A 230686-nucleotide genomic window follows, 5' to 3' on the forward strand; every position below is an offset into this window, starting at 1 on the left:
GCCGGTAAGGCACGATCGGTACTGTTCCAGTCATAAATTATTTTCCTGTATTCGCTTTCATTCAGCAAAGGCAGTGTTTTTAAGTTTTGCTTAGGATTTTCAGAAACCTTCTCTAACAGACCAATAAAATGACCTGCCATCTGCTCAATTGTTGATGGTAAAAACAGATCATTATTGTATTCCATTATACCCTTAAGTCCGGTATCGGTATCCTCCATTGACAGGTACAGATCATATTTGGCAATGGGCCGTATCAAGTCCTTTGGCGTTATTCTCAGCCCGGGGATTTCAAACGCCGGCATAGGCATATTCTGCATATTAAAGGCAACCTGAAAAATTGGGCTGTAGCTCATATCCCTTTCCGGCTGCAACTCGTCGATTACCTGATCAAATGGAATATCCTGATGCGCATAGGCCTCAAATGCCAGTTGTTTTACCTGTTCAAGTAATGCAAGGAAATTATCGGCCACACTAAGTTCTACGCGGTAAACAATAATATTTACAAAAAAGCCTATCAATGCCTCCGTTTCTTTACGGTTACGGTTTGCAATTGATGAGCCAATCAACAGGTTGTTCTGTCTGCTGTATCTTGATAACAACAAAGAATACGCAGAAAGAAGTGTCATAAAAAGGGTGGCTCCCTGTTTATTACTTAAATTCCTGAGTTTAGCAGATACTTCTGCAGAAACGGTAAACCTGTAGGCGCTACCGTTTTCTGTGCGAATAGCGGGCCTTGGTTTATCCGTTGGCAGATCAAGTATAAATGGCGCACCGGATAATTTATTTTTCCAGTATGATAGCTGCCTTTCATAAAAATGTTCATTTTTAAGCGTGCGTTGCCAACAGGCGAAATCAGCATATTGAATTGGCAACGGACTAAGCGGGGAAGTATCGCCCGATGCATACGCCTGATACAGTGTGATCAATTCGTTAATAAATACTCCCGACGACCAGCCATCAGAAACGATATGATGCATGTTGACGAACAATATATGCTCTTCTTCAGAAACGGCGATTAGTATAGCCCTTATCAATTGATCATACTGGAGATCAAACGATTTTGCCGCTTCATTGGCAATTAACTCGTAAAATAACTGCTCTCCCTTATCGGCAATTGTTACCGTAGGAATGATAAATGGCTGTGCCTCCTTTACAAGCTGATAGGCTTTTCCATCAACATCATGAAAGTTTGTTCTGAGTATTTCGTGCCTGTTTATAATTTCCGTAAATGCGCTTTGTAAAGCATCCTTGTTCAGGACACCCTCAATTTTAATAGCTTCGGGAATATTGTAAGATGACGACTGCCCCTCCAGCCTGTTCAGGAACCAAAGTCGCTGCTGGGCAAATGACAGTAGCGACCTTTCCCTTCCCGTTACACGAACAATAGGCGGCAGATCATTCTCTGAACTGCCGCCTTTTAATTTTTCGATTAAAGAGGCCAACTCTTCGATAGTTGGATTTTCGAGCACCTCTTTCACCCCGATACTAACCTTAAAGGCAGCACGGATACGCGAGGTCATTTGGGTGGCGTTCAATGAGTGCCCTCCCAGTTCAAAGAAATTATCGGTTATACCGGGTGCTTGTACCTTTAATATTCCAGCCCAGATCACGGCTATAACCTCCTGAACAGGATTACCGGGTATACGGTAAGTTACAGGTAACTGTTCTTCTGCTTTTAATCCACTTATCAAAGCTTTTTTATTGGTTTTACCATTTGCCGTAAGTGGAAAATCAGTCAATACCTCATACTGGGCAGGAATCATGTAAGCCGGTAGATATTGCTGTAATCTACCTTTTAAATCTTCCTTATTAAAAGATGCCGGGTCCTGCATTTTAACAAATGCAGTAAGGCTTATTTCTGCCGAATCATTTTTAACGGGCAGTACGGCAGCATCTATAACGTTTGGATAATTAAGAATATGGCTTTCTATCTCACCGGGCTCTATGCGGTATCCCCTTACTTTTACCTGTTCATCACTGCGGCCAAAATATTGGATACTGCCATCCTCAAGCCAGCAGCCGATATCACCTGTGCGATAGATCTTCTGCCCGGCTTCAAACGGTGAATCAATAAATCTTAAGGCACTTTGTTCTGGCTGGCCCATATAACCTTTAGCAAGGCAAGTACCGCCAATGTAAATTTCTCCCTTTATCCCGATGGGGACAGGCATCGAGGCTTGGTTCAAAACATAGATGGACGTATTAGCGATAGGCTTGCCTGCATTTATTTTACCGACCGAAACAGCAATAGCTGTACACCCGATGGTAGCCTCCGTAGGGCCGTATTCGTTAAAAATAATTACTCCAGGCCACTTATCATTTACAATTTGCACATGCTCATCCTTCAAAGCCTCACCGCCAACAATCAGCGTTCGCAGCTGATTATTGCCTTCCTCAATATCTTTTAGCAACGTTATGTGCGATGGGGTAAGCTTAACGGTATCAAGCGCTCCATTCGGGCCAAAAATATCTTCTACTGCTAAGCCAACCTCTGTATCTTCATATATTTTTATGGTTTTCCCTTTGCTCAGCGGAATAAAAATGCTTGAAAGCGTAAGATCAAAAGCAGGCGAGGTAAACAACGGAAAATTGCCTCCTGAAGGATTATGGTCAAAATAATATTGATTGGCCCAATGAATGTAGTTAAATAAACTTAAATGATTTATTTTAACTCCTTTAGGCTTGCCAGTAGAACCTGATGTGTAGATCAGGTAAGCCGCGTCGTCAGGGTTTACACTAATATCAGAAATTGGCTCCGAAGCCACAACTTTGTTCTTGGTAACCTGTGAATCGATCAGTAAGATTGATTCGCTTTCAAATTCCTCTAAAAGATCGGCTTTATCACTGATAAATACCTCTACCCCGGCATCAGTAATGATGGATTGGATGCGTTGCAGCGGCAATGTGGCATCTATAGGTAAAAACGCGGCCCCTGCCTTCATAATACCTAATACCGATACTACCAGATCAATACTTTTATCCAGTAACAAGGCTACTATGTCGCCCTTCCTTGTCCCTTTTGAAAGTAGTGTATCGCGCATAATATTGGCACGATCATTCAATTGTGCATATGAAACACGTTCATCACGGCAAACAATGGCAATATTACCAGGAGTTTCAGCTGTATGTTTACTAATAAGGTCAAGTATTGTTTGATCAGATGGTAAAACACGCTTTGTACTGTTAAAGCTGATAAGCACCTCTTCCCTCTCAGCCTCGCTTAGTATGGAAACCTTTGCAGGCGATTGTAATGGATCATTTAAAACAGAGCGGATAGCTGTTTCCAGGTGAACAAATACTTTCTCTATCTCTGCCTGGCTGAAACTATCCTTAAAATAATTCATCTGAAAGCGGATCACCTGCCCCCGAGGAATTATCATCAGCGTAAGCGGATAATTGGTTTCTTCAAATGATCTTACATTTTTTATCTCTAATCCGTCAAAACCCTGCTGGGCAGCGGCATCAAAGGGATAGTTTTCAAAAACCAGCAAACTCCTGAACAATGGCGCGTCTCCGGATACGTCCGAAGCTTTTTTGATATCCACTAAAGGGGTAAAAGAAAATTCGTTTCTTTCATTGTTTCGTGCCTGCAAGTATTTTAGCCAGCTAACCATGTCGGTATCGTGGCTTATATCGGCCTTTACGGGCAATGAATTGATAAAAAGCCCTACTATTGATTCTACATTTGGTAGTTCAGGGGGACGGCCGGAAACCGTTGCTCCAAAAACCACCCGATTTTCACCGCTGTAAGTACTCAATAATATGGCCCATATGCCCTGCATCAAGACATTTGCAGTTATACCGTTTTGCTTAGTCCACTCCAAAATTGAGGCCGACAACTCTGGCGAAAGATCATATGAGCATTCGGCATACCCGTGGCTTATATTATATTTATCGGCCAATACGGCATTACCTATTCCTAAAGCAGTTGGCGTGTTAAACCCGGCAAGTTCATTTTTCCAGAACGCTTTGGCTTTTTCCTGATCTTGTTTTCCGAGCCATGTTATGTAGTTTTTAAATGGCGGGGTAGCCGGAAAATGAACCGGCTTGTGAACTAAGTTTGCCTTATATCTTTTAAACAACTCATCCAGAACAATGCCCGAGCACCAGCCATCCATCAGCATGTGATGGTGGCTCCAGATAAACTTCCATGAGTTTTTGCCTGTATTGATCAGTATGCAGCGCATTAATGGAGCCTGTTCATGATCAAAACCATGCCTGCGGTCATCACGCAGCAGCAGATCAAATTTCTCATTGATCTTGTTTTGATCAAACATGCTCCAGTCGAGCGTTTCCCAGGGTAAGGTTGCGGTTTTATGTACTACCTGAACAGGTTTATCAAGCCCATCCCAATGAAAAGAAGTGCGAAAAACGGCATACCGGTCAACTATTTCCTGCCAGGCTTGCTGAAAGCCTGCTAAATTAATTTCTCCCTCAAAATCACAGCTTACCTGTTCAAAGTAAGCTTCAGCCTCTGGTTGGGCCAGCATGTGAAATAACATGCCTTCCTGCATGGGTGAAAGCGTATAAATATCTTCTACCTGATTTTTGTTCATCGCCGGCTTAAAATTTAAATTGTGAAAAAAGATGATCAAGCTGCTCCTGTTCTAACCCAGCTTCAGGAAAATCAGAAGGTGTATGCACACCTTCTTCATTGTTCAAACAATGTGCGGTTAGTTCTTTTAGCGCTGCTGCATAATCATCCGCAATTTTTTTAATGGTGTGTTTGTGGTGTATTTGAGTGCAATATGTCCAGTCGATAACTAACCGGTCATCAATGATCAGTGCATTAATTTCAATCAGATATTTTCGCCTGGCTTCCGCATCCTGATCATTACCGGTTGCATGCGTTGATATTTTCCAACCCGAATTTAGTGGCAAGGCAGTTGCTGACTGGCCCAAATAATTAAAGATGACCTGCGGCTGCGGTTGTGCCGACAAATTCTTGCTCACGTCATCTCCCTGGTTACCATATTTCAACAAACCGTAACCAACTCCGTTGTTAGGTATGCTCCTTAATTGCTCTTTAACAGCAATAATTATTGATGAGGCTCCATCTGTATCATTTAATTCAAGCAATACCGGATATATAGATGTAAACCACCCAACTGTGCGGCTTACATCTACGTTGCCGAAAACCTCTTCCCGGCCATGGCCTTCCATAGCAATTAATAATTTATGGCTGTTGGTATATTTACTAAGGGCCATTACCAGTGCCGCTAAAAGCAAATCGTTGATGTTGGTATTGTAAGTGGCATGAACAGTTGATAACAAAGCCCGCGTAGTTTCTTCATCAACATGATTAGAATAGGTGAGAGAGTTTTTTATAGTATTCTCATTTTTATCTTCCTCCCTATCAACAGGAAGCGGGCTTGCTTTCATCCAGCTGCCATTAACCCAGAACGGAATTTCCTTTGCCAGGTTAGATGAAGCAGAAGATGCCATGAAAGCCCAGGCTTTAAATGATGATGTTTTATTAGGTAAACTGACCGGCTTACCCAAGCTCAGCTGCATATATGCAGTAGAAAGATCCTCCAATAAAATCCGCCAGGATACACCATCAACTATCAGGTGATGGGCTACTAAAAACAACATCGGATTGTTTTTGATTTGATAATATCTTGCCTGCAAAACGGGCCCTTTGAATACATTTAATGATGCCTGCAGCTGGTTTATATCTTCCATTAACCGGGTTTCGATTTCAGCATCGGGATAGTCAAGAATTTCTTTGATGCTAAACGGTGCTATGGTAGTCACATCCTCCGGGATATATTCTTCATAAGCATCTCCGTTAACCCTTAAGCGCATTCTGAGCATATCATGATGCGTTATAATCTTTGCAAGAGCGGTTTCAAAAAGTGAGGCATTGAAGCCTTTATCAACTTCTAACAAAAGTGATTGGTTATAATGAGAAACATTGGGAAATTTTTGTTCAAAGAACCATTTATGAACAGGAGTAAGTTCAATATAGCCGAAAACAGGTGCTTGCTCAATAATTACCGGGACTGCACGTTCGGCCACTGAAGCTAAACCGGCAATGGTAAGCTGTTTAAACAGCTGTTTGAGGGTTATCATGATGCCTTCGCTGTTGGCACGGGAAACAATTTGAATACCGATAATGGAGTCGCCACCAATTGCAAAAAAATTATCTGTTATCCCAACCTTTTCCCTGCCCAATACTTTACTGAAAATATTTACCAGTGCTGTTTCTATGTCCGAAACAGGCGCTACATAACCATTCTCATTATTGCTTCCGGTTTCCATGGATGCAAGTTTTTGACGGTCAATCTTAAAATTAGGTGTAAGCGGCATCTCATCGATATGGACAATGAGTGAGGGCACCATATAGGCCGGAAGTTTTTGAGCGAGTATACTCTCTATCTCTTCAACCTGTAAGGAGTTGTCGGTCGACGTATAAAAAGCCGCAAGGCTGGCATTTTTATTATTAAAACGGATAACTACCGCGGCATCTTTAATGCCATTCACTTCAAGCAGGGTACTTTCTATTTCGCCGGTTTCAATCCGGTATCCCCTTATCTTCACCTGGCTATCCTTACGGCCCAGGTACTGAAGCGTTCCATCCTCAAGCCATGCACCCAGATCACCGGTTTTATATATTTTTTCAGCCTCAACAAAAGGAGAATTTATAAATGAAGCATCGGTCAGTTCTGGTTGCTCATAATAACCATTTGCAAGGCCTGTACCACCAATATAAATTTCGCCGGTGGACCCAGCGGGCAGCAGTTTCCTGTTTTGATCAAGAATATAAATGGCCGTATTGGCTATGGGTTGGCCGATGGTAACATTGTTTTGGCTTACTTCGGCAACAACACATCCTACAGTAGCCTCCGTTGGCCCATATTCGTTAAAGATCTTTATATGAGGCCATCTTGTTTTAATTATTCCAACATGATCTTCCCTTAAAGCTTCTCCCCCAACTATTAAAGTTTGCAGAGCAGTTTCGCAGGCAGGGATATCCGCAAGGAGGCTAACATGTGTTGGGGTTAATTTTATAGTGTCGATTTCGCTGCTTTTATCGAAGATCTTTGTCAGCACTTCACCCGCGTTATTACTGCTAAATATCTCGAGTTTTGCCCCTTTGATTAACGGGATAAAAATGGAAGTGATGGTAAGATCAAAGGAAACAGAAGTAAATAAAGCGAAATTACCGCCCTGAGCGTTATGGGTAAAATAATAATCCTTTGCCCAGTTCAGGTAGTTAAATAAACTTGCATGACTTATGGCTACCCCCTTAGGTTTACCCGTTGAACCAGAAGTATAAATGATATAAGCCAGGAATTTTTTGTCTGCTAAATAAGAAAAACTTTCATCTGTGTCAGGCAGATCATCTAACTGGAGATCGATTGCAAAAATATTACCGGCGAAAAATGGAATATTAAACAGGAAGCCCGAAGTTGTTATCAGCGTTTGTGCTCCTGACGCGGTTAAAAGATATTCGATACGATCTTGCGGATAAGATGGATCAACAGGCACATACGCCGCCCCGGATTTGAGTATCCCCAAAACTCCGATGATGGTAAGCTCCGACTTTTCGGTCATCAAGGCGATGATTGAATCAGGGCAAGCCCCGTACTCCTGGCGCAGATATAAAGCAAGCTGTGAGCTTTTTGAATCTAATTCCCGGTAAGTAACGGATTTACCCTCAAATAAAAGCGCGACACGATCAGGATGCGCCTTTACAGTTTCGCTAAACAGGTCAAGGATCGTTTTATCGCTTGCTTCACCCCTTTCAGGATTCAAGCTCATTAAATAGGTTATCTCATCATCAGTTATTATTTCAATTGATGAAACCGGAATGCTGACATCCTCCAAAGCCTCTCCCAGCTTATTCAAATGACCTTCTAATAACTTAGCCCTGTATTCAGGGAATATTCCCTTATCATAGGTTAAAGTTATGTTGTATAATTCCGGGTCGATTTTTATTTTAATATCAAATTGCTCATCATTTTGGGGCAGCTCATGCAAATTACTGCTGATCAGAATATTGGAAACAATTGTGTTATCTACCCCAAAATCCGCTTTAGCCAACTGCTCAAAAGGAAATGCGGCGTAACTAAAACTATTTTCAATAACCTGAACAGCACGGTTCAAAAAATCTTTAAAGGTGCCATCGTTTTCCAGTTCAATTATCAAAGGGAGCAATCCTGAGTTTTCATTATTGTCATCTTCTTCTTTCAGGAAAGGAACCATAAAAGCAATTAAAGAGGAAGACTGGTAGCGGCTAAAAACCATGGAAAACAAGGCAGTGATAATGCCAAATGTCGTCAGCGGATCATCTGTAATATTTGATAATCTCTCTTTAAAAGCATCGCTCAGAACTATGTCCTGATTCAAAAATGCGCGTTTCTCCTTTATCTGAAAATGATCACTTTGGGTGTTTAGTTCATGGGTATTAATAAGTGCAAACCTGCTTTGCCAAAATGAAAGGGCTTCGCTAAGTTCGGTTGATTGGGTTAGGTTTGGGTTGCTCATTATATTAAAGCGGGGGTTAACTTTTTATAATTTTAGTTTTAGGCTTATTTTTTTTGTTGCTACTGGTTTCTTATCATCAAGTTGGATGCTACTTACTTTTATTGATGCATTCCTGGCTATAGCTGCAAGCGTTTTTTTATAGTTTCCGGCTATCATTTCAATCGTCGACTCATTAAATAGCTGGGTATTGTAAACAATATCAACCTTCAAAAAGTCGCCTTTATCGGTGATCAGGAATGAAATATCGTACTGCGTTATCTTTACATCGGCAGCTATATATTTCATTTTCAGTTCCGGACCACTGGTTAAGCCATCATCATAGTTATGATCATACAGATGCGGAATAAAATCAACTTGTACATCAAATAATGGGGTGCGGTTTTGCTCGCGTGGTATTTTAAGCTCGTGCAGCAGCAGATCAAAAGGATAATCCTGGTGAGCCAAGCCATTATTTACCACCTCATTTACTTTTTTAATAGTATCGGTTAAGGAATCATTGTCGTTGATACCTGCCTTTAACACTATGGTATTGAGGAAGAAGCCCAGCATTTTTTGCAGATCTGGATGGCGGCGTTCGGCCGATTCAACACCCAGCAAAATATTATCGCCTCCGGCATAGCGTGATAGCATAACATAAATTGCCGATAGCACGGTAACATAAAGTGTAACTCCCTCCTTTTTTGCAACATGTGTCAAACTATCATACAGATCCTTTTCAACTGAAAAAGACAGCTGTTTTCCATCGTAAGTTAAATTTGCGCCACGGGGCCTGTCAACCGGCAGGTTTAACCGTGCCATTTCACCTGCAAGTTGCTGCTGCCAGTATTGTTTCGATTTTTCGGTTTGTCCCGATGCCAACGCCTTATTTTGCCAGGCAGCAAAGTCTCGGTACTGAACCTTTAAGGGCTCCCTTTGAACAAGCATATTTTTGGTTAAAAGAGCATAGTTTTCTGAAAACTCTTCCACAAAAAGCCCTGTTGACCAGCCATCCAACACGATATGATGGAAGTTGATGGCAAAGCGGTAATCACCTTCATTCACCAGGCAAAGCGTAGCGCGAAGCATAGGTCCCCGTTGCAGATCAAATGGCTGTATATTTTCCTCATACAACAACTCCATTGCTCTTTCGGCAGCATCAGCTTTATCCGAGAGATCAATAAATCTCATTTCAAATGCGTTTTCCTCCGGCTTTAATATCCTTTGTCGTGGCTCCCCGGTATTCGAACTAAATACGGTTCGTAAAATATCATGTCGTTCCACAATTAACTCAAGCGCTTTTGAAAAGGCTTTGATGTTGAGGTTGCCTTTTATTTCGTAAAACGCGATCATATTAAACATTCCCGGGTTTTCTGAAAGCTGGTTGGCAATCCAAATTCGTTTCTGCGGATGTGAAAGCTGATAGTCATCAGCAGCCGGTAAGTGTGGTATATCCTCGTACACTTCTGCCTCTGAAAGTTCTGCCAGTGCCGCCAGCTCACCCAGGTTTTTAGTACTGAATATGGCTTTAAGCGGAATTTTCACGCCACACTCCCGGGAAATGGCAGCCACCATTTTAGCAGCCTTCAAGCTATGCCCTCCTGCGGCGAAAAAGTTATCCGTCATGCCGGGGTTTTCTACGCCCAATACTTCTGCCCAAATTTTAGCTACAATTATTTCGGTCGGGGTTTGCGGTAAAACCACTTCAGCTTCGTTTGTATCAACATTCCCTGTCAACGGAAGCTGTGCTTTATCAATCTTCCCGTTAGCGGTAAGCGGAATTTCATCAAGCTGAATAAACCTTACCGGGATCATGTATTGCGGTAACCTGAGTAACAGAAAGCTTTGCAGCTGAACCGTTGAAGGAACTACTTCTTTATTTTTCGGGATAAACCAGGCAACCAGTTCCTTTTCAAGTCCGTCGGCTGCTGGTAAGGCCAAAACCACAGCTTCCTTAATATCCGGATGTAATACTAACGCTGATGTACATTCACCGGGTTCTATCCTAAATCCTCTTATTTTTACCTGTTCATCCGTCCTGCCCAGATATTCGATCTCCCCATTTGCCAACCAGCGACCAGTATCTCCGGTTTTATACATAATCTGCCCGGGCTCAAACGGATTTTTTACAAATTTTTGTCGTGTAAGCTCATCCCGGTTAATATATCCTTTTGATAAACCCACACCAGCCAGGCATATTTCGCCAGGAACACCAACAGGAACAAGCTGTTCATTTTTATCAATGATATAAATACGCATGTTGCTAATTGGCTTACCTATCAATACCTGCGCATCGGTTGTGTGGAGTTCCTTTACAATGCACCCGATGGTTGCCTCTGTAGGCCCGTATTCATTATAAACCTTTGCAAAGGGTAAAACGCGTTTTAAAACGGTAACATGGGCAGTTAACACAGCTTCACCACCAAGAATGATCGTATCAATATTTGACCCGTTTGCGGCTACATCATTCATCAGGCTTAAATAAGCCGGAGTTAGTTTCAGAAAGCTATAATTTTTATCGTTACGAAGGCAGGTACTTATCACATCAGCCGCTTCTATTTCTTCGGGGTAAACCTCCAGGCTGCCGCCGGAAGTGAGGCAGCAAAATATCGGCGTGGCTGTAAAATCAAAAGATAGTGAAGTAAATAATGCCGAATTAACAGGTTTTCCCGGAGCAAAATAATAGGTAGATGCCCATGTAAGGTAATTCACCAGGTTACGATGTGTTATCGCGCAGCCTTTAGGTGTACCCGTTGAACCTGAGGTATAAATGATATAACAGTTTCTCTCAGAATTGCTTTGAGGAAGTGTAATATCTATGTTGCTATCGAGCGCCACCGGCTGATCCAAATTCAAAGCTGGGATGCCCATATTGATAGCCTTGTCAATACATTTATCATCTGCAAGTATCAGTTTCATTCCTGCGTCTTCAATGATAAATTCAAGGCGCGAATCAGGCAGATTAACATCCAGCGGCACATAAACACCGCCGGCTTTTAAAATCCCCAATATGGCTATGATCCAATTTGCAGACCGTCCCATATAAATACCTAAGGCATCGCCCGGCATTACACCCTTGCTGATCAGTAAAGCAGCTAACTGAACTGCTGATCTGTCCAATTCTTCATAGGTAATATTATGAGCCCCGTCAACAATGGCGATAGCACGGGGATTGATCTGTGCTTGTTTATCGATAAGACCGACAACCGTTTCCTCGGTAAAAAACTCATGATCAGTATCGTTCCAATCCTCAAGTATAAGCTTCCGGGTATTTGGTGTTACCATTGGAGTTAAACCGATCGGTTTATCCGGATCATCAAGCAATCCCGTTAAAAAGGCCTCAAAGCTTTCAAGCAGGCCAAAAACGGTTTCGGGAAGAAATTTCTCTGCATTATAATCACAGTCGAGCACCATTCCATCCGGCAAAACGGTAATGTCAAAAAACAGATCAAACGGTGCAAAGCTGATCGGGGTTGGAATCCATTCTGTTTCAAGTCCTGCAAATTCAGGAAATTCGGCAATCGGGTTAAAATTAAAGGTAACGCTTACCAGTGGCCCGCGAGGATTATTCCCGTTTTGGCTAAGATCATCCAGAATTTTAGCAAATGGGTATGATTGATTTTCATAGCAATCAATGATTTCCTTTTTGGCACTCTGCAGAAAATCTAAAAACGATTGCTCGCTGTTATATCGGCTCAAAAACGGCAGCAGATTTGCACAATATCCTACAACTTCTTTATCACCTTCAAAATTACGGCCGCTCGAAGGCATCCCGATAATCAATTCATCAGTGCTACAATACCGGTGCAAAAAGGCAGAATAAGCCGAAATCATGAGCATAAATGGCGTACAGCCGTTATGCTTTGAAAACTCCTTTATTTTGCGGCTGAATGATTGCGCGAATTTTCGGGTACACCGGGCTGCAGCATAGCTCTTGTTTACAGGCTGCGGAAAATCTGCTGGCAGTTGTAATGAAGCAGCAATTGCGGATAGTTTTTCATTCCAGTAATTCTGTTTCTTCGCCATTTCAGGCTCGATAAGCGACTGGCTCAATAAGTCTGCATAATCACGGAATGACATTGGTTCTACCAGCTGAACAGGCGTTCCAGAAACAAAGCCATTATAATATGTGCTGATCTCGGAGAGAACTTGCACCAGCGACCAGCCGTCTATAATAATATGATGCCCCGTAAACTGAAGCAGAAATTCGCTTTCAGGCAATTCCAGCACGGCGAGGCGGAACAAGGGCGCTTCCATAAGATGGAATTTTGCACTGCTTCCGGCAGTCATCCATTGCTTTTCCACTTCTTGCTTTTCCGCTTCTGAAACACCGGTTTTATTAGTGTAAGTAATTGTATAGGTCAGCTTAGGTACAATGCGCTGCTCCTCAACCGCCATGTCAATAAATGTTCTTAAACCCTCATGCCTTGCTACTACATAATCAAGGGCGTTCTGAAGAAGTTGCTTGTTAAGATCACCCTCAAAGCGAAGCGTGGTTGATAAGTTATAAGCTTGTGAACCGTTATCATTCAGTTCCGTAAGCAGCATTAACTGCCTTTGTGCGTCTGTTAATTCGCAGGTAATAACTTTTGATTTTTCGATAGCTAATTTACTTTCCGGTACATTTATCTGTTCCCTGGCCGCAAAAAAGCCGTTATCTAAAAGCTCATGGATTGATCTTTTGACTACCTCTATAATAATGTCTGCATCTTCATAACTGTGTTCTGTTGAAAAAAAGCAAACCCTGCGTTCCCAGGTATAAACACCTTTTTCCATCATCAGGTAAAAAAGGAGGTTCATTTCAATGGGCTCAAATACAAGGCTGTATTTGCCAAAAGATTCAAAACGGAATAAGGATCCGAAATGAACAATCTTTATAGGCACAGCTGCATCCGTAAAAAATTCATTCAGTACCGATGCAAAGTATGCGGTAAGTTGAGTAACCCTGTCCTGCAAAACTGGACCTTCATGTTTCATTTTTAACAAGCAAGCCTTTGTAGCAGCCATAGTAAGTGGATGCTTGCAGAAGGTTCCCGAAAAGAACGTCATACCAACTGCCGGATAGGAGTTATCGCCATATTGCCACCAGCCGCCATCAATTACATCAATATATTCCTTTTTACCGGCAATGATACCGATAGGCATCCCTCCTCCCGGAACTTTACCGTAGGTCACAATATCGGCATAGATGCCAAAATAAGCCTGGGCCCCTCCGGGATGTATCCTGAAACCGGTAATGATCTCATCAAAAATGAGGGCTATAGCTCCTTTTTGGGTAACTTCCCTTAGTTTTTTCAAAAACTCAACCGGCTGAAATCCAGGTCGCCTGCTTTGAACAGGTTCTACCAAAACAGCGGCAAGCTCATGCGCATGTTCTTCAATAATCCGTAACGACTCATCGGCACCTAACGTTAGCACCATCATATCATCCGCATAACCCTGAGGTATACCCGGACCAATTGGCGATGAAAAGAACTCTTTTCCAATGGTTTCCATTTGGACCAACACACCATCAAAAGTGCCATGAAACGCTCCCGTAAAAATGACAACTTTCTTTTTGCCGGTTTTTGTACGGGCTATACGCAGGGCCGCCATGATAGCTTCGGTACCGGTATTGCTGAATACCACGCGCTCCACTCCTGTTAATTCATGAATTAATTGGGCCACCTCACCTGCCATATCTGATTGGGTTGCCAGTTCAATCCCCTCAGCCAGTTGCGCGGTGAGGGCATCCTTAACAAACTGCGGGCTATTACCAAAGAAATTAACGCCATAGCCCAGCCCTATATCTACATAGTTATTTCCGTCAATATCTCTGAATTTGGAACCCGACGACCATTCGGAAACTATGGGGTATAATAATTCTTTGATGGATAATCTGAAATCGATAGAATTGATCCAATCGGCCAATACGTTTCTGTGTTTTTGGGCATAGGCTTTGGATGATGCCGTACGCTCGTTATATCGTTTTGCAAAAGCTGTTATAAAGGCGACCTGCTGTGCCGTAAACGGAACTTCTTCCTGCAATTTTACCGCCTTGAAATTAAGTTTGCCAGATGGGTTACTAACCTTTATGGCCCGATCTGTTTTTACGACATTAGTTATTGCTGATCCCTCAAGAGCAGTGATACGTGCCGAAAGTTCTTCCAGTTTTTTCAGAATGGCCGATCCTGTTTCATTATGCTCAATTGCTTCCGCTTCTGCAGGGCGATGCTGAGGAATGAGATTTTCTTCAATTTCGGGCTTAATATCTGCCGATTGAATATAATCGGTCAGAGCATTGATACTTGCGGTTTCCTCAAAAAACTGTTTCAGCGATAATTTTATGCCGAATTTTTCTTTGATGGCATCAATCATTTTTACCAGTATGAGCGAATCAAGCCCCAGTTCCATAAAACTGATCGAAAAATCATCTTCAGTTGCTTCTAACCCGGAGAATAGTTTAACCATTTCGGAAAGCGTTTGCAGTATAGCTTTTCTGTTTGGTTTGATAACATTACCTACAGACCGGAGCTTATTTACTTTGCCATCAGTAACGGCCACCGGAGCTCCGACAGCCGCAGATTTGAACACTACATTTGCAATGTGTGGAACAGAATCATTTGTAGGTCCGTTCCAATGCCTTTTGCGCTGAAAGGGATAGTTTGGAACGCTAACCCTTTGACGATTGTAAGGCTCGTCAAACTTTTTAAAATCAACCCTCAGCCCAGCTACAAATAATTCAGCAACGCATTCTATCAGTTGCTGCCATACAGATTTACCGGGTACAGCTGATGCTAACAATCTTGTTTCACGCGGGGATAAAAGACTGTTCCTGATTGCATCCAAAAGCGTTGCATCCTCACCAATTGCTAACAGAATAGTACATTTCCTGCTTTCCAGCTCTTTTACACCTTTGAGGGAAGATCCGGAAGACGCTATTTGTTCGATCCAATACCCAGCCGTAGCTATCTCTTTTCCGCACAACTTGCCTGTACTATTGGAGATCACAGGTATCAGAGCCTCCTTAAACCGAACTTTATTTAATGCTTTTTGGAATGCATCTTTATTGTTCATTTTTGAAACCAACGCAAGAGCATCCTCAAGTGCAAATACACCGGCTACACATGCTGCAGCCCATTCACCCACACCCCAGCCGGTAACATAGGCAGGTTTTATATCCCATGATAACCATAGCATTGCCGTGGCATATTCAATGGCAAACTGGGCCAGCTGTCCGTATACCGGATCATAGCCGGGCTCTTTAACTGTGTCTACAGAAAAAAGTGTATCAATTAACGGCAAGTCATAGTAAGCTTTTAAAAACTCATTGCACTTGATCAGGTTTTCCCTGAATACAGAGTGTGTTTCAAATAGTTCCCTATAAGCTTGAGCGTTTTGAATATTTTTCCCTGAGAAAAGAAATGCCACTGTATTATCAGCGCCGGATACCCTGTCCGAAAACACATTTTCTTTTCCATCCTCATTCTTAAAACTGTTTAACTTTTGAATTGCTTCAGAAACGTTAACTGTCGAAAATGCTAAGCGCTGTGCCATTTTTGCTTTACCAACATTTTCAGAAAAACAAATATCCGCTAAGCTGATACTCCTGCTATTTTGAAAAAGATCAAGGTAATGGTCAGCCAATTCTTTTAGTGCAGCTTCATTTTTTGCAGAAAGGGTAAAAACATGAGCAGGCCTTTCAAATGGTTTATGCTGTTTAATTTTTACCGGCGCCTCCTCAATAATCAGGTGGGCATTTGTTCCTGACAGTCCAAATGAACTTATTGCTGCCACACGCTTTCCTGTTAATGGTGACCATGGTGTAAGATTAACCGGAATTTTTACAGCTATTTTACCCCAATCAATTAAACTGCTTGGTGTTTTAAAATTTAAATGAGCCGGTATTTGCCGGTGCCTCATGGCAAGCGTAACCTTTATAAGGCTTGCAATACCCGCGGCATGTTCAAGGTGGCCGATATTTGTTTTGACACTGCCAACCAGTAAAGGCTCGTTTCTGTTTTTGGCAAGTGTGTGGGCAATAGCCTCCATTTCAATAGGATCACCAAGGGCTGTGCCTGTACCATGTGCCTCCAGGTAAGATATATCAGCCGGGTTAACTCTGGCTGTTTCCATGGCTTTCCGGATAAGTGATTCCTGCGATTGACCGTTAGGTACGGTTAAACCACTGCTGCGGCCATCATGGTTAATGGCAACGCTCCTTACTACTGATAATATATGGTCATTATCACGGATGGCATCTGAAAGCCGTTTCAGAACAACTACGCCGCATCCCTCGCCGCGTACATATCCGTTTGCTTCGTCAGAAAAAGTTTTGCATTTTCCATCAGGCGATAAGACCTTGCTTTTGCTGAGGAATATGCTCGATTGAGGCGATAACATCAATTGCACACCACCTGCAATGGCCAGGTTACTTTCGCCGTTACGCAGGCTTTGACAAGCCATATTTACCGTTACAAGTGAAGATGAACAAGCAGTATCTACACTGATAGAAGGGCCCTGGGTGCCTAAGAAATATGATAACCGGCCTGCCGCAAAGCTATGGCTGTTTCCCGTACCGGTGTAAATATTCATGTCATTTACCCGGGAATCTTCAAAATGATATTGCCCGTAATCGCTCTGCCCTATCCCAACAAAAACACCTGTTAATGATTTATTTAATTGATCAGGTGCAATACCTGCATTTTCCAACGCTTCCCAGCTTACTTCAAGCAATAACCGTTGCTGCGGATCGATGTGATCAGCCTCGTTTGGGGAAATTCCAAAGAACTTGGAATCAAACTGATCTACCTGGTAAATAAATCCGCCGTGGCGGGCATAAGTTTTTCCTGGCTTATTTTGGTCTGCATCATAATACCGTTCAATATCCCATCTATCGGCCGGCACTTCCCTTATTGCATCCCTGCCATTCGCCAATAATTCCCAAAACTCATCCGGGCTATTTGCTCCCGGGAAACGGCAGCCCATCCCGATAATGGCTATTGGCTCATTATCAAATTTTTGATTATCTGCGCGTTCTACTTCATCACTGCTTTCATTTAAATTCAGCACAGAAGTTAACAGGTGATCTCTCAACGAATTTATTGTTGGGTAGTTAAAGGCTATGGTGGGCGGCAAAGCTACGCCAAGCTCCCGCACAAGTTTGTTTTTGAACGCCATTGCAATCATCGAATCCATCCCCATTTCGGCAAAGCCGGTTTCGCGGTCGGGTAATTTGCCGTTCTCAAAACCCAATATATCGGCCAGTGTGGTTTCCAGAAATACGCCTAATGTTTCTGTTCTTCCCTGAACTGATATTTTTTCAAGATCATTCCGTAGATGCGATTGGTCAACTGCAACAGCACTATGCTTAATGAGGCTATTCAGGAAATATTGTCCTTCTCCTATTTCTTTATGGTACTGCTCCCAATCCACGTCAATAACTCCCGCCGAGGTATTCTCGGTTGTCAATAGGTATTCCAAAGCGGCAAAAGCAGTTTCGCTATCCAATAAGTTGATACCCAAATGGCTTATATAAGCCTGTGATTCCTGATTCAAAGTTTGCGCCATACCCCTATCTTTCCATGGCCCCCAGCTGATCACCGTAGCCGGTAATCCCATTGCACGACGGTAGTGGCTTAACCCCTCGATGTAATTGTTGGCTGCTACGTAATTGGCTTGTCCTGCAAAGCCCAATAAGGCAGCGGCCGAAGAGTAGCTCACAAAAAAGTCGAGTTGTTTATGTTGGGTAAATTCGTGTAAAAGCCAGCCCCCATCTATTTTGGGATGCATTACCCGCATCATGCTTTCATGATCCTGGTTTATCAGCAATCCATCGGCTATGATACCGGCGGCGTGAATAACACCTTTCAATTCGCGACCGCCACTTTCAATTTCGGCGAACACCCGCTCCATATCTACCCGGTTGCCAACATCGGCCTTTACAATTCTTATGCTTGTTTGGGGAGAAATCGCAGCTATTGTTTCCAGCGTGTTTTTATCTCCGCCATTGCGGCTTAACAATATTATTTCTCCGGCTCCTTTTTGAGTCAACCACTGGGCTGTTGCTATGCCGAGCGCACCCGTTCCACCGCTTATGAGATAACAAGCTTCTTTTTTCGCCTGGAATATGCCTGCCCTTGTTAAAGTTGGCATACTTTCGAGCCGGGCTACGTATCTTTTATCATCACGATAAGCAACTCTGTCTGATGCTATCATTCCGCCAAGCTCGGGCACAATGTTGCCTATATCACCCTTGTAATCCAGTATTACGGGTTTGTATTGCGGCATTTCGTTACGCATTACGGTTATTATTCCGCTTACTGCCGCTTGTGCCGGTATTACGTTTTCATTGGTATCAATATTTTGTGCCCTGGATGTAAGTACCCATAACCTGCATGCCGTTCCTGTTTCATTGCCGCAAAGCGCCCTGATCGTTTGTAACAGGTAATCAAACTCTTCGGCTATAGCAGCTGATGTGGCGTTAGCTGTCAGATCAAGGCAGCGTCCGTAAACTATCCCCGTAATTCCTGAAGCTATCGCGTTTGCAACAAGCTCAGAATAACCTGACGGCTTCACATCTGCATTTACCGTTGTTACCTTTGCCCCGCGGGCTATAAGTAAAGCCGATAATTCAGCCATACGGCCTTCTACATCCATAAATAAGAGCCAGCTACCAGGTGTGCCATTAAGTCCCTCGCCGGGGGCCAATGGTTGAAGCTTCCAGTTCATTTGATATAAAAGATTCTGCAACAAAGCATTTCCCGTTTCAGGGCTATACCTGTTTATCAGACCCTGTACCATTTTAGGTAGCAGCTTTGTTTCGGCTTCACTAAACTGTATTTCTGTGCTTAGTAATTGCGTTAACTCTTCAATATTATTAGAGTTCAGCAATTTCAGCAGATCGCTTGGCGAGGCCTGCCCTTTTGTTTCATTCTCTATGGCAACCCAATACCTGCTGCGCTGAAAGGGATAAGTGGGCAGTTGCACCTTTTTGCGCTTGCCGCCCCAATAAGCTTCCCAATTAATTTTGCAACCTGCCGCATACATGGCCGACAGACTTTGTGATAGCTGCTCCCGGCCATCGTTAACCCGCCTTAGTGATGGCAGCCATAATTCTTTTTCTTCTTTACTTCCCTGGCATTGCATACCTAATGACAATAAAACAGGTTTAGGGCCAATTTCCAGGTAAATATCTATTTGCTCATTTCCCAGAGTATCCATGCCACCTAAAAAGTTTACCGGGGCCAGGATGTGATTTATCCAGTAAGCTGCGGAAGCTATCTCCGCCTCTGCTATTTTACCGTTAACCAGGGATACTAATGGTATAGCCGGTGTCTGATAATCTATCTGCTCTGCAATTTCCTTGAACTGGTTAATGATCGGTTCCATTAACGTGGAGTGAAACGCGTGCGATACATCCAGCCGAATAGTCTTAATTTCTGATTGATTCAGTTGCTCCTCTATACTATCAAGACTTGCTATCTCTCCTGAAACTACAACCTGCAGCGGACTATTAATGGCTGCTATCGATAGTTTGCCGTCATATTCCATTAACAAAGGCTCTACCTGCCCAGCTGATGCGTACACACTCATCATGCCGCCCCCTTTGGGTAAACTCCCCATGAGCCTTCCACGGTTGGCAATTAACCGCATTCCATCTTCCAGACTAAAAACCCCTGCAATACAAGCTGCCGCGTACTCACCTACACTGTGCCCAAGTAAAACATCTGGTATTATTCCCCATGACTTCCAAAGCTGAGCCAGCGACCATTCCAATGAAAAAAGTACCGCTTGTGTGTAGGTGGTATCATTGATAGATGTCTGTTCATCCTCAGCATAAATTACATCCAGCAACGATGTATTGTAGTAAATGGAGAACAATTCATTACAGTGGTCTAATGCATCACGAAAAACCGGTTCCTGGTTATAAAGCTCGCGCCCCATGCCTGCATATTGAGAACCCTGCCCGGTGAATAAAAATGCTACCCGGGGTTGTTTGTTGGATGCTGCATGACCTGTATATATGCCTTTCGGAGATTCACCGGAAAGCCATGCTCTCAAGCGCTGACTAATCTCCTCGCTATTTTTACCGTTTATTGCAAGCCGGTGGGTAAAATCAGCCCTCCCAACCGCGGCTGTAAAACAAATATCTGCTAAGCTGTTATTATCCACGCCTGCTGATAATTGATTTAAATATTGTTCTGCCAAAGCTTGTAACTCTTCATGGTTACGGGCCGATAAAGGAAGCAGGAAAGTATCTGCTATTTCCGATTGTTCATCAACGGCAGGAGCTTCTTCTATTATGGCGTGAGCATTAGTACCCCCAAATCCAAACGAACTTACGGAGGCAATTCTTTTTTCGGCAGAAGACTGCCAATTGGTACGCTGATGTGCGATTTGCAATCGGTCATCCGTCCACAGTATTAATGGGTTAAGTTTGCTAAAATTTATATGAGGCGGAATTTCCTTATGCCTGAGCGCCAATACTAACTTGATAACACCGGCTATGCCCGCGGCAGATTCCAGATGACCGATGTGGGGCTTTACAGAACCAATTATGCAGGGATTATCTTCTGTTCTTCCATCAAGCAAAACAGAGGAAAAAGAATTTACTTCAATAGGGTCGCCGAGAGAGGTGCCGGTACCATGTGCCTCTATATAAGATATCTGGGCAGGTTTTACACCTGCATTTGACAAGGCCTGCCTGATAACATTTACCTGCGAGGGACCATTAGGAGCGGTTATGCCATTACTGTGGCCATCCTGGTTAATAGCAGTGCCGCGTATAACTGCCTGTATTCTATCACCGTTGGCAATAGCATCTTCCAGTCGCTTTAATACAATAATGCCGCAGCCTTCGCCACGCACATAGCCATTGGCAGCAGCATCAAAGGTTTTACATTTACCATCGGGTGCAAGCATCCCGGCTTTCGCGAATACGATACTCAGATCAGGATTTAATATCAGGTTTACCCCTCCGGTTATAGCCACATTTATCTCGCCAGTGCGTAAAGCCTGGCAAGCCTGATGTAGTGCTACCAATGAAGAAGAACAAGCCGTATCAACCGCTATACTTGGCCCTTTGGCATTTAAGAAATATGAGAGCCTGTTGGCCGCAATACTCAACGCATTGCCGGTGCCCGCATACTCATCAAAGCGGCTTGTTGAATTAGCTTGAATTTTCTGGTAATCATTATTACTTATACCGATATAAACGCCTGTTTGATATTCAGGAAGCTGTTGCGGCGGCATACCGGCATCTTCCAAAGCTTCCCAGGTAACTTCGAGCAACAGCCTTTGCTGAGGATCCATTGCCGATGCCTCACGCGGAGAGATACCAAAGAATGAGGGGTCAAATAATGAAGGATCATCTAAGAAACCTCCCCAGGTAATAGTATTTAAAATGGTTTTGTCCTCAACTAATTTATCCAGATCTGTTTCCTTCCACCTGCCTTCGGGTAACTTGCGTACGGCGCTTACTTCATTCTTCAACAACTCCCAAAAAGCATCCGGAGAGCCGGCCATCGGGAACCTGCAACCTATCCCTACAATGGCAATGGCGCTGCTCCCTGTCAAATTATTTTTCTGTTCAATAACAGTTTCAAAGGCTTTGTCATTGGCTAAATATTCAGCCAGGTCACGAATTGTAGGATAGTTGTAAACCAGCGTAGCTGCTAACTTTCGGTTAAGCAAATTACCTAAGGCTCCTGTCATTTCAGCGGCAAATAAGGAGTCCATGCCCATGGTTTCAAAGGCATCGGTCGTATTTATTGATCGCAGGTCAAGGTTCATTTCCCTGGCAATCATCCCGCTTATCCAGTCTTCTATGGTTTTAGTATCAAATGTTTTTTCATCCTGAACCGCTTTCGCCTCTTCAGAAACAGCCGTTTGCTCAACCTTGTTCTGCCATTCGGCTACGGTGGTCAGGGTATTACCTAAAAATGCCTCTTTACATGCTTTCCGCTGGATTTTTCCACTTGAGGTTTTAGGCAGCGAAGCAGGCATCAATAACCAAATGGCATGTACCTGTAATTCATGATTTAAGGAAACCTGTTTACGTACGGCTGCAAATACTTCCTCGGCATTTAAAGTTGAAAGATGTCCGCGATTAACTTCATTTACTATTACCAGCTGTTCTTTACCATCAACTTCTATGCTAAAAGCTGCACCACCGTCCTGCTTTAAAGCAGGATGGCTTTTTTCGGCTGTTGTTTCAATATCCTGTGGATAATGATTTAACCCCCTGATTATGATAAGATCTTTAAGCCTGCCGGTAATAAATAATTCATCTTTATGATAGAAACCCAAATCGCCGGTACGTAGAAATGGGCCATCCCCTGTATCCTTCAGATAAGCTTTAAAAACCTCTTCAGTTTCTTTTTCCCTTTCCCAATACCCTAATGCACAGGTAGGGCCACCTATCCAGATTTCACCTACATGACCAGGTTTAGCCAGTTCCATTGTTTCAGGATCAACGATGACTATTTTGGTATCCAACACGTATGAACCGTGCCCTGCAAAATATTGGGAGCCCTCCTCACCATGGTTCATTTCAACTACCCGGTTATTTTCAAGAGCCGCCGAATTAACGGAAAGAAAAACTACCGGCTTGCTTTTATGAATGGTTGATACTTTAAGTGTTGACTCCGCTAAACCATAAGCCGGGGTAAACGCTTCGGACTTAAACCCATATTGTTTATATATTTCTGAAAACTCCTTTATCGTTTCTACCCTTACCGGTTCGGTACCTATCATCACCATTTCGAGGCTGCTTAGATCCAGATCTTTAATTTGATCTGTAGTGGTGTTTTTACAGCACAAAGCATAGGCAAAATTGGGAGCCGGGCTATGTGTGGCCTTATATTTAGATATAGCCTCCAGCCAGCGTACCGGCCGTTGAATAAACGAAGCCGGAGCCATCAGGTAGCATGGAAAACCGTTGTATAAGGGCTGCAACAAACCATAAATTAATCCCAGATCATGAAAAATGGGCAGCCAGGTAACCATTACGCTATTCTCACTATGCTCATAAGTTGCGTCAAGATCCTGCAGGTTATAAATAATGTTTTTGTGAGTAACCATAACTCCCTTGGGCGTGCCTGTTGACCCTGATGTGTATTGCAGATAAGCTATTGAGCTTTCGGATATACTTATTTCTATGTAATCCTGACCTTTCGCATCAGTATCCTGATCAGAGATAATGCGTGGAATGGTTAACAATTTACTCGCGTCGGTATGATTCTTTTCAAGACCAGAGGCAATGTTTGAAGTGGTTAATATCAAACTTGATTTTGCATCGTTCAAAATGGCATCTAACCTTTCAAATGACCTGTTTTTACGGGGAGGATATACCGGTATGGCAACAACGCCAGCATAAAGGCAAGCGAAAAATGCTACAACATAATCGAGCCCGGGATTGTAAATTAATAGTACACGATCACCTTGTTGGGTTACACTTTGTATTCGTGCGGCAAGGTGCAATACTTTTTCGTATAACGAAAGATATGTAAATCGCTCAGCTTCCTCTTCTCCGTCTTTAAGATAAACATAGGCTGTTTTTTCGGGGTATTTTTCGGATCTGAACCTTAAAATGTCGACTAATGTAGATGCAAACATATTGGTTTAGGTATGATTTAAATCGCCTGAGAACATTTAAAAAAAATAAAACATCATATTATTGAGTTCTCTCTTTTAATATTAAAATACCATATATAATAACAGGATAAATAATACTGATATTCTAATTTCTCAGGAAAAATGATTAATATTAATTTCTTAGCTAATTCAATTATTGATATTTTTATTTATTAACTTTATAATTAGGGGTATTCTTCTTCAATATCTAATAAATTAAAAAAAATAAGGGCATCACAACAGGCGAATGCCACCCCTTGGCGTCAGTTAAAAAATCAAAAAATTGTTACTAAGATCCTTATCTTAAAATCAGGAACGATTAAAGTAAAATATTGAATCCCTGATTGAATAAACCAGGCATTATTTATAAATTATTTAGTATTGGCTAAAAAATCAGAATAATAATACCTGTTTAGAAATTAACTTACTGTTAAGTTTAAATAAATTTTCCCGTGAAGAAAACACACTCAATTAATAGATCACGATTTGAAAAAAATGTGGTGGATAATGATTTTAGATGGCCCGTATTGACCGCTGATGAATCAGGAAAACCCGATTTTCTGTTTTTTCTAAGTAGATGCATTTGGTTTAGGATTAATAACCAAATATATATAACAATTAATAAAAAAATACAATAATTATAAGTTTTTTTTATTATCCTAAAGTACAGATTATCAAACCACAACAATTAAAGCAGCGACTGTTTACTGCTGTAGTGTAATTTGCCAACCTGCATCCATGGCATTATTGCGGTACAACCTGAGGGAGTTTTACTATTGGTTAATCTTAAAAGCAAATTAGTATAAATACAGGTAATCTATTTAAAAATTGCAATGCCTGTTAAGCCTTACCTTCGGCTTAATTTATTTGTGTTCATTTCGGGCATATTTTTTTTCGATCCCTAATTTTTTCATCCGCGAATTAAGGGTTGATGGGTTAAGTTCTAAAAGATCTGCAGCTCCATCCTGCCCGTATATTTTCCAGTTACATCTTTCAAGTGCCGTCAGGATATGATCGCGCTCATTCTCAATCATGGATTTGATACGCACCTGCGGAGCTACCCGAGTTACCATACTTTGACCAGGAAATTTTAAGCAGTTGATGATAGGGCCATCGGTAAGCAGAACGCTCCTTGCCATCATATTTTCCAGTTCCCTTATATTACCTGGCCAATGATAGTTAAGCATTGATTGTATAACGTTATCGGCTACTCCTATGATTGCCTTATTTTCTTTACGGGCATAAATATTTATAAAGTGATTAGCTAAGGCTACTATATCTTCCTTACGTTCACGCAATGGTGGCAGGGTGATGGGGAATACGTTTAAACGGTAATAAAGGTCGAGCCTGAACCGGCCCATTAAAATTTCATTATCCAGGTTCCGATTGGTAGCCGCAATGATCCTGACATCAACTTTCCGTTTTTGCCCGCCAATGGGTTCTACTTCTTTTTCCTGCAGTACCCGCAATAGTTTAACCTGTAACTCCAGGGGTAACTCACCTATTTCATCAAGGAAAACAGTGCCTTCGTTACCTTGTTCAAACTTTCCTGTTCTTTTATCTACAGCCCCGGTAAAAGCCCCTTTTTCGTGACCAAACAACTCTGATTCTATCATGTTAGAGGGTAGCGTAGCACAATTTACCGCTACAAATGGCTTTGATTTTCTTGATGAGGCACAGTGAATACTTTGAGCAATAAGTTCTTTCCCAGTTCCGCTTTCTCCCAATAATAAAACTGATATATCTGATGTGCTTACAATTTTAACATCGTCTAACACATCACGGATACTTACTCCATCACCAATGATCTGTTTTATACCATCTTCAGATAAACTATTTTCTAAATGTTTAACACGACTATTTACACCTTGATTTTGCCTGTGCAGATACCAGGCTACATCCAGCATAACCAATACATCTTTTTCACGGAAAGGCTTCAGCAAAAAACCACAGGGCTTGGTAACTTTAGCGGCATCCAGGAATTGCTTGTTTGAATTTGCAGAAAGGAATACAAAGGCAATATTTTTTTCTTTTAATATTTTGGCCAGGTCAATACCTGTTAAGTCGCCCTTTAAACGTATATTAAGTAAAACAAGACCAGGTTTTTCGCTTTCTAAAATTTTTATCGCATCGCGCACTGTTCTCGCTATGGAGCAAATCTTGTAACCAGCTTTGCTAAGGATAATCTTCAGGTTATTTGCATCTATAAATTCGTCCTCAACTATAAGTATCTTGATATTCATAAATCCCTCCTTTGGTTCAGGTAATTACACCTGTATTGTTGTACCGGAAAAAAATTGATTGAATAAGTAACTGCTTTATTGAAATTATTTTTTGATGAATTTATTGCTACGTGGTGGGGCGTAACTGATAATATCAGTGAACTAAACATTACAAAAGCGAAGCCTCTTTTCATAATATCACATGCTACAAATCTAATATCTTAACCTACCCTTTTCTTCCAAGCGGTGTTATGAACATCAAAATCGGCACAAATAATATCGAAAGAAAAGTACTGTTAAGCATAGAACACGCCGATAAATCGGGAATTATTGATCAGCTATTAGCTCTTTAAATCTCATTTTAAAGTTAACTAAGTTTCAGCGCTTTTTGCCGAAAAACTATTGATTTATTTCATGTTCATGACATTTCAAGACCAATTTTCATGATTTACGATATATAAAGGTTTTAAAGACGGGGATCACAATTCAACACACTGATAAACAACAGTTTATGAATGGCATAAAAATAGGTTGGCTAAATCAAAAACGAGTAAACCCAAAACTTAAAACAATGAAAACAACTAACAAGATCATTGCAGGTACTATTGTGGCAAGTGCCCTTGTAATGCAAAGCGCGGTAAGCAATGCACAAAGCAGCAATGCCTCATCAAATGAAGCTATCCGTCCTTACCAGGTGAGCATCCCAAAAGAAAAACTTGATGATCTGAAACGCCGGGTTTTAGCCACCCAATGGCCCGAGCGCGAAACTGTTAATGATCAGTCGCAAGGAGTACAGCTGGCTACTATTCAGAAACTTGCAGCCTATTGGGCAAAGGATTACGATTGGAGCAAGTGCGAGGCCAAACTAAAGGCCCTGCCTCAATTTGTTACCAATATTGATGGGCTTGATATTCACTTCATTCATGTGCGCTCCAAACAAAAAAATGCCCTGCCTATCATTATTACACACGGTTGGCCCGGCTCCATCATTGAACAGTTGAAAATCATTGCACCCCTTACCGACCCTACATCCTATGGCGGAAAAGCAGAAGATGCTTTTGATGTGGTTATTCCATCATTACCTGGCTACGGTTTCTCGGGAAAGCCAACTGCCACTGGCTGGGATCCGCAACGCGTTGCAAGGGCATGGATAGTACTGATGAAACGCCTGGGATATAAAAAGTTTGTAGCTCAGGGCGGCGACTGGGGAAATGCCGTTACCGAACAAATGGCGCTGCAGGCCCCACCCGAGTTAATCGGCATTCATACCAATATGCCTGCCACCGTTCCTGACGATGTTGCCAAAGCACTTCAATCTGGGCAACCCGCACCGGCCAGCCTCTCTCCCGATGAGAAACATGCCTATGAGCAGCTTGATTATTTTTACAAGCATGGCCTGGGTTATGCCAACGAAATGGCCAACCGCCCCCAAACCTTATATGCCATCCAGGATTCTCCAGTTGGCCTTGCAGCCTGGATGCTTGATCATGATGCAACAAGTTTAGCCCTTATTACCCGTGTTTTTAATGATGAACCTGAGGGGTTAACCAAAGACGACGTACTTGATAACATTACGCTCTATTGGTTAACAGGCACTGCGATTTCATCCGCGCGTTTATATTGGGAAAGCAAGCTGGCCTTCTTTGCACCAAAGGGACTCACCATACCTGTGGCCGTAAGCGCCTTTCCTGATGAGCTTTACCAGGCTCCAAAAAGCTGGACCGAAAAAGCTTATCCGAAGCTTATTCATTATAACAAGCTTGCCAAAGGCGGCCACTTCGCGGCCTGGGAGCAGCCCGAAGTTTTTGTAAACGAACTAAGGGACAGCTTTAAAACACTGCGCAAATAAATATGATACAAAAAGCGTACGGTTCCTGCCGTACGCTTTTTGTTAATAACTCTTCAACACACACAAAAAGGCATCAGAAAGCTTATTGAGGCCATGCTACAGAAATATTTAAACCTGCAGTTTTTGTGTGCGATGTAAGGCAAAGTGATTTGTATCACATAGCTACAACTCTCTTTTTAAGTGATGTACATCACACAATTAGCTGAGATTTCCTGCTCAAATTTGATATGAAATTAAAACACACCAAAAATGGAAAATCAAAAATTTAACATCGTAAGCCCCCTAAGCAATATTAATTGGGTTGGCAGAAAAGTAACCGGTTCACATAATGGCAGTATTGCAATAAAAAACGGTGAGATTATTTTAAACAATGGCAAACTTGCCGGAGGAAAATTCACTGTTGACACCACATCTATCAAAATACTGGATGTAACAGACCCCGAAACTAATGCCCAGTTTTTGGCGCATCTTGTATCTGACGATTTCTTCGCATCTCAAAAATATCCGGAATCAACTTTAGAGATCACCTCAGTTGATGGTAATCATGTTGATGGCAACCTGACCATTAAAGGGATAACTCATCCCGTTGGGTTTGATGTGACTATTAATGTAAATAATGATGAGTTAAGCGCTACCGGCAAATTGGTGATCGATCGTACCAAGTATGAAATGAAATTCCGTTCAGGTAATTTCTTTAAAGACCTTGGCGATAACCTTATCTATAATGATTTTGACCTGAATATAATTGTAATTGCTAAAGCCGCTTAATAAGCGGTTTTAGCCCAAAAACTAAAACCATGCCCTATATTAAAATTGAAATAACCCGCGAAGGTGTTACAAGAGAACAAAAACAAACCCTGATTAAAGGGGTAACCGATTTAATAACCACTGTTTTAAACAAAGACCCTCAATTAACCCACGTGGTGATTCAGGAAGTTGAACTGGACGATTGGGGTTTTGCAGGAGAACAGGTATCTGTACTGCGCGAAAAAGGTATAACAGCTGATAAAAAATAAGCCCATGAAAAAGCAAACAGTTATAGTTACAGGTGCCTCATCAGGCATAGGTAAAGAAGTAGCGCGCCATTTTTTAGAAAAAGGTGATAACGTTGTGATCAACTCCTCGGGCGAAGAAAAACTGGAAAAGGTTTATCAGGAATTAGGTGGCGGCGCAAACCTGGCCATGGCAGCCGGTAACGTAAAACATAAAAGCACCGGCGAAAAGCTTTTGGCTATAGCCCTTGAAAAATTTGGCTCTGTTGATGTACTGGTAAACAACGCCGGTATTTATGAAACAAAACCATTTTTGGAAGTAGACGAACATTATCTCGACAAATTCCTGAATACCAATTTAAAAGGCACTTTTTTCACCACCCAGGCCATCATTCCGCAAATGATTAAGCAGGGTGGCGGGGTTGTCATTAACATTGGTACACCTCTGGTAAACCATGCCCTTGGCGGTGCGCCTTCTACGGCTCCCATTGCATCAAAAGGAGCCATACACTCACTCACCTTGCAGCTTGCGGCCGAGTTTGGTAAAGATAATATCAGGGTTAATACCATTGCACCGGGAGTAATACGTACACCAATGCATGGCAAAGATGCCGATCAGGGTGCGGGACTGCATTTACTGAACCGTGTAGGCGAAGTAGAAGATATAGCCGAAATGGTTTACACCGTTGCCAAAAGCTCCTTTGTTAGCGGTGCCATTATCAATGTTGATGGTGGTATGGCTGCCGGTCATAATCTGAATTAATATGAAAACGCTCTTATTAACCGCTTTTTTATCATGCACCATGCTGTTAGCAAAAGCACAAAATTCAAACAAAATGGAAACTACTCCGCAAGATTCATTAGCTATTACAAAAGTTTTGGAAGATCATTACTTTAAAGGTATTTATGAGGGCGATATTGATATGCTCAGAAAAATTTACCATCCGGGCACCCTGGTGCTGGGAGATATAAAGGGGGCGCCATACTCAAAAAGCCTTGATCAATATCTTGATGGCGTAAAAAACCGCCAGAGCGTAAAAGATTCAGGCAAACCATTTAAAGGAACAATTATCTCGATTGATGTGGTTAATTCGATAGCAGTGGCAAAACTTCATGTTAAAATGTATGATTTTAATTATGACGAATTCATATCGTTTCACAAAATTGACGGCCAATGGCTTATCGTTAACAAAATGCTTACTGATGTTACAAACTAAAGTCGTTTAAATAGGGCATCCTTGAAAATGCTACTGTTCGGTAAGATCATTGACTTTAACAATATAATTATATGAACACTTCAAAAGTATGGTATGTAACCGGGGCCTCACAAGGTTTAGGACTATCGCTTGTAAAAAAACTACTTGATAAAGGCTATCGTGTAGCTGCAACCTCTCGTAACGCCGCATCATTGAGCCAGTCAGTTGGTTTAATTGACAAGGATCGCTTTTTGCCCCTGGCTGTTGATTTGAACAACCCGGATTGTGTTGACGATTCCATTAAGCAAACCATGGCAGCTTTTGGCCGGATAGATGTATTGGTCAACAATGCCGGCTACGGAATGGCAGGAACTGTAGAAGAAATATCGGAGCATGACGTTGCCAATATTTTTAAAGTGAACGTACTTGCAACTATTGAAGTTGTAAAACGTGTTTTGCCTGTAATGCGCAGACAAAAATCAGGTTATATTATCAACATGGGTTCGGTAGCAGGCTTTGTGGGTGCTCCCGGCTGGGCAATTTACTCGGCTACCAAATCAGCGGTTGCTGCATTTTCTGAGGTGTTGGCATTAGATGTTGATGAATTTAACATCAGGGTTACGGTTGTTGAACCATCAGGTTTCAGGACAGGATTTTTAACAAAAGATTCGCTGGCATATACCGAAAGTAAAATTGAGGGCTACCAGGCAGTTAAAGATACCCAGGCACGTTATCTGGCAGCCAATGGCAAACAACCCGGCGACCCGGACAAGGCATCCGAAATATTGATCGGGCTTTCTGAAATTGACCAGCCGCCATTACACCTTTACCTTGGTCAGGATGCTTACAACCGGGCTTCGGAAAAATTAAAGGTCATGACAGCCGAGCTTGAGCAATGGAAAGCAACCACCATCTCCGGTGATTTTAAATAAGATCCATTTCTCTCGATTTGCCATCGGTATCAGATACATCATATCAGGCAGTAAACATTAGCAGGGCTAATTTGCAAGCCCCGCTAATGCTTAGTTTAAATGAAATAGTTTTTTTATTTGCGGATCAAAAAGCAACGTTTCAATAAGCTTATCGCCCACATTGGTATTGGTATAAACCTGGCTGGTAAAAAACCGGAGATATTTACCCTCCATTAAATCATCCAGTTCCTCATTCTTGGCAACAGATACCGAAAATATAGATTGCTGATATTCCGGTTTAAAAGTTTGCGTAGTAACATCAATCTTACCTTCCTTTATAAAACCTTTGGTTTTCTTGAAACATCTGCAAGGATTTTCGGGGTTTATCAAACCGCATTTATGATTCATAAACTGAAACAGATCGGCCTTGGCCCGCGATAATTGCTTCCTGAAATTCTCAGGAGTAATATCAAGCAACGCCGAAGCTATGGTTGATTTGATATTGAACACACCGCCCAGCACAAAAACTACCCGTTGCTGCCTGTCTAAACAAAGCAGCATGCTCGACATGCAATTATTACGCACATCGGTAATATGATCACTGTACTGCACCTGTTCATCAGTGCTCATGTCCTCATTGTCGTGTAACTCATCTATAACCACACCCAGCTTGTTAAAAGAAATCACTTCCTTTTCGGCTTTTTTGCGTCTGCTGCTGATAAAATGATTGGTAACCATGCGATAGAGCCAGGTACGAAAACTACTTGTACCATTGTACAGGCTTAACTTGGTAATCATCCTGATCAGGACCTCCTGGGTAAGGTCTGCCGCATCATCGGCATCCCTTACCAGTTTAAGAGCTACATTGTAAATAAAACGCTGGTGCAGCCTGATCAGCTTTTCCATAGCCAGCCGTGAACCATCACAGGCTTGCGTAACCAGGGCCTTATCAAGGCTCTCATCATATTTTTCTATAAAAGGATACATGGCAGAAAAGTGTTAGAAATAAATCACCAGCAAATATTATTCAATTTAATCAATTAACTTCTTCCTGCAGCCATACCTCCATCAATATCCAGGATAGCCCCGGTGATCCATGAGGCATTATCTGATAGCAGGAACAATATGGCATCTGCTATTTCCTGAGGCTGTCCGTTACGGCCCAGTGGGTGGATGCTGTTTAAACCATGGTATGCGTCTATAACTCCCTGTGCAGAACCTATTAACTCATCCAGCACACCGGTTTCAACAATACCCGGTGCAATGGCATTTACCCTGATTTTGTCATCCGATAATTCCATAGCAGCGTGTTTTGTAAAAGCATGTAAAGCTGCCTTCGCCATAGAATAAGCAGATGTTGGCGTTCCCTTTACCGCGTTGTTTGCCCAGTATGAACCCACATTTACTATAGCGCCACCGCCATTAGCCTTCATTTTTTTGGCAACAGCCTGGGTAATAAAATAAAAGCCGCGATTGATACCCTGAAATGAATCGTAATCTTCAGGAGTACTATCTAAAAATGTTTTAGGGGCAAATATACCAGAAGAATTTACAAGGTAATCAACCGGTTTATCATCGGCTTCAAGAGAGCTGATGAAATTTTTCACATCTGCATCTGAATTAAGATCAAGGCGAACGCCAGTAACATTACCGTAAGCACTCAACTCGGCTACAGCAGCATCAACACTGGCCTGGCTTTTACTAACTACTGTTACTTTTGCACCTTGTTGTAATAATGATTTGGCTGTTGCTTTACCCATGCCGCTGGTACCGCCAATTACTATAGCTGATTTTGAATCGAAAGATGAAGTTTTCATAATTGTCTTTTTTAAATTTTTATACCACTTAGACGCAGGTTCAAAAAACTGTGACAACTCTGATTGCATAACTCAAAATGCTGATTTCAGCTATTAATTAAATTAAACTTAACCGCGCCTGCTTCGAAAAAATCTGACCGCATTATAAGATTATTCATGCTTTTTGCTTTTTTTTTACCTCTTACTTAAATATTTAATTTTTCATGTAACTAATATTATTATATTAGCCATGCCAATTATAAGTGTAGCAATTACATTAATTATTTAACCAAATTCACTGATAACACCATATTTAGCTGGTATTACATAGCATACTACCTGTATTTGTAAGCTATTTTCATTAAAATCAGGGAATAATATAACAAGACTGACACTTACCCAAATTGGGTGAGGTGGAATCGGTATGTCATATTATTTGCGCTATCCAGGGGTTGTTATCTGTTAATTTTCTTACAACGCAACAATAAAATTAACCGATTATTAAAATAACCACATCACCCCCATGAGAAAAAAACCGAGTTAAACTCACCAATCACACATCTTATAAATTGCCGGGATGTCAATTTATAAGACACCTTCACATTTTTACAATACGCATTAAATATTAATTAAACCAAACTTATCTAATATGAAATACAATTTATGTAAGAATATAAACCTGCTAAAATTTTCCAAGACTGCATTGTACCAGCTTTTAATAGCAATAATATTTACACATCTATCATACGGTGGCATAATAACTAAAAAAATAGTTGCCGAAAGAACAGAAAAACCTAACACAGCCCCCATTAAAATTACCGGTACAGTAACCGACCAGACAACCGGCGAAAAACTCATTGGTGTATCTGTAACGGTTAAAGGCACCAATAACGGAGCAGTTACCGATGTAAAAGGAAATTTCACACTTACCGCGCCCGAAAACGGCACCCTCGTTGTATCCTATATAGGCTACAATACCCTGGAGCTGCCCGTAAACGGCAAAAACAGCATCAGCATAAAACTGCAATCATCATCAAAAGGACTTAACGAGGTTGTGGTAGTTGGTTATGGTGTTCAGAAAAAGGTAACCGTTACAGGCTCGGTAGCATCCGTTAAAGGAACCGACCTTGAAAAATCACCAACAGTAAACTTATCAAACACACTGGCCGGGCGTTTACCCGGTGTAACAGCCGTGCAATCAAGCGGCGAGCCGGGTTATGATGGCTCTGCCATACACATTCGTGGCACAAACAGCTTGGGCAATAGCGATGCGCTTGTTGTAATTGATGGTGTACCTGACCGCGCCGGAGGTTTGGAGCGTTTAAACTCCGCTGATGTTGAAAGCATATCGGTTTTGAAAGACGCCTCGGCCGCCATTTATGGTTCAAGGGCTGCAAACGGAGTTATACTGATCACTACCAAACATGGTAAATCTGGCAAAACCATATTATCATACGATTTTAACCAGGGCTTTGCACAGGCAACGGTAATACCCAAAATGGCCAATGCTTTCGAGTATGCCACCATGAACAACGAGCTTACCTTATACAACAGCGATACTCCCGTTTCTGAATGGGGCGCTGCCTGGGCTGCCTTAACAAAAAACGGGAGCTACACACAACAAGGAGGCAAAGTAATTACCGCGGCATTTCAGCCTGCCGATATTCAGAAATACAGAGATGGCTCCGACCCGCTTGGGCACCCAAATACTGATTGGTTTGGTACAACCCTGAAAACATGGTCGCCACAAAGCCGCCACAATATTCAACTAACAGGAGGCTCCGAGAATGTTAAATTTTTAACTTCATTAGGCTATACCAACCAGGATGGTTACTACAAAAACTCTGCAACCGGCTATAAACAGTACGATTTTCGTATTAACCTTGATGCCAAGGTAAACAAGTATGTGAATACCAGCATTGGCGTAACAGCCCGTGAGGAAGCCCGCGATTTCCCAACACAGGCAGCTCATGATATATTCAGGATGCTGATGCGGGGCAAGCCTACAGAACAAGAAGTTTGGCCCAATGGCCTACCAGGCCCTGATATTGAAAACGGTCAAAACCCAATCGTGATCACCACCAACAAAACCGGATATAACAGGGACAGGCGCGATTATTTTCAAACAAATGGCAAATTAGAGATACAGGTTCCGGGCGTTGAGGGCTTAAAAATAACCGGTACAGCATCTCTTGATAAATTTATACAACGCAACAAGGTTTGGCAAACTCCATGGACATTGTATTACTGGGACCATAAAAGCTTTGAGGCCGATGGTAAAACCCCTGTTCTTACCCCAAGCGTACGATCAACCTTTACCGATCCGCGGTTAAATCAAAGCGATGAAAACAAGGTAAATATTCTGCTTGGCGGCTTTATCAACTATGACCGCTCATTTGGCGACCATACCATAAACTTAATGGCAGCTGTTACACGCGAAACCATAAGCGATGACAATTTCAGTGCCTATCGCAGATATTTTATCTCGCCCAACATTGATGAATTATTTGCGGGTGGTGATGCTGAAAAAGACAACTCTGGCGGCGCATACAACCGGGCACGTTTAAGTTACTTCGGTCGTGCGGCCTACAATTACAAACAAAAGTATCTGGCCGAATTTTTATGGCGCTATGATGGCTCATACATTTTCCCTGAGGCACACCGTTTTGGGTTTTTCCCGGGTGTATTACTGGGCTACAACATATCACAGGAAGATTTCTGGAAAAACAATTTCAAAGCAATCAATTATTTGAAGATCAGAGGATCTTACGGACAAATGGGTGCCGAGCCTTATTACAATAACATTTTACAGGAAAATCAGTACCGGTCAACTTACGGCTTTGGAAACTATGTGTTCAATGATCAGCTTAATAAAACCCTATATGAAATTCGCGTACCCAACCCCAACTTTACCTGGGAGGTAGCTAATAACTATGATTTAGGCTTGGAAGGCGAATTACTGGAAGGCAGGATCAACTTTGAGTTTGATTACTTTTATAACAAACGTACCAATATATTATGGGCGAGGCAGGGTTCCACACCAGCCAGTACTGGTATAAGCAACATATTACCTCCCGAAAACATTGGCAAGGTTGATAATAAAGGCTACGAATTTAAGGTAGGCTATAAAGGCAAAATTGGCGAACTCAAATACAATGTAAGTATAAATGGTGGGTATGCTAAAAACAAGATCATATTTCAGGATGAAGCACCAGGCGCCCCACCCTATCAGTTTGCTACAGGCCACCCTATTGGAGCCCCACTTTTATATACTGCCGATGGCGTATTTAAAGACCAGGCCGAAATTGACGCCAACAAATTGGACTATAGCGGTGTAACCCCAGCGCTTAAACCAGGCGATTTAAGGTTTAAAGATATTAACGGCGATGGCAAGATCAATGGTGATGACCGGGCAAGGTTAGACAAAGGCATAACACCAACTTTCACCGGTGGCTTCGCGCTTAATTTTCAATACAAAAACTTCGATCTGTCTATCCTGTTTCAGGGTGCCACAGGTGGTTATCTGCCGATCAATACAGAATCGGGCGATATTGGTAACTACCTGCAATACACCTATGATCACCGCTGGACCGTTGACAAACCCAGCAGTGTTGACCCACGGATTGCCAACCGCGGCGATACCTGGTACTCTAACAATAACAACGCCAACACTTATTTTTTCAGGAGCACCAATTACCTGCGCTTAAAAAACGTAGAGCTTGGCTATAACCTTTCGCCATCAATAGCTCAAAAAATAGGTATCGGCAACCTGCGGGTTTATGTGAGTGGGTTAAACTTGATTACCTGGGACAAACTGGCCATCTGGGATCCGGAATCACTTGCTGGCGACGGACAATATTACCCGCAATCGAGAATTTTGAACACAGGTGTTAGAGTAACCTTTTAATAGTCAAAAACCATGAAAAATTTAATCAAACATATTTTAATCGTATTAGCTGTTACAGGTGTATTATTTGCATCGTGTAAAAAGGACTTTTTAAATACCAAGCCCCAAACAGAAGTACCATCAGAAGATACCTGGAAAGATGGGGCACTTGCCACAGCCTTTGTAAATAATATTTATACCGGCTTAAGAAATGGTGGTTTTGAAGAGCAAATGCTGGCTTCGTTATCTGATGAAACCGTATTTACCCACCCTGGCAGGAGCATCAATATCATTAACGAGGGAACGCTGGGGCCAACCAACACCGGTTGGTCAGACAGTACTTATGTATGGGGAGCCATGTATAACAAGATACGGTCATGCAATGTTGCCCTTCAAAGCCTTCCATCCGCAACTATTGATCAAGCCCTTAAAGGTCGTTTACAAGGTGAGGCACACTTTTTACGCGCTTATTACTATCAGCAATTACTGCGCTATTATGGCGGTGTGCCTTTAATAACTAAAATATACCAACTGGGCGAAGCTGATTATACTGTAACCAGAAACACCTATGATGAATGTGTTAAGTTTATTACAAATGATTGCGACAGCGCCGCAACTTTATTAAAAGGCCAAACATTAGATAAAGGCCGTACATCTGTAGCGGCTTCACTCGCCTTAAAATCGCGTGTGTTGCTTTACGCGGCAAGCGATCTGCATGATATTCCTACAGCTAAAGCAAAATCAAGCGTAATAAGCGGTTACTCCCATCCAGAGTTTTTAGGATACCTCAGCGGCGACAGAACCACCCGCTGGCAGGCAGCTAAGGATGCGGCCAAAGCGGTTTTAGATGCTGCCGGTACTGGTTATAAATTGAACTTAACGGCACCTGTATCTCCGGAAGAAGGCAAGAAAAACTACATTGCTATAGCTATGGGCGGTGGTAGTAAAAGTGCCGATGTGGATGCAACCGCCTCAAGCGAAATTATTTTAGCAAGATATTTTATTGCCAATCAGGTTACAAATGGCGAAAGTATTGGTTTATATAACGGACCCAATGGTTACCACAACTGGGCAGGTAATACTCCGGTTGAAAACCTGGTGAGCGATTATGAAACCATTGACGGCAGAAAGTTTGACTGGAATAATCCATCAGATAAGGCTGCCCCATATACCAACCGCGACCCACGCCTGTATGCCAGTATTTTATATGATGGCGCCGGATGGAAACCACGTGATAAAATTTCAGGCAATGTTGACCCTGCCAATCAAATTCAAACCGGTAGTTACCAGGTTGGCTCAGGCACACTGGCCGGGTTAGATACCCGCCAAAGCAGTATTGAAAACTGGAATGGCAGCTGGACAGGCTATTACATGCGCAAATTCACAGATCCTGACCCTAATGTGGTTGATAACAATACCAAACAATTTATTCCATGGCCATTTTTCAGGTATACCGAAGCCGTATTTAATTATGCCGAGGCCTGCATTGAATTAGGTCAGGATGCCGAGGCCCGTAACTGGCTCAACAAGATCCGTTTCCGTGCGGGTATGCCTGCCATTACCGAATCGGGCGATGCCCTGAGGCAACGTTACCGCAATGAGCGCCGGGTAGAGATGGTTTACGAAGAACAGCGTTACCATGACGCTCGCCGCTGGATGATAGCTCCGGCCACCCTGGGCCGTAAACTGATATTCATGAGTGTTACGGGAACCTTAAAACCTGGCAAAACCGCGCCATCTCCCTACAAACATGATGAAAGTGTTTATACCTATACTTATACGCCAACTATCGATAATGGTATAGAAAATCGTCAATGGCTCGATAAAATGTATTTTTTACCAATAAGCCAGGTTGAAACAAGTAAAAACAATAAACTAATTCAAAACCCGGGCTATTAAAACCCATCAAAATACAGCTTAAAATAATGCCGGATACATCTTTTATCCGGCATTATTCGTTTATAGGTAATGGGTATTTGTGCCAGCTGGTTATAGGTGGTACTTCAAATTTTATGTACCTTTTGCCGTATAAATTCGGTACGGTTAAAAGTAATTATTGGGTAAATGAAACAAAATATAGCTTTAGTATTGTCGGGAGGTGGAGCAAGAGGCATAGCGCACATTGGTGTAATAGAAGAATTGGAAAAGCAAGGCTTTAACATAACATCCGTAGCAGGCACATCTATGGGCGCAGTGGTTGGGGGTGTTTACGCCCTGGGGCAAATGCAGGCCTACAAAAACTGGCTTTATAAACTGGACAAGCTAAAGGTTTTCAGCCTTATTGATTTCACTTTCAGATCGCAGGGATTGATCAAGGGCGATAAGCTGTTTAACAGCATAAAAACATTCATTTCAGATGCTAATATTGAAGATTTGAACATACCATATGCCGCGGTAGCTGCCGATATCATCAATAAAAAAGAGATAATTTTTAACAATGGCAGTATTTATGACGCTGTTAGGGCCTCTACTGCCATCCCTACGTTTTTCTCACCCGTAAAATCTGGTGATGGTCTGCTGGTTGATGGTGGTATTATTAATAATCTCCCCATTGAACATGTACAAAGGCGGCCAGACGATATATTGGTGGTAGTAAACGTAAATGCGATGATACCGTTTGAAAAGCCACCTCTTTCTGATACCCGGAAAGCCGTGAAACATTCTATTTATCAACAAAAGATCAGGAACTTTTACAGACACTTGTACAGGGTAAAACCAGGCAGCCATAAAGAAAGGTTTGGTTATTTTGATGTGATCAATAAAACCATCGGTTTAATTACCTACCGCACCACCCAGCTGGCGCTCGAAAAATATTCGCCTGATGTCCTGATCAATATTTCACGCGAGTGTTGCAGCGCCTATGACTTTTATAAGGCCGAAGAAATGGTGAAGCTTGGAAAATACACAACGGCTAAAAGTATTGAAGCCTTCAGAAGCAAAAATAAGGCAGCATTAAAAAGCTGATTTTTTCTATTTCCATAAAAATTGAAACTGGCCGAAATTATTTGATTGAAAGCTAAAAATACTAATATTTTTAGTGTTATTTTCGCATTTCGTAATGCGGCTTAAAAATGGAGATAGTTAACCCGGTAATGTCGTTGGCTTTAGATTATGTAGAATCTACCAATACAGTGATTTTCCTGACAGGTAAAGCCGGAACTGGTAAAACCACGCTGTTGCAACGCATCAGGAAAAACTCTGCCAAGAAAATGGTTGTGGTTGCCCCAACTGGCGTAGCAGCAATCAATGCCGGTGGCATGACCATCCATTCCTTTTTTCAGATCTCTTTCGGGCCGCTTATTCCGGCCGGCGATGCTAAACCCGAACTGCATTACAGCCCTGAGAAAAAAGAGCTGTTAGCCAATCTGGAGTTGTTAATTATTGATGAAGTAAGTATGGTTCGGCCCGATGTACTTGATCATATCGACCTGATACTTCGTAATGTAAAGGAAAATAACTACCCATTTGGCGGCGTACAGGTATTACTCATTGGCGATCTGTCCCAGCTAAGCCCCATTATCCGCGATGAAGAATGGATGCTGCTGAGCCGGTACTATACAACACCTTACTTTTTCAGCAGTCAGGTAATGCAAAAAAGCGCCTATGTGCGCATCGAGCTCGATCATGTTTTCAGGCAAAAGGAACAAGCATTTGTCGACATTCTGAACGAAGTACGCAATCAAACCATCAGCCCCGAAAATCTGGAACTGTTGAATGCCCGGTATCAGCCCGGCTTCAGGCCAGCCAATGACGATCCTTATATTACACTTACCACCCACAACAGCATTGCCCAGCAAATTAACAATGAGTTTGTTGAGGCACTGCCCGGAAAGGAATTTGAGTTTAACGCCACTATACGCGGGGATTTCCCTAAGGATGCGTACCCTACCGAAACCAAACTAAAATTAAAGATAGGTGCCCAGGTTATGTTTGTAAAGAACGACAGCTCGGCCGAGAAAGTGTTTTACAACGGAAAGATAGGCACCATTACCCGGATAGAAGGTGATACGGTTTTTGTAACATCGGGCAATGAGGGCAAGGAGATTGCTGTTGAGGCAATGGAGTGGACAAACATTAAATACCAGCTGGCCGATGAGCAGATAAGCGAAACCAATGCAGGTAGCTTTGCCCAGATACCCTTAAAACTTGCCTGGTCAATCACCATACATAAAAGCCAGGGACTAAGTTTCGACAAAGCCATTATTGATGTTAGCGAAGCCTTTACACATGGGCAGGCGTACGTGGCATTAAGCAGGTGCAGGAGCCTTTCGGGCATGGTGCTTCGTAACCCGATAGCAGCTCATAATATTATAGGCGATCCGGCTGTGGCGCATTTCAATCAGCAAGCTAAAAACATCAGGCCCAACCAGGAACAACTGAAACAAGACCAGGAACTTTACCGGCAATTCCTGCTTGCCGAGCTATTTACGTTCAACGGCTTAAAGAAAAGAAACAACCTATTTAAAGAACTGGTTCCGGAACTTGCCGCGGAGGTACTGGATGTTGCTGATAAATTTGTTAAGCAGTTAAGCACCTTTGGCACCGAACGCATACAGAAGGCGGCATTATATTTTCATGAGAAATTAAAAACAGCCGCCGAAAGCCTACACCGCCAATTACCGGTGATGATCGGGCAATCGAAAGAAAAGGCTGCAAAAGCCGACCAGCTTTTGCAATGGATCATGATGAGGATAAGCCTTATGGAACATTTTGCCCTGGAAAGTTTTACAACCGCAAATTATCTCGAACTTAAAAAGAAAGCCCGTGCCGAGTCGGCTGCGGACCAATCCAGATCGTATGTTAAAGCACTGAATGCCAAACCCAATGAAGAACTTTTTAACCAACTGATGATCTGGCGGGTTATGGAAGCAGAAAAAAGCGGCATCATGCCTAATATGATGCTCTCTGAAAATACCATGGCTGCAATTGCCGAAAAACTCCCCCCTACCCTTAAAGCACTTGGCGCAATAAAAGGTGTGGGGCAACAAAAAGCATTACAATATGGGCAGGAGTTGATTGCCATGATCCGTTCATACCAACAGGAACTTCAAGGGCCCGGCACCGAACAGGTAAGTTTATTTTAAACTATCTTATACCAATTTTCCAGCGTGTTTGGTCAGATCGTTTTTGCTTTTAATGGTTTTATGTTCGTGATGATAATAGTGGAAGTTCTCTAACTTTTGTAACAGGTAGCGAAGTGTAAACTTTTCGGCAGATGATAATTCGCCGCTTACCATTTTACTTACTTTGTTCATGTCCTGAAAAACACGGTACAACAACTCCTTACCTTCGGCTGTTATGGCTACGCGTTTGGTTCTCTTGTCATTTTCATCATCCCATTGTTGTATCAACCCGGCCTGCAGCAAACGGCTGATCACCTCCGTACCAGAGGGCTTTTCCTGCAGGTTCCGGCTTATCAGTTCACTTCTGGATAAGCTTTCATGCGTAAGCAAAATAGCCAAACCGGTAAAATCCTCTGCCGAACGCAGTGCAGTGCCATCCAGCGCCTTTTTGATGTAGAACTTGGCATAGCGACTCATGTAAATAAATAGCCTGGCAATGCTGTTATCCAGCTGATAGGCCATTTGTTGTGCTTGTTGTTCTTGCTCACCGAAACGAACATCAGCTGTGGTATCAGCATCCTGCTGTTCCTGAAGGTGGCTCACCAAAAAGCCGGCAAAGTCTGTGAGGGTTGGCGCAAGGCCCTCACCTTCCTGTTCAAATTTTTCAACAAGGTCAAGTAGTTCGCGTACCAACTGGTATGATTTCATTAATTAAATATTATCGGTGTAACTTGTGATAAGCATTTTTATAGGCAATCTGTGGCTTGAGGCCGGGTTTCAGATCCTGCCACAAACTTAACATTCTGATCAGGCGCAGTTTGTCCTGACTTAATTCGGGCGTATCTATTGCCAGTATAGCTGCAATTTCATTGCCGAGCAAATGTTTCATCAATCCTAATACATCCCTTGGATTTTGTCCAGCTTCTTTAGCCGCTTCAGAGAACAGAGCAGTCAATGATTCCATTAACTCCTGCCCTTGCTCAGATGCCTCAAACTGCCTGGTACGGATGGCGCTTTCAAGATCCCGGATAGCGTGAATATCTGCCGGAAGTAGTCCCTGGTTTATGCCAAGCAAGCTCCCGATCACGTTCCAGAGGTGCAGGAATCCTTCTTGCTCCCCAGGTTCAACAGTATAACCAAGCTTGCGCAAACCTCTAATAACTATTAATGAAAAAGCGATGTTGGTACCGGCCATGTCTTCCTGGTTAACCGGCATTCCCCAGGTTATATCCCATTTGCCGCCTTTTTGTACATAGTGGCGGGCGGCGGCGTGTATCAACCGCACTTTTAATATGCTGGCAAACCCCTTTCCTCCAAAATCAAATGCCCCCGGAGCCATGGTTTCCCACACAAACTCACCGGTTTCGCGCAAACGCTTATCGGCATCAGAGCGCAGTCTTTCTGATAAATAAAGCACCATAGCCCCGTTTGCGGCAGCGTAACAATAAGGTAATGAAAGCAGGCCTAATAAATTCATGATAGCCTTTGCATGGCCCGCAAAAAAAACTGAACCTGCTGCCATCAGTTTCAAATTAGCCCATTGAGGCAGTGCAGTTGCTTCGTTAATAAAGTTATGTCCGGGATAAAACCCGGCAAATTCTTTTATTTGCTCATTAAAGTTAAGTGTGCTTAGTTTTTGAAACAGCGCTTGTTTTTGAATGGTATCTTTAAATATCTGTTGTATAAATACATCAGCAAGTGGGTCGCAGACCATCCGTTGTGTATTTAAAAAATCATCATTAAAAACACCTGTGTAAAGCATGGTTCACGAGGTTTTTAGGTTTATTAAAGATAGGTCAATATTGTTACTGACATCCCAATCTGCCTTTAAATTTCACAATTATTCGGGCTGATACCTGAATTGTTGATCAGGGAATATTTTAAAATAAGCTTCCACCACACGATCAAAGCATATTTTTAACCATTCGGTATAATTATCAGGGCTGTTTTGCATATCGGCAGCCAACTCATCCATATCCTGGTAACAGTAAGCCGAAACCTCGTCGGGATTGGGTGTGGGCTGATCATTTGAGATACCGAAAAAAACATGGTCAAATTCGTGTTCAATAATTTGCCCCTGCATTTCGGCACGGTAAGTAAAGTTAAACATCTGGATAAGGTTGCAGCTCAGACCCATTTCTTCATGCAGCCTGCGATGAGCGGCCTCTTCCGTTTTCTCGCCCGGCCTCGGGTGACTACAGCAGGTATTTGTCCATTTTCCGGCAGAGTGATACTTATTTGCCGCCCTGCGTTGTAGCAGAAGCCTGCCATCACCCGTGAAAACAAATACAGAGAAAGCCCTGTGCAGCTGGCCCGAGTAATGCACTTCTGCCTTACCCGCAGTACCAATTTGCCGGTCTTGCTCGTCAACCAGTATCAACATATCATCTGTAACCACACTCATAATAAACCCATTTGAAAACGAACAACTGAGCCGCACATCAACCATAGTTTATGACCGTTGGAGATCCTGACCCTTTCGGTCATCACCCTTTCTGGTTGCAGGCGGGTAAGCTTGTGAAATAATTTTTTATAATATACATACGCCAGATAAACACCTCTCCTGGAAGAGCCTGGCAACTGTTTAATGCCGGTTAATGCCTCTGCAAATTCCAGCCTTATCTCTCGCTCTATCACCTGTTTATCCGCGTCTGTAAATCTATCCATATCTATACCGGGAAAATAGCTCCGGTTCAACTCATTATAATCAGCATTGATATCGCGTAAAAAATTCACCTTCTGAAAAGCCGAACCCAGTTTCATTGCCGGTTGTTTTAACTGCTCAAACAATTGTGTATGGGTATGTGTAAATACGCGTAAACACATGAGGCCCACTACCTGTGCAGAACCTAAAACGTATTCATCGTACTTTTCGCGTGTGTAATCCTGCAAATGCAGATCCATTTCCATGCTGTTAAAAAACTGCAGGATAAGTTCATGATCTATATTATACTTTCTAACGGCATGCTGAAAAGCATTCAATACCGGGTTAAGACTTATGCCAATTTCAATAGCCTTGAAACAATCGGCCTTAAACTCAGCAAGTAACACGGCCTTGTCATGATCATGAAAACTATCAACAATTTCATCAGCAAGCCTTACAAAACCATAAATTGCGTAAACAGGTTCACGCAACTCGTGCCCCAGAAACCTGATACCGAGGGAGAAGCTGGTGCTGTAATGTTTTGTGGTTGCTTTACTGCATTTGGCCGATAACTGATCAAACTTTTGTTTCATTAATTGCAATATCGCATTTTTTTGACATAGTATAATAACATTCAATTAAATTAATTATTGTATGTTTTAATACAATAATTAACCAAATAGATAGGTTTTACATACTAATTATGAACGCTAACTCATGCATAATTAATATAATCAACACAATTACGTGTTAATTGGGGCATCAGATTTAGGCTTACCATCAATATCCATCATAAAAAGAACAAGCCCAGAAAGCACCTTTCTGAGCCTGTTTAAAAATTAATAACAGCTTATCAGCTATCAAACTTTAATTTCAACTTTTTGACCACTTTTAACCGCCTGGTAAATGGCATCAATAATTTTCAGATCTCTTACCCCTTCTTCACCATCTACAGGTACAACTGGCTGTTTCCCCTCAAAAATAATTCCGGCCATCTCATCCATCTGAACAGCCTGGTGAATAGTTACGGGCTGGTTAAGCTCGCCTTTGTGTGTTCGGCCTTTGATGGGGCCATAATTTGTGGAGGGCTGCATTTCGGCAAATCCTTTCTCGCCATCAAGAAAGAACCGGTCGAGGTTATTCATATTATAGGTTGATAAGCACGAGGCCACGGCACCGCTTGGAAAGCCAAACTGAAACTGGATGGTTTCATCAACCCCCTCCTTAAACTTTTCATGATCTGTTTTAGTTTCCTGCGCAGTAACCCAAACAGGTTCTTCGCCGGTCATATACCTGGAGCCATTAATGGCATAGATTCCAATATCCATAATTGAGCCGCCTCCTGATAGTTGTTTATTCAACCGCCATTGTTTCGGATCACCAATAGGGAAACCACATTGCCCCTGAAAAAACATGATCTTACCGAACTCACCGCTTTGCCTCATCCGGATAACCTCCAATGTTTTAGGTTCAAAATGCATACGATAGCCTACCAGCAATTTTACGTTGGCTTTTTTACAGGCATCAACCATTTCCTGCCCCTGCTGCGCATTTACCGACATAGGTTTTTCGCAAATGGCATGTTTACCTGCTTTAGCCACACGTATTACCTGGTCATGATGCAAGGCATTTGGGGTAATTACATACACGGCATCAATATCAGGGTTGTTTTTGATGTTATCGAAATTTTCGTAGTTATAGCAGTTTTTAGCGGGGATGCCGTACTTGGTTTGCCAGTCTTTAATTTTTGAGGGTGTACCACTAATTACCCCTACCAATTTAGCCTTGGTACATGATTGCATAGCTTCGGCAACACGCGTTCCGTAGCTGCCCAAACCCATAATGGCTACCCTTAACACTTTACCATCATATGGTTTTTCATGTTGTACAGGATTATTTGCCCAGCCCGAAAGCGGTGTTAAATGCAGTGCCAGGGCAGATAGCCCCAATTTTTGTAAAAAGTCGCGGCGTGAATTCATAAAGCTTGTTTTTTTATAGGTTGGTTTATGATTACAATTTACAATTTTCTTGTGCAAATTGTTGATTTACATGACATTTTTTATTGATTTAAGTTCATAAATTAGTAATGAAAATCCTTTCATTATAATGACAAACAAAGCTCCGTTCAGTAATGTTTTTTAGCACAATTAAACTACTCATAAACTACTCACAATGGATAAGCAATCACTCAGAAATATAGCCCAACGGCTTATGGATGGCGACAAGGGTCTTTTAGCCATGGACGAAAGTATAGCTACCTGCAATAAACGCTTTGCAGAAGCTGGCATACCGCAAACCGAAGAATACCGCAGAAAATATCGTGAAATGATAGTTACCACGCCTGATCTTGGCGAATGTATAAGCGGTGCCATACTATTTGATGAAACCACCAAACAAGCGGCAGATGATGGTACGCCGTTTATTGACCTTTTGGTAAAAGGAGGCATTATACCGGGTATTAAGCTTGATGAGGGTGCTAAAAGCCAGCCAGCTTTTCCGGGTGAAAAGGTGACTGAAGGATTAGATGGCTTACGTGAAAGGTTAAAAGTTTATGCTGTTCAAGGATTAAAATTTGCCAAATGGCGTGCTGTGATAACCATTGCTGAGGATACCCCTACTGATGGCAGTATTTACGCGAATGCCCATGCACTGGCCCGTTATGCGGCCCTTTGCCAGGAAGCCGGACTTGTACCCATTGTTGAGCCCGAAGTACTGATGGATGGCAGCCACACTATTGAACGCTGCTTTGAAGTAACAGAACGTGTATTGCACATTGTATTTGAAGTACTGATACAGCAACGCATTTACCTGGAAGGAATGATATTGAAACCAAACATGGTAGTTTCAGGGCTGCTGGCACCGGTACAGGCTGATGCCGAGGAGGTAGCCGATGCCACTGTACAATGTTTACTGCGCTGTGTGCCTGCCGCCGTACCCGGAGTAGCTTTTTTATCGGGCGGACAAGCAGCTCAGGATGCAAGCGCTCACCTGAACGCCATGCATATCAAATACAAGGATAAACTGCCATGGGCGCTTACTTTCTCATTTGCGCGTGCCGTTCAGCAACCTGCAATGGAGTACTGGGCCGGCAAGGAAGAAAATGTGGCAGTGGCCCAGCAGCTGCTTTATAAACGTGCCAGCATTAATAACGCGGCTCGCAGAGGTGAATACACTCCGGCTATTGAAGCATAGTCTTTAAATCATATATAAAAACAAAAAGAGCTGCAGTTAATGATTGCAGCTCTTTTTGTATACGCAGGGCTAGGCTTATTTAACTTCATCCAACTGCAAAACAACGCTTGTTCTGCCGCTGTTTACGTGTGGGTTTACTCCTACAGTCATTAAAAAATCGCCTGTCAGGATCAGGTTATTCTCTAATGAAGATTTAGCATTCGGGTAAAGATTAACTTCCTTTACCTGGTATTTTTTCTGCGGATCGAGCCCTTTTAAACGAACAGGAACGTGGGTGCCTGTACCATAACGATTGTTAACCAGGTAATTGAACACTACACCGGTCGATTTGGCTTCGTTAACATACATGATTGATGCTGCATCGTTATCCCATGGACTTTGTAAACGGTATTGATTACCGTGCCATATCACATCTTTAAGGTTGTTATAATTATTTAAAGCCCCGTGCAAATAAGCCTGATCATCTGCACTTAACTTACTGATCACAATATCAAAGCCCAGCTTGCCCATCATGGCAACATCTGTACGGAATTTAAGCGGTTGTTTTCCCCAATCAGTAACATGGTTTGAGCTGGTAATTGCAGGGTAGAAATAAGAGTACTCCCACTGAATAAAAATGCGTTCAATCGGATCAGTATTATCACTTGGCCAAAACTCGGTAAAGTATTTAAGCGCACCGTAATCAACACGGCCTCCACCACCAGAGCATAGCATTAACGGCACCTTTGGATATTTTACCCTTACACGTTCCAACACCTTGTACAAACCACGCACATAATCAATGTATAAATGCGACTGGTCTTTTTTCAGATAAGCGGAATATGCATTATAGATCACAGCGTTGCAATCCCATTTAATGTAAGCCAGATCGGGATTTTTGGTAAACAGATCATCAACTATGTTAAATACAAAATCCTGCACTTTTGGGTTTGAAAGATCAAGCTCCAACTGATTACGGAAGTATTTTTCGGGGCGGTTGGGTTGTTTGATAACCCAGTCCGGGTGTTTGGTGTACAGCTCACTCTTCGGGTTCACCATTTCGGGCTCAATCCAGATACCAAATTTTACACCATTAGCCTGTGCTTCTTTTACTAAGGAACTGATACCGTTAGGCAGTTTCTGTTTGTTCTCCTGCCAGTCGCCCAGGCCTGCATGATCGTCATTACGTGGGTATTTATTCCCAAACCAACCATCATCCAATAAAAACAGGTCGACGCCCAGCTTTTTGGTATCCTTTAATAATTCGGCCAGTTTGGCTTCATTAAAATCAAAGCCGGTAGCTTCCCAGTTATTCAACAAGGTAAGCCTTGAGCCCTGGCCATCCACAATTTTATGGTTGCGTGCCCAGCTTTGCAGCTTACGACTGGCATCACCCTTACCCTGATCAGAGTAAGTGTATACCAATGCCGGGGTAGTAAATTCTTCGCCAGATTTTAAGTGGTATTCAGATGCCGCGTTGTTAATACCCGCTATTACCCTTAAATTATTGGCAACATCAAGTTCCAGATCTATTTTAAAGTTACCCGACCACTCCAGTGCTCCCAGTAATACTTTTCCCTCATCCTCTGTAGCCGGTTTATCCATTGAAACCATGAACATTGATGGCTCATACAAATTGGCCCGGGTACCCAGCTTACTGTCAATAGTTTTAATGCCATGAGTTAACTTAGCTTCTTCGGGCTGCATTTCCATAGCCCAGTTGCCATGATATTGTTTGAGCCAAAAGCCGGAACCTTTTAAATTCAGATTTGCCGATGCGAACTTATTCAGGGTCACTATCCCCTTTTCGCCATGCTTTATTACCGACCATTGTTCGGTAACATCCTCTTTGAAATAAGTTTTGTAAAACAGCTTTACTTCAAAATCATAAGCCGGGTCTTTCAATGTAACGGTCAATAATGAAATATCGTCATCAACCTTGGTTACCACGTGATTTACATAAACCAGGTTTAAAGATTTATTACCATCGGCATGGGTAACGGTTATGGCCGGCTCGGCCAGGTTTGCTGAACCAGATGGTGTATAAGCCGAATTCAGGATGCCTGAATCATCGGCCTGGTTATACATTTTTTGAATAGCTTCGTACTCTTTGGTATTATTAAGCTTAACACCAAAGTAAACCATCTTCAGGTTTTTCTCGGCATCAGTTTGCAATACCAGCGCATTGTGTTGCGTTTCAACAGGAATAGTTACCTGCTGGGCAAAACTACTGCCTGCCATAAATACTGTGCCCATATACAAGCAGAAAGGCATTAATTGGTTTCGGAAGGTTTTTCTCACTTTTGTAGAATTGGTTATATGGTTAAATATTGGCTATTTATCGTTCACAAAAAAGTTTACTATCCTGCACGCGTGCCCTTTGCTCCCATTATTTTTTTGCGGACTAATTTTAATTTTAAGTACATGGTTACCGCTGCTTAAATTATCGCCTAACAAGTGGTAGATAGGTAAATGCAACCAGCTACTAAACTCTGTAAACAGGTCAAGATCTTTAAATTGGGCATTATCTACAGCATAAGAAATGGTTCCTGCATCGCCACCGGCTACCACCGCGATACCTACGGCATTACCCTTAAAAGGGAGCGATAATTCGGCACCTGGCTCATCGGCATTTAAAACAGGTACATTAACAAAACCATCACGGGTAGACAGGCCATCATTAGGTTTCCAGTTTGGAGTGATCTGCCAGCCCTTACCTAATTTGGCATTGGTAATATTATAGTAATGGCCATTCTCAAACCGGGCCTTATCAATTGGCTGGGGTAACTTTATGCTAACCGGCTCTTTGTACTGATCCTGAACACAGGCTTGCAGCAAACTTTTAATGGTTTCAAAATATAACTCCTGCCCATGGTACCATGGATGTATATCCTTAAAATCATCGGCCCAGTTAAGCTCACCGTTCTTTATTTTATCATGAGCTTCCAGCGACAGGTTAATGTACGGAATATTATAATGCCCGGCCACCATTTCATGGTTCACCAACTCGGGCGATATTTTGCCTTTATTGTAGTTCTCTATTTTTTGAGGATCGGCAAATGACATGAAGATCACATCCGTGTAGGGATTGGCCTTCTTAACATGCCTTACAATCCCCTCTAAAGATCGCACTTGTGTGGTGCTGTCTGTACCGCGGTCATTCACGGCGGCCTCAACAAACATCAGATCGTTTTTACCCGAATCCAATATATCCCGCTGTACCCTGAAGGCATGAGGTAAGCTACCTAATGATGGTATGCCTGCGGCGATAAAATGAAAATCGGTAGTTGGATAGGTTTCTTTCAGGTACTTGCAAATCTTATCGCGCCAGCCCGGATTAAACGTGATCGATCCGCCTAAGAATGATACGGTGGCCTTCTTTTTTACTGTAACAGCGTAATAAAAGTTATTGAGCTTACCGGCCGTTTTATAAAAATTGCTGTAAGGCAAGATGGTTTTGACCGGGTATGAATTATTAAAAATAAAGTCGGCATAATATCCCGGCCTGTCGATATTAAAATGATGTCCCTGCAACTCAAACGGGCCTTGCGTTACGGGGTGAATACTCATGGGGCCACCTAAAGCCACATATTTTTGAGCAAACAGGTAAGTATTTTCATTAGGCGGTGCCAATTTATCATCAAGCCCGATGGTGTGCAAAACGGGCACCCTGAATGATGCCAACCCCTCTAAATTATCAATAGGATTATCATTGTAAGCGAGGGCTTGTTCTTCGGTAAAGTGGTAAACCTGTTTTAACTCCTCCCATGCTTTAGCGTCACCAGGACCCTTGCCTTTTCCACCGGGCCAGCTTTTAAAATCGCATACGGGAGTTTCTGCATAAATGCAGCTCACCTTGTCGGGATTGCGCTTTGCCCAGCCATATGCATACAAACCGCCACGACTTACTGCCTCTAATGCAACTTTAGGAGCAAAAGCCTGCTTGCCGGTTAAATAGGTATAAAATTTATCCCAGATCCGCAATGCCTGCGGACTGCCGTACTGATCATCAACATTGATAAAGGCTACATAAAAGCCTTTAGTTAACAGTATGCTATCAATTTCCGTATGCCAATCCGGGAATGAGGCACGCCAAACCCAGGGATTACCGGCCAACGGATGCGCAGGTTTTACGTAGTAAGCTTCATGGCCATCAATAGTTAGCTTTACTTTTTCAAAGCCTTTCCATAAGTTGTTTTTACTATCCTGCCCTTTCACAGGCAAAAAAAAGCAGATCAATATAATGGCTAAAAGATAATTGAACTTGAACATACAATGTAAACTTCATTAAATGCCTGCAATAAAATCATAAACTTTGCCTGCCTGGGTGTTAAACATATAGCCCACCTCATGGCCTGCTCCTGTGCTTTTAGCTGTTGCTATTTCACTTTTTAAAGTATTAGGCACACGCAATTTGCATAACCCTCCTGCTAATGATTTGATGGATAATTTAACAATTTTTCCATTTTTCCATTCCATATTAGTGATCTCGAAATCGCCGCGGGCACGCAGACCCTTTACACTGCCGTTTGCCCATTTTTGAGGTAATGCTGGCAACAACTGAATTTCGTCTGTTTGGCTTTGCAGCAGCATTTCGGTAACACCTGCGGTATAACCAAAGTTACCATCTATCTGAAACGGCGGATGCGCGCAGAACAGGTTAGCATACAAGCCGCCCCCCTCGTTGTAATTTACGCCCGAACCACCAACCAGGGTTATAAAGTTGTTAATTATCTTGTAAGCATGCTCACCATCCTGCAGGCGGGCCCAAAAATTCATTTTCCAGGCCATTGACCACCCGGTTGATACATCGCCACGCGCCAGTAAGCTCACTTTAGCAGCCTTAGCCAGTTGCAGTGTTTTTATGGTACTGATGCGCTTACCCGGATGCAAGCCAAACAGATTGGAAGAATGGCGGTGCGTATCTTTAGGATCGTCGCGATCTGTTTCCCATTCCTGTAGCTGCCCCCATTTACCTATTTTAGGCATCAGCAAATGCTTACGCATGTCGGCCACGTGGTTGCGGTAGGCTTTATCTACTCCTAAAATATCAGCAGCCTGAATGTAATTGGTGAACAGATCGTATATAATTTCCTGATCATAGGTTACACCATCTTCGGTGGGGCCATGCTCCGGCGACCAGCCCAGCGGCGAAACCAATACGCCATTAGGGCGCCGTTTTAAATGATCATCCCAAAATTCTACTACTTCCTTAATAATAGGATAAGCAAAGTTTTTCAGGTAATCCTTATCCTTTGTAAAGGCATAGTGCTCCCAAATACCCTGCATATACCACGCGCTGCCTGGGGTGTTCCATAAAAAGCTGGAACCGCCATAAATGTTATTCTCGGTTTTAACCGTCCACCCTCGTACGCCGGGATATTGTTTTTTAGTGCTTTCCTTTTTTACCTCGCGCATACTGTTGATGTAATCGAGGTATGGGAAATGACATTCGGAAAGGTTAGTTGGTTCGGCCAGCCAGTAATTCATCTGGATGTTGATGTTGGAGTGATAATCGCTTCGCCATGGCGGATCGTTGCTCTCGTTCCATAAACCCTGTAAATTAGCAGGCAAGCCCCCTTTCCGTGATGAGCTGATAAGCAAGTACCTGCCATATTGATAAAGCAAAGCCTCTAATTGCGGGTCGCCGTTAGTTTTGTAAGCGAGCAACCGTTTATAGGTTGGCAGTGCGCTTTCCTGGGCAGGTGTGTTGCCCAAATTTAAAGCCACTCGGCCAAACAGGTCCTGGTAATCTTTCAGGTGAGTATTTAATAATTCTGGGTATGTTTTGGTTGAGGCATCAGCTAATGATTGCTTAACCTTTTCCTCCGGATCACCCGCTCTCCAGCCGTCGCTGCGTTTATTGCTATAGTTTGTGGCTGCGGAAAGTAAAATAGTAAATGCATCGGCATTGGTAATGTGTAGCTGCGAACCTCCTTTGCCATCACTCTCTACAGTTACCGAGCCGCCTTCATTTTTTAATAAAGCGGTAGCACTGTAAGCTAATCCATTACCCAATTTACCGGCAATTTGCAGCGAGGTTCCGTTGCCTGTAACTACTGCATTATGCGCATCGGTAAGTTTTATAATACCCGAATAAACCGCCTTTGAACCAGCTGTGAAGCGCAGCACCATGACCTTATCGGGGAAACTGCAAAAATATTCACGCTTATAATTTACATTGTTGGTGGTATAGGTTATTTGCTCAACAGCCTTACTAATATCAAGCTGCCTGCGATAGTCGGCCGGGGCTGCTTGCGTAGTGTCTTTTCCATCAAAATTAACGTAAAGATCGCCAAAGGCCTGGTAGGCACCTGTGTTTTCCTCGTCGCCCGTCCACAAACTAATTTCATTGAATTTGATATGCTCCTGGGCCGGGTTACCAAACACCATTCCACCGATGCGGCCGTTGCCCATGGGGTAGGCTTCGGTCATCCATGTTTTGGCAGGTTTATCGTCCCAAATAACTAAACCCTGCTGATGTAAACCCGGATTAGCCGATTGCGCATTTACACTAACCGCAAATACAACCTGCGCACAAAACAGCGAAAAACAAAGTAGTTTTCTTAGCATTTTTAAAAGAAGGTTTTTATTTAGATAATTGGTTAAAACAGCAGCTTTGTCTCATTCATCCGCAAATTCTATCAACAGCTACAGTTTTTGCTAAAGTAAAAAATAAATGTAAAGTTCACGGTTGTAATTTTACCCAGCTATTCAGCTTATTTGGCCTATGTGATTTAATTGAATAACAATTTAGGTATCGGTATCAGGTGTAAAGTATATATATTATTACAGAAATGGGTTAACATTTTAAGCGCTAACCCATTCTATTATTTCATAAGCATAATAAAAGCTATCTTCTATTTTCCCCAGGCTTTATTAGGTTTTGGGCCCATCACCAGCTCAAGCGTTGCGCCTGATGAAATGGCCGCATAATCTAAATGGCATTGATGATAAGGCCTGCCATTAAGTGTGGCACTTTGAATATATATGTTGGCTGGCGAATTATTTTTTGCCACTACGGTAAATGCCTTCCCCTTAGCGTATTTAGGATCAAGGTTGATCTTAACCTTACTAAATACCGGGCTGGTGATCTCGTAACGCATATCGCCGGGACAAACCTGTGCCACACCGCTTGCCGCCAGCACATACCAAGCCGACATCTGGCCAACATCCTCATTACCTACCAATCCTTCAACTTTGTTATGATAGGCGCGGTTGCAGATAATGCGCGTCCATTTTTGGGTAAGCCAAGGAGCACCTAAACGATTGAATAAGAACGGTACATGATGTACCGGTTCGTTGGCGTGGTTGTAATAATTATTCCAGAGCAGGTTGGCGGGTGCTTTCTCGAAGAAAGCGGTAAGATCGGCTATCGCCTTATCATTACCGCCCAGTAAGGTGGCTAAGCCGGGTACGTCCTGAGGTACAAACCAGCCTTGCTGATAAGGATTGCTCTCTACCGTACCATAGTTTTGCTGTAACCTGCCCTCGGTAGGCCATGCCATCCACTCTCCATTATCCTTTTTAGGGCGAAACCAGTTTTTATCCTGATCAAAAACATTTTTATAGGCATATGCTTTTTCAGCATATTTTGCAGCATCATCTGTTTTGCCGGTAGCTTTAGCTATCTGTGCTATACACCAGTCGAAATAAGCATACTCCAAAGTACCGGATATGCTGTTACTGCCTGTGCTGAAGCCACGATCGCCATTGCCAAACTTATTTTGTGTGTTTATACTGTACTGATAGGCTTTGTCAACATCATATCCACGGATACCCTTTTTATAGGCATCGGCAATAACGGAGATAGACGGGTTACCGATCATACAACCACTATACGCATTCAATAACTCCCAGCGATCAAAATACTGCCTGCCATTTTCAGTTGCCAGTGTAACCTGCGAGTTGATCAAATCGTTTACCAAACCTGGGTTAATAAGTGTTTGTAAAGGCATCTGGCTGCGGAACACATCCCAACCGCTGAATATGGTTCTTTTAGTAAAATGGTCGGCCGTGTGGCTTTTCAGATCGCCGCCCGGATATTTTCCGTCCACATCCTGAAAAGTTCGCGGATCTATCATGGTATGATAAAGGGCGGTGTAAAAGTTATACTTCTCTTCGGTAGTGCCGCCGGTAACCTGAATTTTAGCTAAAGCATTATTCCACAATGCGCGGGCCTGCTGATGCACCTTGTCGAAATCAAAATCCTTTATTTCTGACTCCAGGTTGTTCTTTGCACCTTCAATACTATTATAGGAGATACCGGCCTTTAATACCACCTGCTCATTGGCTTTGGTTGCAAAATCGGTATAAAAGCCCAGGTGCTTGCCCAGCTTTTCTTTAGTGCCCGGCAGTATAGCGGCATGTGCTATAAGGTCCTGGTATTTGTCGCTTTCAATATCCTCTAATTTGCGGCTTTGATTTTCGGGGATGCTGGCGCTCCACACACCATAATCTTTGATGGGTTTATTTAACTGGGCGTAAAAGTAAACGGTATAAAAAGCCTGTCCGTCGCCATTGCCCCAACCGCCGCCTGCGGGTGTACATTTTATCCAACCCTGAATGGTGTGATCATCAACAACTTTGATGTATTGGTTTACCGAGGTGCCGCCAACACGGCGTGCCAGATCAATCTGTATCCGAGAGTCGCTGCCCTGCGGAAAAGTGAACCTCATGATACCACTATGTGGCGCCGCGGTAAGCTCGGTCCTGATCTGGTGATCACTAAGCATTACAGAGTAATATCCTGCCGAAGCCTTTTCGCTTTTTTTATCATAATAAGAGCGATAGCCATCATGCTTACCCTCTTTACCGGCGCTGGTTTGTAAGCTGCCCGTTGTTGGCATCACCAAAAAATTTCCCAGATCGCCATACCAGCCTACACCGCTCATTTGGGTTAGGGCAAAACCTTCAATAGTTTTATGCTCATAACTATAGCCCGAACCGTTATCGCCGCCGGTTATGGTATTAGGGCTTACCTGCACCATACCAAAAGGCACGGCAGCACCAGGAAAGGTTTTGCCTAAACCGGCAGGGTTACCAGCCAAATGCATGTTGGTACTTGCCCCTACAAAAGGGTTAACATAATCTGCCAGTTGTTTTTGCTGCGCAAATACAGCCTGACCAACGCATAGCCCCAGGCCGAGGCAAACAGCTTTTAAAGCTTTTTTACTAATGAGCATTACTTTATTTACTTAGGTTTTGATGATACATCATAGGTATATGAATAGGCCGGCCCGCATTTTGTTGCGAGCCGGCCGGTAACATACATTAAAATATTATAGTTGACGGATGCTACCTGGCGATAGCAAATTTATTATTTAGATTGGCTTTAAAGCAGCCCTATTTATTAATAACGCTAATTTTACAATAACACCCTCGGCCACAATTCATAAAATCAGTTACACGCGGGTTAGTTTTACCGGTGCGGTATGGTACGCGTTCCACTGGCATACGTACACGTTTTTATCCTCATCAACACACACATCATGACCATGCTGAAATACAGGGTTTGTGGCCTGCAGTGTTTGCTGTAAAACACCGTTCTTGTAAACCGGAGCGGCACCGCCCGGATTAGAGATCACTTTGTTATCGGCATCAAGTATGGTTACAAAGCCCGAGTAATCAAAACGCTTACCAGCCGCGTCTTTTGACCAGCAAACACCTGCATAAATATTTTGATCGTTAATAACCGCGCGGCATACATACATTCCAGGCATATCAATACGTTTAATGAATTTACCATCGAGCGTAAATATTTTAAAACAGTTTTCCTCCCGCGAGGTACAGATCAATGTAGGGTTATTTTTATCGCGGGTATCAACGGTTATACCATGGGCATTAACCAGGTTATGATCCTTATTGGTGTTATGGTGACCACCAAAATGGCGGATATACTGGCCTTTGCTGTTATATTGGATAATATAATCAGAACCGTAACCATCGGCCACATAAATATCGCCGTTAGGCGCTACAGCGGTTTCGGTAGGTTTAAATGGTTCGTCGTCTTTATAAATGCCAATGGTACGCGGGTGGCCAATTGCAAATATCAGCTTACCATCTAAAGTGGTTTTTAACACCTGGCCCGACTGACCGTAGTTAGCGCCGGTTCTGTCAGATGCCCAGCCGCAATCTGTAAGCAATAGAAAATCTTCGCCGCCTTCTTTACTGATACTTAAGCCGTGACCGCCGGGTAATGAAGTTCCCCAATAATCAAGCAACTTGCCCGATTTATCAAATATCAGGATGTTGTTATGCGTGTGGTCGCCCAGCATAATGAGGCGGCCCTTGCTGTCCTGTACCATTTCATGGCAATTAGCAAGCGGATTACTGTTCACACTGATTTTGGCCCACCCTTTATCAGCTTTATAAGTATAACCACCCTGCCCAATGGTATGATCATCAGGCTGTATATCTTTATGTAAAATAGCAAAACTTTTTGCAGGAGCAGCCACTACTGCAGCCGATGCAATTGCAGAGTTTTTTATAAAATTCCTTCTCGATTTCTCCATTGGTTTATAATATGTTAGTTTGTTTGTACATAATGCTAATATAGGCATCTTTATCATTTCAATCCAACCATCGTAACCTAAAAAAATTTACTGATATTTAAATTTTAGCATGCAGGCATAGCTGCTCAGGCAAAAAAACAAACACTGCTTAATACATGAGTATAAAATATACGATGAACAGTTGATACATTTCATATATTTGAGATTAGGCATTTACCATGATGCTCAAATTAAGATACATCAATAATACCTGGCATTAACAATTTTTATGAGTATTGGATTAGAACCTTTTATTGCAATTTTCCTGGTTTCACAGCTGCGCAGAACCTTAAAAAGCGAGGGTATCAGCAGCCCCTGGAGCCAATACCTTGTTTATGCCTTTTATGCGGCGGTAGCTATCATGTGCCTTGGGTTCAGCGGTTTCGGGCATTCCATATTTATTATGCTTTTGGGCCACTTCCTGGTATTTGCCCTTGCAGCCATAGTATTTACCCGCGAAGAATTTAAAAGCAACCGGCCACTGATAACTTCGGTTATGCCTTATGTTGTAATTACCTTTGTTAGCGATATTATAGAAAAACTCCTTGTTAATTTTTATAATGATTACAACGAGTTTTTTGAAAGCGCCAAATGGTTTGCCATATTATGGTTTGCCGCCATGTGGTTCATAAACCGCAGGCAGGGCAAAGCGCTTGAACTTGAACGCAAAAGAAGACGCGACGAAGAAGAGCAGAATCGCATGATGGCCGCGATGAAAGTTAACCTGGAGAGCGAAGTAAGGCAGCGTACTGCCGAGCTAACCCAACAAAAGGAAGAACTACAGCAGGCTTTAACAGAGCTTAAAAGCACCCAGGCACAGCTGGTTCAGCAGGAAAAAATGGCTTCGCTTGGTGAACTTACCGCCGGTATTGCGCATGAAATTCAGAACCCGCTTAACTTTGTGAACAACTTTAGCGAAGTAAGCATCGAACTGCTTGACGAACTTAAGGAGGGCGTGTTTAAAAACCTGCCCGAAGAAGATCGTGAAGAGGCCGATGAGATCATGAACGATATTACCCAAAACCTGGCCAAAATAAACCAGCATGGTAAACGTGCCGATGCCATTGTAAAGGGTATGCTACAGCACTCAAGGGCAACCACCAGCAAAAAAGAACCTACAGATATTAATGCCCTGGCCGATGAATACCTGCGCCTGAGCTATCACGGGTTACGGGCAAAAGATAAATCATTTAACGCCGGTATGAAAACCAGCTTTGATCCTAACATTGGCCCGATTGATGCCATGGCACAGGATCTGGGCCGGGTACTTTTGAACCTGTATAACAACTCCTTTTACTCAGTTGCCGAAAAGAAAAAACTTATTGGCGATGGCTATGAACCAACTGTAAATGTTTCCACGAAATTAATAAAGCTTGCTACGGGAGGTAATGCCGTGGAAATTACGGTTGCTGATAACGGAATGGGCATACCGCAAAAGGTGCTTGACAAAATTTATCAGCCGTTCTTTACTACCAAACCAACCGGGCTTGGTACAGGGCTGGGTTTATCCATGAGCTATGATATTATTACAAAGGCACATAACGGCGAGTTAAAGGTTGAAACCCAGGAAGGCGAATACGCGCGATTTATAATTACTATACCCACAGTGGCAAACTAAAAACAAATTAATACTAAATGAAAATACTGGTTGTTGATGATGAGGTTGATGTGCAACCGCTGTTTACACAACGCTTCAGGAAAGAGATCAAAAGCGGTGAAATAGTATTTACCTTTGCACTTTCGGGCGAGGAGGCTATGACTTACCTTGAAAAAAATCATTCTGAGGTAATCCTCATTTTATCAGATATAAACATGCCCGGCATGAGCGGACTGGAGCTGCTTAAAAACATAAGAAGTACTTATGAAAAACCGCCTCCGGTTGTAATGATGATAACTGCTTACGGCGACGACGAAAATTACAAACAGTCAATGGATTTGGGTGCAAACGACTTTTTAACCAAGCCCCTTGATTTTAACAATCTGAAGGAAAAACTAAAACATATAGAACAATAATGGCCAAGATACTGGTGGTTGATGATGAATCGGATCTGGAATTGCTGATAAAACAGAAATTCAGAAAAAAGATCAGAGAAAAAGTATATGATTTTGTATTTGCTCAAAATGGCTTCGAGGCCCTAAAAAAGCTTGCAGAGCAGCCTGATATTGATGTGGTTTTAAGCGACATCAATATGCCCGAAATGGATGGCCTTACCCTGCTTACCAAACTGCCCGAAGCCAACCCTATATTAAAGGCTGTTATGGTTTCGGCCTATAGCGATATGGATAACATCCGTACCGCCATGAACCGTGGTGCCTTTGATTTTGTTTGCAAGCCAGTAAACTTCGACGATCTGGACATTACCATCGAAAAAACAATTTTACACGTTATTGAACTCAAAAAAACCCTGCAGGCTATTAAAGAGAACAACATCCTGCGCATGTATGTTGACGAGAATGTTTTAAACTTCATGACCCACAAAGAGTTTGAAACCAGCCTGCTCAGCAACGAAACCATTGATGCTACCGTTCTGTTTGTTGATATATGCGGTTTTACAGCCATATCTGAACATGTGCCTGCCAATACGGTTGTAGGCCTGATCAACAAGCTGTTTGATGGCATGGTAAAGGAAATTATAGCGCAAAGCGGCCATATTGATAAATTTATGGGCGATGCCGTAATGGCTGTTTTCCGTGGCGATTATCACCTTGACCGGGCCATTGACGCCGCGCTTGCCGTAAAGGATAAAATGCTTGCTGCCGACGAAATAGTTTACGGCAGTAAAACATTTAAACCAGAGGTTTCTATCGGTATCAATTCGGGTGAGATGATATCGGGTAATATCGGTTCGGCATCATTGAAACGTTTGGATTATACCGTGATTGGCGATGCTGTGAACCTGGCCCAGCGCCTGCAATCTGTTGCCAAGGCCAGCCAGATTGTTGTTACCAGCGATGTATATGAAAAGGCAAAAGAATCGTTCGAGTTTAATAAAATTGGCGAAGTAAACCTTAAAAACAAAGCCAAACCAGTAGAGATATACGAGGTGGTGAGTTAGAGGTTTTACGTTAGACGTAATACGTTTTACGTAAAATCAAAACTGCTATTAAGTCAATATAATGGTTTTTATGTTGGATACTTTCAGATAACGTATCACGTAAAACGTCCAACGTAAAACAATCTCAATGCTCGCGTACTCTTTTCTTCAATACACCACCGGCAGCCTCTTTAATACTGTTGGTGAACACAAAAGCTTTAGGATCGATACTATGAACCAGGTTCTTTAGCCTGCGTACTTCAAGGCGGGTTATTACAGTGAATATAATATCAACAGGGTGGCTTACGTCAAAGCTATCTTTCAAAAAGCCGCGCTCTCCTTTATATACGGTGATGCCCCGGCCCAGTTCCATTACCAGTCTCTCTTTAATAATATCGCTCTTGGCAGATATGATGTTTACGGCGGTGTATTCCTCCAATCCGTCGATAACAAAGCTGATGGTGCGCGATGCCGTATAATAGGTTAAAATTGAATATAATGCGGTAGGCAGGCCAAGTTCAAAGGCAGCAATCAGGAAAATAATAATGTTAATGCCTAAAATGATCTCGCTGATGGTAAAACTACTGCGTTTAAGCGTGTAAAGCGCCATGATCTCAATACCATCAAGTGCGCAGCCTCCACGTATGGAAAGCCCTACGCCAAGGCCCATGAAAACGCCTCCGAAGATAGATACCAACAGCTTATCAGAAGTGATTACCGGGTACGGTACATACAATAAACAAATCCCCAATGCTATAACGCAGGCAAAAGTTTTTAAGGCAAATACCTTATTAACCTGGAACACACCCATAATTATAAATGGAATGTTGGCTATGATTATAACAAAGGCAATATTTACATGGTACAATTCATGAATAAGCAGGGATATACCGGTTACCCCCCCATCAAAAAACTTGTTGGGTACTAAAAAACCTTTTAGTGCAAAACCGCAAAATAATATCCCGGCTATTACAGTTACTACATCCTTAATTATTTCAGGTAAACTGTGTTCCGATTTTGTCATGAATTATACTTTTAAAATATTTTTTTAATGATCTCTTCCAGGTGCTGCTGCTTTGCAGGCCGGCGTGTTTCGATGGCTGTTTTGGTAAAATAATGATGACTTTGAAAAAAGCCCACCTGTATTTTATCCCAGTCTAATTCCGTTTTTAAGCCATCGGTAATTACAAGTTCCGAAAATAGCTTTTTACTGAGTACAAAAAAATCATTCCGGCCTAAATAATCCAAATCAGCATCACAAATAATTTGACCTAAATGATCATGTGGAGTTTGCGGCAATTTGGTTGCCATAATAATATCGCAGATTTGGTCAATATCAGCAGGCGAGTACTCAAAGTTTGGCAAATATAACCCGGCTATTTCACATGATTTTAATTCATGGTCGGTTTGCCCGTATAAAAATCCCGTGTCGTGGAACAGTGCGGCTGTAAGCAGCAAAAGCTGTTCGTGCACTCCTATCCCCTCTTTCTGCGCTATGCGTTTTGATGCTGTGTAAACATCTACAGCGTGAAGCGCATTATGATAATAAAAATGCTCAGGAAGCTCGCTATTTAATTTATCCAGTATAAATATTCTGGCCTGTTCAATTTGCATCAGTCATTATAATTGACTGCTAATATATTAAATTGTTCTGCAAGGCGTCGTGCAAATTTAAACGCTAAGTTATGCATAAACCCGGTTGGGTTTTGCAGCTCCAAACGGAGCAATCAGTATTTTTAGTAGGGTAATTTTTCCAGCTTTTATCCATCAGGTCAATTTGCCGTATAACAACTATATTAGCCGCATGAATAGTTGGTTTAAAAACTACAAGGGCATCATACTGCTTATGGCCGGTATTATAGCGGGCAGTATAGCCGGTATTTTCTTAGGCAATAAGGTTGAACCCTTAAAACCAATAGGAGATATTTTCCTGAACCTGCTGTTCACAGCCGTGGTACCTTTAGTGTTTTTTGCCATAGCATCAGCCATTGCCGGGCTTGATAGTTCGCAAAGGCTCGGCCGCCTGCTGGGTATCACTTCTGCCGTATTTGTGGCTACGGTGCTTGTTGCAGCCATTGTAACTATTATTGCCGCGTGGATATTTCCGATACATCAGCACCTTGTAGCCAGCCCAATAACTGAGGCCATCGTTAAAAAACCTTTCGGCGATCAGCTTACCCAGCTATTTACCACCAGCGAGTTTTACCAGTTACTTTCCCGGAAAAGCATGCTGGCCATGATCATCTTTTCTGTATTGATAGGTTTCGCCACGCTGCGTTCGGGTGAGAAAGGTGCGGCCTTTGCCCGTTTTTTACACAGCGGTAATGAGGTTTTTAAAAATATCTTCATCCTCATCATGAAGCTTGGCCCCATAGGTTTAGGAGCATATTTTGCCTACCAGGTTGGCGTGTTTGGCCCGCAATTATTTGGCGGCTATGCGCGCTCAATGGCCTTATACTATGGCGTTGGCGCTTTTTATTTTGTAGTGCTATTCAGTTTATATGCCTTTATTGCCGGTGGTGTAAAGGGGATAAAAAAATACTGGCGCAACAATATCATCCCATCGGCAACGGCTATAGGCACCTGCAGCAGCATTGCTACCATACCTGCTAATCTTGATGCCGCTAAAAAGATAGGTATCCCTGATGTTATTGCCAATGTTACCATCCCTATAGGCGGTACGCTGCATAAGGAGGGCTCAAGCATATCATCCATAGTAAAAATGATAGTGGTGTTTGCCCTGTTCGGGAAAAGCTTTAACAGCGCCGATACCATTGTTATTGCCCTGGCCATGACCGTGCTGGTAAGCCTTGTTGAAGGGGGTATACCCAATGGCGGTTACATAGGCGAATTACTGTTCATATCGGCCTACGGTTTCCCGCCCGAAGCTCTCCCTCCCGCCATTATCATAGGTACCCTGGTTGACCCAATGGCTACCCTGTTAAATGCCACCGGTGATACTGTTGCCGCTATGCTGGTTACCCGCTTTAGCGAAGGCCGAAACTGGCTTAAGGCATCAGAGCAAGCACAGTCAACAGAAGCGGAGCTATAATTTAACCAGAGCAATTAGCTATATTTGATAGGCAGGAATCAAGAACCTGTTTATCAAAACCTTATGCTGCACATTTTATATATCATTGCCATTACTGCCGAAGCGATGACGGCTGCCCTCTCTGCCGGTCGCCGCGATATGGATTGGGTTGGTGTTTGTATCATAGCCTGGGTTACCGCGCTTGGCGGCGGTACAGTGCGCAATATTTTGTTTAACCACTACCCTATGAGTTGGGTTGAGCACCCTGAATACTTACTGATCACCGCTGCTGCTGCCCTGCTGGCTGCTATCATAGCATCCATTATGACCAAATTAAAAAAGCTGTTCTTATACCTTGATGCACTGGGTTTGGTAGTATTTACCATTATAGGCTGCCAGATAGCGCAGCAAATAAACCTGCCTGCAAGTATTGTTTTATTAAGCGGAATGATAACCGGTTGCGCCGGTGGTGTTTTGCGCGATGTATTGTGCAATGATATACCTCTGTTATTTCACAAAGAAATATATGCCAGCGCCTCGATAGTTACCGGGGCGGTTTATTTAGGTATTGAATATTTTGGAGGGAGCGAAGGGCTTGCTATTATTACAGCCTGCGTAATTGGTTTAACGCTGCGCCTGCTATCCATCAGGTATAAGTGGCAAATGCCCAAGTTTGTTTATCACGATGAGTGGCATTAAAACAAAAACGACTGCCCTTTTGAGGCAGCCGCTTTATTATTATATTAATTGAGAGTTATTACCAACCTGTGTTTTGAGTTAGTTTGTTATTTGTAGCTATTTCGCGTTGCGGAACAGGCCACAGGAAATACTGATCTTTCATGGTAACACCCTGCTCATTTGGAGTAGAAGTTGCCGGACCAAAAGTATTGTTTTTTACATCATAGATCTGGTGAGTACGCTGAATATCGAAGTATGATTTATCTTCAAAAGCCAGCTCGTGGTAGCGCTCTTTCCAGATAGCTATACGGAACTGGTCTTTTGTTAAACCAGCCAACGGAGCCAGGTTAGCACGAGCTCTGATCTGGTTAACGGCATCATAAGCATCGGCAGTTGGGCCATTTACCTCGTTTGAAGCTTCAGCAAAAGTAAGCATGGCTTCAGGTAAACGTAAGAAAGTCCAGTTTTCATCACATTTCCCGCTATTGGCCGTGCCTGATACAGAGCTTTCCACATGGAAATATTTGTACAAGCAATGCTCACCGAATATAACAACAGAGTTACCGTCAGAAGCCGGGTATTGTGAAAAATAGAACTGTTTTTCCTGAGTACGTTTGTCGCCTGCTTCGTAGCTGTTAAAAAATGCATCAGTAGGTATCATAGCACCCAAATGGTCACCATAAACACCAACAGGTTGGTTAAAAGGAACCGTTAATTGGGTGATGGCATTGGTTGCATTTTTTGTTGCATCATAATTGGCCTGAAATATCAACTCGCCTTGATTTTTGTGGGCGTTATCATGTAAATAGGCATAATCTGTAAATAGTGTATATGAAGGCAAAGCCAGTTTGGCCTCATCTGCAGCTTTCTGATAATTCTCAGTTTTCTGTAGTGGATAACCAGCCATGGTTAAATACACGCTTGACAATAACGTATGTACAGCACCCATGGATGCCAGCATACCATTAGTAGCCGGAAGGCCTGATTGTTCAGCTGCAAGTAAATCATTTACTACCTGGTCATATACCTGCTCTTTAGGCGTACGTGCGGGGTACAAAAGCGTGCTGTTCAAATCAACCGGAGTAGTTATCAAAGGCACATCTCCATATAACCTAACCAGGTGATAATAAAAGAAAGCCCTTAAAAAGTACGCCTCGCCAAGTAATGATTTCTTGGCAGCATCATCCATACTGATGGATGGTATACGGTTTAATGCAATGTTACACTCGGCTATGGCTGTATAGCTCCCTTTCCACATAGTTTCAAAACCAGGGTTAGTAGGATCGGTACGTTCAAATATAACGTTGTTGTTATTTACACTTTGCCCTAACGAAGTGGCATGACCTGCAAAAAGCTCCAGCGTTATAAACGGCGCTTCACCATAGGCATCACCATTCAGAAAAATGTAGGAACCATAGTTTTGACCATTATTAAAGTTGTTGCCGTAAATACCATTTACAAACGCACGTGCCTGGCTTCCAGTAGTAAAATAGTTTTGCTGTGTAAAGTTTGACCTATTAGGTTCGTCAAGATATTTTTTACAGCTGGTAACAGTTGATATAGCTATCAAGGCTAATAGGCCAGCCTTGTATTTTTTAAAATTAAATTTCATAATATGCTTATTTAGGTATTTAATTAAAAACTTGCATTTACACCAAGCAGATATGTTCTTGGTTTAGGATAATCATAAAACTGGATACCCTGAGTAAAGTTACTGCTACTGTTGTAGGTTGAAGTTTCAGGATCATACCCGGTATACTTAGTGATCAGGAATACATTTTGTGCCTGTGCATATATTCTTAAGCGGCTCAGTTTTATTTTCTTAACCAGGTTATCAGGGAAGTTATAACCTAAGGTTATGTTACGGCCACGGATAAAATTACCGCTTTCAACCTTGGTTGAATAGATTTCTGTTTGATAGTAAACGTAAGCCGGACGATCTTGTGCTATACTGGTATTTTGATGATCTGGTGTCCAGGCATTTAATACGGTGGCATAGCTATTGGCCTGACCGGTACGATCCTGACCTGAGTGACGGGTTAAGTTCATGATCTGGTTGCCATAGTTAAACTGCAGCTCGATACCCAGGTCAATCTCTTTGTAACGGAAGGTGTTGGTAAATGTTCCATAACCAGATGGGGTTGATTTACCCAATATCTGCTTATCATCAACAGTGATCTTTCCGTCGCCGTTAGTATCCTGAATTTTTAAGTCGCCAGGAAGTTTGCCGTATTTGGCAGCATCTGCAGCTTCGGCGGTACCCCAAGTACCTAATACTTTGTAGCCATAGAACACGCTGGCTGGTTGACCTACACGCAGTAAGTTAAACTGTGACAGGAATGTTGGTGCCAAAAAGATATCGTCATTCGCATCACCTAAGTGAAGTATTTTATTTTTCAGGAAGGAGATATTGAAGGTGGTATTCCAGCTAAAGTTATCGGTTTTAACGTTAACAGAGTTGATAGTTAACTCGATACCTTTATTTTCAAGGCTACCAATGTTTTTGAAAACGCTGTTATAACCGCTGCTTTCTGGTATTGGTGCATTCAGCAATAAAGCTTTGGTTTTTTTGTAATAAGCATCCGCGTCAACATTTAAACGATTGTTGAACAAACCGAAGGCTACACCAAAGTTAAACTCACTGTTTTTTTCCCATTGCAGATCCGGGTTACCAGGGCTGCCGGTATCAATTATGGTTCCTGTGCCTCCTGTAACTGTAGTACCAGACACGAGGTTAGCCTGAGAGCGGTACTGACCAATTTCTGAGTTACCGGTTAAACCATAGCTAAATCTCAGTTTCAGATCAGAAATGGTTTTGTTGTCTTTCAGGAAATCTTCCTGAGATACACGCCAAGCCAATGCCGCTGATGGGAAGAAACCATATTTTTTTGAAGGACCAAAGCGTGATGAACCATCCTCACGACCGGTTAAGGTTAACAGGTATTTATCTTTAAAACCGTAATTGATACGTCCAAAAAATGATTGTATCTGCCATGCATAATAGGCTGAGGCCGGTGTACCGGGAGTTGCGCCTACACCCAGGTTATTAAAGCCAAAGTAATCATCTGATAAACCAGATGTTGAAGATCCAACGCTCAGTTCGTTAAAGTTTTGGCGTTCTGTACCTACAACTACGTTTAATGAGTGTATTTTATTGAACACTTTGTTATAGGTAAAGTGATTTTCCCATTGCCAGAAAGTGTCATTATATTCATTGATAGAAGCAGAGCTGTTGCTTTGATCAACAGTAGCACCACCTACTAAACCGGTTTGGTAATGCGGGTTATAGTTAGCCTGTGTAGTAACACCTATAGTACTGCGAAATTCCAGACCCGGTGCCAGATTCAGGTTTAAATAACCGTTACCGCTAAATATGCTTTTGCGATACAGGTTGTGAATTTCATTAGCCTGAGCAACCGGGTTATCGCCACCTTCTAAGTTAGGATAGTCGGTTCTCTTACCATATGAACCATCAGGATAGCGGATAGGTATGAACGGCACCATCTCAATTAACATACGAGGGATGACGTTACCACCTGTACCGTCATCTGCAGTACGTTGCTCCGAGTTGTTGTAATTGAAGGTTGCACCAACTTTTAACCACGGTTTAATCTGGTTATCAATTGTTAAACGCGCGTTGTAACGTTTTTGGTAACTGTTTAATATGATACCTTCGTCATCAGCATAGTTCAGGAATAAACCGTAAGTAAGGTTATCGGTACCACCGGTAAATGTAACGTTATGATTTTGGCTATAAGCTGTACGCGTAGTGGCCTTTTGCCAATCAACATCGTATAACGGATTCAGGTTCTGATCAAATAACTTTCCGATCAGCGCGGTACGGATCTTTTTAGGATCATCATCTACATACTTACCTGCAGCCCATCCGGCCGGGTCATATTTAGGGATGTTGGCGTATGACTGGTCTTCAACAGATAAAAACTGCTGCGAGTTCAAAACAGGCAATTCTTTAGCCATTACGCTGATGCTTCCGTAAGCGTCGTAACTAACACTACCTCCTTTTTTACCACGTTTGGTAGTTACCAGGATTACACCGTTAGCACCACGGGTACCATAAATAGCTGTTGATGATGCATCTTTAAGTACATCAATAGTTTCGATATCGTTAGGATTCAAAGCTGAGCCACCTGCTGTCCAAATCACCCCATCCACTACATAAAGCGGATCGGTTGCTGCATTGATAGAGCTGTAACCACGGATACGGATCTTGGTTTCGCCGCCCGGTGCACCAGAGTTGGTTGATACGTTTACACCGGCAATTTTTCCGGCAAGTTCCTGCTCAACGTTAATAGCCGGACGATCCTGTAACTGTTTAGCACTAACGCTACCAACCGAGCCGGTTAAGTCTACACGTTTTTGTGTACCGTAACCAACAACTACCACTTCGCTAAGGGCTTTAGGCAGTTCTACCAGTGTTACGTCAAGCTGTGCCTTGTTATTAATATTTATCTCTTGTGAGGTATAACCCACAAAGCTAAATACAAGGGTTCCGTTCGCGCTTGGAGCATTAAGGGTGTATTTACCATTAACATCAGTAACGGTACCTACGTTTGACCCTTTTACCCTTACGCTTACACCAGGAAGCGGGCCTTTGGAATCGCTAACAGTACCCTGCACTTTAAACGCCGCTACGGCAGCTGCGTTCTCTTCTTTCTTTTTAACTACAATGGTTTCATCAAAAACCTTGTAGGTTAAGGGTTGGTCTTTAAAACATTGATCAAGGGCTTCTTCAAGGGGGGCGTTAGAAAGCTCAATGTTGATTCCTCCTGCTTTTGACACATCATTTTTGTCATATAAAAAATGATAGCCGGTTTGTTTTTCAATAGCACGCAGTACTTTTTCAACTGAGGCATTCTTTTGATGCAGCGTTACTATTTGACTATAGCTTTTCGCACTTACGTTGGTAAGGGCGGCAATCATAATAATAACTGTTAGCTTCATAGCCAGTATTATTTTGGATAATTGAGGCCATGCCAAAGGCGTGGCCTTAGAATTAAAATTCATAAGTTTGTAGAGTTTGGGTTAAACATTAACTTTCAATTCGTCGATTGCATTTTTTTGGGGCCCAGATATTTAGCCGGGTTAGTGCTGCAAACACTTCCCGGTTTTTTTATGCCTGTATTTTTACTGTTTGTGGTGAAGTTTGCACCGCAAAAGAAACGAAGGCCAGAGTCCCGGAAGAGGCTAACTGGTTTTGTGTATTTCTTTCATCATAGCGTTTTTTAAAGGGTGAATAGTTGGTTATTATGGTATTAAGTAATTACATGGTTATGGTGATATGCTTATCTTCTATTTTAAAATTTACACCTTCGTATTTAAGCATATTCAATAATTCGGAGGCTTTAACGTTACGCGAGATACGGCCCGTAAATTCACGCTCGGGTATCTTCCCCTCGTAGGATACACTTACATCATACCAGCGCGAAACCTGGCGCATAATTGTTTCGATACCTGCATCGCTAAACTGAAACAAGCCGTCTTTCCAGGCTATAGAATCATCTGCATCAGGATTGTTCACCACCCTGATCTGTCCATTCTGATTAAGTGAAGCTTGCTGACCAGGCTTTAAAACACTGGCGTTTTCATTGTTGCTTATTTTTACCGCCCCTTCCAGCAGGGTTGTTTTTACCGCGTTTTCATCATTATAAGCCATCACATTAAAGTGCGTGCCCAATACTTCAACCAAAACATTATTTGTTTTTACCCTGAAGGGTTTCTCAGCATTTTTAGCCACCTCAAAGTAAGCTTCGCCGGTAATTTCAACATCGCGGGTTTTACCTGTAAATACAGCCGGGAAACTAACCGATGAAGCAGAGTTTAACCAAACCTTACTGCCATCGTTAAGTACAAGCTGGTATTGTCCGCCGCGCGGAGTAGATACGATATTAATTTCTGATGCATCATTTTGCCCCTCATTACCCGAGCGGTAAACCAGTTGGCCATCCCTTGTTTTATTGATCTGGGCATCGCCCTGCTTGGCCAAAACGCCGTTCTGCGCATTGTCAAGATAAATCGTTTTACCGTTTGCCAAAGTTAAAACAGCTTTATTCCCCCCCGGAAAAACGTCATGGGCAGGTTGGTTTTTAGCAAAATCCTTTCCACCTGCTGCCTGCTTTTTTTGCTTTATAAAAACGTAGGCGCCAAAGCTCACAAATACCAGTAAAGCCGCGGCTACACCAAGCTTTACCCATGGTATATTGTTATCGGGAGGTCTTATCTGATAGGAGTTATCATGATCGGTTTTATTCTGTAAGATGTTGTTCAGCATGCTCATGCTTTTCGCGTGGTCAAAAAGCGGCTCGTTAGTTTCCAGATCGTTCCAGGCTTGCTGAATAAGCGCCGTTAGCTCGGCATCATTTGCAGATGCATTAATAATTTGAAATAACTCTTCCTGTTCCTGAGCTGTAGCAGTTTGATTATAGTAGCTATTGAAAAGATAGCTTAACCTTGCATTAAATGCACTCATATGGTAGAATAGTTATTAGTCATCTGTAAATAATTGGCAAATGAGGTTTTTGGGAAACTTCACTTGCATGACAACTAATACCTAAAAAAAGGGGCTACCGGATTTTAAAAAAAATTAAAAAACTTTTAATTGTTACCAGCAGCATAGCGGTAACTTCCAGATGCTCATGCACATACTCGGTTATGGATATCGTAGCAATTTGTAAATATTTTTTTACGGTTTCGCGCGATAGCTCCAACTGATCGGCTATTTCGGCATACTTGAGGCGGTTATGCCTGCTCAGTAAATAAACTTTTTGTTGCTGAGGCGGTAATTGATCAATTGCCTCGTCAAGCAGGTTATAATACATGTCTGTATCTGTGGCATCGGGTATCATGACCTTTACATCACTATCTTCCAGCTGTTTTACAAAAGTTCGTTCTTTGGCCAGTTTTTTCAGGCAGTTTAAGGCGTGATTTTTGGAGATCACGAACAGGTAAGCCTTAAAATTATCAACCCCCACCAATGACTCGCGTGTGAGCCATATTTTTAAAAACACATCCTGCACCACCTCTTCGGCCAACTCGGCCGAGTTTGTTATGCGTATCATGTGCACACCTAATTGCTGGTGATACATCATAAATAATTTCTGAAAGGCTTGTTCATTGCCTGAAGCTACCTGCACCAACAATTCACTCTCATTTACCGGAGCAATATCAAACATAGAAAAGGGTATAATTGTGCCAAATAATAAAACTTTACATAATTTATGACAGCACCTGATTACATAAAATAAAATCAGTGCTATAACACCATTACTGTGATAAGGTTTAAAATTTGCAGGTAAAAACCTCTTTCAGAATTATACTATGTTGATTGGCAGGAATATAATATCTAAACTAATATTTATTCTTCAATTTTTAATGAATCATCCTTTAATTTATTTTCTATCCGTTTATCAGGTATAAACCATATGGCGGCCACTACGCAATACAAGGCAAAACTCAGGGTGGAGCTCACCCAAGATAAGCCAATGGCCAGTATATAAATGAATACGGAACCTATACTTTTCCAGTCGTGACCCAGTACATTAGCAATAAGTGATTGTTCGCCATTGTGTTTTATGAGCGTTTTTTGTAAAATATCATATGAAAACCCAGTCATGGCCAAAACTGCACCATAACAAATCACGGGTATTTGTGTAAAATGGTTCTCCCCCATCCAGCTGGTTACAAAAGGAATCAGCGAAAGCCAAAACAGCATGTGCAGGTTGGCCCAAAGTACAGTACCGTTCACCGATCGTACTATGTGCATCATATGGTGATGGTTGTTCCAGTAGATGCCCACATATATAAAACTCAAAATATAGCTCATAAATACCGGTAAAAGCGGTTTTAACGATTCCAGTGTATCATCATGAGGAACCTTCAGTTCCAGCACCATAATGGTAATGATAATGGCTATAACACCATCACTAAATGCTTCTACCCTACTTTTACCAAAAGCCATATATTTTCTGTTTTGCAGTGTTTACTTATTGGTTACAAATTCATCATACCTTTTCATCGCTTCAATAAAATAATAATCAGCATAAGTTAAAGGTACGTCAATCTCGGTTCCGGCAGGGAAATGCCCCACGCTATGTTCTAAAATAAAGCCGCCATTGGTACCAAGCGGTGCTTTGTAAGCCGGCGATGATAATGTTTTCAATATGGTTTCTGCAGTGTTAAAATACTCCTGCCCCTTATTGTTATCAGCATACTTGCAAAGTTCAAGCAATGCCGAAGCCGTTATGGCGGCCGCCGATGCATCTTTCAAAGCATTGGGAATATTGGTTGCGTTATAGTCCCAGTAGGGTATTTTATCAGCCGGCTGGTTAGGGTTAGGGTTAGTAAGTATAAACCGGGCAATATTTTGTGCCTGATCAAGATATTTTTTATCCTTTGTTTCCCGATACATCACTGTGAACCCATAAAGGCCCCAGGCCTGCCCGCGCGCCCATGCCGATTCATTTGCAAAACCCTGCGCTGTTTTCTTTTCTTTCACTGCGCCCGTTTGCGCATCATAATTAATTACGTGGTAAGAGCTATAATCAGGCCTGTAATGATTTTTTATGGTGGTGTTAGCGTGAGTAACCGCAATTTTATAATAGCTGGAATCGCCGGTTTCACGGGTGGCCCAAAACAGCAATTCGAGGTTCATCATGTTATCGATGATCACGAGATAGTCTGACGGGTTTTTTGAATCCCATGATTTAATACAGCCAATAGTTGGGTTAAACCTTGTTGATAACGATTTAGCACTATTGATCAGAATTTGTTTATACTCCGGTTTAGGCTCAGTTCTGTTGGCATTGCCAAAACTGCAATACATCATGAAACCCAGATCGTGTGTGTTCTTATTATATTGTTCTTTAGCTAAAACGCCCAAAATGCGGTTAGCTTCCGTCAATAATTGTTCATCATGATTTTGCTCGTACAGATACAATAAGCTGCCCGGGTAAAACCCGCTGCACCACCAGCCCGAGTTACTATTTTCCTGTTTTTTGGTATCGGGATGATAGGTTTTCGGAAACTCCTGCGGACCTATCTGTTTGGCCAGTAATTTATATTGCGCGTTGGCATCCTTAAAATTCTTTTTAAAAGTATTTAAAAGCTGGTTTTGCGGTTTAAAGCTGGTTTGGGCATTTACGCTTAATGCGGTCAATAAAATGGCACAAAAGGTAATATGCACACGGCTGAATTTCATAAAGGTTTTTACAGAATTGGCTGGCTATAAAAATGCATATTTTGATTGAAATTACAAGTAAAAACAATACTATAATGATTATAAGAGCCTGATCACATAACCAGGCTCTTATAATATACTGTTTAACAGCTCAGTATATTAAAAAGTACTATTTTGTGGGGTATTCCATTTAGAGTCAACAGTAATACCAAAACTTGAGGGGGCTTGTTTAAATAAGTATCCGGATAATATGTATTGCGTGTTTTCTGAAATCGATAACGATTGGCTGTCGTCAGGGTTGGTGTGCCCTATCAGTACATCAGTTGAGTTATAAGCCCTGATACTTGTGCTAAAGTAGCTAAACGGCCATACATATGTAGAAAATTCAACATTTGCTTTTCCTTTATCGCCACTGTTCACCGTAAAAGTTTGGATTCGGTCGTCCCAGCCACTGCCATGGGTTCCGTCAAAGGCCACCCCACCATCAACCATATCATAAAGCGGGGCTGCATTACCAATGGTTACTTCTACCCTGCTAACATCGGCTGGCAAAACATCTAATAATTTATAAGTTATTTGGCCTACTATTCTCTTCAAAACAATATTCTGCGTGCCTGCACCGGTTACATCAAATTCAAGTTTCTGCAAAAAGGTGTCAGTTATATTCTCATTATTTTTATACCCTAATGCCGGGTGATAAGTACCATCAACCAGGTTTAGGAATGCATTGGTAACATAATAGTTTGATGATGTTGAACCTACAAAAAATATAGTGTAGTGCCCCGCCGCAAGTGAATCGGTTATTGTACCGAAACCAGCATCTGTTGATTTCTGATATATATTTTTAACAAGTTTTAATGAGTCTTTATTCCCGGTATAGGCATAATAACTCAGGAATTTAATAGCATCGGTAAGGGCGGCATTGGTACTGAGTTTATCCGAACTAATACCTTTGGTTTCTTTAGTAAAGCCGCTGAGATTAAAACCAACAGCATACCTTTTTACTCCTTTAGTTCCACCTGTTTCAGCCGGGGTCTGGTTATGTGGAGTAGACTCTTTTTTACAGGCGCAAAAGGCCATACTCAAGCCTATGGCCCAAATTAATTGTTTTTTCATAAGTAGGTTTTTTATTTTATTAAGTTTATAAGCGATTGTACAAACAGCGATATTATTACACAGGGGGATGTATGCTGTTTAGGTTTAGTTTATAATATATGATGATACAAGAATCATCATATATTATTTAACATTCACAAGTTATAACTTATTGATAATAAATAAGGTAACAATATATACACAATATTTGAGAAGATTTATGTGCAATAAGAGGCATCCTGCATGAATAAAATTCACAGGCACGATATTTTGAAAATAATTTTCATATATCAATCGGTATTAGTGTAAAAGCAAAATTGCAATTACAACCCAAAACAAACATACTCATCGCCAGATTTGCTGCCTATTTTGCCGCCGCCGCAGGCTATTACCACATATTGTTTGCCATCAATACTGTAAGTTGCCGGTGTCGCATAGCCTGCCGCCGGTAGCTGGGCTTCCCACAATACTTTGCCCGTTTTTTTATCAAAGGCCCGTATCTTTTCGTCTTTAGTGGCCGCTATAAATATCAGCCCTCCTTTGGTCACCAGCGGGCCGCCATAATTTTCGGTACCGGTAACCGGGATTCCGCGTTTGGTTAGCTCCGGATATTCGCCAAGCGGCACTTTCCATAATAATTTGCCCGATGTAAGGTCGATAGCATTGAGCGTGCCCCATGGTGGTTTAATGCCGGGATAACCGTCTTTATCAACAAAGCGGTTATAACCGGTCATGGTATAGGGAATCTCATCCACCAGTTTCTTTTCCTGTTTGGTGCTCGCGGTTCTGTTGGCAACAGGTTCTTTGGCTACCACTTTAGCGGCTTTTTCATCGGGTAATTTCAGCAGGAACGCCAGCAGGGCCTTTTTATCGGCCGGGGCAATTTGTTTAAAGGATGGCATCATATTACGGCCATTGGCAATGATCTGGCTTACTTGGTCTTCCTTATATTTTTTGCCGATATTAACCAACGATGGGTATGAGGTACCGTTGCCCTTCAACTCGGGGCCATGGCAGGCCAGGCAGTTTTTATTGTAGATCATCTGCCCGATACCCTTCAGCGACTGATCGCCGGTTGATTTAGGTACAGCTATCATTACCTGCGCCCAGGGCATCTCCGAACTGTTTACATACATGATCTTGGTTTCGGCATCAACCGCTGCTCCGCCCCATTCTCCGCCGCCATCAAAACCCGGAAATATCCAACCTCCTGCCTTACTTGGCGGTGTAAACATGAGGCGGTTTTTAACCTGATTATACTTCTGCATCATATCCTGATGCGTTTCGGGCGACAGATCAGTTACATCCTCCGGATTAAACATCTGTCTTGCAAAAGGCTGTGGCAAAGTAGGTATAGGCTGCGTTGGCCATGCCTGCTCGCCGGGCAGCGCCAGCGTAGGTACAGGCTTTTCAACTATCGGAAATATGGGTTCTCCGTTTGTTCTGTCGAACATAAAAATATAACCATGCTTGGTGATCTGCGCCACGGCATCAACCTGCTTACCATTATGGTTGATAGTTACCAGGTTGGGATTGGCAGACAGGTCACGATCCCACAGATCATGATGTACCACCTGGAAATGCCATTTCAGTTTACCAGTAGCAGCATCCAAAGCCAATAAAGTATTACTGAACAGATTTTTCCCCTTGCGAAAACCGCCATAAAAATCACCACCGACAGAGCCCGTTGGGATATATACAATACCCCGCTTCTCATCCAAAGCCATACCGGCCCAACTGTTAGCCCCGCCAAATTTTTTCCAGGCGGCAGTATCCTTCCATGTTTCATAGCCCTTTTCGCCCGGATGCGGGATGGTATGGAATATCCACCGCAGTTTACCCGTAACCGCATCATAAGCCCTGATATGCCCCGGCGCAGCATCGGCTGATTCAGCTACGCGGGTACCTACGATAAACAGATCTTTGTAAACCACTCCAGGTGTTGTACCCGCCACAAATGATTTGGTTTCGCGACCCAGATCTTTAGTCAGGTCGATAAATCCGTCCTTGCCAAACGAGCGTACTGGTTTACCCGTTTGCACGTCAATGGCGAATGTTTTGGCCCCTACACTGTAAAAAATGCGTTTTTGGTAGCCACTATGGTCTTGCCAGTAAATTACTCCCCGGCTTACCTTGTAATAAGCCATGGGGTCGCCGTTGTTAGTGGTATCTTCTTTAGCTGGATCAAACAACCATTTTTGAGTGCCCGTTGCCGCATCCAAAGCAAACAATTTCAGCTTAGGGCTGGTGCCGTATAGCATACCATCAACCATGATAGGGTTACACTGGTTTTGGCTGCGGTTGGCGGTATCCTTGTCATGAGTGCTATAAGTCCAAACCTGTTTTAGCTGCTTTACATTACTAAGGTTGATCTCTTCATTTGATGAATAACGATTGCCTTCCTTACCACCCGCATAAGCGGGCCAGCCACTGTATGTATCCGCCTCGGCAACAGGTTCATTTTTACAGGAGCTATAGCATACCACTGTTAAAACAGTACATAAAGAGATCAGCTTCACTTTCATGACAAGGGTATTTAGGTTTTATTTATTGATCAAACTGGCCGGGGTCACTTCATTGCTCAGCAACTTGCCGAATAGTTCCCAGCGTTTCTCGGGTGTTTTGGCAGTACCGCCGTTGCGTTCAACGTAGTTTTTGACAAGGTCCTGCCCGTAGTTGTAGTTTATTACATAGCTACGGTATTTTTTGATAAAGCTCAGGGATTTATCAGCTGTTTCATCGTTCATGAGGCAGTACTTAGTGAGGTAGTTCCGGGCCTTATCGCGCGATAGGGTATTGTTGATGAGTCCCCTTGCGGCCTCGTTACGCGCATAATTTAAACTACCTTTTATAGCCAGCGCCTTAAAATACAGATCGATACCGACAGTATCTAAACCGGCCAATGGCAGCAGTACCGTTTTGGCGAACTTCACCTTATCATCCCCCGGGAAAGCCACTTCAATACCGTAGTTAGCACTCCCCTCTGCAATTAATGATTGAGGGCTGAACAGCGGGTACATCGAAATCTCAACCCAGCCTTTATCATGGTAAAGGTGTTTCTCCAACAGCATGTTATACACGTGATGGCCGGGATAGCTTTCATGACTGCCTACATCAATGGCCCTGTCAATAAATACTTTCAGGTCGGTATTTATTTGTACCGTGCTCTTGTAATTGCCTTTGTACCAGTTGTAGCCGCTCCATGGTTTGTCTGTTACATACTCCAGCGTAAAACTTTCGCCGGCAGGCAATTTGTAGTGGGCCAATGTACGTTTGCGGGCCTCGGCAATGGCAGCCTGCATCACAGCATCCAGCTTATCTTTGGGGATAATAAATTTATTGGCCAGCTTTTGAAATCGGTCATTTACACGCCCTTTGCCTGGTAATATGCTATCCAGCTGGGCTATCTGGGCCTTAAAATAATCTTCATTGTAAACCGGTGCCGCTACGCCAAACAGTTCTCTTGACTCCTCATCAAAGGGGCGTTCCTCGCCCGAGAAAATACGTATCCGACGGCTAAAGGCAACCAGCTGATCGGCTATCCAGCTGGCCCGCATTTTATTGGTATCAATTGTTGATGAGGTGGCTATAACTTTCAACTCGTTCATCAGGCTGTTGGCATTGGCCAGCAGGCTATCCTTCGGAAAATCCTTTAGTGGCTCCTGCCTTGGCTTCAGCGAATCGGGACCGTAGTAGGCATCCACAAAATCGGTATCGTATTGGCCTATGCTGAGGCCCAGCCTTACGTATTCGGTTGCCAGGCTGTTTAGTTTTTTATTTTCGAGATCCTGAGCCGGGTTGTTATGGCATGAAAGCATAAAAATCACAGGCAAAAAAATCAGTAGTTTCCTCATGGTTATGTTATCCGGGTGAAAGTAAATGTTGAACAAGATAATGATTCCATTGTTTACAAAACGAAAACGCTTTCTGAGTGCACCCTCACTTTTTAAAATTTTATTTTAACACTTTTTGATTCAGAATTGACACAAAATATCCCGGTTTCATTGCAAAAAACTAAGTTTTCTTAATTAAAATACAGATTCCAATCACTTTTTAATACGTTTTTGGAGCTTTAAAAAGTATCAACTTATTGATATTCAAATAACTGTTTTAAATTGACAGATTCCGGATCATTTTCATCCTTAACCAAACAGCCCTGTCCTCTTTGATCAAAGAGAACAGGGCCGCTGTGTTTTGTAAATATACGAAAATTTGCCGGCATGGCCTAATCAGCCGGCACCAGAATCATGATTAAAAATCCTCTAATCCAACAAATCAGTTTAATCGTGGTTCAGGCAACAGTTCGCGATTGCTTCGTCGCTCCTCCTCGCAATAGCAAATTTTCCAGACACGCACGATGGGTGTATCTACGCCCAGTTAAAATCAACAATCTTATTGTTCAACCTCCATTTATCGGGTTGAATGTTGGTTTCCCAGTCTAAAGGCTCGCCTACGGGTTGAACTTTGGCAGCCTGGGCAAAGGCTTGTTTTATGGCGGCGCGCTGTTCGGTTCCTAAAGCTTCGGGCTGGGCCGAGATGAAGAGCGGCGCACCGCTTTCGGCCAGTAATTGCAGCCATTGCTTGTTCCTGTCCCAGCTTATGTGAGTGGTAAGGCCAACGCAATCGCCATCAACGGCATAAAATTTATCGTGCTGCGTAAGGCGGAAAGCCAGTGTGTTTACCCCCATTTTGCGGGTGCGCTCCCATTCCTTACCGCTGGTGTCATCGCCTATACGGCAAAGCTCAAACACCCCTGCCGACAAGTGGCTCATGGTATTACAACCTATGATGTACATGCTGCCCGCAGCTTGGCGGATGGCCCCGTACAGATCATTAATGATCTCGGCAGTGGTTTTACTGCGGTCGTTAAAGTTCCAGTTGGGTGCGGTAATACTGTCTTTCATATCAAAACCCCAGCGGCCTGTGATATCATAGGTACTGAAGTCGTGTTTCACCATATCATAACCCCATTGCTTGTAAACCTCAAAATTGTGTTTAATGCGTTCTATATTTTCGGGAATTGTAGGGTCGAGCACCGGGTTCTTCGGATCGTCGCGGCCCGGTATTTTGGGAGCCAGCAAACTGGCCTTTTCATCATGTTTGGCACACAACGGGCGCATCCACAAACCGGGGCGCATACCCAGGTTCTTGATCTCGTTGCCAAGCAGGTGCATATCCTTAAACTTATCGTTCGGTTTTGAAAAATCATCGTTCCAGCCGCCATCTCCCGGCAGCAACGGCGAATACTGCGCCCAGCCTGCATCCACTACCGAAAACGGGCGGTTATGCGTATCGGTAACCAGCTCGGCCATCATAGCGGTGGTTTTCTTGATCAGATCAAATGAGTTATTGCCATAGGCAAAATACCAATCGTTAATGCCATAAACCGGCTGTTTAGGCAAACGCGGATTCGGGCACATCATGCCGCAGAACCTGCGGGTAGTATAAAAAGCGTTTTCTCCGGGCCTGCCGTTAGTGGTGATCACATCCGCAGCATGCAGCTCGCGCGAGCCTAACAACACTCCGTTACCTCCCGAATGGGTATCCAACGTTAGCTCCAGGCTATCATTGGTGAGGCCCCACCAGCAAATACTTTTGCAGCCGGTTTTTACCCCGAAGCAGGCGGTTTGCTTATCGTCGTGAATGATTACATACCACGGATTTTTAACCCCATCGGGTTTAGTTTTCCATTGCAGATCGCCATAGGAGCGTTCCCAATGGTCGCCCAGAAATTTGGAATTCGGCGACAGGTTATGTTTCCACTTTAAACGTACCGCGTTTAATTGCTGCGTTGGCGAACTCACAAACACACCCTTGGCATCGCCGCTATTTTTGAGCCTAAGGCTGATGTCTTTATGAGTAAATACGTTGCCGTTAGTACCTTCCAGCTTAAACCATTCCTCGCCCGATTGCGCCCAAACCTCGTCGGGAGCGTTGACAGCGGTGGTTAATGTTGATGTTGCATGAGTAATACGGCTAAATAAAGCAGCTGCCGCGGTAGTGGTTGAAAGTTTAATAAAGTGTCGCCTTTGCATAGTAAGATATTGGTTATACAACAATACTAAAAGGTTTCAGCTATTGGAAATGATTTTTCTTTTTTGTCTGAACCTGGATTGGGGGGTTGAAGGGGGTAGCGTGATTTTATTTCCCCTCCTGCTTACCGCAAGCGTCCCGCTTGTGGTAAGCAGGACAGTTTTCTGATCTTCAAATTATACGACAAGCAGGACAGTTTTCTAATTTACAAATTATACCACAAGCGGGACGCTTGCGGTAGCGGAAGATATTTTATGCCGTTGTTGGTGTTGTCACCAACAATTTCTTTATCAAACATAGCATATTAAGTAATCATGCGATAAGCTTTCAGCTTACTTCAGCTGGAAGCTGAAACCATGTTAACCACGGGTTTCAAACCCGCGGTAACTATGAATATTTAATACAAAAAAATGTCATTTCGATAGAGCATGAGCGGGTATGAGCGTCGTGCGAAAGAGAAATCTTCTATAATATACAAGGCGAATTTACAGGGAGTACAAGATTTCTCCTCGTTCCTCGTCGAAATGACAACGTTTTGTTATTTCCGGTATCTCACTTAAAACCAAACCGTAAACTCCGTTTGCCTTTCCTCTACCGTTTTCAAGCTAAATTCAAAACCGTGATTAAGCAGTATTTCGCGTACCAGGGTCAGCCCAATGCCCTGGCCATCTTTTTTGGTGCTGAAGAAGGGTGAAAAGAGGTTGGCATTTTGTTCGGCGCTGATGCCTTTGCCGGTATCGGTGATCACCAGTTTTTTTGCTGATGGTGTTATGGTAAATGTTACTGTGCCCTTATCCTCGTGTGCTTCGATTGCGTTTTTTACAATATTGATGAGCGCCTGTTCCAGTTGCTGTTCATCGGCCATGATGTTCATATCGGTTTCGGGGAGGTTAAATTCAAACCCTACTCCTTTTTCCTGGGCTTTGATGCTCATGAGTTTGGCTACAGCATTTATCACCTTTTGCAGCACAATAGGTTGTTTGTTGGCCGGCGGAAGTTTTACCAGATCGGCAAAGTTGCGCATGAAAAGGTTGAGGTTCTGATTGCGGTCCATGGCTACCTGGAGGGCATCTTTCAGGGTATCAAAGTCATGGCTTTGCCAAAGCCGGTCGGTTTTCATGGCCGATTGCATAATGGAGTTTACCGGACCAATGGTATTATTCACCTCGTGCGCCATCATCCTGATTACCTTGCCGTATACCTTTTTCTCGGCGGCCAGGATCTCGGCTGTAAGGTCCTCGATCATGATAAAATGACGGGAGAACCCCCTATCTACAAAGTGCGACTTTTGCAGCTTGAACGAGCTTGCCCCATCCAGCTTAACCACCGTGGTTTCGCCAGATTTTAATAGCCCCATTTGCTGAAATAAGGGATGTTCCTGTTCATTTACCGACAAACCTATCAACTGTTGCTCGTTAACCGATAATAGTTGGAGTGCCTTAGGGTTTATCTGCTGAATACGATCATCAAAATCAAGGATCACGATGCCTGTGGGCGAGGTGTATATCAGCTTCTCCAAAAAAAAATGCTGCTGCTCCTGCCGGGTGCGTTCTGTTCGTAGTTCATCCATCATCTGGTTATAAACGTTTATCAGTTCATCTACCTCGTGCTTGCCGGTGGGCAAAAACTTTACGTTAAAATCCTTATCCTTAATAGCATCAACACCCTGCATAAGCATTTTTAAAGGCTGTATCAGCTGCATATATAGTTGAAAGGCTATTACCATGGATATGATGACCACCAGCTCCGAAACGATGAAGAATATTTTGTTTTGATCAAAAATGAAGTAGGTGAGCAGCAGCGTTAACAGGTGCAATATCACCACAAACAAAATATATTTAGTCCTCAGCTTCATCGTAGGGTATCTGGTATTTATCTAAGCGGCGGTACAGGGCGCTGCGCGTGAGGCCAAGCGAGGCCGCCGCCCTGCTTATTTTGTTTTTATGGTAATCCATGGCCCGTTTTATCATCTCCACCTCCACTTGCTCAAGCGTTAGGGTACCCACGCCGGGCAGCTGCATGTTCCCCTTTTTTACCGGCGATAATTCCAGCTGCGACCGGAAATCATCCACACTTAATTCATCCTTCTTGCTCACCAGTATTGACCGCTCCACCAGGTTTTTAAGCTGCCTGATGTTGCCGGGCAATGGCAGCTGCTGCAGCCATTTCATGGCCGCCGGAGCTACCGATAAATTAGGGCGGCTATATATCTCCTTTAAATTATTAATAAAAAAATTAACCAGCAAGGGAATATCAGTTGGCCGCTCGCGCAGGGCGGGCAGGTAAACGGTGATGAGGTTAATGCGGTATAGCAAATCTTCGCGAAAGGTAGCCTTGCTCACCATATCGTTCAGGTTTTTGTTGGTGGCGCATACCACCCGCACATCAACCGTTTTGGTACGGCTGCTGCCAAGCACTTCGTAAGTCCTGTCCTGCAGCACACGCAATAGCTTTACCTGGCTGCTGGCGTCAAGGTCGCCAATTTCATCTAAAAAGATGGTGCCTTTGTTGGCCATTTCAAACCGGCCGATCCTATCAAACCGGGCATCGGTAAATGCCCCGCGCACATGGCCAAACATCTCGCTTTCAAACAGCGAGGTTGAAATACCGCCCAAATTCACCTTTATAAAAGGCTTATTGCGGCGCAGGCTATTTTGGTGTATGGCTTCGGCAATAAGCTCTTTGCCGGTACCGCTCTCACCCATAATGAGGATGGATGCGTCGGTTGGGGCTACCCTGCCAATGGTTTCCAGAATGTTGAGCATTTTGGGGTCTTCCCCTATAATATGCTGAAAGTTGTAGTTTTTATCGAGCTGCTTACGAGTACGGTGCTCGGTTTTTTTATCCTGCAGATCAAGCAGGGTTTTAACCGATTGCAGCAGGTATTCGTTGCTCCATGGTTTGTTGATAAAATCATTGGCACCCAGTTTCATGCCTTTTACAGCCAGCTCAATACTGCCCCAGCCGGTTATTAATATCACGGGAATGGCCTGGTTTACCTGTTTTATTTCGGCAAGCAGTTCAAGCCCTTCTCGGCCCGAGGTATCTATCGAAAAATTAAGATCGAGGATGATCAGTTCAGGGTTGTTTTTACGGATGATCTTTAGCGCATCAACCGGATTTTCGGCACACAGGGCATTATAACCCTCGCTTTTAAGCAGCAGCAGCAGCGAGGTTCGTACAGCCAGATCGTCATCAATTACCAATATCATAAGAGCAGGTTAATATCGTAATTATTCTTCATGTAATGCCACCGCCGGATAAATTGCCGCGGCCTGCCTGCCCGGGTACAGCGAACATAACAATACCAGCAAGTAAATGAACACAATAGCCAGCAGCATGGCCGTAATATAAATACCCGCCTGTAAATTAAATACGTTAAGCAACGGAAACTGCACGGCAAAAAACGTCCCGATAATTACCGATAAGGTGGCCAGTATCAATGATTCGGCAATGAGCTGTGCCGAAACCGAATTACCGGTAGCTCCTACTGCCCTGCGCAAGCCAATTTCGGCACGGCGGCGGTTAATATTGTACCACAATACGCCAAAAATACCCAGCGATACATTGATGATCAAAAAAGCGGCTACGATACAAAATATAGTAATGGGAACCAAAGTGCTTTTATTGGTGCTTATCCGTTTTTTTGAAAAATGTTGTATCTCAACCGATGCATCCTTCATATAATTAGCCACGGTTTTATATAGTTTGCTTTCAAAAGCGGCATCGGCATCGGGCGATACCTTGATGATCAGTTGGCCCAGCCATCGCATAGCACCGGTATCAATACGATTGTAAAGCGCCATGCCCGATGGCAGGTAATCGCCCTTATCTTTCATATCCTGCACAACGCCTATTATTTTTATTTTTTTGATGGATGAGTTGCTGTTATCGCTTATCAATTGCCCCACCGCACTGCCATTGCCAAATAACTGCTCTTTAAGCGAGGCGTTTATAACCACAGGGCGGTAAGTACTAACCACATCCTGCTGGTTAAACCAGCGGCCCTCTAATAAATTCATGCTGAAGGCATCGCGGTAACCATCGCCGGTTTGGTAATAGTTAACGGGGCTGTAGCTCACGCCTTTGTAACTAAGCCCGGTTGTGTTCATACTGCTGGTAAACGGCACATTGCCCGATGCAAAACTAAGTGCCTTTATTTGCGGCATACTTTTCAGCATAGCGGTAAGGGTGGCATAATACTGCGTTACAGAATCGGTACTCTGAAACTTCTTGGCATTTTGATAATTGATAACCCACACATTATCATAACTAAAACCCATGGGCTTTTTATAGTTGCGGTAATAATATACCAGCGATGTAAACACAGCAAAGATGACCAGGAACGAAATAAACATTTCGGTGATCAATAAAAAGTTCTGTTTCTTTTTATTCCATATGAGTTTGAATAAATGCTTTATCATATAACTTTTGATTAAAGGTTTAAATTATTGTGCCTTTAGGGCCGTTACTACATTAAGCCTCGACATTCGCCAGGCCGGGTACACGCCCGAGAGCAGGCCAAAAAACAAACAAGCCAGTAAGCTATATAGTAATACAATAGGGTTTACAGTAAGGTCAAGATCAGCTATCAGTCCGCTCCGGTTAATAACCTGTAAAATAATTACGGTGAGGATAATGCCAATAATGCCGCCCAATATGGTGAGTATAATATTTTCGATGATAAACTGATAAACCAACGTTTTTGATGAAGCCCCAAAGGCCTTGCGCACACCAATTTCAGATGAGCGCTCCATGATACGCGTAATGTTTACATTAACCAGGTTTACCGTAGGCAGCAGCATAAACAGCAAAACAAACAGGCTTATAAAAACAATAAAACGAACATATCCATTGTTATCAGCCTTACCAAAAAACGGACGACTGTAAGTTTCAAAATAGGTATCAGCATTGGAGTGCAGGGTATCAAATGCCTTATCGGGCAGCGGTATCCTGGCCGTCATCTGTTCGTACTCGGCACGCATTTTCTCAAGCAGTTGTTCAGAGGGAGCCAGCAACACGGCAGAATAATCGCCCTGAAAGCCTTTATCCCTGTAATCCTTTTTAGATACTGTGTAAGGCAGGTACATGTTGGCGTAAAAAACCTCTTCTAATTCTGGTACGTTCTTGATTACACCGGTTATCCTGTAGTTTATATTGTCGGCTTCTATAAACTTACCCACAACTGTTGCGCCTTCACCAAAATATTCATTCCGGGTACGTTCAGAAATTACGGCCACCCTATCTGCCCGGTTAATTTGATCGATGGTATATGGCTTGCCCTCAATAAATTGATAATTAGCCACATCCCACAGGTGGGCATTGGTATACCGGATGTCGATAACTACCTTTTTATTATTCACATAGGCATTTGACGAGCTATTGCTGGACACAATGGCCATTTTAACCGGTGTTTTTAAACTGCCGGCATAATGAGTTAAAAAATAAAACGATGACCCACTGCTGTTTATCCACCCTTTTTTTGAGGTATAAGTTAAACGTGTGATATATAATGACCGGTTATTTTTATCGCCAGGGTAAACCGGGTTAGTAAGCTTTTCAATAAAAGCGGTAAGCACCATCAATACCGTAAGCGTTAAGCTGATACCAAACAGGCTGATAAACGTAAAGAACTTACGCCTGCGCAGTACCGCTATGGCTATTTTAAAATAATTTTTGAGCATGGTTTTAAGGTTAAGCGGTTAATTACTGTACTTGCGAACCATCAAATAAACGCACCAGTCGGTGGGTTTTATGGGCCATATTTTCATCGTGTGTAACCATTACTATGGTGGTACCCTCGTTGCGGTTCAGGTTGATGAGGATATCCATGATCTCGTTACCCATGGCACTGTCCAGGTTACCGGTAGGTTCATCGGCCAGAATAATTTCGGGCCTGCCTACAATAGCCCTGGCAATGGCCACGCGCTGCCTTTGTCCGCCTGATAACTGCGTAGGGAAATGCTTGATCCGGTTTGATAGACCAACCTTTGCCAATGCCTCGGTAGCCAGCTGGCGGCGCTCTTTGGCAGTGGTATCGCGGTAAAGTAGGGGCAGCTCTACATTATCAAGCACCTGCAGATCATTAATGAGGTGATAGCTTTGAAAAATGAAACCCAGTTTTTTGTTCCTGAACTGGGCCAGCTGCTTATCAGAAAGGTGATCGGTTTTTTGATCGCTTATCCGGATATCGCCTTTTGAGGGGGCATCAAGCAGCCCCATGATATTGAGCAGCGTACTTTTACCGCAACCCGATGGCCCCATGATAGATAAAAATTCGCCTTTGGCAATATCAAGATTGATGCTGCTCAGGGCCAGCGTTTCAATAGTGTCGGTGCGGTACACTTTTTCTATGTTTTTTAATTGTATCATTTTGTGAGTGGTTAGTTGTGAGTTATCAGTAATAAGCTGTGAATGATTTAGTTGATTATCCATGTATTTTAAATTTTTTACTATTGAATTTTGACTTATTTATATGCTATTTTCTGGTTGTTTTCAAAATCATATAATGACAGGTAGCGCAGCTGGTAATAGGCGCTCCAGAAATCGCGGAGCGAGGTAATGTAGTCGCGCTTGGCCGCGTCATTTTCGCGGAAGGCAATGCCCAGATCGGTAATATTCAGATTGCCCAGTACGTAGCGTTCGCGGGCTATCTTGTACTTTTCTGAGGCGATGCTATCAGCCTGGGCCGTGTACACCAGTTGTTCTTTCATCAAATTAAATAGCGATACCTGGGTCACTATTCCCTGCTTAAAGTTTTGCTTATCCTGCTCAACCGTATACTCCATTAGCTGCAGGTTGGCTTGCGCCGTTTTGGTGATTGACTTTGACCTGCCCCAATCCAATATAGGCACCGATAGGGTAAGCTGTAATATTTGCTGATTTTGCGGATTATTATAGATCCCCGGGATACTGCTTGCCGTATTTGAAAAACCCAGGTTGGCATTAAGTGTAGCTTTTAAGCCTGTTTCGCCTTTGGCTTTGGCCACATCCCTTTTGGCCTCGGCAATGCGCCTTAAAAAACCAATGGCATCCGAACGATTAGCATAAGCCTCGGCTAAAACCCTGTCTGATGTAACCTGCATGCGGCTGATGTTTTCGGGCGCTATCAATACTATCTTACTATCATCCTCCTGCCCGGTGTAGCTGCGCAGGTTAAGGGTGGCAATTTCAATACTGCGTTTGGCTGTACCCACATCCTTTTTGGCGGTAATCAACTCCAATTGTAATTGCAGTATCTCGTTCTTTGTTATTTTTCCTAATTCAAACTTGGTATTGGCTATGGCCATTATTTTTTGGGTGTTGGCGTAATTGGTTTCGGCAATGTGCAAGTTAACCTGCGCCAGCAACAGATCAAAAAAATACCCCTCAACCGTAACCGCGATATTTTCCTGCGCCTCAATATAAGCCTGCTTGCTCTCGTTGTATTTTAATGGTTCAATCTTTTTATCCCATTTAAGCTGGTTAAACTGAAAAAGCGGCTGCGTATAGGCTATACTGTACGGAACGCCATTGTATAAAGCGTTATGCCTGTCGAAATCGGTAAAGCGCTGCAACTGAGTGCGACCGTAAATGGTACCGCCGGTGGCAGTAATGCTCTGGCTAAAATCAAGCTGCAAAGCCGAATTATCATTATGAATTGGCTGAAACAATATAGTACCATCGGGCTGAAACACCTGCGAAAAAGTTTTTTGATAATCAGGCAATGTACCGGTCAATGCCAGCTGTGGTTGATAATTTGACTGATAACTACGGAACACCCAATATTTGGTTTCGCGTATGGTAGCGGCCTGCTTGGCTGCTATGGAGTTGGCCTTGGCCATTTCAACCACCTGTTGCAGGGTTAGCCGCAGGGTATCTGGCTTGCCCTGGCTAAAGGCCCTGCAGCTTACGGTTAATAACAATATGATGTATAAAAATTTCATTCCCTGTTTTAATATATATGGTCTGCGATCCACTCAACCCTCCCGCCCTATGGCAGGAGGATTAACGCTATGAAGAAACTCCCTTCCCACGGGGAGCCGAGTGGTTATTGATTAATGGTTATTTCTTTACTGTTTTTAAATTCGCTCATGTCTGATGTGATCACCACATCGTTGGGTTTTACACCATCCTTGATCTCGGCATAATCAAAATTGCTGAGGCCAAGGTGTACCGTGCGGCGTTCGGCCTTACCGCCATTCACTACAAAAATATCCTGTACCGCGGGGCCCTTAAACGCAGGACCGTTGGTTACCCGCATTATCTTATTATGCGTGGCCGTCACCAAAAAAACATCAACCTTCATATTGGGGCGCAGCAACTTGTTCGACCGGTCATCGAGCTGTATATCGAAAGAAATAATACTGTTTTGGATGGATGGCGAAACGTTGGTTACGTGCCCGCGCAGCTGGTTGTCATTAATGCGGATAATTACCGGGATACCCGCATGCAGTTCATCGGCCTGGTTATCGGCCATGCTGCCCTGTACCTTAAAACTACCCAGATCGGCAATGCGGGCCAGGGTTTCGCCTTCATGTATGTTGGCACCAATGTTTTTGTTTACATAAGTGATAACACCTTTGCGTGTAGCAGTAACATCGGCCAGGTTCAATTTGCGTTGCAACGCGTTAAGATCATTTTGCTGGATGGCCGCGGCAATCTCGGCCTCCTTGATCTCGATTTGCATGGTTTTCTGCTTGTTTTTGATCTCGTTCTCCAGTTGTTTTTTCTCTAACTGGGCCACTTTCAGGTTAAGCTCGGCCTGTTCAATATCCTCGCGGGTTGCACCTCCGGCTTTGTAAAGGCGCTTGGCATTTTCAACCGCGTCAGTAAAATCGCTGATACGGAGTTGTTTAATGGCGTTGTTTGATTGTATATCGTAAAAGCTTTTGCCCAAGTCAAGCTTTAGCTTGCTGATGTCGTTACGTTTTGATTCGAGCTGAAATTTTTGCTTGTCGTATTCGGTTTGAGTGGCCGATTTATCAAGGGTAAGGATGGATTGCCCCGCGTTCACTTTATTGCCCGCATCCATCAGCGCGTTTTTGATAGAGGCATTGATGGGACTGGTCACAATCTCTTCAAACTCGGGCAAAACTTCGCCGGTGGCATTGATGGTATTTTCGATGTTGCCGATCTCCACACGGCCTGTGGTAATTTCCGATGCATTTACCGACGACTTGATGAAACTCCGCAAAACCCATATAGTCAGCACCAGCCCGGTTAGGGCGGCCAGCACTACCCATACTGCCTTTTTCCGTTTTTGCGATGCAACCTCAAGCGTTATTTCCTTATCCATTGTTATTCTTTTTTGGATAAGGGTTTCGCAAGAGCTATACCAATATTAACTTATTAATAATCAATAAATTAACGTTTTTAAATTTAAAAAAAGTGATCGATTCCGGACATTTTTGATGATAATGGACATGTTGGAGGGGAATGTCGAGAAGGCAGGAAATCTCATAAAAAGCTTGTCATTTCGATAGAGCATGAGTGGATGTGAGCGTTGTGCGAAAGAGAAATCTTATACAACCTGCAAATTCGCAGCACAAATCGTATAAGATTTCTCGTCGTTCCTACTCGAAATGACAAATTTTTCATGTTTCGCTGCCGCGGACTTTGAGCTGAATGTAAGTTGGAGTTCACCACATGATAGCCACCAGATACGTTTAGCTAATAGTGCAGTAACGGAACATCATTGCAAGAAGGAATTTATATTGTCATTGCGAGGAGGAACGACGAAGCAAGAGCCTCACCCAACCCTCTCCAAAGGAGAGGGCTTTAAAAATATTTTGAAGTCTCCCCCTTTGGGGGAGATTTAGAGGAGGCTTATTGCCACGCTGCGCTCGCAATGACAATTGAAAACACTTTATAATCAATTATCCTTTAAATGCTTTTTGATTTTGCCCAGGAGGTCATCTATCTCGAATGGTTTGGCTAAGAAATCATCGGCTCCGGCTTCGTAGGCTGAACGCTCGATGTCGCGGCTGGCTGAGATCATGATGATGGGAATGCCGCGGGTATCCTGCTTTTGTTTAAGTACGCGGCAAATATCTCGGCCGTCGAAACCCGACATCCAAATATCTAACAATAATAGGTCAGGGTACTCATTTTGCATGGCAAGTATTGTAGCACCATTTACTGTCGACGAAACCTGGTACCCCTCAAAATCAAGAATGATCTCTACCGCGTCCACAATCCCAGGATCGTCATCTGCGATCATGATTTTTTTCATATTTTCCACTTGGTCGTACACCACAAAAATCAAGCCCCTTATTAGAAAACAATCGATTTAAATTTATCCTATATTGTTTACCGGCCGGTTTACTGGTAACGAAAAATAAAATATGGAGCCTTTTCCCTCTTCGCTATCCACCCAAATGCGGCCGCCTTCGCGTTTAATAATTTCTGAAGAAATGTATAAACCTAAGCCAAGGCCAGGGAAAGTATGCTGTTTTGCACCGCTTACACGGTAAAATTGCTCAAATACCCTTTGTTGTTTCTCCTTAGAGATACCTATCCCAAAATCCTTAACACTTACCACAACCTCGTCGTTATTTAAACGGGTACCAACAATAATATCTTTAGAGTGGGGTGAGTACTTAATTGCATTAGTGATCAGATTTACCAACACCTGGCTAATGCGATCCTTATCAGCATATACATTCCCGGTTGGCTGGGTATCTTCAGATAGGGTATGTTTTTGCGTGGTTCGCTGCAAATCTTCCACAACCTCGGTTATGAGCTCATTAAAATCAAACCAGGTATAATTGAACTGCAGCCTGCCCGAATTTATCTTGGTAACGTCAAGCAAATCGGCAATGAGACTGGTGAGCCGGTTTAGCTGCGCATCCATCTTTTGGATCATACCGGCCTCCTGCGTGTCGCCTTTTTTAGTCAGTATGCGTTCCAGCACCTGCGTGTAGGCTTTAATACTGGTAACCGGCGTTTTTAACTCGTGGCTTGCTATGCCTATAAATTCATCTTTTTGCAGCTGTAACAGTCTCTGTTCGGTAATATCAATGGTTACCCCCACCATAAGCATGGCCTTGTCACTTTCATCATAACTGGCCTTGCCCGATGCACTTACCCAGTGTATAGTACCATTGGGCCATTTCACCTGGTATTCGGCGGTGTACACACTATGGTTGGCTACCGCAGTGGTTACTTTCTGCTCCACCATATCCCGGTATTCGGGCAGTATTACGGCCATCAGGTCGGGAAAGTTAAACTGGGCGCTGGGGGCTATTCCGTAATTGGCCTTACATTGCGGGGTGCAGGTCATTAAACCGGTAGCCAGCTCAAGCTCATATGAGCCCAGGCGACCAGCCTCCAGAGCTATCTCCAAACGCTGATTGGTCTTAATCTGTTCTTCACGGGCCTTTTTACGTTCGGTAATATCGCGGCCAACTGCAAACAGGTAGGGTTTCTCGGCCAGCGTTAAACCAACCATATTAATTTCTACCGGATAAACCGAACCGTTTTTTCGCCGGTAAACAGTTTCAAACGGTGGTATGATCTCTTTTTGCGCCAGCTGAAATGATCGTTGAAATGCATCCTCATTAAACAACACGTCAACTTCCTTTAACTGTAAGCTTTCAGCTTCCTCCGCTGTATAACCCAGCTGTTCCAGTGCTTCCGGATTCAAATAATCAAGCAAACCCTCGGCGCAGGTGAGCATAAACATATCCGAGGCATTATCGGCCATGAATTTAAACCTGATCAGTTCCTCCTCATTATTTTTTTGTTTGGTGATATCAATAACGGTACCCAGCAACCTGACAGGTTTGCGGGCATCATCGTAATAAACCTTGCCTTCTACCTCAATCCAATGTATACTGCCGTCTGCCCATATTACCCGCGCGGTATAATACAGATTACCTGTTTTTAAACCCTGGGCATAGGCCCGTTCGCGATTATACCTGTCGTCGGGGTGTAGTTTTGCTAGGTATTTGCCATGGCCTGATGGCTCTTCTTCGCCAAAAATTACATTAAAACGCGGCGAACTGAATACCTGCCCGTTGATGAGGTTTAAATCAAAAGTGCCCATTTCGGCAGCTTCGAGCGCCAGCCTGGCCCGCTCTTCGGCATCTTCTGTTTTACGGCGGGCAATAAACTCTTCGGTAATATCCTGCAGCGTACCGTTAAACCTGAGGGCTACACCTTCTTCATTATATTGAGCCTTACCTTTGGCTCTTACAATACGCTCAATGTGCGTATGCGGATCGATGATAGTATATTCAATATCGTATTTACCTCCCGATGAGGGCTGTAATGTGTTAGAAATTGCCTTTGCTACCCTTTCCCGGTCATGTGGGGCAATAGCGTTAATGGCATCAGTAAGTTCAATTTCATCACCGCCTTTCAAGCCAAACCAGTGTTTTATCCTTTCGTTGCCAATAAATTTATTGGTTAGCGGGTTAAGATCCCAGGTGGCCAGTTCGGCGGCATCAATGGCAAATTCCAGTTCGTTTTTACTTTCCTTTATTTTATTAAGGCTTTGTACCTTTTCGGTAGTTTCAGTACAGGCTACAATGATGCCGGAGGGATAGCCATTTTCGTCAATCACAGGGCTGTAGCTGAATGTCCAGTAAATATCTTCGATGGTGCCATTACGATAAAACGGTATCAGCTGATCCTCGCTCCAGGTAGCTCCCCCACCCGATAGCACCTGGTTGATCATAGGTTCGAGGATGTGCCATATTTCGGCCCAGAAAATTTTACCGGGCTGGCCCAAAAGTGTGGGGTGCTTTCCGTTGATGCCCAGGCTTGGGCGGTAGGCATCGTTATAAAAACATATCAGATCGGGGCCCCAATACATGAACATGGGAAACCGGCTGTTTAAAACTATCCCTATAGTGGTGCGCAGACTTACCGGCCACTGATCCGGGCTACCCAATGACGTTTGCGACCAGTCATGAGCCCTGATCAGAGCGCCCATTTCGCCCCCGCCCTCTAAAAATTTATACTCGTTTTGCTGCACCAGGGACTAAAGTTTATTTGATATGTAAAATCCTAAAGTAAGTATTTGTAGTAAATAAATTACACTACAAATTAATAATCATTACAACTTGCAACAGCCCTATTTGTTTTAGCTGTACCTATTTTCGCGCTTAACACACAGCAAAAAACAAAAAGCCTGTAAGCAAATACTTACAGGCTTTAATATCGTTATAAAAATTGGATTACAACTCGCGTACCCAGATATTTCTGAAGCTAAGCGGCTCGCTTTTATCGCCATGAGCCTGCAGTTTTATAGGTGCGGCACCATGTTTTTTACCTTCGTAAGATGCTTTGCCTATGTATTGAGTTGGGCCTTGCAGTTCGTAACTGTTTTCAACAATAACACCGTTAAAAAATACGGTAGCTTTTGCCGGAGTTTTTACAGTACCGTCCTCGTTAAATACAGGAGCGGTCCAAACTACATCATATACGTTCCACTCACCTGGTTTAAGGCAAGGGTTTGCCAACGGAATAGCTTGTTTATACAAGCTGCCCGCCATACCGTTTACGTAAGTTTTGTTTTTGTATGAATCTAAAACCTGTAATTCGTAACCGGCATCGCCTTTACCTAATGAGGCTAAAAATATACCACTGTTACCACGGGCCTGGCCGGTACCATCAATGCTGGCCGGTACGCGCCACTCAATATGCAGCTGGTAGTTAGTGAATTTTCTTTTGGTTTCGATATTGCCTTTAGTTTTATCAACGGTAAGGATGCCGCCTTTAACTGTCCATGAAGCAGGAGTTTGATCGGCTACAGAAACCCACTCGTCCTGGTTTTTGCCATCAAATAAAACGATAGCATCAGATGGGGCTCCGCCCTGTACTTTAGCGGGAACTACCTCTTTAGGTTCTGGCTGCCAGGTTTCAGTATCTTCGGGTTTGCCGGTTTGCTGCGCGTTAGCCACAAAAAAACTTCCTGCTAAAAGCGCTGTAAGTATTAATGGATATTTCATATTGGTTTTATTGGTTTAAACGTGTAGGGTGTTTTTTAAGTAATCGGCACTTTTGGCAATGCTCACATACGGGTCAATATTGGTGTAGTTTTCCTGCTCAACAATATAATGCTGAATGCCAGCAAGCTTAGCTTTGCTTAGTATGGTTTTAAAATCAATATCGCCGGTGCCAATTTCGGTGTTCAGTTCGGCATTTGTTTTATCACGATCTTTGATGTGTACAAACTTAAAACGACCCGGGTGTTTCTGGAATATAGCCAGCGGATCCTGCCCGGCGCGTACAACCCAGTACAGGTCCATCTCCATATTTACCAGCTTAGGATCGGTGTTGTTCAATATTACATCATAAAAAGTAGTATCACCAACCGGCTGCCACTCAAAATTGTGGTTGTGGTAACCCAACTTTAAGCCAGATTCCTTGCAGATCTCGGCAATCTTGTTCATTTTTTCGGCAACGCCTTTGCAATCATCAACCGTTTTAATAAAGTTGTGGTTTAACGAAGGGATAATGATATAGGTTTGACCAATAGTGTTGGCTACTTCAATGTAAGCTTTCAGATCGTCGGTACTGCCATCGCCAAAATACTGATCAAGGCCATAGTGACCGCTTGGAGTTTTCAGGCCGTTATCTTTTAACAGTTGGCTAAAATCTTTACCTGGTAAACCCCAATAACCGGTTTCTTTATTAAAACCAAAGGTTTCAACCTCTTTGTAGCCGGCTTTTGCAACCTGTGCTATTACACCTTTTACATCCTTAGGCAACTGATCGCGCAAGCTGTATAATTGCAGCCCCACGCCGTTGGCGCTTTTGGCCGATAGAAAGTTTGGTTTCATCATTACACCTGCTGTAATTAGGCCAGCCTGTGCTAAAAAAGTTCTTCTGGTTGTCATGTAGTTTATTGGTTAGTGTATTGTTTAGAGCAAAATATGAGCGTAAGGTTTAAACATCACAAATATGAACCGCCTTGGTTAGCGAAGCTATCTTATCCGGATTTTTTGGAATGAACTCCTGCGCCACATAACCTTTATGCCCGGTGGCTACAATAGCCTTCATAATAGCCGGGTAATACAGCTCCTGTGTTTCATCAATTTCGTTACGGCCGGGCACACCACCGGTATGGTAGTGAGATATGTATTGGTGATGATCACGAATATTGCGGATCACATCGCCTTCATCAATCTGCATATGATAAATATCATACAGCAGTTTAAAGTTTTCTGAACCCAGCCTTCTGCATAGTTCGGCACCCCATGATACACGGTCGCACTGGTAATCTTTATGGTCAATTTTGCTGTTAAGCAGTTCCATTACCAATACAACATTATGTTTTTCGGCGAGGGCTACCAGTGGTTTTAAACCTTCAACGCAGTTGTTCCAACCGGTTTCATCGTCTTTGCCACGGCGGCTGCCGCTAAAGCATATCAGTTGTTTATAACCTGCCTCAGCAACCTTCGGTATCATTTCCGAATAGTTTTTTTGCAGCTGGGCATGAAACTGTTTATCACCAAAACCATCGGTAAGGTTAATTTCGGCCCCGTTGCACATGGACGAATACAGGCCGTATTTTTTAAGTGTAGGCCAATCCTTGGGCCCCACCAGGTCTATCCCTTTTATGCCGATAGCTTTGGCAGCAATGCACAGCTCTTCAACCGTCATGCTGCTGTAGCACCATTGGCATACCGCATGGTTAATATTACCCTTTAAAGTATCAGCTGCCATTTGTTTATCCTTTTCGGGTTGGGTAAATGAAGTTACTAACACACCCGACGCCGCTATGGTAGCGGTGCCAGCAAGCATTTTCTTTATAGCCGATCTCCGGTTTTGATTTGATGCCATGGTTATTAGATTTTGGTTTCGGCAATAGCTTCACCAGCCTTTTTATCCTTAAAGAAGAGTATGAACATGATAAATACTACAGCCGCGATGCCTGCAGGTATCAACCATATCATTTTCCAATCGTGCCCGGCTGGGCTGTTATAGCTGTCAGAAATTAAACCGGCTATATAAAAGCCGATAAGCATACCAACACCGTAAGTAGCCAGGGTGATCATGCCCTGAGCAGCACTTTTGTATTGGATACCGGCCTTAGAGTCGGTGTAGATCTGTCCGGATACAAAGAAGAAATCGTAACATACACCGTGCAGTGCTATACCTATAATAAGCAGGAAGCTTAATTCGCCGGCGTTACCGTAGGCAAACATGGTATACCTTACGGCCCAAGCCAGCATACCTACCAGGATTGTCCATTTAAAGCCGAATTTTTTAAAGAAGATAGGCAAGCAAAGTAAAAACAATACTTCCGAACCCTGGCCAATGGTCATTTTCCCGGTTGGGTTCTCCACTTTAATATCAGCTAAAAATGCACCCGCGTTTTGATAATAAAAAGCCAGCGGTATACAGATTAGGATAGATGCCACGAAAAATATAGCGAAGTTTTTGTCTTTCAACAGTTTTAAAGCATCAAGGCCAAGCATTTGGCCCACATTCACTTTTTGCCCTTTGGCAACCTTCGGCGGGGTGCTTGGCAATGTAAAACTGAACAATCCTAAAATCAACGATGCTATACCGGCCATCAGGAAGGTATTTCTTAAAAAGCCCTGGCTTATACCATCCGGTGAATCCCAGTGAAATAAATAGCTGATAGCAATACCGGCCAATATCCAGCCGATGGTTCCCCAAACGCGTATTGACGAGAATTCTTTCTCAGGGTCGGTCATTTGATTAAACGATACCGAATTTACCAGCGCCAGTGTTGGCATGTATAATACCATGTAACCTAATACATACGGGTAAAATAACGATACATCGGGCGCTTTGTACATCTGGTACATTAAAGCAGCACCCAGGATATGTAATACCCCGAGAATTTTTTCTGCATTAAAATACCTGTCGGCAATTAAGCCAATAATGAAGGGCGCTATGATGGCCCCCCATGATTGAGTTGAAAATACCGAACCTGCCTGTACTCCTGTGGCATGTAATGTTTTATCTAAAAATGTACCTAATGTAACAAACCATGCTCCCCAGATAAAAAACTCGAGGAACATCATGGTAGAAAGTTTTACCCTGATTCCAGTGGTCATAAATTATTTTATAAAGTAGATAAAATCAGGTTATTTCTTTAATGATAAAACGTATTTAACCATTTCTTTAGCGTCATCTAATGATAAAGCAGGGTGTGGAGTCATTGGGATATCGCCCCAGTTACCTTTACCACCTGCAATTACTTTTTTAGCCAGGGTTTCGATGTTGGCATCGGTAGCCTCATATTTAGCAGCTACGTCCTGAAATGCAGGGCCAATAAGCTTGGTATCAACCTTGTGGCAGGTATTGCAATCAGATGCAGCAAGTAAACCTTCGCCAGCTTTTGAACCTGCCGAACCGCCGGTTGGCTCCGCGCCTGTTTTGCTTACAACGGTATCAGCATCAGAGTTGCTGGCTTTTGCAGTTTGATTTGCTGCCTGAGTACTGTCAGTGCCACCTGATTTGTCTGATGAACTGCCGCCGCAAGCAGTAACTACCGCACTGATACAAAGAATAAAAAATGCCTTTTTCATACGTGTTTTTTTTAGTAATAACCAGTCAGAAAGATATCTGTTTTTTACAATTACTATTCCTGATGGTCTGTTAGTTGGTTTAATAGATTAATAATGGGTGAAAAATACAATTTTTTATATAATAAAGTGTACTTTTTACACGGCAATTGTAGTTAAAGGCGCTGTTTTGTTTTTGCCGCGCATGTAAAATACCAAACCGGCAAAAGCAACGATCAGTACCAGCGGAATAGCAAGCGTTAAGTGCAGCACATCCGGACCGGCCAAACTTTTTGCCGATTCAAGTGCCTTAGCCATATCTGTACCGGGCGCAGCCTTCAGGTATACAGCCGGATCGGCCCCTGCTGGTAGTTTTGAGGCTACAATGCCATCATAATATTTACCCATTACAATAGTATATAACGATACGGCAAACATGCCCGCACCCCCCATCAGGTTTAAGCCTAAAGCGCCTGATTTTGGAATATTCTCTGAAACGAAGCCCAGCATGGTTGGCCAGAAAAAGCAAACGCCCATACCAAAAATGATGGCTGCCAAAAATATAATGTCGCCGGTCATGGTGCTCAGCAGGTACAAGCCCAGGGCTGCCAGTGTGGTTGATATTAACAATACCATTTGAGGCGAAAAGCGTTTAAGCACCGGCTTGGCAAAGGCACGGCCTACTACCATTACACCGGTATCCAACGTTAATAGCAGCAGCGCGTTGCTGGTTACATTTTTTAATAATACATCAAGCCACTGGCCGGTAAACAGCTCGGTAATTGCTGTACCAAACATGCAAATGAACATGAAGATAAACAATGGCGATGCCACCGCCTTATACATACCTGCTGTTGATACGCCCGATGCCACACGTTCCGTTACCGGAAAATCGAGCCTTGAAAATAAATAGCCATATATTAATGTAGGTATCAGCATCATGCCTACCTGTACCTGCCAGTTTAAACCGATAAGCTTAAACAGCGTTACGATAAGCGTACCGATAACTATACCGCCCGGAAACCATAAATGGAAATGACTTAGTTTGGTTGTTTTGTTTTCGGTATATAACGAGGTTACCAGTGGGTTGCAGGCAGCTTCAACGGTACCGTTAGCAATGCCGATAACCAGGGTAGAGAAAAACAGTGTCCAATACCCGGTAGCGAAGATAGTTAATAATATACCTGTTAAGTGAAACAGGAACGCCATAACCAGCAAGCGTTTCATGCCTATAATATCTACAATGATACCGCCAATAACTACAGCCAGTGGGAAACCCCAGAAAGCGGTTGCTGTTATTGTTCCTAACTGGGAGGCATTTAATTCAAACTTTGTGCCCAGATCGCCCAAAATACCGGCACGAATGCCGAATGATAAAGATGTTACCAACAGGGATAAACAACTGGCCCTGAAGAGCTGTGTACGGTTAATGGTTTGCATTTAAAAAGATATTTAGGTGAAAATTGGTTAATTGGTATACCAAATATAATGCTTTTATTAATCCGCGGTACCTGTCATGCTGAACTTGTTTCAGCATCCCATATGATGGGCTTTCCCGTTGGTACTCAGCGTGTGGGATCCCGAAATAAATTCGGGATGACGTTCTTTTACCTCAGCCGTTATTGATGTTCGGAATATTTTCAATTCCCTCCTTAGGGAGGGGTGTGGTGGAATTGTGTAATGGCAGGGAGGGGTTTTTACGCAATTTCAAACGAATAAGTCTGCCCCTGAAACCCCTCCCTACACCCTCCCAAGGGAGGGAATCGCACAGGCTCTCACTCTTTTATTTCTTCCGACACCTAATAGTGACAACATCTATATTGGCTAAGACGACGTTCCTTTTTGCTCTGCAGCGAGCTTTTAGCTTCAGCTTTCAGCTGAATGTAAGCTGAAAGCTTACTTCATGGTAACCACGAGATACGCTGCGCTAATCTCGTGGTAGTAATTTTTTTATTCACAATGTCATTTCAACCAAAGGGAGAAATCTTATACAATCGGCATAACCGATGTAGAAGATCTCTCCTCGTTCCTCGTTCGAGATGACACTTTGATAATTTATATTCCCAGTGTTTTGCGGTTGAACGCATCGTCTGAACCGGATGCTGCAAAATCGTCAAAAGCACGTTCTGTAACCCGGATAATATGATCCTTGATAAATGGGGCACCTTCTCTTGCTCCATCTTCCGGATGTTTAAGCGCGCATTCCCACTCTAATACGGCCCATCCTTTATAATCATATTGGGTAAGCTTGCTAAATATTCCTTTAAAATCTACCTGACCATCGCCCAGTGAGCGGAAACGGCCGGCGCGGTCAACCCAGTTTTGGTAACCACCATATACACCCTGCCTTCCGGTTGGGTTAAACTCGGCATCCTTAACGTGGAACATTTTTATGCGTTCGTGGTAAATGTCGATGTATTCCAGGTAATCCAGGCACTGCAATACAAAATGCGATGGATCATAAAGCAGGTTGGCACGTTTGTGATTGTTCACTCTCTCCAGGAACATTTCATAAGTGATACCGTCATGCAGATCTTCGCCCGGATGGATCTCGTAGCAAAGGTCGATGCCGTTTTCTTCGTACACGTCAAGGATCGGTGTCCAGCGTTTAGCGAGCTCGTCAAAAGCGGTATCAACAATACCTGCAGGGCGTTGCGGCCATGGGTAAACCATTGGCCAAAGCAGGGCACCGCTAAAGGTTACCGAAGCATTTAAGCCTAAGTTGCGAGAAGCCTGCGCAGCATATTTCAATTGCTGTACGGCCCATTTTTGCCTTTCGGCAGGGTTGTTACGATAAGCTTCAGGTGCAAAACCATCAAAAAGCGCATCATATACCGGGTTAACGGCTACCAGCTGGCCTTGCAGGTGGGTTGATAGTTCGGTGATCTCTAACCCGGCAGCGTTTACGATGCCTTTGATCTCATCGGCATAGGTTTTACTTTCGGCCGCTTTTTGCAGGTCGATAAAACGTGCATCAAGTGTTGGCAGCTGAACTCCTTTGTAGCCCAAATCTGCTGCCCATTTACAAATAGACTCCAGACTGTTAAACGGTGCTGCGTCGCCTATAAATTGCGCAATAAATATTCCCGGTCCTTTTATCGTAGTCATAATGTTTTTATATAGAAAAATCTGTCCACTTTTTATCTGATTTGCCCGAGGCTATCACATTTTCAATAAATGCCATACCACGTACGCCTTCTTTTATTCCCGGGTAATCCAGTTCTTCAGGAGTTGGTGTTTTCCCTTCAATACCTGCTTTTACCGTTAAGGCAAAGTTGCGATACAGGTTGCCAAATGCCTCCAGATAACCTTCCGGGTGACCAGCAGGTGTGCGGGTATTATGCTGCGCGAACGAGCTGGTGTAACCACCGCCTGTACGCCAAACCTCCATCGGTTTATCGGTATACATTAAGGTAAGCGAGTTAGCATCGGCCTGGTGCCATTCTAAACCGCCTTTTTCGCCATATACACGTATCTTAACATTGTTTTCTTCACCGGCGGCAATCTGGGTAGCGGTTAGTACGCCGCTTGCGCCGTTGTTGAACTTCAGCAGCGCGGCACCGTCATCATCCAGTTTACGGCCCGGTACTACTACATTGATATCGGCACAGATTTTAGTAACCTCTAAACCACTCACATACTCAGCCAGGTTAAAGGCATGGGTACCAATATCGCCCATAGCACCCGCAATACCGCTTTTACCCGGATCGGTGCGCCATGAGGCTTGTTTATTATCATCCCCTTCCAGAAAGCTGCTGAGCCATCCCTGCGGATACTCCACATAAACTTTACGAATGGTTCCTAATTTTCCAGATTTAATGAGTTGTTTGGCCTCTTTGATCATTGGGTAGCCGGTGTAGGTGTGGGTAAGGCAAAACAGTTTGCCTGTAGCCTGTACTACCTTTTCCAGCTCTTTGGCCTCGGCCAGCGAAAATGTCATGGGTTTATCCAAAACAACGTGGAAGCCGTTTTCAAGGGCTGCTTTTGCCGGTTCAAAGTGTACGTGGTTTGGTGTTACAATACTGATCACCTGTACACGCTCATCCTCGGGCAGTTGTTTTTCTTTTTCAATAAGCTCGGTATACGAGCTGTAAACGCGGTTGGGCTGTAAGCCTAATAACACACCGCTGGCTTTTGATTTTTCGGCATTGCTGCTGAAAGCACCGCAAACCAATTCATACTCGCCATCTATACGGGCGGCAATGCGATGCACGGCGCCAATAAACGCGCCCTGACCGCCGCCGATCATTCCTAATCTTAATTTCATTTGTAATTTAATAAGGGTATCAAGTAGTTAGTATCAGGTATCAAGATTAGCTATTGGCATCAAATACGAAGAGAATTTTTCTTTGTCCTGATACTTGATACTAACTACTTGATACCAAAACTTGCCACTAATTTATCACGTAGCCCAGGCTTTGTCGCCTTTTTTGTATGGAACGTTACCATCATAGCGTCCGGGTACGGCAATGTAGCGCAGGGCCTTAGTTGCACCAACTTCAGAAGTAAAGAAGCCCAGCAGGGTTAATTCTTTCATCATTCTGAAATAATGGTTAGGGTCTTCGGCTTTTTTGTTTTTGGTATATTCCTTTTGCTCAGCATCCAGTTCTGTAAGCAGCTCTGTGCGCTGTTTAGCATCGGCTTCCATAAACTTTTTGCCTAATTTTTTCTTGCTGGCTTCATCAAGGTCAGAGATACCTTTTACAAACACTTTCTGATCTTCAGGTTTGTAGCAATCCTGAACCATCAGTGCCATAAATGCACCAACATTGGCCGCTTTAGCGCCCGGTGTACTGGTAGCAGGTAAAATGGTTTCGCCAATTTCATTGAACAAAGCAACGTTGTCTTGATCAAACAGTTCGTTTACCTTTTTTGAGGTTGATTTACAGCCCGAGATAAAAAACTCGGCACCTATAATGGTTCCTCCAAGTATTAAACCAACCCTGCCAATAGCTTCTCTTCTATTCATAATTTGGTTATTGATTTACGTTAATTATTGGGTTATTGAATTATTGGATTATTGAATAATGACCTTTTCAAATCATTAACCCAATAATCCAGTTATTGCTTTTAAAGCTTACGCTTTTAATTTAAAGCCATCAGGATAATCCCTTTGGATGTATTTGTTAACCGCATCAAAGTTGGTAACCTTCATTGCTTTGTTATCCCATAGCAATTTAATATCACCACCTTGCAGGTCATGACCGCGTACGGCAAGGTTAGCCATTAACAAGGCCTCAGTAAGCGGACCAGCTTTATCAAATGATGAGCTTAGTTCAGTTTTACCGTATCCGGCTATACAGCCTTCAACCCACTGCGCGTAGTGACCTTCGGCACCGCCCGGTACACGAGCCCATTTTTTAGGCGCGTTTGCACTTGCAGTAAGTGATTTTGGCAACAGTGTTGCAGCATCAGAATAAGTGCTGGCATACATTTTACCTTTTGTACCAATAAACAGTGTACCGTTACCTTCTTCGCCGCCAAATTTTTCATTAGCTTCTAATTCAGCAGGCCTTTCAGGTGTAATACCACCATCCATCCAGTGCATGGTTACATCACCTTTGGTTTTATCTGTTTTAGGGAAAGTTAAAGTGATGTGGCTTGACGGAGGGCAGCTTTCAGGGAAACGGCCTTTTTTAAACTCATCAACATAAACACTGCCTACGCTGGCCTGTACATCTTTAACATATTGTAAACCCAGTACACGGAAAGGAGCTTCAACAAGGTGGCAGCCCATATCGCCCAGGGCGCCGGTTCCGTAATCCCACCATCCGCGCCAGTTAAACGGCACCAGTTTATCTACGTAATCTTTTTTAGGAGCAGTACCTAACCACAGATTCCAATCAAGCTCTTTAGGAATGTTTGGATCTGGCTGAGGCCATGCTATACCCTGAGGCCATACGGGGCGGTTTGTCCAGCAGTAAACGGTATGTACATCACCAATCAAGTCGGCATCATACCATTCAGACATCAGGCGGGTACCATCATTTGATGAACCCTGGTTACCCATTTGGGTAACTACTTTATATTTTTTAGCAGCTTCTGTTAATAAACGGGCTTCCCAGATATCATGAGTCATTGGTTTTTGCACGTAAACGTGTTTACCTAACTGCATGGCACTGTAAGTGATGATAGCGTGGTTATGATCTGGCGTTGAGATAGATACAGCATCAAAGTGTTTTGATTCTTTCTCAAACATTTCGCGCCAGTCTTTATAATACTTGGCTTTAGGGAAGTTGCCACGTGTTTTAGCCGATCTTCTGTCGTCCACGTCGCATAGGTAGGCAATCTCTGCCTTCCCGCTTTTGTAAAAGTTGGCAATATCGCTCTGTCCTTTACCACCGGCACCAACGCCGGCAATAAGTAAACGGTCGCTTGGGGCTGTGTAGCCTTTACCGCCCAGTACAAAACGCGGCACGATCATAAAGCTGGCCGCAGCAATTGTACCTTTTTTCAGAAACTCCCGCCTTGATGCATTGGGAGTACTTTTGTCCTGTTCTTCAGTCATGGGTAATTTTGAATTATGAATATCTGAATTAAATTAGATTTCTTTCTTTTTTAAAGCATCAACAGCATAGTTGGCCGCACGGGCGGTCATAGCCATATAAGTAAGTGAAGGGTTTTGGCATGCTGCCGATGTCATGAATGAACCATCAGTAACAAATACGTTCTTGGCATCCCAAACCTGGTTCCATTTGTTAAGTACCGATGTTTTAGGATCACGGCCCATACGTGCAGTGCCCATTTCATGGATACCACGGCCCAGGAACGGATTATCGCTATGGCTTTTTACATCTTTAGCACCCATAGCTTCCAGCATTTCCTTAGCATCCTTTTCTATTTCGATACGCATTTTAAGCTCGTTCTCTTTCAGTTCGGCATCAAATGCTAAAACAGGTAGTCCCCATTTATCTTTCTTGGTTTTATCAAGGGTGATCTTGTTTTCGTGGTATGGCAATGTTTCGCCAAAGCCCCCCATACCCAGCTGCCATGAACCTGGTTCGGTAAGGGCGTCTTTAAAGCCACCGCCAATGTTCATTTCGGCAATATCACGGCTCCAGCCTTCGCGGCTTGCAGCGCCCTGGTAACCAAAGCCACGGATGTAATCACGTTTTTCGCCATTCAGGTTGCGGTAACGCGGAATGTAGAAACCATTTGCCCTGCGGCCGAAATAGTATTTATCCTCGTAACCTTCTATCCTGCCCGATGCACCTACGTTAAGGTGGTGATCCATTACGTTATGGCCAAGCTCGCCGCTGCTGCTGCCAAGGCCATCAGGCCATATGTCGGTAGCAGAATTCATCATGATCCAGGTTGAGTTGAATGTTGACGCGTTAAGGAAAACTACTTTTGCAAAGTATTCATAGGTTTGGTTGGTTTCGGCATCCAGGATCTCTACGCCTTTTGCTTTTTTGGTATCCTTATCGTACAATATTTTGGTAACGATTGACCATGGCCTAACTGTTAAATTACCTGTTGCCATAGCAGCCGGCAATGTAGCCGATTGTGTACTGAAGTAAGCCCCGAACGGACAACCCAGCCAGCATTTGTTGCGGTACTGGCAATTGGTACGGTTGTTATGCGGCACGGTGATATTGGCGGTACGGCCAATAATCATGTGACGGGCTTCTTTATAATATTCTTTTAATCTTTTTGATACGTCTTTTTCTACCACGTTCATTTCCATTGGCGGCATAAAATCGCCATCCGGAAGTATAGGTAAACCATCTCTGTTACCAGATATGCCTGCAAATTTCTCTGCGTAGCTATACCAAGGAGCAACATCGGCATAGCGGATAGGCCAGTCAACAGCGATACCATCTTTTAAGTTGGCTTCAAAATCAACATCGGCCCAACGGTATGATTGCCTGCCCCACATGAGTGAGCGGCCACCTACGTGGTATCCTCTAAACCAGTCAAATCTTTTTATCTCGGTGTACGGGCTATCCTTATCGCTTGCCCAATAATCTAAATTTGTTTCATTTAGCGGGTAATCGCGCTTTAATACCGGGTAATCCTCAATCATTTTCTGTGTGCGCCCGCCTCTGTGAGGAAACTCCCAGGGAGCTTTGTTGGCATTTACATAATCTTTAACATGCTCGATGTTACGACCGCGCTCCAGCATAATGGTTTTCAAACCTTTTTCTGTTAGTTCCTTGGCAGCCCACCCGCCTGAAATTCCTGAGCCAACGACTATAGCGTCATAAGTGTTTGCAGACATATTTATTCGGTTAAATGGTTTTGTTTGTTAATTGGTTACTCTGCTAAATGTATGAATAAAAATTATTTTACAAATACTTCATTGTGTTTTTTTTACACAAAGGGTTTGTTGGTTTTAAATAGTGAACTATTATAAGTTATGAGTAGTGGGTTTTGAGTTATGAGTACTGAATTTTGAGTATTACTTCTCTTCACTCAAAACTCATCACTTAAAACTGGTTCCTCATCACTCAAAATTGATAACTTAACAGTATCGCCTGCCAAATTTATATTTAAAACTCAATACTCAAAACCTATTATGCGATATTTCCTTTTTTCATTTCACTAACGGCATGGTCAACAGCGCGGGCTGTTAAGGCCATATAAGTTAACGATGGGTTTTGGCAGGATGTGGAGGTCATGCAGGCGCCATCGGTAACAAACACATTGTTAACGGCATGCATCTGGTTCCACTTATTCAGTATTGATGTTTTAGGATCATTACCCATACGTGCGCCGCCCATTTCGTGAATATCCAAACCGGGAGCACGATGATCGCTCTCGGCTTTAATATTGGTGAACCCTGCGCTTGTAAACATTTCTGTTAACTGCTCAATATAATCCTTCTTCATCTTGGCATCGTTATCATCATAATCCATCGAGATCTTCAATAACGGTACGCCCCAGTCGTCTTTCAGTTTATCATCCAGTTTTACGTAGCTGGCTTCTTTAGGTATGGTTTCGCCCATCATGTGCGAGCCTACCGACCATGGACCAAGATCATTTTTAGCCAGGTTTTCTTTCAGGCTGCTGCCCACGCCATCCCAGCTGCGGTTTTGGCGCCTGTAAGCACTAAAACCAGCAGCATAGCCACGTAAAAAACCTGTTTCCTGTTTGTGCAGATTCCTGAACCTCGGGATATAGCCGCCACCTGCCGGGTTGCGGCCGTCGGTAGTCCATTCCAACAGGCCATCATATTCGGCACTCATGTGAGCCGAATAGTTATGGAAGGCCACATATTTGCCCAGCACACCGCTATCGTTACCTAAACCATTAGGGAAACGGTGCGATGTAGAGTTTAACAGCACCAGGTTAGTATTCATTGCCGCGGCATTCACGAAGATAACCTTGGCATAATATTCAATGGCTTCCTTAGTGTTGGTATCAATTATACGTACGCCGGTAGCCTTACCTTTACTTTCATCATAAATGATGGATTGCACCACCGAATGCGGCCTCAGGGTTAAGTTACCCGATTTTAAGGCCCATGGAATGGTTGACGCGTTGGCGCTGAAATAGCCGCCGAACGGACAGCCACGCTGACATAAGATACGTTCCTGACATTGTGCCCTGCCCTGATCAAGATGGATCTGGTTGGGTTTTGATAAATGCGCGCAGCGTGCGCTGATCACATGCCGGTTATATTTACTTTTAACATGTTTGCTAAAGTACTGCTCAACGCTGTTTAGTGGGAAGGCTGGCAAGAACTCGCCATCGGGAAGCTCGGCCAGGCCATCTTTATTGCCCGATATCCCAGCAAATTTTTCAACATAGCTGTACCATGGTGCAATATCGGCATAGCGGATAGGCCAATCCACAGCAAAGCCATCACGAGCGGGGCCCTCAAAATCAAAATCGCTCCAGCGCTGTGTTTGCCTGGCCCATAATAATGACTTGCCCCCTACCTGATACCCGCGAATCCAGTCAAACGGTTTATCCTGTATGTATGGGTGTTCTTTATCCTTTACAAAAAAGTGAGCGGCATCTTCATGGAAAGCGTAGCAGCGGTTTACCACCGGGTTCGCTTCCTGAACGGCCATCGGCATTTCGCCACGGTGCTCAAACTCCCAGGGGTACATATTGGTGGTTGGATAATCCTTAATATGTTTTACATCCCGCCCTCTTTCCAGTATCAGGGTTTTATATCCTTTATCGGTAAATTCCTTAGCAGCCCAGCCACCACTCATCCCCGACCCAATTACAATGGCATCAAAAGTACGTTCCTTAACACTATCTATATTTAAATTGGCCATGTTGTATTAAACTGCTTGTTTTTTAACCGGGTAAAATGCATTGTACCTGCCTGGTACCAATTCATAAACCACTTGTTTGGTCATAAAGTATTTAGAGGTGGTGTAACCGTTAACGGTTTGGCCCTTAACCAGGTTGTAAAAGGTTTTAAGCTCTGGTGGGTAGGTGGTGCTTTTAGGGTCTTTCCTATCCTTATCAATGGCTAAAAGTATTTCTTCGCGCTGTTTGGCATCGCAATCGCTGAATGAGCGGTTATTTTGTTTTTTAACCAGATCAGTAAACTGGCCCATGCCGGTTATAAAATCCTGCTGATCTTTTTTGGTACAGCAATCATCAACCATTTTTAGTACAAACAGGTGCAGCTGCAGATCCTTTGCGCCGGGCGTAGTGGTTTTAGGGATAATGGTTTCGGCCATATCACCTATCAGCTTTTCCTGATCGGCATCAATGTTAATATTTTTGAGGCCGATAGATGCCTTGCCCTTTTCCTGCATACAGGATGGCAGTATGGCGGCCCCTCCAATAATTAAAGCCAGATTTTTTATAACAGTACGCCTGTTCATATATGGTAAATGGTTTTAGCAGCGCTTATTCGGATAGAAGGAACAACTAATTGCACCTTGGATTTCTATTTAATATACTATGCCTGGATTTATAAACGATTTTCAAACTTAATAAAATTAGCAGCTTAAAAAAGAGCCAAACCTAAAAATTATTGTGAGTGAATGTACCTTATTAATATCAATAACCCCATTTTTTCATGATTTGTAAATCAATTTTTACACAATCAACGGGGTCTTTTCCCTGGTATGATTCCTGCTCAATGATAAACAGCGTGGTACCGCCCTTTTTGCTGGCTGCCTTTACCACCTCTTTAACAGGCAATAAACCCGAGCCTAATATGGTGCTTTCGGTATCATCGCCGTCTGCTTTCATGGCAACCTTAATTTCATCCTTTACGTGCATTGATTCAAAGCGGCCAGGATATTTGTTTATAAAATCAAGCGCCACACCGCCGGTGCTGAACATGTTACCCATATCCATTTGCTGGGCTACCAATGCAGGATCAGTGTTCTGGATGATGAAATCATACAGGGTAATGTCGCCAACTTTGGTACTGATCTCGAAGTTGTGGTTATGATAGCCAAACTTCATTCCCGATTTTTTACATAGCTCGCCGCATTTATTAAACTGCTCCATAAAGCGTTTTAAGCCTTCGGTATCTTTACGCAGGCTTTCATCAAGCCATGGGCTTATCACATAACGCTGACCAACGGTGGCAGCATCTTCAATGGTATATTTCCATTTATCGGTAAAATCATTTTTAGAGGCGTCCCAGTCCTGGGCGGTCATTACGGTGTGGCCGCTGGGCATTTTCAATTCCAGATCGGTCAGTACCTTTTTAAATTCCTTTGCGGTATAACCATAAAACTTACGATCAATATAATTGGCATGTTCCACATGGTGATAACCTGCGTCGGCCAGTTTTTTAAGTGTTCCCTGCGGATCTGTTTTCATGGCATCGCGCACGCTGTAAAGCTGCACACCAACGCGCTGAAGGCGTTTTTGGTCGGCGGCTAATAAATTATCGGGCAATAAGGCGGCACCTGCTAAAGCCAGGGCACCTGTTTTCAGAAATGATCTGCGGGTGGTTTGCATGATGTATTATTTTAAGGTTAATTATTAGTGCAAAAAGAAATTAAAATCAAGATACAAGAAAATTGCCGACAAAAACAAATAACAGCCTATTCTATGCATTCAATTATTTACTCATCGGAAATACCGGGAACAACAATTGCGAATTGCTCACAAAAGCAATGTGCTTACTATCCGGCGACCATGACGGGGTGTTGATGGTACCCTGCCCGCCATACAAATAGGCAACCACTTTTGACGGGCCGCCGCCTACCGGCATTACCCGTATAAATACGTGTTTGTAAAAAGGGTGATCGCCCGGTTCAACTTCATTTTTGAGGAAGGTGATATAGCAGATCCACTTACCATCGGGCGATACGTGCGGAAACCAATTGTTATGATCATCATTGGTGATCTGGGTTTGCTCGCTGCCATCAGCCTTCATACGCCAAACCTGCATTAAGCCGCTGCGAACCGAATTAAAGTAGATGTATTTGCCATCGGGTGTGTACTCGGGGCCATCATCCAAACCGGGAGTATTGGTAAGCCGCTCCTCCGGGCCGCCGCCTGATGGTATGCGGTAAACATCAAACTCCTTACCCCGCTGTCCGCAAAATACTATATACTTGCCATCGGGCGACCAGCCATGCATATAGCTCGCGCCTACCCCCACAGCCGAAATTCTTTTGGCATCGCCGCCTGTAACCGGAACGGTATAGCCTATAGAGGGGCCGCCATCGCCACTGCTGATGGCCAGCATTTTACCATCAAAGGATAGTACGTGATCGTTATTATTATTTTTTGCCTGGCCTGTATTCAGCACCGTTGGTTCGCCGGTTTTAAGGTTGAATTTGTACAGGGAGCCTTCGCTGTTATAAATGAGCGATGAACCATCATGCATCCAGTTTGGAGCCTGCAATGATTTTGGCGACTGGTATATTACCGTGCTGTTTTGCGTGGCCATATCCAGCAGCTCAATACTGCTGCCCAGGTACTGTTTATAAGCTACCAGTGTGGCCGGCGCCGGTACAACTATACGGGTATTACTAAATGTGGCTTTCTCAGATACGTTGGCATTGTGCGAGCAGATGAATATACCTACATAAACATCATCGCCCAGGTCAACATCGCTTACCTCTTCGGTGGTAAACATATCGCCTTTGCGCGCTACCGACATGGTGTAGGTGTTGCCCTTACGTTCCAGTTGTATCACATCGGCGCCGGTAACGGCCGATTTTTTTTCTTCGGTGATGCCGCCTACGGTTTTGCGGTATTGCAGCGAGGTTAAGCCATCGCCATGCACAACCGCGTTAATATGCTTTGAATTAGAATCAAGCGATGTGCGGATCATCAAGCCCACCTTACGATGCGCCTCAACGCCTTTGCCTATAAAGGCCGCATTGGTACGCAAAATAAAATCGCCTTTCATGCGCTTCCACACAAAATGAAAAGCATCGGCATTGGCCCATATGTTATTCCCCGAGCCCTCCAAATGGTACTGCTGCAGTTTAGGATCATATTGCGCGTTTCCCTTATGTTTTACAACACCCACATCGGTTTGGGATTCAAATATGCCCACACCGGCTGTTTGAGCATTTACTTGTTTACTAAAAAGCACAAAGCATGGCAAACAAAAAATCAGGTAGAATAATTTGGTACGCATTGGTTTGGTGTTTATGTTACACTATATAATTGGTTCACTAAGTTATAAATTACATTGGTAAATAAAATAGTAGTATTTTAAATATCATACATGTTACATATACTCATTTTCAGGCTTATGGTGATGCGGGTATAAAGCAAAAAAGGCCCGACAGATTATTATCGGACCCTTTTATTTTATGTTAAAAGCTATTATTCGGTTACCAGCAGCGGATTAACTTTATTAGGATATTCGGCAACAGGTACAACTACCTTCGCGGTGCAATACTCCAGCAAAAATTGTTTTTTAGAATCGCGGTACGAACTTACGGCACCTATCATGCTCAAAAATTTAATATAACACCAGGCCAGATCAAACTGGTATGGCTTAAAGCCTGAACGCGCACTTTTTGGGAACAGGTGATGGTTATTGTGCCATTCGCCGGCAACATAACCCGGCCATAACTGGTTGATCGACATATCCTCGCGGTTATGATCAACACCATCGCGGCGTTTATCCTGCCCTTTGCCATGTCCCTCGTAATTAAAGGTACGTACACCAACGGCCCAGATACCGGCCGAACCAAAAACCGCACAAGCCAGGCCCATGCCACCCATCAGGAAAAATGCCGCGAACCAAAAACCCCAGTTCAGAATGATACCAGCAATGGTACGGTATGGGTTGGCAATAGTTCCCCATTTTTGATACTGCGCATAGGTATTGGGTTTTATACCTGTATGTTTCATCAGGTTAATGCAGCGTTTATAATCGGCTTCGCTTAGTTTACGCGCAACAGGCTGGTGATTTACATCGGCCAGGAAGCAATACATAAAACCACCCTGCGCGTTGTATGGATCACCGGGCTGATCAGACAAAGCGTGATGCACGTGATGCGAGATAGCGTAAATCTCTTCAGGAATAATTTTAAGCGTTAAGTTTTGTGTAAAGAAACGCCAGAATTTATTGCTGAAAGTGTAAGCCCCATGAGTGCAATACCGGTGGTGCCAGATGGTGCCATGCGTACCCATGATGATCATGCTGTACACAAACGCCACTATTAAACCGGTTATACTGAAATATTTAAATATAAATAAGGATAAAAAAGGCACTAATGACAGTACCAGGAACCAGCTCAGGAACGAGAGCCAGTTTTTTTTGTCTTTAAATACGTTTAGTCTTGAAAAAAATTCTTTTACAATTTTGCCATTAGATGGTTTAGCAAGGTTACCATCTTCATCCGTCCAGCCGTACGAAGGCGGTTCCAGCACCGAGTTTAAAAAAGCCATTAAGTTTTGGGAGATTAATTTATGTAGAGGATTTTATTTGGTTCACAATGTAGGTGAAAAATATCACCTTATTGTCATTTTTTAAATATAAATACGTTCATTGCCAATCCCTACTAAAACTTAAACCCTTTTCGGAATAGTCCTTCGGGTTGTAAGTGGGATATGTTTACTTGAGCTATGAGGTTTGAGATGATCGGCGATGAGATGATAAGGCTTTTCAACTATTGACAGTTATACGCAACTGTTAACGTTCTTGTTCAGGACTCTTTGGTATATAAACTCCAAAGTTGAACTTATATTTCAATAAAGAAATAATTTTGTCAGAAAAATGTCATGGACAGCCTGACCGTTGATTGAAGTGATCTTGACCGTTGATTTATTTGATTTCGATGATTTCGTTGATTTTTTGCCTGAACTATGATTTTCAGGATCTAAGGCTTGCCGCTATTTCTTTTTGAAAGCAAACTTAAAAAAATCCCGAAATCCAATAAATCCGTTTAATCCTGGTTCAGACAAAAAGACTACTCCCCCGCTACCAGGCAGCGCTCGCCCATGAGCAGTTCAATGCAATGCTCGTAGTTGTCGGGCATCTGGATACGCTCTACCTCCTGCATGTAGCTTTGTTTGATCTCTTTGCGGCGGCGGGCTTCAATAAAACGCCTTACCTGCTCGCGGTTTTCGAGGATGAGGCCGGGCACTTTTACGGGTTTGTTGTTCTCATCTTTGGCTACCATGGTAAAATAGCTGGTGTTGGTATGCAGCACCGAGTTATTCTTGATATTTTCTGATATCACCCTGATGCCTACCACCAGTGAGGTTTTACCAACATAATTAACCGAGGCCATGAGCGATACCAGTTCACCCACCTCCACCGGGTGTAAAAAATCCACGGTATCAATGGAGGCGGTTACGCAGTAGTTTCCGGCGTGTTTGGCGGCGCATACGTAGGCCACCTTATCCATCAATGATAGCAAGATGCCCCCGTGTATCTTACCACCAAAATTGGAGTATGAGGGGATCATCAATTCGGTAATGGTGGTTTGCGAAAAACCCACGGTTTTATAGTCGGACTGGTCAGTTAAGGCTGTCATGATGGTTAAGTTGTATTTATTACAAGTTTAAGCATCAAAAATTATTTTTTGCAACAATTGTATTACATACACTTAATCATTTAAACTAAATTAAACCTTTGCGGTCAATAGCGTAAAATTAACCTGAACTATGACCCAACGCGTACTGCTTATATTTTTTCTTTGTTTGTTTTTTATAGGCCGTACTATGGCTCAGCAGGGTCGACAGGTTATTGGTTCGGTTACAGATACTACTGGCACCGTGCCTGGCATTAATGTAAAGCTTACTTCTGATAAGGATAGCATATCCGTGGCTACAGGTACTACGGGGATGTTCAGCTTTCCGGCTGTGCTATCAAAAACTTTTAAAATAACGGTAAGCGGTATCGGCTACCAAACGCTGGTGCGCCGCTATGTGATGGATGATGCGACGGGCCCCATCAAGCTTGACCCGATCAAGGTAAAAGTACAAACCAACTTTTTAAAAACCGTTAAAGTAGTAGCCGAGGCCAACCCCATCACCATAAAAGAGGATACGGTTGAGTATAAAGCCAGTTCGTATAAAGTGCGTGAGGGTTCGCCGGTAGAGGATTTACTTAAAAAACTACCCGGTGTAAGTGTTGATAACAATGGCAATGTTACCGCGCATGGCAAACAGGTAACCAAGGTACGGGTTAACGGCAAAGATTATTTTACCGGCGATGTGCAAACCGCCACCCAAAACCTGCCTGCCGATATTGTGGAGAACATTCAGGTAATTGATGATTACGGCGACCAGGCCAACCTCACCGGCATCAAAACCGGCGACCCTGATAAGATACTGAACATCACCATTCAGAAAGGTAAAAGCCGTGGCAACTTTGGCCAGGGCAGCGTAGGTGTTGGTAACGACGACCGTTACCAGGCCCGCCTGTCGGCCAATTCATTTTTAGATGCCCGCCAAATAGCGGTTATAGGCACGCTTAACAACACCAATACCAACTCGTTTAACCTTGGTGGCAGCGGTGGCGGCGGCGGAAGGGCCGGCCGGGGCGGTGGTGGCGGCAGCGGCGGATCGCAGATCAGTACGGCAAACGGCATAACTACCAACCGCTCAATCGGTACCAACTACCGTGATGACTGGAGCAAAAAAATGACCGTTTATGGCAGCTACAGCTTCGCCGATAAAGATAAGGACCAAAGCACCATCACCCAACAGCAAAACCAATTTCAATCGGGTACGCTGATCAACAATGATAACAGCGACGATAAAAATCACGGCATTAACCACCGTTTTGATTTTAATATGGAGTATAAGATAGATACTTCTAATTACCTTAAAATAAACCCGAGCTTCTCTTACGGCATATCAAACGATGTAAGTACCGATGTTTTCAGCAACATGCGCAACAGCAGCGTAGTTACGGGTAATGAGCTGGCCCTAACAGATGCCACATCACAAAGCGGAAACCTGAATGTGTTATACAACCATAAGTTTCATAAAAAGGGTCGTAACTTTAGCATGAATGCCGTATTTGGTGTAAGTAAAAGCGATCAGGGCTTAAATGACCAGTATACTACTAAACAAGATACCGTTACCACGCAGCTTTTTCAGCAAATAAATTCTAACAACAACTCGCAACGGGTAAGCGTGCATTTATCATACATGGAGCCTATCGGTAAATCAACCTACCTGGAGGGCAATTATAATTACAGCTATACCAATACCGATAACAACCGCTATAACTACCGTGTTGACCCAATCACAGGCAAACAAACCTATGTAGATTCATTAAGCACAATTTACAACAGCCAGTTTATTACCAACCGTTTCGGCATAAATTTGAGGGGGATAGGTGCCAAATATAATTACACCATAGGTATGGCAGTACAGCCATCAACCCTTAACGGCGAGGCCCATGCCCAGCGTTTTAATACCAATACCTTTAATTATATCCCTACGGCAAGGTTTATTTATAATTTTTCGCGCAATCACTCCTTCACCATTAATTACAGCGGTTCAAACAGCCAGCCATCTTTTACGCAGCTGCAGTTACAGCCCGATTACTCGAACCCGCAAAACCGGGTTTACGGTAACCCTGATCTGAAGCCATCGTTTACCAATAACATCAACCTGCGTTATAACCAGTTTGATATTGAAAGCGGTAACTCCCTGTTCACCAATCTGTCGTTTTCCGAAACGCAAAACGCTATTGTTACTAATACCAGCCCGGTTTATAATGCCAATGCGGCCGGGCACAGTACATCAACAAAAGATAGTACCATACAGGAAACCCATTACCTGAATACCAATGGTCTTTACAATGTGAGTGGTAATTACGCCTTTTCAAAACCCTTTGCCAACCGCAAATTCACGATAACGGCAAGCGGCAGCGCTGGTTACAGCAATAACGTATCTTACATTGAAGATCAACGCAATACCGGTAAAAACTGGGTACTGAGCCAGGGCTTAAAATTACGTACAGATATTGACAGCGTTATGGATACCGAAATAAGCGGTAATTACAGCATCAATACTACCCGTTACAGCCTGCCATCGTCCCTGAATACCGATGCCAGCACCTGGACGCTGGGTATAGACGGGCGCAACTACTTTTTTTACAGCTGGGTGCTGGGTTATAACTTAACCCAAACCATTAACCATGGTTTTAGCAGCACGGTGAAAGCCAACCCTACCCTGCTGAGTACTTACCTCGAATATCAATTCCTGGCAAAACATATCGCGTCGTTACGCTTTCAGGCCTTTGACCTTTTTGACGAGAATAAGGGCGTAAGCCGTACAGTATCCGGCAACCAGATCATTGATACCCGTACCAACAGGCTGGGCAGGTATTTTATGCTCAGCTTTAGCTTGCGCTTGCAAAAATTTAAAGGCAGTCGCCCGGGTAGCAGTGGCGGCGGCCGACGAGGTGGTATGGGTGGTGGTAGTCGGCGCGGCGGTGGCCGGGGCTGATTTTTATAACGGTGTTTTGCTATTCAGTAAAACCTGTTTTATATTTACCCAAATTGATGAGTTTGAAAAACCTTATTTTACTCCTTGCAGCCATTTTTTATCTCAACACCGGTTTCGGGCAGGAAACTACGGTAGTAAAGCATAAGCTTACCGATGGTGTTACCGAAAAAATATCAGTATTAAAAAGTGATAAAGGCATTCGTCAGGGTTTGTACCAGGCCGTAAGCGATGAGGGCAGAGCTGTAGCCAGCGGCAACTTTGAACACGATAAAAAGGTAGGCGTTTGGCATTTTTATGATATGCGCGGCCGTCTGGTTCAAAACTACGACTATACCAAAAAGCAACTATTGTACGAGGCCTTAGAAGATACTACCTCAAACCTGCGGTATTTTGTTGATAAGATTTTAACCGATACCGACCGCACCACCAAGCCGGTTAAGCCCGGCGGCCGGTATTTTGGATACATCCCTTATTTAAAATTATTTAAGCTGCCCCAATCTCTTATGGGAATTGATCGTTTGCAATCGGTAGCCGTGATTGAATTGCTGGTGAGCCCCTACGGCCGCCTGGCCGATTATAAGGTACACCTGTATAGCGGCCCTACCTACGAAAAGGTATTTAACATGAACCTGAATGCCCTTAACGAAGAGGATAAGATATTTATACCCGCCACCATTAACAATGAGCCTGTAGGCTGTCGCATCATGATCAGATGCAGCATTGATAACTATGGCGGGATCGGCTTTTTTTAGCCGGATAATTTATACGTCAGTCACACCTAATTAATGGAATATATATGCTATTCCTGCTTGTAAACTGCTTGCCCGCATACTTGAAGCCATACTCGCAGACGGTATATAGACGGCTGAGATATCAAACTGTTTTGCAAGTACAACTCCTATTTTAACAGGGAAAGAAATCCAGGCCGACGATACATCCAATACGTCGTTGGTGGTTTGGTTGGAGTAATTATTGTGATACACATTACCCGTGTATTTTGAAAAATTTGCGGCAACGCCTCCGTCAATATAAAATTTAAAATTAACCGCGTTGTACAAGTTATACTGTATCTGCGGATTCAGTGCAACCACATACTGATCAAAACCATAAACTGATTTTGATAAAGGCCGCGAATCTAAATAGGAATCAACATTGGTTGTGTATGTATTTTTTGTGCCTGAAATCTCAACTTTTAAAACCAGCTTACCAACAGCCGGGTTAGGATAAAAATTCAACCCCGCTACCACTTTTGGAAATACTGAAGTATGCGAAGTTGCATTATAAAATGGATAATCGGTACCTCGTGGCTTAAATGTGGTTGAGTTTAACAGAAGGCCGACATAAAATCTTACAGAAGGCTCTCCTGAAGCGTTTTTAGCAGCGTTGGTATTGTTTATTTTATGAATTATGGCATTGATATCTTCTGCATTGTAATGCGCTTGATCAATCATGCTTAAAAAATCACCGGTAGAAGCATTATACTTATTTGCCAGCTCCATTAACTGGGCTTTATAGCCGTCTTCATTCCTTGTGTTATTTCCCTGTTCTTCAGTAAAATAAATCCTGAAGATAAGCTCTGAAATATTACCGGTATGATTATCCTTCACAAAAAACCGGGTCTTGATATTATCTACGTATAAATATAAGTTAACATGAGGACCTGCTTGCTCTAACTTAAGGAAAATGCTTTTGTTTATAAAACTGGTATCGCGACCAACAGAGATCTTTGATACATCAATTTTATCCGTACTTATTTTCCCCGAATATCTCAGATAAGAGGAAATGTTATTAATTTGAAAAGCTTTTATTTCTGTTACCGTTAATATCCTGGTACCCGCGTTTTGTTCTTTTTTAAATGTGATTTCACCGGGATACAGGGCATCCTTTAAATCAATTAAGCCGTGCGTAGTATCTCCTTTTAAGCTTACCACATAACCTGGTTTAAAATTACTTTGCGCGAATGAAAAAAACGGAAAAAACAGCAATGCTGCTAATGAGAGTTTGAAAAAGAGCTTCATGAAAGTGATAAAATTTAGATTTAGTTTCCGCAAGATATAAGATTATTTTAATATCCTATAGCGCTGATACAGAATTAACAAAAACAAAAAAAGCCCGTTATTTACATAACGGGCTTCCTGATATAATTTTAATACTAAAATTAGTGAGCGTGGTGACCATCCGCGCCGTGCGCGTGGCCATGTGATAACTCTTCTGGAGTTGCAGGGCGTACATTTAATATGCTGCCTTTAAAGTGCAGTTCCTGGCCAGCCATCGGGTGGTTAAGGTCAACAATTACTGCATCTTCACCAACAGATACTACCTGAGCCTGGAAACGGTTACCGTTGTTATCTTGTAAAGGCAAAACACTGCCAATTTCAGGAATTTCCTGACCCTGGAACATATCTTTAGGCAGGTTGGCTACAGCTTCCTGATCATACTCTCCGTAAGCATCCTGTGCCGAAAGACGAAACTCATAAGTATCGCCGGTTGATAGCGTGCTCAGGTTTTCTTCAAACTTTGGAAGCATCTGGCCGGCTCCAAATAAAAAGGTTAGCGGTTGTTCTTGAGTGGCACTTTCTGCTAAAGTTTCGGTACCGTTCTGGTCAACATACAAGTCGTAAGTTAATGACACTACGTGCTGAGGTTCAATTTTCATTGTAAAGTGATTTTAAATAAGCAATCAGGCTTCTGCCACTTGTTTTAGGGCTTCGGCCGTGTTATTAGCAGGTAATCCGCAGGTTTTATCTTTACAAACAAAAATTTGTGTTGATTTACCAAACTTATCCTGTAGCAAAGGTAAACTTCCTTTTTTACCACCCAATATTATTTTATTGGGTATGTAATTATTTTCCATTTCCTGCCGCACAGTTTCGGCGTCGTGCCCTGTAATCGCAATTTCATAGGTGCCAAACACTTCTTCCAGCAATAATATAGTCCAGTTTGAATAGGCTGTACCATATTTAGCCAGTTGCGGCATAATGTTGCGTAACAGCTGCGCCGAAACCGCTGCATAACTTTCATTATCAAAAAGCAAGCCTAACTTTTTAAGGTTACGTGCCATTACCGAATTACTGGAAGGTATCACCCCATCCATAATTTCGTTTTTACGGGCTATCAATTGCTCATCGTCATCGGCCGTGTAGTAGAAAATACCATTTGCTTCGTCATAATAATGCTCTATAGCAGTATCGGTAAGGCCTTTGGCCTTATGCAGCCATTCTTCATCAAAGGTAACTTCGTAAAGGGCTATCAGCGCGTCGATAATATTGGCATAATCATCTAAAAAAGCAACCTGTGCGTCATCTGCTGACTTATTGCTATTATAAACCCTTATCAGCCTGCCATTTTGACTTATCATATTCATCATCATGAACGATGCGTTTTCAAGGGCCAGCTCCAAATAGCCTGATTTATTAAATGCACGGTAAGCATCGCAAAGCCCCTTTAGCATCAAACCATTCCACGACGCCAGAATCTTGTTATCCAAGCCGGGCCTTACCCGCTTGCTGCGCACCTCGAACACTTTTTGGCGCGAAGCATCTATTTTTTCTAAAAGATCATCAACACCGAGGCCCAGTTTCGCGGCCAGCTGCTCATCGGTTTCCTTGCGGAACAGTACGTTGGAGTGTTCCTCTTCCCAGTTACCATCTTCAGTGATATGATAATATATGCAGAAAAGTTCAGCATCATCGGCACTAAGAATCTCTTCAATTTCAGTCTTGGTAAATATGTAGAATTTGCCCTCAACGCCTTCACTATCCGCATCAAGCGCCGAGTAAAAACCCAGCTGGGGTGACACCAGCTCGCGGGTACAAAAATCAATGATCTCGTCAACAATTTGCTCATACAGCGCATCGGGCTGCCAGGTGTACGCTTCGGCATACAGGCTAATAAGCTGGGCATTATCATACAGCATTTTTTCAAAGTGCGGCACATGCCAGCGGCCATCAACTGAGTAGCGTGCAAAGCCGCCGCCAATATGATCATATATCCCCCCGAAAGCCATCTTATGCAAGGTAAGTTTCACCTGGGCAGCAATGGCATCATCCTTCATCAAATGGGCATAACGCATAAGCAACTGCCAGTTGCCTGGCTGTGGAAACTTAGGTGCGCTGCCCGTGCCGCCCTCGTGCTTATCAAAATAGCGGGTCCAATTGTCGGCAATAAGCTCCAGGTCGGCTTTGGTATATTCGGGCTGTTCGGCAATAAACTCCACCGATTCATATTTCTGGATACCTTCGGTAAGTCGCACAGCATACTCTTCGGCCTCTTCTGGTTTTTGTTTATAAAAATCGGCCAGGTTAAACAGCAGCGATGTCCAGTCGTTTTTGCGGAAATAAGTACCGCCATAAATAGGCCGCTGATCGGGCAGGCAAATGCAATTGAGCGGCCAGCCGCCGCGTCCGCTCATTAAAGTAACGGCACTCATGTAAATCTGGTCAACATCGGGGCGTTCTTCCCTGTCAACCTTAATACAAACAAAGTATTCGTTCATTACGGCAGCTACAGCCTCATCTTCAAAACTTTCATGTTCCATTACGTGGCACCAGTGGCAGGCCGAATAGCCAATACTCACCAATATCAGTTTATTTTCGGCTTTGGCCTTGTCAAGGGCCTCCTTGCCCCAAGGGTACCAGTTAACCGGGTTATTGGCATGTTGTAATAAATAAGGCGATGTTGAATTGGCCAAACGATTCATAGTATATGTAGTTTGATTGCAAAGGTGCAGATATAATTACACCTGTAATGTATATAGGTTTTAAGTTTAAAAAGTTTTTACCGGGGAGTGTTAATTTTTGAAGAAAACTACTCACCCCGACAACGCTGCGCTTGTCGACCCTCTCTTCAGCTTCGCTGGAAAGAGGGTGAAAACAAGTTTGTCATTGCGAGCGTAGCGTAGCAATCGCGAACTGTATAGAGAAAACCTGCATAGTTCGCGATTGCTTCGTCGTTCCTCCTCGCAATGACAAATTTCCTTTTCATTCCCTCTTTCCGCCGCAGGCGAAGAGAGGGATGGCAAGCGAAGCGATGCCAGGGTGAGTTGTTCGGTAACATTCCCATTACCAACCGCCTTAAATTCCCTTATACGCAATCGGTTAAGCAAACAAATTACCAAACTCACAAATTATTTTGGTTTATTTGCGCCTTTATTACAAAAAATTAAATGCGCTATTTAAAACTGATCAACATTTTTAGCGCCTTTGCCTTGTTTCAGCTAACAAACCCGGCATTGGCCCAAACAACAGATACTGTAAAATATAATCACCAGGATATTTTTGGCCCCATTACCTGGCCCGTTACCGGGCAAGGCACACGCTCAAACAACGGACAACCATCACCCACCTACTGGCAAAACCGCGCCGACTACCAGATCAAAGCATCCCTTAACGAAGGCCGCGACACTACCATAACCGGCGAAGTTACCATCAACTACACCAATAACAGCCCCGATAAGCTTGATTACCTGTGGCTGCAGCTTGATCAGAACTTGTTTAAACCAGATTCGCGCGGGGCGGCTACTACCCCAATATCCGGCGACCGTTTTGATGTGCGTGGTTTTAGCCGTGGCGGTTACCATATTGGTACCGTAACCGTTACTTACAAGGGCGCAACTTATAACGTTACCCCGGTAATTACCGATGCCCGCATGCAATTGCGTTTAAACACTCCGCTTGATGGCAAAGGCGAAAAGATGCAGGTAAAGATCAATTATGATTTTGCCATTCCGTTTTATGGTGCCGACCGTATGGGCCGCAAAAAATTTAAACAAGGCTACGTTTACGAAATTGCCGAATGGTACCCGCGCATGTGCGTTTATGACGATGCCGAAGGCTGGAACACCTTGCCTTATATGGGACTGGGCGAGTTTTACTGCGAATACGGCGATTTTGACTATTACATAACCGCACCTGCCAACATGATCGTGGTTGGTTCGGGCGATCTGCAGAACCCGCAGGAGGTACTTAGCCCCGAGCAATTAAGCAGGCTGAACAAGGCCAAAGCCAGCGATAAAACCCAGATGATCATTTCAGCCGATGAGGTTGGCAAAGCTGCTACCCGTCCGTTCAAAGGCACCTTAACCTGGCACTATAAAATGGAAAACAGCCGCGATATTGCCTGGGGCGCGTCAAACGCGTTTATTTGGGATGCCGCGCAGGTAAACTTCCCCTCGGGCCGTAAAGGTGTGGCCATGTCGGCCTATCCTGTTGAAAGCTCTGGCAGCGATGCCTGGGGCCGTTCAACCGAGTACCTGAAAAACAGCATGGAAATTTACTCAAAAGCTTATTTTGAATACCCGTGGAACTCGGCCGTTAACGTATCGGGCGTGGCTTTGGGTATGGAATATCCGGGCGCCATATTTTGCCTCAGCAACCTTAAAAAAGGACAGCTTTGGGGTGATGTTACGCATGAGATAGGCCACAACTGGTTCCCGATGATCGTAGGATCAAACGAGCGCAAATACATGTGGCAGGACGAAGGCTTTAACACCTTTATTAATGAATACGCCAGCCAGCAGTTCAACAACGGCGAATATGACGACAAATCTAAACACGCCCAAACCATACTGGCCGGTTTCAGAAGAAGCAAGGACCCACTTATGACTGCTCCAGAGGCCATCGGCCTTAATGATTACGGTCAGTATTATGAAAAAACCGCTTTAGGCTTGGATATGCTGCGCAATGTAGTGCTTGGCCCCGATCGTTTTGATTACGCCTTCCGCGAATACGTAAAACACTGGGCGTTTAAACACCCGCTGCCTTATGATTTTTTCAGGGCCATGAACGATGCTGCAGGCGAAGACCTGAACTGGTTTTGGAAACCATGGTTCTTTACTACCTGGAAGCTTGACCAGGCCATCACCAATGTTAAATATATTGATGATAACGCTGCTAAGGGAGCATTGATCACTTTGACCAACAACGAGAAAATGGCCATGCCTGTCGATCTGAAAATTACCCAGGCCAACGGCACTACCGAAACCCTGCATCTGCCCGTAAACGTATGGCAGCGCGGTGGTGTGTGGACATTTAAATACCCAAGCACATCAACCATCAAAAGCATTGTGATCGACCCTGATCATCAATTACCAGATGTTGATCTCAGAAATAACGCTTATTACGGTAACTAATCATTATTCAAATTGATATTACGATAGCGGTGGAGATTTTCTTCATCGCTATTTTTTTTGACTGTACCAGCTATTTTAAATTCGATAAACCTAATGGACCCAAAGTTGGCTTTGATTGTGATCAGCTTTTGAGAGCTGCCTTTACCCAGGCTGCCTGTGTAGGTTTTGGTTGAATTTTTATCATCCTTAACGGATGCATCATTCATGTGGTTCATATTAACCTTCGCATTGTCATAACTAAAACTTCCGTAGTTAGTGGTAATATCAAAATTGGCATTCTCGTTATCGGCCGTGGTTAATTTTAAGGTGGAATACGCTGAGTTGATATCCAGGCTTTTTAAGCCTTTATCGAGTCCGTTAATTTGTACATCGCCGCAAAATTTAGCCTTGATATTTCCTGAAGTATGTATCCTGCCTATTTTGGATGAACCGTAGCTGATACTCAGGTTCAGTTTATCACTTTCCAATAAATTAAGCTTGCCATAAGCCACATCCAAAATACTTCCGCAAAGATTTTCAATATCGGCGCTGCCGTATCGCACCTTAATATCATTAAGTGTGTTTGACAATCTGCCTGCTTTCAGGTTACCATAAAAATTAGTGATGCTAAGTTTACCATCCAGATTAGGTAATATGGTATTGCCATAACGGTTATTTACCACCAGGGCATTTTTCGCGGGCATGTATACCATATAATTTACCTCAATTTTTTTTATGCGGCTTTTACCATCACCCTGCCAAAGCTCGGTGCCTTTACCGCTGTCATCGCCAATTAAAGTTTTAAACGACACCAAAGCATCAGTCTTATGGCCGGTTATATTAATTATATCCAAAAATTGTTGGGCGTCGGTTTCATTATCAGCATAAATTTTCATCTGCACCTCTACCTTAAACTCAGGCTTGTTCCAGGTGTTTACAGTGATACGGCCAAAGGAGTTATCTATTTTAAGTTCTCCACTGGCATCCGTCGGGTAGGTTTTGCTGTACGTTTTGGTCTTTAGTTTTACCTCGCCGCTTTCAAGCCTGCTTTCCATATCACTATTTTCCCCATCCATATCAAAATGTTTTGACATCGGAAAATCAGGGATAAGCATGGGCATCAGTACATCGGCAAGGGTATCCAGGCTTTTACCCGGCCGGCCGTTTGCATCTCCGTTATCTGTATCTGATGTTGCCTGAGCAAACAGGTTGCTTGCTGTAAATAACAGCCCCATTAATAATAAGGTTAGCGCTGATGATTTTACTTTCATGGTATAGGTTTATTTAAATTATTAATACGGATAGTCATTTGTTTCAACAGCAAATGACAACGCATTTTTCACCATGTTGCAGCAAATTAAAATAATAAATAAGGCTTAGCCATTTTTTTTATACTTTCCTTGCAAATTATGAAAAGATACAGTTTGATGCTGTTTGCCGCCCTCCTATGCGGAAACTTCAGGACATGGGCACAGGTGAGCAAAGCTTTTTACCCGGCTAATCGCAGCCTATCGCCCGGTAAAATGGTTTATTATATTGACCCGGTAAAAGGCGACGATAAAAATACAGGCGCCAATAGTCAGCATCCCTGGAAAACTTTCAAAGGCATCAACAGCCGCACCCTTTCACCCGGCGACAAGATCAACGTACTGCCTGGTGATTTCCACCAATCGTTAACGCTTAACGGCCGTGGCAACAGCAAGGCTCCTGTTATCCTGAACTTTGCGCCCGGTACTTATCACTTTTTTCCGGATGGTGCTTTTAAAAAGCAGTTCCACATTACCAATACCAATGATGTGTCTTATGGCCTCAAGGCCGTTGCTTTATATATTAATAATAGCAGTTTTGTAACGGTGAAAGCCAGCGGAGCTAAAATGCTGATGCACGGCAAAATGATAGAAACCTGCGTAGACCACAGCCAAAACATCAGCATCAGCGGTATTACTTATGATTATTACCGCCCTACCGTTTCTGAGTTACAGGTAACCAACACCGGCGATCATTTTGCCGACCTCCAGATCCACCCCGATTCAAAATACAGTATTACCGATAGCCTGCTTACCTGGCAGGGCGAAGGCTGGAGCTACAAATCTATCGACCTATGGCAGGTACTCGACCCAAAAACCGGCGACCTTCACCGTACCGATATTGCCATGGCCGGTATTAAATATGCTCAAACGGCACCTAATACTGTGCGCGCTTACTTTGCACAAAACCCCGGCTTTAAAACCGGCCTCATTTACCAAAACCGCGATGTTACCCGCGATTGTGCTGGTATTTTTATGCGCAACAGCAAATACATCAGCCTTAAAAACATTAACATTTATTTCATGCATGGCATGGGCGTGGTAAGCCAGTTTTGCCAAAACATCAGCATGGATAAGGTAAGTGTGAGGCCCGAAGCCGGTTCTGGCAAAACCTGCGCCGCCTGGGCCGATATCCTCCATTTTTCGGCTTGCCGCGGGCTGATCGTGATCAGCAACTCTTATTTATCGGGTGCCAATGACGATGCCATCAACATTCACGGCACTTATTTGCGTATCATTAATTCGCCCAAGCCTAACCAGGTTCTGGTGCGTTTTATGCACAACCAAACTTATGGTTTTGATGCTTTTAATAAAGGCGATAGCGTGGCCTTTATTCACCCGGAAACTTTGCATCAATACAGCGACAATGTAATACTGGCCACCAAAAAGATAAACGATAAGGATTTCCTGCTTACATTGAAACAACCCCTTCCCAAAGGTATTAGCCCGCTTGATGTACTGGAAAACACAACCTGGACACCACAGGTTTGGATCCACCATGATACCATTGCCAAAATACCTACACGCGGTGTGCTGGTTACCTCGCGCAGAAAGATGGTTATAGAGAATTGCATTTTTCAACACCCTCATCAAAGTGGCATATCGGTAGCCAATGACGCTGCCAACTGGTACGAATCGGGTATGGTGCGTGATCTTACCATCCGCAATAATCATTTTATAGATTGCGGTGAACCGGCCATCATATTCTGCCCTGAAAACACCCGCTCGGCCGGGCCTGTACATCAGCATATAACAATTACTAATAACCGGTTTAGCTTACAGGGAGTACAGGTGCTTTCGGCAAAAAGTACGGCCAATATTAAATTCGTCGGCAATACCATCAAAACTGAAAAACCCGCAGATATAAAGGAGATGATCGTTTTAAAAGATTGCCCGGGGATTGAGATTGCGGGGAATAGGGTTGAGTAGAGACTCACCCCGCCTGCGCTCCGCTGGGCGACCCTCTCTTCGCCTTTGGCGTAAAGAGGGTGAGGAATTTTTCCAGAGTGCGTTGTTTTTGTTACTTCATCCATTTTTCCGTCCCATTCGCTGTCGCAAGCGTCCCGCTTGTGGTATCCTCTTTTGGGCAATAACAAAACAATGCTAATCATAATGACCACAAGCGGGACGCTTACTGTAGCGGCAGTGATAAGTTCTTTTTGCCCTCTTTTCAGCGAAGCTGAAGAGAGGGCCGACAAGCGTAGCGACGTCGGGGTGAGTCTATCCCAGCAATAGTTCATGCACAGCCTAAAGCAACCTTTCTCCCTCCTTCAAAACTTTTTGAAATATTTTCAGAAAACTTTCCTTATATATGCCCCGAATAACCAATTTTGCATTTATGATCATTGAACCCAAAATACGCGGCTTTATTTGTTTAACTACACATCCAAAAGGCTGCGAGCAAAACGTAATCAATCAAATCAACTACGTTAAATCAAAACCAGCCGTTAACGGCACTAAAAAAGCGCTCATCATTGGCGCATCTACCGGTTTTGGTTTGTCATCACGTATCACCAGCGCATTTGAATCGGGCGCGGCAACTATAGGTGTTTATTTTGAAAAACCACCTGCGCCGGGCAAACCCGGATCGGCCGGATGGTACAACACCGCCGCTTTTGAGAAACAGGCACAGGAAGCTGGTCTATACGCCAAAAGCATCAACGGCGATGCGTTTTCTGACGAAGTAAAACAAAAAACCATCGATCTTATTAAAGCCGACTTAGGCCAGGTTGACCTGGTAATATACAGCCTGGCATCGCCACGCAGAACAAACCCTAAAACCGGTATTACACATAGTTCTGTGCTGAAACCTATTGGTGAGGTTTTCACTGACAAAACAGTTGATTTTCATACTGGCGTGGTTTCTGAGGTTTCCATCAACCCTGCCAATGAGGAAGAAATTGCCAATACCGTTGCCGTTATGGGCGGCGAGGACTGGCAGTTTTGGATAGACGACCTGAAAGCCGCCGGTGTACTCGCCGATGGAGCCATCACCATTGCTTATTCCTACATTGGCCCTAAGGTAACCGAAAAAGTTTACAGCAAAGGCACTATTGGCCGCGCAAAGGATCACCTAAGTGCAACCGCCAAATTAATTAATGATAAACTGAAGGATATTAACGGCAAAGCGCTTATTTCGGTAAACAAAGCTCTGGTGACGCAAGCAAGCTCGGCCATTCCGGTTATTCCGCTATATATTTCGTTGCTGTATAAAGTAATGAAGGCCGAAGGTACCCATGAGGGTTGCATTGAGCAAATACAACGTTTATTTGAGCAACGCCTGTACACCGGCGGTACTATACCTACCGATGCGGAAGGCAGAATACGTATAGACGACTGGGAACTGAACCCAGAAGTACAAGCAAAAGTGGCCGACCTGTGGACTAAAGCAACCACAGAAACCCTGCCTGAACTTGGCGACCTTAAAGGTTATAAAACCGACTTCCTAAACCTGTTTGGTTTTGACGTACCGGGCATAAACTACCAGGAAGATGTTAATGAAATAGTAGCTATACCTGGTTTGGTAAGCTAATATTACCACGCATACAGATTTAATACACAGATTTACGAAGTTTTTAAAACTTCGTAAATCTTACTAAGTGATCTCTTCCCGCATTGAGATAAAATCTCTGAATCCTATAATTCGTTTAATCGAGAATACAGACAATTCCCGCTCCTCTCCCAATTGTTGATATTTTTATTCACACCTTTATCAATCTTACTTCCCCCTTTCAGCTCAAAACCTTAATTTCGCTGTTTCAAGAAAAGAGGAACAGATTTTGGATTATTTACAGGGTTTAAACCCCGAACAAAGGGCAGCGGTTGAACAAACCGAAGGGCCGGTAATGATCATTGCCGGTGCCGGATCAGGCAAAACAAGGGTTATTACTTATAGGGTAGCTCACCTTGTACATAAAGGTGTTGATTCCTTTAACATCCTGGTGTTAACCTTTACCAATAAGGCCGCGCGCGAAATGCGCGAGCGTATTACCCATGTGGTAGGTTCTGAGGCTAAAAATATATGGATGGGTACCTTCCACTCGGTTTTCGCGAAAATACTGAGGGTTGAGGCCGAAAAAATTGGCTACCCAAGCAATTTTACTATTTATGATACCGACGATAGTAAGAGTGTACTCCGCGCCATTTTAAAAGAATTGAACCTTGACGATAAGCTGTACAATGTAAACTTTGTGCTCAACCGCATATCGGCATCAAAAAACAACCTGATCTCCTGGCAGGAATATAACAAGAACGAGCAGATACAGGCCGACGATTTTTCGAGCGGCCGCGGTCAATTGGGTAAAATTTACGAAATGTATGCCACCCGTTGCTACCGTGCCGGAGCCATGGATTTTGACGACCTGTTGTATAAAACCAACGAACTGTTAAAGCTGCATCCTGACGTGCTAAACAAATACCAGCACAAGTTTAAATACCTGATGGTGGATGAGTATCAGGATACCAACTTTTCGCAATATCTTATTGTAAAAAAACTGGCGGCCGTTAACGAAAACCTTTGTGTTGTGGGTGATGATGCCCAGAGTATCTATGCTTTCCGCGGCGCCAATATCCAGAATATCCTCAACTTTGAAAAGGATTACCCCGATTTGAAGGTGTTTAAACTGGAGCAAAACTACCGCTCAACCCAAAATATTGTGCATGTTGCCAACAGCATCATCAGCAATAATAAGGAGCAGCTTAAAAAGAACGTTTTTTCTGAAAAGGAAGCTGGGGATAAAATAAAGGTGATGCGCGCCTTCAGCGATAACGAAGAAGGTAAGGTAGTGGCCGAAACCATTATGCAGGACCGCAGCCTAAAGGGCCGCAAGTGGCATGATTTTGCCATTCTGTACCGCACCAACGCTCAATCGCGCTCAATGGAGGAGGCCCTGCGTAAACTGGGTATCCCCTATAAAATTTACGGAGGTTTGTCTTTCTACCAGCGTAAGGAGATCAAGGACCTGATAGCTTATTTCAGGCTCACCTTTAACCCTAATGATGAGGAAGCATTAAAGCGTGTTATCAATTACCCGAAACGTGGAATTGGGGACACCTCTGTTGACAAGATTATTGTAAGCGCCGATCAGCACCAAATAACTCCATGGGAGGTAATTGTAGAGCCAACCAAATATTTAGAGGGTAAAATTTCGGGCGCGGTAAGCACATTTGCTACCATGATCCAGAGCTTTCAGGTGCTGGCCAAAACCAAGTCGGCCTATGAGTCGGCTTTGTATATTGCACAGCACTCGGGCCTTTTGAAAGACCTTTATGAAGATAAATCTGTAGAGGGCTTAAACCGCTACGAAAACATACAGGAGTTACTGAACGGTATCAAGGAATTTTCTGAACGTGAGGATATTGAGGAAAAAGGCCTTGATATTTTCATGCAGGATGTTGCCCTGCTTACCAATGATGATAAGGACAAAGACAAAGATGCCGATACTGTATCATTAATGACCATACACTCCAGCAAAGGTTTGGAGTTTCCGCAGGTGTATGTAGTAGGTTTAGAAGAAAACCTGTTCCCATCACAAATGTCGCTCAATTCGCGCAGTGATTTGGAGGAAGAGCGCCGTTTGTTTTACGTAGCCGTAACCCGTGCCGAAAGCAAGCTTACCATTAGCTACGCCACCTCAAGGTTTAAGTTTGGAACGCTTATTAGCTGCGAGCCAAGCCGTTTTCTGGATGAGATTGATGCCAAATACCTGGAGCTTGATTATAGCGCCAAACCATCAGCCGCTAATAATCCGTTTTTTGATGATGAGCGCAAAGCCTGGACGGGTGCGCCAAAACAAGCAGACGCGTTTTCAAAACCTAAGGCTGCAACATCGGCCCCGGTTAAAACTACTTCTATACTGGCCAAGGCACACGTACCTTCGGCCAACTTTAAACCGTCTGATACCTCAAACCTGCAGGTGGGTATGGAAGTGGAGCACGAACGCTTTGGTTTTGGCAAGGTAATAAGTCTTGAAGGTAACAAACCTGATATTAAAGCTACCATATTTTTTAAGGAAATTGGGCAAAAACAGCTGCTGTTGAAATTCGCGAAATTGTACATTATCAGCAACATAAACTAAGGGTTAAGCCTGTTTTCGTGTAATTATTTCCCCACACTTCACACTTTCCCGTTAAATTACGCAATAAATGAGCGTTTTTTAACGGGAAGAAATGATGGCATACCATTTGGATATGTTTGCTTACTTAATTGAGAGGAAACATATTATGAGCGACAGCACTAAAAAGCAAACCAATAAATCAGTAGGAAAAAATATAAGGACATTACGCCATAAACATGGATGGAGCCAGGAAGATGTAGCAAACCGTTTAGGTATATCTATCCCCGCCTTTTCAAAAATTGAAACCGGAGTAACTGATATTAATTTATCAAGACTGGAACAAATTGCCAACATCTTTGAAATTAATGTGGCTCAAATATTAGTGATCGATTCTGAAGAAATCGACCTTACTCCTTCAAACCTGAGCATTGCCCAGAAAAAACTTCTTGACCGCGAATCGGAAATTGCAAACCTGCAACGTAAGGTGATTTTACTTTATGAAGAATTGCGCAACAAAAGCATTTTAGCATTATAATAATGATAAAAATGTGTTCTGTAAACCTTACAGTTCACAATTTTACCATACATATGTATGTACAGAATGTATGTAAAGCCGTTCGCCGTAATTAAATACAGGTTAACAATATTTAATTACAGGAAATTTTATATTTTAAAATAAGATAAATAAATCAATTTTCAAATTATATCCATTTTAATCCAAAATTGGAGTAAAAATTGTGGCATATACATTTTATAATAAATGTATATGTCAAATTATCTTATATCTATTTCAAAAAACCAGGCTTTGAAAGATGGTACCATCCATGACCCTAAGAGCAAACTTAAGGTTAAGGCGTTTGACCTTGTAAAGTCGAGGTTTAAGCCGCGCCAGGGCGAAGTAAGATTTTTTGTTACCGCCGGTGATGATACCCTTGCCTTTGAAACCGAAGGCTACGACAAACACCGCCAGCTGCTGATATTGCAAATGATATCCTGGTATTGCATTTATCTGGGGCTTATTGAGGCGCAGATCCACTCATCACTTCCAAGAGCGTTTAGTCTCTATTAGTAAGGTTTCTTTTATTTATGATAAGCTGCCTGGGGTTGGTGCTTTGTGTGAGGGCGTGTGCAGCATATCGCTCATTTCAATTATTTTTTCGTCAATTTCCGATACGCATTTATCCATCATGTTGATGCATTCCTGCTGATCAACAAGGCCCTCTTTTTCAAGGTTTATCAACCCGCGCAAGGTAGCAATAGGTCCCCTGATCTGGTGCGAAAGATAGGATGAGTGTTCTGAGAGCTTTTTGTTCTTGATCTGCAAATCCTTGGTACGCTCGTCAATAATCTCTTCCAGGTGATGGTTAATACGATCGAGGTTATCTTTTTGCCTTAACACCTCCTCGTTAAGCATAGTAAGCTGCGCGTTGGTTTTTGCTTTGCGTTTAACGTTACCAAACAACAAACCGATAACAACAAGCAACAGGCCTGCAACGGTACAAACCGCCCAAAATCTTGAGCGGTCATAAGCTTGACGTTCGGCCACACGTTCATTTTCTTTAACCTGCTCCTCCTGGCGGCGCTTGGCCTCAATAAGTTTCATCTGAACCGATGTATTGAGCTTATAGGTGGTACTGTCAATACGGTATACCTCCTGCAGGTAAAACAGGGCGCGCTCAAAGTTTTTACGGTTAAACTCAAGTTCGTAAGCGGTATGTTTATAATCGTAATCAAGCTTAGGGTCTTTAACCAGCTGGGTATAAGCTATACCTTCCTTTACAATTTTTTCGGCTTCGTCGTATTTTTTCTGGCTTATATATATAGATGCGATAGTTAGGTTTACGCTGGCTACAGATTCATTAAGATCCTGGCGCTTAGCTGCTACGTTAGCTTTCAACAAAAACTCCAGCGCTTTATCATGCTGGTTTAAGCGCTGATAAACTACCCCTTTATTCAACAAACACTGAACAAGGTTTACAGAATCCTTTAGCTTTTCAAAAACAACGGTGCTTTGATCATAAAACTTAAGCGCCTGGTGCAGGCTGTTTTTGCGAATGTAAACGTTGCCCAGGTTAAGACCCAGCGAAGCTATCAGCCGCTCATCCCCTATACGGGTGGCTATATCAAGTGATTTCTTGAGGTAATCAAGCGACCGGTTATAATCATGATCTCTGAATAATATACCTATATTATTATAAACCTTGGCCTCGCCTGCCAGGTTATTAGCCTTAACAAAGTAGGTAATACCTATCAGGTAATTATCGAAAGATTGTTCGGGCTGGTCAAGATAATATCTTCCTATACCCAAAACACGATAAGCCTCACCAATACCATTATAATAATTTAACTTTTTAGCAAGGGCCAAAGCCTTGGAGGCATCGGCAACTGTTTGCTCCGGATCAATTAACCGGTTGGCAAAAGCCTGCTTGTTTAAACTAATTACAGTAGCAGTGTCACTTACCGATACATCATTAAACCCCTTTGCATATACACCGAGTGATACAAAAAAGACCAATAGAAATGTATAGGTTTTTTTCATTAAAGCACTATTACGTTCAATTTATTGTGAAAGTTATGAATTATGATGTAATATATCTAATTACAATCACAAAAAAGGTGTTAAAATTTATTTTATTTTTTTTTGTATTATATCAAAAAACATATTTATATTTGCTTCGTTAATCAATTGATACACAATAGATTAGTGAAGTATTATGACGATTTTAATAATATTTTTTAGGCATAAAGGTGGCCGTTTAAGCTGCTGAAAACAGCTTAAAAACACAAAAGGCGATTATATGTGACTATTATACTATCTGATTGATAAAAAAAAACAAAAAAATATATAAAGCGATTGATTTAAAAGATATAAAGACTATTCCTAAAGCTACTATTTTGTTTCAATAAACAATACGAATTATTACGAAGAAACTAAAATATTTTTAAAGAAACAGTTAATTATCACATTGAAAATCAACGTAAAACAGCTATAAAAGTACTTAATAATTTTTAAATACAGAGAATAAACCTACGGTCTCTCTGCAACATTGAATATTAGTTACAATATTATTACACAACAGTTAATTGAATGGAATATCAATATAAATATTAACCAACATGAAAAGAACTATTTTACTCGCCCTGCTTATAGTAAGCACCGGAGTTTTGTCATCATCATCAAAAAGCACCCCTGAAGCAGTGGTTGCAAGTTTTGGTAAAACAACAGCAGCATTTAAAAGGGATTTGGGCAGCGCCGATTAAGCACCCCCGCAAACCTCTCACAATATTAACCATATAAAATTTATATAGTCATGAAAAAAACGATCCTCTTTATCCTGGCCCTAATTTTTACAGGCGTCATTTCATCTTGCAAAAAAGAAACAACAAGGATAAATTTTGCCATGGTGCATTCATTTGCCAACGGATTTAAAAGAGATCTGGGCAGCGCCGACTGATCCTCAACACATGACTATAAAAACTAAATCAAACCACGGGAACATGAAAAAACTGATCATCATAGCAATTGCCAGCCTGAGTGTTGTAACAGTTCGCGATCAAAAAGAAAATGTAAAAGCCAACATGAGCGCCATCAACTTCACGCTGTTTGGTCCCAAAAGAGATTTAGGCAACGCAGATTAAACAACTACATCAACATAAAATTAACAACCCACAAAAATATTCATCCCCCTACTAATTAAAAAAATATCATGAAAAAGTCAACCATTATAGCAGCCTTAGCCCTAAGCACATTCCTAACCTCAGTAGTTAACATTTCAAATGCATCAACAACCGATGGCAGCAAAACAACAACAGCTGCATCTGGTCCGAAAAGAGATTTAGGTAACGGCGACGCTGTTTCTGGCCCAAAAAGAGATTTGGGTAATGGTGACTTTGCTTCTGGTCCAAAAAGAGATTTAGGTAACGGTGATTTCGCTGCCGTATCTGGTCCGAAAAGAGATTTAGGTAATGGTGATTTTGCTTCTGGTCCGAAAAGAGATTTAGGTAACGGTGACTTCGCTGCCGTGTCTGGTCCAAAAAGAGATTTAGGTAATGGTGATTTCGCATCAGGTCCGAAAAGAGATTTAGGTAACGGTGATTTCGCTGCCGTGTCTGGTCCAAAAAGAGATTTGGGTAATGGTGATTTTGCATCAGGTCCGAAAAGAGATTTAGGTAATGGTGATTTTGCTGCCGTGTCTGGTCCAAAAAGAGATTTAGGCAACGGTGATTTTGCTGCCGTGTCTGGTCCAAAAAGAGATTTAGGTAATGGTGACTTTGCTTCTGGTCCAAAAAGAGATTTAGGTAACGGTGACTTCGCTGCCGTGTCTGGTCCAAAAAGAGATTTAGGTAATGGCGATTTCGCATCAGGTCCGAAAAGAGATTTAGGTAACGGTGACTTTGCTGCCGTGTCTGGTCCAAAAAGAGATTTAGGCAATGGTGATTTCGCATCAGGTCCAAAAAGAGATTTAGGTAATGGTGATTTTGCATCAGGCCCGAAAAGAGATTTAGGTAATGGTGATTTCGCTGCCGTATCTGGTCCAAAAAGAGATTTAGGTAACGGTGACTTCGCTGCCGTGTCTGGTCCAAAAAGAGATTTAGGTAATGGTGATTTCGCATCAGGTCCGAAAAGAGATTTAGGTAACGGTGATTTCGCTGCCGTATCTGGTCCGAAAAGAGATTTAGGTAACGGTGATTTCGCTGCCGTATCTGGTCCGAAAAGAGATTTAGGTAATGGTGATTTTGCTTCTGGTCCGAAAAGAGATTTGGGTAACGGTGATTTCGCATCAGGTCCGAAAAGAGATTTGGGTAACGGTGATTTCGCATCAGGTCCGAAAAGAGATTTAGGTAACGGTGACTTTACTGCATAAGTATATATATAATATATAGGGGTTGACTAAAACAGCAAGAGGCCATGCTATTTACAGCATGGCCTCTTGCTGTTTTAAATCAATAAACATCAATATATTTGCTGCAAATTGATAACTATGCAGCATATAAAACAGTATGTAAACGATAACAAACAACGTTTACTCGACGAATTGTTTGAACTTTTGCGTTTCCCTTCGGTTAGCGCCGATCCTAAATACCAGGCAGACGTATTAAAGACTGCCGATTACGTGGCGCAGAAACTACGCGACGCTGGTGCCGATAATGTTGAGGTTTGCCCAACTGCCGGCTATCCTATAGTATATGGCGAAAAAATAATTGACCCAGCCAAACCTACGGTACTGGTTTACGGGCATTATGATGTACAACCGCCAGATCCGCTTGAACTTTGGAAAACCCCTCCCTTTGAACCTACCGTTCGCGATGGTAAAATATACGCCCGCGGTGCCTGTGATGATAAGGGTCAGTTTTATATGCATGTAAAAGCATTTGAATTGATGATGCAAACCGACACACTACCCTGCAACATCAAATTCATGATTGAGGGCGAAGAAGAGGTTGGTTCATCAAACCTGGCTATTTTTGTAAAAGAGAACAAAGCCCGGTTAAAGGCTGATGTAGTGCTGATATCCGATACCTCCATGATCAGCATGGAACACCCCTCGTTAGAAACCGGCTTGCGCGGTTTATCATATCTTGAAGTTGAAGTAACCGGCCCTAACCGCGATCTGCACTCTGGTGTATACGGCGGAGCCGTAGCTAATCCGGCTACTATCCTGGCCAAAATGATAGCTTCCCTGCATGATGAAAATAACCATATAGCTATCCCTGGCTTTTATGATGATGTTGTTGAGTTAACACCGGCCGAACGTACCGCGCTTAACAACGCGCCTTATAATGAAGAAGAATATAAGAAAGACCTGGATGTGCAGGAGCTTTGGGGCGAAAAAGGATATACCACTTTTGAGCGTACCGGCACTCGCCCTACCCTGGAGGTAAACGGCATTTGGGGCGGATACATTGGCGAAGGTGCCAAAACCGTATTGCCATCAAAGGCCAGCGCGAAAATATCTATGCGCCTGGTACCTAACCAAACCAGTGAAAAAATAACCGAACTGTTTACTAAACATTTCCTGAGTATTGCACCTAAAACCGTTAAGGTAAAGGTAACGCCACATCATGGCGGCGAGCCTGCAGTAACACCTACAGATAGTGTTGCTTATCGCGCCGCTCAAAAAGCCATCGCAGAATCATTCGGGAAAGAGCCTATACCTACACGTGGTGGCGGCAGCATCCCGATTGTAGCACTTTTTGAAGCAGAGCTGGGCCTAAAAACTGTATTGATGGGCTTTGGCCTTGACAGCGACGCGCTACATTCGCCAAACGAAAAGTATGATATCTTCAATTATTACAAAGGCATTGAAACCATCCCATTGTTTCACAAGTACTTTGCACAGCTAAGCGAGTAAAAGTGAGCAAATACGAGCAATAAACAGAGAAAAACGCTCTCCTTAAATACATAAAGGGCTTTTACACAGCAACATTGCTGTGTAAAAGCCCTTTTTTGCTATGCCAATAATTAAACTTTTATAGTTTAATTACTCCTGCCATCCTAATTTGAACATAATTTTCTTAAAAAGAAATTTTAAATCCTATAGTTGTAGTCATTTATTTTTTTTCACAAAAATAAAAAAGGCAATTATTTTAATTATATTTACTTGTATACAAGATAGTTAGTGTATAAAGTACGTTATTTACTATTTTTATTCTGTTGAAAGTAGATTGATACAAATCGGGTAATAAACAAAAATTCACAGAAGAAAACGTTTAAGTAACAACAACACGATAAATTAAAAATGGCATGTGTTAGTGTATTACATACACGTATATTATTATTAAAATAATTTTGCAATATATATAAATAAGATGCAATCATATTTATATATTCAGAAGAATGGCTATTGGTGATAAAAAAATTATTTCAATTAAAAAAAACTAAAATGACATTTTTTAACTTTCTAATTAAATGGATCAATTAAATAGAAACCCATTATTTATCACATATTAAAAGGAACACTATCATGGAAACCAAAGAAAAATCAAAGAGCGAAGCCGCCAAGGAAACCAGGGACCCCAAAGTAATTAAGGCCGAAAAACATACTCCCGCAAAAAGCGCGAGTAAGCTGAAAAGAAAACCGCTTTTATAGCATCATAGCCAGGCATTGAGTAAAATCAATGCCTGTTTTGTTTCATCTAAACCTCAAACCTTTCACAACCGGCTAAAAAATCGTCGCTGGCATCTGCTCCTATACCTGTATCGTCGCCAATATCCAACTTATAGCCGTTGTAGGTTACACCGCCAATGCAGGGGTCCTGCAAATGACCCAGCATGCAGGTATCCATATCGTAAAACTTAATATTAAGGCTGGCATAAACAAAATGAAGCTTTGCACTCAGGCCTATACGGCTCTCTAACATACCGCCCATCATACAGGCAATACCTTTTGAGGCGGCTTCGTCATGTATTTTTTTTGCTTCCCATAGCCCGCCCGATTTTGCCAGCTTAATATTGATATAATGGCAGGAGCCGCTGTTGATCTGCTTGCGGGCATCATGGTGGTTGTACACGCTCTCGTCGGCCATAATTTTTACCGGTGAATGCCTCATGAGTTGCGGCAGATAATCATCGTACCAGGTGCGCATAGGTTGTTCGCAAAATTCAATATCATAAGGCCCCATAGCTTGCAGGGCAAAAACAGCCTCTTCAAAGCTCCAGCCCTGGTTGGCATCAATACGAATCTTTAATTCGCTGCCCGCGGCCTCACGGATCTGCTTTATACGCTCTACGTCTTCTATCGCATTCTTGCCGAGCTTCACCTTCAGTATATTTGCTCCCGAAGCCTTAAAATCAAGTGCCTTAAGCGCCATAGCATGCGGACCAGCTATCCCTATTGTAATGTCTGATTCTACTTCGCGCTTCGCGCCACCCAAAAAACGATATAGTGGTAAACCGGCATTTTTGGCGGCAATATCAAACAGGGCCATATCAAAAGCGCTTTTGATGGTGGAGTTACCGGCTATAAAATCATGCAGCTGTTGTAAACGGGAGGGGATATCCAGGGCATCCTTTCCTTTCCAAAGCTTTGCAAATTCACGGGCCAGCACCAGGCAGGTATCCTGCGTTTCGCCGGTAATGAACTGAAACGCGGCACATTCACCTACGCCATAAAAGCCGGCATCGGTATGTACCCTGATAAAAACATTCTGAGCATAATCCATCGTCCCCGTGGCAATGGTAAAAGGTTCCATGGGGATGCTGAAACGGTATATATCTATATGGGTGATGATCACTTTATTATTCACGAAGCTGTAATAATTAATTTGTCGATAAAAAAATAAACCTATTAACTATTTGTGGTATTGCCAAAAGTATAGCCAAATTACCTTAGGCACACCGGCAATGAATACGCGTTTTTATATCATGTCCTCCTTCAGTCAGCAGATGAGCTTCGGGTGAAAACAGGCGGAACATGTTGGGTTGTGGGCGGGAAGGGCATAGCAAATATTTGCAGAAGCGTTGATTTATGTGCGAACGAAGTGGGGCAACTTTTTGCAGCCCGTGGTTCTGACTGTTTTGCAGGGTAAAAGCCTGTGCGGCAAAGAAGCCTTTCTGCTGAAAGCCTTTTTGGTTACTTTTGTGGCCACAAAAGTAACTGGGCCCTCCCGCGGCCAAGAGTGGGTATACTACAGGGGCGGTACATCATGCTCAAAAACTCACCGCTACCCAATACACATAAAATCAATAATAGTTAAATAGCAATTTAACTTTATTGTAACATTTCATACCATTTATTTGCATACTAATACTAATACATTATATTTGCGTTACTACTATATCAGTACAATTCAATTTTAGCCTCTTTTACCCTACTCTTTCACAGGGACTTGTCAGGCTAACTTAAAACTTCCTTACTAATAACAATACAATAAGCATTAATATGGCTCAGCAAAACACGCCTGCAAATTTTGATTATAACTCAACCAGGAATAAACTTATCCTGTCTGAATATGGCCGCAACGTACAAAATATGGTTAAGTACATTGTAGCGCTACCCACTAAAGAAGAACGTAACCGCTACGCCCAGGTAGTAATTGACCTGATGGGCTTTTTAAACCCGCACCTGCGCGACGTTGCCGACTTTAAACACAAACTTTGGGATCACCTGCACATCATATCAGATTATCAGATTGATGTAGATTCGCCTTATCCAAAGCCATCTCCGGAGGCTATTCATATTAAGCCGCAGCCTTTAAGATACCCCAACCAGCGCATTAAATACAAGCACTATGGCAAAACCATTGAGCTGATGATAGAAAAGGCAAAAGCCATTGAAGATCCTGACCGTAAGCGCCACATGGTACAAGCCATAGCCAACTTCATGAAAATGGCCTATGTACAATGGAACAAAGATTCCGTTTCGGACGAAAGCATCCTGGCCGATCTTTTTGCCTTATCAGGCGGTACACTAAAACTGGAAGAAAACGTTAACCTTAACCGTGTTGAGTTCAGGCCTAACAACTTCTCCAACCAAAACAACAATAATAACAACAACAACCGCGGACGCTCAAACAATAACCAAAATAACCGTGGCGGCGGTGGTGGCGGTCGCACTAATAACAACAACCAACGCAACAACAATCAAAACAACCGCAACAGAAACAGCGGCGGTTCTAAAAAATACTAAACACTATTGATCGGTTGGGCAGAACCAAGCCGTCAAAAATTAATACTCCTGGAATGGCCCGGTATCTTGAAAAGGTGATCGGGCCGTTTTTATAAAAAGGCTAACAACAACCCAAAGTAGCTAAAAACATGTTAGCTGTTTGAATATCAGCTTTTTAAAGTTTTTAAACCTTTCAAAAAAGTGTTTGAAAGCAAAATCCAGCTTATTTTTTGATGAATTACTGAGCATTTTGGCGTTATTTTGATCATTTTTTGAGCAGTTTTTTGTTAAAATAAAAACTTTAAAAAGTTTACCGGGTTAACCAACCGGCAACTGCATCAATGAACTAAAGGGCACTAACAGAATGTCCATTTATTTTATAATCTTTGCCGGTAAATTGGCATCTGCTTGCTAATTTGAATGTATTAAAAATGAATAGTGACCTATCAATTATAAACTCCTATGACTAACGCATTTGTGATAAACGGCGGGAAACCGTTAAAGGGTGAAATTACTCCGCAGGGAGCAAAGAATGAAGCTTTACAGGTAATTTCGGCAGTTTTACTAACCGACCAAAAAGTTACCATCAGCAATATACCCGATATAAAGGACGTAAATAAACTGATTGAGCTATTGGGCGATATGGGAGTGATTGTGGAGAAGATTGCCGACGATACCTATAATTTTACAGCCAAAGATATTGACCAGGATTTTTTCCAGTCAGAAACTTTTAAATCAAAAGGCGGAGGCCTGCGTGGTTCTATCATGATTGTGGGCCCGCTGCTGGCGCGTTTTGGCAAAGCATCAATACCAAAACCAGGGGGCGACAAAATTGGCCGCAGACGCCTGGATACGCATTTCCTGGGCTTTGAAAAGCTTGGCGCGCAATTTAACTATAACCCTGCCGATGGCTTTTTTAATGTAGATGCATCTAATCTGCAGGGTACTTACATCCTGCTTGATGAAGCCTCGGTAACCGGTACTGCCAATATTGTGATGGCAGCTGTTTTGGCTAAAGGCGTAACCACCATTTACAACGCTGCCTGCGAGCCATACTTACAGCAGCTTTGCAAAATGCTGAACAGAATGGGCGCCAAAATTAGCGGTATTGGCTCAAACCTATTAACCATTGAGGGTGTAACTTACTTAGGCGGCACTGATCACCGTTTACTGCCGGATATGATTGAGATAGGCTCATTTATTGGCCTTGCTGCCATGACCGGTTCTGAAATAACCATCAAGGATGTGAAATACCCTGAACTGGGTATGATACCTGATGTATTTAAGCGCCTGGGTATAAAGCTTGAACTGCGCGGCGATGATATTTTTATCCCTGCACAAGATCATTACGAAATAGAAACTTTTATAGACGGATCGATCATGACCGTTGCCGATGCTCCATGGCCAGGCTTTACGCCTGACCTGATCAGCATTTTGCTGGTGGTAGCCATACAGGCCAAAGGCTCGGTACTTATTCACCAGAAAATGTTTGAGAGCCGTTTATTCTTTGTGGATAAACTGCTGGATATGGGTGCCCAGATCATCCTGTGCGATCCGCATCGTGCTACCGTTATAGGCCTGGATAAACAAGTACAACTGCGCGGCATTTCCATGACCTCCCCCGACATCAGGGCCGGTGTGGCTTTGCTGATAGCTGCGCTATCGGCCCAGGGGCAGTCAACCATTTACAATATTGAGCAAATTGAGCGTGGCTATCAGCATATTGATACCCGCCTTAAAGCGCTTGGCGCGGATATTACCCGCATATAATCAGCTCAATGTGCCAAGCAAAAAGCATAAACCCTAAGTACGGTTTATGCTTTTTGCTTGTTAAATATTTTTTATAGCTTTAGACTCTCAGCATTTAGCTTTTGCCCCTAAAAAGCTTTTGCCAAAAAATACTTTAGAGCCTATAAAAACCAATGCCATACAAAAACCGAAAATCAACCTATGCTTATTTCATACTGATTTTTGTATTTGTAAAAATTGTCTTGAACCTTTTTGCCATAGGCCATTTTGGTTTCCATCGCGATGAATTTCTGCACCTGGTTTTGGCCGATCATTTAGATTGGGGTTATAAGGAAGTACCTCCATTTATAGCGCTGGTAGCCAAGCTTTCTATCACATTATTCGGTGATTCTGTTTTTGCCGCCCGTATTTTCCCAACCATTTTCAGCGGGCTTATTATCTGGTTTACCGGGCTGATCACCGTTGAGTTTGGCGGTAAAAAATTTGCTATAACCTTAACCTGCCTGGCGCTCATATTTTCGCCGGCATTTGCGGCAAGCGGTTACCTTTTTCAACCTGTTGTGTTTGATCAGTTTTGGTGGGTACTAACGGTTTGGCTGCTCATCAAATACTTAAACACTACCGATGTTAAGTACCTGTACTGGCTTGGTCTGGCGGTTGGCCTGGGTATGCTTACCAAGTATACAATGGCGTTTTTTACCTTCGCTCTCATTATAGGTATACTCATCAGCAAACAACGTAAGCTGCTATTTAACAAGCATATTTTGGGTGCTGCGGTGGTTGCATTTTTAGTATGCCTGCCTAATTTATTCTGGCAAATTCATCATCACTGGCCCTTAATACACCATATGAAAGAGCTGCGTGAGGAACAGTTAAACTATATTACCCCGGCCCAATTTATTGAGCAGCAACTGTTGGTACATGGCATAGCGCTGTTTGTTTGGTTTACAGGGCTGCTGTTCCTGATATTTTCATTCAGACTGCGCAATTTTCAGTTTTTAGCCATTGCCTACGCCTTAATATTCATTTTTTTACTGGAAATGGATGGCAAAAACTACTACCTGTTTGGGGCCTACCCTATGCTGTTTGCCGCCGGCGGCTTTGGCTTTGAGCGCCTGCTGAAAACCAAGGGCTATGCCTTACGCACACTTGCTGTTATATTCTTTGTACTACCCAACCTGCTCCTGTTCCCGGTACTGCTGCCGGTTCTATCTATTGAACGTACATTGGCCTTTTTCAGGTTTATCAGTAAAAATATCCCTGCAACAAATTTTATAGTTACCTGGGAAGATCAAAAGATGCATCCCCTAACCCAAGACTATGCCGATATGTTTGGCTGGGATGAATTAGCTAAAAAAGTGGGCGAAGCATATAATAACCTCACTCCCGATCAGCAAAAGCAAACCCTCATATATGCCGATAATTATGGCGAGGCAGGCGCACTACACCATTACCGCAAACAATTCAATTATCCCGGGGTAATATCATTGAACAGCAGTTTTGCGCTCTGGGCACCCGATATCCTGAAATGTAAATACCTGATCTACGTTGATGATGGTGACAACGTGAAACAATTTGTGGCCGGAAAAATGATAGGCTCGTTCAAAAAACTGGGCGAAATTGACCATTATCTCGCCCGCGAAAAAGGCACCGGTATATACCTCATCACCGATATTAAAGCTCCGCTGCAGGAAAGATACACCAAGGAACTGGCTAGGAAAAGGAAGGAGTAGTTTCCGCTACCGCAAGCGTCCCGCTTGTGGTAAACATTTGGCTAATCATGATGGCCACAAGCGGGACGCTTGCGGTAGCGTAAGAGATCCTGAAACAAGTTCAGGATGACGTTTTGGGTAGAAAACTATAGTCATCAAACAAAAAGGTGCCATGCATCAGCATAACACCTTATATCTTTTGTCTTTTTATCCTTAATCTTTGATCGCGAATCCCCTAAGCTGATATCGCGTTGATGATATCGTATTGGGTGATGATCTCGATTTTGCCCTGCTCGTCTTCAACCAGTACGGCAATGTTGTCTTTGTTGATCATGGTTGATATTTTGTCGATAGAAGTGTTCAGATCAACAAATGGGAACGGGGCGGTAGTTATGTTTTTGATCGGCTGCGATTTGATGGAAGGGTTTTCGATCAGCGAATCCAGGATATCACTCTCGGTGATCTTACCGATTACCATACCTTTTTGGGTCACCGGTATCTGCGATATATTGAGTGATTTAATGGTATTTATAGCCTCCAGCACGGTTTTCTCACAGTCGATGGTAATAATCTCCTGTACATCTTTTTTGCTGATGATATCGCGGGCGGTAAGCTTGCCGTCTTTCAGGAATCCGCGGTCACGCAGCCAGTCGTCATTATACATTTTGCCCAGGTAGCGGGTACCATGGTCGGGGAATATGATCACTACTACATCACCTTCCTTAAACTTATCCTTCATTTGCAGTGTACCTGCTACAGCTGATCCGGTTGAGTTACCTGCGAAAATTCCTTCCTTACGGGCAATTTCGCGGGTCATAAGGGCGGCGTCCTTATCGGTCACCTTTTCAAAATGATCAATAAGGCTAAAGTCAACATTCTGCGGTAAAAAATCTTCGCCTATACCTTCGGTAATGTAGGGATAGATCTCGTTCTTATCCATGATACCGGTTTCCTTGTATTTTTTAAATACAGAACCGTAAGTATCAATACCCAGCACCTGTATGTTAGGATTTTTCTCTTTAAGGTAACGTGCCGTACCTGAGATGGTACCGCCGGTGCCCACGCCTACTACCAAATGCGTGATCTTACCCTCAGTTTGTTCCCATATTTCGGGACCGGTTTGCTCATAATGCGCCTGCGAGTTGCTCAGGTTATCATACTGGTTAGGTTTCCATGAATTGGGCACTTCGCGCTCCAAACGGGAAGAAACAGAATAGTATGAACGTGGGTCTTCCGGCTCTACGTTAGTAGGGCAAACAATTACCTCGGCGCCAAAGGCACGCAGGGCGTCAAACTTTTCTTTTGATTGTTTATCGGTACTGGTAAAAATACATTTGTAACCTTTTATAACGGCGGCAATGGCCAGGCCCATTCCCGTATTGCCCGATGTACCTTCAATAATAGTACCTCCCGGTTTCAATTTGCCACTTGCCTCAGCATCTTCTATCATTTTAAGGGCCATGCGATCCTTAATAGAATTACCGGGGTTGGTGGTTTCTATCTTAGCCAGCACTATAGCCGGGATATCCTTTGTAACCTTGTTTAACTTAACCAGAGGCGTATGGCCAATGGTTTCTAATATATTGTTATACCACATAAATTAATCGTCTACAAACCCGGTATACTTAGCCGGATAATCCCTCAAAATTAAGTTTCTTAAATGATATATTGGCATAGTTCATGGTTAATTTGTTCATTGGTTCAATCGTTCATTAGTTCATTGGTCTATTCTAAAACCAATAAACATTGGAATAATCAATTCAAACTTCGCACCAATGAACTAATGAACAAGTAAACCAATGAACCACTTAGAACTTCAGGTGCTTAACGGTTAAGCCGTTATTGATCAGTTGTTTTAACGATTCGATACCAATGTGCAGGTGGGTTTCCACGAACTGTTCAGTTACTGTTGAATCACTTTCGGCAGTTTTAACACCTTCCGGGATCATGGGCTGGTCAGATACCAGCAGCAGCGCTCCTGTTGGTATCTTGTTGGCGAAACCGGTTGTAAAAATGGTGGCGGTTTCCATATCAACGGCCATGGCCCGTAAATCTTTCAGGTATTTTTTAAAAGTTTTATCGTGCTCCCAAACCCGGCGATTGGTGGTGTAGCAGGTACCTGTCCAATAATCACGCGAGTAATCACGAATGGTGGTTGATATGGCTTTCTGCAAGGCAAATGAGGGCAATGCGGGCACTTCTGGCGGCAAATAATCATTAGATGTACCTTCGCCCCTGATGGCTGCAATTGGCAGTATCAGGTCGCCTACGTTATTCTTTTTCTTTAGTCCGCCGCATTTACCTAAAAATATAACAGCTTTAGGGTGTATAGCAGTAAGCAGATCCATCACGGTAGCTGCTACCGAGCTGCCCATACCAAAGTTAATAATGGTTATACCGTTGGCGGTAACGCTTTGCATGGGCTTTTCGATACCCATGATAGGCGCGTTATCATGCCATTGCGAAAACAGTTGTATATACTTTGAAAAGTTGGTGAGTATAATGTATTCGCCAAAGGCTTCAAGCGGGCGGCCGGTATAGCGCGGCAACCAGTTGGCCACAATGGCTTCCTTGGTTTTAAGGCCCGATTTTATAGGTGTATGCACCTCCTTTACTACCGGCGCGTCGGTAGGGTCTTTTTTAATGTTCAGTTCCTCGTTCATAATTGTTCAGTTTAGTGTTTTTTAGTATCAGGTAGTTAGTATCAAGTAGATAGTATCAAGTATCAAGACTTGAATGTAGATTATATCAAAACTTAGATGATAGAATTATCTTGATACTTGATACTAACTACTTGATAACCATAAATAAAAACCTGTTTATACAACAAACCCCGGCGTTGCACCAGGGTTTGTGTTTATTTTAATAAAGATAGCTACTTATTTTTTTCAAATTGTTATGCTACTTTTAATTTTTTCAGATCTGATTTTTCAAATTTTTCGTGAGCATAATCTAACGTTACCTGCAGGCGTTTCACATCTTTTTTAGATGGGAACTCAAACATGGCATCTATCATGATAGCCTCACATATTGATCTTAACCCTCTTGCGCCAAGTTTAAATTCCATTGCTTTATCAACAATAAACTCCAGCACCTCATCATCAAAATCAAGCTTTACGTTTTCATATTCAAACAGCTTTTTATACTGTTTAAGCAATGAGTTTTTAGGCTCGGTTAATATGTTGCGTAACGCATCCCTGTCAAGCGGGTTTAAATAAGTTAACACCGGCAAACGACCGATCAGTTCGGGTATTAATCCGAATGATTTCAGATCCTGCGGAGTGATGTACTTGTAAAGGTTTTTCATATCCACCTCGCCGTCATCACGTTTTAGTTTATAACCAACGGTTTGCGTACGCAGCCTGTTGGCTATTTTACGGTCGATACCATCAAAAGCGCCGCCGCATATAAACAGTATGTTACTGGTATTTACGGTGATCATTTTTTGATCGGGGTGCTTGCGGCCTCCCTGTGGTGGTACATTTACCATGGTACCTTCCAATATTTTTAATAGCGCCTGCTGTACACCCTCGCCCGATACATCACGGGTGATGGAAGCGTTATCGCTTTTACGGGCTATTTTATCAACCTCATCAATGTAAACAATGCCTTTTTCGGCCATGGTTACATCATAATCTGCTGATTGCAGCAAGCGGGTAAGTATGCTTTCCACATCCTCCCCTACATAACCGGCTTCGGTAAGTACGGTAGCATCACAAATACAAAACGGTACGTTCAGTATTTTTGCCATGGTTTTGGCCAGTAAGGTTTTACCCGTGCCGGTTTCGCCCACCATAATGATGTTTGATTTTTCAATCTCTACCTCATCCTTATCAATACGCTGGTTTAAGCGTTTGTAATGGTTGTATACCGCTACAGAAAGTATCTTTTTGGCATCATCCTGCCCTATAACATATTGATCGAGGTGACTTTTAATTTCGGATGGCTTCAATAAAGACGGCGCCGAGGGCGAAGCCTTAACTTTACGCACCTTTAATTCTTCAGCCAATATTTCATTAGCCTGGTTAACGCATTTATCACAAATGTGTGCGTCAAGACCCGCAATCAACATCAGGGAATCCTGCTTACCTGCACCACAAAATGAGCACCTGATCTCCTTACTGCTTTTATTCATCTGATTTGTGTGTTATCCAAAATTAACTAATTGGCAGCATAAAACAAAGTTTTAAGCCCCGAGTATTAAGTTTTGAGTTCAAAGACGTTAATTTTTATACGTTTAAACGCTTAATTAACACTTTGAACCCAAAACAGATAACTCAAAACCTCAGGAAATTATTTTTTTCCTTTGCTACCCTTTAAAATCTCATCAACCATACCAAATTCTTTGGCCTCTTCGGCAATCATCCAGTAATCACGGTCAGATGCATCCCAAACTTTCTGGAAAGGTGCACCACTATGATCAGCAATGATCTGATATAGTTCTTTTTTCAGCTTAGTGATCTCATGATAAGAGATCTCAATATCTGACTGCTGGCCCTGAGCACCGCCCGATGGCTGGTGAATCATTACCCTTGCATGTGGCAATATGGCCCTTTTACCTTCGGTGCCTGCGCATAATAATACAGCGGCCATTGAGGCTGCCATACCTGTACAAATGGTAGCCACATCGTTTGATATAAACTGCATGGTATCATATATACCTAAGCCGGCGTAAACCGAACCACCAGGTGAATTGATGTAGATCTGGATATCGCGTTTGCTATCTGCCGACTGCAGGAACAGCAACTGAGCCTGGATAATGTTTGCAATGTTTTCATAAATGGCATCGCCCAGGAAAATGATACGGTCCATCATCAGGCGTGAGAACACGTCCATCTGAGCTACGTTCAACTGACGTTCTTCAATAATATAAGGCGTCATACCGGTTGGTGTGTAAATACCGCTTGGCATGCGGCTATTATCAACACTGGCTATAAATTTATCTACGTGAAGGCTGTTTAAACGGTGATGTTTAATAGCATAGTTTCTGAATTCGTTTCTATCAATGTTACTACTCATGGTTTTTGTTATTGTTATTTTTAGAATGCAAGAATTACTTGCGTTAAATATAGTTTTTAGTTGAATACAATTTTAACAAGATAGTTTGTATTAAGTAAAAATTATTTGGTTGTGGTAGGTTATCTGCCAACCAAGGGAGACTCACCCCGACATCGCTTCACTCGTCGACCCTCTCTCCGACTTCGTCGCATAGAGGGTAAAGAAAAACAAAAAACACTCTGCCATTTTCCAATTCCCTCTTTCCGCCAAAGGCGAAGAGAGGGTGGTCGGGCGAAGCCTCGATCGGGTGAATCGCTTCTACGATATTCTTATATACACCAAAAGCAACCTTGTGAGTTGCTTTTGGTAAATATGTATATTTAAAATATCAGCTTATTTTTCTGAAACCAATTTGTTAAAATCAGTAAACAGGATATCTTGTTTCTCTAAGGTTATTACGCTCTTAATGAAATCAAATACCTTTAATGCTTTTACTTCTTCAAATATTTTGTTAGCATTCTCTTTGTTTTGCAGGTATTGCACGGTGTACTGGCCTAATTGCTCATCAGGGATAGGCTGCGGGCTGTACATTCTGAATTGCTGATCTAAACGAACTTTAGCCAATTCAAATACTTCATCGTATTTGATCTCGATCTTGTTGTCTTTAATGATCTTGTTTTCGATCAAAGTCCATTTAAGATTTGTAGCGAAATCATTATAACCGCCTTCCAGTTCTTCGTCTGTAAGTTTTTCGTTAGTGGCTTTTAACCAGCGTTTCAAAAACTCATCAGGCAGGTTAAAATCAACCTTGGCAACGCTCAATTTGTAAATATCGTCCTGTAATTTACGCTCCGAATCCTGAACCATCATGGTTTCCAGTTCTTCGGTAATTTTAGCTGTAAACTCAGTCTCGGTAGTTACAACACCTTCACCAAATAATTTGTCAAAGAACTCCTGGTTTAAATCACTTTCTTCTAAACGGTTAACGTTTTTAACAGTTAACTGGAAGTTTGATTTTAAATCAGCTGCTTCGTCTTCTTCAATTTTTAATAAGCCGGCAACTTTCGCTGCGTCGTTATCAAAAGCTTTCTGAATATCAAACGTTAATACATCATCTTTTTTAAGGCCGATCAGGGAAGCTTTAATGGCTTCGTCTTTAATTTGATCTAACCTTACAGATGCTGTATTGCTAATGCCACCCTCAAAAACAGAACCATCCGGAGAAAGTTGAACTAATTCAGCATAAAGCACGTCGTCATCTGCCGATACGTCAGGATTTGTCATTTTGCCATAGCTGCGACGGATGTTTTTGGTACGTGAAGCAAGCGTTTCGTCATCAACTTTGATAACGTATTGGGTAGCTTTATCAGCCGATGAAAAATTAATATCAAACTCAGGCGCTAAACCCAGTTCGTAGTTAAATTCAAAGTTATCGTTGAAATCCCAGTTGTATTCTTTATCCTCATCAACCTTTGGCAGCGGCTGGCCTAAAACCTGCAGTTGTTGCTCGTCAATGTATTTATTTAAGGTATCTGATAATAAGTTATTGATCTCATCAACCAAAATACTTTTACCGTACATTCTTTTGATGTGTGATGCCGGTACCATTCCGGGACGAAAGCCTGGCAGTTTAGCTTTTTTGGCGTTTTCTTTTATAGCTTTATCAACACGTGGCTGGTAATCTTCACGGTCAATGTTAATTTTAACTACTGCGTTCAGGGCGTCTACTTTTTCCTGTGTAATATTCATCTTCTACCGGGTATTTTAGTTTAATCTATTGAAACGTAGCTCAAAAACCAGTTCTGGCTATACAAATTTCGAGGCGCAAAAGTACGAATTTATTTTAAATTTTAATTAAGCTTTTGTGCCGGCGCAAATTTAATAACCGGATTTTTTACAGCCTTAATTGTTTTTACATAAGCATACATTGCTTCCAGATCGGTAGTTTTCATGCCAGCATATCTGTACCATGGCATAATTGATTGAAATTCACCCGGTTTTACATCAACCCTTTTACTGCTATCAGCATATTGCCTGAATTTTGAAACAAACTGTTCCCGTGTCCAATTACCTAAACCCGTTGTCCTATCGGCAGTAATATTTGCCGAGCGTACCACGCCCGCTCCGGGCACTAAAAACTCCCTGCCCCCTGCATATTCCAGTCCGGCAATTATTTTACCCTGCTTAACCTGGCTGTGGCAATCTTTACAGGCTGCAATAGTTACCAGGTATTCGCCGTATTTAAGTGTATCATGCTCATTAGGAATGGTGCCGAGCATGGCCTTTTTAGGCATGGTATGCACCAGGATATTTAAAGGAAAATCAAGCTTACGCTGCGGGTAATTTGCCTCCTGGGGCTTAATGGTACGCAGATAGGCGATTATTGAATATACATCTTCCCTGCTCATTTTTGAGTATGACTCCCAGGGCATGAGCGGAAAAATAGCCGACCCATCTTTTTTAACACCCGCCGTAATAGCCCTGAACAGCTCACCATCCGTCCAGCTGCTTAAATGATAGGGTGTGATATTAGGAACAATTACATCGCCGGGAAAACCAACGTTAGCATCAAATTTTTCGCCCCCTGCACCTAATGTGCCCTCTTTCATCGGGCCTGCAAATTTGCTCCAGTCGCGGGTAGAGTGGCAATCCATGCAAAGCGTAATATTATTGGCCAGGTATTTACCACGCTCAACCCGCTGGGGCGTAATGGCTATCTTAATAGCTTCCGGCTCGCCAACATTGGGTAAGGCCAGCGTAACGTATGATATACCTGCTATTACAATAAGTACAAGTATAACAACCAAATAAGCGGTAAACTTTAAAACTTTTTTCATGATGCAGGGGTATTTATTTTACGACTTTGATTTAATCAACCTTAATGATTTTTGACGCGCCGGCCTTATCATTATTCACGGTTGACGGCGAACCTTTATACTGAATTTCGGCAGCGCCCTTTGAATGTACGTTCAGTGTTTTCAGCACATTAATATTGCATTTACTCACACCAGCAGTATTTAAAGTATACTCGCCAACCACAAAATCAAACGCGTTCACCTTAACTACCCCGCTTGATTCTATCCGGTGCGATGCCGCCTGTCCTTTCAGGTTAAGTTCGCTTACACCGCTGCCATCGGTAACTACATTTGCGGCGTTTAAATCAAGGTTAAGGCGTGTAGCACCGGAAAGGTGTATATTCAGATCGCCCAGGATCATTTTACCAACTGAAGAGATCTCTACCGCGCCCGATGCAGCAAGCTCATCAAGTTTATGAATGCCTATGTTGATCACCATGCTGTCGGCATCGCACATGCTCTTTTTTGATTTGATGAACAGCTTGCCCCCTTCTACCGAGGTTGATACATATTTGAGCAAATTATCATCGCCGGTTACGGCTATATTTAATGAGCTATCCTGAGTTAAATGAACTTTAAATCCGCCGGATATCTCTATCTTTTTAAAATCATTGGCCTTGCGCTGTTCTGTAATGATCTTGCCCGATCCGTGCACACAGCCCAGTTTACATGATGATAATATACTTACCGATGTACACGCAATGGCTATAGCGATGGCTAAAGTTGCTTTTCTCATAATTGGTTTTTGTTAGTGATGGTATTTTGGGTTTGATGTAGTATCAAAAATAAAAAAAGCTATCGCAATGTGCGATAGCCTTTCAGAATATATGTTGAACTTTTGCAAAAGTTGTGTTTATAAACCGGCAAGCTCGTTACCGATCTCTTTTTTACCAACCGCGTCATTAGTAAGTGTATCTGTATAGTGGGCTGCAGCAAAGTTGTTATTGTTTACACTGCTTGAAAGCGCATGGTTTAAAGTATATGCATCTGCGGTACCTGCCAGGTCAATCTTAGCGTAGTCATTTACATTTACATTAGCTTTAAAGGCATCTACATTCAATTTGGCGGTAGCGTTGTTGTTCAGGTTAACTTCAAGCTCAATGGCAGATAGTTTACCAAATGATTTTACCTGGGCATTATCATAAGCGCTTATAGCACGCAGATCGTTAGCTGTTACCCAAACCACTAATTTTTCTGGTTTGTATGAGGTAATACGCAATACACCATTTTGGCTTTGTACCAATGCGCTTTCAGCGTAGTAACGGTTATAAACCTTTACCTCATCGGCTGTGCCGGCAGATACGTATAGTTCAACATTACCGCGAATCTCGATCTTATTGATCTTGCTCACATCTGCCAAAACTGTTGGGGCATTGTTGTTATTTATTGTTTTTGCTGAAGTAAAGCTTGCTATTCCACCTACTAAAACCAATGTAGTAATGATGGTAAATAATTTTGTTTTCATGATATTAATATTTTGATTGTCAATTAATTGTATTTCCCTATTTTTTAAATACACCTATATGACGTGCACACTTTTGAAACGTTACAGCTATTTTGGGGCAAATAGATGTATGGCAGTATTTTATCGGCGAACTGCCGGTTTATATCGGTGAACTGCGAAACTTTTTTTTAGGGAAATAGTGTTACTGGCAATAAAAAATATCAATTATATGAGCATTAGTTAATGGTTTGCTTATTGGGCCTGTAAACTGCCTGGTTATGGCCGTTGGTAGTTTTAATTACAAAGCCATGTGTGGTTAACCATTGCAGCACCTGGTAAATACTGCTTATACTTACCTTAAAGCCCTCAAAACGCATATTACGGGCAATGGTATCAACATCGGTATTGTTGGTAAGCATTAAAATGTGGGTTATAATATATTTCTTTTTGGCCGATAAGGAATAGTTACTGTTATCGCAGTATTGAACAAACTGCGTTGGCAATTGTGGAATAGTGATATTGTAATAAGTCATGATACTAACCGGATAAAAGCATTGGTGCTTTACTGATACAAGTTTAAAGCGATAAGCAGCTGCCGTTGTTGTAATTTAATGTGATAAACTTGTAAGTTTACGACATGAAAAAAAGGCAATTTGCCCCGCTTTTAATACGCGTTTTTGACCTCGAAAGCTCGCCCCTGCCACAGCACAGCCATACTTACTATGAAATACTTTATGTAAACAAGGGCACGGGCATACATTTTTTAAACAACAACCAGTTTACCTACAAAGCAGGTGATCTTTTTTTAATATGCCCTGAGGATGAACACCACCTGGAAGGCAAAAAGAATACACAGGTTACCCTCATTAAATTTACCGATCAGTTTTTCAGCCCCGATTATCAAACGCTGCCGCGTGCACGCCAAAGCCTGAACCCGCTTGGTATGATGCGGCACAAACTGTTCAAAGAATTTAAACTCACCTTTCCGGAGCCTTCTAAAGTTATTTTACGCAACATTATCGAAAACATCACGAATTGCGATCAGCCTACTGATATTGCTGCTTCGCCATTTATTTATTACCAGATCCTGTCTATTTTTGCCCTGATACGGCAGGTGATAACCGATCTGGATACCAGGCTGGGTACAAGCCCGCCTGGAAAGGAGGAGTTGATCACTTACATCCATCAGCATATTTACGAGCCCGAAAAAGTACAGGTTAAAAACGTTGCCGCTCACTTTAATATAGCGCCAAGCTATTTTAGTTCGTGGTTTAAAAGAAACTTTGAAATAAGCTATCGCGATTATATCAACGGCTACCGTACCAGGCTTATTGAAATACGCCTGGCTACCAACAAGCTGCCTTTAAGGCAAATTGCAGCCGAGTTTGGTTTTACCGATGTGAGCCATCTGTCCAACTATTTTAAGAAGAAAACAAATTTAAACGCCAGCGATTACCGCAAAATGGTATAGTTCCATTTGCTGTAAAGCGTTTTCCGCCATAATTGTATATCATGAAAATATTGATCATGGGCGCCTCTTGCGCAGGTTCAACCACTTTGGGGGCCGCTTTGGCCAAACAGCTTGGCTATGTTGTTTTCGACAGTGATGAATACTTCTGGGAAAAGTCGGTAGTTCCATTCACCGTAAAACGTAATCCCGAATTAAGGAATAACATGATGATCAGTGATACCGCCAAACATGATAACTGGATACTTAGCGGATCAATGGTAAGTTGGGGCGAGGTATGGCTGCATACCTTTGACCTGGTGGTATTCCTATGCATCCCGCATGATATCCGAATGCAGCGACTGCACACCCGCGAACTGGAACGCTATGGCGATCTTATCTTTACCGATCCTGTTAGAGCTAAAAACTACCAGGATTTTGTGCAGTGGGCATCGGGATATGATGATAACACCACCAATGGCCGAACGTTGCAGATTCACGAAGCCTGGCTCAGCAAGGTAAGTTGCCCGATTTTAGAAATATGGGGCGATACCACAGTTGAGGAGCGGGTTGATCTGGTTTTGAAAAGAATAGAAGTTGTCTGAACCACGATTTTGGGGATTAAGGGATTACCATGATTTTAAAAAAATAAAATAAAATCCTTTAATCCGATAAATCTGCTTAATCCTGGTTCAGACAAACTCGCGATTGCTTCGTCGTTCCTTCTCGCAATGACAAAATTTATTCTTTTTGCCATAACAAACCTCTTACCAATTATCCAAGCCCAGCAACTTTCTGCCCAGTGGGGTAAGCTCTGCTACTGGGTTTTTCTTTTCGCGTTCCAGCGGGTCGCCGGGGAAAGCGTAGCCTTGCATGGCCTCACGGTTTTTCCAGCTGTTGATGCGCCAATCCCTTAATTCTGCATTATGTTCCTGCGCCGGCATCATTGATACGTATTGGGCAATGCGCACCTTGTTGCCGCTTGTATTTGGCCGTATGCCATGCGGCTGGGTACTGTTAAATATCAGCAGATCGCCGGCTTCCATTTTTACTTTCACAATCTCAAAACCAGTAGTATCAGGCTTATAATGATCACGATCTTCGGGCTGCGTTAATTTCCAGGTATCATAAGTACGGTAAAGTTCAGGAATACATTGAAAGCCCCCCATGTTTTCATCTGTTTGGTCGGCCAAAGCCAATACACCCTGTACATTTTCCGGTTTGGTTTCGGGATCATAATCCCAATGAATAAATCCTTTATATTCAAACCCGGGGCGTAAAGGAAAATTCAGGTTCGCGCGGTCAATATTGGCCCAAAGTTTTTCGGTACCCCAAATATCGGCAAATGCCTGGTGAACCCTTGGGTATTGGCGGTTATCCCACAAATACTGGTGGTTATAAATTTCAACCATGCCTGTGTTATTCAACTCCTTCATTTGCATTTGGGCGTTGGGCTTTTTATACCAGCTTTCTGTATCGTTAGGGTCTTTATCTTCATATTGCCAAAGGTATTCAGCGGTTTTCCGAGCCATTTCTTTTGGTACGGCATTTTTAATTACCACGTAACCATTGGTGATCCAAAAATTCCAGTCATCTTCACTTAGTACACGCAATGGCTCGCCGTTGCTGCGATCATTCAATTTGATCTGGCTTGATTTTGCTGCCGAGGGGTTACCCGGAATATCCTTATGCGCCTCGTTAGGGTTCATGCTGGGGGCCATACCGGCCATTGTTTTAGTTGCTGCTTCCATGATCTGTATTGGTTTATAATTCAAAATTACAGCGTATTAAAAGCTAACTTATCTGTCCCAATGACCAATATTTGCTCTCTATTGACTTTTTCAATATATTTATGCATACCATAAACACAATACAAGGTGAATGAGATACAATTAGAGCGGATTGAATTTGAACCAGGCAAATCATTCAAACTATTTTCGCCCCGTTTGCGGAATACCTTCTTGTGGCATTACCACCCGGAATTTGAACTGGTATATGTTGAGGCCGATGCGGGTATCCGCCACGTGGGTACCCACATTTCGGGCTATACCCAGAGCGACCTCGTTTTTATCGGCAGCAACCTCCCCCACCTGAATTTTGATTACCGCCTGCGCAGTGATTATCATCAAATAGTGGTGCAACTGCGCACCGATTTCATGGGCGAGGCCTTGCATCATGCACCAGAACTTTCACTCATTAATAAACTTTTTAAAAGCGCGGCTTATGGCGTTGCTTTTCATGGAGAAACAAGGGCATTGGTGGCTCAAAAGTTAAAACAGCTGAATGATCTTAGCTCCTTTGAGCAATTGCTGCAATTGATGCATATTTTTCAGTTGCTGGCTTCCTCAAAAGAATACACATTGCTGAACAATGATGAAACCAGTAAGGATTTTATTTTAAAGGATAAAATAAGAATGGGCGCCATTTACGAGTACATTGATGCCAACTACGCTCAAAAGCCCGATGTTAACGTAGTTGCCGATAAAGTAAATTTAACTACTGCCGCTTTTTGCAGATATTTTAAAAGGCAAACCAACATCACCTTTACCGAATTTGTAAACCAATACCGCATTGAGCGAGCCAAAAACCTGCTCATGCAGGATAAAAACATTACCCAAACCTGCTACGCCGTGGGCTTTGAAAGCCTGAGTTATTTTAATAAATTGTTTAACAAACTGGTTGGCGAAAACCCCTCTGATTTTAAAAAGAGATGGGTGGGGCATACTAACAAGCTATAACAACAAAAAAGCCACCTGGCTTCCAGGTGGCTTTTGATATATGATGGGTTGGTTGTTTTATTATAAGCCTGCATATTCATCAACTTTAGATTTTGCAATATTCAATACCTCTGATGTGTGGCTGGCTACCAGGTTGGTTCTGTTTACGGTTGAAGCCTGGCTGCGTACTAAGTTATATTCATCAACAGTACCGCTTAAGTTTGCACAGCTTTTATCGTTCATGGTAACACGGGCCCTGTAACCGTCAAGAGCAAGGTTAGCGGTAGCTTTGTCATATAACTTAACGTCAAGTTCAATGGCTGAGATGTTTCCGAATGATTTGATCTCGGCGTTATCATAAGCTGTAATGGCTGACAGTTCTTTGGCAGTTACCCAAACTTCTAATTGTTCGGCTTTGTATGATGAAATGCGTAATACTCCTTTTTGTGATTGTACCAATGCGCTTTCAGAATAGTACTGGTTGTAAACCTTTACCTGATCGGCAGGGCCGTTTGATACATAGAGTTTAACATTACCGTAAATTTCAATTTTATTGATGTGTGAAACGTCGGTTAAAACGATGCCTTTATTGTTGTTATAATTAACAGCGGCTTGTGTTGCGGTTCCTAATCCAAATACCATAACCAGTACAGTAAAAATGGCGATTGCTTGAGTTTTCATGATATTAATATTTTGATTGTCAGATGATTAATTATTGTTATTTTAAATACATCTATATGACGATCTGCATTAAAAAACGTTACAGCAAATTGGCCTGTAATAGTTGTACGCAGGGTTTTTATCGGTAAACGAAAGAATTTCTTCGGTGAAATGAGGGAGAAAATTTGGGGAGCAGAGAGCGGTTAACCTGTTAAAGTAAATGTGGCCATTTCGAAGAGAAATCTTACACGGTTATAAAGACTTACGAAGTTTTAAAAACTTCGTAAGTCTATGAAGAAGCACGCTCTCCGCACCAACACCCCCGCTCCTCCTACACCAGATAATACTTCTCACCGTCGGTTTTTATTTTACCCGCATCGAGCAACAGGCGTATTGTTTCCATCTTTTCTTTTTCGGAGCCTGTTTTTATGGTGTTGATGAGTGTGCCTATATCGGGCGTTGTTATGCCAAGCATCTGTACAATTTCAAGGGTGATATTATCAAACAGCTCATCGGCATTTTTTTGGCGTTTTTCTTCCAGGCAAACATCGCAAACACCGCATTTACGGGCGTTGGGTTCATCAAAATAGGCCAGCAACATTTGACTGCGACATTTTTTATGGATGGCATATGCAAAAACAGCCTCCATTTTCTGGCGGTAAGTTTCTTTGCGTTCCTCAATATATTTTTTGTTGATAAAAAGCCTGTCGGCTTGCTGACGAGGTTTTAAATAGATAACCTGAGGCTGGTCGGTTTGCGGCATATAACTGATAAGGCCAAACTCCTGCAGTTGCCGCAGGCCATCAATAACCTGTTGCACATTCAGGTTGGTGCGCTTGGCCAGGTCATACTCTTTTAAGCGCACGTAATTTTCAAACGAGCCACCGTATGACCTGAGCAGCGTTTTAATAAAAGGATCCCAGCCCGCGTTTTGGATCTGGAAATTATACAGCTGTTCGTTCATCACCTCAAACCTAAACCTCGACGGCAAAAACACACTCTCGTTGAACGACAAGTACTCATCCTTTTCCAAAAATTTAAGGGCGTTGAGCGTTTTTATAGCATCAAGCTTAAAGCGGCTGCAAAATTCTGCCAGATCAAGATCAAAGCTCAGTCCCTCGCCTGCGCCATAAGCCAGCTGGTAAAAATTGGCCAAACAATGATAAACATGCTTAATTTCATCAACCGACGGAAAGTTGAGTTCAAACATTTTTTCCTGTTTCAACCTATCGGCATGGGTATAAAGCAAAATGGCGTAAGCCTTTTGTTCATCGCGCCCAGCACGGCCACCTTCCTGGTAATATGCCTCCAGGCTTTCGGGCATATCCTTGTGAATCACAAACCGTACATCCGGCTTGTCAATCCCCATCCCAAAGGCGTTGGTTGCAACAATAATACGGGTGCGGTTATTTTTCCAGCTCTCCTGCTTTTCGGCCCGCTGATCCATTGACAGGCCTGCATGGTAGTAATCGGCCCTGAAACCGTGGTTATTAAAATACCGGGCAATTTCGGAGGCGTCTTTGCGGCTTCGCACATAAACAATACCGCTGCCTTTTACTCCACGGGCAATATCCACCATCTTTTGCAGCTTGTTTTCGGCATCCTGCACTACATAACTAATGTTGCGACGCTCAAAACTCTGCTGATAAACAACGGCATCCTTAAAAAGTAACTTTTCCTGAATATCCGCCTTAACCTCGGCGGTTGCTGTGGCTGTAAGGGCAAGCACAGGCACCTGGGGATGAAATTCACGGATATCGGCAATGTGCAGGTACGGCGGCCTGAAATCATACCCCCATTGCGATATACAATGGGCCTCATCTACCGCTATCAGGTTCACCTTCATGTACTTGATGCGTTCGCGCACCAGTTCAGAAAGTAAACGCTCGGGCGAGAGGTACAAAAACTTTACGCTGCCGTAGATGCAATTGTCCAGCGCCAGGTCAATTTCGCGCCGCCCCATGCCTGATACTATGGCTACCGCATTGATGCCTTTAGCCTTTAGGTTCTCTACCTGGTCTTTCATGAGGGCTATGAGCGGTGATATTACTATACACACCCCCTCCTTAGCCAAAGCCGGAACCTGGAAACAAACAGATTTACCGCCTCCTGTAGGCAACAGTGCCAGGGTATCGTGCCCCAATAAAACAGACTTGATGATCTCGGCCTGCATAGGCCTGAAACTGTCATGGTTCCAATACTGCTTTAATATTTCCTCTATAGTCATGTGGCAGGTTCAAATATAAAGGATAAAGGGTAAAGATAAAGGATCAGGAAAATCGCTTTTAACTCTAATGGTCATGAGGAGGCACCTGCGGAGCCATTTGCTAACTTGGTTTAAGCTATAAACAGGTGACTCCGCCGGAGTTCCAAAATGAAAAAGTGCTGTAGTTCCAGGGGAACTACCTGTTTATAGCACTTATACGGGTATTTTAACGGCTCCATAGAAGCCTCCTGTTTTAAAAGCGATTTGCATTAATAAAAAAACAGCGATGATTTGATCATCGCTGTTTTGTCTCTCACCGGGCATGGCCCAATAAATGTGGATTTAAAATTATCTTTTAGCTATATCAATGTATTCTTTATCAACAGCGCCGGTATATATCTGACGCGGACGGCCGATAGGCTCTTTGTTCTCTTTCATTTCCTTCCACTGTGCAATCCAGCCTGGTAAACGGCCAAGGGCAAACAATACGGTAAACATATCTGTAGGGAAACCCAGAGCACGGTAAATGATACCCGAATAAAAATCAACATTAGGATAAAGCTTACGCTCAACAAAGTATTGATCTTTCAAGGCTACTTCTTCCAGCTTTTTGGCAATTTCCAATACTTCGTCGTTAATGCCTAATTTCTCTAAAATATCGTCGCAGGCTTTTTTGATGATCTTGGCACGCGGATCAAAGTTTTTGTATACGCGGTGACCAAAGCCCATTAAACGGAACGGATCATTTTTGTCTTTAGCTTTCGCTATCCACTTATCGGTATCGCCGCCATCGTCTTTAATTTTCTCCAGCATTTCAATAACCGCCTGGTTGGCACCGCCATGCAGCGGGCCCCAAAGTGCAGATATACCTGATGATACCGAAGCATATATGTTTGACTCTGATGAGCCTACGATACGAACGGTTGAGGTTGAGCAGTTTTGCTCATGATCAGCATGCAAAATAAGCAGCTTGTTCATAGCGCTTATCACCACAGGGTCAATCACAATATCTTCGGTACGCTGACCAAAGGTCATATACATGAAGTTGGTAACGTAATCGTATTTATTTTTAGGATAGATAACCGGATGGCCCAATGATTTTTTGTAGATCCATGATACTACAGTAGCCATTTTTGCCAGCATTTTAATAATGCTCAGGTTAAGCTCCTCGGTAGTTTGAGCCGGTTTTAATGATTCCGGATAAAATGCAGATAAGGCAGATACCAGTGACGATAACTGACCCATAGGATGTGATTTTGATGGGAAACCATCAAAAAACTTCTTCATATCCTCATGCACCAGTGTATGGCGGCTCAGTTCGTACTGAAAAGATGTTAATTGATCCTCAGTTGGCAATTCGCCATAGATCAGCAGGTATGCAACCTCAATAAAGCTTGAGTTTTCGGCCAGTTGTTCAATCGGATAACCCCGGTATTTCAGGATACCTTTTTCACCATCTAAAAAAGTAATAGCGCTTTTGGTTGCTCCTGTGTTTTTATATCCGATATCCAGTGTTACATAACCGCTCAAATCACGGAGCTTAGAAATATCAATCGCCTTTTCACCTTCAGTTCCCTCAATTACAGGGAGGTCAAATGTTTTATCACCAATTTTTAGTTGTGCTGTTTCCGACATAGAAATATTTGTATCTGTAGCAAATGTAATTAAATCTGTGTATTAATAACACTTATCCTCAATTACAGTTTGTAAAAATTTTACGTGCAAATCTATTAATTAAACGCAGTTTTGCCTTATGCGCTTCATCAATTTATTGTTAAAAAAACTTTTCGGTTATACCACCGCGATAAATGCGGTAAGCATTAATTGATCTGTCCTTTTACCTGGCCGCACTCCTTCATCTGCTCAGGAAAATACGGATTTTCAATGGCCTTATTCGCTGATAGCCAGTAGCCACCCTTTCCGCCATCGGCCATAGGGCAGTAATCAATATAAACCGGAGCCGATTTAAATTTGGCACCTTTTACCAGTGCAATAACATCTTTACTTAATATTAAGAAAGCGGCACGCTGTACCTTAACATCTTTTGATGCAGCTATCTGGCCGGCAACGGCAGCAGTTTCGGTACAACCCTGAATGCCTTTTAACTTGGTTTCGAGCAATGCTGCCTTGCTTTGAATATCAGCAACCTTTGATGTTAAGAAGTAATTTTTTAAATCAAGGTAGGTATTTAATACATCTGCAGTGTTGGATGTATCGGCCATGTGGGTAACAACGGCTTTGCCGCTGTCTGCCTTTACTTCGGTATCATTAGCCGGTTTGGCATTTTGGTTACAGGCCGATGCTGCTATAACAAGGCCAAAAAGTGCTGCAAAATTGATGATCTTCATAATTCATTAATTGGTGCGTATTGCCTCAACAGGGTCAAGCCTCGAAGCAAAATACGCGGGAATAATTCCCGAAATTACACCAATTCCTAATGAAAAACTCAATCCTTTAATAACATTATTTATATCAAGCACCACTTTTACATCAAATAAGGCCTTTACGCCAAAGGTTGAAAAATACACGAGGATAAGCCCCACCAGGCCGCCCAGCAGGCAAAGCGCTATAGACTCAATTAAAAATTGCAGCAGTATAAAATAATTTTTGGCCCCTAATGATTTCTGGATACCTATAATATTGGTACGCTCTTTTACCGATACAAACATGATATTGGCAATACCAAAACCACCCACCAGCATCGAGAACAGACCTATAATAAAGCCGCCTTTATTTACAATGCTGAAAAGATCATCAAGCGCGTTGGTGAGCATGGTGGTTCTGTTTAATGAAAAATTATCTTCCTGCCCCGGCCTTAAACTTCTGATGGAGCGCATAAGACCCTGCAGTTCGCTTTCCACATCATCAACAGGGATACCCTTTTTACCCCGCACAATGATAGACGGTCGGTATTTTTCATTTTGAATATCAATCAGGTTATGCGCAAAGTTAAGCGGAAGCAAAACCTCCTTATCTGTTGATATATTGAGCATATCCTTACCCTGTTTTGAAAACACACCTACCACGGTAACATAGCGGCCCATCACCTTGATCTCTTTACCAATGGCATCGCCCCCAGGGAACAGGTTTTGAGCTATATCATAACCTATATTAACCACCGGCGCTCCTGTTTTTGATTCCATATCGGTAAAATACCTGCCGCTTTCAAAATCAAAGTTCCAGGTTTTGTCGTGATCCTTTGAGGCGGCATCTATCTGCGCACCGTCAACCGTGTTGCTTTTATATTTAATGGTACGGTTATCAATAGAAATTTCATATGATATAGCCCCGGCGGTTTGGCTGCGGCGCTGCAGTTCATTAAAATCTTTCAGTTTTGATACAGGTCTTTGCAGGTACTTCCACCAGGGGAAGTCGCTGCCGCCTATCCATGGCCATTTTTCAATGTATATACTATTGTTACCTAATTTATCAACGCTCTTTTGCAAGTTATTTCGCAGGGTATCTACAGCCGAAAAAACGGCTATGATGGTAAATATCCCGATGGTTACTCCCAGTAATGAAAGCATGGTACGCAGTTTATTTTGTCGTAAGGCATCATAAGCGAACAAAAAACTTTCTCTGAAGAGTTTTAAAAATAACATACAACTTATTTTGATTTCAATGGTTAATGTTTCTATTGTTCAGATTTACAGGCTGTACCAATAAAATCCGTTTTCTGAATGTAAGGTTATAGAATATTTTATTTTTTAGATGCGGCAACAACAGTTAAGTTACATTATTTTTTAATTAACTTGACCAATAATCAGCTAAAAACGGTTCATAAAAAAATCGGTGAAATTAACAAAAAAAATTCATACATTTGCGCCCTGAAAATTCATAAATACAAGCATGAAATTATCTCAATTCAAATTCAATTTACCAGAGTCATTAGTTGCACATACTCCATCAGCCACCCGCGACGAAGCACGCTTAATGGTTTTACATAAAGATTCGGGAAAAATTGAGCATAAAATATTCAAAGATGTGTTGGATTATTTTGATGATAAGGATGTAATGATCCTGAACAATACCAAAGTATTCCCGGCACGTTTGTATGGAAATAAAGAAAAAACAGGTGCTACCATCGAGGTGTTTTTATTACGCGAATTAAATAAAGAACTCCGCTTATGGGATGTGCTGGTTGATCCGGCACGTAAAATACGCGTTGGTAATAAATTATACTTTGGCGATGACGACCTTTTAATTGCCGAGGTTGTTGATAATACTACCTCACGCGGCCGTACTATACGCTTCTTATTTGACGGTACCGACGAGGAGTTCCGCAGAAATGTGGAAATATTGGGCGAAACCCCGCTTCCGAAATACATTAAACGCAAGGCTACCGCCGAAGATAAAGAGCGTTACCAAACTATTTTCGCTAAACACGAAGGTGCTGTTGCCGCTCCTACCGCAGGCTTACACTTTAGCCGCGAACTGATGAAACGCCTTGAACTAAAAGGTGTTGAATTTGCCGAAGTTACCCTGCACGTTGGTTTAGGTACTTTCCGCCCGGTTGAGGTTGAGGATCTTACCAAACATAAAATGGATTCTGAACAGTTTATCATCGAGCAAAAACAAGCCGATATTGTAAACAGGGGCATTGAGCTTAAAAAACGCATTTGCGCTGTTGGTACTACATCAATGCGTACCATTGAATCGGCTGTATCAGCAAACAAAACATTGAAAGCTGCTAACGACTGGACAAGCAAATTCATTTTCCCTCCATATGATTTCAGCATCGCGAATTCAATGATCACTAACTTTCACACGCCTGAGTCAACATTGTTGATGATGATATGCGCTTTTGGCGGTTACGAAAATGTAATGAACGCTTACGAAGTTGCAGTTAAAGAAAAATACCGTTTTTACAGCTATGGCGATGCCATGCTTATCATCTAAGTTTTAAGACTTTAGTTGAGAGATTTGAGATATGAAATTAAGTTTTCATATCTCATTTTTTGTTTTAGATATTAGCCCTACTGAAAAATAGTAAAGAATACCTCAATGGCCGACCTTACTTTCGCATCTCAAAAAAACTACGCCATCATTGTGGCCGGAGGCTCGGGCAGCAGGATGCAATCGGCCTTGCCTAAACAATTTTTGTTATTGAATGGCCTGCCGGTTTTAATGCATACCATCAGGGCTTTTGAGCAAACATCAGTAAAACCCGGCATTATACTGGTTTTACCTGCAAGCTATCATGAATACTGGCAGGAGCTGTGCCAAACCTACCAATTTACCACGCCTCACCTTTTGGTTACAGGCGGCCAAACACGCTTTCACTCGGTAAAAAACGGAATTGATCAGATAACTGAGGATGATGCACTTATAGCCGTACATGATGCCGTGCGGCCACTCACAAGCAGGCAAATTATTGAAACCTCATATTTACATGCCTTTGAGCATGGCAATGCCGTTACGGCCGTTAAAAGCCGCGATTCGGTAAGGCAGCTGGTAAACCACACCTCCGTAAGTTTAATACGCGATCATATTTACCTGATACAAACTCCGCAAACCTTTAAAGCAGCATTATTAAAGAAAGCGTACCAACAACCATACAGCGAAAAATTTACAGATGATGCAAGCGTGGTTGAACAGCTCGGCGTGGAGATACAACTAACCGAAGGCGATTATCAAAATATTAAAATTACCTTCCCCGAGGATATTGCCATTGCCGAACTGCTGTTAAACAAAAAACCATCGGCCTGATCAAAGGCCAATGGCTTTTATTACGTTTTGGGATTTTTGGGGGATACTATGCCCTTCTGATAACTCCTAAAAGCACAGCAATGATTGCTATAACCAATAAAATATGAATCAGGCTTCCGGCGTGATTAAAGAAGAAACCAAATATCCATCCTATAACCAGGATAACGGCGATAATGTACAATAGACCTCTCATTTTTGTAAGTTTTAAGTGATAATGATAAAATGTTTAAGCATTATTACTAAAATCATTCCAAAAAGTAGTGCCAATAAAAAAACCCTTTATAAAAGGGTTTTTAAGTTTTGCTAATATTCATCTTCGTTAAAAAAGAAATCGTCTTTGGTCGGATAGTCGGGCCAAATTTCCTCTATATTTTCATAAGGTTCGCCATCATCCTCCAATGCTTGCAGGTTTTCTATAACCTCCACAGGAGCTCCTGAACGGATAGCGTAATCAATTAATTCATCTTTTGTTGCGGGCCAGGGCGCATCTTCAAGGTGAGATGCCAGTTCAAGTGTCCAATACATGTTTCTCTATTTATATTTATTTCAGTAAATTAACTTTTTCGCAAAAGTATAATATTTTCAATTGGAATATCAATATTTTTTTTCAAATTTTCAAATTCGTGGTATCCATTGATTTTCAGGTATTTTAGCCTCATTACCAATTTTACGCGCCAGGGTGAACAGGTAATCGCTCAACCTGTTCAGATATATATTCACTTTTTCATCAACCGGGCTTTCTTCTGCCAGGTGAACGGTTATCCTTTCGGCCCGCCTGCAAATACATCTTGCAATATGGCAAAACGAAATGGTATTATTTCCACCCGGTAAAATAAAATGACGCAGCTCAGGCAATCGCTCATTCATGCTGTCCATTTCCTTTTCCAGCAGTTCCACATCGGCCATGTGCAAATCGGGTGTAACCATTTTTGATCGCTCCGGATCGGCCGCCAATAAGGAGCCTATAGTAAACAATCTGTCCTGAATCTGCTTCAATACGTCCTTATCATGAACGGCAATGTCCTGATCGCGGATAAGGCCCACATATGAATTCAATTCATCAATGGTACCATAACTTTCAATGCGTAAATGATATTTCGCAACCCGGGTTCCCCCTATTAATGATGTAAACCCTTTATCGCCTGTTTTAGTATATATCTTCATGTTTTTTATACGTTGAGGTGTTATGCTGGTTGCATTAAATAAACACACCTAATTTAAACCCGTTTGCACTTGTAGTATAATTTTTGCGAAGAAAGTGTAAATTTTTAAATGATAGACTTAAACTTGCATTTATAATACTGTGAAACTTGTTATTAATAAAATTATGAAATCGATCATATTATCATCTAAATTAATAATTGTACTTTTTTCGGCATTGGTAGTCTCGGCGTTCAGCTGCGGCAACAGCGGCAGTAGTGCCGGCAGCAGCAATGATAGCTCACAAACTGCGGCTCAAAAACCTGCTCCTCAAAAAAAGGCTTCTATTGCAACCCTGTTGACCGAGCAACAATTTAATGATCTTTTTCCTCAACGTGATAAATTTTATACTTATGCCGCTTTTGTAAAAGCGGCCGATGAACTGGGTCAGGTATCTATCAAAGTTACCCGAAGGGCGCTTTCGGTATATCAATATATCCGGACTGATAAAAAAACAGGCAAAACCGAGACTGTACGCCAGGATCCGGACTGGAACGAGGAATGGGCCAAAAAGAAACCCGATAGTACCTTTACGGTTGATTATGGTAACTTTTGCGCTCAGTTTGGTACCGATGCCAATAAAAAGGAGCTGGCCGCATTTTTTGCACACATAGCACATGAAACCCGTCATGGCGTAAACGCCACTTATACCGACGGCCTTATGCTGATACACGAAAGCAATACAGCGCTAACCTACATTGCCGAGAGCGATGAGTATCCACCAGTTGCCGGTAAAAAATACTATGGACGCGGCCCCATGCAGTTAAGTTATAACGGCAACTATGGCCTGGCTTCAAACTGTATTTTTGGCGATCCTAAGATACTGCTGAACAATCCCGACCTGGTTGAAACCGACCCGGTAGTTGCCTTTAAGGCCGCCATTTATTTCTGGATGACACCTGAAACGCACAAACCATCGGCCCATGATGTAATGACCGGTAAATGGCAGCCTAATGCTGTGGATAAGGCCAAAGGCCGTACCCCCGGCTTTGGTATGACCATCAATATTGTTAATGGTGATGTTGAATGTAATAAAGGCGAAAACATGTACAGCATGAATGACCGTATTGGCTTTTACCAGTTCTTTTTAAAGAAATTGGGACTTACCGATGCCAACTGCGCCTGCTCATGCGGCAAAATGCAGCCTTATAAATATTAAACTCAGTAAAAGAAAACAGCGTATATTTACATATGCGCTGTTTTCTTTTACTGATTATCCTCCTGGGGTTTGGCTCCGGCGTGCTGGCAGCCCCTATTCCTGATACTTTAAAGTCAGACAAGCATATTGCGGGCCGACCAGCCTCTATTGGTATTGTTGGCGATACCGCCAATGTGAATACCCCTGTTAAAGCCGGTATGGTACTGGTGGGTGGCGGCCGTGATGTTGACGAAGCTTTTAAATGGATGATTGACCGCAGCGGAGGCGGCGATGTGGTGATATTACGCGCATCCGGCAAAGATGGTTATAATGATTACATCAATAGCCTGGGCAAGGTAAATTCTGTAGAAACACTTAAAATTGATTCAAGAAAGTTAGCTGATAATGACACGGTTGCCTACATCATCCGTAATGCCGAAATGCTTTTTATATCGGGCGGCGACCAATCAAACTATATGAATTTTTGGCGCGGCACCAAAACCATGGATGCCATTAACTACCTGCTTAATGTTAAGCACGCCCCGGTAGGCGGCACCAGCGCCGGTTGTGCTATTATGGGCGGCTTTTATTATAGCGGCGAAAAAGCCAGCTTAACAACCGAACAAGCCCTCGCAAACCCTTATGACAGCTTGGTTACTGTTTATAATAACGATTTTTTGCATGCCCCTTTCCTAAAATCGGTAATCACAGATCAGCATTACATAACCCGCGAAAGACAGGGCCGTCATGTAACCTTTTTAGCTCGCATCATTAAAAACTGGAACATATTTGCCAATGGCATTGCTGTTGATGAACATACCGCTGTTTGCATTGATGAAACTGGCAAAGCCATAGTAACAGGCAGCAGCAAGGCCTACTTTTTAATAACCAACAGCCAAAAGCCTCCTGAAGTATGTGAACCAGGAAAACCCTTAACATGGCAAAATAACCAGCAGGCTATTAAAGTTTATGAAGTACAAGGTACAGCCACCGGAACGGGTAATTTTGATGTTGCAGGTTTTAATACAACCAAGGCATCAGGTGGAAAATGGTATTGGTGGTGGGTTGATACGGGCAAGCTGAAAAGGCAGGAAATAAAGTAGTATTTCGCTTTTGCTTACACCTCCTCAACCCGGCGACTTACGGTTTGAATTTCGGTATTGATATAATCTTTTTCAACCAGTCCATCACGCATACGTACAATACGGTGCGCGTGCAGGGCTATATCTTCCTCGTGGGTCACCAGGATAATGGTATTGCCTTTGGCATGTATATCCTCAATAAGTCCCATGATCTCGATAGAAGTTTTAGTGTCGAGGTTACCCGTTGGCTCATCGGCCAAAATAATGGATGGGTCATTGATGAGCGCGCGCGCCACGGCAACACGCTGCCTTTGCCCGCCCGAAAGCTCATTGGGTTTATGATCTATCCGGTTACCTAAGCCTACATTTTTAAGGGCATTAGTAGCACGCTCGGTGCGTTTTTCTTTGTTAATACCGGCGTAGATCAATGGCAGGGCCACATTATCAAGCGCGGTGTTACGTGGCAACAAGTTAAATGTTTGGAAAACGAAACCAATTTCAGAGTTACGAACTTCGGCCAGTTCATTATCGGTCATGTGACTTACGTTGATGCCGTTCAGGATATACTCGCCTTTGGTAGGCGTATCCAGGCAGCCCAGAATATTCATGAGGGTTGATTTGCCCGAGCCCGATGGCCCCATTAGTGCTACAAACTCGCCTTTATTAATGGTAAGTGAAACGGATTTAAGCGCATGGATCACTTCGGTACCGATCACATATTTACGCCCGATATCGTTAATGGTTATTAAAGGTTTGGCTGTAGCTATTGGCTCCATTTGTTATTTTTCGTTTTGACTTGGTATAGGTATGTTTTGTTACAATTTAAAGTCAAAATTAAAAATTCAAGGGTTCAATAAACTAACAAGCAACCGTCAGTTTTGACTTTTTAATTTTGAATTTTGACTTACTTCTCAATTACCTTGGCAACCAGGAAATAATCTTTATCATGTTTAGGAGCGTTCTCTAATGCCTCCTCATGGGTAATCTGCTGCTTCACTACATCCTCACGCAAAACGTTAACTTCATTGGTCATATAAACCAGCGGTTCAACGCCCGATGTATCCAGCTCATTCAGTTTGGCCATAAAATCAAGTATCTTGCTCATATCCTTGATCATTTCCTGCGTTTCCGTTTCGTTAAGCTCTAAACGGGCCAGGTGTGCTACTTTTTCAACTGTTTCTTTATCTATGGTCATGCCTGTTGCAGTTTTTGTTTAATAATATCATAAACCTCATCGCGCAGCGCGTCGGCATCGTCTAAGGTTAAATGGGCCGTTTCAATAGGCTTATGTACAAATATATCACAAATTCCGGGTCTGCTGCCAAATTCTTTACCGGTATCCCAAAGCACTTTCCAGGTATCAAGCGATGTTACCGGAATTATAGGCACTTTCATTTCAATGGCCAGCCTGAAAGGCCCGTTCTTAAACGGATGCAGTTCGGGCGGATAAGCATCCGGAATGGTTGCCTCCGGGAAGATCACCACACTCACCCCACCTCTTAACCTTTCACCAGCCACTTTAAATGCCCTGAATGATGACATTTTGCTTTCCCGGTTAACGGTAATATCTATGGTATTGAAAAAAAAGTTAAGTACATAATTATCCAGCAGCTCTTCCTTGCCTATAAAACAATGGTTATTATGCAAATTGGTACTCACGGCTGATACATCGAGGTTTGATGTATGGTTGGGGCATATCACATAGGTGCGGCTCCAGTCTATAGGCTCCTCATAAGTGGCCCTGTAAAATATTCCTGCTACCGCCGAACTCACAAAGGCTATCCCCTGCCTGAATTTATTGATGTATTTGTATTGCTTTGGCCTTTTACTTAGCAGGTATAGCACCGGCCAGCAAAGTATAAAAAAGAATGCTACACTATACCTGTAAAAATAAGTGTGTATCCTTTTCAACGTCAATTTCATCGCGACCAAAATTAGAAAAAATACTCACTTTAGCGCAAGCTAAACTATAGTGAACGGCTGGGCTTGTTCAAGTTGCTGTTTCATAACACTATAAACTTGGTCACGAAGAGCATCGGCATCGTTTATGGTTAAATGAGCCGTATCAATTGGTTGGTGTACCCGGTATTTGCAAACACCTGGCCTGCTGCCGTACTTTTTACCATCGTCCCAGAAAACTTGCCAGGTGTTTACAGCTGTTATCGGGAGTATGGGTATTTTAAGCTCGATTGCCAGCCTGAATGGGCCGTTTTTAAATTCCTGCAACCTTGGCGGATAATCATCGGCTATCCCTCCCTCCGGAAATATGATCAGTGTTACCCCGCCCTGCAATTTTTCGGCGGCCTTCTTAAACGCCCGGAACGACGACATTTTACTATCACGATTCACCGGGATATCAACCGTACGGAAAAAAAGCCGTGTTACTATCCCTTCTTCCAGTTCCTGTTTACCCATAAAGCCGCAGTTGGTGTTAACCAGCGTACACATGGCGTTAATATCAAGGTTTGAAGTATGATTAGGGCATACAATATAGGTTTTGCTCCAGTCAACAGGCTGTTCAAATTCAAACCGGTAAAAAATTCCGGCAAATGCCGAGCTTACGATGGCCCAGCGCCGGCGAAGGCTGTTTAACCGCTTAAAACGTTCAGGTTTCAGGGAGCAATAGTAAAAAAAGGGCCAAAATATAAAATAGAAAAACGCTACCCCAAACACGTAAAAACCATGGTGCGCTTTCTTCAATATCATTTTCATCTTCATCAAAAATAGAAAAAATCCTTACTTTCGCACCCTATGGAAACTGTTGTTAGTGGCATCCGTTCAACCGGAAATCTGCACTTAGGAAATTATTACGGAGCGTTGCAAAACTTTATAAAAATGCAGTCGGAATTTAACTGCTTTTTTTTTATTGCCGATCTGCACTCCTTAACTACGCACCCCACACCTGCCAATTTGCACAGCAATGTAAAACAGGTTTTAATAGAATACCTTGCTGCCGGAATAGACCCCGAAAAAGCTACGATCTACGTACAATCAGATGTGCCCGAGGTGTCTGAACTATACCTGTACCTGAACATGAACGCCTACCTTGGCGAGCTGGAACGCAGTACCTCCTTTAAAGATAAGGTTCGTGCCAACCCTGAGAATGTGAATGCAGGCCTGCTTACCTACCCGGTTTTAATGGCTGCTGATATTATTATTCATAAAGCCACCAAAGTACCTGTAGGTAAAGATCAGGAGCAACACCTGGAAATGGCCCGTACCTTTGGAAACCGTTTCAACAGGTTATATAATCACGATTACTTTCCCGAGCCTTATGCCTTTAACTACAGCCATAACCTGGTAAAAATACCGGGACTTGACGGCAAAGGAAAAATGGGTAAATCTGAAGGAGAAGGCAACGCTATATTTTTGAGCGATACGCCAGAAGCTATCCGCAAAAAGGTGATGCGCGCTGTAACTGACGGTGGCCCAACTACCGAAAATCAAACCAAACCGGCAGAGATCCAAAACCTGTTTGATCTGATGAATGTGGTATCAACACCAGATACAGTGGCTCATTTCGACAACCTGTACAATACCATGGCCATCCGTTACGGCGACCTGAAAAAACAGCTTGCCGAAGATATGATCAATGCTACTGCCCCTATCCGCGACCGTATCAATGCCATTGCGGGCGATGCGGATTATTTACGCAAAGTAGCCGGCATGGGTGCCGATAAGGCCCGCGAAAGCGCTCATAAAACCATTAAGGACGTGCGCGAAATTATAGGTTTCAAGAACTTTTAATGAGGTTGTTTGTCTGAATCAGCATAACAAGATTGTCAGAATTTGCCGATATTCTTTTATAATTCTGACAATTCTGTAAATTAGGAAAATCCTGATTCAGACAAATTCTGTAAATTGGGACAATTCTGATTCAAACAAATTCACATATATGCACATAGCTATCGTAGGAAACATAGGAGCCGGCAAAACTACCCTCACCGAAATGCTGGCACATAATTACGGATGGGATCCTTTGTTTGAAGCTGTTGATAATAACCCCTACCTGGAAGATTTTTATAGCGACATGAAACGGTGGAGCTTTAATTTGCAGATCTACTTCCTGAACAGCCGTTACCGCCAGATCATTGATATTCAGAAAAGCGGCCGCAATATTCTGCAGGATCGTACCATTTATGAGGATGCCTACATTTTTGCCGAAAACCTGCATGATATGGGCCTCATGACCACCCGCGACTACGAAAACTACCAATCGATATTTGAGAATATAACAGAATACATTAAACCGCCCGATCTGCTGATCTATCTTAAGGCATCGGTACCTACCCTGGTGAACAACATTCAGCGCCGCGGCCGCGAATATGAAATAGGTATCCGAATTGATTACCTATCCAAACTGAACGAGAAATACGACAAATGGATAAAAAATTATAAACTGGGTAAGCTGTTGATACTGGATAAAGACAACCTGGACTTTGCCAACAATACCGAAGATATGGCCACCATAGTTCAACTCATTGAACGGGAAATTAACGGGCTGTTTTAGGGAAGGTTTTACGTTAGACGTGATACGTATTACGTTTCAAAAGTTTGCATATTACTAACAAATCATTAATAATTTCATTAGGTTAAACGTATAACGTACAACCTAAAACGTATAACCTACAAATGAAAATTCTCGGCATCATTCCCGCTCGTTATGCTTCTTCCCGCTTTCCGGGGAAACCATTGGTTGATATTGCCGGCAAAAGCATGATACAGCGTGTTTATGAGCAGGCCAAAAAATGCAGCAGCCTGAGCGAGGTGATAGTTGCTACCGATGACGACCGCATATTTAACCATACCCAGGCCTTTGGCGGTGTAGCCGTTATGACAGCCGATACCCATCAGAGTGGTACCGACCGCTGCGCCGAAGTTGCCCTTACTCACCCTGAATACGATGTGATCATTAATATTCAGGGCGATGAACCTTATATAGATCCTGAACAGATCACCAAGCTTACAACCTGCTTTAATGACGCCGGTACACAACTGGCTACCCTCATTAAAAAGATCAAGACCGAAGAAGAGCTTTTTAATAATAATTCGCCCAAGGTTGTAGTAAATAAACTATCTGAAGCCGTTTATTTTTCACGCTCGGCCCTGCCGCAAATCCGCGGGCAGCAACCGGAAAACTGGCTTGAGTTTTACAGCTTCTTCAAGCATATAGGCATATACGGCTACCGTGCCGATGTATTGCAGCAGATCACCAAACTTCCGGTATCATCACTGGAAAAAGCCGAAAGTCTGGAACAGCTACGCTGGATAGAAAATGGCTACCGCATTAAAGTTGCGGAAACCGAACTGGAAACCCATGCCATAGATGTGCCCGAGGATTTGTTGAAGTTAAAGCTTTAAGCAGAAAACATTCACAAGACTCTGATTATCAGTATAAAATGAAATATATTTTCTTTTGTATCTATAATACTCAATATTTAGATGGAAATAACAAAGTCAATAAAACACCCTGGTTTGACGCTGTGGGTTTAATGATTACAGGAAGCTTTTTATGGATATCTATTATAGATGAAATTATTTATTTCTACTTATTGAATCAAAATATCCCTGATACTTTATTAACTGTAGATATTGTAATATGCGTCTTTTTATTCTGGACTCATTACTTTGTCTTCATAAAGGATAAAAATTACGACGAAATATATAAAAAATACAAATCTATTAATGCTTCTAAAAATAGAAAAACTGAAAAATTGGTTGCTATATCTTACATTTTTACTCCAGCAATAATCAACATGCTGATTGCCTTGAAATGGCATAAAATTATTTAATTAGCCATCAGACTTACGAAGTTTTTAAAACTTCGTAAGTCTCTAATAAAATTACTGCCTGTTCAACAACACCGCGAATTTATTTCCATAATCATCCAACTGAGCTTGAAAGCGGTTGTGCAGCGCAGTTTCCTCATAGTTCTTGGTGGTATCGGCCAAGCCGTTTAAAACATATAGCTGGTACTGCACCTCATTAACATTCAGTGCTTCTGATTGTTTTTGCAGCAGGGTATAGTTGTAAGCCAGCTGATCTGTCAGGTAATCGTCTATCCCTTTTACGTAGCGATTGGCGAGTTCTTTATCATTCAGTTTATAAGCCACTTGCGCCAACTGTAGTTTACGGTGAGCCGAATCAATAGTTGGGTTAATATCAGGCATTTCACTGTCAAACTTATGAATGGCATTAAGCGCGAGGTCGTTGCGGCCATCTTTGATCAATCCCTGGGCCAGATCATGAAATGTGGTTTCTATGTACGGATAGAACTGGGTTTTAGAAACATCATCCAAATAGCGGGCATGTTTAAAGTTCCCGAACCTGAATTTGTTCATCACGTTATTATACATCACCAGGCTGTTCACTTTGCCTAACTGATTTTGCAGCGATGTATCTGCCTTAAAAGGTATTACCTGGTAAACAAATCCCTCCTTGTACATATAAGGTTGCAAGCCATCCATATTATCCTGCCCAAAACCAATGCTAAAGCAAATAGGTCTTTTCCAGTTATTGTGTGCCAGTATATCCATAATGGCAAGGTTATCTTTAAAAATGAAGTTTTTGTTGTATTTCCATTCCATGCTACCGGTTAACTGGCTTTTTAGAGTAGCAGGTACTACTCCATTTTTCACAACCTCATCAGGGTTAATGGTCAGCTTGAAGTTTTTGGTTGGCAGGTAGTTCATACTTTCACCGTTCTGGTACTCTACTTTGGTACGGCTATCATCAGATGTTATAAAATCAAAAACATCCTTCACCTCAACCGAGCCGGGTATTTTGGCATCGCTGTAGGCTATTACATCACGAATACCTTGCTTATATTTATCAAACGGCATAGTAATAGGCAATGGTGCCGATTCATTCATCGGATGCCCCATTTGGCGTATGTACCAATCCATCCCTAACAGGCTGTTACATACAATGCGCACATCGGGCCGTACCCCTTCTACCTCCTGGTTATACCAAAGCGAATAGGTATCATTATCGCCATAGGTAAATAAAATGGCGTTTTTAGGGCACGAGATCAGGAAGTTGTAGGCCATGTCATGAGCCGTGGTCTTGGTCGACCGGTCATGCCCGCCCCACTCCTGCCGGGCCAGCAATACCGGGGCCACCAGCAAACAAACTACCACCGAAGCCAGGGCCGCACCTCGTGCATTTACCTTGCGCTTAATCAAATCATCAATGGCCAAAACTCCTAAACCTATCCATATAGCAAAAGCATAAAAGGAGCCCACATAGGAGTAATCGCGCTCGCGGGGCTGCAGGTTGGCCTGGTTAACGTACAACACAATAGCCAGCCCGGTAAAAAACCAAAGCAGCGCTATTACTGTGGCATCGCCCTGTTTACGCCTGAAATGATAAATCATCCCCAGTAAACCGATAACCAACGGCAGCGCATACAAAGGCGTATAAGTATTTGAATTGGTGACTGATTTAGGCAGATGCTTTGCACCATCAAACCATCCCGAGGTCCAGTTGCCGTCGATACTGGCAGTGTTGGTTTGGCCGTCGGCATCATTGTATCGGCCAACAAAGTTCCACAAAAAGTACCGCCAGTACATCTGGTACATTTGCCAGCTCAGCATCCACCGCATGTTATCAACAAAGGTTGGCTTTTGGCCATCGGCAAGGTTGAGCCATTGCTTGTAAAACTGTACGTTCTGGTCAAAATCAGCATCCCCCTCGGTACTGTGCATACGGGGAATCAGCGTATTATGATCAAAAACATAATTTGTTTTTTTGCCTGCAATCTCATAACGGTTACGCCCCTTACGGTACATGGCGCTGCCTTCGCTCTGGTCAATAACCTTTGCGTCAAAGTATGGGCCGTAAAGCAAAGGCGTTTCGCCATATTGTATCCGGTTAAGGTAACCATTCAGCGTAAAGGCATTATCCGGGTGCGAATTATTCAGATCGGTATTGGCGCTGGCTCGGATGGGAATATAGAAAAATGAACCATAGCCAAAATATATAAATGCTAAACAAACCAGGGCCAGGTTTAAAGCATGCTTTTTATGCCTGATACTATAAACGATACCAGCGGTAATAGCCCCGATGATCAGCAGGCAAAAGAAAATAGCCCCGCTGCCAAAACCCAGGCCAAGCGTGTTCACAAAAAACAGGTCAAAGTAAGCCGCACCCTTAATGGTATATTCCCTGATACCATATTGTACCAAACCCAGTATCACAATGCTGATCAGGAATACCACAATACCCTTTTTAAAGGTTGGTGATTTAAACCGACGCAGGTAGTACACCATGGCAACAGCAGGTATGGTTAGCAGGTTAAGCAGGTGTATACCTATTGATAGCCCCATAACGTAGGCTATCAATACTATCCATTTATCAGCGCCCGGTTCACTGGCATGGGCTTCCCATTTTAAAATAGCCCAGAACACTATGGCTGTGCATAAGGACGACAGGGCGAACACGATGGTTTCTACCGCCGAAAACCAAAAGGTATCTGTATAGGTAAAAGCCAGCGCACCAACCAGTCCTGCACCCATGATGAGGATAAGCTGATGAGGCGTAGCTGTTTCATCTTTACTAATAAGCAGCTTTTTGGCGAGCGCGGTGATAGTCCAGAATAAAAACATGACCGTAGCACCACTGGCCAGCGCCGAACCCAGATTGGTAAAATAAGGTACTTTAGTATGATCACCGAATGATAACAACGAGAATAACTTACCCAGCATGGCAAACATAGGGTAACCAGGCTGATGCGATACCTGCAGCCTGTAGGCACAGGAAATAAACTCACCGCAATCCCAGAAACTTACAGATGGCTCCAGGGTTAGCACGTAGGTGGTAAAAGCTATCAGGAGGCACAGCCAGCCCAACAGGTTATTGATTTTATTGTACTGCATAAATAATAAGGTGTAAAAGTTTTGTCATATGTAATTGAGCTACAATTTCGGAGTTAATTGTTAAAGCTCCATGTACATTAACATTCCTTAACATCTTTTAACAGAATTTAACTAATTGATTATAAGCGTATAAAATCAATTAACCTCTACTTATCAAACGCTCATGGGCGTGAGGTACACCCTTTGTTATTTCCATATCAGCAGCATACAAACCTTTCAACAATTGTATTTTCCTGAGTCAAACTCTTAAAATTTTTCTTACTTTTGTATCCCGTACACAAACAATTGGTTTCGGCATAAAACCGGGCCATTTTCAAAAAAATCATGACTAAATATATTTTTGTTACGGGCGGCGTTACCTCGTCGTTAGGAAAAGGTATTATCTCAGCCTCATTAGCCAAACTTCTTCAATCACGCGGTTACCGTGTCACTATCCAGAAATTTGATCCCTATATCAATATCGATCCGGGAACATTGAACCCTTATGAACACGGAGAGTGCTATGTAACTGAAGACGGCGCCGAAACAGATCTTGACCTTGGTCACTACGAACGTTTTTTAAATACCCCTACATCAAAAGCAAATAACATTACTACTGGTCGCATTTATCAAAATGTGATCAACAAAGAACGCGAAGGCGCTTTTTTGGGTAAAACCGTGCAGGTTGTACCACATATTACCGACGAAATAAAAAGAAACTTCCGCATACTGGGCGAAAGCGGCGAATACGATATCGTGATTACCGAGCTTGGTGGTACCGTGGGCGATATTGAGTCGTTACCATACATTGAGGCTGTACGCCAGTTCAGGTGGGAAATTGGTTCAGGAAATTCTATCGTGATCCATTTAACACTGGTGCCATTCCTGGCAGCAGCAGGCGAATTAAAGACCAAACCTACCCAGCACTCTGTAAAAATGTTGTTAGAATATGGTATTCAGCCCGATATGCTGGTTTGCCGTACCGAGCACCACCTTACTAATGACATCCGTAAAAAAATTGCCCTGTTCTGTAACGTAAATATCAATGCGGTTATTGAATCGATAGATGCATCAACCATATATGATGTGCCTTTGCTGATGCTGAAAGAGCAGCTTGACAAAACCGTACTTACCAAACTTAAATTACCACATAAAAACGAACCCGATCTGGAAAGCTGGAAAGATTTCCTGGGCCGCTTAAAAAACCCTACTGCCGATGTCCGCATTGCCCTGGTAGGTAAATACGTGGAATTACCCGATGCCTACAAATCTATCACTGAGGCATTTATACACGCCGGTGCTAAAATGGAGTGTAAGGTAAAGGTAGAGTACATACCATCAGAAACCTTAACACCCGAAAACGCTGTGGAACGCCTGAAAGGCTTACATGGTGTACTGGTAGCCCCTGGTTTTGGTGAGCGTGGTTTTGAAGGTAAGATACAGGCCATCCGCTATGTGCGCGAAAACAATATCCCGTTCTTTGGTATATGTTTAGGTATGCAGTGCGCGGTTGTTGAGTTTGGCCGCAATGTTTTAGGTCTTGAAAACGCCAACAGTACCGAAATGAACCCGGAAACACCGTTCCCTGTAATTGGCATGATGGAAGAGCAGAAAAACATTACCAATATGGGCGGCACCATGCGTTTAGGCGCTTATCCGTGCGATCTGAAAAAAGGCAGCAAGGCAGCAACTATTTACGGAAAAACACACATTTCTGAACGCCACAGGCATCGTTATGAGTTTAATAATGAGTACCTGAAACAATATGAAGCAGCCGGATTAACCCCATCGGGCATAAACCCTGATAATAACCTGGTTGAGATCGTGGAGCTAAAAAATCACCCGTTTTTTGTAGGCGCGCAATTTCACCCCGAATTAAAATCAACAGTTGCTAATCCGCACCCACTTTTTATTAACTTTGTCGCCGCTTCACTGGCCTACGCCCGCAAGAAGTAAAAAGAATTTGTACGATACAATAGATAATGGATAGAAATACATTCACAGGATTATTCCTGATTATGGCTATTATAGCTGGCTCAATTTACTTATTAAAGCCATCTGATGCCGAACTTAAAAAAGAGCGCCTGGTACAGCAGCAGGACTCTTTGAAAAAGGCAATGCTGGCCAAAGCAAATTCGCCTGCTTCTGCTAAAGCCGATACCGGGAAAGGTGCAAAAACGGCAGTAGTGGATTCTGCCATTTTAAAAACACCTTTTGGCGCGGCTTCTTTAGGCAGCGAAAAACTGATCACCCTTGAAAATAAAGATCTGCTTATAAAATTAAGCACACGTGGTGGTAAGGTTGCTTCGGTAGAGTTGAAAAACTTTAAAACATACACTAAAAAACCACTTGTATTATTTGATGGCCCGCAAACACATTTCGGCCTTAACTTTAATGCAGGCGAAAAAAGAATAAATACTGATAGTTACTACTTTACTCCAAGCGCTCCGGAGCTTAAGGTTGCCGAAAACGATTCTGCTTCCGTAACACTGCGTTTAAGCTATAGTCCAACCCAGTACATTGATTATGTGTACAGCTTAAAAGGTACTGGTTACAAATTAGGCTTAACCATTAAATCTACCGGTCTTGACGGCGTAATTAATAACAACTCTAACGTAAATATCAACTGGGCTGCCAGCCTGCACAAACAGGAAAAAGATATTAAACAGGAGCGCCAGTATTCAACCGTATATTACCTTGATTCTGAAAGTCATGATGAAAACCTGAGCGTTTCTAAAGATGATCAGAAAGAAGTAGCTGATAAAAAATTATCATGGGTAGCCTTTAAACAACACTTCTTCTCAAATGTGTTGATTGCTAAAGGAGGCATCAGCAAATCAAGTTTAGCAGTATCAACAGACGTAACCGATACGGCTGATGTTAAACAAATGAAAGCCGACCTTACTATTGCCCGTGCCAGCGATGGTGCAGTTCCGTTGGAGTTTTATTTTGGACCTAACCGCTACTCAACCCTTAAAGATCAGGGAAATGACCTGCAAAAATTGGTTGACTTAGGCTGGGGACCTTTAAAATACATCAACCGTTTTGCTGTATTACCGGTATTTAACTTCCTGAAACAGTTTAACTGGAACTACGGTCTTATCATTTTAGCGCTTACCATTGTACTAAAGCTGGTTTTATCACCGCTTACTTACAAATCATACCTGTCAATGGCCAAAATGCGTGTATTGAAGCCTGAGATGGATGAAATTAAAGCCAAGGTTGGTGAAGATAACCCTACCCTTTTACAACAGGAATACCTCAAGCTTTATAAAAAGGCCGGCGTAAACCCATTGGGTGGTTGTTTACCGTTACTGATACAAATGCCGATAGTTATCGCGTTCTTCCGTTTTTTCCCAAGCTTGTTTGAGCTGCGCGGCGAAAGCTTTTTATGGATGCATGACTTGTCAACCTATGATGCGGTATTAACATTCCCTACTATCCCGCTTATTGGCGATCACATCAGTTTGATGTGTTTACTGATGACGATATCAACATTGATCTACACCTACTTCAATAACCAGATATCAGGTGCAACCGGCCAAATGAAATACATAGGTTACATTACACCTATTATATTCCTGGCTACGCTGAACAGCTACCCATCAGGCCTGAACTATTACTACTTCCTGGCCAACATGCTTACCTTTTTACAGCAATACCTGATCAAATTCATGGTTGATGACAAAAAGATCCATGCACAGATCCAGGAGAACAAAAAGAAACCGGATGATCCTAAAAAGAAAAAATCAGGTTTCCAGGCCCGTATGGAAGAAATGATGCGTCAGCAACAACAAGCTAAGAAATAGACTTTTGTAGTTGGACTTAGAGACTATAGGACGAAAGACTTTGAGATAAATGACAAGCCCGGAAGGTAAAACTTCCGGGCTTTGTTGTTTATTTGGCTGTCATGCTGAGCTTGTCGAAGCATGGTGGGAAGGCCTCTGCGCATGATCCTTCGACAAGCTCAGGATGACAGGCCATCTTATTTCCTTGCACTCCTTTCCTTGCACTCCGCACCCTAATCCTACACACCCCGCTTCTCACACTCCACTCTTCACACTCCACCACCTCACACCCCACTCCTCGCTTCCCCTCACCAAAAAAACAAAAAACACTAAAATAATTAGCAAACTTGTATTACATTTGAAATATGTATGCAATTGTTGATATTGAGACTACCGGGGGGCATGCCAGCGCCAATGGCATAACAGAAATTGCCATATGCATACATGATGGCAAAAAGGTGGTTAAGCGGTTCCAGTCGCTGGTAAACCCGCAGCGGGAGATTCCTGTTTACATCAGTGCCTTAACCGGGATCACCAACGAAATGGTACAGCAGGCACCACCCTTTGAGGATGTTGCGGCCGATGTTTACCACCTCATCCACGGCAAAATATTTGTAGCCCATAACGTTAATTTCGATTATTCATTTGTGCGTTATCACCTCGCAGCAGCCGGGTATGATCTGCAGTGCAACAAACTATGTACCGTAAGGCTGGGCCGTAAAATATTGCCGGGACTTCCATCGTACAGTCTGGGCCGTTTATGCCGCCATTTAGGCATCGATAATGAGAGCAGGCACCGCGCTGGTGGTGATGCAGAAGCCACCGCCGAATTGTTTACCCTGCTCATCAACAGCGATACCGACGGGCATATCAAACTGGCGTTAAAGCAAAATTCCAAGGAACAGTTATTACCGCCCAACCTCCCTAAAAAGGATGTGGATCAGTTGCCCTACGCTGCCGGAATATATTACTTTCATGATCAAAAAGGCAAAGTGATCTACGTAGGTAAGGCCAAGAACCTTAAAAAACGGGTGAGCAGCCATTTTACCGGCAATAACCCCGGCTTGCAGCGGCAGGAGTTTCTGCGCAATATTCACCAGGTTACTTACCAGGTTTGCGGTACCGAACTGATAGCCTTTGTACTGGAAGCTATTGAGATCAAACGATTGTGGCCAAAATACAACCGATCATTAAAACGCTTTGAAAACGCTTTTTGCCTGTATGCTTATGAAGACCAGCGCGGCTACATGCGCCTGGCGGTTGACAAGCGCCGCAAATACAGCGACCCGATATACACCTGTAACTCTTTACTGGAGGGCTACAATCTGCTTAATAAGCTCATAGAGGCTTTTGCGCTGTGCCCTAAGCTATGCTTTATCCAAAAAAATAACGATCCCTGCCATAGCGCAGCTGGCAGTTCATGCGCCTGTGAAGGCGTTGAAACGGTTGATGCCTATAACCTGAAAGTAAATACCGCTATTGACGAACTCAAAAAAGCCCTCCCCACATATGCCATCCGCGATGAGGGCCGCAACGGCGAGGAACATAGCTGCATCCTGATTGAAAAAGGTCAGTTTTATGGCATGGGTTATATTTCCCATTACTTTGATGCCGATAATATCCAGCAGCTCAAAAACTACCTCACCCCATATCCGGGAAATGATTACATCAAGAATATAGTTACCAGCTATGCCATGCGTTATCCCGAGCGTACAAAAGTGTTTGCGAGTTAACCTTATATTTAAATAATTAATTATCCTAAAAGTTAATTTTAGCAACACAATAAATGTTTTGAAGGGTTATATCATAACACACCTATTTAAAACATTTATAAGATGGACAGCATTAATCAACAACAACCGGAAGATAATTATAAAGACCTTGGAGGCCCTGAAGCTATTGCCAAGATCAAGGAACTGGTGAGCAGTGCCAAAAGCTGCTTTTTCCTGAGCAATATTAAAACGGGTATCCCGGCATCGGTACGCCCTATGGCCGTACAAAAGGTAGACGATGAAGGTAACCTATGGTTTCTGAGCGCTAAGGATAGCCACAAAAATCACGATCTGCAAACCGACCCAATGGTTCACCTGCTGTTTCAGGGTTCCGCACACTCCGATTTCTTGAATATTTATGGTATAGCTACCGTTACCGACGATAAAGACATCATACACGAACTTTGGGAGCCCATACTAAAAACATGGTTCACCGAAGGCGAGAGCGATCCGCGCATATCCGTAATTAAGGTTGAACCAACCGAAGGCTATTACTGGGACAATAAACACGGCAACGCCATAGCCTTTGTAAAACAATTAGCCGGCGCAGCCATCGGCAAAACACTTGATGATTCTATTGAGGGTAAGCTAAATGTTGACTAAAACGCAAATAAACTTACGAAGTTTTAAAAACTTCGTAAGTCTGATTACGCTTTCCTATTGATTCAGCAACTTTTTATCTCTCAATATGCAAATAGACTTACGAAGTTTTAAAAACTTCGTAAGTTTGAGAAAAACCTTAACCTTTGAAAATCAATTCTGATACTTATTACCATTTATATAACAGAGGTAACAATAAAGAGCATATCTTTTTTGAGAATGAGAATTACAGTTATTTTCTCAATCAATTTAAAAATTATGTACTGCCTTTCTCAGAGGTTTATGCTTATTGTTTAATGCCCAATCACTTTCATCTTTTCATTAAAATAAATGATAAAATACTTTTTGAAAAAGGGATAAAAAACTTCCTTATTTCATATTCAAAATCTATAAATAAAAAATACAATCGGGTAGGAAGTTTATTTCAAGGTAGATATAAAGTAACTGAAATAACATCCAATAGCTATTTCACCAGGATAATCACTTATATACACCAAAACCCTGTAGCTGCTAAGCTCATAATAAATATGGAAGATTATAAATATTCATCTTATGCTGCCTACATATCGGAGAAAGAAACATTGCTAAATAAGCAAGAAGTCTTAGATTGGTTTGGTGGATTGAATAGTTTTATAGATAGCCATAAAATAATTCAAGATGCTAACGAGATAAGTCGACATTTAAAATTATAACAATCCAATTCTTCAAGACTTACGAAGTTTTTAAAACTTCGTAAGTCTAATCGAACATCTACTAACTTTTTATCGCCCGCTGTATCTCATCCAGCTTCATCATGGCTTCAACCGGGGTTAGGGTGTTAACATCAAGGTTGTTCAGCGTATCTCGAATTTTCACCAGTACAGGATCATCAATAGAGAACATCTGCATTTGTACGGCCTGTTTCTGCACCTTACGGATACTTTCCTTGATATGCTCACCACCGGTACGTTCGTTTTCCAGTTTCTTTAATATTTCATTGGCCCGGCTCAATACTTTTGGCGGCATCCCCGCCAGCTTGGCTACGTGGATACCAAAGCTATGCTCGCTGCCGCCCGGAACCAGCTTACGCAGAAATATAATTTGATGGCCAACCTCTTTTACCGATACATTAAAATTCTTGATGCGGTTAAAGCTATTGCTCAGCTCGTTCAGTTCATGATAGTGGGTGGCGAAAAGCGTTTTGGCTTTGGCAGTTGGGTGATTATGCAGGTACTCTGCAATTGACCAGGCTATGGAAATACCATCATAAGTGGAAGTGCCCCGGCCAATCTCATCCAGTAGGATCAGGCTTCGGTCCGACAGGTTGTTGAGGATGCTTGCTGTTTCATTCATCTCCACCATAAAGGTTGATTCGCCCGAAGATAGATTGTCTGACGCGCCCACCCGGGTAAATATCTTATCAACCAAACCAATAGCAGCCGATTTAGCAGGCACAAAACAACCCATTTGCGCCATAAGCACTATAAGACCGGTTTGCCTCAGCAGGGCCGATTTACCAGCCATGTTGGGACCCGTAATAATGATGATCTGCTGCGATTCGGAATCGAGATATACATCATTAGTAATGTAGGTTTCGCCAAGCGGAAGGTTCTTTTCAATTACCGGATGGCGGCCACCCTTTATATCAAGTTGTTTTCCTTCGCTTATCTGGGGCTTTACATAATAGTTTTTGATAGATATGGCAGCAAAGTTCAGCAACACATCTAAACGGGCTATCAGCTGGGCATTAAGCTGTATAGGCTTAATATATTCGGCAAGTGCATACAGCAGATCGTTATACAGGCGGGTTTCCAGTGCCAGAATCTTTTCTTCCGCACCTAATATCTGCTCTTCGTATTCCTTAAGTTCGGGGGTTATGTAACGTTCGGCATTTACCAGGGTTTGTTTGCGGATCCACTCGGTGGGCACCTTATCCCGGTGACTATGCGTAACCTCGAGGTAATAACCAAACACATTATTGAACGATACTTTAAGGGATGGGATGCCTGTAGATTCGGCTTCACGTTTCTGGATCTCCAACAGGTAACCTTTACCGCCGAAGGCAATTTTACGCAGCCTATCCAACTCCTCATTGATACCGTCATTCATCACCGAACCTTTAACAATCATTACCGGAGGCTCGGGATGCAGCTCCTTTTCTATTTTCTCGCAGATAAGCGCGCAGGGGTTCAGCTGTTCGCCGATAGCCCGGAGCGGCTGGCTACCTGATGCCTCAGCTAATTTTTTGATCGTACCGATGGCTATCAATGCCTTTTTGAGCTGACAAACCTCACGTGGATTAGCTTTTTGCAAACCAATTTTGGAGATAAGCCTTTCCAGGTCGCCAATTTGCCTGATATGCTGCTGCAGATCCTCGCGCAATTCTTCCTCTGCTATCAGGTATTCTACCACACCTAATCTATCTTGAATAGGCTTTATCTCTTTTAAGGGCATCACAATCCAACGGCGCAGCAAACGTGCGCCCATAGGCGAGCAGGTTTGATCAAGTACATCAACCAGGGTTTTAGCATTCTCGTTGGCCGAGCCTACGAGCTCCAGGTTGCGGATGCTAAACCTGTCTATCCATAAATACCGATCTTCCTCAATACGGCTTATCGACGAGATATGCTGCAGGTTTCGGTGTTCTGTTTCATTAAGATAATGCAGGGCAACACCCGCGGCAATAATGCCCAGGTTAAGCTTATCTATACCAAAACCTTTAAGCGATTTTACGCCGAAGTGCTTTAGCAGGGTTTCGTTGGCATAATCACCGCTATAAGGCCACTCGTCAAGCGCATAGGTGTAAAAGCGGTCGCCGTAAATATCTTTAAAATCGCGCGAGCGGCTTTTAGGGTATATCACCTCACTGGGCGAAAAACTTTGCAGCAGCTTGTCAATATAATCGCTGTTGCCCTGCGCAGTCAGAAACTCACCTGTTGAAATATCAATAAGGGCAATGCCGATTGTATTTTTTTCAAAATGCAGCGATGCCAGGTAATTATTAGTTTTTTGATGAAGTATATTATCATTGGTGGCCACGCCGGGTGTAACCAATTCAGTAACACCACGCTTAACAATGGTTTTGGTGGTTTTGGGGTCTTCCAGCTGGTCACATATAGCTACGCGCTGCCCTGCCCTCACCAATTTTGGCAAATATGTTTCAAGCGAGTGATGCGGGAAACCGGCCAGCTCAATATGGGTGGCGGCGCCATTAGCACGGCGTGTGAGCACAATGCCTAAAATACCTGAGGCTTTAATGGCATCTTCGCCAAAGGTTTCGTAAAAATCGCCTACGCGAAACAGCAGCAAAGCACCTGGGTACTTAACCTTGATGGTGTTATATTGCTGCATTAAGGGGGTTTCTTTGGTAGTATCTTTAGCCAAGCGGTTATCCTTTTTATTAATCCGGTAAAGTTAATGCATTACCCCCGCTTTTAAGGAATTGTGGAAAAGTTGAACTGATGTGGATTATGCCCTTTTGTGGCAGATGCTCCTGGCTATTTTCTTACCAAATCCATTCCCTTTCTTATAGTTCAAAAACCCATTACAACCTGTAAGAATATTTCACTACTCATTGTTATACAGTAGTTTACGATATAGGCTACAATAGGTTTTAGTTAATAAACAATGCAAATAAGTTAACCTTTATAAGGTATACCTTAATAAAAAATTTATTAACTAAAATGAGCAAACCATGAAAACAAAATTTTTCCCCTTCGCTTTATTTGCCTTGATGTTAATAAGCATTGAAGCAACCGCTTTTACTAATCCACCAAAATCTCTTAATAAAAGCACTCCCCGCCCAAAAGCAGGTATGACCGTGGCCGAGCTGACAGGTAACCTGCAATTTGATTTCGGCCATGCCGATCTGCGTCCTAAATATGATGACCAGTTAGACCAGCTTGCCAAAATGCTGATCGATAAAAACTATGCACTGGCACTTCGCGGCCATGCCGATTCTATTGGCACTTATGTGGGTAACTGGAAACTGTCAGACAAACGGGCCAACTGTATTAAAGATTACCTTGTAAAAAAAGGAGTATCTGCCGAAAAGATAGTTACCACTCCTTTTGGAAGCACCATGCCTATTGCGAGTAACAAAACACCAGAGGGCCGTCAAAAGAACCGCCGGGTTGAGATCAGGATAAACGCGATCACCAACTCTATAAACAGCTCACTGTAAACCAGTTCACTACGAATTGATTATCATCCCTATATTATTTTTAAACGGGCAGCTGTATTAAACAGCTGCCTTATTTATAAGTGCTTGATTATGCGGCATGGATTACCGGCAGCCACCACATTGGCAGGTATATCCTTAGTTACTACACTGCCTGCACCTATGGTAGTATTATCGCCAATGGTTACGCCGGGGCAAACAATAACACCGCCGCCCAGCCAAACATTATTACCGATTGTAATAGGAGCGGCATACTCCGGCCCTTTGATACGTTCGGAAGCTATAACCGGGTGATAGGCCGCGTACAACTGCACGTTTGGAGCCATAAATACATTATCGCCCAGCGTTATGCGCGCACAATCAAGTATGATGCAATTGAAGTTCATGAACAGGTTTTCGCCTGCATAAATATTGGAGCCGTAATCACAATAGAAAGGCGATTGTATATCGATATTGTTTTGAAACCCGCCCAGCAGATCCCTTAAAATAGCTTTTTTACCTTCCTGATCATCATAACTCAGGGCATTGTACTGACTAAATAGTTTGCGTGCCCTGGAGCGACCCGCTATTAATTCAGGATCGCCGGCGTTGTATAATTCGCCGTCGAGCATTTTTTGAAGTTCTGTTTTTGCCATAAAGTGATTTTGCTTAAATATATAGATAATCGGAAAATAAACTGCTTTTACTGAAGAAGCATCCCCTTAAATATAGGTCTGCACGTTGGCGCTAATTTTATCCATATAGCTTTCGGGCTGAATGATCACAAAATGAATAAGATTATACTCGTCCTTAACCCGGTTCCGGATACGGGATATAGCTTCATTGATCTCATCGGTATTAAGATCGGCTTTAAATGCAACAATGAGCATGATCAATATCTCAGATGGTGACTGGTAAGTTGAAAGAATATGCATCAGTTTTAATACATCGGCATCCTCCTCTACTATCTCCTCTATCCGGGCTTTGGTTTGCTTGCCAATCCCCTCGCCCATGAGCAGGCTGCGGCTTTCACGAGCCAGTATAACAGATACGCCAATAAGCAGTAAACCAACCAACAGGGAGGCCACTCCATCCAGATAATCAAGATGGTACCTATGCCCCAGAAACAGGCATATCATCACAATAAACAAACCGATAACGGCCGCGCCATCTTCAAACAGTACAAGGAAAGTAGATGGATCCTTACTGTTTGTAATGGCCTGCCACCAGGTTTGATCGCCCCGTAATTTATTGAACTCTTTAGCCGATATGATGAACGACGTTCCTTCAAACACTACCGACGAACACAATACCACATAGCTCCAGGTAGGGTTCCCGGGCAAATCGGGATGAATGATATGACTAATACCCTGATAAACGGATACTCCGCCACCAAGACCAAAAATGAGGATTGATACAATGAATGAATAAAAGTAAAGCTCTTTACCATAGCCAAAAGGGTGCCTGGCATCGGGCTTTTTCTTGCTTTGGTGCAAGCCAAGCAATAGCAACAGCTGGTTGGCCGTATCAACTACCGAATGGACACCTTCGGAAAGCATAGCAGCGCTATTACTTATAAAACCAGCTACAAATTTGGTTATTGCAATAAGCAGGTTTGCAGCCAGCGCGCTGTAGATAGATTTATTTGATGATGCCATATCATAAAACCTAATGCACACAGCGCCCAATTGTTTGAAAAAAGAATTAAGTATTTCATGGTGAGCAATTAATGAGTATAACGCTAAGCCATCTTTTAAATAATTAAAACTATTAAAGACCTCGCATTGTTATCATATTAGTTAATTTATAAAAATTTAAAGAAAAAAATAGATTATGAGAAATCTAAAAATAACGGCAGCAGCCATTGCGCTCACCTTTACCGCATCAGTGGTATTTGCCGGCAATCATAAAGCTGATGATCAGCAAAAAGCCAACGGATTAAACATTAAAAAAACAGTGATAGTTACGGATACCATTCCGGGTAAAAAGAAGAAAACACCAAAAACTCCTGCACCAAGCCCAACCCCTACGCCAACACCGTCGCCTACCGATCCGTCTCCGAGCCCAACACCTATGCCAACACCAAATCCTAATCCAACGCCTACGCCGTCGCCAAGTCCAACACCGTCACCAACGCCATCGCCGAGCCCTAATCCATCGCCAACACCGTCACCAAGCCCTTCCCCTAACCCTCCGGGTAAATAATATACCGGTTAAATACAAAAGGCGCGGTGCAATTGCACCGCGCCTTTTGTATTTAATTAATTGGCTGGTTGTTAAAGCTTAGCCTAAAAAATATTTATTGAGTTCAACTTAATTATATACAGCTGCTATCGTTATTGGCTTAAAAAGCTATAAGGTAAATTGGTAAATGAACCCAGCAAAATCTGTTGTACATTGATGGATATAATATTACCCAAATTGTCACGATTTACCTGTTTGGAGGTGAATGAATAAGTACCCGTTATTAGCTTTTTATCTGTATCGATGGCCGATATAATGACTGAGCCAGAGCCGGGTTCCACAACGCCGATCTGGTCAAAACCACCCTGGGTGTTTTGGGTAAAATACTTTAACACCACCCTTGAGGTACTGTCAACCTTATAAGTAGCTAACGGAAAAGTATTATCACTGGTACTATTAGGTAGTGCTATATTGATGCTTATCTGTTGTTGAGTTGCTATACCTGAAACTGTAAACGATTTAGTTTTAGTAATGGCATTATAAGTAATTGCAGCACTTACGGTATCCGGGTTCCATGCTACACCGTTAATATTGGCAGATAGAATTTTGTCAGAAGTTGTAGAAGCAGTAGTAGAGGCGTCCTTTTTACAGCTTTGAATAAATATAGCTGATAAAAGTAACAGCATAATTAGTTGAGTTTTCTTCATATATAAATTTTATGCAAATAACGCTCTTTAAGAAGTAATAATTACAACCAAAGTTACTTTTTTCACATATTTTAACATTATGGTTTTTGAAACAATACCGCAGATGTGTTATAGTTATTCATCAAATGATTTTATTTAAGCATATTAGGACTAAATTTATTTAACATGATTAACGTAAACGAATATTTTGAAGGGGCCGTAAAATCGCTGGCTTATGATACCGCCCAAGGCCGCAGCACTATTGGTGTAATTGAAAAAGGTGAATATGAATTTGGTACATCAAGCCATGAAACCATGACCGTAATTGAAGGCCGGTTAGAAGCTTTACTACCCGGCCAGCAGGATTGGCAGGTATTCACAAATGGGCAATCATTTGAGGTACCGGCAAATGCTTCATTCAAAGTAAAAACCTCTGTACAAAGCTCATACCTTTGCACTTACCGATAGCAAAACCGCTGTTGTTTCAAAAATAAAAAGGCCCCTGTTTGTAATTATTGATCCAACAATACATCTAAAGTATAAACAACATCAATCTAATAAAAAAACAAATGGATACTTCACTCATTACCACCAGTACCTCTTTAGAGGGTTACCGGATAGTTAAACATTTAGGCGTTGTACGTGGCATTACCGTACGCAGCCGCAGCGCCCTTGGCAATATTGCCGGTGGTTTTCAGTCGCTTTTTGGCGGCAGGCTTTCTATTTATGTTGAACTTTGTGAAAACACCCGCGAGGAGGCTTACCAGCTTTTGATACAACACGCGCAGGCCATTGGTGCCAACGGCATCATCAACATGCGTTATGACGCCAATGAGATCATGCAGGGTATAACAGAGGTACTGGCTTACGGTACCGCTGTGGTGGTTGAAAAGATTTAATCAAAACTATAAAAATCTCAAATAAAAAAGCCGGCTTGGTAGCCGGCTCTTTTATTTGAATACTATTAAACGTGTTATCAATTAAAATAAGATAACGGAATGGTTTTCCACATACCATTTGCAAGGTGGCCTATCAGTAATTCATAAACCAGGTACGCCGGCCAAAACAAATAATGTATAAGCAGCAAAATAAGCGAATGGTTATAATACCAGCTGATCATGAGGGTATAAATACCCAAAACAAGGTAAAGGATACTGGTTTCTCTCTTTTTCATCATAAATTATACAGCTAATGTAATCATCTGCCTTAATTACCGCAATTTTTCATGCTGTATATTACGGTATAATCTGCTTTTTCATTGGTTAGCTGCCTGCCCGTTTTGGCATCGTATTTATAAGGCTTTTGAGCCAGCGCATTACCCCTTAGCTGAAAATCAACGGTCATGGTATCTTTTGAGCCCTCCTGCCCATACGTCCATACAGCTTTAATAGCATTTTCTTTAAGTGTACCTTCTATGGTTCCTTTGCGGGCATCCTTTTCTTTGGGTATCCAGCTCATTTTGCCTGTTACTTTATTACCGTTGATGAGCATACTGACCGAGGTGGTATCCTGCGCCTGTGTACCATCAGTATGGTAAAAACAGTATTGCATATTTACAGGCGGCGCATCGGCAGCTGTGGCCGGCAGTGTATCTTTACTGCTTACGCTTGCACTATCATTATTTTTTGAATTGTTGCCCGAGCAAGACGCGGCCAGGGCACCTGCCAATAGTAAGCATAGTTTTATCTTCATAGGAAAATGTTATAAATACATTATAAGATATGACAATTTAAGTATCAAAAGGTTCAACCACCTGCATTGATATTTAAAAACTGATTTACAACAAGTTACAAAAAATTAAAATATTCAGCTGTAATTGATTTAAGAAATTGGGAGCTTACCGACGAAAACACGGTTATTGAAGAGGGGATATATACAATTTGATATGTAGTGTAAACGGGCGTGTTACACTACATAAATTGTATTCAAAGAGAGCCTTTAAGCTTTCTTTTCGGGTGGGGTTGATACAATCTCGCCAAATTCATTAACGTAAGCCATCATGCTCTCCAGATCGCTGCCGCCGCTATTTTGCTGGCGTTCCAGTTTGCGCTGTTCTTTATCCTCTTTCTTTTTCTGACGATTCTTTTCGAGTTGTTTTTTCATGAAGGTTGCTTGCGATTTAGCCATATTTATTAAAAATTTAGTTAAACAATGTGCATTATCCGGTTATAAACCTATAAAATCCAATCAACGGAACTAACGTTCAGTTTTGAAGTACATGAAGAGGAGGATCATCAATTAATTTCCGGGCAGCAACGGTATCAGCGGGGATAAAAATGAACCCTGATCAACAAGAATTGATTAGCAGGCGGCTATAATGGAAATAGCAGTAAATTTTCCGTTTGTGGTACAAATATACGATTTTTTTTTGATTTTAAGGTAATAGTGATAGCAGGTTGCTACGGAAAGTTAAGCCGGCCGGTAACCACTCATGCAAACTCAAACTCAACACATATTACTCACAACTTTTTAATTATCTTGCCATCTCAAACCAATTACCTATATATGAAACGCAGAAATTTTGTACAAAGCTCGGTACTGGCTGGTGCATCAATACTCGCCTCGGGCACTTTAAAAGCTGGTACAAGCGCCTCAACTGATAGCGATAAACCCTTTCATTTAAATTATGGCATTCATGATGGCATGTTTAAAAACCATGCCGGGGCCGATTTTATTGACCAGATAAAATTTGCCTATGAAAGAGGTTTCCGTGCTATTGAAGATAATGCCATAGCCCAGCGCCCTGTTGATCAGCAGAAAAAAATTGGTGATACGCTGGCTAAACTCGGCATGGCCATGGGTGTATTTGTACAACCCGGCTTAGGTAACGATACTAATATGCTGGCAACCGGCCAGGCTGATTACCTGGATAAATTTATTGCCAGCTGTAAAGAGGCTGTAGAGGTAGCTAAACGCATTAACAGTAAACTGGTTACCGTTGTACCTGGCGATTTTGTGCGTAACCTGCCCATTGGCATACAAACCGCCAATGTTATTGAAGCCATGAAAAAAGGCACCGCCATAGTTGAACCGCACGGATTGGTTATTGTAATGGAACCGCTGAGCGATAACCCTAACCTGTTTTTACGCACACCTGATCAGGCTTATGCCATTTGCAAGGCGGTGGGCAGCCCTTCCTGTAAAATTTTGTATGATATGTACCATGTACAGCGTAACCAGGGTAACATTATCCCTACGCTTGATTGGGTACATGACGAAATTGGCTACTACCAGATAGGTGATAACCCCGGCCGTAAAGAACCGGGCACCGGCGAGGTTAACTATAAAAACATATTTAAACACATTTACAACAAAGGCTACAAAGGTGTTATGGGGATGGAGCATGGTACGGCCGGCGAGGGTAAAGAAGGTGAGTTAGCCCTGATCAAAGCATACCGCGAAGCCGACAACTTTTTGTAAACCGCTTGTGTAAAACAAACGTGCTCAACCAGTAACACCAACGCTAATCAAAAACACGTTATTAACAAAAAAATAAATGTGTTAACAAAATATTTACCTTAAGTATTTTGAATTAAATAATTTTAATGCATGTTTACAGCATAATACCAATTATAAACTAAGCCGAAACAATTCGGCACGAATGGGGTTTACATTAAAAAAACAAAAGAACTTATCATGGCAACAGAAAAAGGAAGCGGTATTACCGCGTATTCAGTAAAAACAAAAACTAAGAATGTACCAATGATCGATCCGGTGATTGATGTTAAATCGGGCAGGTACATTGCAACCGGTAAAGATAGCGCAGGCAATAAAATGGCCGCCATTATGGGTAAAGCAACAGCTGAAGAACATATTAAAAACGGCAATGCCAAAAAAGGCACTGGCTGGTCTTAATTCATAGATACCCTGATCTGAGTTTTTTCCTGGATCAGGGTGTCATTTACCTTGAAAAAAATCCCTACCCTTATCGCCTTAACTATTAGTAGGACAGGCCAAATCTGCACTATTACTTCTTAGTGATTTAATTTTTTAACTATTTATAAATTTTCAGTAAGAATACGCATTGCAAAATGGGTGAAAACACCTATTTTCCAATATTCCCATTTGTTTTAATTTTATAGCACCTTATTAATTAAAACAATTAAACAATGGCAGTGCGTATACTTTGTATAAAAACCGATGTAGGGCAGCACCAAAACCCTTACATCGCAATTGACTCACTGGAGTGGGTAAATGAGCGAATCAACGTGAAAGGTGTTACCGAAAGGGCAAAACTTTATGACTGGATAAAGGATGCTGACGGCGATGCTTATATCATTGATGAATACGGCAATAAAACCAGCCTGATACCAGCTGTTTGCCCCGATGGTAATAAATACGTTAAAACCGTAACCGACGAATCTGAACCGGATTATTTGCTTGCTTTACCACAAAGCGCATAATCAACAGGCTCATTCACCGGTTTTTCCCCACCTGCTGTATGGGTTTACAGACAGGAATGAATTGTAGTATCTTTTATCATCGGTAACTTCAGTGGTTATCCAATCGGGCAGTTTAAATGTTTCGGCCTCATGCTCCAGTTCAATTTCTGCCATCAGCAGTCCTTTATTCTCGCCTAAAAATTCATCAACCTCCCATAGCTTACCTTCAAAAGTGATATTATACCTAACCTTTTCAAGTTCAGATACTGCAAAATTATCAAGCAGCTCCACCCCTTCTTGCGCTGGAATGGTATATTCATACTCCTTACGGCTAATGCCCTTTGATGCTCCTTTAATGGTGATATAACCATGCTCGGGCGTTACCCGCACCCTGATAGTTTTAGTGGCATCACTAAAAATATAACCCTGGCGGTAGTGTTTCCCATCAGGTTTGATTAGTTGACGCCATTTTTCATGATCAACCAAAAACTTACGCTCAATTTCAACCGCCATAGGATTATGTTTTAATGATGAACAGATCAAATATACAGCTAAAAACAGTGATGCTATTTTTTGGCGGCTATAATAATTCCGGTAGCCCAGTTTTGCTTGGTAAGCACCAGATCCTGCCGTTGCTCCAGATCCTCTACCAGCTTAATGGCTTTTTCGGCGTGGCCATCGGGCCAGTTGGGCTGGGGCAGCATATCATCAATAATATATAAACCACCGGGCTTAAGCATGTTGATGGCTTCGTTAAGCAATAAATATTTGCCATGCCAGGTATCAGCAAAAATATAATTGAACATTAAATGACCGTTTTGTTCAAACCAATCCGCCCCATCGGTGCAAACCAGCTCCAGGCGATCATCGTTGCCTAAAAATTGCTGTGCAATAGCTAAAAAGCGATCGTCATTATCTATTGATATCAGGGTTGATTCGGCATCCATCCCTTCCAGTATCCAGGATGTGGATAATCCGGTTCCGGTACCTAACTCTAAAAACGTGCTGCCGGGTTTGGTTGCCGCCAGCGTTTTAAGTAAAGAACACGTTAACACATCCGAAGCCATGGTAAAACCGGAGTCGGCAGTGGCTTTTTCTATTTCATGATACGCTTTGGGATAGGCTTGCTTTATTTCCTGATTCATGATTAAAGTTTATGCTGTTATAATTGTTTAATTATTACAATTATAATCAATTAAAACACAATCAGAAATATATTCATACCAAAAACCAATTTGGTATATAGAACACAAATCTTAAAATATTAGTTTAAGAAGCAGCGGAATAACAATTATCCCAACCGAGATTAGGAAATAGTTACGATAAAGTTTCCCGTCGTTGTTACTGTATTCCTTCATCAGCAACTTATAGCGTTCGTTATAAAAAACCAATAGATAATTAATGATCACAAAGGGTATGAAAAACGTAAGCGCGCCTGCCAGAAAAGTATTTATTGCCCGTTCCCTGAATATATTCAAACTTAGCACTATTGGCACCGCGCCATGGGTAATTATCCTGAGCAGGAACAGAAAAGTTAGCAAGTTGATACCCTGCAGTATCGACATCGGAATAATGGTAAATGCTTTCCAGCTGCCCTCTTCGCCTTTTTTTGCCTTTTCAGCCGCGATAGCATCAACCCATATTTTATAATACATACCTAACATTGCTTTCAATTTAAATTATTATCCTTTAAAATAAACCTGCAGAATACCAATAGGTTTTAAGAAATGTGTGCCTCACCTGAGCAGCAGGCAAAAAAGTAACAATCGTGTTATTTTCCCTTCAATTTGTCATAATGCCTGATAACTTTCCGTTGGTATATCAAAAAGCGATATTTTTGGGCGTTAGCAGTAATGTATAACCTTATTATCAGGCACAGTTTAACCTAAAGTGGTTTGTAAAAAAGTGTTAAATGATAAGCTATTACTGCCTGCTGCAACCCTAAATGTTTATATTAGCCCCTTTAGCTGCCTTATATTATATTAATGATATCAAGAAAATTTTTACTCGTAATTACCCTGCTGCTTTCATTTGGTTTTGTTGCTTCGGCACAGCAGGATAGCATTCCTTTAAGTACAGTTATTCAAAAAACCGCTAAGTTTCAAAGCAGTTACCCTATTGAAAAAGTTTATCTCCATTTAGATAAGCCTTACTATGCTGTTGGCGATACTATATGGTTTAAAGCTTATGTAACGGTTGAAAAGCACCAGCCATCGGGTTTAAGCGGGGTGGTTTACGTAGATATTGTTAACAGTCAGGATTCGGTAATGGACAATTTGAGACTACCTGTTAAAAATGGTTTTGCAAACGGCAATATCACCCTTAACGGCGATACCTATAAACAAGGCAGCTACCGTATAAGGGCCTATACCAACTGGATGCGCAATTTTGACTCTGAATATTTTTATGACCATACCATTAATGTTGGTAATGCTATTGATAAGCAGGTTAACGCATTTATCAGCTATAAAAGCACATCTAAAAGAGCTACCGTAAAGGTTGATGCCGATATTACTTATAAAGACCCATCAAATAACCCATATGCCAATAAGAGGGTAAACTGGCAACTCATGAAAAACGGTGACCCCATAAGTAAAGGCAGCGGTAAAACCGACGATAAGGGCCATTTATTAGTTGATATACCAGAAAATGATCCCGCAACTATTACGTCGGGCTTACTGTTAACGGCAATTGATATGGGGGATAGAAAAACGGTTTCCAATTCTTTTTCACTCAAAGGCGCAGTCACAGGTTACGATGTACAGTTTTTCCCGGAAAGCGGTCAGCTAACTAATGGTGTACGTTCAAAAATCGCATTCAAGGCCATCAATTCCAGAGGACTGGGTGTGGATGTTACCGGCTCTATTACAGATGATCAGGGTACCGTTGTGGCTAATTTTACCACATCGCATTTAGGGATGGGCATTTTCGCGCTATCTCCGGAAGCAGGTAAAGCATATACAGCTAATGTTACCTTTCCTGATGGCTCAAAAGGCACTTACAGGCTGCCACGGGTACAGGCCATGGGTATAAACATATCAGTTTCTTATCCCGATGCAGATAACCTTGCCGTTAAAGTGTCAGCCAATGAGTTGTTTTTACAGCGCAAACAAAACAAAAGCTTTTACCTTGTGGCCCAAAGCGGCGGTGTAGTTTATTACGCGGCCCAAACCGTAATGCAAAACATGGTTTATACGGCTAATATCCCTAAAAGTAAGTTCCCTACCGGCATTGTACAGTTCACCCTGTTTTCATCAGGTGGTTATGCCCTGTGCGAGCGTATTGTATTTATACAACATAACGATCAGTTGAACCTTACCTTAAAACCTGATAAACCAGCATACACTACCAGGCAGGGTGTACACTTATCGGTGCTTGCGAAAAACAATGCAACCCCCGTAGTGGGCAGCTTTTCGGTTGCGGTACTTGATGATACCAGCGTGCCATCAAATGAAGATAATGAATCAACTATTTTAAGCAACCTGTTGCTTACTTCAGACCTGAAGGGCTACATCGAAAAACCTAATTACTATTTCAATAAACCTGATCAGGAAAAACTCGATAATCTTGATATCCTGATGTTAACGCAGGGTTATCGTCGTTTTTCATACGAGGATATACTGGCCGATAAAAACCCGCAGATATTTGTTGTCCCGGAAACAGGCATTGAAGTATCGGGTATTTTAAGAACTACAACCGGCTTACCGGTTGGCAAGGCAAATATCCGTTTGCGGGTACCCGACAAAAATTATTCGGCAGAAACTATTACTGACCCATCCGGAAATTTCAAATTCTCCAACGTGGTAGTTATGGATACCTCAAAAATTTCCCTGAGTGCCCGTAATAATGTGAACAGCAAAAACCTCGTTATAAGCGTAAACGGCGAGCTTTATCAGAAACTGGATAAAAACCCCAACCAGCCTGATGAAATTGTAAATATTGACAGCGCCATAGCTCCATACCTTGCTAACGCGCGCAGGCAATACCAAAATTCACGTGTGCTTAAGGAGGTTGTTATTAAATCAACCAAGTTTGAGAAAAAACCAAGCCATAACGACTTTGGTACATTTTCGGGCTTACCTGCCCAGGCAGATCATGAAATATCCGGCGACCAGTTGAAAGACTGTCCGCTCCTGATCAACTGTTTGAGCACCATGGCATTCGGCTTAACTTATGTAGATAACAATTTTTACATCACCCGTGATTATAATGCCGGTAAAAAAATACCTGTACAGATATATATTAACAGCATGCCGGTTGATGTTACCTTTTTATCAACCATATCGGGCGCCGAAGTAGCTTCTGTTGAAATATTTTTAACGGATGGTGTAAGCGGTATCAACCGTATGAACCAAACAAACGGTGTATTGGTTATTAACAAAAAGGTGGTTAAAAAAGAAAAAATAACGCTGGCTCAATTGCAATCACTTATTCCTAAGCAAAACGACATCAGCTTCAGTATACAGGGATATAGCAAGGCTAAAGAGTTTTACATGCCTAAATATGATGTAATGAAAACAGGCGCTCTTGGTGCCGACCTGCGTAACACCATTTATTGGAACCCTAAGATCATTACGGATAAAAATGGCGTGGCATCATTCAGTTTCTTTAACAGTGATGCCCGTGGATCATACCGTGCCATCATAGAGGGCCTTGATGCCGATGGTAACCTGGGTCGTTACGTGCTGCATTATGTAGTGAAATAGTGTGTTTATGTGTGTAAATAGGTAAGGATTTATTTCCTTATATTTATTACACACATAAACTTATCATCATGAATCCTTCTTTAATTAACTGGGCCGCGGTTATTGTGGCCGCGCTCTCTGCTTTTTTAGTGGGTGGCATCTGGTATTCGCCGGTGCTGTTTGCCAACGCCTGGATTGCCGACAACAAGCTTAATCCCGATGATCTGAAGGCATCCAGCAAATTACGTTCATTCGGGATGACGGGCGTTTTCTCGCTCATTATGGCCGCCAACCTTGCAGCTTTTTTGGCCGATAGCAAAACTGATCTGGCATGGGGGACAACCGCCGGTTTCCTGGCCGGGATATGGACATTTAGCGCTATAGCTATCATGAGTTTGTTTGAACTTAAAAGCTGGCGGCTGATATTTATCAACGGCGGGTACAGCCTGGTGTCATTAACCCTGATGGGCGCTATTTTAGGCGCCTGGAGATAGGGCAAATCTCATCTGTTTATTCTCCCGTGATTTCATTATTACAACGATTCAAAATTACAAACGGGTTATAATTTCAGGTAAACAATGTATTCATATTTGAGTTGAAACAGTATCAACAATTACAACTATGGCAACATTTGAAAAAACATTTAAACTGGGCGGCGATTTTACCCTGAACCGCCTGGGTTTTGGCTCTATGCGCATCACCGGCAAGGGCATTTGGGGGCCGCCAAAAGATAAGGATGAATGCATACGCGTACTGAAACGAGCGGTTGAGCTTGGTGTTAATTTCATTGATACGGCCGATAGCTACGGCCCCAATGTTTCTGAAGAACTTATTGCCGAAGCCCTTTTCCCCTACCCGCCCGGCCTGCTTATAGGCACCAAAGGCGGCTTTCTGCGGAGCGGGCCCGATCAATGGAAAGTTGATGCCTCGCCAGAGCATTTGAAACAAGCGCTTGAAGGCAGCCGCAAACGACTGAAACAAGATACCATCGACCTTTACCAGTTGCACCGCATTGACACGGTTGTACCTGCCGAAAAATCATTTGAATTTTTACAAAAGGCGCAACAGGAGGGTAAGATCAAACACATTGGGCTTTCTGAAGTTAACGTTGATCAAATTAAAAAAGCACAGGAGTTTTTTGAGGTAGTATCAGTGCAAAATATTTACAGTGTCGATAATCGTCAGTGGGAATCTGTGCTGCAGTATACCAAAGAAAACAATATTGCCTTTATACCCTGGTTCCCGCTGGGTGGCGGTAATGTACAGGGCCAGCAGATACTTCAAAAAGTTGCAGATAAACACAACGCCACCATACACCAGATAGCATTAAGCTGGCTGCTGAACTATGCACCCAATATCTTACTGATCCCCGGCACATCAAGTGTGGAGCACCTGGAAGACAACATGAAAACCGCCGATATTGAACTATCCGCCGCAGATATACAGGAATTAGAAGCATTGAACAAGGGTTAATATTTTCACATGCTTTGTCCATTCAAAATAAAAGGATGCCCATATATTATGGCATCCTTTTATTTTTGCACCCTTGTATTAACCTGTAAAACATGAAAAGTAAAGAAGATATACTGAATAGCTATTACACCATAAGCAGCGATGGTCATCCAGAAATTTCGGCCGAAGATCTTTTAAAAGCCATGGAGGCTTATAAAGATCAGGCCGCTGAAGCAGCCTTTAATGCCGCCCGCCAGCTCAAAAATAGCAGCTATGAATTTGCTGATTATGCAGATTATGAAAAGCAGTCAGCATTATCCACCCGAAAACAACAGGAAAGTATCGATCCATTAGATGAGGCCATTGCTTTAGCGGCCAACAGCGTTTTGCCTAACTTTTTACCTCACGATAATTCCGTAAGCGAGCTATCATTCAACTTCACCATGAGTGGCTCAGCCCATACCGCTTATTACAAAAAAGATGCTAACGGATACTGGCAGCTAAGCAACTGGCAATAATTAAACATCTGCTACTTTAAAGGACTTTACGTCAACCGATTCCCAAACTTTCTGGGTAATGTAAGGCTCATTCTGTTTCCAGGCCTCTAATTCTTCTTCGGTTTCAAACTGCAGGATCATGGTTGAGCCTATCATTTTACCTTCGTCGCTCAACATGGCTCCGCCTATTATAAAGTTCCCATTTTCTTTCATGGCTTTTGCGCCAACCAAATGGTGCGGGCGTACATTCAGGCGGCGTTGCAGTGCGTCGGCATCAGTATAATCATATCCGGTGATCAGGTATTGTTTCATTCTTTTAGATTTAGCTGGTTAACTAACGCCAGTAAAGCTATAAATTAAAAGTATTACACTGCCGTAAAGACTTTTTTACAATTAAAAATTATTTTATAAATGTAAACTTGACAATTTTTGCAATATTTGTTTTTCCAAATTGCAAACCTGAATGATGAAGTATAACCTACAACAGGAATTTTATAAACTTTATAAAAAAGAGGCCGATAACGCTTACTTTTCTCCCGGACGCGTAAACCTTATTGGCGAACACATTGATTACAACGGCGGGCTGGTTATGCCATGCGCCATTACATTTGGCACCTATCTCCTGGTATCGCCAAATGAAGATGGGATTTTCCGTTTCAGCAGTTTAAATTTTGAGGACAAATATGAGGTGCCTTTGCAGCAACATTATCAAAAAAATGGCAATGGCTGGTTTAACTTTCCTATTGGCGTAATTGAACATTTTTTAAAGGATGGCCACGAGCTTGGTGGTTTGGATATGCTTTACTTTGGCGATATTCCTATTAGCTCGGGCTTATCATCATCAGCATCAATTGAGGTAGTTACCGCTTATGCCCTGAATGATCTGTTTAGCGCAGGTTACAGCAAGCTTGATCTTGTTAAACTTTCAAAATCGGTAGAAAACAACTTTATAGGGGTTAATTCCGGTATTATGGATCAGTTTGCCGTTACCTTCGGCGAAAAAAATAAAGCCTTGATGCTTAACTGCGACACACTGGATTACCAGGCGGTTGACAGTAACCTTGGCGAATACGTACTGGCCATCATTAACACCAACAAACCCCGCCAGCTGGCCGAATCAAAATATAACGAACGTGTGCAGGAATGCAAGGAAGCCCTCACAGCCTTACAACAGGAGTTGAATATCAACCACCTGTGCGATATTGATTCTGCCTCTTTTGAAAAACATCAGCACCTGATAACCAACCCTGTTGTATTAAAACGCGCTAAACACGTGATTGAAGAAAACGACCGGGTAAAATTAGCCGCCAAAGCCCTGGCAGGTAATAATCTTGACAAATTTGGCCGCCTGATGTATGCATCACATGATTCGCTGCGCGATCTTTACGAAGTAAGCGGTGCAGAATTAGACGCCGTTGTTGAATACAGCCAAACGAACCCCAACGTAGCCGGTGCCCGTATGACGGGAGCAGGATTTGGCGGTTGTGCCATAGCCCTTGTTAAAGGCGATACTTTTGACGAATACAGCAAGGCCGTAACCGAATATTATACAAGCAAAATTGGCTACGCGCCATCTGTTTACAGCTCATCAATTGGCAATGGAGTTGGTTTATTAAGCGTAGCCGTAAATTAAACGCTTTTTGATACTTTTGCGCTTTAGAGTCCATGGTCTATAGTCCATGGACCATGGACTTAACAGATATGCGCAAATTAAAGTTAGATGAGCTGAACCGGGCCTCGGTTGATGAATTTAAATTACAGAACAAACTTCCCGTTGCTGTGGTACTTGACAACGTACGCAGTATGCACAATATCGGCTCCATATTCCGCACATCTGATGGTTTCGCGGTTGAGCAGATATGCCTTTGCGGAATAACCGCCCAGCCTCCTCATCGCGAAATTGAGAAAACAGCCCTCGGCGCTACACAATCTGTTAACTGGACTTATTACGAAACCCCGTTAAAAGCCGTTGAACAGTTGCGCAAAGATGGTTACCGCATTATTGCTATTGAGCAGGCCGAAAACAGCACTATGCTCAATGAGTTTGCTCTTGCACCAAACGAAAAATACGCGTTGATATTTGGCAATGAAGTAAACGGTGTGAGCGATGAGGTAATGCAAAACATTGATGCCTGTATTGAGATACCCCAGTTTGGCACCAAACATTCTTTCAATATTGTAGTATCAGCCGGTATTGTGCTTTGGGATTTCTTTGCTAAAATGGCAATTTAATCCTTTTTAATAATATAAAAAGACATCTCTTTCCGCTTTACAAATCCAAGTCTTTCATATACCTGAATAGCCCGCTCATTGTCGGCTTTCACGTGCAGGAAAGGGATCTGGCCTGCCATTTTTATCCGGTTGATATGAAACAACAGTAACTGGCTGGCATAGCCCCTGCCCAGGTAATCAGGATGGGTACAAACAGCGCTGATCTCCGCATAAGGAACAGGATTCATACGCTGACCAGCCATGGCTACCAATTTATCTCCGTCAAATATCCCAACGTAATGACCAAATTCCATAGTCCGTTCAGCAAAAGGGCCGGGGTTGGTCAGCTTGGTTAAGGCCAGCATCTGCGGTACATGTTCTTTATCCAGCGAAATAAATTCTTCCTTTATTTGCCCCACATCAGTTAATCCCTCATAAACCATCTGCAAAACCTTCAATGGCTGAACAACTTGCCAGGGAGCAGGAAAAACAATATCATACGGTGCCACAAACCCAAAATACCCGGCAAATGGAATAGCTGTATTTAAAGCGTTAAAATTATCATCAGATATAGATTCGATACCCACAAACGGCGACACCTCCGGCGACAAATACCTGGCTGTTGACTCACCATTCGCCAGTGCCTTATTACCTGTGATCAGGGCGTTCCAAACAGGGTTATCAAGTATATGTTCCATTAAAATACGGTATAAACTATTAGGGGTACCGCCGGTAAAGCTATGAAAAAAGCTACCGGATAAACATTGCCCTTTGTCATTCTATTTTAATTTAAACTTTTAAATTAGTCCTTACATTTCCTAATGACCATTACTATGAACGCGCTTGCCAAAAAGTTTTTGATCAAACCCAGTTCGCGCTGGCTGCTTTTTAATGCTCCTGCCAATTACCAGGATAGCTTAATGCCTTTGCCAGATAATGTTGAAATAGTGTTTAATGCGGACGGTGTTTTTAACGGCATACAACTATTTGTTACCGATAGTACTGCCCTGGCAGCTGATCTTCAAATAATTTCTCCCTTATTGAAGGATGATACAGTTTTCTGGGTCATTTATCCCAAGAAAAACTCAGGTATCAAAACCGATCTGGAAATGATGGGAAGTTGGGATGCTGCCACCCAATATGGATTACGGCCAGTAGCTTCTGCCGCGGTGAACGAGGTGTGGACAGCCCTGCGTTTCCGTGCCATAGAAAAGGTTAAGGTTTCTGAAGGCCGTAATGATGCGGTAAGGAATAATGAATACAGCGCATTTATTGATGTAGATAATAAAATTGTAACGCTGCCGCCTGATGTAAAAACAGCACTTGAACAGCATCCTGAAGCACTGGCCTGGTTTCAGCAATTGGCCTATAGCCATAAGAAAGAATATGTATTATGGATACTGAGTGCCAAGCAGGAAAAAACACGTTTGGATAGGTTGACCAAAATGGTTGCCATGCTGGACAGTAAAAAGAAAAATCCTTCGGATAAGTAATATTTTTATTGAAAAAAATTACTCTATTAATGTCATCTCGAACGAGGCACGAGGAGAGATCTTATGCGCCGTAAAAGTCAATTGTATAAGATTTCTCGCTATCGCTCGAAATGACAACGTGTCAAAAAATAAGCCTTACGAAGTTTTAAAAACTTCGTAAGGCTATAAAGAAAAGGCTATTAAGAAACTTATGCCAGGTTACGGCCGGCGTTCACAATACCGTAAACGGTTCTGATCACCAGTTTATCATATATCTCGGTAAGCTCGTTATCCTTGCTGTTATTAAGGCATTGTAAGGCATAATGCTGAATGATCACCAATGGCAACACGATCTTTTCGCGTATGGCTATTGAACGGCGCTCAACCGGGTATTCTTCCATAAGCACGGTACTGCCGGTTAAATCAAGCAGCATCTCACGGGTAAGTTCAAATTCGTTTTTGAGCGTTTTCCAGAAAGGCCCAAACTTTTCATCCTTTTCCAGGTAAGCTGTAACCCTGAAATCAGACTTCGACATTGACATGGCGCAGTTATCCAACATAGTTTTAAAGAAACCCGATGTTCTGTACAGTTCTTTTATTTCGAGCCAGTTACCATCATCCTTCATCTTTTTGAGGGAAGTTCCTACCCCGTAAAAACCAGGGATACTTTGTTTAAGCTGGCTCCATGAAGTTACAAAACTAATTGCCCGCAGATCTTCCAATTTCAAAGGCGCACCGGCATTTCTTTTAGTAGGCCTGCTGCTGATGTTGATCCGCGACAATAATTTAAGCGGACTGAATTTTTCCAGGTATTCCACAAATAAAGGATGCGCACGCAGATCCATGAATAATTTATAGCTTTCATTAGCCATCTCAGATATCAGGGCCTTGTGCCTGTTATCTAACAGATCGTTATGATTTGGGTGCAATGCCGATATAATACCCGCGTTGATCAGCTGCTCCATATTGAAGCGGGCCGTTTCAACCGAGCCATACTGCGAACTTACAGTTTGCCCTTGTATGGTTAACTGAATGTGCTCATTGGCTATCTCATTACCCATAGAGGCATAAAAACGGTGAGTTTTGCCTCCGCCACGAGCCGGTGGGCCTCCCCTACCATCAAAAAACGCCAGGCTTACGCCATATTTACGCGCTATAGCTGTTAACTCAACCTTAGCCTTGTAGATAGACCAGTTGGCCATCAGGTAACCTCCATCTTTGGTACTGTCAGAAAAACCAAGCATAATGGTTTGCCTGTTACCACGTTTTTTCAGATGTTCGGCGTAATATGGATGGGTATAAAGCTGCTCCATGATCTCACCGGCACGGGTTAAATCGTTCACGGTTTCAAACAACGGCATAAAATCAACACTCAGGCTGTCTTTTTTCCAGCCGCTCCATAAAAACAGGTCGATAAGTTGTAATATATCAGATGCCTGCTGACAGTTGCTGATAATAAACCGCTGACAAGCCTTTTCGCCATTGCTTTGCTGAATTTCCTGCATCAGCCTGATGGTGTTCAGGGTGTCCTTGGTCATGTCATCAGCATCTTCAGGGCAGTGGAAGTCGGCTTCATTAAAGCTTATCTGCTTTAATTTTTCTTCTTCTTCCAAACCTGTATAGCCTTTAACGGTACCGGTTTTAATATTTTTCAGGCAGTAATCAAACACGCTGCGCAAAACGCGGCTATCCTGCCTTATATCAAGCGTAGCAAAATAACAGCCAAACAAACGCACCTTTTTTATCAGGTTTTCAACCGGCTCAACAAATAAGCCGCCATGATCGCTTACAATAGTTTGTTTGATGGATTGCAATAAGCTTAACAGCTCACCCTGCAGGTTTTTAGTATCAGGGTGCTCATTGGCATTTTTATATATGATTTTCTCAAGTTTAGCCATAGCCTTTTCAACCCCTCTGAAGGTGATACGGCGTTTAAGTACCCTGAAATCGCGGTAATAGCACCTGAATAAACGCTGCCTTAAAAAGCTGGCTACATCCTTAGTGGTTTGGGTATTTACATTAGGGTTACCGTCCCTGTCGCCACCCGGCCAAAAGCCAAGTTCAAGCACCTGGTTGGTAACGTCAACATCAAACTCATCCTCCAACGTTGATTGTATGCCCGAAACGGCATGGTAAAAAATATTCTCTAAGAACCATGACAAGCTAACGGCCTCATCAACCGGTGTAGGCGAGGTTTTATTAAAGAAAGGGGTTTTGCCCAGTTGTTGTAATAATTCATCAATGCTGTTAATATCATTAACCTTAACAGCCTCTATCAGATCGGTCATGATACCTAACACCGTGCCCGGATAAAATTGGGTTGGGTGAGCAGTAAGTACCAGTCTTAATGAGAAATCTTTCAGTTTTTCGCTGATCTTATTTCGTGTTTCATCACTGATCGCAGCTTGTTGCAGCAAGCTTTGCAGGGTGCCCGAATCATCAAATTTGCCTAACTTATTGAAAGAGGAATCTTCAATGGCATCAAACAAAACTACTTGCCTTTCAATATACTGGATAAACCTGAACATGCGGTTTATCTGCTCCCTATGATCAATATCCGGTACGTACTTTTTGAAAAAGCTTTCAATAATATCAGTTGGAGATGCTTGCATAGCGGCACCCTTTTCGCAGTGCGAGCTAAAAAACGGCAGTAAAATACCGGTGTCTTTTACCTGGTAAAAAGGTAATGTTTGAAATAAACTGTTATATAACTCAAACCTGGTTACAACCTCATTATTAAAAGTTGTTTCGCGCTGACTGAGTTTTAAAGTTAATGACATAGTACAAATTAATTGGTCGTGAAAATTGATGAATACAGGCTGATATCCATTACCGGGGTGAATTTAATTATCTAAAATTAAATTTTCGCAAAAAATGACTAATTAATAACGGTTTTATGTTATTTATATCATATTTATTAAAATAGGCCTCAAAGATTTAATTTTTGTAAATTTACAGCTCTATTTCGGCCCCAAAAAAGCGTTTAATGAAAGAACCCAAAATTTAGTCAGGAAAAAGGAATTTTATAACTTGCCCATAATTGCTAAACCGCGATAAAACACAATTAATTTTATTTTGATGAATATTAATACCAGGGAGATAAAAAGCTTTTTTTACAGCCAGTATTTTTCTGACGGCTTGCGTATGTCTATTGGGATACTGATCCCCTCCATGGTATTGATGCAATTTAACCAGTTTGAGCTGGGCCTTACCCTTTCATTAGGTTCTCTTTGTATCTGTGTTATTGATAACCCCGGCCCTGCAACACATAAACGCAACTCCATGGCGGTAGGTAACCTATGCCTTTTTTTGGTTGCGGTGATCACCGGCTTTGCAAGACTTAACATTTACACGCTGGGTTTGGAGATCACGCTGTTCTCGTTCCTGTTTTCTATGTTCACGGTTTATGGTAACCGGGCTGCATCGGTGGGTACATCATCCCTGCTCATTATGATATTTATGATGGATAAGGCCTTACCCCCAAGCGGCGTTGTTGCTTACAGTGCTACCATTTTGGCGGGTGGCATATGGTATATGCTTTTCAGCCTGATATTTTTCAGTATAAGGCCCTACAGGGCTGCCCAGCAAACCCTGGGTGAAAGCGTATCAGACATAGCCAAATTTTTGAGGATAAAGGCCGATTTTTATATTCCTGAAAAAGACATTGATGAAAGTTATCGCAAACTGGTATCGCAGCAAATTTATGTAAGCCAGCACCAGGACGCCGTGCGCGAGCTGCTGTTTAAAAGTCGCCTGCTGGTAAAGGAATCAACGGCGGGCAGCCGGATACTGGTACTTACTTTTGTTGACCTGGTTGATATGTATGAGCAGATTTTAGCTACACATTATGATTATGGCTACATACGGGAGAAGTACAAAGATACAGGCATACTTCATGAGGTGGCCCGGATACTGCACCACATGGCTGATGAGGTTGACGACATTGCCTACATCGTACTTTCCAATACCCGCAAAAGGCATATCACCGATTTTAATGCAGAGCTGGAAAAGCTGAAATCAAAGATTGATGCCATTGATAAAAATGATCAGGAAACCAGCAACCTGGTGCTTAAAAAGATACTGGTTAACCTGCGTACACTGGGCGAAAGTATCAACAATATATATAACTATCACAAATCAAAAACCACCCCGAAATCAACCGAATTACGCGGCGATGTGGAGTACACCCAGTTTGTTACCCATCAGGATTATGCGCCGCATATTTTCTTTGATAACTTCAGTTGGGGTTCTGGCGCGTTTAAACACGCATTAAGGGTATCGCTGGTTTGTTTGATAGGCTTTGTAACGGCCAAAACAGTATCATTAGGGCATCATAGCTATTGGGTGCTGCTAACTATCATCGTGATCCTGAAACCTGGTTTCAGCCTCTCCAAACAACGTAATTACCACAGGCTCATTGGCACTATATGCGGCGGGGTTATCGGTATACTCATATTGAACTTTATTCCCGATACCACGGCTCAGTTTGTTTTCCTGATCATATTCATGCTGGGCAGCTATAGCTTTTCGAGATTAAACTATGTGGTGAGTGTAATTTTCACCACTCCTTATGTACTTATACTGTTTAAGCTATTAGGCGTGGGCCTGCTTAATGTGGCGCAGGAACGTATAATTGACACCCTCATCGGCTCGTCTATAGCCTTTGTAGCAAGTTACGTTATATTCCCAACCTGGGAGTTTGAACTGATTCAGGAAACCCTGCGGGATGTTATTATAGCCAACATCAACTACCTGATCACCATAGCCGAAAGCTTATCTGGCCGGATAACAGGCACTACCATGTATAAACTTGCCCGGAAAGATGTATATGTTAAATCGGCCAATTTATCGGCCGCCTTTGAACGGATGACATCTGAACCTAAAAGCAAGCAGCGCAAGGTTAAGGATGTACACAAATTTGTGGTGCTGAATCATATCCTGTCATCATACATTGCAAACATAGCCTCGGGCCTGATGAAACGGGATATACAGCAACCCCATTCCGAAGCGCTTAAACTGGTAAAAAAAAGTATTACCGTATTAAATGAAAGCAACAAAAAGCTTCACGGAGAAAACATTGAATTTAACATAGGCAAAGCTCCGGGAGTTTCCGACAACGAAAAAACAGAGCTATCAATAGAAGATACGCTACTGAAAGAACAGCTGGGTTTTATTAATAAGATCAGCTATGATATTGCAAAAATTACTGATAATATTTTAGAATAATTCAACCTGTTGATCAACAGATCAAACAGCTTTGCTCATACTGAAATTTGCGATTTTGGTACACTTAACATTTTTACAGCACTTTTTTATACAATGCCTGGAGTTGTAACTTCTGTGCTTTTTGGCATCGCCGCTGTTTACACAAAAGGAATTAAAGAATAATCCGCCGGTAATGGCTAATAGAGTAAAAGTTTTCATGGTCAGATAGTCAGGTTTATATGTATTAGTATGACGTGTGGCTACTACAAAACGTTACAGCTTTTTTGCAAAAAGTGATTTTGGCATATTTCAAATAATCACCTCATAAAAACGGCTGCTATAAGCCATAAAAAAAAGTCAGTGACCTCGCGTTACTGACTTTTTTAATTAACTATTAACTGACCAAATATCTTAACAAAAACTATCTGGTATTACAAACATATGATGTATATCAAAAAACAGATATGTGAAAATCACCCATAATTTTCGGTGATAAAATTGTGACAAAGGTAAAAATCATGGATAGCGATGATAATCGGCAATTTTTCATGTATCAGAAACATGGGGCCAAAAAAAACAGGCTGTTCTTACGAACAGCCTGTTAAAATTAATATTGTAAAAATGAATTATTTAGTAGCCCACCAAACCGGGGTAATTGACGGAACCGTTCCCGGATAGTTCAGGTTAGATACAACTTCGGTATTAGGATATAAAAACCTTTGAGGTTTTAACCCGGGGGCCAAAGTAGATACCTTAGAAACCACCAGAAAAGTAGGGTAACCCGTTCTGCGATACTCTGTCCAGGCCTCAAATCCTTGTGTACCATTCATGGCAAAGTATTTTTGGGTGATAATGCGTTTAATTAAGGTATCTGTCACTACTCCTGTTATTTTTGCATCTTTAGCAGCAGCTATGTAATTTGCCGCATCTGTTGTTGTAAGACCGGTAGCTACAAAACTGGCATCAACCCCATTAGTAAATAAATCGTTAACATTTCCTGGTGCCAAACCACGGGCTGCTGCTTCAGCTTGTAAAAAGTAACTTTCAGAAGCCGAAATTAACTTAACAGGAGCCAGTGCTGAAGCCGATAATTGAGGGTTACCACCTACCAATGCTGTAGGTAAAGACACCTTTTTGTTAGGATTGGAAAGGTAACCTCCTTGAGGAATATAAGCTATGGTATCACCTCTCTTGGTAGTATCTGTTGGCACCTTATCATAAAATTTACGCAATCTCGGGTCATTGTTACCCAGCATTGACCTTACGGCGGTGGCACTCGCTACAAGATTTTGCGCTTTTCCAAGTACAGGTGATGCCATTTCATTATAAAGTGGATTTTCGTTGCCGCCGGTACTATTGTAAGCAATTGCAGCATCGATAGTTAAAAAAGCGGCATTTGACTGATATAGGGCTGCAATACCTGCCTGAGCCTTTGCCGCATCCTTACCGGATATGCGTAAATATGCCCTTAATTTCAATGTATTGGCAAATGCTATCCACTTGGTGGCATTTCCCTGAAAAATTATGTCCTGAGTGCCAATTGGGCTGGCAGTATTAGGCACCTGCAACAATGCAACACCTTTATCAATATAATTAAAAACACTATCGTAAACCGCCTGTTGCGGATCATACTTAGGGCTCCCGCTTGTTGCACCCTGCAAAGCCTGAGTAAGGGGAACATCGCCAAAGGCATCTGTAGCTACCTGAAAGGTATATGCTTTTAAAAGATAGGCAATACCTTTTACATCTGTACCGGCAGTGCTATTATTAATGATCAGTTGAGAGTTGATCAATGCGCTTTGGTAAATAATCCTCCACGGTACATCAAAAGAAGAATTGGTCAGCGAATACTGATCTGTAGATTTATATTGACTTGCAAAGGTACTTTGTGTCCAATATTGAGCATAGAAGCTACCTGTTACCTGAAAACTGTTACCTATCACCTGCCCTACTGCCGCTTCAACTGTGGGCAGTAATAAGTTAGGGGCGGCACTATCTGGATTATTTGGATTTTGATTTACGTCTAAGAATTTTTTGCAGCCCGTAAAACCAACCGTGATTGTAAGGAGCAAAAGGAAACATTTCTTAGGACTAAAAATATTATTTGTTCTCATGTTAATTGAGTGTTTTATTTAAAATGAAACCTTTACGTTAATTCCGTAATTACGTACAGATGGCTGAGCCGAAAAGTCAAAGCCCTGTGCATTTCCTGCTCCTGATGAATTGACTTCAGGATCAACAAATTTGTTCTCTTTCGAGGTCCACAGGAACAAGTTGTTTCCGTATAAACCTATGGTAAGCGCTCCAAACGGAGATCTTCCTAATTGCCTTTTAGTAAAGGTGTAAGAAAGAGCGGCCGAACGTAATTTAATATAAGTAGCATCAATAATATTAACACCTGTATTAGTACCACTGGTATACAGATCCTGCTTATTATAGGTTACATCAGTGTTTGGAACATATGTACCGTTTTGCAGGTAAGATGAATTAGGGAAAATTGCCCCTATCCTGACACCTCCTGTTTCTGCTGATGTACCATTGAAACCAATAATATCTTTTGTTCTGGAGTAAAGTTTACCACCTTGTTTGGTGTCAAATAACACATTTAAAGACAATTGTTTAAACCTGAAATTACTTCCCCATGATGCCTGATAATTAGGATTGTAACTGCCAAGGTATTGCGCTTTTGCAGTGGCCAGCGGTAAACCGGTTGATGCACCAACAACAGTACGACCCTGAGCATCTTTCTGATCAGTAACCGCGTAAAATTCGCCGTATGGTTTACCAACTGCCGCAACTATGCTCATGCCATTGAAACCACCAACAACAACCTGGTCAATTCCGGGAAGCAGAGAGATAACTTTACTGTTATTTTTTGTATAGGTTGCAAAAAGCTCCCAGGTTATATCATTTGTTTTAACCACTGTACCTCTTAAGCTCGCTTCAACACCTCTGTTTTGAATTTCACCGGCATTTACAACAGCAAAGCTATAACCTGTTGAATTTGGAACGGGTATGGCTAAAATTTGATTTTTTGATTTGTTTTTGTAGTAACTAAAGTCGGCTGATATTCTTCCATCTAAAAATCCTAACTCGGTACCAACCTCAAAAGATGATGTTTTTTCGGGTTTTAGTGTAGCATTACCAATTAAGTTACTGGCTTGCAATGCAGCTACGTTACCAAATGGAAAGGTGGTGTTACCAAAGCTGCCATTTACAACAGTACGGGCAAAAGTATTGGCAAGCTGATAAGGTTGAGTATCATTACCAACCTGGGCCCAGCTCGATCTTAATTTACCATAACTTATAACATTGTCAACACCTGTGCCTTTCAATAATTCAGAGAAAACAAATGATCCGCTTACACTTGGGTAAAAGAATGAGTTGTTTGCTACCGGCAAAGTAGATGACCAGTCATTTCTGGCAGTTGCTTCTAAAAAGATCAAAGATTTATACGATAGATTTAAATCGGCATATAAACCTACCAACCTTTGTTTTGTAATATTATCGGTAATAACATTTACCGGGCCATTACTATTAGCCAGATTATACCAGTCTGGTACTACAAGTCCATTTGATGTATTGGTAGATGTTTGGGTAGTATTAGTTTCTCTTTGACGAATGTTATTACCGATCATAAATGATCCGTTAAAATCCTCATTAAACTTATGGGAAGCAGTGATCATCAAATCATGAACAAACTCAGTTACATTAAACTGATCAATTTCATATGAACCATTGCTTGTTTGAAGATTGCCGGTTGCGTCATAATTGCCGGTTTCTGTATCAAGCGGTGTATTTTTATACTTAGGCGCTATAAATCTGCGTCGTTCCGAATAAGAATCTATACCAACCCTTTCAACAACATTAAGCCATGATAAAGGTTTATATCCTAAATTAACGTTTCCGGTAATACGGCTCAGGTCGTCGAGGTTTTTGTAATTCTGGATCACCCAATAAGGGTTAACCGTATACGCACCGTAATATCCATATGTGTTAGGGTGTGATACGCCATTACCATCAACATAACCACCAAAACTATTATACTTATTATTAAGATCCTTTAACTGAGTAATAGGAATATCCCTTGGCGTTTGCAAAAGGTTATTGTAAACAGAAGAGTTATTTTGTCCGCCGGCTATTTCGTTAGCGTTAGTCTTATTGTAATTAACGGAAATACCTGCTGAGAATTTGTTGCTAAAATTAGTGTTACCATTAAACCTTACCCCGTATTTATTGAATTTATCGCTATTTCCGGGTAATATACCGTTACTGTTTACGGCATTCAGGCCTAAGAAGAATGTTGATTTATCAGTACCTCCAGAAAAGGTGAGGTTATTATCAGCTGCGTATCCGGTGGTGAAAAAATCGCGGATATTATTTTTAATAGCCGAATAAGCCTTTGTTTGCTGAACACCATCAATTTCCTGACCCCATGGCTGAACTTTGCCGGTAAACGGAGCACCCCAGCTACCATTTTCTCTCGGATCATTAAAATAATTAGCGGTACCATCATCATTTATATCGGTGTAATACCCCTGCCCATATTCATTTTGAAAATCAGGCAATTTCAATATGGAAGAAAATGTGTTTTGCGAATTAAATGTTATGGCTGTTTTTTCCGCATTCTTATTTCCTGTTTTGGTGGTGATGATCAAGGCACCGTTAGATGCACGTGAACCATACAGAGCGGCTGCAGCCGGGCCCTTCAATACCGTAACCGAAGCAATATCATCAGGATTGATATCATTACCCCTGTTACCAAAGTCAATGCTTGATAAAGTACCGCCGCCAATAACACTTGAATTGTCAATAGGTAAACCATCAACAACAATCAGGGCTTGATTATTACCAGAAATTGATGAACCACCACGCAGTACTATACGTGAAGAACTACCGGGAGTTGATGAGGAGGAAGTAATATTTACACCTGCTACCCGGCCGGTTAACGCGCTTATTGCACTTGAGCTACCGCCCTGGGTTAATTCATCAGCCTTCACCGTTGGTGCCGAATAGCCCAGTGACCTTTTTTCCCTTACTATGGCATTGGCAGTTACAACAACTTCAGTTAATGCTTTAGCATCAGATACTAAGGAAACATCTATAGTAGTTTGTGTGCCAACAGTAATTATTTGTGTGGTATAGCCTATAAAAGAAAATACAAGTTTTGAACCCGCTGGTACATTTAGCGAGTATTTACCATTTGAATTGGTTTGCCCACCAGATGTGGTACCTTGTATCTTTACTGTTGCTCCGGGGATTGGTAAACCATCTTCCCTTGAAGTAACAGTACCGGTTATGGTTTTATTTTGTGCAAAGGCCATTGATGCCGAGCAAAAAAAACAAACCATAAAAATTCTAAGTAATTTATGCTTCATACTTTTTTAGATTGATTATTAGATATATTATTATACAGTACGTTTTAATTTTAACAAGAGTGAGATGCATGACTAAGGGGAAGCACCTTTGCTGGTTATAATACCCGTTAATTGGCTACAGCTTACCGAAGGCTTTAATAATTATGCCCCATGCTGTGCTTTAAAAACCATCTCTTATGGTTAATATTTTCTTATTGTTTAAAAATCACCAAGAACAAGCAGCTATTCTGTTATAATTTTACCGTCATAGCATACTAAACTGACGGGATGACCGATTAAAACGACTTGAGAATATCAATTGAAGGGGAATAATTGATATTTATTATTTACAAGCATATGTGGTTACGCTTGTATAAAAAATGGATATAAAATTTAAGTAGGTTTTTTTATCATAGAAATGTGTTTAATAGTTAATATAACACAGGCCAAGCTTTTAGCCTATTTTACTGATATCAAACACAATATTAACGTATGGGATTGTAGCCTGATATGCGAGAATCACCATTTTGATAATTCCGACACATTTGTGACACAGGCTTTTAGGATGGCCTCAAATATAGAATTTATTAATTTAAACTTAACAAGAATAAATAGCCGTTCAGGCTATTTGTCTGTATTTTAAAGGAGTAATTTTATAGTGGGTTTTAAACAACCGTATAAAAGAACTCGGGCATTCAAAACCAATTAAATTAACTACCTCGTTAATTGGGTATGATGTACTTTTTAACAGTAATTGAGCCCTCCTTAAACGCAACTGTATTAAAAACTGATGAGGAGTTAAATTAAACGCCTGCTTGAACGTGCGTAACAAGTGGTTTACGGATAAGCAGGAGTGCTCTGCAAGGTCTTCAAGGCTTATATTCTGATTGTAGTTACTGTACAGGTATTCTTTGGCCATGTTTAACCGGCGCAATATCTCTAACTTGGTATTCGGATTTAAAAAATGAAGCTTATCGGCTTTGTTAAATATCTCTTCATCATAAATGCTGAAATAATTAATTAGGCAATGGTGCAGGTATTCGTTGATCAATACTTCATCGTACATACCATCATCCAGATATTGCTTAAGGTGATATACATTGTATAGCATTTCGCCGGTAAGCGGATATATGGTTTCATCAAACTCCAAAAGCTGTTTTGCCTTAAAGGTATTTCTGCCAAATAAATGGCTGCCATTAAAAACCCAGCTATTTTTAAAGTCATTCAAAAACTGTTCGTCGAAATGGATACTGAATGATTGCACCGGAATATCCGAGTCGGTATCGGTTGAGAACTGGGTACCCCTGTTCAGTATTAAAAACGAATCGGGGTATATAGATAAATGCCGTCTGCCAATATCATACCTTTCATTACCGGCAAAAACAAACCGCAAACTAAAATCTGAACTGTATTGCAGGTTTTGGCCCTGGCTGCTTGTCCGGCTATATATTTTATTATTATTCCGCAAGGTTTTTGAATAATCCATAATATAATTTTTATTATTATGTTATTTTCTACCAACAAAAGCACATTCACCATCACGGTTATAAAACCCTGATATTAAGGCAGCTTGTCAGTTACTGGGGCCTACAGAAAATACGTCAATCATTTATGCAAATAGTAGTGATAAAGCAATGACTGTATTAACTATAATGTAAATTTGAAAGTATTATTATAAGCATTAATAAAAGTTCACATTAACTTCATAATGCTATAACACTTTAAAAACTACGGGATTGATCCCCAATATTATTTTACAATTATTGAGTTGATACTTGGTGTGAGTACAGTAGCCGGTCAGTTAAAACTTCTGTATATATCAAAGATAGGTTTATCTGATGGGTTACCTATCCCCCTATTTGGGGGATTTTATGTTGTTAGAAAAAATAAAACAATACACTTGTGCACAATAGCATCTCCCTTATTACATAAACAACTGATTATTAATAACTGGAAAATGAAAAACAGATAATAACGGTACATTTTTTCCTCCTTTTTATTTAAGAATTAAAGTAATTCAGTTTGTTCAATAGCTATGTAAGAAAATCATTTACAACAGCTTACTGACAAAAGTACCTGGGTGATTAACCTTAAAATAGTATAAATCGGAACAAAGGGGAGTTGTTCAATAGGGAGAACAAAATTATTTCAGATCAGTTTATTTTGTTTTGCCATTTTTATGGCATCGGCGCGTGAATTAACATCAAGCTTGTTATATATGTTTTTGATATGGCTGCGAACTGTTTCCAGATCTATAAACAATTCCTTAGCAATCTGGCTGCGACTTTTGCCCTCGCCAATAAGCTCCAGAATTTGTGTTTCGCGCTTTGACAAAGGCGACTCCTGGTTTTTCTGGAACGAGCGTATAACCAGCTTGGCTATGTTAATGCTCATGGGGCCTCCCCCTTCTTTCACTTCTTTTATTGATTCAATAATTTTTGCAGAGGGTGTATTTTTGGTAAGATAGCCCGATGCCCCATTACCTAACGCGTTAAATATTAGCTTTTCCGACTCATAAACCGTGAGTATGAGTATAAAACACTGCGGCAATATTTTTTTCAGTTTGGGTATGGCATCAATGCCGTTGGTGCCGGGTAACTCAATATCCAGTAATATCACATCAGGATGATCGGCACCTATCTTTTTTATGGCTTCATCAAATGAGCAGTAAGTACTTACAACCTCATACCCTTCTGTTGCGCCAATTAAATAGGCATAACCATTGCGTATAGTTTCATCATCTTCAATAATGGTTATTTTAATGTTACGATTCATAGTGTGTTTATAATTAAGCGGCAACGTTTTTTCTGAATCTTAATTCAACCAACGTTCCCTTTCCTTCTTCAGAAACAATAACAAGTTCGGCATTTATGCGTTTTGCCCTTGCTTTAATATTATTTAGTCCGTGCCCTTTGGGTGCATTATTCTTGTTGAACCCCTTACCATCATCACTAAGGCGCAGGTTTATTTCATGCCTGTCAAAATAGGCCCACTGCAGTATAACCTCTTTTGCATCGGCATGTTTAAGCACATTGTTTAGCAGTTCCTTGTATATCATGGTAATGTTACGGCTATACTCCATGGGTAGTTTAATCTGCTGCAGCGCTTCCTCTATCCCATCAAACGAAAAATTGGTTGGTACATCCTGAAAAAGCTCAATACCTATTCCCTTTATATGCATTAATGTTTCATATAAATTATCGCTCTTAGGGTCAAGTGCCCATAAAATATCTTTGGTACCGTTGTACAGGGCCGCCGCGTTCTGCTTAATCTGATCAACCAAACTATGCTGATCGGTTTTATGATGTTCTATTTTAGCATCCAAAATTTCGGAAAGTACAGATATGCGGGTTAGCTTATTACCGAGGTCATCATGAAAATCTTCGGCCGTTTGCTGCCGTATTTTTATTTTCTCTTCCTGTTTCATGGCTTCAATAACCTGCTGACGCTGTATTTTACTGTGATGCCATATATTTTGCAAGCCAAAGCCAATCAAAACAAAAAATAACACTGCCGAAATTTGAAAGGTAAGTGTTTGATAAAAAGGAGGTACAATTTCAAAACTAAAATTAGCCGTATTAGCCGAGATTTTGCCCTCGGGGCTTACAGATTTTACCTTAAACGTATATTTACCCGGTGGCAGCATAGGGTAATCAACAATGTTGTTTTTTACCGGTGAACAGAATGTACTATCAAGTCCCACCAGTTTATACCTGTATGATACCCCTTCCGGATTTTTTAAATATATCCCGGTAAATGATATAGATAAATGATTTTGCTTGTAATTAAGCTGTGCATTATTACTTAAATAAGTATAATTGGTATCTGCATTACGCCCCACATGCGGCATAAGCTTCACACTTTCAATCAGGATATGCGGCGGATAAAATGGCTGTGCCTTTGCCCTGGTATTGTAAACCATAACCGATTTGGTGGTGCCGACCCAAATTTGATGATCCCTGTACAGGATGGCGTTTTGATTGGTTTCAAAAATAGGTTCTTTGGTACCGGTGTTGTCAATTACCGAAAAACGCTGCGTAGCCTCATCAAACTGCATCCGGTTAACGCCGCGGCCGGTACCTATCCATATCTTACCCAAATCGTCGGCCATGATGCTGTATATAGCATTGGCCTTGAGGCCGTCACTTACCGAATATGCTTTCAGATGTCCGTTCTTTATATCCCAGGTGAATAAACCACTATCATCGGTACCAATAAGCATTAAGTTTTTATACCGGTACATGCAAAGTATAGCCGAGTTTTTAAGCAGCTTTTGGTTAGAGAAAGTGTTTACTATTTTCTTGTTCACCGCCAGTACAATACCGTTTTGCGTACCGATAAATACCGAATCGCGGCCGGTAGCTACAAGCGATGCCGAAAAATCTGTGCTTTTTTCCAAATGCTTAAGCTTCCCATCTTCATAGTAATAGCACCCCATTGAAGTAGCCAGCCATATCACCCCGTTACTATCGCCGGTAATGCAATGAAAAGCCACATCCTCGCTGCCTTTTACCTGCCTGAAACCGTTTTTATCATACTGCCATAAACCGGCCTGATCTGTACCTATCCAGATGGTTTTATTTTTATCGGTAAACAGGCATTGTACGCCCTTTAAGTATTGCGGAGTCACAGGCATGGCTACCTCTACTAACTTTTGCCCATCGTGCCGGATGAGGCCGCCACCGTCAATTCCTAATAGAATGTGGTTATTCCAGTCGGTGGTAATTGCCATGGCAATTTTTGAGTTGGGCATACCCTGCGAAATATCAAAAGTTACGTATTTGTTACCTTCGCACCGGTATACGCCGTTGCCCGCGCTTCCCAACCACAGGTTATTATCCGCATCGCAATATATATCGGCTATCGAATTATCACTCAGGCCATTTGATGAGTTATAATGTATTACTTCATCATCATTAAGTATACAATATGCACCATTATCTGTACCTATCCACAGGGCTTTATAGGCATCCTGCTCCAGGCTAAGCAGTTGCCCTTTTATGGTTGCCATTTGTTTTGGAGCAAATGGTAAAAGCTGGTTAGCAGCATTAATATAAAACAAGCCGTTCCAGGCCAGAACATATATTTTTTGCTTATCAAACTTGTCAAATAAAATTTTCCTTACCGGTACAGCCTCGTACTTGCCCGTAAATGGTGTGGATGATACCCATTTGTTACCGGCCAGGCTGTATAATCCCTTTTGGTAAACCGCTACATAAAGCCTGCCCTTATTTACTGCCAGTGCCGTCACCTTAAAACCGCTTACCGGTGTTACCAGCACCATATCATGACCCGAGATCCTGAACAGATCGCCCGACATTACTATCCAGATGGTTCCCTCGCCGTCCTGCGTTATGTTGGTTACAATGTTGTTTTTTTGAGCAGTGTCTGCCTTAAATGTTTCAATCTTATTGTTGTAAAGTACTGCCAGGCCGTTAAGCGTACCAAACCATGTACGGCCCTCTTTATCAACAAAGCCCGTTTTTACAAAGTTATTGGGCAAACCATCCTGCCGGTTATAACCCATAAAATCTTTACCATCAAAACGGCAGGCGCCTCCAAAAGTGCCAATCCAAAGGCGGTGTTCATTATCCATAAATAATTTATTCACCTGCGATTGTATCAACCCATTTTCAATATCATAGTGGGCAAAGGTGTATTTTTGCGCCAGCACAACTCCCCCCTGCATTAAACAAAGCATTATCATGCATGTAAATGCCCTTGTTATATATATAAGCCGCTTGTTCAATTACGCAAAATTAATAGCCCTAAGTATCAACACAATAAAATTCAAATTAAAGCTAAATAAAATAAAAAAAATCACCCTTTTGGGGTGATTCCTTTTTATGCGGGCAACTTGCCGGGAAGCCCAGCCAGCGTTGTATATAAGATCAGTTAGTGAAATCCTTTTTAGCAGTTACCGGCGCGTTGTTACCCGGTACCTCATTATCATCAAACATTTTGCAAACCTGTGTAATTTTCCATTGGGCATTATCGTCCTTTTCAACTATCAGGTAGTTATGCTGAATAGTATCGTGATAGCTAAAATCAACCCGGGCAATTACCATGGCATCACTTTTGGCAAGCACTTCGTAATTGCACTCGCAGTTTTGCTGTATGCCCGCATTGCTTTTCATGCTTTCAATCAGGCTTTCCTTATCTTGCTTGATAACCTTGTTACCGCGGGGTATTTTCATACTTGAGTTATCATCCATTATACTATTAAGCTTTTTATAATTGGAGTTCATGTGGCACTCCATAAAATCTTTGATCACGGTTTTAAAATCGCCGTCAGATTTAGGGCCCGTATAAGCATAGGTAGCTGTGGCGGATAATAAACTTATTATACAGGCCACTAAAAATTTCTTATTCATTGTGATATCTTTTTTATCAAATGTCACTATGGATATAAAATAAAAATATGTGTATAGCACTTTTAAAATATGCGTATAACACCAATTAATATTAGCATATCACCGCGGTTATCGTTTTTGCTATCTTATCTTAAACCTCTCGTAACATTCGCTTTACTTAGGCCATTAATTTCAAATAGCTGACAAACAAATGATACCTGCCATGGCTTTTATTATGAACTTAGATTTATAATTTAAACACTATGGAAAAACGTGAATTGGGTAACTCCGGCATAAGTACCGCCCCGCTTATTTTTGGCGGCAATGTATTTGGCTGGACTGTTAAAGGCAAGGATAACGCCCTTTTACTGGATGCATTTTTAGACGCCGGTTTTAATACCGTTGATACCGCCGACGTTTACTCGGCCTGGGTTACGGGTAATAAAGGCGGCGAATCTGAAATAGAAATAGGTAAATGGATCAAACAAAGCGGCAAGCGCGATAAGGTAATTATTGCCACCAAGGTAGGTGCCGAACTGGGTCCCGACAAAAAGGGACTTAAAAAAGATTATATTATTAAGGCCGCCGAAGACTCATTAAGCAGGCTGCAAACCGATTATATTGATCTGTACCAATCGCATTATGATGATGCCTCAACTCCGGTTGAAGAAACGCTGCGTGCTTACGATCAATTAATTAAAGATGGTAAGGTAAGGGCCATAGGCGCCTCCAATTTTTCTGTTGAAAGATTGCATGAATCGCTCAAGGTAAGCCGCGAAAAAGGATTAGCAGCCTACCAAACCCTACAACCCGAATATAATTTATTTGACCGCCAGCAATACGAAACTGTTTTTGAACCCTTTATAAGAGAGCAAAACATTGGCGTTATCAGCTATTTTTCGTTGGCAAGCGGCTTTTTGAGCGGCAAATACCGATCGGCTGCTGATTTGGAAGGCAGCAACAGGGCCGCTTTGGTGAAAAAATATTTAACGGAACGGGGCTTCAATATTTTAAATGCTTTGGATGATGTAGCCACTCAATATAGCGCTACACCATCAGCCATTGCTTTGGCCTGGCTAATTGCAAGGCCCGGAATAACAGCACCTATAGTGAGCGCGACAAATGTGGCCCAGCTTAATGAATTAACAAAGGCTGCTACGCTACAATTAAGTAATGAAGCTATTGAAACGCTTAATACCGCAAGTGCCTATTAATTGAACAGGCATTTTAATGGTACTATTCAATTATAATTGAATAGTACCATTAAAAACTAAAATAGTACCATTACAAGTGGTAATTTGGTGTGTAAATTTGTATCATGATACAAAACATACCACTAATTGATATTTGCTCCTTATCTGACATAGATCAGGACGATATACTTATCAGTCGTTTTGCACCATACCTCGATAGTCACAAAAACCTGTTTACTACCCATCGCCATTCCTTTTACCATTTGGTGTTATTTACAGAGGGCGCAGGTATACATACTATCGATTTTGAAAATTTTGAAGCCAAACCTGGTCAAATTTATTTTATGACACCCGGCCAGGTACACTCCTGGAGTTTTAATGGTCATACAGATGGATATATCATCAATTTTTCAACTTCATTTATACAATCGTTTTTATTGCAGCAAGGGTATTTAGATGGTTTTTCATTTTTCAGCGGTAACCTGACCGATGCTGTAATCAACCTGCCTGATGAAACTTATAATGCTGTAAAAAACTTGTTTGAAGCCATACTGACTGAGTATGAAACACCTGCCGCATCGGCCAGCGACATGATCAGGCTTTTAATGCTACAGATATTTATCAAAGTGAACAGGCTTTGTGTAAACCCGGTTTCGGGCGGTAACTCTTCCTACAATCAAACACTGCTCAAAAGCTTTAAAAATTTAATAGAAACACACTATACCGATATTAAGCTGCCTAAAGATTATGCAGCCATGCTGTACATTACCCCTAACCACCTCAACGCGGTTTGTAAGGACATTATGGGTATATCTGCCGGCGAGATGATCCGCAACAGGGTAATGCTTGAAGCAAAGCGTATGCTAACCAACCCTAAGCTTAGTATCAATGAAATATCACTCAAATTAAACTTTAGCGACAACTCCTATTTTACCAAGTTTTTCAAGAAACTGGAAGAAATTACCCCCGAAGAATTCAGAAAAAAATTAATATACGATCATGGAAAATAAACAATACAAATTAGCCGCCTGGCCTGCAATTGTACGCGCCAAATGTCCGCGCTGCAGGCGTGGTAACCTGTTTGCCAACAGCATGTACGGTTTTAAAGGCCAGGTAATGAACACCACCTGCTCACACTGTGGTTTAACATTTGAAAAAGAGCCAGGCTATTTTTATGTGGCTATGTTTGTGAGCTATGCCTTTAACGTAGCCGAAATGGTAACTATAGCTGTTGCCATCAGCGTGTTAACCGGCAGTAAAAATCCATGGTTGTATGTGTCAATAATATTAGCAGTGGCAGTAATACTGTCACCATTTAACTTCAGATACTCAAGGGTAATATTGCTGCACTGGCTAACCCCAGGCCTACATTACCGCCCCGAATTGAGCCAGGACAAAATTAACTGATCTTTTTGTTTCTTTTTGATGATGATGATGAACGTTTGCGGTATAAAAGCCGCAAGCGTTTTTTTGTGATCATGGTTAAACCTTGATTTGCGCTTTCGGTCATAATTATACAAAGTTTAAGTTCAACACATTAATATTTCGACCTATGAAAACCAGATTAATCACCATAAAAAAAGATCTGTATAATGTATTTGTAATGGGCAATGCTGAAGACAGGCAACTGGCCCGGATATACATTTTATTAGCAGTACCACTATTTGCCCTTTTATTCTCCTTCGGGCATTTTCCAGTCTACCGCTAATCATATGAGCAACGGGGACTTTTAGAGGGTAATAGCCTATGAAAAGGCAAAATCATAGAAATTGCATGGCATACAAAAGAATCACCCGGTCTACGCTTCGCTGGACCACCCCCTCTTCGCCTGCGGCGAAAAGAGGGTAGGGAAAAGGAAATTGTCATTGCGAGGAGGCACGACGAAGCAATCGCGAACTATGCAGGTTTTATCTGTACAGTTCGCGATTGCCAAGCTTCGCTCGCAATGACAAAATTGTTCTCACACTCTTTGCGGCGAAGCCGAAGAGAGGGTCGACAAGCGTAGCGATGTCGGGGTGAGTCTATAGATACGTATTCCCCCTTAAGCTTCCGGAGTTTTTACACATACTCCATAAACAACAAAACAGCCGTCACATTGCTGTAACGACTGTTTGCCAACTGATCCCTAACTAATTTAAACTAAACAAAAATTCTTATTAAAAAACTGCCTGCTGTAGCACAGCTGCCTGATTCCCATATATAATTTCTCAACCCGTCAATGATAGTGCATTGCCTGTCTGTCCACCTTTTTGTTTTCAAAAGTCTTTTATAACTAACAGTGGTTATAACGTAAGGGTTATTTTGTTTCGCGGCCTTTGCCGAGCTGTCTATCCTGCTATTGCTACCATGTTTTATCTCTGCAGGGGCATGGTTTAAGGTTCTTACTTCGCTGTCTGAATTAAATATATTGGCACAGGCAATCAATATGAGCGATGCAAAAACAAAGATTAAAAAGTGATAAAAAAGTTTCATGATGAAGGGGCTTTTAAATATCTAAAATGTTACTTATCAAATATTAATTCAAAGGTATGCCCTGCCTCAGCAAAATTTATGGGGGATAACACTGATTTACATGCGTAGTTTTACGTGTTTTAATAATTGCCATTCCCTATATTAATATCGGCCGATACACCTCAGAATTATCTTATGCGCTTACCAAACCTTCTATGAGCTATTTTTTGTTACTTTTGCCCGCGCTATGGAAACTTCACTACACAATAAATTCGACAGTATAATATTTGATCTTGATGGCACCCTTTGGGACAGTACCGCCAACGTGGCCCTGGCCTGGCAGGCAGCTATTGCGCAGGTTGATTATATTGATGAGGAAATGACCGTAGACCGCGTTAGATCAATTACCGGCATGACTTATGATGCCATTTTTGATAAACTATTCCCTAACCTTAACCCACAGCAACGCAAAGAGGTGCAAACCCTTTGCGGTATAAGCGAACTGGAAATACTGCACACCAAGGGCGGTGAGTTATACCCTCAGTTAGAAGAAACTTTAAAACAGCTTGCCTTAAAGTATAAGCTTTATATAGTGAGTAACTGCCAAAGCGGCTATATTGAATTGTTTCTTGATCTGAACAACATGCATACCCATTTCCTGGCACATCAGTGTTTTGGCACCAAGGGCAACCCCAAAGCCGATAACATAAAGGATATTGTTAACGACCATCAGCTTAAGGCCCCGGTGTACGTTGGCGATACCATGGGCGATTATAGCGCAGCCACACAAGCAGGTGTGCCTTTCATTTTTGCCAGCTATGGCTTTGGTACCGTACCCAATGGCATGGTGGCCACCATCAACAGCTTCAGCGAACTGACCGAAATATTATAGTCACACTTTAAAGTCTGCTGCGGTTTTTAACCCAGTTACTTGTTTCTGTGATTTCTGTTGCAGCGGTTACCACCTTTGTTTGGCTCAGTAACTTCTCCATGATAATGGCGGCAATTTTTGCTTCATGCTCATCATCAGTGTTTAGTACATCGGGAGTGAAATATTTTTTAACAAAGTGAGTATCAAAATTACCAGAGGTAAAAGCTTCATGCTGCATCACAAATTTGCCAAAACCCAGCGTGGTTACTATACCGGTTATCTGGTATTCATCTATAGCCCTTATCATGCGTTCAATAGCTTCTGTACGGTTTTTACCATAGGTGATTAGCTTGGCTATCATCGGGTCATAATAGATCGGGATCTCCATACCTTGCTCAAAGCCATCATCAACCCTTACACCTGCCCCTTTGGGAGTAATATAGGTTTGCAGCGTGCCAATATCAGGCAAAAAATTATTGGCAGGGTCTTCGGCATATACCCTAAGTTCAATAGCATGGCCACGTATTTGCAAGTCTTCCTGCTTAAAGCTGATGGCCTCTCCTCGTGCAATGCAAATTTGCTCTTTTACCAAATCAATGCCTGTTATCAGCTCAGTAACCGGGTGTTCAACCTGCAGGCGGGTATTCATCTCCAGGAAATAAAAATTCAGGTCATCATCCATAATAAACTCTACCGTGCCAGCGCCGGTATAATTTACGGAGCGAGCAACATCAACGGCACATTTACCCATCTGCTCCCTGATCCGCGGGGTAAGCACCTTTGAGGGAGCCTCTTCAATCACCTTCTGGTGGCGGCGCTGTACCGAGCAATCACGCTCAAACAAATGAACTATATTGCCATGAGTATCGCCTAAAACCTGTATCTCAATATGCCGTGGCGATGATACGTATCGCTCTATAAAAACAGCCCCATCGCCAAAAGCCGAAACAGCTTCAGATACAGCCAGCTGCATTTGTTCTTCAAAGTCGGCTTCGCCTTCAACAATGCGCATACCCTTACCGCCGCCGCCTGCGGCGGCTTTGATCAATATGGGGAAACCAACTTCAACTGCCCGCCTTTTGGCATCGGCAACATCGGTAATGGCCTCTTCGGTACCGGGAACCATCGGGATATTATATTTTAAGGCGGCAGCTTTGGCCGATAGCTTGTTACCCATTACCTCCATAGCCTCGGGCGATGGACCAATAAGCACAAGGCCAGCCTCGCGCACCCGCCTTGCAAAGGCCGCGTTCTCGCTCAAAAAGCCATAACCGGGATGGATAGCCGTAGCGCCTGTTTTAAGACAGGCATCAATAATTTTTTCGCCATCAAGATATGATTGTGCCGACGGGGCCGCGCCTATGTGTACCGCCTCATCGGCATAGCGTACATGCAGGGCATTACGATCAGCATCTGAATATACGGCAACGGTTTTTATACCCATTTCACGGGCAGAACGCATAACTCTCAGGGCTATTTCTCCGCGGTTGGCAATCAGTATCTTTTGCATTTAACAAATGTAACAGATTTGCATATTGCCCGGCTGTAATTTTTGCAGGCCGCAAAGTTTAATTGCGGCCACAATGGCTTACGCTTCCTGCCGTTTGCTCCAGCGATATGTTTTACGATGGCAACGATAACAGATGTACCTTTTAAGCGGTAAAAAAAACAAATACGTTCTTACAAATGAACCCCGATGTATGCGGTTCAAACTGGCTTTACGGCAATGCTTGCAAAGTGGAGCCTCATGAGTGTTTGTTTCCATTTGTTTTGCTTGCGATACGATAGACTTGTCTGCAATGTCAGTGGTCATGGTTAA

174 protein-coding genes (1 of these 174 only partly in view) are annotated in these 230686 nt (G+C 42.4%); 69 read left to right on the forward strand and 105 right to left on the reverse strand.

The annotated features are described in order from the left end of the window. The 4 genes from QWZ01_RS01150 to QWZ01_RS01165 all read right to left on the reverse strand — a co-directional run. On the reverse strand, window positions 1-4556 hold the start of the coding sequence (locus QWZ01_RS01150) for a non-ribosomal peptide synthetase (protein ID WP_290321373.1). 6352 nt of this gene lie to the left of the window's left edge; only the first 4556 of its 10908 coding nucleotides appear in the window; the start codon lies at window positions 4554-4556; the stop codon falls past the left edge of the window. Window positions 4557-4563: 7 nt separating this feature from the next. Further along, window positions 4564-8493, reverse strand: a complete 3930-nt coding sequence (locus tag QWZ01_RS01155) for a non-ribosomal peptide synthetase (RefSeq protein ID WP_290321374.1) — start codon at window positions 8491-8493, stop codon at window positions 4564-4566. Window positions 8494-8517: 24 nt separating this feature from the next. Next, entirely contained in the window at window positions 8518-24066 is a 15549-nt protein-coding gene (locus QWZ01_RS01160) for a non-ribosomal peptide synthetase/type I polyketide synthase (RefSeq protein ID WP_290321375.1), read from the reverse strand. Between the two features lie 881 nt (window positions 24067-24947). Next, window positions 24948-26327 carry a sigma-54-dependent transcriptional regulator gene (locus tag QWZ01_RS01165; protein ID WP_290321376.1) on the reverse strand — a complete coding sequence of 460 codons (1380 nt, stop codon included), beginning with the start codon at window positions 26325-26327 and terminating at the stop codon, window positions 24948-24950. Window positions 26328-26877: 550 nt separating this feature from the next. Between QWZ01_RS01165 and QWZ01_RS01170 the strand changes: the two genes are divergently transcribed. The 6 genes from QWZ01_RS01170 to QWZ01_RS01195 all read left to right on the forward strand — a co-directional run bounded on the left by QWZ01_RS01170 (window position 26878) and on the right by QWZ01_RS01195 (window position 31275). Beyond that, window positions 26878-28155 (forward strand): epoxide hydrolase family protein, encoded by a 1278-nt coding sequence (locus QWZ01_RS01170; RefSeq protein WP_290321377.1) that lies wholly within the window; start codon window positions 26878-26880, stop codon window positions 28153-28155. A 249-nt stretch (window positions 28156-28404) separates the two neighbouring features. Next, entirely contained in the window at window positions 28405-28923 is a 519-nt protein-coding gene (locus tag QWZ01_RS01175; RefSeq protein ID WP_290321378.1) for a YceI family protein, read from the forward strand. A 29-nt stretch (window positions 28924-28952) separates the two neighbouring features. Continuing rightward, window positions 28953-29171 (forward strand): tautomerase family protein, encoded by a 219-nt coding sequence (locus tag QWZ01_RS01180; RefSeq protein ID WP_290321379.1) that lies wholly within the window; start codon window positions 28953-28955, stop codon window positions 29169-29171. Window positions 29172-29175: 4 nt separating this feature from the next. Beyond that, a complete protein-coding gene (locus QWZ01_RS01185) occupies window positions 29176-29910 on the forward strand; it encodes an SDR family NAD(P)-dependent oxidoreductase (RefSeq protein WP_290321380.1) in 735 nt (244 codons plus the stop codon). 1 nt (window position 29911) lies between these two features. Next, the gene (locus tag QWZ01_RS01190) at window positions 29912-30364 is read left to right on the forward strand and encodes a nuclear transport factor 2 family protein (protein ID WP_290321381.1); all 453 of its coding nucleotides are present in this window, start codon (window positions 29912-29914) and stop codon (window positions 30362-30364) included. Between the two features lie 71 nt (window positions 30365-30435). Continuing rightward, window positions 30436-31275, forward strand: coding sequence for an SDR family NAD(P)-dependent oxidoreductase (locus QWZ01_RS01195; protein WP_290321382.1), 840 nt, complete (start codon window positions 30436-30438; stop codon window positions 31273-31275). 90 nt (window positions 31276-31365) lie between these two features. Here QWZ01_RS01195 and QWZ01_RS01200 read toward each other — a convergent pair whose 3' ends face one another. Next, window positions 31366-32241, reverse strand: a complete 876-nt coding sequence (locus tag QWZ01_RS01200) for an RNA polymerase sigma factor (protein ID WP_290321383.1) — start codon at window positions 32239-32241, stop codon at window positions 31366-31368. Window positions 32242-32294: 53 nt separating this feature from the next. Beyond that, window positions 32295-33071: an SDR family NAD(P)-dependent oxidoreductase gene (locus QWZ01_RS01205; protein WP_290321384.1), complete on the reverse strand. Its 777-nt coding sequence runs from the start codon at window positions 33069-33071 to the stop codon at window positions 32295-32297. 628 nt (window positions 33072-33699) lie between these two features. On the opposite strand from QWZ01_RS01205, the gene QWZ01_RS01210 reads away from it, so the two are divergent. The 4 genes from QWZ01_RS01210 to QWZ01_RS01225 all read left to right on the forward strand — a co-directional run bounded on the left by QWZ01_RS01210 (window position 33700) and on the right by QWZ01_RS01225 (window position 42020). Then, entirely contained in the window at window positions 33700-36957 is a 3258-nt protein-coding gene (locus tag QWZ01_RS01210) for a SusC/RagA family TonB-linked outer membrane protein (protein WP_290321385.1), read from the forward strand. A gap of 12 nt (window positions 36958-36969) precedes the next feature. Next, window positions 36970-38835 carry a RagB/SusD family nutrient uptake outer membrane protein gene (locus tag QWZ01_RS01215; RefSeq protein WP_290321386.1) on the forward strand — a complete coding sequence of 622 codons (1866 nt, stop codon included), beginning with the start codon at window positions 36970-36972 and terminating at the stop codon, window positions 38833-38835. 165 nt (window positions 38836-39000) lie between these two features. Then, window positions 39001-39900: a patatin-like phospholipase family protein gene (locus QWZ01_RS01220; protein ID WP_290321387.1), complete on the forward strand. Its 900-nt coding sequence runs from the start codon at window positions 39001-39003 to the stop codon at window positions 39898-39900. A 107-nt stretch (window positions 39901-40007) separates the two neighbouring features. After that, on the forward strand, window positions 40008-42020 hold the full coding sequence (locus QWZ01_RS01225) for an HRDC domain-containing protein (RefSeq protein WP_290321388.1): 2013 nt from the start codon (window positions 40008-40010) through the stop codon (window positions 42018-42020). A 6-nt stretch (window positions 42021-42026) separates the two neighbouring features. Here QWZ01_RS01225 and QWZ01_RS01230 read toward each other — a convergent pair whose 3' ends face one another. The 5 genes from QWZ01_RS01230 to QWZ01_RS01250 form a co-directional block, all read right to left on the reverse strand. After that, on the reverse strand, window positions 42027-42707 hold the full coding sequence (locus QWZ01_RS01230) for a MarR family winged helix-turn-helix transcriptional regulator (RefSeq protein ID WP_290321389.1): 681 nt from the start codon (window positions 42705-42707) through the stop codon (window positions 42027-42029). Between the two features lie 10 nt (window positions 42708-42717). Continuing rightward, entirely contained in the window at window positions 42718-43761 is a 1044-nt protein-coding gene (locus QWZ01_RS01235; protein WP_290321390.1) for an oxygenase MpaB family protein, read from the reverse strand. Between the two features lie 78 nt (window positions 43762-43839). Beyond that, window positions 43840-44403, reverse strand: a complete 564-nt coding sequence (idi, locus tag QWZ01_RS01240) for an isopentenyl-diphosphate Delta-isomerase (RefSeq protein ID WP_290321391.1) — start codon at window positions 44401-44403, stop codon at window positions 43840-43842. Beyond that, window positions 44400-45236, reverse strand: a complete 837-nt coding sequence (locus QWZ01_RS01245) for a phytoene/squalene synthase family protein (protein WP_290321392.1) — start codon at window positions 45234-45236, stop codon at window positions 44400-44402. The genes idi and QWZ01_RS01245 overlap by 4 nt, the downstream gene beginning before the upstream one ends. Before the next feature lie 267 nt (window positions 45237-45503). Continuing rightward, window positions 45504-46622: a Gfo/Idh/MocA family protein gene (locus QWZ01_RS01250; RefSeq protein ID WP_290321393.1), complete on the reverse strand. Its 1119-nt coding sequence runs from the start codon at window positions 46620-46622 to the stop codon at window positions 45504-45506. Between the two features lie 193 nt (window positions 46623-46815). Here QWZ01_RS01250 and QWZ01_RS01255 point away from each other — a divergent pair, with 193 nt between their 5' ends. Then, window positions 46816-47835 (forward strand): class I fructose-bisphosphate aldolase, encoded by a 1020-nt coding sequence (locus QWZ01_RS01255; protein ID WP_290321394.1) that lies wholly within the window; start codon window positions 46816-46818, stop codon window positions 47833-47835. A gap of 75 nt (window positions 47836-47910) precedes the next feature. Here the strand turns inward: QWZ01_RS01255 and QWZ01_RS01260 are convergent, their stop codons facing one another. From QWZ01_RS01260 to QWZ01_RS01280, 5 genes are all read right to left on the reverse strand, one after another. Then, window positions 47911-50070, reverse strand: a complete 2160-nt coding sequence (locus QWZ01_RS01260) for an alpha-galactosidase (RefSeq protein ID WP_290321395.1) — start codon at window positions 50068-50070, stop codon at window positions 47911-47913. Between the two features lie 78 nt (window positions 50071-50148). Further along, entirely contained in the window at window positions 50149-52086 is a 1938-nt protein-coding gene (locus QWZ01_RS01265; protein ID WP_290321396.1) for an SGNH/GDSL hydrolase family protein, read from the reverse strand. Between the two features lie 15 nt (window positions 52087-52101). Then, window positions 52102-54387, reverse strand: a complete 2286-nt coding sequence (locus QWZ01_RS01270; protein WP_290321397.1) for a glycoside hydrolase family 95 protein — start codon at window positions 54385-54387, stop codon at window positions 52102-52104. Window positions 54388-54674: 287 nt separating this feature from the next. Continuing rightward, entirely contained in the window at window positions 54675-56999 is a 2325-nt protein-coding gene (locus tag QWZ01_RS01275) for a GH92 family glycosyl hydrolase (RefSeq protein WP_290321398.1), read from the reverse strand. Between the two features lie 219 nt (window positions 57000-57218). Next, a complete protein-coding gene (locus QWZ01_RS01280; protein WP_290321399.1) occupies window positions 57219-58328 on the reverse strand; it encodes a twin-arginine translocation signal domain-containing protein in 1110 nt (369 codons plus the stop codon). A gap of 268 nt (window positions 58329-58596) precedes the next feature. Between QWZ01_RS01280 and QWZ01_RS01285 the strand changes: the two genes are divergently transcribed. The 3 genes from QWZ01_RS01285 to QWZ01_RS01295 are packed head-to-tail and all read left to right on the forward strand — an operon-like array spanning window position 58597 to window position 61423. Continuing rightward, window positions 58597-59985 carry a sensor histidine kinase gene (locus QWZ01_RS01285; RefSeq protein WP_290321400.1) on the forward strand — a complete coding sequence of 463 codons (1389 nt, stop codon included), beginning with the start codon at window positions 58597-58599 and terminating at the stop codon, window positions 59983-59985. 17 nt (window positions 59986-60002) lie between these two features. Continuing rightward, a complete protein-coding gene (locus QWZ01_RS01290) occupies window positions 60003-60380 on the forward strand; it encodes a response regulator (protein WP_290321401.1) in 378 nt (125 codons plus the stop codon). Next, window positions 60380-61423 carry an adenylate/guanylate cyclase domain-containing response regulator gene (locus QWZ01_RS01295; RefSeq protein ID WP_290321402.1) on the forward strand — a complete coding sequence of 348 codons (1044 nt, stop codon included), beginning with the start codon at window positions 60380-60382 and terminating at the stop codon, window positions 61421-61423. Before QWZ01_RS01290 ends, QWZ01_RS01295 begins: the two co-directional genes overlap by 1 nt. Before the next feature lie 124 nt (window positions 61424-61547). Here QWZ01_RS01295 and QWZ01_RS01300 read toward each other — a convergent pair whose 3' ends face one another. Together QWZ01_RS01300 and QWZ01_RS01305 are read right to left on the reverse strand one after the other, a co-directional pair. Further along, window positions 61548-62426, reverse strand: a complete 879-nt coding sequence (locus QWZ01_RS01300; RefSeq protein WP_290321403.1) for a YitT family protein — start codon at window positions 62424-62426, stop codon at window positions 61548-61550. An 11-nt stretch (window positions 62427-62437) separates the two neighbouring features. After that, window positions 62438-63016: an HD domain-containing protein gene (locus QWZ01_RS01305; protein WP_290321404.1), complete on the reverse strand. Its 579-nt coding sequence runs from the start codon at window positions 63014-63016 to the stop codon at window positions 62438-62440. Between the two features lie 190 nt (window positions 63017-63206). Between QWZ01_RS01305 and QWZ01_RS01310 the strand changes: the two genes are divergently transcribed. Together QWZ01_RS01310 and QWZ01_RS01315 are read left to right on the forward strand one after the other, a co-directional pair. Beyond that, window positions 63207-64454, forward strand: coding sequence for a dicarboxylate/amino acid:cation symporter (locus tag QWZ01_RS01310; RefSeq protein WP_290321405.1), 1248 nt, complete (start codon window positions 63207-63209; stop codon window positions 64452-64454). A gap of 63 nt (window positions 64455-64517) precedes the next feature. After that, window positions 64518-65132 carry a trimeric intracellular cation channel family protein gene (locus tag QWZ01_RS01315; RefSeq protein WP_290321406.1) on the forward strand — a complete coding sequence of 205 codons (615 nt, stop codon included), beginning with the start codon at window positions 64518-64520 and terminating at the stop codon, window positions 65130-65132. Window positions 65133-65190: 58 nt separating this feature from the next. Here the strand turns inward: QWZ01_RS01315 and QWZ01_RS01320 are convergent, their stop codons facing one another. The 36 genes from QWZ01_RS01320 to QWZ01_RS01495 form a co-directional block, all read right to left on the reverse strand. Then, window positions 65191-66723 carry a RagB/SusD family nutrient uptake outer membrane protein gene (locus tag QWZ01_RS01320; protein ID WP_290321407.1) on the reverse strand — a complete coding sequence of 511 codons (1533 nt, stop codon included), beginning with the start codon at window positions 66721-66723 and terminating at the stop codon, window positions 65191-65193. 23 nt (window positions 66724-66746) lie between these two features. After that, window positions 66747-70136 (reverse strand): TonB-dependent receptor, encoded by a 3390-nt coding sequence (locus QWZ01_RS01325; RefSeq protein WP_290321408.1) that lies wholly within the window; start codon window positions 70134-70136, stop codon window positions 66747-66749. A gap of 256 nt (window positions 70137-70392) precedes the next feature. Next, window positions 70393-71598 (reverse strand): FecR family protein, encoded by a 1206-nt coding sequence (locus tag QWZ01_RS01330; RefSeq protein WP_290321409.1) that lies wholly within the window; start codon window positions 71596-71598, stop codon window positions 70393-70395. A 94-nt stretch (window positions 71599-71692) separates the two neighbouring features. Then, the gene (locus QWZ01_RS01335; RefSeq protein WP_290321410.1) at window positions 71693-72301 is read right to left on the reverse strand and encodes an RNA polymerase sigma factor; all 609 of its coding nucleotides are present in this window, start codon (window positions 72299-72301) and stop codon (window positions 71693-71695) included. Between the two features lie 182 nt (window positions 72302-72483). Next, window positions 72484-73086, reverse strand: coding sequence for a TMEM175 family protein (locus QWZ01_RS01340; RefSeq protein WP_290321411.1), 603 nt, complete (start codon window positions 73084-73086; stop codon window positions 72484-72486). A gap of 21 nt (window positions 73087-73107) precedes the next feature. Further along, the gene (locus tag QWZ01_RS01345; RefSeq protein WP_290321412.1) at window positions 73108-74325 is read right to left on the reverse strand and encodes a glycoside hydrolase family 88 protein; all 1218 of its coding nucleotides are present in this window, start codon (window positions 74323-74325) and stop codon (window positions 73108-73110) included. A 138-nt stretch (window positions 74326-74463) separates the two neighbouring features. After that, a complete protein-coding gene (locus tag QWZ01_RS01350) occupies window positions 74464-75420 on the reverse strand; it encodes a hypothetical protein (protein ID WP_290321413.1) in 957 nt (318 codons plus the stop codon). 302 nt (window positions 75421-75722) lie between these two features. Continuing rightward, window positions 75723-77924: an outer membrane protein assembly factor BamB family protein gene (locus tag QWZ01_RS01355; RefSeq protein ID WP_290321414.1), complete on the reverse strand. Its 2202-nt coding sequence runs from the start codon at window positions 77922-77924 to the stop codon at window positions 75723-75725. Between the two features lie 18 nt (window positions 77925-77942). Further along, entirely contained in the window at window positions 77943-79253 is a 1311-nt protein-coding gene (locus QWZ01_RS01360) for a hypothetical protein (RefSeq protein WP_290321415.1), read from the reverse strand. 513 nt (window positions 79254-79766) lie between these two features. Then, entirely contained in the window at window positions 79767-81434 is a 1668-nt protein-coding gene (locus QWZ01_RS01365; RefSeq protein WP_290321416.1) for an alpha-amylase family protein, read from the reverse strand. Between the two features lie 554 nt (window positions 81435-81988). Continuing rightward, window positions 81989-83287, reverse strand: coding sequence for a sensor histidine kinase (locus tag QWZ01_RS01370; RefSeq protein ID WP_290321417.1), 1299 nt, complete (start codon window positions 83285-83287; stop codon window positions 81989-81991). Next, window positions 83271-84644, reverse strand: a complete 1374-nt coding sequence (locus QWZ01_RS01375; RefSeq protein ID WP_290321418.1) for a sigma-54-dependent transcriptional regulator — start codon at window positions 84642-84644, stop codon at window positions 83271-83273. Before QWZ01_RS01375 ends, QWZ01_RS01370 begins: the two co-directional genes overlap by 17 nt. A gap of 21 nt (window positions 84645-84665) precedes the next feature. Further along, the gene (locus QWZ01_RS01380) at window positions 84666-85856 is read right to left on the reverse strand and encodes an ABC transporter permease (RefSeq protein WP_290321419.1); all 1191 of its coding nucleotides are present in this window, start codon (window positions 85854-85856) and stop codon (window positions 84666-84668) included. Window positions 85857-85880: 24 nt separating this feature from the next. Continuing rightward, window positions 85881-87116, reverse strand: coding sequence for an ABC transporter permease (locus QWZ01_RS01385; protein ID WP_290321420.1), 1236 nt, complete (start codon window positions 87114-87116; stop codon window positions 85881-85883). A gap of 22 nt (window positions 87117-87138) precedes the next feature. Further along, window positions 87139-87867 (reverse strand): ABC transporter ATP-binding protein, encoded by a 729-nt coding sequence (locus tag QWZ01_RS01390; RefSeq protein ID WP_435404550.1) that lies wholly within the window; start codon window positions 87865-87867, stop codon window positions 87139-87141. Window positions 87868-87899: 32 nt separating this feature from the next. Further along, window positions 87900-89357: a TolC family protein gene (locus QWZ01_RS01395; RefSeq protein ID WP_290321421.1), complete on the reverse strand. Its 1458-nt coding sequence runs from the start codon at window positions 89355-89357 to the stop codon at window positions 87900-87902. 104 nt (window positions 89358-89461) lie between these two features. Further along, window positions 89462-90709 (reverse strand): efflux RND transporter periplasmic adaptor subunit, encoded by a 1248-nt coding sequence (locus QWZ01_RS01400; RefSeq protein WP_290321422.1) that lies wholly within the window; start codon window positions 90707-90709, stop codon window positions 89462-89464. A 576-nt stretch (window positions 90710-91285) separates the two neighbouring features. Then, on the reverse strand, window positions 91286-91633 hold the full coding sequence (locus QWZ01_RS01405; RefSeq protein ID WP_290321423.1) for a response regulator: 348 nt from the start codon (window positions 91631-91633) through the stop codon (window positions 91286-91288). 75 nt (window positions 91634-91708) lie between these two features. Next, entirely contained in the window at window positions 91709-94393 is a 2685-nt protein-coding gene (locus QWZ01_RS01410; protein WP_290321424.1) for a PAS domain-containing protein, read from the reverse strand. Window positions 94394-94595: 202 nt separating this feature from the next. Then, on the reverse strand, window positions 94596-95369 hold the full coding sequence (locus tag QWZ01_RS01415; protein ID WP_290321425.1) for a 3-keto-disaccharide hydrolase: 774 nt from the start codon (window positions 95367-95369) through the stop codon (window positions 94596-94598). Window positions 95370-95384: 15 nt separating this feature from the next. Next, entirely contained in the window at window positions 95385-96260 is an 876-nt protein-coding gene (locus tag QWZ01_RS01420; protein WP_290321426.1) for a sugar phosphate isomerase/epimerase family protein, read from the reverse strand. A 49-nt stretch (window positions 96261-96309) separates the two neighbouring features. After that, window positions 96310-97206 (reverse strand): hydroxypyruvate isomerase family protein, encoded by an 897-nt coding sequence (locus tag QWZ01_RS01425; protein ID WP_290321427.1) that lies wholly within the window; start codon window positions 97204-97206, stop codon window positions 96310-96312. Window positions 97207-97211: 5 nt separating this feature from the next. Then, window positions 97212-98453 (reverse strand): nucleoside permease, encoded by a 1242-nt coding sequence (locus QWZ01_RS01430; RefSeq protein ID WP_290321428.1) that lies wholly within the window; start codon window positions 98451-98453, stop codon window positions 97212-97214. Between the two features lie 30 nt (window positions 98454-98483). Further along, window positions 98484-98927, reverse strand: a complete 444-nt coding sequence (locus QWZ01_RS01435) for a c-type cytochrome (RefSeq protein ID WP_290321429.1) — start codon at window positions 98925-98927, stop codon at window positions 98484-98486. 135 nt (window positions 98928-99062) lie between these two features. Further along, the gene (locus QWZ01_RS01440) at window positions 99063-100343 is read right to left on the reverse strand and encodes an MFS transporter (RefSeq protein ID WP_290321430.1); all 1281 of its coding nucleotides are present in this window, start codon (window positions 100341-100343) and stop codon (window positions 99063-99065) included. A 615-nt stretch (window positions 100344-100958) separates the two neighbouring features. Further along, the gene (locus QWZ01_RS01445; protein WP_290321431.1) at window positions 100959-102011 is read right to left on the reverse strand and encodes a sugar phosphate isomerase/epimerase family protein; all 1053 of its coding nucleotides are present in this window, start codon (window positions 102009-102011) and stop codon (window positions 100959-100961) included. A gap of 7 nt (window positions 102012-102018) precedes the next feature. Beyond that, complete coding sequence (locus QWZ01_RS01450; protein ID WP_290321432.1) at window positions 102019-103170, reverse strand: Gfo/Idh/MocA family protein; 1152 nt, start codon at window positions 103168-103170, stop codon at window positions 102019-102021. Window positions 103171-103305: 135 nt separating this feature from the next. After that, complete coding sequence (locus tag QWZ01_RS01455; protein ID WP_290321433.1) at window positions 103306-103872, reverse strand: gluconate 2-dehydrogenase subunit 3 family protein; 567 nt, start codon at window positions 103870-103872, stop codon at window positions 103306-103308. Between the two features lie 108 nt (window positions 103873-103980). After that, window positions 103981-105411 (reverse strand): Gfo/Idh/MocA family protein, encoded by a 1431-nt coding sequence (locus QWZ01_RS01460; protein ID WP_290321434.1) that lies wholly within the window; start codon window positions 105409-105411, stop codon window positions 103981-103983. A 33-nt stretch (window positions 105412-105444) separates the two neighbouring features. After that, the gene (locus QWZ01_RS01465; RefSeq protein WP_290321435.1) at window positions 105445-107124 is read right to left on the reverse strand and encodes a GMC oxidoreductase; all 1680 of its coding nucleotides are present in this window, start codon (window positions 107122-107124) and stop codon (window positions 105445-105447) included. Window positions 107125-107419: 295 nt separating this feature from the next. Next, window positions 107420-109135: a GMC oxidoreductase gene (locus QWZ01_RS01470; protein ID WP_290321436.1), complete on the reverse strand. Its 1716-nt coding sequence runs from the start codon at window positions 109133-109135 to the stop codon at window positions 107420-107422. 6 nt (window positions 109136-109141) lie between these two features. After that, entirely contained in the window at window positions 109142-109696 is a 555-nt protein-coding gene (locus tag QWZ01_RS01475) for a gluconate 2-dehydrogenase subunit 3 family protein (protein ID WP_290321437.1), read from the reverse strand. A gap of 178 nt (window positions 109697-109874) precedes the next feature. Continuing rightward, window positions 109875-110792, reverse strand: a complete 918-nt coding sequence (locus tag QWZ01_RS01480; RefSeq protein ID WP_290321438.1) for a sugar phosphate isomerase/epimerase family protein — start codon at window positions 110790-110792, stop codon at window positions 109875-109877. A gap of 103 nt (window positions 110793-110895) precedes the next feature. Beyond that, the gene (locus QWZ01_RS01485) at window positions 110896-112431 is read right to left on the reverse strand and encodes a TolB family protein (RefSeq protein ID WP_290321439.1); all 1536 of its coding nucleotides are present in this window, start codon (window positions 112429-112431) and stop codon (window positions 110896-110898) included. Between the two features lie 191 nt (window positions 112432-112622). Further along, window positions 112623-113696 (reverse strand): fatty acid desaturase, encoded by a 1074-nt coding sequence (locus QWZ01_RS01490; protein WP_290321440.1) that lies wholly within the window; start codon window positions 113694-113696, stop codon window positions 112623-112625. A 521-nt stretch (window positions 113697-114217) separates the two neighbouring features. Further along, entirely contained in the window at window positions 114218-114787 is a 570-nt protein-coding gene (locus QWZ01_RS01495; RefSeq protein WP_290321441.1) for an acyl-CoA thioesterase, read from the reverse strand. A 130-nt stretch (window positions 114788-114917) separates the two neighbouring features. Here QWZ01_RS01495 and QWZ01_RS01500 point away from each other — a divergent pair, with 130 nt between their 5' ends. Beyond that, window positions 114918-117719: a TonB-dependent receptor gene (locus QWZ01_RS01500; protein ID WP_290321442.1), complete on the forward strand. Its 2802-nt coding sequence runs from the start codon at window positions 114918-114920 to the stop codon at window positions 117717-117719. Between the two features lie 56 nt (window positions 117720-117775). Next, window positions 117776-118471: a toxin-antitoxin system YwqK family antitoxin gene (locus tag QWZ01_RS01505; RefSeq protein WP_290321443.1), complete on the forward strand. Its 696-nt coding sequence runs from the start codon at window positions 117776-117778 to the stop codon at window positions 118469-118471. A gap of 30 nt (window positions 118472-118501) precedes the next feature. Here QWZ01_RS01505 and QWZ01_RS01510 read toward each other — a convergent pair whose 3' ends face one another. The 3 genes from QWZ01_RS01510 to QWZ01_RS01520 form a co-directional block, all read right to left on the reverse strand. Beyond that, window positions 118502-119737 (reverse strand): hypothetical protein, encoded by a 1236-nt coding sequence (locus QWZ01_RS01510; protein WP_290321444.1) that lies wholly within the window; start codon window positions 119735-119737, stop codon window positions 118502-118504. Between the two features lie 140 nt (window positions 119738-119877). Further along, a complete protein-coding gene (locus QWZ01_RS01515) occupies window positions 119878-120375 on the reverse strand; it encodes an FKBP-type peptidyl-prolyl cis-trans isomerase (protein WP_290321445.1) in 498 nt (165 codons plus the stop codon). A 24-nt stretch (window positions 120376-120399) separates the two neighbouring features. Continuing rightward, window positions 120400-122418 (reverse strand): thioredoxin domain-containing protein, encoded by a 2019-nt coding sequence (locus QWZ01_RS01520; protein ID WP_290321446.1) that lies wholly within the window; start codon window positions 122416-122418, stop codon window positions 120400-120402. A 465-nt stretch (window positions 122419-122883) separates the two neighbouring features. Here QWZ01_RS01520 and QWZ01_RS01525 point away from each other — a divergent pair, with 465 nt between their 5' ends. Continuing rightward, complete coding sequence (locus QWZ01_RS01525) at window positions 122884-124848, forward strand: M1 family metallopeptidase (protein ID WP_290321447.1); 1965 nt, start codon at window positions 122884-122886, stop codon at window positions 124846-124848. Here the strand turns inward: QWZ01_RS01525 and QWZ01_RS01530 are convergent. Beyond that, entirely contained in the window at window positions 124845-126098 is a 1254-nt protein-coding gene (locus QWZ01_RS01530) for a DUF4097 family beta strand repeat-containing protein (RefSeq protein WP_290321448.1), read from the reverse strand. The genes QWZ01_RS01525 and QWZ01_RS01530 overlap by 4 nt on opposite strands. A gap of 138 nt (window positions 126099-126236) precedes the next feature. Between QWZ01_RS01530 and QWZ01_RS01535 the strand changes: the two genes are divergently transcribed. The 5 genes from QWZ01_RS01535 to QWZ01_RS01555 all read left to right on the forward strand — a co-directional run bounded on the left by QWZ01_RS01535 (window position 126237) and on the right by QWZ01_RS01555 (window position 133259). Continuing rightward, the gene (locus tag QWZ01_RS01535) at window positions 126237-128063 is read left to right on the forward strand and encodes a right-handed parallel beta-helix repeat-containing protein (RefSeq protein WP_290321449.1); all 1827 of its coding nucleotides are present in this window, start codon (window positions 126237-126239) and stop codon (window positions 128061-128063) included. 409 nt (window positions 128064-128472) lie between these two features. Further along, window positions 128473-129666, forward strand: coding sequence for an enoyl-ACP reductase FabV (fabV, locus tag QWZ01_RS01540; protein WP_290321450.1), 1194 nt, complete (start codon window positions 128473-128475; stop codon window positions 129664-129666). A 247-nt stretch (window positions 129667-129913) separates the two neighbouring features. Next, window positions 129914-132211: an ATP-dependent helicase gene (locus QWZ01_RS01545; protein ID WP_290321451.1), complete on the forward strand. Its 2298-nt coding sequence runs from the start codon at window positions 129914-129916 to the stop codon at window positions 132209-132211. Window positions 132212-132356: 145 nt separating this feature from the next. After that, window positions 132357-132725: a helix-turn-helix domain-containing protein gene (locus tag QWZ01_RS01550; protein ID WP_290322076.1), complete on the forward strand. Its 369-nt coding sequence runs from the start codon at window positions 132357-132359 to the stop codon at window positions 132723-132725. Between the two features lie 231 nt (window positions 132726-132956). Further along, the gene (locus QWZ01_RS01555; protein ID WP_290321452.1) at window positions 132957-133259 is read left to right on the forward strand and encodes a hypothetical protein; all 303 of its coding nucleotides are present in this window, start codon (window positions 132957-132959) and stop codon (window positions 133257-133259) included. 15 nt (window positions 133260-133274) lie between these two features. Here the strand turns inward: QWZ01_RS01555 and QWZ01_RS01560 are convergent, their stop codons facing one another. Beyond that, window positions 133275-134729 (reverse strand): tetratricopeptide repeat protein, encoded by a 1455-nt coding sequence (locus QWZ01_RS01560; protein ID WP_290321453.1) that lies wholly within the window; start codon window positions 134727-134729, stop codon window positions 133275-133277. A 578-nt stretch (window positions 134730-135307) separates the two neighbouring features. Between QWZ01_RS01560 and QWZ01_RS01565 the strand changes: the two genes are divergently transcribed. The 6 genes from QWZ01_RS01565 to QWZ01_RS01590 all read left to right on the forward strand — a co-directional run bounded on the left by QWZ01_RS01565 (window position 135308) and on the right by QWZ01_RS01590 (window position 139281). Beyond that, window positions 135308-135451: a hypothetical protein gene (locus QWZ01_RS01565; protein WP_290321454.1), complete on the forward strand. Its 144-nt coding sequence runs from the start codon at window positions 135308-135310 to the stop codon at window positions 135449-135451. A 50-nt stretch (window positions 135452-135501) separates the two neighbouring features. Next, window positions 135502-135645, forward strand: coding sequence for a hypothetical protein (locus QWZ01_RS01570; protein ID WP_290321455.1), 144 nt, complete (start codon window positions 135502-135504; stop codon window positions 135643-135645). A 43-nt stretch (window positions 135646-135688) separates the two neighbouring features. Continuing rightward, window positions 135689-135829 (forward strand): hypothetical protein, encoded by a 141-nt coding sequence (locus tag QWZ01_RS01575; RefSeq protein WP_290321456.1) that lies wholly within the window; start codon window positions 135689-135691, stop codon window positions 135827-135829. 68 nt (window positions 135830-135897) lie between these two features. Continuing rightward, window positions 135898-137055: a hypothetical protein gene (locus QWZ01_RS01580; protein WP_290321457.1), complete on the forward strand. Its 1158-nt coding sequence runs from the start codon at window positions 135898-135900 to the stop codon at window positions 137053-137055. 117 nt (window positions 137056-137172) lie between these two features. Then, on the forward strand, window positions 137173-138543 hold the full coding sequence (locus tag QWZ01_RS01585) for a dipeptidase (protein WP_290321458.1): 1371 nt from the start codon (window positions 137173-137175) through the stop codon (window positions 138541-138543). Window positions 138544-139155: 612 nt separating this feature from the next. Then, window positions 139156-139281: a hypothetical protein gene (locus QWZ01_RS01590; protein ID WP_290321459.1), complete on the forward strand. Its 126-nt coding sequence runs from the start codon at window positions 139156-139158 to the stop codon at window positions 139279-139281. A 46-nt stretch (window positions 139282-139327) separates the two neighbouring features. Here QWZ01_RS01590 and QWZ01_RS01595 read toward each other — a convergent pair whose 3' ends face one another. Continuing rightward, window positions 139328-140437, reverse strand: a complete 1110-nt coding sequence (locus tag QWZ01_RS01595) for a mandelate racemase/muconate lactonizing enzyme family protein (RefSeq protein ID WP_435404551.1) — start codon at window positions 140435-140437, stop codon at window positions 139328-139330. Between the two features lie 635 nt (window positions 140438-141072). Between QWZ01_RS01595 and QWZ01_RS01600 the strand changes: the two genes are divergently transcribed. The 3 genes from QWZ01_RS01600 to QWZ01_RS01610 all read left to right on the forward strand — a co-directional run bounded on the left by QWZ01_RS01600 (window position 141073) and on the right by QWZ01_RS01610 (window position 145280). Beyond that, window positions 141073-141819: a DUF4290 domain-containing protein gene (locus QWZ01_RS01600; protein WP_290321460.1), complete on the forward strand. Its 747-nt coding sequence runs from the start codon at window positions 141073-141075 to the stop codon at window positions 141817-141819. A 441-nt stretch (window positions 141820-142260) separates the two neighbouring features. After that, on the forward strand, window positions 142261-143568 hold the full coding sequence (gene murA / locus QWZ01_RS01605) for a UDP-N-acetylglucosamine 1-carboxyvinyltransferase (RefSeq protein WP_290321461.1): 1308 nt from the start codon (window positions 142261-142263) through the stop codon (window positions 143566-143568). Window positions 143569-143720: 152 nt separating this feature from the next. Continuing rightward, entirely contained in the window at window positions 143721-145280 is a 1560-nt protein-coding gene (locus tag QWZ01_RS01610) for an ArnT family glycosyltransferase (protein WP_290321462.1), read from the forward strand. 214 nt (window positions 145281-145494) lie between these two features. Here QWZ01_RS01610 and QWZ01_RS01615 read toward each other — a convergent pair whose 3' ends face one another. From QWZ01_RS01615 to QWZ01_RS01655, 9 genes are all read right to left on the reverse strand, one after another. Continuing rightward, complete coding sequence (locus QWZ01_RS01615; protein ID WP_290321463.1) at window positions 145495-146856, reverse strand: pyridoxal-phosphate dependent enzyme; 1362 nt, start codon at window positions 146854-146856, stop codon at window positions 145495-145497. A gap of 211 nt (window positions 146857-147067) precedes the next feature. Then, on the reverse strand, window positions 147068-147922 hold the full coding sequence (locus QWZ01_RS01620) for an AMP nucleosidase (protein ID WP_290321464.1): 855 nt from the start codon (window positions 147920-147922) through the stop codon (window positions 147068-147070). 233 nt (window positions 147923-148155) lie between these two features. Then, window positions 148156-149394 carry an ATP-dependent Clp protease ATP-binding subunit ClpX gene (gene clpX, locus QWZ01_RS01625; RefSeq protein WP_290321465.1) on the reverse strand — a complete coding sequence of 413 codons (1239 nt, stop codon included), beginning with the start codon at window positions 149392-149394 and terminating at the stop codon, window positions 148156-148158. 158 nt (window positions 149395-149552) lie between these two features. After that, window positions 149553-150278, reverse strand: a complete 726-nt coding sequence (locus QWZ01_RS01630) for an ATP-dependent Clp protease proteolytic subunit (RefSeq protein WP_290321466.1) — start codon at window positions 150276-150278, stop codon at window positions 149553-149555. Window positions 150279-150650: 372 nt separating this feature from the next. Further along, window positions 150651-152006 (reverse strand): trigger factor, encoded by a 1356-nt coding sequence (tig, locus tag QWZ01_RS01635; RefSeq protein ID WP_290321467.1) that lies wholly within the window; start codon window positions 152004-152006, stop codon window positions 150651-150653. A gap of 101 nt (window positions 152007-152107) precedes the next feature. Next, on the reverse strand, window positions 152108-153094 hold the full coding sequence (locus QWZ01_RS01640; protein ID WP_290321469.1) for a cytochrome C: 987 nt from the start codon (window positions 153092-153094) through the stop codon (window positions 152108-152110). Window positions 153095-153125: 31 nt separating this feature from the next. Next, complete coding sequence (locus QWZ01_RS01645; protein WP_290321470.1) at window positions 153126-153848, reverse strand: head GIN domain-containing protein; 723 nt, start codon at window positions 153846-153848, stop codon at window positions 153126-153128. A 117-nt stretch (window positions 153849-153965) separates the two neighbouring features. Continuing rightward, the gene (locus QWZ01_RS01650) at window positions 153966-154577 is read right to left on the reverse strand and encodes a GIN domain-containing protein (protein WP_290321471.1); all 612 of its coding nucleotides are present in this window, start codon (window positions 154575-154577) and stop codon (window positions 153966-153968) included. A 215-nt stretch (window positions 154578-154792) separates the two neighbouring features. Continuing rightward, the gene (locus tag QWZ01_RS01655) at window positions 154793-155089 is read right to left on the reverse strand and encodes a transcriptional repressor (protein ID WP_290321472.1); all 297 of its coding nucleotides are present in this window, start codon (window positions 155087-155089) and stop codon (window positions 154793-154795) included. Between the two features lie 104 nt (window positions 155090-155193). Here QWZ01_RS01655 and QWZ01_RS01660 point away from each other — a divergent pair, with 104 nt between their 5' ends. Together QWZ01_RS01660 and QWZ01_RS01665 are read left to right on the forward strand one after the other, a co-directional pair. Next, the gene (locus QWZ01_RS01660; protein WP_290321473.1) at window positions 155194-156027 is read left to right on the forward strand and encodes a helix-turn-helix domain-containing protein; all 834 of its coding nucleotides are present in this window, start codon (window positions 155194-155196) and stop codon (window positions 156025-156027) included. Between the two features lie 41 nt (window positions 156028-156068). Next, window positions 156069-156608, forward strand: coding sequence for a P-loop NTPase family protein (locus QWZ01_RS01665; RefSeq protein WP_290321474.1), 540 nt, complete (start codon window positions 156069-156071; stop codon window positions 156606-156608). Window positions 156609-156770: 162 nt separating this feature from the next. On the opposite strand, the gene QWZ01_RS01670 is transcribed toward QWZ01_RS01665, so the two are convergent. Further along, window positions 156771-157754: a phytanoyl-CoA dioxygenase family protein gene (locus QWZ01_RS01670; protein ID WP_290321475.1), complete on the reverse strand. Its 984-nt coding sequence runs from the start codon at window positions 157752-157754 to the stop codon at window positions 156771-156773. A gap of 126 nt (window positions 157755-157880) precedes the next feature. On the opposite strand from QWZ01_RS01670, the gene QWZ01_RS01675 reads away from it, so the two are divergent. Then, window positions 157881-158741: a helix-turn-helix domain-containing protein gene (locus QWZ01_RS01675; RefSeq protein ID WP_290321476.1), complete on the forward strand. Its 861-nt coding sequence runs from the start codon at window positions 157881-157883 to the stop codon at window positions 158739-158741. Window positions 158742-158801: 60 nt separating this feature from the next. Here the strand turns inward: QWZ01_RS01675 and QWZ01_RS01680 are convergent, their stop codons facing one another. From QWZ01_RS01680 to QWZ01_RS01700, 5 genes are all read right to left on the reverse strand, one after another. After that, entirely contained in the window at window positions 158802-159401 is a 600-nt protein-coding gene (locus QWZ01_RS01680) for a GIN domain-containing protein (RefSeq protein ID WP_290321477.1), read from the reverse strand. A gap of 310 nt (window positions 159402-159711) precedes the next feature. Next, window positions 159712-161607, reverse strand: a complete 1896-nt coding sequence (locus tag QWZ01_RS01685) for a RecQ family ATP-dependent DNA helicase (protein WP_290321478.1) — start codon at window positions 161605-161607, stop codon at window positions 159712-159714. 327 nt (window positions 161608-161934) lie between these two features. Further along, window positions 161935-163221, reverse strand: coding sequence for a citrate synthase (locus QWZ01_RS01690; RefSeq protein WP_290321479.1), 1287 nt, complete (start codon window positions 163219-163221; stop codon window positions 161935-161937). A 185-nt stretch (window positions 163222-163406) separates the two neighbouring features. Beyond that, window positions 163407-163934 carry a DUF3347 domain-containing protein gene (locus QWZ01_RS01695; RefSeq protein WP_290321480.1) on the reverse strand — a complete coding sequence of 176 codons (528 nt, stop codon included), beginning with the start codon at window positions 163932-163934 and terminating at the stop codon, window positions 163407-163409. A 6-nt stretch (window positions 163935-163940) separates the two neighbouring features. Next, entirely contained in the window at window positions 163941-165188 is a 1248-nt protein-coding gene (locus tag QWZ01_RS01700; protein ID WP_290321481.1) for an ABC transporter permease, read from the reverse strand. A gap of 247 nt (window positions 165189-165435) precedes the next feature. Here QWZ01_RS01700 and queA point away from each other — a divergent pair, with 247 nt between their 5' ends. Then, entirely contained in the window at window positions 165436-166485 is a 1050-nt protein-coding gene (gene queA, locus QWZ01_RS01705) for a tRNA preQ1(34) S-adenosylmethionine ribosyltransferase-isomerase QueA (protein ID WP_290321482.1), read from the forward strand. Between the two features lie 105 nt (window positions 166486-166590). Next, entirely contained in the window at window positions 166591-167295 is a 705-nt protein-coding gene (locus QWZ01_RS01710; RefSeq protein WP_290321483.1) for a 2-C-methyl-D-erythritol 4-phosphate cytidylyltransferase, read from the forward strand. A 46-nt stretch (window positions 167296-167341) separates the two neighbouring features. Here QWZ01_RS01710 and QWZ01_RS01715 read toward each other — a convergent pair whose 3' ends face one another. From QWZ01_RS01715 to QWZ01_RS01725, 3 genes are all read right to left on the reverse strand, one after another. After that, window positions 167342-167488 carry a lmo0937 family membrane protein gene (locus QWZ01_RS01715; RefSeq protein WP_290321484.1) on the reverse strand — a complete coding sequence of 49 codons (147 nt, stop codon included), beginning with the start codon at window positions 167486-167488 and terminating at the stop codon, window positions 167342-167344. A gap of 110 nt (window positions 167489-167598) precedes the next feature. Next, a complete protein-coding gene (locus QWZ01_RS01720; RefSeq protein WP_002996718.1) occupies window positions 167599-167820 on the reverse strand; it encodes a DUF2795 domain-containing protein in 222 nt (73 codons plus the stop codon). 90 nt (window positions 167821-167910) lie between these two features. Continuing rightward, complete coding sequence (locus QWZ01_RS01725) at window positions 167911-168459, reverse strand: cob(I)yrinic acid a,c-diamide adenosyltransferase (RefSeq protein ID WP_290321485.1); 549 nt, start codon at window positions 168457-168459, stop codon at window positions 167911-167913. Window positions 168460-168622: 163 nt separating this feature from the next. Between QWZ01_RS01725 and QWZ01_RS01730 the strand changes: the two genes are divergently transcribed. Together QWZ01_RS01730 and QWZ01_RS01735 are read left to right on the forward strand one after the other, a co-directional pair. Then, complete coding sequence (locus QWZ01_RS01730; RefSeq protein WP_290321486.1) at window positions 168623-169654, forward strand: chitinase; 1032 nt, start codon at window positions 168623-168625, stop codon at window positions 169652-169654. 32 nt (window positions 169655-169686) lie between these two features. Further along, a complete protein-coding gene (locus tag QWZ01_RS01735) occupies window positions 169687-170736 on the forward strand; it encodes a cyanophycinase (protein ID WP_290321487.1) in 1050 nt (349 codons plus the stop codon). A 14-nt stretch (window positions 170737-170750) separates the two neighbouring features. On the opposite strand, the gene QWZ01_RS01740 is transcribed toward QWZ01_RS01735, so the two are convergent. The 4 genes from QWZ01_RS01740 to QWZ01_RS01755 all read right to left on the reverse strand — a co-directional run bounded on the left by QWZ01_RS01740 (window position 170751) and on the right by QWZ01_RS01755 (window position 173433). Continuing rightward, window positions 170751-171491: an ABC transporter ATP-binding protein gene (locus QWZ01_RS01740; protein ID WP_290321488.1), complete on the reverse strand. Its 741-nt coding sequence runs from the start codon at window positions 171489-171491 to the stop codon at window positions 170751-170753. Window positions 171492-171619: 128 nt separating this feature from the next. Further along, a complete protein-coding gene (gatC, locus tag QWZ01_RS01745) occupies window positions 171620-171910 on the reverse strand; it encodes an Asp-tRNA(Asn)/Glu-tRNA(Gln) amidotransferase subunit GatC (protein ID WP_290321489.1) in 291 nt (96 codons plus the stop codon). Continuing rightward, window positions 171907-172638, reverse strand: coding sequence for a lysophospholipid acyltransferase family protein (locus tag QWZ01_RS01750; protein WP_290321490.1), 732 nt, complete (start codon window positions 172636-172638; stop codon window positions 171907-171909). The genes gatC and QWZ01_RS01750 overlap by 4 nt, the downstream gene beginning before the upstream one ends. A gap of 39 nt (window positions 172639-172677) precedes the next feature. Further along, window positions 172678-173433 carry a lysophospholipid acyltransferase family protein gene (locus QWZ01_RS01755; RefSeq protein ID WP_290321491.1) on the reverse strand — a complete coding sequence of 252 codons (756 nt, stop codon included), beginning with the start codon at window positions 173431-173433 and terminating at the stop codon, window positions 172678-172680. A 33-nt stretch (window positions 173434-173466) separates the two neighbouring features. On the opposite strand from QWZ01_RS01755, the gene trpS reads away from it, so the two are divergent. The 4 genes from trpS (at window position 173467) to QWZ01_RS01775 (ending at window position 176507) form a co-directional block, all read left to right on the forward strand. Continuing rightward, entirely contained in the window at window positions 173467-174462 is a 996-nt protein-coding gene (gene trpS / locus QWZ01_RS01760) for a tryptophan--tRNA ligase (protein WP_290321492.1), read from the forward strand. A gap of 148 nt (window positions 174463-174610) precedes the next feature. Then, entirely contained in the window at window positions 174611-175225 is a 615-nt protein-coding gene (locus tag QWZ01_RS01765; RefSeq protein WP_290321493.1) for a deoxynucleoside kinase, read from the forward strand. A 122-nt stretch (window positions 175226-175347) separates the two neighbouring features. Continuing rightward, entirely contained in the window at window positions 175348-176076 is a 729-nt protein-coding gene (gene kdsB, locus QWZ01_RS01770; protein WP_290321494.1) for a 3-deoxy-manno-octulosonate cytidylyltransferase, read from the forward strand. A gap of 38 nt (window positions 176077-176114) precedes the next feature. Beyond that, window positions 176115-176507, forward strand: a complete 393-nt coding sequence (locus tag QWZ01_RS01775) for a hypothetical protein (protein ID WP_290321495.1) — start codon at window positions 176115-176117, stop codon at window positions 176505-176507. Window positions 176508-176558: 51 nt separating this feature from the next. On the opposite strand, the gene QWZ01_RS01780 is transcribed toward QWZ01_RS01775, so the two are convergent. Beyond that, window positions 176559-179591: a glycosyltransferase family 117 protein gene (locus QWZ01_RS01780; RefSeq protein WP_290321496.1), complete on the reverse strand. Its 3033-nt coding sequence runs from the start codon at window positions 179589-179591 to the stop codon at window positions 176559-176561. Window positions 179592-179915: 324 nt separating this feature from the next. Here QWZ01_RS01780 and pyrG point away from each other — a divergent pair, with 324 nt between their 5' ends. From pyrG to QWZ01_RS01805, 5 genes are all read left to right on the forward strand, one after another. Continuing rightward, window positions 179916-181526: a CTP synthase gene (pyrG, locus tag QWZ01_RS01785; protein ID WP_290321497.1), complete on the forward strand. Its 1611-nt coding sequence runs from the start codon at window positions 179916-179918 to the stop codon at window positions 181524-181526. A 26-nt stretch (window positions 181527-181552) separates the two neighbouring features. Then, window positions 181553-183379: a membrane protein insertase YidC gene (gene yidC / locus QWZ01_RS01790; protein WP_290321498.1), complete on the forward strand. Its 1827-nt coding sequence runs from the start codon at window positions 181553-181555 to the stop codon at window positions 183377-183379. A gap of 344 nt (window positions 183380-183723) precedes the next feature. Then, the gene (locus tag QWZ01_RS01795) at window positions 183724-185091 is read left to right on the forward strand and encodes an exonuclease domain-containing protein (RefSeq protein ID WP_290321499.1); all 1368 of its coding nucleotides are present in this window, start codon (window positions 183724-183726) and stop codon (window positions 185089-185091) included. A 102-nt stretch (window positions 185092-185193) separates the two neighbouring features. Continuing rightward, window positions 185194-185733, forward strand: coding sequence for a pyridoxamine 5'-phosphate oxidase family protein (locus tag QWZ01_RS01800; RefSeq protein ID WP_290321500.1), 540 nt, complete (start codon window positions 185194-185196; stop codon window positions 185731-185733). A 143-nt stretch (window positions 185734-185876) separates the two neighbouring features. Then, window positions 185877-186422 (forward strand): transposase, encoded by a 546-nt coding sequence (locus QWZ01_RS01805; RefSeq protein ID WP_290321501.1) that lies wholly within the window; start codon window positions 185877-185879, stop codon window positions 186420-186422. A gap of 61 nt (window positions 186423-186483) precedes the next feature. Here QWZ01_RS01805 and mutS read toward each other — a convergent pair whose 3' ends face one another. Beyond that, window positions 186484-189093: a DNA mismatch repair protein MutS gene (gene mutS / locus QWZ01_RS01810; RefSeq protein ID WP_290321502.1), complete on the reverse strand. Its 2610-nt coding sequence runs from the start codon at window positions 189091-189093 to the stop codon at window positions 186484-186486. Between the two features lie 310 nt (window positions 189094-189403). On the opposite strand from mutS, the gene QWZ01_RS01815 reads away from it, so the two are divergent. Next, window positions 189404-189892 (forward strand): OmpA family protein, encoded by a 489-nt coding sequence (locus QWZ01_RS01815; RefSeq protein WP_290321504.1) that lies wholly within the window; start codon window positions 189404-189406, stop codon window positions 189890-189892. Window positions 189893-189966: 74 nt separating this feature from the next. On the opposite strand, the gene QWZ01_RS01820 is transcribed toward QWZ01_RS01815, so the two are convergent. Together QWZ01_RS01820 and QWZ01_RS01825 are read right to left on the reverse strand one after the other, a co-directional pair. Next, window positions 189967-190524, reverse strand: coding sequence for a sugar O-acetyltransferase (locus QWZ01_RS01820; protein ID WP_290321505.1), 558 nt, complete (start codon window positions 190522-190524; stop codon window positions 189967-189969). 66 nt (window positions 190525-190590) lie between these two features. Then, window positions 190591-191526, reverse strand: coding sequence for a cation diffusion facilitator family transporter (locus tag QWZ01_RS01825; protein ID WP_290321506.1), 936 nt, complete (start codon window positions 191524-191526; stop codon window positions 190591-190593). Between the two features lie 175 nt (window positions 191527-191701). Between QWZ01_RS01825 and QWZ01_RS01830 the strand changes: the two genes are divergently transcribed. Further along, window positions 191702-192073 carry a hypothetical protein gene (locus tag QWZ01_RS01830; RefSeq protein WP_290321507.1) on the forward strand — a complete coding sequence of 124 codons (372 nt, stop codon included), beginning with the start codon at window positions 191702-191704 and terminating at the stop codon, window positions 192071-192073. Between the two features lie 131 nt (window positions 192074-192204). Here QWZ01_RS01830 and QWZ01_RS01835 read toward each other — a convergent pair whose 3' ends face one another. Continuing rightward, entirely contained in the window at window positions 192205-192759 is a 555-nt protein-coding gene (locus QWZ01_RS01835; RefSeq protein ID WP_290321508.1) for a DUF6252 family protein, read from the reverse strand. Between the two features lie 165 nt (window positions 192760-192924). On the opposite strand from QWZ01_RS01835, the gene ppnP reads away from it, so the two are divergent. Both ppnP and QWZ01_RS01845 read left to right on the forward strand, forming a co-directional pair. Further along, complete coding sequence (ppnP, locus tag QWZ01_RS01840) at window positions 192925-193206, forward strand: pyrimidine/purine nucleoside phosphorylase (RefSeq protein WP_290321509.1); 282 nt, start codon at window positions 192925-192927, stop codon at window positions 193204-193206. A gap of 101 nt (window positions 193207-193307) precedes the next feature. Beyond that, window positions 193308-193637 (forward strand): YbjQ family protein, encoded by a 330-nt coding sequence (locus QWZ01_RS01845; RefSeq protein WP_290321510.1) that lies wholly within the window; start codon window positions 193308-193310, stop codon window positions 193635-193637. Between the two features lie 77 nt (window positions 193638-193714). On the opposite strand, the gene QWZ01_RS01850 is transcribed toward QWZ01_RS01845, so the two are convergent. The 3 genes from QWZ01_RS01850 to QWZ01_RS01860 form a co-directional block, all read right to left on the reverse strand. Further along, the gene (locus QWZ01_RS01850; protein ID WP_290321511.1) at window positions 193715-193915 is read right to left on the reverse strand and encodes a hypothetical protein; all 201 of its coding nucleotides are present in this window, start codon (window positions 193913-193915) and stop codon (window positions 193715-193717) included. A 29-nt stretch (window positions 193916-193944) separates the two neighbouring features. Continuing rightward, complete coding sequence (locus tag QWZ01_RS01855) at window positions 193945-194430, reverse strand: hypothetical protein (protein WP_290321512.1); 486 nt, start codon at window positions 194428-194430, stop codon at window positions 193945-193947. A gap of 246 nt (window positions 194431-194676) precedes the next feature. After that, complete coding sequence (locus tag QWZ01_RS01860; protein WP_290321513.1) at window positions 194677-194841, reverse strand: hypothetical protein; 165 nt, start codon at window positions 194839-194841, stop codon at window positions 194677-194679. Window positions 194842-195243: 402 nt separating this feature from the next. Between QWZ01_RS01860 and QWZ01_RS01865 the strand changes: the two genes are divergently transcribed. The 3 genes from QWZ01_RS01865 to QWZ01_RS01875 all read left to right on the forward strand — a co-directional run bounded on the left by QWZ01_RS01865 (window position 195244) and on the right by QWZ01_RS01875 (window position 197141). After that, window positions 195244-196158: a hydroxypyruvate isomerase family protein gene (locus QWZ01_RS01865; RefSeq protein ID WP_290321514.1), complete on the forward strand. Its 915-nt coding sequence runs from the start codon at window positions 195244-195246 to the stop codon at window positions 196156-196158. Window positions 196159-196374: 216 nt separating this feature from the next. Continuing rightward, on the forward strand, window positions 196375-196593 hold the full coding sequence (locus tag QWZ01_RS01870) for a hypothetical protein (protein ID WP_290321515.1): 219 nt from the start codon (window positions 196375-196377) through the stop codon (window positions 196591-196593). A gap of 254 nt (window positions 196594-196847) precedes the next feature. Further along, entirely contained in the window at window positions 196848-197141 is a 294-nt protein-coding gene (locus QWZ01_RS01875) for a DUF3892 domain-containing protein (RefSeq protein WP_290321516.1), read from the forward strand. Window positions 197142-197150: 9 nt separating this feature from the next. Here the strand turns inward: QWZ01_RS01875 and QWZ01_RS01880 are convergent, their stop codons facing one another. From QWZ01_RS01880 to QWZ01_RS01890, 3 genes are all read right to left on the reverse strand, one after another. After that, entirely contained in the window at window positions 197151-197633 is a 483-nt protein-coding gene (locus QWZ01_RS01880; protein WP_290321517.1) for a CYTH domain-containing protein, read from the reverse strand. A gap of 53 nt (window positions 197634-197686) precedes the next feature. After that, on the reverse strand, window positions 197687-198265 hold the full coding sequence (locus QWZ01_RS01885) for an O-methyltransferase (RefSeq protein ID WP_290321518.1): 579 nt from the start codon (window positions 198263-198265) through the stop codon (window positions 197687-197689). 111 nt (window positions 198266-198376) lie between these two features. Next, on the reverse strand, window positions 198377-198793 hold the full coding sequence (locus QWZ01_RS01890) for a hypothetical protein (protein WP_290321519.1): 417 nt from the start codon (window positions 198791-198793) through the stop codon (window positions 198377-198379). A 312-nt stretch (window positions 198794-199105) separates the two neighbouring features. On the opposite strand from QWZ01_RS01890, the gene QWZ01_RS01895 reads away from it, so the two are divergent. The 4 genes from QWZ01_RS01895 (at window position 199106) to QWZ01_RS01910 (ending at window position 203775) form a co-directional block, all read left to right on the forward strand. Beyond that, window positions 199106-201826 carry a carboxypeptidase regulatory-like domain-containing protein gene (locus QWZ01_RS01895; RefSeq protein WP_290321520.1) on the forward strand — a complete coding sequence of 907 codons (2721 nt, stop codon included), beginning with the start codon at window positions 199106-199108 and terminating at the stop codon, window positions 201824-201826. Between the two features lie 68 nt (window positions 201827-201894). Continuing rightward, complete coding sequence (locus QWZ01_RS01900; protein WP_290321521.1) at window positions 201895-202299, forward strand: DUF1761 domain-containing protein; 405 nt, start codon at window positions 201895-201897, stop codon at window positions 202297-202299. 127 nt (window positions 202300-202426) lie between these two features. Further along, window positions 202427-203278, forward strand: coding sequence for an aldo/keto reductase (locus tag QWZ01_RS01905; protein WP_290321522.1), 852 nt, complete (start codon window positions 202427-202429; stop codon window positions 203276-203278). A 92-nt stretch (window positions 203279-203370) separates the two neighbouring features. Next, window positions 203371-203775 (forward strand): hypothetical protein, encoded by a 405-nt coding sequence (locus QWZ01_RS01910; RefSeq protein ID WP_290321523.1) that lies wholly within the window; start codon window positions 203371-203373, stop codon window positions 203773-203775. Here the strand turns inward: QWZ01_RS01910 and QWZ01_RS01915 are convergent, their stop codons facing one another. Then, window positions 203776-204066: a YciI family protein gene (locus QWZ01_RS01915; RefSeq protein ID WP_290321524.1), complete on the reverse strand. Its 291-nt coding sequence runs from the start codon at window positions 204064-204066 to the stop codon at window positions 203776-203778. A gap of 151 nt (window positions 204067-204217) precedes the next feature. Between QWZ01_RS01915 and QWZ01_RS01920 the strand changes: the two genes are divergently transcribed. Both QWZ01_RS01920 and QWZ01_RS01925 read left to right on the forward strand, forming a co-directional pair. Further along, entirely contained in the window at window positions 204218-205387 is a 1170-nt protein-coding gene (locus tag QWZ01_RS01920; protein ID WP_290321525.1) for a galactokinase, read from the forward strand. A 68-nt stretch (window positions 205388-205455) separates the two neighbouring features. Beyond that, the gene (locus tag QWZ01_RS01925; RefSeq protein ID WP_290321526.1) at window positions 205456-205986 is read left to right on the forward strand and encodes an RNA methyltransferase; all 531 of its coding nucleotides are present in this window, start codon (window positions 205456-205458) and stop codon (window positions 205984-205986) included. Here the strand turns inward: QWZ01_RS01925 and QWZ01_RS01930 are convergent. After that, window positions 205983-206663: a GNAT family N-acetyltransferase gene (locus QWZ01_RS01930; protein WP_290321527.1), complete on the reverse strand. Its 681-nt coding sequence runs from the start codon at window positions 206661-206663 to the stop codon at window positions 205983-205985. The two genes, QWZ01_RS01925 and QWZ01_RS01930, sit on opposite strands and share 4 nt — an antisense overlap. A gap of 123 nt (window positions 206664-206786) precedes the next feature. Here QWZ01_RS01930 and QWZ01_RS01935 point away from each other — a divergent pair, with 123 nt between their 5' ends. Next, complete coding sequence (locus QWZ01_RS01935; RefSeq protein WP_290321528.1) at window positions 206787-207458, forward strand: YdeI/OmpD-associated family protein; 672 nt, start codon at window positions 206787-206789, stop codon at window positions 207456-207458. Between the two features lie 188 nt (window positions 207459-207646). Here the strand turns inward: QWZ01_RS01935 and QWZ01_RS01940 are convergent, their stop codons facing one another. Next, entirely contained in the window at window positions 207647-210217 is a 2571-nt protein-coding gene (locus QWZ01_RS01940) for a phosphoenolpyruvate carboxylase (RefSeq protein ID WP_290321529.1), read from the reverse strand. Window positions 210218-210515: 298 nt separating this feature from the next. Between QWZ01_RS01940 and QWZ01_RS01945 the strand changes: the two genes are divergently transcribed. Continuing rightward, a complete protein-coding gene (locus QWZ01_RS01945) occupies window positions 210516-212663 on the forward strand; it encodes an FUSC family protein (RefSeq protein WP_290321530.1) in 2148 nt (715 codons plus the stop codon). A 605-nt stretch (window positions 212664-213268) separates the two neighbouring features. Here the strand turns inward: QWZ01_RS01945 and QWZ01_RS01950 are convergent. From QWZ01_RS01950 to QWZ01_RS01975, 6 genes are all read right to left on the reverse strand, one after another. Beyond that, the gene (locus QWZ01_RS01950; protein ID WP_290321531.1) at window positions 213269-214756 is read right to left on the reverse strand and encodes a SusD/RagB family nutrient-binding outer membrane lipoprotein; all 1488 of its coding nucleotides are present in this window, start codon (window positions 214754-214756) and stop codon (window positions 213269-213271) included. Window positions 214757-214774: 18 nt separating this feature from the next. Next, window positions 214775-218020, reverse strand: coding sequence for a SusC/RagA family TonB-linked outer membrane protein (locus QWZ01_RS01955; RefSeq protein WP_290321532.1), 3246 nt, complete (start codon window positions 218018-218020; stop codon window positions 214775-214777). A 598-nt stretch (window positions 218021-218618) separates the two neighbouring features. Beyond that, window positions 218619-219485: a helix-turn-helix transcriptional regulator gene (locus QWZ01_RS01960; RefSeq protein WP_290321533.1), complete on the reverse strand. Its 867-nt coding sequence runs from the start codon at window positions 219483-219485 to the stop codon at window positions 218619-218621. A 662-nt stretch (window positions 219486-220147) separates the two neighbouring features. Beyond that, window positions 220148-220774 carry a response regulator transcription factor gene (locus tag QWZ01_RS01965; protein ID WP_290321534.1) on the reverse strand — a complete coding sequence of 209 codons (627 nt, stop codon included), beginning with the start codon at window positions 220772-220774 and terminating at the stop codon, window positions 220148-220150. Window positions 220775-220787: 13 nt separating this feature from the next. Beyond that, window positions 220788-223706 carry a ligand-binding sensor domain-containing protein gene (locus tag QWZ01_RS01970; protein ID WP_290321535.1) on the reverse strand — a complete coding sequence of 973 codons (2919 nt, stop codon included), beginning with the start codon at window positions 223704-223706 and terminating at the stop codon, window positions 220788-220790. Between the two features lie 184 nt (window positions 223707-223890). Further along, window positions 223891-224373: a hypothetical protein gene (locus tag QWZ01_RS01975; protein WP_290321536.1), complete on the reverse strand. Its 483-nt coding sequence runs from the start codon at window positions 224371-224373 to the stop codon at window positions 223891-223893. Window positions 224374-224615: 242 nt separating this feature from the next. Here QWZ01_RS01975 and QWZ01_RS01980 point away from each other — a divergent pair, with 242 nt between their 5' ends. From QWZ01_RS01980 to QWZ01_RS01995, 4 genes are all read left to right on the forward strand, one after another. Continuing rightward, on the forward strand, window positions 224616-225566 hold the full coding sequence (locus QWZ01_RS01980; RefSeq protein WP_290321537.1) for an aldo/keto reductase: 951 nt from the start codon (window positions 224616-224618) through the stop codon (window positions 225564-225566). Between the two features lie 104 nt (window positions 225567-225670). Further along, a complete protein-coding gene (locus tag QWZ01_RS01985) occupies window positions 225671-226555 on the forward strand; it encodes an AraC family transcriptional regulator (RefSeq protein ID WP_290321538.1) in 885 nt (294 codons plus the stop codon). Then, the gene (locus tag QWZ01_RS01990; RefSeq protein WP_290321539.1) at window positions 226545-226952 is read left to right on the forward strand and encodes a DUF983 domain-containing protein; all 408 of its coding nucleotides are present in this window, start codon (window positions 226545-226547) and stop codon (window positions 226950-226952) included. Before QWZ01_RS01985 ends, QWZ01_RS01990 begins: the two co-directional genes overlap by 11 nt. Window positions 226953-227097: 145 nt before the next feature. Then, window positions 227098-227253, forward strand: a complete 156-nt coding sequence (locus tag QWZ01_RS01995) for a hypothetical protein (RefSeq protein ID WP_290321540.1) — start codon at window positions 227098-227100, stop codon at window positions 227251-227253. A gap of 431 nt (window positions 227254-227684) precedes the next feature. On the opposite strand, the gene QWZ01_RS02000 is transcribed toward QWZ01_RS01995, so the two are convergent. After that, window positions 227685-228017 carry a hypothetical protein gene (locus QWZ01_RS02000; protein WP_290321541.1) on the reverse strand — a complete coding sequence of 111 codons (333 nt, stop codon included), beginning with the start codon at window positions 228015-228017 and terminating at the stop codon, window positions 227685-227687. 226 nt (window positions 228018-228243) lie between these two features. Here QWZ01_RS02000 and QWZ01_RS02005 point away from each other — a divergent pair, with 226 nt between their 5' ends. Beyond that, a complete protein-coding gene (locus tag QWZ01_RS02005) occupies window positions 228244-228888 on the forward strand; it encodes an HAD family hydrolase (RefSeq protein ID WP_290321542.1) in 645 nt (214 codons plus the stop codon). A 7-nt stretch (window positions 228889-228895) separates the two neighbouring features. Here QWZ01_RS02005 and accC read toward each other — a convergent pair whose 3' ends face one another. Both accC and QWZ01_RS02015 read right to left on the reverse strand, forming a co-directional pair. Beyond that, window positions 228896-230377: an acetyl-CoA carboxylase biotin carboxylase subunit gene (accC, locus tag QWZ01_RS02010; protein WP_290321543.1), complete on the reverse strand. Its 1482-nt coding sequence runs from the start codon at window positions 230375-230377 to the stop codon at window positions 228896-228898. 78 nt (window positions 230378-230455) lie between these two features. Next, on the reverse strand, window positions 230456-230680 hold the full coding sequence (locus QWZ01_RS02015; protein WP_290321544.1) for a hypothetical protein: 225 nt from the start codon (window positions 230678-230680) through the stop codon (window positions 230456-230458). Between the last annotated feature and the right edge of the window lie 6 nt (window positions 230681-230686).

This window comes from Mucilaginibacter aquaedulcis (assembly GCF_030409325.1).
In the GTDB taxonomy this organism is placed as follows: Bacteria; Bacteroidota; Bacteroidia; order Sphingobacteriales; family Sphingobacteriaceae; genus Mucilaginibacter; species Mucilaginibacter aquaedulcis.

Bases quoted from the DNA above. Each gene is read 5' to 3' on its own strand.
- QWZ01_RS01155 (WP_290321374.1), bottom strand. From the start codon at position 8,493: ATGAGCAACCCAAACCTAACCCAATCAACCGAACTTAGCGAAGCCCTT.
- QWZ01_RS01160 (WP_290321375.1), bottom strand. From the start codon at position 24,066: ATGTTTGCATCTACATTAGTCGACATTTTAAGGTTCAGATCCGAAAAA.
- QWZ01_RS01165 (WP_290321376.1), bottom strand. From the start codon at position 26,327: ATGAATATCAAGATACTTATAGTTGAGGACGAATTTATAGATGCAAAT.
- QWZ01_RS01170 (WP_290321377.1), top strand. From the start codon at position 26,878: ATGAAAACAACTAACAAGATCATTGCAGGTACTATTGTGGCAAGTGCC.
- QWZ01_RS01175 (WP_290321378.1), top strand. From the start codon at position 28,405: ATGGAAAATCAAAAATTTAACATCGTAAGCCCCCTAAGCAATATTAAT.
- QWZ01_RS01180 (WP_290321379.1), top strand. From the start codon at position 28,953: ATGCCCTATATTAAAATTGAAATAACCCGCGAAGGTGTTACAAGAGAA.
- QWZ01_RS01185 (WP_290321380.1), top strand. From the start codon at position 29,176: ATGAAAAAGCAAACAGTTATAGTTACAGGTGCCTCATCAGGCATAGGT.
- QWZ01_RS01190 (WP_290321381.1), top strand. From the start codon at position 29,912: ATGAAAACGCTCTTATTAACCGCTTTTTTATCATGCACCATGCTGTTA.
- QWZ01_RS01195 (WP_290321382.1), top strand. From the start codon at position 30,436: ATGAACACTTCAAAAGTATGGTATGTAACCGGGGCCTCACAAGGTTTA.
- QWZ01_RS01200 (WP_290321383.1), bottom strand. From the start codon at position 32,241: ATGTATCCTTTTATAGAAAAATATGATGAGAGCCTTGATAAGGCCCTG.
- QWZ01_RS01205 (WP_290321384.1), bottom strand. From the start codon at position 33,071: ATGAAAACTTCATCTTTCGATTCAAAATCAGCTATAGTAATTGGCGGT.
- QWZ01_RS01210 (WP_290321385.1), top strand. From the start codon at position 33,700: ATGAAATACAATTTATGTAAGAATATAAACCTGCTAAAATTTTCCAAG.
- QWZ01_RS01215 (WP_290321386.1), top strand. From the start codon at position 36,970: ATGAAAAATTTAATCAAACATATTTTAATCGTATTAGCTGTTACAGGT.
- QWZ01_RS01220 (WP_290321387.1), top strand. From the start codon at position 39,001: ATGAAACAAAATATAGCTTTAGTATTGTCGGGAGGTGGAGCAAGAGGC.
- QWZ01_RS01225 (WP_290321388.1), top strand. From the start codon at position 40,008: ATGGAGATAGTTAACCCGGTAATGTCGTTGGCTTTAGATTATGTAGAA.
- QWZ01_RS01230 (WP_290321389.1), bottom strand. From the start codon at position 42,707: ATGAAATCATACCAGTTGGTACGCGAACTACTTGACCTTGTTGAAAAA.
- QWZ01_RS01235 (WP_290321390.1), bottom strand. From the start codon at position 43,761: ATGCTTTACACAGGTGTTTTTAATGATGATTTTTTAAATACACAACGG.
- idi (WP_290321391.1), bottom strand. From the start codon at position 44,403: ATGAGTGTGGTTACAGATGATATGTTGATACTGGTTGACGAGCAAGAC.
- QWZ01_RS01245 (WP_290321392.1), bottom strand. From the start codon at position 45,236: ATGAAACAAAAGTTTGATCAGTTATCGGCCAAATGCAGTAAAGCAACC.
- QWZ01_RS01250 (WP_290321393.1), bottom strand. From the start codon at position 46,622: ATGAATTCACGCCGCGACTTTTTACAAAAATTGGGGCTATCTGCCCTG.
- QWZ01_RS01255 (WP_290321394.1), top strand. From the start codon at position 46,816: ATGGATAAGCAATCACTCAGAAATATAGCCCAACGGCTTATGGATGGC.
- QWZ01_RS01260 (WP_290321395.1), bottom strand. From the start codon at position 50,070: ATGGGCACAGTATTTATGGCAGGCAGTAGTTTTGCCCAGCAGGTAACT.
- QWZ01_RS01265 (WP_290321396.1), bottom strand. From the start codon at position 52,086: ATGTTCAAGTTCAATTATCTTTTAGCCATTATATTGATCTGCTTTTTT.
- QWZ01_RS01270 (WP_290321397.1), bottom strand. From the start codon at position 54,387: ATGCTAAGAAAACTACTTTGTTTTTCGCTGTTTTGTGCGCAGGTTGTA.
- QWZ01_RS01275 (WP_290321398.1), bottom strand. From the start codon at position 56,999: ATGCTCATTAGTAAAAAAGCTTTAAAAGCTGTTTGCCTCGGCCTGGGG.
- QWZ01_RS01280 (WP_290321399.1), bottom strand. From the start codon at position 58,328: ATGGAGAAATCGAGAAGGAATTTTATAAAAAACTCTGCAATTGCATCG.
- QWZ01_RS01285 (WP_290321400.1), top strand. From the start codon at position 58,597: ATGAGTATTGGATTAGAACCTTTTATTGCAATTTTCCTGGTTTCACAG.
- QWZ01_RS01290 (WP_290321401.1), top strand. From the start codon at position 60,003: ATGAAAATACTGGTTGTTGATGATGAGGTTGATGTGCAACCGCTGTTT.
- QWZ01_RS01295 (WP_290321402.1), top strand. From the start codon at position 60,380: ATGGCCAAGATACTGGTGGTTGATGATGAATCGGATCTGGAATTGCTG.
- QWZ01_RS01300 (WP_290321403.1), bottom strand. From the start codon at position 62,426: ATGACAAAATCGGAACACAGTTTACCTGAAATAATTAAGGATGTAGTA.
- QWZ01_RS01305 (WP_290321404.1), bottom strand. From the start codon at position 63,016: ATGCAAATTGAACAGGCCAGAATATTTATACTGGATAAATTAAATAGC.
- QWZ01_RS01310 (WP_290321405.1), top strand. From the start codon at position 63,207: ATGAATAGTTGGTTTAAAAACTACAAGGGCATCATACTGCTTATGGCC.
- QWZ01_RS01315 (WP_290321406.1), top strand. From the start codon at position 64,518: ATGCTGCACATTTTATATATCATTGCCATTACTGCCGAAGCGATGACG.
- QWZ01_RS01320 (WP_290321407.1), bottom strand. From the start codon at position 66,723: ATGAAATTTAATTTTAAAAAATACAAGGCTGGCCTATTAGCCTTGATA.
- QWZ01_RS01325 (WP_290321408.1), bottom strand. From the start codon at position 70,136: ATGAATTTTAATTCTAAGGCCACGCCTTTGGCATGGCCTCAATTATCC.
- QWZ01_RS01330 (WP_290321409.1), bottom strand. From the start codon at position 71,598: ATGAGTGCATTTAATGCAAGGTTAAGCTATCTTTTCAATAGCTACTAT.
- QWZ01_RS01335 (WP_290321410.1), bottom strand. From the start codon at position 72,301: ATGTTTGATATTGCTCCGGTAAATGAGAGTGAATTGTTGGTGCAGGTA.
- QWZ01_RS01340 (WP_290321411.1), bottom strand. From the start codon at position 73,086: ATGGCTTTTGGTAAAAGTAGGGTAGAAGCATTTAGTGATGGTGTTATA.
- QWZ01_RS01345 (WP_290321412.1), bottom strand. From the start codon at position 74,325: ATGAAATTCAGCCGTGTGCATATTACCTTTTGTGCCATTTTATTGACC.
- QWZ01_RS01350 (WP_290321413.1), bottom strand. From the start codon at position 75,420: ATGAAAAAACAATTAATTTGGGCCATAGGCTTGAGTATGGCCTTTTGC.
- QWZ01_RS01355 (WP_290321414.1), bottom strand. From the start codon at position 77,924: ATGAAAGTGAAGCTGATCTCTTTATGTACTGTTTTAACAGTGGTATGC.
- QWZ01_RS01360 (WP_290321415.1), bottom strand. From the start codon at position 79,253: ATGAGGAAACTACTGATTTTTTTGCCTGTGATTTTTATGCTTTCATGC.
- QWZ01_RS01365 (WP_290321416.1), bottom strand. From the start codon at position 81,434: ATGCAAAGGCGACACTTTATTAAACTTTCAACCACTACCGCGGCAGCT.
- QWZ01_RS01370 (WP_290321417.1), bottom strand. From the start codon at position 83,287: ATGAAGCTGAGGACTAAATATATTTTGTTTGTGGTGATATTGCACCTG.
- QWZ01_RS01375 (WP_290321418.1), bottom strand. From the start codon at position 84,644: ATGATATTGGTAATTGATGACGATCTGGCTGTACGAACCTCGCTGCTG.
- QWZ01_RS01380 (WP_290321419.1), bottom strand. From the start codon at position 85,856: ATGATAAAGCATTTATTCAAACTCATATGGAATAAAAAGAAACAGAAC.
- QWZ01_RS01385 (WP_290321420.1), bottom strand. From the start codon at position 87,116: ATGCTCAAAAATTATTTTAAAATAGCCATAGCGGTACTGCGCAGGCGT.
- QWZ01_RS01390 (WP_435404550.1), bottom strand. From the start codon at position 87,867: ATGGATAATCAACTAAATCATTCACAGCTTATTACTGATAACTCACAA.
- QWZ01_RS01395 (WP_290321421.1), bottom strand. From the start codon at position 89,357: ATGAAATTTTTATACATCATATTGTTATTAACCGTAAGCTGCAGGGCC.
- QWZ01_RS01400 (WP_290321422.1), bottom strand. From the start codon at position 90,709: ATGGATAAGGAAATAACGCTTGAGGTTGCATCGCAAAAACGGAAAAAG.
- QWZ01_RS01405 (WP_290321423.1), bottom strand. From the start codon at position 91,633: ATGATCGCAGATGACGATCCTGGGATTGTGGACGCGGTAGAGATCATT.
- QWZ01_RS01415 (WP_290321425.1), bottom strand. From the start codon at position 95,369: ATGAAATATCCATTAATACTTACAGCGCTTTTAGCAGGAAGTTTTTTT.
- QWZ01_RS01420 (WP_290321426.1), bottom strand. From the start codon at position 96,260: ATGACAACCAGAAGAACTTTTTTAGCACAGGCTGGCCTAATTACAGCA.
- QWZ01_RS01425 (WP_290321427.1), bottom strand. From the start codon at position 97,206: ATGGCATCAAATCAAAACCGGAGATCGGCTATAAAGAAAATGCTTGCT.
- QWZ01_RS01430 (WP_290321428.1), bottom strand. From the start codon at position 98,453: ATGACCACTGGAATCAGGGTAAAACTTTCTACCATGATGTTCCTCGAG.
- QWZ01_RS01435 (WP_290321429.1), bottom strand. From the start codon at position 98,927: ATGAAAAAGGCATTTTTTATTCTTTGTATCAGTGCGGTAGTTACTGCT.
- QWZ01_RS01440 (WP_290321430.1), bottom strand. From the start codon at position 100,343: ATGCAAACCATTAACCGTACACAGCTCTTCAGGGCCAGTTGTTTATCC.
- QWZ01_RS01445 (WP_290321431.1), bottom strand. From the start codon at position 102,011: ATGACTACGATAAAAGGACCGGGAATATTTATTGCGCAATTTATAGGC.
- QWZ01_RS01450 (WP_290321432.1), bottom strand. From the start codon at position 103,170: ATGAAATTAAGATTAGGAATGATCGGCGGCGGTCAGGGCGCGTTTATT.
- QWZ01_RS01455 (WP_290321433.1), bottom strand. From the start codon at position 103,872: ATGAATAGAAGAGAAGCTATTGGCAGGGTTGGTTTAATACTTGGAGGA.
- QWZ01_RS01460 (WP_290321434.1), bottom strand. From the start codon at position 105,411: ATGACTGAAGAACAGGACAAAAGTACTCCCAATGCATCAAGGCGGGAG.
- QWZ01_RS01465 (WP_290321435.1), bottom strand. From the start codon at position 107,124: ATGTCTGCAAACACTTATGACGCTATAGTCGTTGGCTCAGGAATTTCA.
- QWZ01_RS01470 (WP_290321436.1), bottom strand. From the start codon at position 109,135: ATGGCCAATTTAAATATAGATAGTGTTAAGGAACGTACTTTTGATGCC.
- QWZ01_RS01475 (WP_290321437.1), bottom strand. From the start codon at position 109,696: ATGAACAGGCGTACTGTTATAAAAAATCTGGCTTTAATTATTGGAGGG.
- QWZ01_RS01480 (WP_290321438.1), bottom strand. From the start codon at position 110,792: ATGCAAACCACCCGCAGATCATTTCTGAAAACAGGTGCCCTGGCTTTA.
- QWZ01_RS01485 (WP_290321439.1), bottom strand. From the start codon at position 112,431: ATGCGTACCAAATTATTCTACCTGATTTTTTGTTTGCCATGCTTTGTG.
- QWZ01_RS01490 (WP_290321440.1), bottom strand. From the start codon at position 113,696: ATGGCTTTTTTAAACTCGGTGCTGGAACCGCCTTCGTACGGCTGGACG.
- QWZ01_RS01495 (WP_290321441.1), bottom strand. From the start codon at position 114,787: ATGACAGCCTTAACTGACCAGTCCGACTATAAAACCGTGGGTTTTTCG.
- QWZ01_RS01500 (WP_290321442.1), top strand. From the start codon at position 114,918: ATGACCCAACGCGTACTGCTTATATTTTTTCTTTGTTTGTTTTTTATA.
- QWZ01_RS01505 (WP_290321443.1), top strand. From the start codon at position 117,776: ATGAGTTTGAAAAACCTTATTTTACTCCTTGCAGCCATTTTTTATCTC.
- QWZ01_RS01510 (WP_290321444.1), bottom strand. From the start codon at position 119,737: ATGAAGCTCTTTTTCAAACTCTCATTAGCAGCATTGCTGTTTTTTCCG.
- QWZ01_RS01515 (WP_290321445.1), bottom strand. From the start codon at position 120,375: ATGAAAATTGAACCTCAGCACGTAGTGTCATTAACTTACGACTTGTAT.
- QWZ01_RS01520 (WP_290321446.1), bottom strand. From the start codon at position 122,418: ATGAATCGTTTGGCCAATTCAACATCGCCTTATTTATTACAACATGCC.
- QWZ01_RS01525 (WP_290321447.1), top strand. From the start codon at position 122,884: ATGCGCTATTTAAAACTGATCAACATTTTTAGCGCCTTTGCCTTGTTT.
- QWZ01_RS01530 (WP_290321448.1), bottom strand. From the start codon at position 126,098: ATGAAAGTAAAATCATCAGCGCTAACCTTATTATTAATGGGGCTGTTA.
- QWZ01_RS01535 (WP_290321449.1), top strand. From the start codon at position 126,237: ATGAAAAGATACAGTTTGATGCTGTTTGCCGCCCTCCTATGCGGAAAC.
- fabV (WP_290321450.1), top strand. From the start codon at position 128,473: ATGATCATTGAACCCAAAATACGCGGCTTTATTTGTTTAACTACACAT.
- QWZ01_RS01550 (WP_290322076.1), top strand. From the start codon at position 132,357: ATGAGCGACAGCACTAAAAAGCAAACCAATAAATCAGTAGGAAAAAAT.
- QWZ01_RS01555 (WP_290321452.1), top strand. From the start codon at position 132,957: ATGTCAAATTATCTTATATCTATTTCAAAAAACCAGGCTTTGAAAGAT.
- QWZ01_RS01560 (WP_290321453.1), bottom strand. From the start codon at position 134,729: ATGAAAAAAACCTATACATTTCTATTGGTCTTTTTTGTATCACTCGGT.
- QWZ01_RS01565 (WP_290321454.1), top strand. From the start codon at position 135,308: ATGAAAAGAACTATTTTACTCGCCCTGCTTATAGTAAGCACCGGAGTT.
- QWZ01_RS01570 (WP_290321455.1), top strand. From the start codon at position 135,502: ATGAAAAAAACGATCCTCTTTATCCTGGCCCTAATTTTTACAGGCGTC.
- QWZ01_RS01575 (WP_290321456.1), top strand. From the start codon at position 135,689: ATGAAAAAACTGATCATCATAGCAATTGCCAGCCTGAGTGTTGTAACA.
- QWZ01_RS01580 (WP_290321457.1), top strand. From the start codon at position 135,898: ATGAAAAAGTCAACCATTATAGCAGCCTTAGCCCTAAGCACATTCCTA.
- QWZ01_RS01585 (WP_290321458.1), top strand. From the start codon at position 137,173: ATGCAGCATATAAAACAGTATGTAAACGATAACAAACAACGTTTACTC.
- QWZ01_RS01590 (WP_290321459.1), top strand. From the start codon at position 139,156: ATGGAAACCAAAGAAAAATCAAAGAGCGAAGCCGCCAAGGAAACCAGG.
- QWZ01_RS01600 (WP_290321460.1), top strand. From the start codon at position 141,073: ATGGCTCAGCAAAACACGCCTGCAAATTTTGATTATAACTCAACCAGG.
- murA (WP_290321461.1), top strand. From the start codon at position 142,261: ATGACTAACGCATTTGTGATAAACGGCGGGAAACCGTTAAAGGGTGAA.
- QWZ01_RS01610 (WP_290321462.1), top strand. From the start codon at position 143,721: ATGCCATACAAAAACCGAAAATCAACCTATGCTTATTTCATACTGATT.
- QWZ01_RS01615 (WP_290321463.1), bottom strand. From the start codon at position 146,856: ATGTGGTATAACAATATATTAGAAACCATTGGCCATACGCCTCTGGTT.
- QWZ01_RS01620 (WP_290321464.1), bottom strand. From the start codon at position 147,922: ATGAACGAGGAACTGAACATTAAAAAAGACCCTACCGACGCGCCGGTA.
- clpX (WP_290321465.1), bottom strand. From the start codon at position 149,394: ATGAATAAAAGCAGTAAGGAGATCAGGTGCTCATTTTGTGGTGCAGGT.
- QWZ01_RS01630 (WP_290321466.1), bottom strand. From the start codon at position 150,278: ATGAGTAGTAACATTGATAGAAACGAATTCAGAAACTATGCTATTAAA.
- tig (WP_290321467.1), bottom strand. From the start codon at position 152,006: ATGAATATTACACAGGAAAAAGTAGACGCCCTGAACGCAGTAGTTAAA.
- QWZ01_RS01640 (WP_290321469.1), bottom strand. From the start codon at position 153,094: ATGAAAAAAGTTTTAAAGTTTACCGCTTATTTGGTTGTTATACTTGTA.
- QWZ01_RS01645 (WP_290321470.1), bottom strand. From the start codon at position 153,848: ATGAGAAAAGCAACTTTAGCCATCGCTATAGCCATTGCGTGTACATCG.
- QWZ01_RS01650 (WP_290321471.1), bottom strand. From the start codon at position 154,577: ATGAAAACAAAATTATTTACCATCATTACTACATTGGTTTTAGTAGGT.
- QWZ01_RS01655 (WP_290321472.1), bottom strand. From the start codon at position 155,089: ATGACTTATTACAATATCACTATTCCACAATTGCCAACGCAGTTTGTT.
- QWZ01_RS01660 (WP_290321473.1), top strand. From the start codon at position 155,194: ATGAAAAAAAGGCAATTTGCCCCGCTTTTAATACGCGTTTTTGACCTC.
- QWZ01_RS01665 (WP_290321474.1), top strand. From the start codon at position 156,069: ATGAAAATATTGATCATGGGCGCCTCTTGCGCAGGTTCAACCACTTTG.
- QWZ01_RS01670 (WP_290321475.1), bottom strand. From the start codon at position 157,754: ATGGAAGCAGCAACTAAAACAATGGCCGGTATGGCCCCCAGCATGAAC.
- QWZ01_RS01680 (WP_290321477.1), bottom strand. From the start codon at position 159,401: ATGAAAACTCAAGCAATCGCCATTTTTACTGTACTGGTTATGGTATTT.
- QWZ01_RS01685 (WP_290321478.1), bottom strand. From the start codon at position 161,607: ATGACTATAGAGGAAATATTAAAGCAGTATTGGAACCATGACAGTTTC.
- QWZ01_RS01690 (WP_290321479.1), bottom strand. From the start codon at position 163,221: ATGTCGGAAACAGCACAACTAAAAATTGGTGATAAAACATTTGACCTC.
- QWZ01_RS01695 (WP_290321480.1), bottom strand. From the start codon at position 163,934: ATGAAGATCATCAATTTTGCAGCACTTTTTGGCCTTGTTATAGCAGCA.
- QWZ01_RS01700 (WP_290321481.1), bottom strand. From the start codon at position 165,188: ATGTTATTTTTAAAACTCTTCAGAGAAAGTTTTTTGTTCGCTTATGAT.
- queA (WP_290321482.1), top strand. From the start codon at position 165,436: ATGAAATTATCTCAATTCAAATTCAATTTACCAGAGTCATTAGTTGCA.
- QWZ01_RS01710 (WP_290321483.1), top strand. From the start codon at position 166,591: ATGGCCGACCTTACTTTCGCATCTCAAAAAAACTACGCCATCATTGTG.
- QWZ01_RS01715 (WP_290321484.1), bottom strand. From the start codon at position 167,488: ATGAGAGGTCTATTGTACATTATCGCCGTTATCCTGGTTATAGGATGG.
- QWZ01_RS01720 (WP_002996718.1), bottom strand. From the start codon at position 167,820: ATGTATTGGACACTTGAACTGGCATCTCACCTTGAAGATGCGCCCTGG.
- QWZ01_RS01725 (WP_290321485.1), bottom strand. From the start codon at position 168,459: ATGAAGATATATACTAAAACAGGCGATAAAGGGTTTACATCATTAATA.
- QWZ01_RS01730 (WP_290321486.1), top strand. From the start codon at position 168,623: ATGAAATCGATCATATTATCATCTAAATTAATAATTGTACTTTTTTCG.
- QWZ01_RS01735 (WP_290321487.1), top strand. From the start codon at position 169,687: ATGCGCTGTTTTCTTTTACTGATTATCCTCCTGGGGTTTGGCTCCGGC.
- QWZ01_RS01740 (WP_290321488.1), bottom strand. From the start codon at position 171,491: ATGGAGCCAATAGCTACAGCCAAACCTTTAATAACCATTAACGATATC.
- gatC (WP_290321489.1), bottom strand. From the start codon at position 171,910: ATGACCATAGATAAAGAAACAGTTGAAAAAGTAGCACACCTGGCCCGT.
- QWZ01_RS01750 (WP_290321490.1), bottom strand. From the start codon at position 172,638: ATGAAATTGACGTTGAAAAGGATACACACTTATTTTTACAGGTATAGT.
- QWZ01_RS01755 (WP_290321491.1), bottom strand. From the start codon at position 173,433: ATGAAGATGAAAATGATATTGAAGAAAGCGCACCATGGTTTTTACGTG.
- trpS (WP_290321492.1), top strand. From the start codon at position 173,467: ATGGAAACTGTTGTTAGTGGCATCCGTTCAACCGGAAATCTGCACTTA.
- QWZ01_RS01765 (WP_290321493.1), top strand. From the start codon at position 174,611: ATGCACATAGCTATCGTAGGAAACATAGGAGCCGGCAAAACTACCCTC.
- kdsB (WP_290321494.1), top strand. From the start codon at position 175,348: ATGAAAATTCTCGGCATCATTCCCGCTCGTTATGCTTCTTCCCGCTTT.
- QWZ01_RS01775 (WP_290321495.1), top strand. From the start codon at position 176,115: ATGAAATATATTTTCTTTTGTATCTATAATACTCAATATTTAGATGGA.
- QWZ01_RS01780 (WP_290321496.1), bottom strand. From the start codon at position 179,591: ATGCAGTACAATAAAATCAATAACCTGTTGGGCTGGCTGTGCCTCCTG.
- pyrG (WP_290321497.1), top strand. From the start codon at position 179,916: ATGACTAAATATATTTTTGTTACGGGCGGCGTTACCTCGTCGTTAGGA.
- yidC (WP_290321498.1), top strand. From the start codon at position 181,553: ATGGATAGAAATACATTCACAGGATTATTCCTGATTATGGCTATTATA.
- QWZ01_RS01795 (WP_290321499.1), top strand. From the start codon at position 183,724: ATGTATGCAATTGTTGATATTGAGACTACCGGGGGGCATGCCAGCGCC.
- QWZ01_RS01800 (WP_290321500.1), top strand. From the start codon at position 185,194: ATGGACAGCATTAATCAACAACAACCGGAAGATAATTATAAAGACCTT.
- QWZ01_RS01815 (WP_290321504.1), top strand. From the start codon at position 189,404: ATGAAAACAAAATTTTTCCCCTTCGCTTTATTTGCCTTGATGTTAATA.
- QWZ01_RS01820 (WP_290321505.1), bottom strand. From the start codon at position 190,524: ATGGCAAAAACAGAACTTCAAAAAATGCTCGACGGCGAATTATACAAC.
- QWZ01_RS01825 (WP_290321506.1), bottom strand. From the start codon at position 191,526: ATGGCATCATCAAATAAATCTATCTACAGCGCGCTGGCTGCAAACCTG.
- QWZ01_RS01830 (WP_290321507.1), top strand. From the start codon at position 191,702: ATGAGAAATCTAAAAATAACGGCAGCAGCCATTGCGCTCACCTTTACC.
- QWZ01_RS01835 (WP_290321508.1), bottom strand. From the start codon at position 192,759: ATGAAGAAAACTCAACTAATTATGCTGTTACTTTTATCAGCTATATTT.
- ppnP (WP_290321509.1), top strand. From the start codon at position 192,925: ATGATTAACGTAAACGAATATTTTGAAGGGGCCGTAAAATCGCTGGCT.
- QWZ01_RS01845 (WP_290321510.1), top strand. From the start codon at position 193,308: ATGGATACTTCACTCATTACCACCAGTACCTCTTTAGAGGGTTACCGG.
- QWZ01_RS01850 (WP_290321511.1), bottom strand. From the start codon at position 193,915: ATGATGAAAAAGAGAGAAACCAGTATCCTTTACCTTGTTTTGGGTATT.
- QWZ01_RS01855 (WP_290321512.1), bottom strand. From the start codon at position 194,430: ATGAAGATAAAACTATGCTTACTATTGGCAGGTGCCCTGGCCGCGTCT.
- QWZ01_RS01860 (WP_290321513.1), bottom strand. From the start codon at position 194,841: ATGAAAAAACAACTCGAAAAGAATCGTCAGAAAAAGAAAGAGGATAAA.
- QWZ01_RS01865 (WP_290321514.1), top strand. From the start codon at position 195,244: ATGAAACGCAGAAATTTTGTACAAAGCTCGGTACTGGCTGGTGCATCA.
- QWZ01_RS01870 (WP_290321515.1), top strand. From the start codon at position 196,375: ATGGCAACAGAAAAAGGAAGCGGTATTACCGCGTATTCAGTAAAAACA.
- QWZ01_RS01875 (WP_290321516.1), top strand. From the start codon at position 196,848: ATGGCAGTGCGTATACTTTGTATAAAAACCGATGTAGGGCAGCACCAA.
- QWZ01_RS01880 (WP_290321517.1), bottom strand. From the start codon at position 197,633: ATGGCGGTTGAAATTGAGCGTAAGTTTTTGGTTGATCATGAAAAATGG.
- QWZ01_RS01885 (WP_290321518.1), bottom strand. From the start codon at position 198,265: ATGAATCAGGAAATAAAGCAAGCCTATCCCAAAGCGTATCATGAAATA.
- QWZ01_RS01895 (WP_290321520.1), top strand. From the start codon at position 199,106: ATGATATCAAGAAAATTTTTACTCGTAATTACCCTGCTGCTTTCATTT.
- QWZ01_RS01900 (WP_290321521.1), top strand. From the start codon at position 201,895: ATGAATCCTTCTTTAATTAACTGGGCCGCGGTTATTGTGGCCGCGCTC.
- QWZ01_RS01905 (WP_290321522.1), top strand. From the start codon at position 202,427: ATGGCAACATTTGAAAAAACATTTAAACTGGGCGGCGATTTTACCCTG.
- QWZ01_RS01910 (WP_290321523.1), top strand. From the start codon at position 203,371: ATGAAAAGTAAAGAAGATATACTGAATAGCTATTACACCATAAGCAGC.
- QWZ01_RS01915 (WP_290321524.1), bottom strand. From the start codon at position 204,066: ATGAAACAATACCTGATCACCGGATATGATTATACTGATGCCGACGCA.
- QWZ01_RS01920 (WP_290321525.1), top strand. From the start codon at position 204,218: ATGATGAAGTATAACCTACAACAGGAATTTTATAAACTTTATAAAAAA.
- QWZ01_RS01925 (WP_290321526.1), top strand. From the start codon at position 205,456: ATGCGCAAATTAAAGTTAGATGAGCTGAACCGGGCCTCGGTTGATGAA.
- QWZ01_RS01930 (WP_290321527.1), bottom strand. From the start codon at position 206,663: ATGGAACATATACTTGATAACCCTGTTTGGAACGCCCTGATCACAGGT.
- QWZ01_RS01935 (WP_290321528.1), top strand. From the start codon at position 206,787: ATGACCATTACTATGAACGCGCTTGCCAAAAAGTTTTTGATCAAACCC.
- QWZ01_RS01940 (WP_290321529.1), bottom strand. From the start codon at position 210,217: ATGTCATTAACTTTAAAACTCAGTCAGCGCGAAACAACTTTTAATAAT.
- QWZ01_RS01945 (WP_290321530.1), top strand. From the start codon at position 210,516: ATGAATATTAATACCAGGGAGATAAAAAGCTTTTTTTACAGCCAGTAT.
- QWZ01_RS01950 (WP_290321531.1), bottom strand. From the start codon at position 214,756: ATGAGAACAAATAATATTTTTAGTCCTAAGAAATGTTTCCTTTTGCTC.
- QWZ01_RS01955 (WP_290321532.1), bottom strand. From the start codon at position 218,020: ATGAAGCATAAATTACTTAGAATTTTTATGGTTTGTTTTTTTTGCTCG.
- QWZ01_RS01960 (WP_290321533.1), bottom strand. From the start codon at position 219,485: ATGGATTATTCAAAAACCTTGCGGAATAATAATAAAATATATAGCCGG.
- QWZ01_RS01965 (WP_290321534.1), bottom strand. From the start codon at position 220,774: ATGAATCGTAACATTAAAATAACCATTATTGAAGATGATGAAACTATA.
- QWZ01_RS01970 (WP_290321535.1), bottom strand. From the start codon at position 223,706: ATGATAATGCTTTGTTTAATGCAGGGGGGAGTTGTGCTGGCGCAAAAA.
- QWZ01_RS01975 (WP_290321536.1), bottom strand. From the start codon at position 224,373: ATGAATAAGAAATTTTTAGTGGCCTGTATAATAAGTTTATTATCCGCC.
- QWZ01_RS01980 (WP_290321537.1), top strand. From the start codon at position 224,616: ATGGAAAAACGTGAATTGGGTAACTCCGGCATAAGTACCGCCCCGCTT.
- QWZ01_RS01985 (WP_290321538.1), top strand. From the start codon at position 225,671: ATGATACAAAACATACCACTAATTGATATTTGCTCCTTATCTGACATA.
- QWZ01_RS01990 (WP_290321539.1), top strand. From the start codon at position 226,545: ATGGAAAATAAACAATACAAATTAGCCGCCTGGCCTGCAATTGTACGC.
- QWZ01_RS01995 (WP_290321540.1), top strand. From the start codon at position 227,098: ATGAAAACCAGATTAATCACCATAAAAAAAGATCTGTATAATGTATTT.
- QWZ01_RS02000 (WP_290321541.1), bottom strand. From the start codon at position 228,017: ATGAAACTTTTTTATCACTTTTTAATCTTTGTTTTTGCATCGCTCATA.
- QWZ01_RS02005 (WP_290321542.1), top strand. From the start codon at position 228,244: ATGGAAACTTCACTACACAATAAATTCGACAGTATAATATTTGATCTT.
- accC (WP_290321543.1), bottom strand. From the start codon at position 230,377: ATGCAAAAGATACTGATTGCCAACCGCGGAGAAATAGCCCTGAGAGTT.
- QWZ01_RS02015 (WP_290321544.1), bottom strand. From the start codon at position 230,680: ATGACCACTGACATTGCAGACAAGTCTATCGTATCGCAAGCAAAACAA.